This is a genomic window from Natribacillus halophilus, from assembly GCF_900100185.1.
In the GTDB taxonomy this organism is placed as follows: Bacteria; Bacillota; Bacilli; order Bacillales; family Marinococcaceae; genus Natribacillus; species Natribacillus halophilus.
In genome coordinates this window covers 173,015-353,807 of sequence record NZ_FNEN01000001.1, presented here as the reverse complement: position 1 = coordinate 353,807, position 180,793 = coordinate 173,015, and the positions used below count along the sequence as shown (strand labels likewise).

General features: G+C 49.5%; 203 protein-coding genes, 5 tRNA genes and 2 riboswitches (1 of these 210 only partly in view). Of the genes, 174 read left to right on the top strand and 34 right to left on the bottom strand.

The window, feature by feature from the left end:
- The first annotated feature begins 276 nt into the window (after positions 1–276).
- The 23 genes from rpsU to BLS58_RS01705 all read left to right on the top strand — a co-directional run bounded on the left by rpsU (position 277) and on the right by BLS58_RS01705 (position 22,745).
- Positions 277–450 carry a 30S ribosomal protein S21 gene (rpsU, locus tag BLS58_RS01815; protein WP_090395834.1) on the top strand — a complete coding sequence of 58 codons (174 nt, stop codon included), beginning with the start codon at positions 277–279 and terminating at the stop codon, positions 448–450.
- A 239-nt stretch (positions 451–689) separates the two neighbouring features.
- Positions 690–2,012 carry an NfeD family protein gene (locus tag BLS58_RS01810; RefSeq protein WP_090395933.1) on the top strand — a complete coding sequence of 441 codons (1,323 nt, stop codon included), beginning with the start codon at positions 690–692 and terminating at the stop codon, positions 2,010–2,012.
- A 36-nt stretch (positions 2,013–2,048) separates the two neighbouring features.
- Complete coding sequence (gene floA / locus BLS58_RS01805; RefSeq protein ID WP_425433657.1) at positions 2,049–3,056, top strand: flotillin-like protein FloA; 1,008 nt, start codon at positions 2,049–2,051, stop codon at positions 3,054–3,056.
- A gap of 28 nt (positions 3,057–3,084) precedes the next feature.
- Positions 3,085–3,624, top strand: a complete 540-nt coding sequence (locus tag BLS58_RS01800) for a hypothetical protein (RefSeq protein WP_090395832.1) — start codon at positions 3,085–3,087, stop codon at positions 3,622–3,624.
- Positions 3,625–3,816: 192 nt separating this feature from the next.
- The gene (gene yqfC / locus BLS58_RS01795; RefSeq protein ID WP_090395831.1) at positions 3,817–4,101 is read left to right on the top strand and encodes a sporulation protein YqfC; all 285 of its coding nucleotides are present in this window, start codon (positions 3,817–3,819) and stop codon (positions 4,099–4,101) included.
- A gap of 10 nt (positions 4,102–4,111) precedes the next feature.
- Positions 4,112–5,335, top strand: coding sequence for a sporulation protein YqfD (gene yqfD, locus BLS58_RS01790; protein WP_090395830.1), 1,224 nt, complete (start codon positions 4,112–4,114; stop codon positions 5,333–5,335).
- Between the two features lie 5 nt (positions 5,336–5,340).
- Entirely contained in the window at positions 5,341–6,315 is a 975-nt protein-coding gene (locus BLS58_RS01785; RefSeq protein WP_090395829.1) for a PhoH family protein, read from the top strand.
- Between the two features lie 28 nt (positions 6,316–6,343).
- Positions 6,344–8,491: an HD family phosphohydrolase gene (locus BLS58_RS01780; protein WP_090395828.1), complete on the top strand. Its 2,148-nt coding sequence runs from the start codon at positions 6,344–6,346 to the stop codon at positions 8,489–8,491.
- Positions 8,475–8,939, top strand: a complete 465-nt coding sequence (gene ybeY, locus BLS58_RS01775; protein WP_090395827.1) for an rRNA maturation RNase YbeY — start codon at positions 8,475–8,477, stop codon at positions 8,937–8,939. Before BLS58_RS01780 ends, ybeY begins: the two co-directional genes overlap by 17 nt.
- Complete coding sequence (locus BLS58_RS01770) at positions 8,917–9,309, top strand: diacylglycerol kinase family protein (RefSeq protein ID WP_090395826.1); 393 nt, start codon at positions 8,917–8,919, stop codon at positions 9,307–9,309. The genes ybeY and BLS58_RS01770 overlap by 23 nt, the downstream gene beginning before the upstream one ends.
- A 9-nt stretch (positions 9,310–9,318) precedes the next feature.
- The gene (locus BLS58_RS01765) at positions 9,319–9,717 is read left to right on the top strand and encodes a cytidine deaminase (RefSeq protein WP_090395825.1); all 399 of its coding nucleotides are present in this window, start codon (positions 9,319–9,321) and stop codon (positions 9,715–9,717) included.
- Complete coding sequence (era, locus tag BLS58_RS01760) at positions 9,710–10,606, top strand: GTPase Era (RefSeq protein WP_090395824.1); 897 nt, start codon at positions 9,710–9,712, stop codon at positions 10,604–10,606. The genes BLS58_RS01765 and era overlap by 8 nt, the downstream gene beginning before the upstream one ends.
- Before the next feature lie 201 nt (positions 10,607–10,807).
- Positions 10,808–10,945, top strand: a complete 138-nt coding sequence (locus BLS58_RS01755) for a YqzL family protein (protein WP_090395823.1) — start codon at positions 10,808–10,810, stop codon at positions 10,943–10,945.
- 23 nt (positions 10,946–10,968) lie between these two features.
- Complete coding sequence (gene recO / locus BLS58_RS01750; protein WP_090395822.1) at positions 10,969–11,715, top strand: DNA repair protein RecO; 747 nt, start codon at positions 10,969–10,971, stop codon at positions 11,713–11,715.
- Positions 11,716–11,987: 272 nt separating this feature from the next.
- Entirely contained in the window at positions 11,988–12,878 is an 891-nt protein-coding gene (gene glyQ / locus BLS58_RS01745) for a glycine--tRNA ligase subunit alpha (RefSeq protein ID WP_090395821.1), read from the top strand.
- On the top strand, positions 12,875–14,959 hold the full coding sequence (glyS, locus tag BLS58_RS01740) for a glycine--tRNA ligase subunit beta (RefSeq protein ID WP_090395820.1): 2,085 nt from the start codon (positions 12,875–12,877) through the stop codon (positions 14,957–14,959). Before glyQ ends, glyS begins: the two co-directional genes overlap by 4 nt.
- An 83-nt stretch (positions 14,960–15,042) precedes the next feature.
- Positions 15,043–15,693 carry a transcriptional regulator CcpN gene (ccpN, locus tag BLS58_RS01735; RefSeq protein WP_090395819.1) on the top strand — a complete coding sequence of 217 codons (651 nt, stop codon included), beginning with the start codon at positions 15,043–15,045 and terminating at the stop codon, positions 15,691–15,693.
- Positions 15,690–16,502, top strand: coding sequence for a pyruvate, water dikinase regulatory protein (locus BLS58_RS01730; RefSeq protein WP_090395818.1), 813 nt, complete (start codon positions 15,690–15,692; stop codon positions 16,500–16,502). Before ccpN ends, BLS58_RS01730 begins: the two co-directional genes overlap by 4 nt.
- Before the next feature lie 630 nt (positions 16,503–17,132).
- Entirely contained in the window at positions 17,133–18,986 is a 1,854-nt protein-coding gene (dnaG, locus tag BLS58_RS01725; protein ID WP_090395817.1) for a DNA primase, read from the top strand.
- Positions 18,987–19,024: 38 nt separating this feature from the next.
- Positions 19,025–20,140 carry an RNA polymerase sigma factor RpoD gene (gene rpoD / locus BLS58_RS01720; protein ID WP_090395816.1) on the top strand — a complete coding sequence of 372 codons (1,116 nt, stop codon included), beginning with the start codon at positions 19,025–19,027 and terminating at the stop codon, positions 20,138–20,140.
- A gap of 241 nt (positions 20,141–20,381) precedes the next feature.
- Positions 20,382–20,750 carry a c-type cytochrome gene (locus BLS58_RS01715; RefSeq protein ID WP_090395815.1) on the top strand — a complete coding sequence of 123 codons (369 nt, stop codon included), beginning with the start codon at positions 20,382–20,384 and terminating at the stop codon, positions 20,748–20,750.
- Between the two features lie 160 nt (positions 20,751–20,910).
- Positions 20,911–21,627 (top strand): tRNA (adenine(22)-N(1))-methyltransferase, encoded by a 717-nt coding sequence (locus tag BLS58_RS01710; protein WP_090395814.1) that lies wholly within the window; start codon positions 20,911–20,913, stop codon positions 21,625–21,627.
- Positions 21,624–22,745: a Nif3-like dinuclear metal center hexameric protein gene (locus BLS58_RS01705; RefSeq protein WP_090395813.1), complete on the top strand. Its 1,122-nt coding sequence runs from the start codon at positions 21,624–21,626 to the stop codon at positions 22,743–22,745. Before BLS58_RS01710 ends, BLS58_RS01705 begins: the two co-directional genes overlap by 4 nt.
- Positions 22,746–22,945: 200 nt before the next feature.
- Here the strand turns inward: BLS58_RS01705 and BLS58_RS01700 are convergent, their stop codons facing one another.
- A complete protein-coding gene (locus BLS58_RS01700) occupies positions 22,946–23,905 on the bottom strand; it encodes a 4-hydroxy-3-methylbut-2-enyl diphosphate reductase (RefSeq protein ID WP_090395812.1) in 960 nt (319 codons plus the stop codon).
- Between the two features lie 95 nt (positions 23,906–24,000).
- Positions 24,001–24,483 (bottom strand): YqfQ family protein, encoded by a 483-nt coding sequence (locus BLS58_RS01695; RefSeq protein WP_218126115.1) that lies wholly within the window; start codon positions 24,481–24,483, stop codon positions 24,001–24,003.
- A 173-nt stretch (positions 24,484–24,656) separates the two neighbouring features.
- On the opposite strand from BLS58_RS01695, the gene BLS58_RS01690 reads away from it, so the two are divergent.
- Positions 24,657–25,913, top strand: coding sequence for a DEAD/DEAH box helicase (locus BLS58_RS01690; protein ID WP_090395810.1), 1,257 nt, complete (start codon positions 24,657–24,659; stop codon positions 25,911–25,913).
- The gene (locus tag BLS58_RS01685) at positions 25,910–26,818 is read left to right on the top strand and encodes a deoxyribonuclease IV (protein ID WP_090395809.1); all 909 of its coding nucleotides are present in this window, start codon (positions 25,910–25,912) and stop codon (positions 26,816–26,818) included. Before BLS58_RS01690 ends, BLS58_RS01685 begins: the two co-directional genes overlap by 4 nt.
- Here the strand turns inward: BLS58_RS01685 and BLS58_RS01680 are convergent.
- On the bottom strand, positions 26,815–27,072 hold the full coding sequence (locus BLS58_RS01680; RefSeq protein ID WP_176764547.1) for a DUF2624 family protein: 258 nt from the start codon (positions 27,070–27,072) through the stop codon (positions 26,815–26,817). The two genes, BLS58_RS01685 and BLS58_RS01680, sit on opposite strands and share 4 nt — an antisense overlap.
- 150 nt (positions 27,073–27,222) lie before the next feature.
- Between BLS58_RS01680 and BLS58_RS01675 the strand changes: the two genes are divergently transcribed.
- The 5 genes from BLS58_RS01675 to BLS58_RS01655 all read left to right on the top strand — a co-directional run bounded on the left by BLS58_RS01675 (position 27,223) and on the right by BLS58_RS01655 (position 31,388).
- Positions 27,223–28,596 carry a two-component system sensor histidine kinase NtrB gene (locus tag BLS58_RS01675; protein WP_090395807.1) on the top strand — a complete coding sequence of 458 codons (1,374 nt, stop codon included), beginning with the start codon at positions 27,223–27,225 and terminating at the stop codon, positions 28,594–28,596.
- Positions 28,597–28,803: 207 nt separating this feature from the next.
- On the top strand, positions 28,804–29,568 hold the full coding sequence (locus BLS58_RS01670) for a metal ABC transporter ATP-binding protein (protein ID WP_090395806.1): 765 nt from the start codon (positions 28,804–28,806) through the stop codon (positions 29,566–29,568).
- Positions 29,565–30,428 carry a metal ABC transporter permease gene (locus BLS58_RS01665; RefSeq protein WP_090395805.1) on the top strand — a complete coding sequence of 288 codons (864 nt, stop codon included), beginning with the start codon at positions 29,565–29,567 and terminating at the stop codon, positions 30,426–30,428. Before BLS58_RS01670 ends, BLS58_RS01665 begins: the two co-directional genes overlap by 4 nt.
- A gap of 17 nt (positions 30,429–30,445) precedes the next feature.
- Positions 30,446–30,862, top strand: coding sequence for a Fur family transcriptional regulator (locus BLS58_RS01660; protein ID WP_090395804.1), 417 nt, complete (start codon positions 30,446–30,448; stop codon positions 30,860–30,862).
- A 103-nt stretch (positions 30,863–30,965) separates the two neighbouring features.
- Complete coding sequence (locus tag BLS58_RS01655) at positions 30,966–31,388, top strand: DUF4190 domain-containing protein (protein ID WP_245723019.1); 423 nt, start codon at positions 30,966–30,968, stop codon at positions 31,386–31,388.
- Positions 31,389–31,463: 75 nt separating this feature from the next.
- On the opposite strand, the gene ispG is transcribed toward BLS58_RS01655, so the two are convergent.
- On the bottom strand, positions 31,464–32,570 hold the full coding sequence (gene ispG / locus BLS58_RS01650; protein ID WP_090395803.1) for a flavodoxin-dependent (E)-4-hydroxy-3-methylbut-2-enyl-diphosphate synthase: 1,107 nt from the start codon (positions 32,568–32,570) through the stop codon (positions 31,464–31,466).
- Between the two features lie 312 nt (positions 32,571–32,882).
- Positions 32,883–33,212 (bottom strand): hypothetical protein, encoded by a 330-nt coding sequence (locus tag BLS58_RS01645; protein ID WP_090395802.1) that lies wholly within the window; start codon positions 33,210–33,212, stop codon positions 32,883–32,885.
- A 141-nt stretch (positions 33,213–33,353) separates the two neighbouring features.
- Here BLS58_RS01645 and BLS58_RS01640 point away from each other — a divergent pair, with 141 nt between their 5' ends.
- Together BLS58_RS01640 and BLS58_RS01635 are read left to right on the top strand one after the other, a co-directional pair.
- Positions 33,354–34,250 (top strand): DUF1002 domain-containing protein, encoded by an 897-nt coding sequence (locus BLS58_RS01640; RefSeq protein ID WP_090395801.1) that lies wholly within the window; start codon positions 33,354–33,356, stop codon positions 34,248–34,250.
- A 138-nt stretch (positions 34,251–34,388) separates the two neighbouring features.
- The gene (locus BLS58_RS01635) at positions 34,389–35,015 is read left to right on the top strand and encodes an NfeD family protein (protein WP_090395800.1); all 627 of its coding nucleotides are present in this window, start codon (positions 34,389–34,391) and stop codon (positions 35,013–35,015) included.
- Positions 35,016–35,059: 44 nt separating this feature from the next.
- Here BLS58_RS01635 and mnhG read toward each other — a convergent pair whose 3' ends face one another.
- From mnhG to BLS58_RS01595, 8 genes are all read right to left on the bottom strand, one after another.
- The gene (gene mnhG, locus BLS58_RS01630; protein WP_090395799.1) at positions 35,060–35,437 is read right to left on the bottom strand and encodes a monovalent cation/H(+) antiporter subunit G; all 378 of its coding nucleotides are present in this window, start codon (positions 35,435–35,437) and stop codon (positions 35,060–35,062) included.
- A complete protein-coding gene (locus tag BLS58_RS01625) occupies positions 35,424–35,702 on the bottom strand; it encodes a monovalent cation/H+ antiporter complex subunit F (protein WP_342705352.1) in 279 nt (92 codons plus the stop codon). The genes mnhG and BLS58_RS01625 overlap by 14 nt, the downstream gene beginning before the upstream one ends.
- Positions 35,692–36,180, bottom strand: a complete 489-nt coding sequence (locus BLS58_RS01620) for a Na+/H+ antiporter subunit E (RefSeq protein ID WP_090395798.1) — start codon at positions 36,178–36,180, stop codon at positions 35,692–35,694. Before BLS58_RS01620 ends, BLS58_RS01625 begins: the two co-directional genes overlap by 11 nt.
- A 5-nt stretch (positions 36,181–36,185) precedes the next feature.
- On the bottom strand, positions 36,186–37,673 hold the full coding sequence (locus tag BLS58_RS01615; protein WP_090395797.1) for a Na+/H+ antiporter subunit D: 1,488 nt from the start codon (positions 37,671–37,673) through the stop codon (positions 36,186–36,188).
- Positions 37,666–38,004 carry a Na(+)/H(+) antiporter subunit C gene (locus BLS58_RS01610; RefSeq protein ID WP_090395796.1) on the bottom strand — a complete coding sequence of 113 codons (339 nt, stop codon included), beginning with the start codon at positions 38,002–38,004 and terminating at the stop codon, positions 37,666–37,668. The genes BLS58_RS01615 and BLS58_RS01610 overlap by 8 nt, the downstream gene beginning before the upstream one ends.
- On the bottom strand, positions 38,004–38,453 hold the full coding sequence (locus BLS58_RS01605; protein ID WP_090395795.1) for an MnhB domain-containing protein: 450 nt from the start codon (positions 38,451–38,453) through the stop codon (positions 38,004–38,006). The genes BLS58_RS01610 and BLS58_RS01605 overlap by 1 nt, the downstream gene beginning before the upstream one ends.
- On the bottom strand, positions 38,450–40,873 hold the full coding sequence (locus BLS58_RS01600) for a Na+/H+ antiporter subunit A (protein WP_090395794.1): 2,424 nt from the start codon (positions 40,871–40,873) through the stop codon (positions 38,450–38,452). The genes BLS58_RS01605 and BLS58_RS01600 overlap by 4 nt, the downstream gene beginning before the upstream one ends.
- Positions 40,874–41,037: 164 nt before the next feature.
- Entirely contained in the window at positions 41,038–41,595 is a 558-nt protein-coding gene (locus BLS58_RS01595) for a tyrosine-type recombinase/integrase (protein ID WP_090395793.1), read from the bottom strand.
- Positions 41,596–41,851: 256 nt separating this feature from the next.
- On the opposite strand from BLS58_RS01595, the gene BLS58_RS01590 reads away from it, so the two are divergent.
- The gene (locus tag BLS58_RS01590; RefSeq protein WP_090395792.1) at positions 41,852–42,526 is read left to right on the top strand and encodes an adenine nucleotide alpha hydrolase family protein; all 675 of its coding nucleotides are present in this window, start codon (positions 41,852–41,854) and stop codon (positions 42,524–42,526) included.
- Positions 42,527–42,583: 57 nt separating this feature from the next.
- On the opposite strand, the gene BLS58_RS01585 is transcribed toward BLS58_RS01590, so the two are convergent.
- On the bottom strand, positions 42,584–43,360 hold the full coding sequence (locus BLS58_RS01585; protein ID WP_090395791.1) for a DUF1189 domain-containing protein: 777 nt from the start codon (positions 43,358–43,360) through the stop codon (positions 42,584–42,586).
- 172 nt (positions 43,361–43,532) lie between these two features.
- Between BLS58_RS01585 and BLS58_RS01580 the strand changes: the two genes are divergently transcribed.
- The 18 genes from BLS58_RS01580 to aspA all read left to right on the top strand — a co-directional run bounded on the left by BLS58_RS01580 (position 43,533) and on the right by aspA (position 59,054).
- Positions 43,533–45,155: a Na/Pi cotransporter family protein gene (locus BLS58_RS01580; RefSeq protein ID WP_090395790.1), complete on the top strand. Its 1,623-nt coding sequence runs from the start codon at positions 43,533–43,535 to the stop codon at positions 45,153–45,155.
- 29 nt (positions 45,156–45,184) lie between these two features.
- A complete protein-coding gene (locus tag BLS58_RS01575; protein WP_090395789.1) occupies positions 45,185–45,670 on the top strand; it encodes a DUF456 family protein in 486 nt (161 codons plus the stop codon).
- 91 nt (positions 45,671–45,761) lie between these two features.
- Positions 45,762–45,838: transfer RNA gene (locus tag BLS58_RS01570), tRNA-Met, on the top strand.
- A gap of 15 nt (positions 45,839–45,853) precedes the next feature.
- Positions 45,854–45,929: transfer RNA gene (locus BLS58_RS01565), tRNA-His, on the top strand.
- A 10-nt stretch (positions 45,930–45,939) separates the two neighbouring features.
- Positions 45,940–46,016 (top strand) — tRNA-Ile (locus tag BLS58_RS01560).
- 128 nt (positions 46,017–46,144) lie between these two features.
- Positions 46,145–46,756 (top strand): superoxide dismutase, encoded by a 612-nt coding sequence (locus BLS58_RS01555; RefSeq protein WP_090395788.1) that lies wholly within the window; start codon positions 46,145–46,147, stop codon positions 46,754–46,756.
- A gap of 109 nt (positions 46,757–46,865) precedes the next feature.
- Positions 46,866–48,149 (top strand): MFS transporter, encoded by a 1,284-nt coding sequence (locus BLS58_RS01550; protein WP_090395787.1) that lies wholly within the window; start codon positions 46,866–46,868, stop codon positions 48,147–48,149.
- Positions 48,150–48,227: 78 nt separating this feature from the next.
- Entirely contained in the window at positions 48,228–50,261 is a 2,034-nt protein-coding gene (locus tag BLS58_RS01545; protein ID WP_090395786.1) for a peptidoglycan D,D-transpeptidase FtsI family protein, read from the top strand.
- Positions 50,262–51,483: 1,222 nt separating this feature from the next.
- Positions 51,484–51,633: a 50S ribosomal protein L33 gene (gene rpmG, locus BLS58_RS01535; RefSeq protein ID WP_090395784.1), complete on the top strand. Its 150-nt coding sequence runs from the start codon at positions 51,484–51,486 to the stop codon at positions 51,631–51,633.
- A 48-nt stretch (positions 51,634–51,681) separates the two neighbouring features.
- Positions 51,682–52,233 (top strand): 5-formyltetrahydrofolate cyclo-ligase, encoded by a 552-nt coding sequence (locus BLS58_RS01530; RefSeq protein ID WP_090395783.1) that lies wholly within the window; start codon positions 51,682–51,684, stop codon positions 52,231–52,233.
- Positions 52,233–52,994 (top strand): DUF92 domain-containing protein, encoded by a 762-nt coding sequence (locus tag BLS58_RS01525; RefSeq protein ID WP_090395782.1) that lies wholly within the window; start codon positions 52,233–52,235, stop codon positions 52,992–52,994. The genes BLS58_RS01530 and BLS58_RS01525 overlap by 1 nt, the downstream gene beginning before the upstream one ends.
- A 49-nt stretch (positions 52,995–53,043) precedes the next feature.
- Positions 53,044–53,217, top strand: a complete 174-nt coding sequence (locus BLS58_RS17370) for a hypothetical protein (RefSeq protein WP_176764546.1) — start codon at positions 53,044–53,046, stop codon at positions 53,215–53,217.
- 89 nt (positions 53,218–53,306) lie between these two features.
- Complete coding sequence (locus tag BLS58_RS01520; RefSeq protein WP_218126114.1) at positions 53,307–54,875, top strand: rhomboid family intramembrane serine protease; 1,569 nt, start codon at positions 53,307–53,309, stop codon at positions 54,873–54,875.
- An 83-nt stretch (positions 54,876–54,958) separates the two neighbouring features.
- A complete protein-coding gene (locus BLS58_RS01515) occupies positions 54,959–55,450 on the top strand; it encodes an LTA synthase family protein (protein ID WP_090395780.1) in 492 nt (163 codons plus the stop codon).
- A gap of 10 nt (positions 55,451–55,460) precedes the next feature.
- On the top strand, positions 55,461–55,673 hold the full coding sequence (locus BLS58_RS01510; protein ID WP_090395779.1) for a YqgQ family protein: 213 nt from the start codon (positions 55,461–55,463) through the stop codon (positions 55,671–55,673).
- Positions 55,674–55,696: 23 nt separating this feature from the next.
- The gene (locus BLS58_RS01505; protein ID WP_245723018.1) at positions 55,697–56,644 is read left to right on the top strand and encodes an ROK family protein; all 948 of its coding nucleotides are present in this window, start codon (positions 55,697–55,699) and stop codon (positions 56,642–56,644) included.
- A 39-nt stretch (positions 56,645–56,683) separates the two neighbouring features.
- On the top strand, positions 56,684–57,577 hold the full coding sequence (gene rocF, locus BLS58_RS01500) for an arginase (protein WP_090395778.1): 894 nt from the start codon (positions 56,684–56,686) through the stop codon (positions 57,575–57,577).
- A gap of 67 nt (positions 57,578–57,644) precedes the next feature.
- Positions 57,645–59,054 (top strand): aspartate ammonia-lyase, encoded by a 1,410-nt coding sequence (gene aspA / locus BLS58_RS01495; protein ID WP_090395777.1) that lies wholly within the window; start codon positions 57,645–57,647, stop codon positions 59,052–59,054.
- Between the two features lie 29 nt (positions 59,055–59,083).
- On the opposite strand, the gene BLS58_RS01490 is transcribed toward aspA, so the two are convergent.
- A complete protein-coding gene (locus BLS58_RS01490; protein WP_090395776.1) occupies positions 59,084–60,277 on the bottom strand; it encodes an ornithine--oxo-acid transaminase in 1,194 nt (397 codons plus the stop codon).
- Positions 60,278–60,364: 87 nt separating this feature from the next.
- On the opposite strand from BLS58_RS01490, the gene thiE reads away from it, so the two are divergent.
- On the top strand, positions 60,365–61,003 hold the full coding sequence (thiE, locus tag BLS58_RS01485) for a thiamine phosphate synthase (RefSeq protein WP_245723017.1): 639 nt from the start codon (positions 60,365–60,367) through the stop codon (positions 61,001–61,003).
- Positions 60,996–61,571: a hypothetical protein gene (locus BLS58_RS01480; RefSeq protein ID WP_090395775.1), complete on the top strand. Its 576-nt coding sequence runs from the start codon at positions 60,996–60,998 to the stop codon at positions 61,569–61,571. Before thiE ends, BLS58_RS01480 begins: the two co-directional genes overlap by 8 nt.
- A 244-nt stretch (positions 61,572–61,815) precedes the next feature.
- Here the strand turns inward: BLS58_RS01480 and BLS58_RS01475 are convergent.
- A tRNA-Gln gene (locus BLS58_RS01475) sits at positions 61,816–61,890 on the bottom strand.
- Between the two features lie 133 nt (positions 61,891–62,023).
- Here BLS58_RS01475 and comGA point away from each other — a divergent pair.
- The 10 genes from comGA (at position 62,024) to BLS58_RS01430 (ending at position 66,891) form a co-directional block, all read left to right on the top strand.
- The gene (gene comGA / locus BLS58_RS01470) at positions 62,024–63,034 is read left to right on the top strand and encodes a competence type IV pilus ATPase ComGA (protein ID WP_090395774.1); all 1,011 of its coding nucleotides are present in this window, start codon (positions 62,024–62,026) and stop codon (positions 63,032–63,034) included.
- On the top strand, positions 63,024–64,070 hold the full coding sequence (gene comGB, locus BLS58_RS01465; protein ID WP_176764545.1) for a competence type IV pilus assembly protein ComGB: 1,047 nt from the start codon (positions 63,024–63,026) through the stop codon (positions 64,068–64,070). Before comGA ends, comGB begins: the two co-directional genes overlap by 11 nt.
- Before the next feature lie 16 nt (positions 64,071–64,086).
- A complete protein-coding gene (locus tag BLS58_RS17365) occupies positions 64,087–64,233 on the top strand; it encodes a hypothetical protein (RefSeq protein WP_176764544.1) in 147 nt (48 codons plus the stop codon).
- Entirely contained in the window at positions 64,230–64,532 is a 303-nt protein-coding gene (comGC, locus tag BLS58_RS01460) for a competence type IV pilus major pilin ComGC (RefSeq protein WP_090395772.1), read from the top strand. The genes BLS58_RS17365 and comGC overlap by 4 nt, the downstream gene beginning before the upstream one ends.
- Entirely contained in the window at positions 64,513–64,971 is a 459-nt protein-coding gene (gene comGD / locus BLS58_RS01455) for a competence type IV pilus minor pilin ComGD (RefSeq protein WP_176764543.1), read from the top strand. Before comGC ends, comGD begins: the two co-directional genes overlap by 20 nt.
- Positions 64,964–65,275, top strand: a complete 312-nt coding sequence (locus tag BLS58_RS01450) for a type II secretion system protein (protein WP_176764542.1) — start codon at positions 64,964–64,966, stop codon at positions 65,273–65,275. Before comGD ends, BLS58_RS01450 begins: the two co-directional genes overlap by 8 nt.
- Positions 65,257–65,721, top strand: coding sequence for a prepilin-type N-terminal cleavage/methylation domain-containing protein (locus BLS58_RS01445; RefSeq protein ID WP_090395769.1), 465 nt, complete (start codon positions 65,257–65,259; stop codon positions 65,719–65,721). The genes BLS58_RS01450 and BLS58_RS01445 overlap by 19 nt, the downstream gene beginning before the upstream one ends.
- Entirely contained in the window at positions 65,700–66,080 is a 381-nt protein-coding gene (gene comGG, locus BLS58_RS01440) for a competence type IV pilus minor pilin ComGG (RefSeq protein WP_090395768.1), read from the top strand. The genes BLS58_RS01445 and comGG overlap by 22 nt, the downstream gene beginning before the upstream one ends.
- A 268-nt stretch (positions 66,081–66,348) precedes the next feature.
- The gene (locus tag BLS58_RS17360) at positions 66,349–66,537 is read left to right on the top strand and encodes a YqzE family protein (protein ID WP_090395767.1); all 189 of its coding nucleotides are present in this window, start codon (positions 66,349–66,351) and stop codon (positions 66,535–66,537) included.
- A 111-nt stretch (positions 66,538–66,648) separates the two neighbouring features.
- A complete protein-coding gene (locus tag BLS58_RS01430) occupies positions 66,649–66,891 on the top strand; it encodes a DUF2626 family protein (RefSeq protein ID WP_090395766.1) in 243 nt (80 codons plus the stop codon).
- 26 nt (positions 66,892–66,917) lie between these two features.
- Here the strand turns inward: BLS58_RS01430 and BLS58_RS01425 are convergent, their stop codons facing one another.
- Positions 66,918–67,550, bottom strand: coding sequence for an MBL fold metallo-hydrolase (locus BLS58_RS01425; protein WP_090395765.1), 633 nt, complete (start codon positions 67,548–67,550; stop codon positions 66,918–66,920).
- A gap of 76 nt (positions 67,551–67,626) precedes the next feature.
- Here BLS58_RS01425 and BLS58_RS01420 point away from each other — a divergent pair, with 76 nt between their 5' ends.
- A complete protein-coding gene (locus BLS58_RS01420; RefSeq protein WP_090395928.1) occupies positions 67,627–67,797 on the top strand; it encodes a DUF2759 domain-containing protein in 171 nt (56 codons plus the stop codon).
- Between the two features lie 36 nt (positions 67,798–67,833).
- Here BLS58_RS01420 and BLS58_RS01415 read toward each other — a convergent pair whose 3' ends face one another.
- Both BLS58_RS01415 and BLS58_RS01410 read right to left on the bottom strand, forming a co-directional pair.
- On the bottom strand, positions 67,834–68,625 hold the full coding sequence (locus tag BLS58_RS01415; protein ID WP_090395764.1) for a YqhG family protein: 792 nt from the start codon (positions 68,623–68,625) through the stop codon (positions 67,834–67,836).
- Complete coding sequence (locus tag BLS58_RS01410; protein ID WP_090395763.1) at positions 68,603–70,243, bottom strand: DEAD/DEAH box helicase; 1,641 nt, start codon at positions 70,241–70,243, stop codon at positions 68,603–68,605. Before BLS58_RS01410 ends, BLS58_RS01415 begins: the two co-directional genes overlap by 23 nt.
- Before the next feature lie 131 nt (positions 70,244–70,374).
- Positions 70,375–70,479: riboswitch (glycine riboswitch) on the top strand.
- 241 nt (positions 70,480–70,720) lie between these two features.
- On the opposite strand from BLS58_RS01410, the gene gcvT reads away from it, so the two are divergent.
- The 4 genes from gcvT to BLS58_RS01390 all read left to right on the top strand — a co-directional run bounded on the left by gcvT (position 70,721) and on the right by BLS58_RS01390 (position 75,882).
- A complete protein-coding gene (gene gcvT, locus BLS58_RS01405) occupies positions 70,721–71,815 on the top strand; it encodes a glycine cleavage system aminomethyltransferase GcvT (RefSeq protein ID WP_090395762.1) in 1,095 nt (364 codons plus the stop codon).
- 15 nt (positions 71,816–71,830) lie between these two features.
- The gene (gene gcvPA, locus BLS58_RS01400) at positions 71,831–73,189 is read left to right on the top strand and encodes an aminomethyl-transferring glycine dehydrogenase subunit GcvPA (protein ID WP_090395761.1); all 1,359 of its coding nucleotides are present in this window, start codon (positions 71,831–71,833) and stop codon (positions 73,187–73,189) included.
- An 86-nt stretch (positions 73,190–73,275) separates the two neighbouring features.
- Positions 73,276–74,736 carry an aminomethyl-transferring glycine dehydrogenase subunit GcvPB gene (gene gcvPB, locus BLS58_RS01395; RefSeq protein WP_090395760.1) on the top strand — a complete coding sequence of 487 codons (1,461 nt, stop codon included), beginning with the start codon at positions 73,276–73,278 and terminating at the stop codon, positions 74,734–74,736.
- A gap of 177 nt (positions 74,737–74,913) precedes the next feature.
- Positions 74,914–75,882 (top strand): S8 family peptidase, encoded by a 969-nt coding sequence (locus tag BLS58_RS01390; protein WP_090395759.1) that lies wholly within the window; start codon positions 74,914–74,916, stop codon positions 75,880–75,882.
- 40 nt (positions 75,883–75,922) lie between these two features.
- Here BLS58_RS01390 and BLS58_RS01385 read toward each other — a convergent pair whose 3' ends face one another.
- On the bottom strand, positions 75,923–76,324 hold the full coding sequence (locus BLS58_RS01385) for a rhodanese-like domain-containing protein (protein ID WP_090395758.1): 402 nt from the start codon (positions 76,322–76,324) through the stop codon (positions 75,923–75,925).
- Positions 76,325–76,460: 136 nt separating this feature from the next.
- Between BLS58_RS01385 and BLS58_RS01380 the strand changes: the two genes are divergently transcribed.
- Positions 76,461–77,297, top strand: a complete 837-nt coding sequence (locus tag BLS58_RS01380) for a lipoate--protein ligase family protein (protein WP_090395757.1) — start codon at positions 76,461–76,463, stop codon at positions 77,295–77,297.
- 31 nt (positions 77,298–77,328) lie between these two features.
- On the opposite strand, the gene dat is transcribed toward BLS58_RS01380, so the two are convergent.
- Entirely contained in the window at positions 77,329–78,183 is an 855-nt protein-coding gene (gene dat / locus BLS58_RS01375; protein ID WP_090395756.1) for a D-amino-acid transaminase, read from the bottom strand.
- Between the two features lie 189 nt (positions 78,184–78,372).
- Here dat and mntR point away from each other — a divergent pair, with 189 nt between their 5' ends.
- The gene (mntR, locus tag BLS58_RS01370; protein WP_090395755.1) at positions 78,373–78,792 is read left to right on the top strand and encodes a transcriptional regulator MntR; all 420 of its coding nucleotides are present in this window, start codon (positions 78,373–78,375) and stop codon (positions 78,790–78,792) included.
- Positions 78,793–78,806: 14 nt separating this feature from the next.
- On the opposite strand, the gene ytvI is transcribed toward mntR, so the two are convergent.
- The gene (gene ytvI / locus BLS58_RS01365) at positions 78,807–79,895 is read right to left on the bottom strand and encodes a sporulation integral membrane protein YtvI (RefSeq protein ID WP_090395754.1); all 1,089 of its coding nucleotides are present in this window, start codon (positions 79,893–79,895) and stop codon (positions 78,807–78,809) included.
- A gap of 184 nt (positions 79,896–80,079) precedes the next feature.
- On the opposite strand from ytvI, the gene BLS58_RS01360 reads away from it, so the two are divergent.
- The 3 genes from BLS58_RS01360 to BLS58_RS01350 all read left to right on the top strand — a co-directional run bounded on the left by BLS58_RS01360 (position 80,080) and on the right by BLS58_RS01350 (position 81,906).
- Positions 80,080–80,292 carry a hypothetical protein gene (locus tag BLS58_RS01360; RefSeq protein ID WP_090395753.1) on the top strand — a complete coding sequence of 71 codons (213 nt, stop codon included), beginning with the start codon at positions 80,080–80,082 and terminating at the stop codon, positions 80,290–80,292.
- A 101-nt stretch (positions 80,293–80,393) separates the two neighbouring features.
- On the top strand, positions 80,394–80,879 hold the full coding sequence (locus BLS58_RS01355) for a spore coat protein (RefSeq protein ID WP_245723016.1): 486 nt from the start codon (positions 80,394–80,396) through the stop codon (positions 80,877–80,879).
- 142 nt (positions 80,880–81,021) lie between these two features.
- Positions 81,022–81,906 (top strand): patatin-like phospholipase family protein, encoded by an 885-nt coding sequence (locus tag BLS58_RS01350; protein WP_090395752.1) that lies wholly within the window; start codon positions 81,022–81,024, stop codon positions 81,904–81,906.
- A gap of 9 nt (positions 81,907–81,915) precedes the next feature.
- Here BLS58_RS01350 and BLS58_RS01345 read toward each other — a convergent pair whose 3' ends face one another.
- Positions 81,916–82,227 (bottom strand): SA1362 family protein, encoded by a 312-nt coding sequence (locus tag BLS58_RS01345; protein ID WP_090395751.1) that lies wholly within the window; start codon positions 82,225–82,227, stop codon positions 81,916–81,918.
- A 44-nt stretch (positions 82,228–82,271) separates the two neighbouring features.
- On the bottom strand, positions 82,272–83,225 hold the full coding sequence (locus BLS58_RS01340) for a DUF1385 domain-containing protein (RefSeq protein WP_090395750.1): 954 nt from the start codon (positions 83,223–83,225) through the stop codon (positions 82,272–82,274).
- Positions 83,226–83,360: 135 nt separating this feature from the next.
- Between BLS58_RS01340 and BLS58_RS01335 the strand changes: the two genes are divergently transcribed.
- The 25 genes from BLS58_RS01335 to steA all read left to right on the top strand — a co-directional run bounded on the left by BLS58_RS01335 (position 83,361) and on the right by steA (position 105,295).
- Positions 83,361–83,840: a YqhR family membrane protein gene (locus tag BLS58_RS01335; protein WP_090395749.1), complete on the top strand. Its 480-nt coding sequence runs from the start codon at positions 83,361–83,363 to the stop codon at positions 83,838–83,840.
- Positions 83,841–83,920: 80 nt separating this feature from the next.
- On the top strand, positions 83,921–84,991 hold the full coding sequence (locus tag BLS58_RS01330; RefSeq protein ID WP_090395748.1) for a M24 family metallopeptidase: 1,071 nt from the start codon (positions 83,921–83,923) through the stop codon (positions 84,989–84,991).
- Positions 84,992–85,003: 12 nt separating this feature from the next.
- Positions 85,004–85,564: an elongation factor P gene (efp, locus tag BLS58_RS01325; protein WP_090395747.1), complete on the top strand. Its 561-nt coding sequence runs from the start codon at positions 85,004–85,006 to the stop codon at positions 85,562–85,564.
- A gap of 660 nt (positions 85,565–86,224) precedes the next feature.
- Entirely contained in the window at positions 86,225–87,151 is a 927-nt protein-coding gene (spoIIIAA, locus tag BLS58_RS01320; protein ID WP_090395746.1) for a stage III sporulation protein AA, read from the top strand.
- Positions 87,148–87,660, top strand: a complete 513-nt coding sequence (gene spoIIIAB, locus BLS58_RS01315; protein ID WP_176764541.1) for a stage III sporulation protein SpoIIIAB — start codon at positions 87,148–87,150, stop codon at positions 87,658–87,660. The genes spoIIIAA and spoIIIAB overlap by 4 nt, the downstream gene beginning before the upstream one ends.
- 40 nt (positions 87,661–87,700) lie before the next feature.
- Positions 87,701–87,907: a stage III sporulation protein AC gene (gene spoIIIAC, locus BLS58_RS01310; RefSeq protein WP_090395744.1), complete on the top strand. Its 207-nt coding sequence runs from the start codon at positions 87,701–87,703 to the stop codon at positions 87,905–87,907.
- A gap of 4 nt (positions 87,908–87,911) precedes the next feature.
- Positions 87,912–88,307 (top strand): stage III sporulation protein AD, encoded by a 396-nt coding sequence (gene spoIIIAD, locus BLS58_RS01305; protein WP_090395743.1) that lies wholly within the window; start codon positions 87,912–87,914, stop codon positions 88,305–88,307.
- A 14-nt stretch (positions 88,308–88,321) separates the two neighbouring features.
- Complete coding sequence (gene spoIIIAE, locus BLS58_RS01300; RefSeq protein ID WP_090395742.1) at positions 88,322–89,560, top strand: stage III sporulation protein AE; 1,239 nt, start codon at positions 88,322–88,324, stop codon at positions 89,558–89,560.
- 6 nt (positions 89,561–89,566) lie between these two features.
- On the top strand, positions 89,567–90,178 hold the full coding sequence (gene spoIIIAF, locus BLS58_RS01295; protein ID WP_342705372.1) for a stage III sporulation protein AF: 612 nt from the start codon (positions 89,567–89,569) through the stop codon (positions 90,176–90,178).
- Complete coding sequence (gene spoIIIAG, locus BLS58_RS01290) at positions 90,171–90,824, top strand: stage III sporulation protein AG (RefSeq protein ID WP_090395740.1); 654 nt, start codon at positions 90,171–90,173, stop codon at positions 90,822–90,824. The genes spoIIIAF and spoIIIAG overlap by 8 nt, the downstream gene beginning before the upstream one ends.
- 19 nt (positions 90,825–90,843) lie before the next feature.
- A complete protein-coding gene (locus BLS58_RS01285; RefSeq protein WP_218126113.1) occupies positions 90,844–91,569 on the top strand; it encodes a SpoIIIAH-like family protein in 726 nt (241 codons plus the stop codon).
- 112 nt (positions 91,570–91,681) lie between these two features.
- On the top strand, positions 91,682–92,086 hold the full coding sequence (locus tag BLS58_RS01280; RefSeq protein WP_090395738.1) for a hypothetical protein: 405 nt from the start codon (positions 91,682–91,684) through the stop codon (positions 92,084–92,086).
- Positions 92,087–92,103: 17 nt separating this feature from the next.
- Positions 92,104–92,517 (top strand): Asp23/Gls24 family envelope stress response protein, encoded by a 414-nt coding sequence (locus tag BLS58_RS01275; protein WP_090395737.1) that lies wholly within the window; start codon positions 92,104–92,106, stop codon positions 92,515–92,517.
- 32 nt (positions 92,518–92,549) lie between these two features.
- The gene (nusB, locus tag BLS58_RS01270; RefSeq protein WP_090395736.1) at positions 92,550–92,954 is read left to right on the top strand and encodes a transcription antitermination factor NusB; all 405 of its coding nucleotides are present in this window, start codon (positions 92,550–92,552) and stop codon (positions 92,952–92,954) included.
- Positions 92,955–92,956: 2 nt separating this feature from the next.
- Positions 92,957–93,811: a bifunctional methylenetetrahydrofolate dehydrogenase/methenyltetrahydrofolate cyclohydrolase FolD gene (folD, locus tag BLS58_RS01265; RefSeq protein WP_090395735.1), complete on the top strand. Its 855-nt coding sequence runs from the start codon at positions 92,957–92,959 to the stop codon at positions 93,809–93,811.
- A gap of 10 nt (positions 93,812–93,821) precedes the next feature.
- A complete protein-coding gene (gene xseA, locus BLS58_RS01260) occupies positions 93,822–95,180 on the top strand; it encodes an exodeoxyribonuclease VII large subunit (RefSeq protein WP_245723015.1) in 1,359 nt (452 codons plus the stop codon).
- Positions 95,170–95,436 (top strand): exodeoxyribonuclease VII small subunit, encoded by a 267-nt coding sequence (gene xseB / locus BLS58_RS01255; protein ID WP_090395733.1) that lies wholly within the window; start codon positions 95,170–95,172, stop codon positions 95,434–95,436. Before xseA ends, xseB begins: the two co-directional genes overlap by 11 nt.
- A 236-nt stretch (positions 95,437–95,672) precedes the next feature.
- Positions 95,673–96,551, top strand: a complete 879-nt coding sequence (locus BLS58_RS01250) for a polyprenyl synthetase family protein (RefSeq protein ID WP_090395732.1) — start codon at positions 95,673–95,675, stop codon at positions 96,549–96,551.
- Positions 96,552–96,728: 177 nt separating this feature from the next.
- Positions 96,729–98,618: a 1-deoxy-D-xylulose-5-phosphate synthase gene (gene dxs / locus BLS58_RS01245; RefSeq protein ID WP_090395731.1), complete on the top strand. Its 1,890-nt coding sequence runs from the start codon at positions 96,729–96,731 to the stop codon at positions 98,616–98,618.
- 3 nt (positions 98,619–98,621) lie between these two features.
- Entirely contained in the window at positions 98,622–99,416 is a 795-nt protein-coding gene (locus BLS58_RS01240; protein WP_090395730.1) for a TlyA family RNA methyltransferase, read from the top strand.
- Positions 99,417–99,438: 22 nt separating this feature from the next.
- Positions 99,439–99,888: a transcriptional regulator AhrC/ArgR gene (ahrC, locus tag BLS58_RS01235; protein ID WP_090395729.1), complete on the top strand. Its 450-nt coding sequence runs from the start codon at positions 99,439–99,441 to the stop codon at positions 99,886–99,888.
- An 18-nt stretch (positions 99,889–99,906) separates the two neighbouring features.
- On the top strand, positions 99,907–101,616 hold the full coding sequence (gene recN, locus BLS58_RS01230; RefSeq protein ID WP_090395728.1) for a DNA repair protein RecN: 1,710 nt from the start codon (positions 99,907–99,909) through the stop codon (positions 101,614–101,616).
- A gap of 154 nt (positions 101,617–101,770) precedes the next feature.
- A complete protein-coding gene (spoIVB, locus tag BLS58_RS01225) occupies positions 101,771–103,009 on the top strand; it encodes a SpoIVB peptidase (RefSeq protein ID WP_090395727.1) in 1,239 nt (412 codons plus the stop codon).
- A 194-nt stretch (positions 103,010–103,203) separates the two neighbouring features.
- A complete protein-coding gene (gene spo0A / locus BLS58_RS01220) occupies positions 103,204–103,995 on the top strand; it encodes a sporulation transcription factor Spo0A (protein ID WP_090395726.1) in 792 nt (263 codons plus the stop codon).
- A 226-nt stretch (positions 103,996–104,221) separates the two neighbouring features.
- Positions 104,222–105,295, top strand: coding sequence for a putative cytokinetic ring protein SteA (steA, locus tag BLS58_RS01215; RefSeq protein ID WP_090395725.1), 1,074 nt, complete (start codon positions 104,222–104,224; stop codon positions 105,293–105,295).
- Here steA and BLS58_RS01210 read toward each other — a convergent pair.
- Positions 105,292–105,549: a DUF2627 domain-containing protein gene (locus tag BLS58_RS01210; protein ID WP_090395724.1), complete on the bottom strand. Its 258-nt coding sequence runs from the start codon at positions 105,547–105,549 to the stop codon at positions 105,292–105,294. The two genes, steA and BLS58_RS01210, sit on opposite strands and share 4 nt — an antisense overlap.
- A 134-nt stretch (positions 105,550–105,683) precedes the next feature.
- Here BLS58_RS01210 and BLS58_RS01205 point away from each other — a divergent pair, with 134 nt between their 5' ends.
- From BLS58_RS01205 to BLS58_RS01165, 9 genes are all read left to right on the top strand, one after another.
- Entirely contained in the window at positions 105,684–107,750 is a 2,067-nt protein-coding gene (locus BLS58_RS01205) for a sigma-54 interaction domain-containing protein (RefSeq protein WP_090395723.1), read from the top strand.
- A 124-nt stretch (positions 107,751–107,874) separates the two neighbouring features.
- Positions 107,875–108,966, top strand: coding sequence for a Glu/Leu/Phe/Val dehydrogenase dimerization domain-containing protein (locus tag BLS58_RS01200; protein ID WP_090395722.1), 1,092 nt, complete (start codon positions 107,875–107,877; stop codon positions 108,964–108,966).
- A gap of 37 nt (positions 108,967–109,003) precedes the next feature.
- Positions 109,004–110,428 carry a dihydrolipoyl dehydrogenase gene (gene lpdA / locus BLS58_RS01195; RefSeq protein ID WP_090395721.1) on the top strand — a complete coding sequence of 475 codons (1,425 nt, stop codon included), beginning with the start codon at positions 109,004–109,006 and terminating at the stop codon, positions 110,426–110,428.
- Between the two features lie 12 nt (positions 110,429–110,440).
- The gene (locus tag BLS58_RS01190; protein WP_090395720.1) at positions 110,441–111,433 is read left to right on the top strand and encodes a thiamine pyrophosphate-dependent dehydrogenase E1 component subunit alpha; all 993 of its coding nucleotides are present in this window, start codon (positions 110,441–110,443) and stop codon (positions 111,431–111,433) included.
- A 17-nt stretch (positions 111,434–111,450) separates the two neighbouring features.
- Positions 111,451–112,434, top strand: a complete 984-nt coding sequence (locus BLS58_RS01185; RefSeq protein ID WP_090395719.1) for an alpha-ketoacid dehydrogenase subunit beta — start codon at positions 111,451–111,453, stop codon at positions 112,432–112,434.
- A 30-nt stretch (positions 112,435–112,464) separates the two neighbouring features.
- On the top strand, positions 112,465–113,667 hold the full coding sequence (locus tag BLS58_RS01180) for a dihydrolipoamide acetyltransferase family protein (RefSeq protein ID WP_090395926.1): 1,203 nt from the start codon (positions 112,465–112,467) through the stop codon (positions 113,665–113,667).
- 106 nt (positions 113,668–113,773) lie between these two features.
- Positions 113,774–114,181 (top strand): BrxA/BrxB family bacilliredoxin, encoded by a 408-nt coding sequence (locus tag BLS58_RS01175; protein WP_176764560.1) that lies wholly within the window; start codon positions 113,774–113,776, stop codon positions 114,179–114,181.
- Between the two features lie 57 nt (positions 114,182–114,238).
- The gene (locus tag BLS58_RS01170; protein WP_090395717.1) at positions 114,239–114,598 is read left to right on the top strand and encodes a hypothetical protein; all 360 of its coding nucleotides are present in this window, start codon (positions 114,239–114,241) and stop codon (positions 114,596–114,598) included.
- A 114-nt stretch (positions 114,599–114,712) separates the two neighbouring features.
- Positions 114,713–114,787, top strand: a tRNA-Arg gene (locus BLS58_RS01165).
- 169 nt (positions 114,788–114,956) lie between these two features.
- Here BLS58_RS01165 and BLS58_RS01160 read toward each other — a convergent pair.
- The 3 genes from BLS58_RS01160 to BLS58_RS01150 form a co-directional block, all read right to left on the bottom strand.
- Positions 114,957–115,979: an LLM class flavin-dependent oxidoreductase gene (locus BLS58_RS01160; protein ID WP_090395716.1), complete on the bottom strand. Its 1,023-nt coding sequence runs from the start codon at positions 115,977–115,979 to the stop codon at positions 114,957–114,959.
- A 154-nt stretch (positions 115,980–116,133) separates the two neighbouring features.
- Positions 116,134–116,541 carry a transcriptional regulator Spx gene (gene spx, locus BLS58_RS01155; RefSeq protein WP_090395715.1) on the bottom strand — a complete coding sequence of 136 codons (408 nt, stop codon included), beginning with the start codon at positions 116,539–116,541 and terminating at the stop codon, positions 116,134–116,136.
- Between the two features lie 95 nt (positions 116,542–116,636).
- Positions 116,637–117,074 (bottom strand): MarR family winged helix-turn-helix transcriptional regulator, encoded by a 438-nt coding sequence (locus tag BLS58_RS01150; protein ID WP_090395714.1) that lies wholly within the window; start codon positions 117,072–117,074, stop codon positions 116,637–116,639.
- A 335-nt stretch (positions 117,075–117,409) separates the two neighbouring features.
- On the opposite strand from BLS58_RS01150, the gene BLS58_RS01145 reads away from it, so the two are divergent.
- From BLS58_RS01145 to BLS58_RS01135, 3 genes are all read left to right on the top strand, one after another.
- Entirely contained in the window at positions 117,410–117,859 is a 450-nt protein-coding gene (locus BLS58_RS01145; RefSeq protein WP_090395713.1) for a MarR family winged helix-turn-helix transcriptional regulator, read from the top strand.
- 37 nt (positions 117,860–117,896) lie between these two features.
- Positions 117,897–121,163 carry an efflux RND transporter permease subunit gene (locus tag BLS58_RS01140; RefSeq protein WP_090395712.1) on the top strand — a complete coding sequence of 1,089 codons (3,267 nt, stop codon included), beginning with the start codon at positions 117,897–117,899 and terminating at the stop codon, positions 121,161–121,163.
- A gap of 87 nt (positions 121,164–121,250) precedes the next feature.
- Positions 121,251–121,760, top strand: coding sequence for a L,D-transpeptidase (locus tag BLS58_RS01135; RefSeq protein ID WP_090395711.1), 510 nt, complete (start codon positions 121,251–121,253; stop codon positions 121,758–121,760).
- Between the two features lie 58 nt (positions 121,761–121,818).
- Here BLS58_RS01135 and prli42 read toward each other — a convergent pair whose 3' ends face one another.
- Positions 121,819–121,911: a stressosome-associated protein Prli42 gene (gene prli42, locus BLS58_RS17355; protein ID WP_176764538.1), complete on the bottom strand. Its 93-nt coding sequence runs from the start codon at positions 121,909–121,911 to the stop codon at positions 121,819–121,821.
- A gap of 98 nt (positions 121,912–122,009) precedes the next feature.
- On the opposite strand from prli42, the gene mce reads away from it, so the two are divergent.
- The 5 genes from mce to BLS58_RS01110 all read left to right on the top strand — a co-directional run bounded on the left by mce (position 122,010) and on the right by BLS58_RS01110 (position 125,184).
- The gene (gene mce / locus BLS58_RS01130; RefSeq protein ID WP_090395710.1) at positions 122,010–122,429 is read left to right on the top strand and encodes a methylmalonyl-CoA epimerase; all 420 of its coding nucleotides are present in this window, start codon (positions 122,010–122,012) and stop codon (positions 122,427–122,429) included.
- A gap of 162 nt (positions 122,430–122,591) precedes the next feature.
- A complete protein-coding gene (locus BLS58_RS01125; protein ID WP_245723014.1) occupies positions 122,592–123,044 on the top strand; it encodes a YaaR family protein in 453 nt (150 codons plus the stop codon).
- Between the two features lie 12 nt (positions 123,045–123,056).
- Positions 123,057–123,524 carry a low molecular weight protein-tyrosine-phosphatase gene (locus BLS58_RS01120; protein WP_090395709.1) on the top strand — a complete coding sequence of 156 codons (468 nt, stop codon included), beginning with the start codon at positions 123,057–123,059 and terminating at the stop codon, positions 123,522–123,524.
- Positions 123,515–124,360: a fructosamine kinase family protein gene (locus BLS58_RS01115; RefSeq protein WP_176764537.1), complete on the top strand. Its 846-nt coding sequence runs from the start codon at positions 123,515–123,517 to the stop codon at positions 124,358–124,360. The genes BLS58_RS01120 and BLS58_RS01115 overlap by 10 nt, the downstream gene beginning before the upstream one ends.
- Before the next feature lie 302 nt (positions 124,361–124,662).
- Positions 124,663–125,184: a PTS sugar transporter subunit IIA gene (locus tag BLS58_RS01110; RefSeq protein ID WP_090395707.1), complete on the top strand. Its 522-nt coding sequence runs from the start codon at positions 124,663–124,665 to the stop codon at positions 125,182–125,184.
- 151 nt (positions 125,185–125,335) lie between these two features.
- On the opposite strand, the gene uppP is transcribed toward BLS58_RS01110, so the two are convergent.
- On the bottom strand, positions 125,336–126,157 hold the full coding sequence (gene uppP, locus BLS58_RS01105) for an undecaprenyl-diphosphatase UppP (RefSeq protein WP_090395706.1): 822 nt from the start codon (positions 126,155–126,157) through the stop codon (positions 125,336–125,338).
- A 45-nt stretch (positions 126,158–126,202) separates the two neighbouring features.
- Here uppP and BLS58_RS01100 point away from each other — a divergent pair, with 45 nt between their 5' ends.
- Positions 126,203–126,727, top strand: coding sequence for a TlpA family protein disulfide reductase (locus tag BLS58_RS01100; protein ID WP_090395705.1), 525 nt, complete (start codon positions 126,203–126,205; stop codon positions 126,725–126,727).
- 8 nt (positions 126,728–126,735) lie between these two features.
- On the opposite strand, the gene mciZ is transcribed toward BLS58_RS01100, so the two are convergent.
- The gene (gene mciZ, locus BLS58_RS01095) at positions 126,736–126,867 is read right to left on the bottom strand and encodes a Z-ring formation inhibitor MciZ (RefSeq protein WP_090395704.1); all 132 of its coding nucleotides are present in this window, start codon (positions 126,865–126,867) and stop codon (positions 126,736–126,738) included.
- Between the two features lie 84 nt (positions 126,868–126,951).
- Between mciZ and BLS58_RS01090 the strand changes: the two genes are divergently transcribed.
- The 35 genes from BLS58_RS01090 (at position 126,952) to BLS58_RS17350 (ending at position 157,054) form a co-directional block, all read left to right on the top strand.
- Positions 126,952–127,488, top strand: coding sequence for an NUDIX hydrolase (locus BLS58_RS01090; RefSeq protein ID WP_090395703.1), 537 nt, complete (start codon positions 126,952–126,954; stop codon positions 127,486–127,488).
- A 104-nt stretch (positions 127,489–127,592) separates the two neighbouring features.
- A complete protein-coding gene (gene spoIIM / locus BLS58_RS01085) occupies positions 127,593–128,249 on the top strand; it encodes a stage II sporulation protein M (RefSeq protein WP_245723013.1) in 657 nt (218 codons plus the stop codon).
- Between the two features lie 100 nt (positions 128,250–128,349).
- The gene (gene fur, locus BLS58_RS01080) at positions 128,350–128,826 is read left to right on the top strand and encodes a ferric iron uptake transcriptional regulator (RefSeq protein WP_090395702.1); all 477 of its coding nucleotides are present in this window, start codon (positions 128,350–128,352) and stop codon (positions 128,824–128,826) included.
- 143 nt (positions 128,827–128,969) lie between these two features.
- Positions 128,970–129,281, top strand: coding sequence for a c-type cytochrome (locus BLS58_RS01075; RefSeq protein WP_090395701.1), 312 nt, complete (start codon positions 128,970–128,972; stop codon positions 129,279–129,281).
- Positions 129,282–129,433: 152 nt separating this feature from the next.
- Entirely contained in the window at positions 129,434–129,652 is a 219-nt protein-coding gene (locus BLS58_RS01070) for a DUF4227 family protein (RefSeq protein ID WP_245723012.1), read from the top strand.
- 15 nt (positions 129,653–129,667) lie between these two features.
- Positions 129,668–130,561 (top strand): site-specific tyrosine recombinase XerD, encoded by an 894-nt coding sequence (xerD, locus tag BLS58_RS01065; RefSeq protein WP_090395923.1) that lies wholly within the window; start codon positions 129,668–129,670, stop codon positions 130,559–130,561.
- Between the two features lie 27 nt (positions 130,562–130,588).
- A complete protein-coding gene (deoB, locus tag BLS58_RS01060; protein ID WP_090395699.1) occupies positions 130,589–131,794 on the top strand; it encodes a phosphopentomutase in 1,206 nt (401 codons plus the stop codon).
- Positions 131,791–132,624: a purine-nucleoside phosphorylase gene (locus BLS58_RS01055; RefSeq protein ID WP_090395698.1), complete on the top strand. Its 834-nt coding sequence runs from the start codon at positions 131,791–131,793 to the stop codon at positions 132,622–132,624. The genes deoB and BLS58_RS01055 overlap by 4 nt, the downstream gene beginning before the upstream one ends.
- Positions 132,621–133,445 carry a purine-nucleoside phosphorylase gene (locus BLS58_RS01050; protein ID WP_090395697.1) on the top strand — a complete coding sequence of 275 codons (825 nt, stop codon included), beginning with the start codon at positions 132,621–132,623 and terminating at the stop codon, positions 133,443–133,445. Before BLS58_RS01055 ends, BLS58_RS01050 begins: the two co-directional genes overlap by 4 nt.
- A gap of 160 nt (positions 133,446–133,605) precedes the next feature.
- On the top strand, positions 133,606–134,808 hold the full coding sequence (locus BLS58_RS01045) for a D-alanyl-D-alanine carboxypeptidase family protein (RefSeq protein WP_090395696.1): 1,203 nt from the start codon (positions 133,606–133,608) through the stop codon (positions 134,806–134,808).
- Between the two features lie 107 nt (positions 134,809–134,915).
- The gene (gene spoIIAA, locus BLS58_RS01040; protein WP_090395695.1) at positions 134,916–135,269 is read left to right on the top strand and encodes an anti-sigma F factor antagonist; all 354 of its coding nucleotides are present in this window, start codon (positions 134,916–134,918) and stop codon (positions 135,267–135,269) included.
- Positions 135,270–135,710 carry an anti-sigma F factor gene (spoIIAB, locus tag BLS58_RS01035; RefSeq protein WP_090395694.1) on the top strand — a complete coding sequence of 147 codons (441 nt, stop codon included), beginning with the start codon at positions 135,270–135,272 and terminating at the stop codon, positions 135,708–135,710.
- An 11-nt stretch (positions 135,711–135,721) separates the two neighbouring features.
- A complete protein-coding gene (gene sigF, locus BLS58_RS01030; RefSeq protein WP_090395693.1) occupies positions 135,722–136,471 on the top strand; it encodes an RNA polymerase sporulation sigma factor SigF in 750 nt (249 codons plus the stop codon).
- A gap of 185 nt (positions 136,472–136,656) precedes the next feature.
- A complete protein-coding gene (spoVAEA, locus tag BLS58_RS01025) occupies positions 136,657–137,229 on the top strand; it encodes a stage V sporulation protein SpoVABEA (protein ID WP_090395692.1) in 573 nt (190 codons plus the stop codon).
- The gene (locus BLS58_RS01020) at positions 137,213–138,688 is read left to right on the top strand and encodes a spore germination protein (RefSeq protein ID WP_090395691.1); all 1,476 of its coding nucleotides are present in this window, start codon (positions 137,213–137,215) and stop codon (positions 138,686–138,688) included. Before spoVAEA ends, BLS58_RS01020 begins: the two co-directional genes overlap by 17 nt.
- Before the next feature lie 39 nt (positions 138,689–138,727).
- Positions 138,728–140,032: a diaminopimelate decarboxylase gene (gene lysA / locus BLS58_RS01015; RefSeq protein WP_090395922.1), complete on the top strand. Its 1,305-nt coding sequence runs from the start codon at positions 138,728–138,730 to the stop codon at positions 140,030–140,032.
- A gap of 131 nt (positions 140,033–140,163) precedes the next feature.
- Positions 140,164–140,511 carry a GNAT family N-acetyltransferase gene (locus tag BLS58_RS01010; protein ID WP_090395690.1) on the top strand — a complete coding sequence of 116 codons (348 nt, stop codon included), beginning with the start codon at positions 140,164–140,166 and terminating at the stop codon, positions 140,509–140,511.
- A gap of 91 nt (positions 140,512–140,602) precedes the next feature.
- Entirely contained in the window at positions 140,603–141,373 is a 771-nt protein-coding gene (locus tag BLS58_RS01005; protein WP_245723011.1) for a segregation/condensation protein A, read from the top strand.
- The gene (gene scpB / locus BLS58_RS01000) at positions 141,366–141,929 is read left to right on the top strand and encodes an SMC-Scp complex subunit ScpB (RefSeq protein WP_176764536.1); all 564 of its coding nucleotides are present in this window, start codon (positions 141,366–141,368) and stop codon (positions 141,927–141,929) included. The genes BLS58_RS01005 and scpB overlap by 8 nt, the downstream gene beginning before the upstream one ends.
- 110 nt (positions 141,930–142,039) lie before the next feature.
- Positions 142,040–142,879 (top strand): superoxide dismutase, encoded by an 840-nt coding sequence (locus BLS58_RS00995; RefSeq protein ID WP_245723010.1) that lies wholly within the window; start codon positions 142,040–142,042, stop codon positions 142,877–142,879.
- Positions 142,880–143,020: 141 nt separating this feature from the next.
- Entirely contained in the window at positions 143,021–143,536 is a 516-nt protein-coding gene (locus BLS58_RS00990) for a YhcN/YlaJ family sporulation lipoprotein (RefSeq protein ID WP_090395687.1), read from the top strand.
- Positions 143,537–143,548: 12 nt separating this feature from the next.
- Positions 143,549–144,025, top strand: a complete 477-nt coding sequence (spoVAC, locus tag BLS58_RS00985) for a stage V sporulation protein AC (RefSeq protein ID WP_425433656.1) — start codon at positions 143,549–143,551, stop codon at positions 144,023–144,025.
- Positions 144,025–145,041, top strand: a complete 1,017-nt coding sequence (gene spoVAD / locus BLS58_RS00980; RefSeq protein ID WP_176764535.1) for a stage V sporulation protein AD — start codon at positions 144,025–144,027, stop codon at positions 145,039–145,041. The genes spoVAC and spoVAD overlap by 1 nt, the downstream gene beginning before the upstream one ends.
- Positions 145,038–145,388: a stage V sporulation protein AE gene (gene spoVAE, locus BLS58_RS00975; RefSeq protein WP_090395685.1), complete on the top strand. Its 351-nt coding sequence runs from the start codon at positions 145,038–145,040 to the stop codon at positions 145,386–145,388. Before spoVAD ends, spoVAE begins: the two co-directional genes overlap by 4 nt.
- 133 nt (positions 145,389–145,521) lie before the next feature.
- The gene (locus tag BLS58_RS00970) at positions 145,522–146,634 is read left to right on the top strand and encodes a D-alanyl-D-alanine carboxypeptidase family protein (RefSeq protein ID WP_090395684.1); all 1,113 of its coding nucleotides are present in this window, start codon (positions 145,522–145,524) and stop codon (positions 146,632–146,634) included.
- 7 nt (positions 146,635–146,641) lie between these two features.
- Positions 146,642–147,238: a nucleoside recognition domain-containing protein gene (locus BLS58_RS00965; protein WP_090395683.1), complete on the top strand. Its 597-nt coding sequence runs from the start codon at positions 146,642–146,644 to the stop codon at positions 147,236–147,238.
- 1 nt (position 147,239) lies between these two features.
- Positions 147,240–147,776 (top strand): spore maturation protein, encoded by a 537-nt coding sequence (locus BLS58_RS00960; RefSeq protein ID WP_090395682.1) that lies wholly within the window; start codon positions 147,240–147,242, stop codon positions 147,774–147,776.
- A 133-nt stretch (positions 147,777–147,909) separates the two neighbouring features.
- Positions 147,910–149,889 carry an electron transport protein gene (locus BLS58_RS00955; RefSeq protein WP_090395681.1) on the top strand — a complete coding sequence of 660 codons (1,980 nt, stop codon included), beginning with the start codon at positions 147,910–147,912 and terminating at the stop codon, positions 149,887–149,889.
- Positions 149,890–149,964: 75 nt separating this feature from the next.
- Positions 149,965–150,693, top strand: a complete 729-nt coding sequence (locus BLS58_RS00950; protein WP_090395680.1) for a pseudouridine synthase — start codon at positions 149,965–149,967, stop codon at positions 150,691–150,693.
- An 83-nt stretch (positions 150,694–150,776) separates the two neighbouring features.
- A complete protein-coding gene (resB, locus tag BLS58_RS00945) occupies positions 150,777–152,441 on the top strand; it encodes a cytochrome c biogenesis protein ResB (protein WP_090395679.1) in 1,665 nt (554 codons plus the stop codon).
- Between the two features lie 40 nt (positions 152,442–152,481).
- Entirely contained in the window at positions 152,482–153,675 is a 1,194-nt protein-coding gene (gene ccsB, locus BLS58_RS00940; RefSeq protein WP_090395678.1) for a c-type cytochrome biogenesis protein CcsB, read from the top strand.
- A gap of 46 nt (positions 153,676–153,721) precedes the next feature.
- Positions 153,722–154,444: a response regulator transcription factor gene (locus BLS58_RS00935; RefSeq protein WP_090395677.1), complete on the top strand. Its 723-nt coding sequence runs from the start codon at positions 153,722–153,724 to the stop codon at positions 154,442–154,444.
- Complete coding sequence (locus BLS58_RS00930) at positions 154,441–156,225, top strand: ATP-binding protein (RefSeq protein WP_090395676.1); 1,785 nt, start codon at positions 154,441–154,443, stop codon at positions 156,223–156,225. Before BLS58_RS00935 ends, BLS58_RS00930 begins: the two co-directional genes overlap by 4 nt.
- A gap of 6 nt (positions 156,226–156,231) precedes the next feature.
- Positions 156,232–156,810, top strand: coding sequence for a cob(I)yrinic acid a,c-diamide adenosyltransferase (locus BLS58_RS00925; RefSeq protein ID WP_090395675.1), 579 nt, complete (start codon positions 156,232–156,234; stop codon positions 156,808–156,810).
- 76 nt (positions 156,811–156,886) lie between these two features.
- A complete protein-coding gene (locus tag BLS58_RS17350; protein WP_176764534.1) occupies positions 156,887–157,054 on the top strand; it encodes a hypothetical protein in 168 nt (55 codons plus the stop codon).
- Positions 157,055–157,072: 18 nt separating this feature from the next.
- Here BLS58_RS17350 and serA read toward each other — a convergent pair whose 3' ends face one another.
- A complete protein-coding gene (serA, locus tag BLS58_RS00920; protein WP_090395674.1) occupies positions 157,073–158,674 on the bottom strand; it encodes a phosphoglycerate dehydrogenase in 1,602 nt (533 codons plus the stop codon).
- Between the two features lie 219 nt (positions 158,675–158,893).
- Entirely contained in the window at positions 158,894–159,151 is a 258-nt protein-coding gene (locus BLS58_RS00915; protein WP_090395673.1) for a ferredoxin, read from the bottom strand.
- A gap of 159 nt (positions 159,152–159,310) precedes the next feature.
- Here BLS58_RS00915 and BLS58_RS00910 point away from each other — a divergent pair, with 159 nt between their 5' ends.
- Together BLS58_RS00910 and BLS58_RS00905 are read left to right on the top strand one after the other, a co-directional pair.
- Positions 159,311–159,565, top strand: a complete 255-nt coding sequence (locus BLS58_RS00910; protein ID WP_090395672.1) for a hypothetical protein — start codon at positions 159,311–159,313, stop codon at positions 159,563–159,565.
- Positions 159,566–159,627: 62 nt separating this feature from the next.
- The gene (locus BLS58_RS00905; RefSeq protein WP_090395671.1) at positions 159,628–160,059 is read left to right on the top strand and encodes a DUF2663 family protein; all 432 of its coding nucleotides are present in this window, start codon (positions 159,628–159,630) and stop codon (positions 160,057–160,059) included.
- Here the strand turns inward: BLS58_RS00905 and BLS58_RS00900 are convergent.
- Positions 160,040–160,285, bottom strand: a complete 246-nt coding sequence (locus tag BLS58_RS00900) for a hypothetical protein (RefSeq protein ID WP_090395670.1) — start codon at positions 160,283–160,285, stop codon at positions 160,040–160,042. The two genes, BLS58_RS00905 and BLS58_RS00900, sit on opposite strands and share 20 nt — an antisense overlap.
- Before the next feature lie 110 nt (positions 160,286–160,395).
- On the opposite strand from BLS58_RS00900, the gene BLS58_RS00895 reads away from it, so the two are divergent.
- The 21 genes from BLS58_RS00895 to spoIVA all read left to right on the top strand — a co-directional run.
- Positions 160,396–161,082, top strand: a complete 687-nt coding sequence (locus tag BLS58_RS00895; protein ID WP_090395669.1) for an SIR2 family NAD-dependent protein deacylase — start codon at positions 160,396–160,398, stop codon at positions 161,080–161,082.
- A 105-nt stretch (positions 161,083–161,187) separates the two neighbouring features.
- Positions 161,188–161,775, top strand: a complete 588-nt coding sequence (locus BLS58_RS00890; protein ID WP_090395668.1) for an adaptor protein MecA — start codon at positions 161,188–161,190, stop codon at positions 161,773–161,775.
- A 123-nt stretch (positions 161,776–161,898) separates the two neighbouring features.
- On the top strand, positions 161,899–163,191 hold the full coding sequence (locus tag BLS58_RS00885) for a Glu/Leu/Phe/Val family dehydrogenase (protein ID WP_090395667.1): 1,293 nt from the start codon (positions 161,899–161,901) through the stop codon (positions 163,189–163,191).
- A 42-nt stretch (positions 163,192–163,233) separates the two neighbouring features.
- The gene (locus tag BLS58_RS00880; RefSeq protein ID WP_090395666.1) at positions 163,234–164,229 is read left to right on the top strand and encodes a YpdA family putative bacillithiol disulfide reductase; all 996 of its coding nucleotides are present in this window, start codon (positions 163,234–163,236) and stop codon (positions 164,227–164,229) included.
- Between the two features lie 10 nt (positions 164,230–164,239).
- Positions 164,240–165,211 carry an asparaginase gene (locus BLS58_RS00875; protein WP_090395665.1) on the top strand — a complete coding sequence of 324 codons (972 nt, stop codon included), beginning with the start codon at positions 164,240–164,242 and terminating at the stop codon, positions 165,209–165,211.
- A 36-nt stretch (positions 165,212–165,247) separates the two neighbouring features.
- Positions 165,248–165,415, top strand: coding sequence for a hypothetical protein (locus BLS58_RS17340; protein WP_176764532.1), 168 nt, complete (start codon positions 165,248–165,250; stop codon positions 165,413–165,415).
- Positions 165,416–165,974: 559 nt separating this feature from the next.
- Positions 165,975–166,082, top strand: a riboswitch (SAM riboswitch).
- Between the two features lie 180 nt (positions 166,083–166,262).
- Positions 166,263–167,402: a methionine biosynthesis PLP-dependent protein gene (locus tag BLS58_RS00870; RefSeq protein ID WP_090395664.1), complete on the top strand. Its 1,140-nt coding sequence runs from the start codon at positions 166,263–166,265 to the stop codon at positions 167,400–167,402.
- The gene (locus tag BLS58_RS00865) at positions 167,399–169,231 is read left to right on the top strand and encodes a bifunctional homocysteine S-methyltransferase/methylenetetrahydrofolate reductase (protein WP_090395663.1); all 1,833 of its coding nucleotides are present in this window, start codon (positions 167,399–167,401) and stop codon (positions 169,229–169,231) included. The genes BLS58_RS00870 and BLS58_RS00865 overlap by 4 nt, the downstream gene beginning before the upstream one ends.
- 169 nt (positions 169,232–169,400) lie before the next feature.
- Positions 169,401–170,291, top strand: coding sequence for a spore cortex-lytic enzyme (sleB, locus tag BLS58_RS00860; RefSeq protein WP_090395919.1), 891 nt, complete (start codon positions 169,401–169,403; stop codon positions 170,289–170,291).
- Between the two features lie 15 nt (positions 170,292–170,306).
- Positions 170,307–171,656: a germination protein YpeB gene (gene ypeB / locus BLS58_RS00855; protein ID WP_176764531.1), complete on the top strand. Its 1,350-nt coding sequence runs from the start codon at positions 170,307–170,309 to the stop codon at positions 171,654–171,656.
- 169 nt (positions 171,657–171,825) lie between these two features.
- Positions 171,826–172,512, top strand: a complete 687-nt coding sequence (gene cmk / locus BLS58_RS00850; RefSeq protein ID WP_090395661.1) for a (d)CMP kinase — start codon at positions 171,826–171,828, stop codon at positions 172,510–172,512.
- A complete protein-coding gene (locus BLS58_RS00845) occupies positions 172,509–173,102 on the top strand; it encodes a lysophospholipid acyltransferase family protein (protein ID WP_090395660.1) in 594 nt (197 codons plus the stop codon). The genes cmk and BLS58_RS00845 overlap by 4 nt, the downstream gene beginning before the upstream one ends.
- 83 nt (positions 173,103–173,185) lie before the next feature.
- Positions 173,186–174,340 (top strand): 30S ribosomal protein S1, encoded by a 1,155-nt coding sequence (gene rpsA / locus BLS58_RS00840; protein WP_090395659.1) that lies wholly within the window; start codon positions 173,186–173,188, stop codon positions 174,338–174,340.
- A gap of 153 nt (positions 174,341–174,493) precedes the next feature.
- A complete protein-coding gene (locus BLS58_RS00835; RefSeq protein ID WP_090395658.1) occupies positions 174,494–175,102 on the top strand; it encodes a YphA family membrane protein in 609 nt (202 codons plus the stop codon).
- Positions 175,103–175,140: 38 nt separating this feature from the next.
- Positions 175,141–176,457, top strand: coding sequence for a ribosome biogenesis GTPase Der (gene der, locus BLS58_RS00830; RefSeq protein ID WP_090395657.1), 1,317 nt, complete (start codon positions 175,141–175,143; stop codon positions 176,455–176,457).
- A 95-nt stretch (positions 176,458–176,552) separates the two neighbouring features.
- Complete coding sequence (plsY, locus tag BLS58_RS00825; protein ID WP_090395656.1) at positions 176,553–177,188, top strand: glycerol-3-phosphate 1-O-acyltransferase PlsY; 636 nt, start codon at positions 176,553–176,555, stop codon at positions 177,186–177,188.
- A gap of 14 nt (positions 177,189–177,202) precedes the next feature.
- Positions 177,203–178,216 carry an NAD(P)H-dependent glycerol-3-phosphate dehydrogenase gene (locus BLS58_RS00820; RefSeq protein ID WP_090395655.1) on the top strand — a complete coding sequence of 338 codons (1,014 nt, stop codon included), beginning with the start codon at positions 177,203–177,205 and terminating at the stop codon, positions 178,214–178,216.
- 75 nt (positions 178,217–178,291) lie between these two features.
- On the top strand, positions 178,292–178,546 hold the full coding sequence (locus BLS58_RS00815; protein WP_090395654.1) for a stage VI sporulation protein F: 255 nt from the start codon (positions 178,292–178,294) through the stop codon (positions 178,544–178,546).
- A gap of 232 nt (positions 178,547–178,778) precedes the next feature.
- Positions 178,779–178,979, top strand: coding sequence for a DUF2768 domain-containing protein (locus tag BLS58_RS00810; RefSeq protein WP_245723009.1), 201 nt, complete (start codon positions 178,779–178,781; stop codon positions 178,977–178,979).
- Positions 178,980–179,005: 26 nt separating this feature from the next.
- Complete coding sequence (locus BLS58_RS00805; RefSeq protein WP_090395653.1) at positions 179,006–179,743, top strand: hypothetical protein; 738 nt, start codon at positions 179,006–179,008, stop codon at positions 179,741–179,743.
- A 232-nt stretch (positions 179,744–179,975) separates the two neighbouring features.
- On the top strand, positions 179,976–180,793 hold the 5' portion of the coding sequence (gene spoIVA / locus BLS58_RS00800; RefSeq protein WP_090395652.1) for a stage IV sporulation protein A. It continues 664 nt past the right edge of the window; the window shows 818 of its 1,482 coding nt (coding positions 1–818); it begins with the start codon at positions 179,976–179,978; its stop codon lies beyond the right edge, outside the window.

Genomic DNA, 180,793 nt, shown 5'->3' with positions numbered 1-180,793 from the left:
GCCCCGTCTGGCATTTGGGGTATGAAATCGAGTATTTCATCCCTCACGGAGCGTTCCGCCTGCCCATTGAGGGACAACATCACTTGACCCGTTCCTTTCATAGCAAACGCCTTCCATCTGGGGGATAGATGAGGCGGTTTGCCTTGTATGAAAGCAGTTTGTTGTTGCATTTTTAGGATTTTTCCTTTACAATTTTGTTAAATGAATAAACTTGCCCTCTTCCCGGGGACGAGTTAAACCATGATCGTGAGCGGTTGTGCGGAGGGAGGGATTCAAATGTCTGAAACACGTATACGTAAAAATGAGTCACTCGATTCAGCTCTGCGTCGATTTAAGAAGAACGTTTCCAAGGATGGAACACTCGCGGAAGTTCGCAAGCGTAAACATTATGAAAAGCCGAGTGTCAAGCGCAAGAAAAAATCGGAAGCGGCCCGGAAGCGAAAGTTCTGATCGGACTTTAAAACAACATTAAATTTTCAGGAATTTCCTTTTTGAAGGAGTCGTTCCCCCGGCATACCGGGGGTTTTATTTGCCCGGACAAACCAAATTTTCTAACATTTATATGAGAGTTCGTATATTCAGAGTGCAATTTCTTGTCGAGGGCAAAAAAGTTTGATTTAATGGAGGTAAGTTATGATCCCTGCCCGCGAATGATCCCGGAGAAATCTTAAGGAAGGGAAGTGAATGAAGTGGGAAAAAATCTACGGATCGGTTTCTTTCTGTTATTGTTCGTCATAGCAGGAATGATGATGCCGTTTTTTTCAAGTGCACAAAGTGACAGTGCCGTTCACTTCATTCCCGTTGAGCAGACCGTCGAACGCGGCTTGGAGGCGTTTCTCGATCGTTCCATCGATGAGGCTACACAAGCGGGGGCCGATCACATTGTCCTTGAAATTGACACGCCGGGCGGCGCCGTCGATGCAGCCGGAAACATTGCCAACATCATTCAGAATACGGAAGTCCCGATCACGGCCTATGTCACCGGCGAAGCTACGTCAGCAGGCGCGTATATCGCGTTGAATGCGGATAACATCGTTATGGATCCAAATGCAACCATGGGCTCGGCCGCCGTTGTGGATGGTTCGGGTGAAGCCGCTGATGAAAAGGCCCATCAAGCCTGGGTGTCGAACATGGAAAGCGCGGCCCAAAGCAGCGAGCATGACCGCGATCCCGAATACGCCAGGGCGATGACCGATCCGGAGGAACCGTTGTCGATGTATGCCGAGGAGGCATTGGACGTTGATTACGCGGAGACGCTCGTTACGGATCGTGACGAAGTCCTCGCCTTCCTCGGTTTGGAAGATGCCGAACAAGTGGACTCGGAGGTAAGCCTCGCTGAACAGCTGGCACGCTGGATGACGAATCCGATGATCATCCCGATTTTGCTGACCGTTGGCGGCGTCGGTTTAATCATGGAGTTGTTTTCTCCCGGATTTGGCCTGCCGGGTATAGTGGGCCTTGGTTCGTTGGGACTCTTCTTCTTCGGTCATTTGTTTGCCGGCTTTGCAGGAATGGAAGCGATTATTTTACTCGTATTGGGTCTCATTTTCATCGGTTTGGAAGTTGTGTTTACCGGTTTCGGTATCTTCGGACTGCTGGGGCTGGCTTCGATCGTTGGCAGTATATTTATGGCCTCGTTCGATACGACGCAAATTCTATTGTCTGTGTTCATCGCCATGGTGATTATGTCGGTGGCCGCTGTCCTGTTATTTAAATACTTCGGCCGCATCGGCTTTATGCAAAAGCTCGTGTTAAGTGATGGCGTGAGCACGACAGCGGAGACGACAGAAACAGGTGAACGCGAGGAACTTGTCGGCCAAATCGGGCGGTCATTAACCCCATTGCGGCCCGCGGGACTGATGACGATGTCGGGAGAGAATTTCGATGTTGTGACGGAAGGAAGATTCGTAGAAGCCGGAAACGATGTGAAAGTCATATCCGTGTCCGGTTCGCGTATCGTCGTAAGAGCTGTCGATGGAAACAGTAAGCAACAAGAGTCCGGGACTTCATAAGGAAGACTCGGCGATCAAGAAAAAGGAGGAATTTTAGTGCCAACAGAAATCATAGTACTTGTGGCGATTGCCATCGCTGTTATCGTATTAGGGATCTTATTTACTTTTATTCCGGTTGGATTATGGATCGCTGCAATGGCAGCCAACGTTAGAATTGGGATTTTCCAACTCGTCGGGATGCGTTTGCGCCGGATTGTGCCGAAACGTGTCGTCAACCCGTTGGTGAAGGCTAAAAAAGCCGGGTTGGATATCGTCCTGAACAAGCTGGAAGGTCACTATCTGGCGGGCGGTAATGTCGATCGTGTTGTCAACGCGCTCATCGCGGCGCATCGGGCGAACATTGAATTGACGTTTGAGCGCGCGGCGGCGATTGACCTGGCCGGTCGTGACGTTCTCGAAGCCGTGCAGATGAGCGTTAATCCGAAAGTGATTGAAACACCGTTTATCGCCGGTGTGGCCATGGACGGGATTGAAATTAAAGCGAAGTCCCGGATCACCGTGCGGGCCAACATCGACCGTCTCGTCGGGGGTGCCGGTGAAGAAACGATCATCGCGCGTGTCGGCGAGGGAATCGTGTCTACCATCGGTTCCAGCGAGAATCACAAGCAAGTGCTTGAGAATCCGGACAGTATTTCGCAAACGGTCTTAAGTAAGGGTCTTGATTCCGGTACAGCTTTCGAAATTCTGTCCATCGATATTGCCGATATCGACATTGGCAAGAACATCGGTGCCGAATTGCAGACGGATCAAGCTGAAGCCGACAAGAATATCGCGCAGGCGAAAGCAGAAGAACGTCGGGCCATGGCTGTGGCTCAGGAACAGGAAATGAATGCCCGCGTCGAAGAAATGCGCGCCCGCGTCGTCGAAGCCGAAGCAGAGGTGCCCAAAGCGATGGCAGAAGCGCTTCGTTCCGGTAATATCGGCGTGATGGATTATTACAACTTACAGAACGTGGAAGCTGACACGAACATGAGAAAGAATATCGGAAAAGCCACCGGGGATGAAGATGACGACGGAGACCCCCATAAAAACGTCCATCAGTAATGATTTGCGGTAGAAAGGGGGCTTAACCTTGGATCTTCTGTTTATTTTCATTCTCATTTTCATCGCGATGACGATTTTTAACGCGATCGGCAATAATGCCCAGCAAAAAAAAGAACGAGAACAGCGCGAACGTTCTCGGCCAGGTACAGGGCCGCCCACGAACAGACCTTCCAGTGAACAAGGCAGCAACGACCGGGAAGGCGGTCTGTTCGGGGAGCTGCGAAAACAGTTTGAAGATGTGATGAACGACAATGAGGAGCATCCGACCCAGCGGGCGCCGAGAGCGGAAAGCGAAGTCTATCGAGACGAGAAGACGGAAACGAGCGATGGTCGTCGCGAATACGAACGAGAAAGAGAGAGGCTTCGGCGCGAAAGCCGAGAGGCGAAAAGACGTCTGGAAAATACGGAAACGCCGCCGATGACAGTCGATAAAAAAAATCGCCCACGTCAATCGGTACCCTTCGGGGATTTATCCGGCAATAACGTCGTCAAAGGCGTTATCTGGTCAGAAGTTCTCGGCGAGCCGAAATCGAAACGGCCTCACAAGACGAATCGTATGATACGCTGATCATAGTCTCACGAAAAGAACGCGGTACGCCGCGTTCTTTTTTTGGTAGGTAAGAAAGTATAAACCACTTTCTTATCCTGCATAAGTGCAACTAAGGCTTTCGCCATACTTGGCGAAAGCCAAGTTTTCTTTATGTAAAAGCCGTGATAGAGGCCGGGATCTAAACATATATATAGCCGAGGAGGGATCCTTGTGAAACGACTGTCCAGACGAGTCAACAAGTGGCTTACAAAAGGCATGGAAGTGCCGGCCGATGTCACGATGGGGGTGGCGCGGGTGACGATGATCGGCCAACTGCATGTCTATATAGAGAATCACCGTGGCATTCTTTCTTTTTCCCCCCAGCGTGTGCATCTTCGTCTCTTTGAAGGTGAGTTGATCGTTACGGGGCAAGACTTAATCATCAAACGAATTCTGCCGGAAGAGTTAATTCTTGAAGGAACGATTGAACAAGTCACACATACGGGCAAGGGGTGAGGAAGGCTTTATGTTTAAGAAAAACCCGGACTGGCTAGGATTAGTAGAGATGAAGGTCGAGGGAGATGAGCTGGAGGCATTTATCAATCGCTGCGTGGAAAATAACATCACCTTATCGGATATCAGGCGGACAAGCAGCGGTAAAATGTTGCAAGCCACCATTCGAATCGCGGATGTAAAATCGTTGCGCAAAATCACAAAACATATGAATGTTTCCGTTCGCTTTGGAAGACGGCGCGGCCTTTATGTGTTTACGCGCCAGGGGCGGCGACGCTTTGGGTTTATGCTTGGGATTTTCGCCTTTTGCATCGTGCTTTTTCTGCTTTCGCAAATGGTGTGGCGTGTCGATATCGAGGGGGCTTCTCCGGGCATCGAGCATGAAATTGAGGAATGGGCGGCCGATATAGGGCTGCAGCCGGGACAACCCCAGTGGCCGTTGCCTCCGGAAGCAGAACTTCAGCAACGGGTGAGCGAAGAAGTGCCGGGAGCGACGTGGATCGGTGTTGAAAGACGGGGGACCGCCTACCAATTTCATGTCGTGGAACAGCAGCTGGCCGAGGAAGAAGAGGAGATCGCTCCCCGCGACCTCGTTGCCAGGAAAAACGGCGTCATTCGGGACATTTATGTTGAACATGGCCGCGGAGAAGTAACGCGGAATGCCTATGTCGAAGAAGGTGACTTACTCATTACCGGAAGGATCGGGTGCGAGGGTCAGGAAGAAGATGAGGATGAAGAAGACGGCGTCGCGGATGAAGAGGTGGCCGCCATCGGAGAGGTACGCGCGGAGACTTGGTATCGCGGATCGATTGAACTGCCGTTTGAGATCAGCGGCGAGGTGTTGACGGGGGAGAGAACGAGAAGCTTTGAATTGCAACTGTTCGGGAACGAATGGACGTTTTGGGGTCAAAATGCTGAACATTTATACGACCGTTACGAGGCGGAAACAAACGAGGTGAACATTCCTCTATATTTTACGGACATCCCTTTACCCATCGAACGAACGAGTTACGAGGAAAAAGTGGCCGTTACCCGCTCGTATGAGGAAGACGAACTCATAGAGATCGGCAAGTCATTGGGAGAGCGAGAATTGCTCCGTACCCTCGACAGTGACGCCGCAGTCTTGTCCGAAAATATTTTACAGCAACAAAGTGACAATGGTACAGTAAGATTATCCATCCTTTACGAAGTCGAAGAAGATATAGCGGAAGAAGCGCCTATCAGACAAGGAGATTGAGAAATGTGACTGAGCGAAAAGTCATTGAACTACACGTCCAGGATACAACCGAACTGCAAACACTGTTCGGTCCCAATGATGTTCATATTAAGCGTGTGGAAGAACTATTGCAAGTCTCTATCGTTATTCGCGGGGAAGCGCTTGTCGTGAGCGGGGATGAAGAAACGCTCGCTACGGTCGAACGTGTCATGGGGCAACTATTGCAGCTTGTACGTAAAGGGATCGTGCTTGGGGAACGTGACGTCATCTATGCGATTCAACTTGACAACCAGGGCCAACTGGAAAAGTTAAACCATATTTATCAGGAAACGATTGCGACCAATGCCAAGGGTAAACCGATCACAGTGAAAACGCTGGGCCAACAAAGTTACGTGAGCGCGATTCGTAAACACGACATGGTGTTCGGCGTCGGACCGGCCGGAACCGGGAAGACATTTTTAGCGGTCGTGATGGCGGTGGCCGCACTGAAATCAGGAGGCGTGCAGCGGATCGTGCTTACCCGCCCTGCCATCGAAGCCGGAGAGAACCTGGGGTTTCTGCCCGGCGACTTGAAAGAAAAGGTCGATCCTTATTTACGCCCCTTGTATGACGCGCTCCACGATGTTTTTGGCAGTGAACATACGACGCGGTTGATGGAAAGAGGAACGATCGAAGTGGCTCCGCTCGCTTATATGCGTGGGCGTACGCTTGATGATGCTTTCGTTATTCTCGATGAAGCACAAAACACCACACCTGAACAGATGAAAATGTTTCTGACGAGACTTGGTTTTGGTTCTAAAATGATCGTCAACGGGGATTTGACGCAAGTGGATTTGCCAAAGGGAAAAAAATCCGGCATGCGCGTCGCCATCGACATTCTCAAAGACGTTGATGATATCGCTTTCGTCTATTTGCAAGGGGCTGACGTCGTTCGTCATACCATCGTCCAACGGGTGTTGGAAGCCTATGAGAAGGCGGAAAGCGACCCCTCTTCACAATGAGTGCCGAACGAAGGCTGGAGTGAATCTCATGACGGAAAACAATAATGAAAAACAGAGGAAGCGCCGTACCTTCGGCACTCGCCAGCGAACGGTACGCCTTGGTTTATTTTTGTTGCTTGGCCTCCTCCTTTATGCCTCCATGGTTACCAATGTCCAGCCCGAGCTTTTGAATGTCTCTCACTCCGAACCCGCCCCTGAAGATATTCGTTCCCCCATCACTGTCGAACATGAGTCCGAGACGGCTGCCCGCGAACAAGAAGCGTTGGAAGATGTGGAGCCTGTCTACGTCCATCACCAGGATTACGGGCAGATGCAATCCGAGAGGATAAATGCTATCTTTAATATCACCGCAGATGTCCAGGCTGATATAGACGATGAAGCAGAGGATATGGAAGGGGCGGCGGAAGAACTGCAAGAGGCTCTCGAGCAGGATGTGGACGAGACCATATCCGCAGATGCGCTGGAGACATTACTTACCGTAAGCGAAGATCAACTGACGATCGGGCGCGATGCCGCCCGCAACGCGGTTCATGAAGTGATGGATGAAGAAATAGCTGTCGATGATGTTCCCGCTGCCGAAGAAGAAGTAGAGGAACGCATTTCCAGGTCGATGGGCAGTGCCCAGCTGCAAGCGGCGACCTCGGAAATTGCCGCTCGTATGGTTACGGCCAATTACCTGTATGATAATGAAGCGACGGCTGAACAACGGGAAGCCGTTCTCGATGATGTGGAACCCGTGCTCATTCAGGAGGGGGAACTGCTTGCCCGGGAAGGGGAAATCATAACCAATGACATCTATGAGCAGATAAGTCTGACAGGCTTATTGGACGAAGGCCTCTCCCCGCTTCCATATGTGGGGTTATTGATCTTTGTCGGCTTGATCGTTGGTATGATCGCGTTCTATTCGGCGCAAACGAGTTCACCCCTTCGGGATAGTAACCGGTCTCTCTTTCTGTATGTGCTCGTCTTTTTCATTATGCTGGCAGTCATGAAAGTGATGAGTGTGCTCAACCTGCTTGATTTGGAAGGCCTTTTGTGGCTGACGCCTGTGGCGCTTGGGGGCATGCTTCTCGCCCAGCTGCTTTCTTATCGGGTTGCGCTTTATTCCGGTGTGTTGTTTGCATTGGCCGGCGGTGTCATTTTCAATGATGACGCCTCAGGGATCTTTCATGCGACCTTTATGATTTACGCGTTGTTTAGCGGAATGGCGGGTGTCTTTTTTATCGGAAAAACCCCGCGCGTGGCAAAGGTGTTGCAATCAGGGGTTTTTATTGCAGTGACGAATGCCCTGACGATAACCGCTTTTTATCTTTTAAGCAATGCGCCGCTCGCTTGGGACAGCTACGGTCTGGATGTGAGTTTCGCGGTGGGATCAGGTTTTCTGGCGGCCGTTTTAACGCTGGGGCTTATGCCTTTTTTCGAAACGGGATTCAACATTCTGACGAAGACGAAATTGATCGAACTGGCGAATGCCAATCAACCGTTGCTCAGAAAAATATTGCTGGAAGCGCCGGGTACGTACCATCATAGTGTCATGGTCGCCAATCTTTCCGAAGCGGCGTGTGAAGCCATCGGCACGAATGGACTACTCGCGCGCGTCGGAGCTTACTACCATGATCTGGGCAAAACGAAACGTCCCCTTTATTTTATTGAAAATCAGCTGCAGATGACAAACCCACACGAGAAGCTCTCGCCGGACATGAGTAAACAGATCATCATCGAGCACCCGTATGACGGCGCCCGCATTCTTCAGGAAGATAACTTTCCGAAGCCTATCGTCGATATAGCCAAGCAGCATCACGGGACGGCGTTGCTGAAATATTTTTACCATAAAGCGAAAGAGGAAGGCATGAATCCAAAGGAAGAAGATTATCGTTATCCGGGCCCGAAAGCGCAGTTTAAGGAATCAGCGGTAGTCGGAATCGCCGATGGGGTGGAAGCGGCTGTCCGTTCCATGGACGCGCCGACCACCGCTAAAATTGAAACGCTCGTGAACGAGATTATTCGTGAGCGGTTTGTAGACGGACAGTTTTCGGAATGTGATCTCACGATGAAAGAGTTATCCATTGTGGCAAACACGATGTGTGAGACGTTAAAGGGCACGTTTCATTCCCGGATTGAATATCCCGATCATAAGGACGAAAAGGAGAAAACAGCTAATGGCAGCAGACATTGATATTCACGATGAGACGACGACGCTTACCCAGTCCCGGCTCACGCTTGTGAGGAACGTGTTACAATCGGCATGTGAACGTCTCGGTCTCCACGCGCACACCGAATGCTCCCTGTTATTCGTCGATGAAACAAAGATCCGGACATTAAACCGTGATTATCGCGGCAAGGATCAAGTGACCGATGTGCTTTCCTTCGCGTTGAATGACGAGGAGGACCAGGTGATATCGCCCGCCGGGCATACACTTGGCGATATTGTCATTTGTGTGAAGCGCATGCGGGATCAGGCGGAGGAATACGGGCATTCAATTGAGCGTGAACTCTGTTTTTTGGCCCTCCACGGTCTCCTTCATTTACTCGGTTACGGTCATGAATCGACTGAAGAGGAAAAAGAGATGTTCACGTTGCAGGAGGAATTGTTGCAGGCTTATGGTTTGGCCAGAGAAACGTAAACAAAAGGGTGTTCGCCGCTTACTGTTTTCTTTTATTTTCGCGGGCAGAGGGTTATGGTACGTCGTCAAAAACGAGCAGAATATGGCCATTCATTTGGCGATCGCGGCGACCGTCCTTTTACTGGGGCTCATCGTTGGGGTCACTCCCCTCGAGTGGGCGTTGCTGTTTATCATAACCGGCGGTGTGATAGCCCTTGAACTCGTAAACACAGCGATCGAACGGGTGGTGGACATGGTGAGCAGTGGGTATCATCCGCTCGCCAAAATCGCGAAGGACGTAGCGGCCACTGCTGTTTTTATTTATACGCTGATCGCGATTGTCGTCGGCATTATTATTTTTTATGAACCGTTGCTTGACATTTTTGGCTAGGAAAGGGTGATGAACATGGACGAGTTGATCGAACAGGCAAAAACAGCTAAAGGCACGGCGTACGTGCCGTATTCAAATTTTCCGGTAGGCGCGTGCGTTGAGGCGGAAGATGGTTACTTGCATCAAGGCTGTAACATTGAAAATGCTTCCTACGGCCTTTCGAATTGCGGCGAGCGGACGGCGATTTTCAAGGCGGTCTCCACAGGCGTCCGGCGCATAAACAAAATCGCGGTCGTCGCGGATACGAAAGACCCCGTCGCTCCATGCGGCGCGTGCAGACAAGTTATGAGTGAATTTATGGACAGGGATGCTGAAGTGATTCTCGCCAATGAACACGGCGATGTGAAAAAAACGACCGTTGCCGAGCTTTTGCCTGGTGCCTTTGAAGCGGGGGATATGGATGGATAGTCACCGTTCCGGTTTCGTGGCCTTGATCGGCCGCCCGAACGCAGGGAAATCAACATTTTTAAATCAGGTGCTCGGTCAGAAGATCGCGATTATGAGTGATAAACCGCAGACGACCCGCAATAAGATTCAGGCGGTACATACCGAAGCGGATGGGCAAATCATTTTCGTTGATACCCCCGGGATTCACAAGCCGAAGCATCAACTGGGCGAATTTATGGTGAACACAGCGCTGGAAACGCTCTCCGAGGTGGACCTCATTATGCTGTTCATCGATGTCTCGGAACCTTTCGGGCGCGGGGAACAATTCATTCTCGACGCATTGCGAAGTGTACAGACGCCCGTGTTTCTCATCATGAACAAGATCGACAAAATTCATCCTGACCGGATTCTGGAACGTATTGAAGAATACCGCCATTATCACACGTTTGCGGAAATATTTCCGATTTCGGCTGTACGGAATCAAAATGTCGACCCCCTCATGAGCCATATATACGAGTATTTGCCGGAAGGCCCGCAATATTATCCTGAAGACGAGATCACCGATCATCCGGAACGGTTTATCATGGCTGAACTGATTCGGGAAAAGGTGCTTTGGCATACCCGTGATGAAATCCCGCATTCGATCGCAGTCATCATCGATGACGTACGCGAAGAGGAGCAGCGCAAAACGTATGTGCAAGCCACGGTTGTCGTCGAGCGCCAGTCACAGAAAGGGATTATTATCGGCCGCAACGGAGCGATGCTAAAAACGATCGGCCAGCAAGCGCGGACCGATATCCGGACGCTTCTCGGGACGGATGTATATCTCGACTTGTGGGTGAAAGTACAAAAAGATTGGCGAAATAAAGCACGCTTTCTTGAGGAGCAGGGCTATAGTGACAAGGAGTAATCCCCGCTTGACGAAATAATGGTGATTAACGGTGATTCACCCGAAAGGATTGTTTTTTCCAGGCTCACCCTTTATAGTCAGAAGTGTAGCCCATTTAAATTCAACCACGAATAGTAAATTTTCTCTGTTATGAGTACTCGCGTATTTGCTCATTCTAACGTTAGAAACAAAAAATGATATGAATGAAGAGGGGAGCTACAGATGTTAAATTATTGGAAGTTATTTGCTCTGACTGGTGACCTCGATGCGTATTTATTGCATAAAGAATTCGAACGTGATGATGAATGGGTAGAACCTGCTGAAGAAGAAGCGGCTTCGACGAGGCATTACGACGAATGATAAATGAGTGGGGATGAAGGCTCATGCTGGAAAAAACCGAAGGGATTGTCATACGGACCGTTTCATACGGCGAATCCCACGTCATCCTTACGGTGTTTACAAAAGAACGCGGCAAATTGCCTTTAATGGCGCGGGGGGCAAAGAAGACAAACAGCCCGTTTGCCGCGGTGAGCCAATTGTTTTCATATGGCCTTTTTCAATTTCATTATCGAAAGTCCATGAGTACACTGTCGCAGGGCGAAGTCCTGGAAGCGTTCAGACATGTGCACGAGGATATAGAGGCGGCCGCTTATGCCGCTTACGTCTGTGAACTGCTGGACGGGGTAACGACAGAGCGTGAGGCGAGCCCTTCCCTGTTCATGCTCCTCCTTACGATCCTTCGCTTCATTGAAAAGGGTGAAGATGCGGAAGTGTTGCTGAGGATGTTTGAGTTGAAAATGACGTATGTGGCCGGGATAAAGCCTGAACTGGACCGCTGTGCGTCGTGTGGCCGGACCGAGGGGGATTTTTCCTTTTCGGTGCAGGAAGCGGGTTTTCTCTGTGAGCAATGCAGCCGCCTTGATGAACATCGCTTTTCGTTGACGGCGAAGCAGGTGCAGTTGCTTAGGCAACTGTATTATATGGATCCGCAACGACTGGGACGCGTGCACTTAAAGCCTGAAACGAAACATTGGCTCCGTCAACTTCTGGAAGCCTATTATGATACATATTCCGGCCTGTATTTAAAGTCGAAACGGTTTCTGGAGCAGTGGCAGCAATGGAAACCTTGACAACGGTGCTTCATTTACAGTATATTTTGGAGACAAAATGAGATGAGCCAAACATACGTGGAAGAAGAGTAGTACCTGGAATACGGCAGTGACCAGCGATGTGGGATGGTGAAAGCCACAACTGCCGCCCTCGGAAGGCGCTTTGGAGTATGGTGACAAAGGGGTATTCGTGTGACGGACACGCATACAACTAGGGTGGAACCGCGGGAGTCATCCCGTCCCTAAGCTTTCTTGGGGGCGGGTTTTTTTGTGTACGAGAAAGGAGTTTTTGCATGAACGTTCAGGAAGTGATTTTAAACCTGCAATCGTATTGGGCGAAGCAGAATTGTTTTCTTATGCAACCGTATGATGTGGAAAAAGGAGCCGGGACGATGAATCCGATGACGTTTTTGCGCAGCATCGGTCCCGAGCCGTGGAATGTGGCGTATGTTGAGCCCTCACGACGCCCGTCGGATGGAAGGTATGGGGAGAATCCGAACCGTCTCTATCAGCATCATCAGTTTCAGGTGCTTATGAAGCCGTCACCGGACAATATTCAGGATCTTTTTTTGCAAAGTCTGGAAGCGCTCGGGATCAAGCCCGAGGAACACGACATTCGCTTCGTGGAGGATAATTGGGAAGATGCAACCCTAAACGCCTGGGGGCTGGGCTGGGAAGTCTGGCTGGACGGGATGGAGATTACACAGTTCACCTATTTCCAGCAAGTCGGGGGCCTTGATGCCGCTCCGGTAGCAGTTGAGCTCACCTATGGCATCGAGCGGATTTGTTCCTATATTCAGGATAAGGAAAATGTGTTTGACCTTGAGTGGCAAGGCGGTTTCACGTACCGGGATATTTTCTATCAGCCGGAATTGGAACATTCGACTTATACATTTCAGGTCGCCGACCATGACATGCTCAAACAGCTGTTTATCACGTATGAGAAAGAAGCGGGACGAGCCCTGGAAGAAGGACTCGTGTTTCCGGCGTATGATTATATTCTGAAGTGTTCCCACACGTTCAACATGCTCGATGCCGGGGGCGCGATTTCGGTCACCGAGCGCACCGGTTATATCGGCAGAGTGCGCAAGCTCGCCAGAAAATGCGCCTCCATCCATTATGCTACTAGGGAGAATCTTGGCTTCCCGCTGTTAAAAGAAGAAAAGGAGGATGCCGGATCATGACGAGGCCCTTTTTGCTCGAAGTCGGTGTCGAGGAAATGCCGGCGCAATATATCGATGACGCGCGTGAAGAGTTGCGTGCGAAAATGGAAAAATGGCTAAGCGACCAGCGGTTGTCTTATTCCGCGATCCATACCTATTCCACGCCGCGCCGACTAAGCGTGCTGATCGAAGACTTAACGGAGAAACAGAGCGGGACCGTTGAAGAGGCACGCGGGCCGGCGGTGACGATCGCGAAAGATGAGGAAGGCCAGTGGACGAAAGCGGCGCTCGGTTTTGCCCGCGGGCAAGGCGTCGAGGCCGACCAGCTCGTGGAAAAAGAAACGTCGCAAGGGTCGTATGTGTTCGCGAACATAGAGAAAAAAGGGGAAGCGACGATCGATCTGCTGCCGGAGGCGATCGCGTTGCTCACGACCCTGACCTTCCCGAAAAGCATGCGCTGGGGCCGGGAACAGTTACGTTACGTGCGCCCGATTCGCTGGCTCGTCGCGCTGTTTGGCGACGACATCGTTCCCTATGAGATTGCGGGGGTTAAAAGCGGTCGCGAAAGCGCCGGTCATCGTTTTCTCGGAGAAACGGTATCCTTGCCGCACCCCCGGGATTATGAACAAGCACTGATGCGCGCGTTCGTCCTCGTCAATCCCGAAGCGAGAAAAGACGCGATCCGAAAACAGCTGGAGATGCTTGAAGAGGAACAGAACTGGCGTGTTCCCGGCGACGAAGACCTGCTTCAGGAAGTGACGAATCTCGTCGAATATCCGACGGTTCTGTACGGAACCTTTGCCGAACGTTACTTACAACTTCCGGATGATGTGTTGATCACGACGATGCGCGAGCACCAACGTTACTTTGCCGTCCGTGACACAACCGGTCATTTGTTGCCCTATTTTGTAACGGTCCGAAACGGCGATCACCGCTATCTGGAACAGGTGCAAAAAGGGAATGAAAAAGTATTGCGGGCGCGCCTGGCCGATGCCGTCTTTTTCTACGAAGAAGACCAGGCGCGGTCACTGGATCAATTCATGGAAAAGCTGGAGCATATTGTCGAGCGCGAACAAGTGGGCTCCCTTGGAGACAAACAACGGCGCACGGTAAAAATCGCTCGTGAACTGGCCGTAAAAGCGGGTTTTTCGGAAGAGGTCATCGAAAATGTCACACGCGCCGCACAATTGCTGAAGTTCGACTTATCCTCGAACATGGTCGATGAATTCCCGGAACTGCAAGGCATTATGGGTGCGGATTACGCCTTCAGGCTCGGGGAAAAAGAAGCAGTGGCGACAGCGATCAAGGAGCAGTATTTGCCGCGCTTTAACGGTGACGAGCTTCCGGGAACAACGGTAGGATTGCTCGTAAGTATGGCTGATAAATGGGATACGATCATGACGTCACTCGCCATTGGCCTGACACCGACGGGATCCCAGGACCCGCACGGATTGAGACGGCAGGCGCAGGCGATCGTGCAGATGGCTAACCGCTATGATTTCCCCGTCCCGTTTGAAACGATGCTTTCCCTGACTGTTGAGGCCGTTCGCGAAGAAGGTTTGACGAGCGATGTTTCCGAGCTGTCTAGAGAAGCCGGTGAATTTTTTGCCTTACGGTTCAAAGCGTTGCTGGGAGAGGAAGGTGTCGCCCATGATGTGGTAAACGCTGTATTAATCCCGCCATACGGCCGTTTGGATACCTTGTTTGCGCGGGCGGCCTTTTTGCAGGAGAAACACGGTACAGACGAGATGAAAGAAGTGGCGGAAGCCTTCGGGCGCGTGAACAATATTGCGAAAAAGGTGGCGGATGAGGAAATGAACCCGCCTGAGCCGGAAGCTTTTGAACAAGAAGCGGAAAGGGAACTTTATAGCGCGTATGTCACACTTAAGCAGGAATTGCCGGCTTTCCTGGCGAAGAAAGAATTACAGAAAGCCTGGGAGACACTCGTCAGGCTAACCCCGACGATTCATCGTTATTTCGATGGGACGATGGTTATGAGTGAAGACGACAAGCTGCGGACGAACCGTCTGCGGCAAATGCAGCTGTTATCCCGGGAAATCAACCGGTTTGCCCGTTTTCAATCGTTGGTCATTCCTTCGTAAAGGCCATTTCGGAGGTGAGAAAAGGGGGTTTTTCCAACCTCCAACATCTCGCCTCCAACCTCCAAAACAAGGGGTGAGGAGCTATAGAATTAACGGAACGGCAAGAGAAAATATTGGAAATCGTGAAAGAGGAAGGCCCGATTACCGGCGAACAGATCGGAGAGCATCTCTCGTTGACGAGAGCGACCCTACGGCCTGATTTGGCGATTTTGACCATGGTCGGTTTTCTCGGAGCGAGACCGCGGGTCGGTTATTATTACACGGGGAAAACCGGCGCTGAAATCCCCTTACAGGAAATTAAGGAACTCAAGGTCAAGGAGTATCAATCGATTCCGGTCGTCGTCGGCGAAGCTGACTCCGTATACGATGCTATCAGCGCGATGTTCCTCGAAGATGTCGGCACGTTGTTCGTCGTTGATCAATCCTCTCAGCTGGCCGGGGTCCTTTCCAGGAAAGATTTACTGCGGGCGAGTATCGGCAAACAGGATTTGGAAACGATGCCGGTCAGCATTATCATGACCCGCATGCCGAATATTACCGTCTGTAGGAAAGAAGATTTTTTGCTTGAGGCCGCCAGTCTTTTAATCGAGAGGCAAATCGATGCGCTCCCGGTTGTGAGCGAAAAGGACAATCACCAATATGAAGTCGTCGGCCGTGTCACGAAAACAACGATGACGAAGGCCCTTGTCCATTTAGTCAACTCGGAACGACCATTGGGGGGGAATCGTTCATGAAAACGTTTCAACAACATCCGATCGTGTATGTCGTGTCCGATTCGGTTGGGGAAACAGCAGAGCTCGTCATTAAAGCGGCTGCCAGCCAATTCGGCAATACGACCATCGAAGTGCGTCGCATCCCTTATGTTGAAGATGAGGCGACGATTAACGAAGTGGTCGCGCTCGCTAAAGACGTGGGGGCCATGATCGCTTTTACACTTGTGGTGCCCGAAATTAAAGCCCATTTAGTCGCCACAGCCGAACGGGAAAAAGTGGAAATCGTCGATATTATGGGCCCGATTCTCGATAAATTGACGAGCCTCCTGGAATTGCGGCCCAGATATAAACCCGGACTCGTCTATCGTTTGGATGAAGAATATTTTCGAAAAGTAGAAGCGATCGAGTTCGCGGTCAAATATGACGATGGCCGGGACCCGCGCGGCATTTTAAACGCGGACATTGTGCTTATCGGCGTGTCCCGCACGTCGAAGACACCTTTATCCCAGTATTTGGCTCATAAAGGTTTGAAAGTGGCCAATGTGCCCATCGTCCCTGAACTGGAACCCCCGGAAGAACTGTTTCGCATACAGCCTTCCAAATGCATCGGGCTCCATATCAGTCCCGAGAAGTTACACGAGATCCGTTCGGAGCGCTTAAAATCCCTCGGACTCAAAAAGGAAGCGAACTATGCAAGCATGAAGCGGATCGATGACGAGTTGACCTATTCGGAGCAGGTGATGGAAAAAATCGGCTGTGATGTCATCGATGTTTCCAACAAGGCGGTAGAAGAAACAGCCAACGTGATTTCCAATCATTTTACGGGCTAATTGAAGCACGGAGGAAATAAGTGATCCCTCTCCGATTAGGAGGATCATTGTAGTTATTACGCCAAAAAAGGGACGCCTGAGGCATATGAAGCCCTAACGCGATACCGATGAAGTCGTTAGGTCGCCACCCCCGGATGATGAAGCCCTAACGTGATTCCGTGGAGACCGTTAGGTCGCCAACCTCGGTTGATGAAGCCCTAACGCGATACCGAGGAGACCGTTAGGTCGCCACCCCCGGATGATGAAGCCCTAACGCGATTCCGTGAAGACCGTTAGGTCGTCACCCCCGGATGATGAAGCCCTAACGCGATACCGAGGAGACCGTTAGGTCGTCACCCCCGGCTTATGAATCTCTAATACGATTCCAAGGAAGCTGATAGGTCGTCAACCAAACAGCATTCGTCGACATTTTTTGCCGCTACCTCTAGGCAAGCAAGGAATTTTTAGTTATAATAGTTAAATGTGGTTTAATGAGCATACAAGCGATAAATGTTTGTTAAATGGACTTTTAGGGAAAATAAAAATAATGAGGATGGTCACCCTATTTTTGTAGGACAAGCGTTTTTACAGGTATTTCTAATAATCATTGAATTTACGAATATATGTAAAGAATGAGTGGTGATTCCTCGCGTGCAAACATCAATCCCCGAAGAAACCGTGGAGAGCGTCCGGCAACAAGTGGACATCGTCGATGTGATCGGGGAGACGGTTCACCTGCAAAAGAAAGGCAAGCACCGTTATGCGGGCTTATGCCCTTTTCATGAAGAAAAGACACCTTCGTTTTCCGTCTCTGATGACCGGCAACTCTATTACTGCTTCGGTTGCGGGGCGGCCGGAAATGTGTTCACTTTCGTCATGGAGCAGGAGCAGTTGACGTTTCAGGAAGCGGTCAGTCGCTTGGCAGAGAAAACAGACATTTCTATTGCGGTTCCGGTGGGTCAAGGCCATGTGCAAAAACGTGCGGATGATGTCATCAAAGAGGGATGTGCCCTGGCTGCCCGGTTTTACCACCATTTACTCATGCATACGGAGCAAGGGCGTGAGGCTTATGAGTATGTTCGTGACCGCCAGATCAGTGATGAAGCGCTCAGTCATTTCCAGATTGGCTTCGCTCCCCGTGAGCGGGAAGCCCTTTCCATGCTTTTAAAGAAGCGCGATTTCGATCCGCGGGAAATGGAAGCGGCGGATCTGGTGCAAACGTCCGAAAGCGGACACAGCCCCAGGGATCGCTTTAACGACCGCCTGATGTTTCCGATATGGGATATGAGCGGTCACGCCATTGCGTTTGGCGGACGCGCGTTGGATGAATCAACCAGCAAATATTTGAACAGCCGGGAAACCCCTGTGTTTAAAAAAAATGAAATTCTATACGCGTATCACCTTGCTCGCCCCCACGTTCGGAAACGAAAGTTCGTCGTTCTCTTCGAAGGCTATATGGATGTGGTTTCGGCCTGGATGGCCGGCGTTGATAACGGCGTGGCCACGCTCGGAACGGCGCTGACGAGCAGGCAAGCCGATTTAATCCGCCGTATGTCCGATCAGGTGACGATTTGTTATGACGGCGATTCAGCGGGCCAAAAAGCCGCGATCGAGAACGCCGCGCTCCTGGAAGCGAACGGTTGCCAGGTCAAAATTGCGCCCATCCCGGTTAATCAGGATCCCGATGACTATATTCGCGCGGAAGGTCCCGGTTCGTTTATGACGAATATGATCGAAGGCGCCCAATCTGTCATCTCGTTCAAAATGAATGCATACAAAAAAGAGAAAAACCTGCAACGGGAAGGAGATCGCAAGGCTTATATCGAATGGGTACTTGAGGCGCTTACAGACGTAGGCAGCCCGGTGGAACGCGAGTTCTACCTCAAGCAGCTGGCGGACGAATTTTCCGTCTCGATGGAAGCATTAAAACAGGAACAATCCCGTATTTTTAAAGAGGTTCGCCGGAAAAGCAATCGTTCCGAAGCCAGGCCCGGGAAAGATGAGGGGACATCCGTCGGCACTTCCCGGCAACAAAAAAAACTTCTCCCGGCCTTTCATAACGCCGAGCGCGCGCTTTTGCAGCTGATGATGGAAGATGAAGCAGCCGCCAAAGAAGTTGAAGAAGAGATTGGCGGGGAATTTAATGTCGACGAGCACGCGGCCATCGCGGCTTATCTTTTCGCCTATTATGGGGAGGGGCATCCCGCCGGAAGCGCCGGTTTCTTAAACTTTCTAACAGACGAAACGCTTACACCCATCGCGGCCGAAATCGCGATGCAGCCGGCGGCGGAAATAAACCCGAAAGCGTATGCGGATTATATTCATCAGGTTAAGAATTACCCAAGTTGGGTAGAAATAGAACAAAAAGAAAATGCGCAGAAGGAAGCCATACGAAAAAATGACATGGAAACAGCGACAAAGCTGGGCCAGGAAATTATCGCGTTGCAAAAAAGCCTCGGGCGTAAAACCGTACGCCCCCGGTATTTGCGCACGCATTTGAGATAGATGGATTGTGTGTTAGGAAATGGAAGGAGGGAGATCGAATGGCAGAGAAACCGATACGTCCGGTAACGGAAGGTGAAATGTCCATCGATCAAGTCAAAGAGCAGCTCGTGGAACTTGGCAAAAAGCGCGGAGTCCTGTCGTATACGGAAATCACGGAAAAGCTTGCCCCGTATGACCAGGATTCCGAGCAAATGGATGAATTTTTTGAGTACCTTGGAGAACAAGGGATTGACCTTCTCAACGAAGGTGAAGAAGTGCCGAGTATGGAGCAGGTCGAGAAAGAAGAGGACCATGATCTCACTGATCTCAGTGTCCCGCCGGGCATCAAGATTAATGATCCCGTTCGTATGTATCTAAAAGAAATCGGCCGTGTGCCTTTGCTTTCGGCTGATGAAGAAATCGACCTTGCCAAGCGGATCGAGGATGACGACGAGGAGTCCAAGCGGCGCCTGGCCGAGGCGAACCTTCGTCTCGTCGTGAGCATCGCCAAGCGTTACGTCGGGCGCGGCATGTTATTTCTCGATTTGATTCAAGAGGGAAATATGGGTCTGATCAAAGCCGTTGAGAAATTTGACTATAATAAAGGGTTTAAGTTCAGTACGTACGCGACCTGGTGGATTCGGCAGGCGATCACACGCGCCATCGCCGATCAGGCGCGGACGATCCGTATTCCGGTTCACATGGTGGAGACGATTAACAAATTGATTCGGGTCCAGCGGCAATTGCTCCAGGACCTCGGCAGGGAGCCTACCCCCGAAGAAGTTTCCGAAGAGATGGACCTGACCCCTGAAAAAGTACGGGAAATCCTGAAGATTGCCCAGGAGCCCGTCTCGCTGGAGACACCCATCGGGGAAGAAGATGATTCCCATCTCGGCGATTTCATCGAAGACCAGGAGGCACAGGCACCTTCAGATGCGGCTGCCTACGAGCTTCTGAAAGAACAGCTGGAAGATGTCCTCGATACGTTAACCGATCGGGAAGAGAATGTCCTGCGCCTCCGATTCGGACTTGATGACGGGCGCACCCGCACGCTTGAAGAGGTAGGTAAAGTGTTCGGTGTCACCCGCGAACGCATTCGTCAAATCGAAGCGAAAGCCCTGCGCAAATTAAGACACCCGAGCCGCAGCAAGCGCTTAAAAGATTTTATGGAGTAAAGGCCGCGGGTTACTGACTTCCCACGAAGATGAGTAACCCGCTTTCTTTTATCCACATCTCTTAAAAGTAATATTACCGAGAACGCTGCCAAATTGCAAATACGATTCCGGTAGGTGAGAGGTGGGAAGTGAGATGTGAGAGAATGGGACGATTTCTGGAACAAACCGCTATTTTTCTTTTCATCGGGAAAGTATTCGTATAAAATAAGGGACGAAACCCAGAGAAAAAGGGGGGAGATTGGTGAAGGGACAACCATTGATACCGTTTTTACTTATCGCCGTGGCAGGCATTTTTCTCATGCTGATTCTCTCGTTCGTCGGTTTAGGTGACTTCGGGGAGGAAGCAGAAGAGAATGGAAATGGAGAAGAGAACGGAGAGGAAAACGGCGAAGATGCCGTGGAAGTGGGCGAAGAAGTATATGAACAGGATTGCTTGAGTTGCCATGGCGAGAACATGGAAGGAGATACCGGTCCGGCCATTGAAGGCCAGGATCCCGATGCTGTTATAACCGCGATCGAAGAGGGCCCGGGAAGTATGCCCGAGGGCCTGGTGGACGGTGAAGACGCAGAGGCCGTGGCCGAATACGTTTCTGAAGGCGGCGGGGACTAGCACCCTGGATGGAAAAGGAGCCCTCAATGGTGCTCCTTTTTTGGCAGGTAAGAAAGTATAAAACTTTCTTATCTTGCATAAGTGCAACTAAGGTTTTCGCCATGCTTGGCGATAAGCCAAGTTTTCTTTAGGATGTGGAGGCAAGAAAAGAGGGAAAAAAGTGGAACAAGTGCAACAGCTGTCTTTGCGTTTGCAAACGATTGCACGTGAAGTGCCTGAAGGGGCACGATTGGCTGATATCGGTACGGATCATGCACAACTTCCGGTCGCTCTGGTAGCCGACGGCCATATTTGTGCCGCTGTTGCCAGTGATGCAAAGGCGGGTCCTTTTCAGACGGCGCTGCGTAATGTTGCCACCGCCGGTTTAACAGCTGATATTTCCGTTAGGCACGGCGAAGGGCTACATATATTGGAAACAGCGGATGACGTAGATGTCATTGTCATCGCGGGGATGGGAGGAAGTTTAATCACGGAAATCCTGTCTGCCGGCAATGATATGCCGGACACCGTGCAAAGGCTGATTTTACAACCGAACGTCGCCGCCGATATAGTCAGAAAGTGGTTATATCATGGCGGCTGGTCATTAAAATCCGAACATATCGTGCAGGAAGAAGAACAATTCTATGAAGTGTTAACGGCTGACAAAGGGAGTCCCGGAAGCGTATATGAGAATAAGGATTGGGACGATGCCATCATGTTCGGCCCCCATTTACTGGAAAGCAAGCCGGGAGCCTTCCACAGAAAGTGGGAACAGGAACTCGCCCATATGGAACGGGTGTTGCAACAAATGAACGCGGCCCATGAACGAGCGGAGATTGCCCTGGAACGGGAGCGAATACACGAGCGGATCAACAAAATCAAGGAGGTTTTAACATGAATGCTGTACCCAGCGCGCGTCAAGTGATTGCATTACTTGAAAAATTCTCCCCTGAGCATTTGGCTATAGAAGGGGACCGTGTCGGCTTAATGCTCGGCACATTGGACAAACCTGTAAAAAAAACCCTGGTTACTTTGGACGTGACGGAGGGCGTCGTTGACGAAGCTGTGCAACGAGGGGCAGACATGATCATAAGCCATCATCCGCTGTTATTTATGCCGCTCACGGAAATCGATACATCCACGTCGAAAGGCCGGGTCATTCAGCAATGCCTGCACCATGATCTGACCGTATACACAGCTCACACCAACCTGGATATCGCTCCGGGCGGCATTAATGATTGGCTGGCCGAAGCGATTGGGATACAGGAAACAGCGGTCGTTGTTCCGACAAAAAAAGATCACCTGTACAAGCTGGTGGCGTTTGTGCCAGAAGAAGATACCGAACGCATCAGGCGGGCTTTAGGGGATGCAGGCGCCGGCCACATCGGGGCGTATTCGCACTGTACATTTAATAGTGAAGGCACGGGAACGTTCATTCCGGGAGATGAAACCGACCCCCATATCGGCAACCGTGGTGAAATGACCTTCGTCGCCGAGAAAAAGGTGGAAACCGTTGTTTCTGATTCGCAACTGGCTGACGTTTTGCAAGTGTTAACCGATGTTCATCCGTATGAAGAACCGGCTTATGATCTTTATCCGTTGAGCCTTGAAGGCGAATCTTTCGGACTTGGCCGCGTGGGGACCCTCTCATCTGCCATGAAACTGGAAGCATTTTCAAATCATCTCAAAGAGGTCTTTAAGGTGGATGGATTAAGAGTTGTGGGCGATTTAGAAAAGAGCGTTACAAACGTTGCCGTTATCGGGGGAGATGCAAGTAAATATTGGCCCCAGGCACTGGCGGCCGGTGCCGATGTGTTGGTCACCGGAGATGTTAAATTCCATACTGCCCAGGATGCAGAAGCGGCCGGACTCGCGCTCGTTGATCCGGGGCATCATATCGAAGCGATTATGAAAGCAGCCCTTGCCGAGCGTTTGGGTGCAGACGCGCAGGCGAGCAATTATAATGTTGAGATTAATGCTTCCGCGCATGCGACAGAACCGTTTACATTCCTTTAATGTAACTGACCCAGCGCCGCTTTTGAAGACCTAATTCAAGCCAAACCCGTGCATTAGGTCGTCATGCAGTCTTTTTGACGACCTAACTTGAGCCAAGCGCAGTCATTAGGTCGTCAATCATCGCTTTTGAAAACCTAACTCGAAGTATACACGAACTTTAGGTCGCCATACCGATAAAATACGCGAGCGCGCTAGATTGACTAGCGCGCTCGTGATTTGGAATTCCGGCGCAAGGGCGGCAATATTTTGGTGCCTAATGCTTTTCTTTCCGCTTGCCATGTAGACGGATCTCCCGGATCGTATTGATCGATAAAGAGGATGACTTCCCGGGCAATCGCGGTGGGGGTCGAGGCACCGGCAGTTACCGCCACTTTATTGACACCTTCCAGCCATTCCAATTTCAATTCACTTACATCGGCGATGCGATAGGCATTTGTATGAGCGATATCTTTTGAAACCTGGGCGAGCCGGTTAGAATTATTGCTCATCGGGTCGCCGACGACGATGAGCAAATCGGCGTCTGTCGCTTGTTCGCCGACGGCTTCCTGACGCACCTGTGTGGCCTGGCAAATCTCATTGTTGACTTCGGCATGGGGATAGCGCTCGATCGTGCGATCCATGATATCGGACACGTCCCACTGGCTCATGGTCGTCTGGTTGGTGATAATGATTTTTTCCCTTTTCAGGTCAAGCGCTTCCACATCGTCGATCGTCTCAATCAGATGAACGTGATCGGGGGCAACGCCGATGGCTCCTTCCGGTTCAGGATGCCCGCGTTTACCGACATAAACGATGTCGTAATCCTCGGCTTTCTTCTCTCTGATTAAATCGTGGGTATGGGTCACATCCGGGCACGTTGCGTCAATGGTGGTCAACCCTTTTTCCTCGGCTAATTCTCGGACAGCCGGAGATACGCCGTGAGCGGTGAAAATCACCGTCCCGTTTTCCACTTCCCGGAGAATTTCAAGTCGATTCGGTCCGTCCAGGGAAATAATGCCTTCTTCTTCAAATGCATCGGTAACGTGTGTATTATGAACGATCATACCAAGGATATAGATCGGTCTTGGCAACTCTTTATTTTCTGCTGCCTGGCGGGCGATGACCATTGCATCTACGACGCCATAGCAATAGCCCCTCGGGGTAATCTTTTGCACTTCCATTAGCCAAGTCCTCCCATACGTGTAGGCTATCTATCATTATACAGCCAATACCCGAAATCGTAAATCAAAAGGACGACAAGTGCCGCCCTTTTCTTTTAAACGTATAGCTTTGGAGGTGGTTGCGCTCCTTCCTTGAATTCGTCGGTTGCAAAAGGCTCAGGTTCCTGGATTTTCGCTGTTTTTATCTCCTCCTTCTCTTTTGCAACCGGAGCATCAGTCTTGGCACTGGACGTATTTTTGAGCGCCTTGCTCACTTGATTTGCTTTTTGGATCATACCCGGAAGCTGGCGCACCATCGGTCCGTATTTTTGGATCATGGGCAGCCACTTGCCCGCACTTTGAATCATCGGCAGCAACCGTCCGAGCGATCCAAGTCCTGAAGCACCGGGAGTAAATCCCGCGCCACCACTGGCAGGAATGGGCGGGATTCCCCTTGTGGGGATGTCACTAAGCCCTGCAGGGGGACCTCCCCTCTCCATTGGCACTGGCGCAGGTGCTGCTCCCATGGGAACAGCTTTAAATGGCATTGGGGGGTGCATGGGAGGACCCATCGGCATGACTGGAGGTGGACCATACATTACGATCCCTTCTTTCCGTAAATATAATAAAAGAGTGAGTGAACACCCATGTGTATGATAAAATATGTAACGGGCGTACCAGAGGTGAGAGGTAGGAGAGAGCGGCTGATTCGATCGTATGATAAAATACGGATACATACTGGTTTAGGCGAGAAAAAGAGGTGAAAAGTGAGATGTCAGGCTTTAAACACCTGGAAATTGATACACGTTTATTAAAACATTTGCAGGCCGAAAAGATTGAGCGGCCGACGGACATACAGGAGCGGCTGATTCCTGCCATATTAAGAGGGAAAGATGTGATCGGCCAGTCGCAGACGGGAACGGGGAAAACGCTCGCTTTCGTCTTGCCGATTTTAACGAACATTGACACCGGGCAGAACACTCTGCAGGCTGTCGTCACAGCTCCCACGCGTGAATTGGCCGAGCAGCTTTATAAGGTGTTTCGGGCGTGCATTCAGGACGGAGCGATGGAAGAGATACGCATTCGTCGTGTCATTGGAGGGACGGATAAGGAGAGAAACATGGCTAAGCTCAGCCACCCGCCCCATATCGTGATCGCGACTCCTGGCCGGTTGCATGATCTTGTCACGAAAACACAGGCGCTCGATGTTCACCATGTACGCACGTTTGTGATGGATGAAGCGGATCAAATGCTCGATATGGGCTTCATCGAATCACTGGATCAAGTGGCCGCGCGCATGCCAGACGAGCTGCAAATGCTCGTTTTTTCCGCGAGCATTCCGAAGCGTCTGCAGCCTTTCCTGCACAAATATATGCAGCAACCGCGCCATGTTCATGTCAAACCCGAAGCCCCTTCACCCCAGAAACTCACGCATTATCTCGTTCCCTTACGAAGTCGAAGCCGTGAACATTTAATCGTGGAGATGGCCACGCTTTTGCGTCCGTATTTATGTCTGGTGTTTGTGAATACGAAAAAAGAAGCGGAAACGCTGACGGATGCCTTTATCGAAAAAGGACTGCAAACCGAGTGCATCCACGGCGATCTTTCCCCGCGGGCGCGCAAGCGGGCGATGCGTAACGTTGAACGTGCAGCCGTACCGTACGTCATTTGCACCGATCTCGCTGCCCGGGGAATGGATATTAAAGGTGTTTCGCATATATTGAACATGCAGTTGCCGCATGATCTGCAGTATTATTTGCACCGTTCGGGCCGGACGGCGCGCGCCGGTGCATCTGGAGAAGTTTATACGATCGTCTCCAAGGAGGATTATCCCGCCCTGCAGCAATTGCAGAAACAACGATTTTTCTTTCATTACCGCGATATCAAAAAAGGCGAGTGGCTGGAAATCGAACAATTGGGGAGCGGCTACGTCCCTGGACGGAGTCGAAAACCCAGGCCGCAGAAGCAAACCAAACCCAACCAGAAAAAAGTCAAACCCGGTTACAAAAAGAGGAGGAACAAAAGATGAGTCAAACGCCACGCTATCTGGGATCGCACGTATCCATGAGCGGAAAAAAAATGCTGCTTGCCTCGAGCGAGGAAGCGACAGGCTACGAGGCAACAGCATTAATGATTTATACAGGGGCGCCACAGAACACGCGCCGAAAAGCGATCGAGGATTTAAATATCGAAGCCGGCAATGCCCATATGAAGGAAAACGGGATTGAAAAGGTCGTCGTGCACGCCCCCTATATCATTAACATCGCGAATACGCAAAAGCCGGAGACGTTCGATCTGGGTGTCCGTTTTTTGCGCTCGGAAATCGAACGCACCGAAGCGATTGGCGCGCCCCAAATCGTGCTCCATCCGGGCTCTCACGTCGGCGAAGGCGTGGAGAAAGGGATCCCGAAAATCATCGAAGGGCTCAATGAAGTGATTGATAAGGACCAAAACGTACAAATCGCACTGGAAACGATGGCCGGCAAGGGATCTGAATGCGGCCGCACGTTCGAAGAACTTGCGCAAATCATCGCTGGCGTCACCCATAACGAGAAACTTTCCGTCTGTTTTGATACCTGCCACACCCACGATTCGGGTTATGACATCATCAATGACCTCGACGGTGTGTTGAATTCGTTTGACGAAATCGTCGGTCTTGATCGTTTGAAAGTACTTCATGTCAATGACAGCAAGAATCCCCAGGGCGCCCGTAAGGACCGCCACGAAAACATCGGTTTCGGCCATATCGGTTTTGACGCCCTGAATGAAGTGGTCCACCATGAAGTGATGGCCGAGCTTCCAAAAATTTTGGAAACCCCTTATGTCGGGGAAGACAAGAAAAACAAAAAGCCGCCTTACAAACATGAGATCGCGATGTTACGCGCAGAGACCCATGATCCCGAATTAAAAGATAAATTAACTGGGCAAGCCTAGCGCAAATAGCCCCCGTACTTTTGATACAAGTCGTGAAGCAACATCGCGTGGTCTTTCGATGTTGCTTTTTCTACCTGGTTGATAAACGCGTACACAGACTCCTGATCGGAAAAATCCACGTACTCTGTCCGGACAAGGTGGACGAGCGTGCGAGCCTCTTCATGCGTAAGTGAGACCCCTTTGCGGTGGGCGAGTGCCTGTAATTTTTCCGGGGTCATATGATTGATATACTCTTGAATCATGTGCTCATACATTTCGTTATCACATCCTTTCATGTAACCATATGCAAAGACAGGACCCAATGTTGCATCATTCAAAAAAAAAGAGGTTTTTCACCTCGAACCCTATACACGGGATAAACGGTCTAGTATAATGAAGGAAAATGTTGGTTCGGAGGGCTTTTAATGGACGTTTCTTTACCGAATCAAAACGAATATGAGTCCTTGGCTATTTTTGATGACCTCGTTTGGCAAGAGACTGACATTCGATTAATTATCAATAAAGATGGAACGATATTATATAAAAATAAAGCTGCGCAACAGTTATTGTACGGTACCGCGAATTTTTGTCAAACATTAAATGAGTCCGGGGAATACATCTCTTTTTTAAAAAAGATGAGTAAAACGGGCACCCATATGGAGTCGACGATTGGCCATGTTATAAACGGGGGTACCAAAAACGTTTTTTATCGCGGCGTTTATAAGCAGGGCTGTTTTTATTTGAGCGGGTCGCTGCAGCCCGTACAGGATGTCGAGGCGCCAAAAAAAATAGAGACACTTACGGAACGATTACCGCATGGCTATTTAAGAGTCGACCGGAATATGAATATTGTGGAAAAAAACCGCAGATTTTTTACGCTTGCTTTCCCCAAATTACAGGAGGAAAGAGATGCCTCCCGGGATTTTGAACGTTTGCGGTTGGAAACAGGAGCAGGCGCATGTATTTATAAGGCTGTGCTGGAAGCGTTTCAGACGGAATCGTTCAGTGAGCGAATCGAGGAAGACCGGGAAGCGGAATGTTCATATCGAGGAATGGCCATTTATATGCCGGTCAATCAGGAAGTGCTTGGCTTATTATTCGATGAGAGTACGTATCTGAAATATGAGCAATTGCTCGCCTATAAGCAACAAATGGAATCGGTTTCCCACCTCGCGGCCGGGGTGGCCCATGAATTAAGAAATCCTTTGTCGGTGATTCGCGGCTTTCTGCAACTCTCGGAGCTCACCGACAGTTTTCACAAATATGCCCAGACGATTTTTGGCGAAGTTGATCGCATGAACAAAATTCTGGAAAACTTTTTGTCGATCTCGCGAAAAAAATTCGAAATCCATTCGCAATCCCCGATTGAAGTGATTCATTCCGTGGAGGACATCATCCGCTCAGAATGCTTGCTGAACAACGTTCACTTTGAAGCGAATATTACCGAAACGGACAGGCCGATCCCGATGAACGAGATGATGATCAAACAGGTAATATTAAACTTGCTGCGAAATTCCATGGAAGCATATGATCCCGACACGAAGCATAAAGTCTTCTCATTGACGACACGGGCATTGGCGAAAGAATACGAAATCGTCGTGGCCGATAATGGCGAGGGCATCCCTGCCGAAATCATGGAAAAACTGGGCGAACCTTTTAATACGACAAAAGAAAAAGGCACAGGCATCGGCATTTCTTTATCAAAAAAAATCATCGAAGACCACGAAGGAACATTTCGCGTTGAAAGCGAAAAAAATAAAGGCACAACGACGCTCATGACGTTACCTTTTGAGGAGTGAAGTTATCCGCCACAGCAAGTGGTGGTTTTTTCTTTTTCCGGAGCCAGCACGGGGCTCGCAAAGGTCCTGGATGGCGCCACCCGTATCCCAGGAGGCCGTAACAGAAGCTGAACTATTTACAAGTTTGGGCTGATACGGTATACTGCAAAATGTAAATCGTAATCATTCTGTTTCAAGATATTTGCTCCAAAAATTGGAGGTCCTTACATGGAAAGTTCAGTGGTTGACATTCAACAGCTATCCTATCGATATGAGCGTTCACTTGTATTGGATGACGTAAATTTAACGATCCGCCCGGGGTCTTTTCTCGGTCTTGTCGGCCCGAATGGTTCCGGAAAATCGACATTGATCAAGTGTATACTTGGTCTTCTCAAACCGAAAGATGGGTCGGTCCGCCTGTTTGACACCGATGTCGGTGATTTTACAAACTGGGAAAAGATCGGGTATGTCTCGCAAAAAGCGAACCGTTTTAACGCCGGTTTTCCGGCGACCGTTTTTGAAGTCGTCTCCATGGGCTTATTCGGGCAAATCGGTTTATTTCGTTTCCCTAAAAAAAAGCATCGCACGTACGTGTATGAAGCATTGGACATCGTCGGCATGAAAGACTTTGCCAGGCAGCCCATCGGTCGCCTTTCCGGCGGGCAACAACAACGGATCTTCATCGCCCGCGCTCTCGTCAGTCAACCGCAACTGTTGATTCTGGATGAACCGACGGTGGGAGTTGACGCAAATGCCGCCCAGCATTTCTATGACTTATTGGCGAGATTAAATAACGAGCACGGCCTCACGCTCCTTCTCGTGAGCCATGATGTCGGCACTTTAACGCGCTACGTGTCGGATGTTGCCTGTTTAAATCAACACTTGCATTTTCACGGCAGTAAAGAAGCGTTCGCAAAAAATCCGGATTTATCCGCATTGTATGGACATGATGTCCAACATATCGTCCATGAACACGGGGAAGTCGCGCCATGATCGAAGTATTTTTTCAACACGACTTTCTCCGGCAAGCATTGTTTGCGGGGATCATGATCGGCATTGTCGCTCCGTTTCTCGGGGTATTTCTCGTCGTCAAACGGATGTCACTTGTCGCGGATGCCCTCTCTCACATTACGCTGACCGGGATTGCTTTTCATTTTTTGCTGGCCACCGTTTTTATCGGACTTGCCGATGTGGATCCGTTGTATATGGGGATGGCGTTCGCGGTGATCGGGGCGTTGTTTATCGATCAGCTCCGGAAAGTGTACAGTCATTTTAAGGAGCTGGCCATCCCGATTATGTTATCAACCGGCGTCGGACTCGGGGTTGTGTTTATTTCGATGGCTGATGGCTTTAATACCGATTTGTTCGCCTATTTGTTCGGAAGCGTTGCCGCCGTCGGCCAGACCGACTTTTATACGATATCCGTCGTCACGGTCATCGTTGCTGTACTCCTTACGCTTTTTTATAAAGAATGGTTTTTCATGTCATTTGATGAAGAACAAGCGGCTGTTTCCGGTTTGCCGGGAAAGTGGCTGGACTTGGTGTTTACGATTCTCGTCGCTCTCGTCATCGCGGCGGCGATGAGAATCGTCGGGATTTTGCTCGTGTCCGCGCTGATGAGTTTGCCGGTGGCCGCTGCCATGCAATGGGCAAAAAGTTTCAAACAAATGTTTGTGTATTCGGCGCTTTTTGGGGAGGTCTCTGTCCTTACAGGTATCATCCTCGGATTTCATCTCGATTTGGCACCTGGCGGGGTCATCGTGGTGGCCGCGGTGGTCATTTTGCTTTTCAGCCTCGGTTGGCAAAAGTTGCGGAACAAACGCCCGTCACTGGCGCCGAAACAGGCAAGCTAAAGGGGAGAATGAATGATATGGATGTTCAAATGGCGATAAGGACGCTAAAAGACAACGGCTACAAATATACAGATAAAAGGCAGGAAATTCTCAGGTTTCTTGATCAGCAGGATGGATATATTCCTGCCAAACAAGTGCTTGAGTTCATGCAACAACAATATCACGGCCTTAGTTTCGACACCGTTTACCGCAATCTTTCCCTATTCGCTGATTTGGGTATTCTGGAGGCGAGTGAATGGGAAGGAGAAAAACGTTTTCGCTTCAGTTGTGAAGACGACCACCACCATCATATGATCTGCCTGGCCTGTGGAAAGACGAAGCATATTCCTGTCTGCCCGATGGAAGAATTATATGTAGGTGACGGTGAATTTAAAGTGACGAGCCATAAATTTGAAATTTTTGGTTATTGCCTGCCTTGTCATAAGTCGAGTTAAGAAAATAATGGTGCGATAAACAAGAGTTGCATCCCATAAATCATTGTAAGTCCGACCAGACTAGATAATACCCGGGGACAATCCGGGCAAGGGGGAGATCAGGTTGGCAGATGAAGATCGGAGGGATCAGCAACCGGATCAGGATCAACTGGAAGAAAGACCGGTGATGGTTGACCCGCTCATCGATAGCTACAATGGGGAGTATATGGAAGAAACCTCAGCAGAAGTCGCTTCCCCAGGCGTTAATGCCGAACAGACGAATGCTGCTTCGGAGGAGCAATCCGATGAGCCTATGCAAGGAGAAGAGCCGACGGTCAATGATGATTCCCTGGGGATGGGATTAGGGACGGCCGCGATAATCATTTCGCTCGTATCGCTCTTTTTCCTGCCGGTTATTCTAGGTGCCGCGGGGATTATCACAGGCTTTTTTGCCCGTCAGAAAGGCGCGTCCGCGCTCGGTTGGTGGGCGATCGGTATCGGGGCTGTGTCCATCCTCGTGTCCGTTTTCTTCGCACCATTTATGTGACCGCGGTAAAACGACGGCCCGCTCAAATGTGAGCGGGCCGTTGGCGTTTCTGGAAGTGAGAGGTGGGAAGTGAGATCATTGGGTAGTCTCTGCTTCTTCGAGTTTGGCGTAGTGTTCTTCCGCCAGTTTATCGACTTCTTTTTTCAGCTCTTCGACCATCGTCTCTTCGGGAACTTTGCGAATGATTTCGCCGTGGCGGAAAAGGAGTCCTTCCCCTTTGGCTCCGGCGATGCCGATGTCGGCCTCCCGGGCCTCTCCGGGGCCATTGACGGCACAGCCGAGAACGGCGACTTTGATCGGCGCCTTAATGGAGGCGATGTAGTCTTCGACATCGTTGGCGATGCTGATCAGATCGATTTCAATGCGCCCGCACGTCGGACAAGCGATTAATGTAGCCGCGTCCGAGGCCAGGCCGAAGGTTTTGGTTAATTCACGGGCGACTTTCACTTCCTCGACGGGATCGGCACTGAGGGAAATGCGCATCGTATTGCCAATGCCTTTCTCCAAAAGCGCGCCAAGGCCGGCCGAACTTTTGACCGTACCGGCAAATAATGTCCCGGATTCGGTAATGCCGAGATGAAGGGGGTAACTAAATGCCTGTGCGGCCTTTGTATAGGCTTCAATCGCCAGATCAACATTGGATGCTTTCATGGAGACGATAATGTCATGAAAATCCAACTCTTCCAGAATCGCGATATGATGCAACGCGCTTTCGACCATGGCGTCGGCGGTGGGATATCCATATTTTTCTAGAAGATGGCGTTCGAGAGAACCGGCGTTCACGCCGATGCGGATGGGAATCCCTTTCTCCTTGGCTGCTTCGACAACCATCTCGACTTTTTCACGCGATCCGATGTTTCCGGGGTTGATCCGGATTTTGTCGGCACCGGCTTCGATGGCTTTCAGTGCTTTGCGGTGGTCAAAATGTATATCAACGACGAGAGGGATGTTGATGCGTGATTTAATTTCAGGCAAGGCATCCGCCGCCTGATCGTTAGGGCAAGCCACCCGAACGATGTGACAGCCTGCTTCTTCAAGACGCAAAATCTCTGCAACCGTTGCTTCCACATCTTCCGTCTTCGTCGTCGTCATGCTTTGAATGATGACTTCATCACTGCCGCCGATGACAAAATTGCCAACACGGACCGGTTTCGTCTGCGTGCGATGGGTAACTTCGCTCATCTTCGTCATTCGCCCCTTTGCATGAGCTTCATTTTATCTATACTGGATTGGCTCAATAAATATGTTGCACACTGCATTTATTGTAGCAATGAAGTGGCAAAAAAGGCAAGTATTCGGGAAGGTTAGCCCAAGGTAAATACGGACAACTCCACAAGATGATCGGTAAAAATTGTCCGAATGGGAGGCTGATTCGGACACAATCAGGATCCGTACAGCAAAAATATGTCCGAAAAGAAGGTTTATTAGGACAAACCGAGCGGGCAAGCGGCCAAGATTGTCCGAAAAACCCCGGTGTACCCGGAAAGTTAGCCGTTAGCCTTCATACAGGGGAAAAGTATACACTTCGCCCTGCTGCAGTTCTTCGGGCGGTTGGTTGTCATTTAAAAGGCGAAAATCAGCTTTTATCATTTCCATATCAGCGCCCATCCCGGTTTCATGGAGCTGTTCCATCACCGACAGCAGCGTTTGACCGGCTTCGATCTCAACATCAACGGTCCTCTCAACATTCGTTTGTGCTATTTCAGTCGGGCTCTCCTCAGCCGGTTGCGATGAATCAACGACCGGGAGCGTGCCGCGGGAAAAGTCATAATAGACGGCAAAACAGATCGTGGCGATAGCGAGAATCCATAACCATTTTTTCATGATTTTCACCCCTCTCGCTATCATAAGTATGCTTGTCCTGTAAAAAAATGCTGATAAAATAACCAAAACTGTACAATAGGCTTTTCTTTTCCGCTATCATGTGGTAAGTAAAAGAGGAAGATATCATGAGGGGGAGCCAAAATGAAAAAACGAGGAGCAGGGATACTCGCGGGTCTATTTATGGGTGCGGGGATTCTATCCGCGCCGCTAACCGCTGATGCCGATGCCGTTCCGGGAGATATCATTATTACACTTGGCGAAGATTTAAGTGCAGAAGAGAGAGAAACGGTCTTATCGGAAATGGATGGCGACGAAAATGACGACATTATCGAAGTGACCAACGAGGAAGAACATGAGTATCTCGGCGAGTTCATCCCCGCCGGACAAATCGGGAAGAATGCGATTTCATCTTCGCAAATCACGATTGGAGAGTCCGGATCCGGAATCGATGTCGAGACGAACCGTATTACTTATGTGACGGAGGGCATGTATGCGAACGCGCTCGTTACCGCAGGCGTTGAAGACGCGGACATCTATGTAACGGCGCCTTTTGAAGTCTCCGGGACCGGAGCGTTAACAGGCTTAATCAAAGCTTATGAAATCGAAACAGACATCGAGATCGATGAGGATCAAAAACGGATCGCCAACGAAGAGTTGGTACAGACCGGTGAATTGAGCGAAAATCACGGGGAAGAAGACGCGACGGAATTGATGGCGAGAATTAAGGAAGAGATCGCCGAACGAGATGTCGAAACGGAAGAAGATTTACGGGATTTGATAGCCAGTGTCGCCGATGAGCTCGGCATTACACTGACTGACGAGGAAATGGACGGCCTTGTATCTTTGTTCGAACGGATGCAGGATTTGGATATCGATTGGGATCGCGTCCAGAATCAAATTGATCACATCCGTGATAACATTGAAGAATGGGTAAGTTCCGAAGATGCCCAGGGATTTTTCCAGTCTGTCCTCGATTTCTTCAGTGAATTGCTGGACACGGTTCAAGGTTGGTTTGAAAGCAGCGGAGACACGTCTTAATAACGTAAGCCTAGACACTCACGTTGGGGGCATCAGCGTGAGTGTCATTTGTTTTCTAAAGACATAACTTCTGGTAGAATGTAAGTAGAATATGAAACCGTTTATAAATGCATTTTTTGTGAAGGGGGGGCTTAAAACATGGCGTGGCTGGATATCAGTTTATTCGGATTTCTCGTCGTTTTCTTGGCCACGATGTTTTTCCTTGGGGAGTTGCTTGTCAAAGCAAAAGGCATCTTCGGTCTCATCGGCTTTGCATTGATTACATTGTACTTCGCCCATCATATTGATGGCGCGACGGGATTATGGGTCATTGTTCTTTACGCTGCCGGGTTATTGCTGATTTTGGTGGACGGCAAATTGCTTGGCGACGGATTGTTGTCTTTCTTTGGCGGTCTGTTGATGATCGTCGGCTTGGCGGTTCCCGCGCCGGATCTAACGTATTCATTTCTTGCCGGGAGCGCGGTCATTTTCGGAGCATTGGCATCTTTTCTCTTTATGAAAGTGTTCCCGCACCGGGACATGTGGTCGAAGATGACGCTCAGGGAAACGTTGTCCAGTGAAGAAGGGTATAATTCCATGAATGAAAGCTACGGGGACCTTATTGGAAAAGAAGGCAAAACACTCACCGACTTCAGGCCGATCGGCACGGTTGAAATTGAAGGGCAAACGTACAGTGCCACCACAGGCGCCTCGTGGCTCGAGAAGGACACCGATATCAAGGTGACATCGGTAGACGGCACCCGGATCGTTGTAAGTCCGCAATAAGCTATAACTGAGCGTAAAAAAGCGTCCTGAAAAGGGACGCTTTTTTAGTTTCCTTCCTGTTTTTCCGTGTGTGTTTCTTCTCGTTTGGCGTATTCCTCCTTAAGCTCGTCGACAATGGCGATGTCGTCCAGGGGTACGCCTCTGCGGTAGGCAGCCCGGGAGACGGTGAGTGTGACGATCGGTGTGGTAAGAAATACGAACAAGATAACCAGCAGCAGGGTGCCAAGGAAAATATCCTGTTGCAGAAGAAAAAAGAGAAAGGTGGCGAACATGGACATGATGACGCCGCCGGTTGCGTTTTTCCCCGTGGCGTGCAAGCGTGCATAGACATCGGGAAAACGCAGGAGACCGAAGGCCGCAAATAGACTGAAAATGGTTCCCGCCCCCGCAAAAATGACTATGATCCATTCAATGGCGGTCAAAGATAACACCTCTTTCCAGGTACTTGGCGATGGCGATGGAGCCGAGACAGGCGAGGATCCCGATGACGACGACGATATCTGCATAGGCGACGGTTTCATGAATGATCATGATGCTTCCGACGAAACCGATGAGCAGCAGTCCGACGGTATCCAGAGCGAGAGCCCGATCCGACATGGTCGGTCCCATCATGACTCTTATGAAACAAAGCAGGATAGCCAGGGCTTTAATGGAAAGGAAAACAATCATAATCGTTTCAAATATCATGGGGACGGGTCACCTCCAGAATGTTTTTTTCAAAGACTGTCTGTATCCGGTTAATAACGGCTTGTTTGTCCTCGACGTTTAGGGCATGGACGTAGATGTACTCGTTATCATCCGCGAATTCGATTGCCATCGTTCCCGGTGTCAATGACATCATCGCACCAAACAGTGCCTTTTCCGTGGGGGATTCCAGCTGGGTGGGGACGGCGATGAAACCAGGAGCAATGTTCATGTTCACACGGCTAAGGATGCTCATCACATGAAGATTGGCGCGAATGAGTTCCCTGAAAAACACGATGATCAGTTTGAGCAAGTAAGCAGCTCTTCGCAAGTAAAATTCCCCTCCCATAAAATGGGCGAGAACCTTTACGACAATAGCTCCAATAAAATAACCGATCACCGCGTCCTGTGCTGTGTAACTGTTGAAGAAGAGCATCCAGGCAAACATGACCAAAATATTTGTGAATAGTTGGAAGGCCATATGATCTACTCCTTTAAGACAGAATCGATGTAGATGGAAGGGTCCAGCAACTGTTCAGCAATTTCCATTGAAAAACCGAAGGACCATTGGGCTCCCACACCGATGATGATAGTGAGGAAAACTAAAGGCAGTACAGGGGCTAGGACATCCATGATCGGTGTCTGAGCCTGTTTATTGGTATGTTTCTGTTCGCCCCAGAAAGCATTGATAAAGATTTTGAGCATGGAAAACAACGTTAGCAGTCCGACGAACATGGCAACAAAAGCGATGAGATAACTCGCTTCCTGCAAGCTTTCCAAAACGAGCGCAAATTTCCCGAAAAAGCCACTTAGCGGCGGAATGCCGGCGATAGATAAGGCCGGGATGAGAAACAACCACGCCAGAGACGGATGGGTCTTCAGTATCCCCCCGGTCTTTTTCAGGTCGGTTGTTCCCGTTATCCTTTCCACGACACCCGAAAACAGGAGCAATGACGTTTTGACAAAGATGTGGTGGAAATAATAAAAGATCGTCCCTGCCATGGCCAGCGGTGTAAACAGACCGATTCCGATAACGATGTAACCGAGCTGGCTGATGATATGATAAGCCAGTATCTTCTTTAAATCGAAAGATGATACCGCACCCAGCACGCCAAGAAGCATGGTGAAACCGGCGATCAGAAGGATGAGAAAATGATGGGTGAATGCCACATCCTGTGTGAAGATCAGTGTATACGTCCGAATAATCGCATATACCCCTACTTTGGTCAGGAGACCGCCAAACAGGGCTGTAATGGCAATCGGTGCCCCGTAATAGGCCCGTGGGAGCCAAAAATAAAGCGGGAACAATGCCCCTTTCATGGCGAACACAATGAAAAAGACGATGGCAACGACCGGCAGGGCGCCTGCTTCATCAAGCCCATCTAGACGCTCGGCAATATGGGCCATATTCAACGTTCCGGTGATCCCGTATAGATAGGCGATACCAGCCAGAAACAGCATGGATGCGAAGATGTTGATAATCGTATACTTGAAAGATTCACGCAGCTGAAATTTCGTTCCGCCAATGACGATCAGCGCGTAGGAGGAAAGCAGCATCACTTCAAAAAAGACGAACAGGTTGAAAAGATCGCCTGTCAAAGCCGCTCCGTTCACACCGGTGATCAGAAAGAAGAATAACGGATGGAAATAATATCTTTCCCTTTCCCGGTGCATCGTCCTGAAAGCAAAGAACAGGCAACAAACTCCGACCAGCGATGTTACGACAACGACGGTGACAGATAATAAGTCAGCCACCATCACAATCCCGAATGGGGCGGGCCAGGTGCCCAGTTCCAAAGCGGCGATGCCGTCATTGGTATAAATGTAAACGGCCAGAAACAAAGATGCAACCAGTGTTGCTATCGCTGATAATCCGCTCATAAACCGTTGAATGCGGTGCTTCTTGACGAGTAATATGAGCAGCGAACCTGCAAGCACAGGTATAAGAATAGGCAGTACGATAATATTACTCATTATCAGCACCTCTCAATTTTTCCAGGTCGTCTGTTTTGTGGGCTTTGTATGTTCGGTATGCGAGCACAATCAGGAAAGAGGTCAAACCGAACCCAATGACGATCGCTGTCAGGATGACGGCGTGCGGCAGGGGATCAGTGGAATCACTGCCGCTCAAATCGACGAGAGGGGCTGAACCTGTGTTTAAACCAGCCATGGTGAGGATGAGCATGTGTACGGCGTGAGAGATGACCATAAACCCGCCGATAACTTTGAGCAGGCTCCTGCAAAGCAGGAGATATGTGCCCACGCTGAAAAGGACGCCGATCGCTATGAATATTAAATATTCCATTAGTTCTCATTCTCCTCCTTTTCATCATCTGCAATCGTCAACATAATAACCATAGCTGCCCCCACGACAACGAAATAAATGCCCAGGTCAAACGGTAGGGCGGTTGTCAACTCTACTTCACCGAAAAACGGAATCTCGAAGTAATCGAAGTACTGGGTGAGGTAGTTGTCATTGGCAAAAAATCCAATGGCACCCGTCCCCAGTGACAGCACTAACCCTATAGATATTAAAGCGGGAAACGTAAAACGGATGTATTCATTGGCTGTATCCCGGTCGAAAACCAGGTAGATAAAAGCGAGTGCGCACGCTGTTGTCAGCCCTCCGATGAATCCTCCTCCGGGGTTGTTGTGACCGGCGAACAGAAAGTACAACGAGTAGGCAAGGACGAAGTAGCTCGTGGTTATTAACAGTACCCTCTGCATTACATCATGGGATCGTGAATATCTCATATATCTTCGCCTCCCTTGAACCTGTGCTTAATCAGCATAATGACCGCCAATGCGACGATGCCAAGCACCAAGGCTTCCAGTACCGTGTCAAATCCCCGGAAATCAACGAGCGTCACGTTGACGATATTATAGCCGCCGCCGAGGGGAACGGCATTTTCGATAAAGAAATCGGAAATGGCGGTAAAGTCCAGATCAAGCCTCAATGCGTAGGCGCTAATCGAAACCATGGTGACAAGCGCCCCTACGCTGGCGGCTATGAGAACATTCACAGTGGTATAGGACCTGCTTTTGGGTTCTTTTGTCATTTCAGGCAAATGTCGGAAAGCAAGCATAAGGACGATCAGTAACACGGTTTCCACGAGCAGTTGTGTCAAAGCCAGATCCGGGGCACTGAAGATCGTAAAAAACAGCGACACCATCAGTCCGAGCACACCGATCGAAATGATAAAGGTGATCCGTGATTGGATAAACGGCAGGACAGCCGCGGATCCGACTAGGATGAGCATGACTCCGTACATATACAGCGGCGTATCCATCGTGGTTGCCAAGCCTTCAGGCAGAGCCTGGAATTGCCCGGATCGCCACATGGTTACGGCGAGCAGCGCGACGATGAACACAAGCATATACATGAAATAGTCCCGTAAGCGCCCGGTCATCTGCACCCGCGTAATCGCCGCGGACCCATCCTGTAGCTTGTCTATCCCCTGATCATAGAACAGGTTCATCACATCCCGCTCTTTGTTATAAATCTCCCACCTTGTCCACTTCCGGTGGTAGAGGAAAGCGATGACACCTACAGCGACAACCCCGATGGACATGAACAGTTCGATCTCGAAACCGTGCCAGAGGGTCAAGTTATAAGGCTCCAGTTCAACCGAGACCCCGGTAAGAATGCTCGTGACCGAGGGATGAATCAGCGTCTGGGTTAAGATGTTTGGAAACAGTCCGAGGACGATGACGAGGATGCCCAGTAAGATGGGACTGAGCAGTAGACCCGGGGATGCCTCATGCACATCGACCCAGTAATTCTGGCGGTCGTATTTGCCCATAAATGTTTTGTAGAACATGAATGCACAATAGATAAAGGTAATAACACTCGCCGTCCAGGCGACAATCGGAATAATGATGGCCCAGTCGCCCATGCCGAAGAAAGGCAGCTCCATGAGTTCGACCATGTTTGCAAAAAACATTTCTTTACTGATAAAGCCGTTAAACGGGGGGATGCCGGCCATCGCAGCCAGGCCGACCGCGGAGACGGTGAACGTGACGGGCATGACCGCCATTAAACCACCCAGCTTCTGCAGGTTTCTTGTTCCGGTTTCATGGTCGACGATGCCGACGACCATGAACAGGCTCCCCTTAAAGGTCGAGTGGTTAATTAAGTGAAACATGGCGGTCACGATCGCTCCGGCATACATCACTTCCAAATCGGGATCCTGGGCATAAAGGGCGGCGGAACCTGCCCCGAGCAGGGCCATAATAAGTCCGAGTTGGCTGATGGTGGAAAAAGCCAGAACCCCTTTAAGATCTTTTTGCCGCAGTGCGGAAATGGCGCCCCAGAATAGAGTGAAGAGCCCGGTGATTAAAATGATCCAGAACCATTCGGATGAGCCTCCGAAAATCGGCGTCATCCGGGCAACAAGGTAAATACCCGCTTTTACCATCGTTGCCGAATGTAAATAGGCACTGACAGGTGTAGGGGCTTCCATGGCATCAGGCAGCCATATGTGAAAGGGGAACTGAACCGATTTTGTAAAAGCCCCAAGAAGGACGAGGATCATGGCCGGGAGGAACATCGGGTGATTCATGATGACATCGACGTCACCGATCATTTCCCTGATGCTGAATGTACCAGTCATGATATAGAGAAGCATGAAGCCGCCCAGCATGGCAAAACCGCCGAAAACCGTGATCAGCATCGACTTCTGCGCTCCGAATATCGATTTGTCACGGATGAACCAGAAACCGATCAGCAAGGTGGATGCCAGGCTTGTCAATTCCCAGAAGACGTAAAGGACAATCACGTTGTCGGTCAGGACAACCCCGAGCATGGCACCTATAAACATCAATAGATACACATAGAAGTCCTGCAGACGTTCCTTCTTTTTATCGAGATAATAGATAGAGTATAAGACAACGAGCGCCCCGATCCCCGTGATCAGTAACGTAAACAAAAAACTGAGCCCGTCAAGATAGACGGAAAAATTGATATCCAGCATCGGGACCCAGGGAACGATACTAAGAATCGTCTCGCCATCGGCCATCAGGGATGAATAGCTGATCCAGGTGACCATCACGAGGGCAAGCGGAATAAAAAGAACAAACCAGCCTGTATGTATGCGGGGAAACATCCTTCCCAATAAAGGTATGAAAAAGGCTGCCAGGAAAGGAATGAGAATAATCCAGTGTAATAACGACAAAAAAATCACTCCTGAGGATGGTTGATCACAATCGTTCGTTTTCACGGGGGTGAGCGGATATTCACCGAACAGCGCCTGTTTGCTTTCTCCATGTTACATATTAATATACTAACACACTATTATGTAACTCAAGCAACTTGTAGGATTCATCGTTCACTCAGTTATCACAGATTGACATTGATGAGCGGGACGCCGCTTTCTTCTCGTTTAATGCCGATGTAGTTTAATGTTTCCGAGGGTGTCGCGTGATGAAAACGCTCCTTAAGCAAGGAGAGGGAGACGCCCTGTATGAAGGCATGATAACCAAATGTTTTTCGCAACGTATGGGTTCCGATATGATCATGGATGCCGACATCGGTCGCTGCCCGGCGGATGATCCGATAAGCCTGCTGCCGAGTGATCGCCTGCCGGTCGTAATTTGAAATAAAGACATGCTCATCCAGGCGAAGGGTTGTTTTTTCTTCGAGATACAACCGAATCGCTTGTTGGGCACTTTTATTCAAGTAAATGGCCGGTTCATCAGCGCAAATAAATAGAAATTCTTTAGGGTGGGCATCTTCATCCACGATATGTTTCAACCGCAGTTCAAGGAGATGGCTGACCCTCAGTCCGGTATTGATCCCGAGTGTGAAAAGGAGATAATCCCGGGCTGAACGTTTTTTTAAGCTCTGTTTTATCGCTCGTATTTGTTCCAGGTCGCGAATCGGTTCTACATATTCCATAGCTGCCTCCCTACTAGTGTTCCGTGATTGACATTGAAATATGATTCAAAAGCATGCCGAGGGTAGCAATCATACGATTGCATATCTAGAAGGTATTTAAGAAACGCTATTGTTACCGTCTGAATGATGTTATATTATAGACTTAATAGCGGTGTTATGAACAGGATGGGCCTTTTTCACTTATAATGAAATACGCGCTATTTATGTAGTGTCCCCCTGTTTAGTCATTACATGGAAACCGTTTTGAGGTGAGATCATGAAAAAAATCGAAGGTCATATTGATGAAAGAATTATGGTGTTTGTGTATTACGGAACGAACAGTGAACGGCTGATCCAGCGCGGCTGCAGAATCGCCGGCATGTCTGGATGCCCTTTATATATTTTAACCATCGATCAAAAGCCACTCGATGAACTGGACGCAGAGAAATCCGATTATATCGATCGTTGGAAAAAAATGGTCAATGAATATGGCATCGATGAGCTTATCATTATGGATAATGAAACGCGCCCCGTTGCAAAAGTTATCGGGGAAGTCGCCCGGGAAAAGCATATCACCCAGATTATTCTCGGACAAACGACCCATAAACGCTTGAGCGAATTAACGAAAGGGTCGCTGCTTAAGTCGCTCCTGAAAGAAATCCCTTTCATTGATCTTCATCTCGTCACCGTCGCGCGTACCCTGGAGGATCAGAAAGACCATTTTGAAAAAGGCGTCCGTGCCTATTTGGTCCCGGAAGGGGACCAGTATCGATTGACTTTCAATCATACAGAGGATAAAGCATATGAAGGCTATTTCTTCAAGGAACTGGGCACAGATTTCAACAACGGCATCTTCAAATTCATGAAGGATAATGAGACGATGCAGGTTCACGTCACAGATGATTACGTCAAGGAATTGAAGAACGTAAGTATCACTGAATCTGCAAAATAATCATGAGAAAACTTGGCGATAAGCCAAGTTTTCTTTATAAATGCTAGCAGAAAATATTTATACATGCGATGGACGGGGTTTGGGTTTTGGTAGTGTGCGGAAAACGATGATGGATACCCCTATCACGAGTAGCCAATAAATCCAGAATGAGAAGTCGCCATTACGGCCGATGACGTCGAGAATTGTTCCGATGACCGTGGGCAGCGTGGCGATGTAAGCGCTCATGACCCAAATATGACGGTATTGCAAGCGGGCGGGGTAAATTTTTTTAAGCAGTAACCCTATGCCCGAGATCGCGAATACACCGATGAATTTCATCCCCGAGGCGAACAAATATAAGAGGATGAGGATTAAGGCGATAAAAGCGGGGAGGAGTTCCAGAAAGCTGCCGGTCGCTTCTTGAAGCTCCGCTTTTGTAAAACTAAATGACCCATACTCCATTTGTTCCATTTCCCCATTGGCCACCATGAAGGCACGATCCTCCAAAAGGGCAGTGACGTCTTCGTCATCCGCGAAATCTTCCGGGTTGAGGTGGCCTGAATCATCAAGAATGACGAGGGTGTCATCGATTTGGGTCGTGTACGGCATCTCTTCACCTTCCACGGCGAGCGCTCCTGTTTCAACTTCGTAATCGGGAATGTCCTCGGCGAGGACGTGTTGTAGGCGGTCACCGGCGGTGACGGCAAACGAACTAATGGAAATGGCGGCCGGAATATTGGTGATGAGCACGAGCAGAAAAACGTACAAAATCGTCCGGCCGATTTTTTGCATACGAAAACGACCGATCATCGTCGGGGAAAATAAACTGTAAATAAAAGATTTCCAGACATTCAAAGTGATGACGCTCCTCTATGTATGTAAGGTAAAATGCGATATGCTTTGTCGAGTATACCAGAAAATCGAAACTTCATCTTTACAAACCAGTGAAGTTGATGAATAATAGACAAGGATGAACAATCGTGGCATCGTCGATAACTTAATTTTTTCTTTGAGGGGAGGAGCGATTTTGGACCTGCAAGAGCTCCTGTTTATGTTTTTCGGGGGGCTGGGAATCTTTCTGTTTGGTCTTAAATTCATGAGTGATGGCCTTACGAAAATTGCCGGTGACCGTTTGCGTGAGTTGTTGGATCGATTTACTTCCAATCCGATCAAAGGTGTGCTGACAGGGATCGTCGTGACGGTTTTGCTGCAATCAAGCACCAGTACGACTGTCCTAACCATCGGACTTGTAAATGCGGGTTTTATGACTTTGCGCCAGGCCATCGGCGTCATTATGGGCGCAAATGTGGGGACGACCGCCACCGCCTTCATTATTGGCATTGATATCACGGAATACGCTTTGCCGATTGTTTTTATTGGTACATTTTTCATCTTTTTCTTTAAAAATCGAACGGCGAACAATTATGGACAAGTGATATTTGGGTTTGGCGCTTTGTTCCTGGGTCTCAACATTATGGGTAATGGTGTCTCCCCGTTAGCAGACAGTCAGGTATTTGAGGAACTGACCGTCAGTATGAGCGAGACGCCGATCCTGGGGGTCATTATCGGGACGGCTTTCACGGTTATCGTGCAAAGTTCAACGGCGGCTATCGGTTTATTGCAACAGCTTTATAATGCAGGCGCGATCGATTTACAGGCCGCTCTTCCCGTGTTGTTTGGCGATAATATCGGAACGACGGTTACAGCTGTATTGGCTTCCATTGGTGCCTCCGTGGCAGCGAAGCGGACGGCTTTGAGTCACGTTATTTTCAATTTGGTGGGTGCTGTCGTCATCCTCATCCTTTTACAACCGTTTACGGCTTTTATGGCGATGCTGGAAGAGAACCTTAACCTCGTTCCGCCGATGACGATCGCGGTTGCCCATGGGTCTTTTAACGTGGCCAACTTACTGATTCAAGTATCATTTATCGGGGTTTTGGCGACGATTGTAACGAAACTAATCCCTGGTAAAGATACGGAAATTGATCATAAAGCGAAACATCTGGACCCAACGTTTATCGAACGTTCACCGGCGATCGCCCTTGGACAGGCACGATCAGAAGTATTGCGTATGGCTGATTTTGCCCAACAAGGGTTGTATGAAGTGAATAAGTATATCAAAGGCCATCAACGCAAGAATGCCGAACGGGCTTCCCAGTACGAAGAAGCGATCAACCATCTGGACCGGGAGATTACAAATTATTTAATGCAAATTTCGAATCGCTCCCTGTCGTCCGAGAATTCCTATGTGCATTCGGCTTTATTTAATACGGTGCGCGACATTGAGAGAATCGGCGATCATTTTGAAAACATGATGGAGCTCGTCGATTATCAGATGAGAAACAAGGTTGTTCTTTCCGAAGCGGCCAAAGACGATCTCGATGAAATGGTTTCATTAACGCTCAAAACGTTGCAGGACGCGATTTATGCCTTGGAGCATCAAGATGTGGATGCCGCCCGGGCGACGGAAAAACAAGAAGAGGAAATCGACAAGCTGGAAAGAAAAATGCGCAGGAAACATATTGAGCGCATGAATGACGGTCGCTGCTCCGGGTCAGCCGGCATTGTATTCGTCGACATTATCAGCAACCTCGAGCGAATCGGCGACCATGCGGTGAATATTGCGGAAGCGGTGTTAAACAAGCATTAGCTACACGGCAGGAGGGGTGAAAAGAGTCGATGGATATTTTGTGGATCGGTTTAGCGATTATCGCGTATGCCCTGGCAATTATTGGGGTGATCTATCCGATCATTCCGAGCGGCCCGGCCTATATCCTCGCGATCATATTTCTAGGATTATACGCCGGGTTTGCCGAGTTCGGCGTCGGTTTTTGGGTAGGGCAGACGATTATCGTTATCCTGCTGTTCGTAGTGGATTTTTTAACGAGTTATTATGGCATCACACGTATTGGCGGTTCTAAAGGGGCTGTATGGGGAAGTATGATCGGTCTCGTCGTCGGTCCCTTTATCATCCCGGTGCTCGGGATTATCATCGGCGCGATCGCGGGAGCGGTGATCGGCGAATTACTCGTCGGCGGGCACAACCTCAAATCCCTCGGAAAAATTGGCCTGGGATCACTGATCGGTTATCTGACAGGGGTTGTTTGTAAGTTTTTCTTCCTTTTCAGCGGTCTTTTACTCGCTGGCTTCAGCTTGTGGCTTTAATAAAGAAAACTTGGCTTATCTGCGAAAAAAAAGGGTTGCTGTTCCTGTTAATCTATGATATATTGTCCATTGTCTTCACTACTGTAAAGATGGCGGTGTAGCTCAGCTGGCTAGAGCGTACGGTTCATACCCGTAAGGTCGGGGGTTCGATACCCTCCGCCGCTACCATTTATGAAGCGCATGGCGGTTGTGGCGAAGTGGTTAACGCACCGGATTGTGGTTCCGGCATTCGTGGGTTCGATCCCCATCAACCGCCCCATTGGCTTGGCGGACCCTTAGCTCAGTTGGTCAGAGCAGACGGCTCATAACCGTCTAGTCGTAGGTTCGAGTCCTACAGGGTCCACCATTACGTTTTGACAGCACGCCCTTATGGGTGTTTTTTTTTACGAAAAAATAGGTTTAAAGATAATAGGGTCGGGGAATGCATATCTGAGAGGGTGTTTGACTCAATCTTAAACATTGGAGGAGATTTACATGGCTAACTACGAACTTCCAGACCTACCATATGCAGCGGATGCATTGGAACCGCACATTGATGAACAGACGATGAACATTCATCATGGCAAGCACCATAATACCTATGTGACGAAGCTGAATGACGCGCTCTCCGGGCATGATGAGCTTGCCAATCAAAGTGTCGAAGACTTGGTGACAAATCTGGACAAAGTGCCTGAAAATATTCGCACCGCGGTTCGTAATAACGGCGGCGGTCATGCGAACCACAAATTATTCTGGACGATCCTGAGCCCGAATGGAGGCGGAAAGCCATCCGGCAACTTGCTCTCCGCGATTGAAAACAAGTGGGGAAGCTTTGATCAGTTCCAGGAAGAATTTACGAATGCCGCCCTTGGACGTTTCGGGTCAGGCTGGGCATGGCTCGTCGTTGACAACGGGAACCTCATGATTCAGGATACGTTAAACCAGGATTCGCCATTAACGGAAGGCAGAACGCCGGTGCTTGGCATTGATGTTTGGGAGCACGCCTATTACCTCAAATATCAAAACCGTCGTCCTGAATACGTACAAGCATTCTGGAATATCGTGAACTGGCCGGAAGTAGAAAGACGTTACGAGGAAGCAAAATAAGAACGTTCCCTCCCCCGAAAAGGCGATTGCCTTTTCGGGGGATTTTTCATGGCGGGAATAGATGACGCGTAATTGCACACGCTAACTTGAGATGAGGTAGGTGTGTGCGATGGTATCCGCGTTGTTGAAACGGTTATTGCCGGAGAATGTAGAGGCAACGAAAGATTTTAAACTTTTGTTGGTGATAGGGGGATTATACGCGTTAAGCACAGCGCTTTCGAATACATTTGTCAATGTATACATATGGAAACAATCCGGGAGTATCACGGCCATTGCTCTTTATCATCTGGCAACCGTCCTCGTTTCCCCGTTGGCGTTCTTTTACGCGGGACGAATGGTCAAGCGTATGGATCGAACGATTGTATTAAGGGTCGGGATTGTGCTGCTCGCTCTTTTTTATTTTGCCGTTCTGCTTGCCGGCACGAGTGTCGAAGATGTGCTCCTGGTGTTGGGATTCCTGTTAGGACTTGGGTTTGGTGTCTATTGGCTTGCCTTTAATGTGCTAACATTCGAGATTACCTCTCCGGAGACGCGGGATGTTTTCAATGGTTACCTCGGTTTATTCACGTCACTCGCCGGTATGGTGGGGCCGATGACGGCCGGGATTATTATTGCCGGATTTCCGGGCTACAGTGGGTACCAATCGATTTTTACGGTTTCGTTATTGTTTTTCGCCACGGCGGTGGCGCTTAGTTTTAAGTTTGGGAAGCGATCATCGGCGGGGATCTTTCGTATCAGCAACGTGTGGCAAAGGCGACATGAGGACTTGGATTGGCGCCGGGTGCTTTACGCGCATTTTTTTCAGGGCTCCCGTGAAGGGGTCTTTACGTTTTTAATCGTCGTGTGGGTGTATACGGCGACCCAAAGTGAGTTGGCGCTCGGCACGTACGGGTTAATAACGTCGGCGGTTTCGTTATGCTGTTATTTTGCTGTTGGGCGTTTTTTGCCGGTGCGCATGCGCCGACGGTCGATTTTCATCGGTTCTCTGCTCCTTTATTTGGCGATTTTCTTTATCGTTCCCGACCCTACGTATGTACGCTTAATTACATATGGCATTCTGGTCTCGGCGGCTTATCCGCTCATATTCGTACCGTTTGTGTCCATGACGTATGACATTATCGGCAAAGCATACAAAGCGGCGTCCATGCGTGTGGAGTACTTGATTGTCAGGGAATGGTTTGTCAATGGCGGACGGGCGGTCTCCATCATTTGCTTTCTCATCCTAACTTCTTTGCTTGGAGACAGACAGGGAATTTTGTTGACGTTACTTGTTTTCGGGGCGGGGCATCTTTTTCTGTATTTGGCGATACGACACATCGCTCCTCACGGAGGGAAACTTCCGGATGACGAATACGCGAGCAAAAGCCTGGGTGAACAAGAACGTCAAACATAGTTCAGACTTCTCTTGTGCGAATGATAGCGAGGGTGTGCTACAATCATTTTATAGAGATCGCTCGGGGGAGGAGAACATATGGTGAGGGAGAAACGGAAAAATCACATTCCCATACGTTTGAATGTGCTTTTTTTTGCTGTCTTTATTTTATTTTCCGTCTTGATTTTACGCCTTGGCTACATTCAGATTGTCCAGGGAGAAGAATATGAAGAGATGGTTAACAACAACGGCGAGCAGACGGCAAATGTCGATGCGCCGCGTGGTTTAATGTTCGACCGGAATGGAAATACAGTCGTCGATAATGAACTGGAGTTAACGCTTACGTATACCAATCGGCCGGGCAATGATGAAGAGATGCTTGAGATTGCCGAGCGGTTAACCCAATTTTTGGATATTGACGAAGATGATATTGACGATATCAACGAACGGGAATGGCAGGACTATTGGCTGCAAACGCGGGAAGATGAGGCCGACGAGCTTGTGAGCGACGAGGAAGAAGCGGAGCTTGAGGAAGATGACGATATCTATGAACTGCAGCTGGAGAGACTACCGGAAGAAGAAGTCATAGACGACATCGGTGAGGAAGAGCAGGAGACGGTGGCGATTTGGACCGAGATGATGACCGGTTACAATTATGCCCCGCATCGGATCGCACGGGGACTCGATGAGGAAACCGCTCACGCTCTCAGTGAGTTAATGCATGAACTTCCGGGCATTGATATCATGCGCGATTCGGTGCGCGCTTATCCTTATGGCGAAAGCTTTTCGACCTTTTTTGGCAGTACAGGGCAAATTACCGAGGGTGAACTCGACCAGTATTTGGGTGAAGGCTACGAGCGGACCGATATTGTCGGAAACTCCCAATTGGAAGATGAATATGAAAGCGTATTGCGAGGCGAAAAAGCAGAGATAACGACCGATGCCGACGGAAATGAATCGACGGATCCCGGCGCACGGGGTAACGACCTCGTCCTTACGATTGACATGGCTTTGCAGCAAGAGGTCGAAGATGTGATTGATGATAATATCGGCAGCGCAAGCGGGGGCACCTTTCTGAATGAGCCGGAAGCCCATGTTATCATGATGGAGCCGGATACGGGAGACATTCTTAGCATGGCGTCATATGATAACGATGTTAATTTGGTGATGGGTCAGTATGAAATCGGATCGACGGTCAAAATGGCAACCGTACTGGCCGGCTATGAGAGTGGCGTGATTGGCCACGGCACGGTTTATGAAGATACGCCCATCAATCTACCTGCTTCACAGCCGGTATCTTCATGGCAAAATATGGGAGCCGTGAATGACATCGACGCCATCCGCCGCTCATCTAACGTTTATATGTCAAGAATAGCGATGGAAATGGCCGATTATGAGCTCGGTGTCGACGGCAGGGATTGGTCCGGTGCTGACCAGGGCTTTGACATGTTGCGCAATCATTACGCCCAATTTGGTCTCGGCACGGAGACGGGCATCGATCTTCCCAATGAAGTGACGGGCACGACTGACGGTTACAATATCGGAAACTATTTGATGCTGCCCTTTGGACAGTATGATACGTACACACCGATGCAAATGGCCCAGTTCGCCGCAACGATGGCGAATGGCGGGGATCGGATGCAGCCAACGCTTGTAAGAGAAATTCTCGAACCCGCGACAGGGGATGAAGAATCCGGATCTGTTGTACGCCAAAATAGCCCCGAGGTGATGAACTCAGTCGACAATAGCAACGAGGATTTCGAGCGGATGCAGGAAGGCATGAGACAGGTGATGCAACAATCCGGCTCAAATGGAGGAACCGCTTCCGATGATTTCGATGATGCCGATTATAACCCGGCGGGTAAAACGGGGACGGCACAGGTGAGTGTACACGAGGTTAACGATGGCTATAACCAGGGGATGGTGGCTTATGCGCCCCACGATGATCCCGAGGTTGCGATCGCAGTGATTGTTCCGGAAACTTCGACGAGCGATGAAGATTCAGGTTTGGCAAACTCGATCACACGGGACGCCCTCGATGCTTATTTTGACCTCCAGGAGGACGGAGCTGAACCGGAAGAATCCGACGATGAAGATGAAATTTACCAGGATCCGGACGATGACCTGGGATAAGGAGAGAGGCGCGCTTGTGCGTAAGATCGCATAAGCGCGCGTTTGGTTTTGGGGGGGTGGCCAGGGTGGAACCATTTGGCACGCATATCGCCAGTTGAAAGGTGTCACTTTGAGTGAGTGAAACCATTTGCCGTGCTCCTCTGTGTTGAGAGGTGTCACACCAGCCTAGTGGAACCATTCGGCTAGTTCCTCGGCTACTGAGCGGTGTCACATCGAGCGAGTGAAACCATTCGGCACGCTCCTCCCCTGTTGAATGGTATCACCCCATTGAGTGAAACCTTTCAGATCTGCCATCTCCGGGTTAGGAGTGTCAGTCCATCGTGATTCAAATGCTCTCTTCGGGTATCAATGAATATAATAAGACCCTACCCCGTATCCAATGCGTTTGAAATGATTAGCCAGTGTTCTCGACACTTTTTTCCGATCGCCTTTCACTGCGCACCATTCATAGATCGTGTTGCTGGTAATTTTTCTTTCCGGAAAAAGGAGCTTGAATTCTTCTACGCTCCGGATGATCGCGGCTTGACCATTTTCTTTACAGCCGCACCCGCTACATACCCATAGTCGCCCCTTTTCCATCATATTCAAGATGCAAATAATATTGCCGGTCGGGAAATGCATACGCGGATGCAAGAATCGCAAAATTTAGACGGTTCACGTTCTTTAATTTTCCTCATCGCCCACTTCCTTTCGTTTTTGTTAGTATAGCACAAACAAGGCTTCACGGTTCCGTCAAAGTCCAAATATATTCGCGGATGTCCGAGGGAACGGAGATCGCCCCGACCTTTATGACACTTGAAGCGCGTTGCCATACCCCAAAGGCAGGGTATCTCACTCCGATAGGGACCAGAAGCGTGTTGTTATCCCCCAAAAGCAGGGTATCTCGCTCCGAGAGGGACCAGAAGCGCGATGTTATCCCCCAAAAGCAGGGTATCTCGCTCCGATAGGGACCAGAAGCGTGTTGTTATACCCCAAAGGCAGGGCATCTCGCTCCGATAGGGATCAAGAATCACGTTGTCATCCCTCGAACGACGGGGATCGAACCAATCCGAGAGAGCGATGTGATCTCCCTCGGGCTCGTCTTAGAAAGGCGATTTTTATTTCCCTTAAAAATCGTTTTACTTTGACTTTACCTTGAACAAGGCTTAATCACGAGTTGATTTATTTTTAAAAACCTGATAATATTATCAAGTACGACTGCTTACGGATAGGAGGGACAACGATGCGTGTTCAAATCACACTTGCCTGTACAGAAACAGGAGACCGCAACTATATCACAACCAAAAATAAACGAACGCACCCGGAGCGGATGGAATTAAATAAATTCTGCCCGAGAGTTAACCGGTATACGCTTCACCGTGAAACGAAGTAAGCAGCAGGAGAGTTCCGCTGCTGCTTCTTTTAATAGGGGGGCTTGCACATGATGCAAAAATCCGAAATTCGTACATATATCGTTCAACAATTCGCAACGCTTACGGATGAAGAGCTGGAGATGCGCGGTCGGCAGCTGCATGAATACTTATATGAACACCCTTCCTGGCGTGAGGCAAACGTCATAGCGGTCACTGTTGCCACCCCCCGGGAGATACCGACGCGCCCGCTTATAGAAAAAGCCTGGATGGAAGGAAAAAAAATCGTCGTTCCCAAAACGGACGGTAAACGTCGCGTCCTTGATTTTTACACGCTTTCGTCTTTTGCCGAACTTAAACAAAGAAAAAACAGTTTGTGGGAGCCTGACCCTAACCGCTCGGAACGCGTCCCTTCCGAACACATCGATCTCCTCATCGTGCCGGGGCTGGCGTTTAACGAGACAGGGTATCGCGTCGGGTTTGGCGGCGGGTATTATGATCGCTTTCTCGCCGATTATAACGGACATACGATAGCCTTTTCACTTTCATTTCAACTTTTTTCGAATCTACCGACAGAAACACACGATATCCCGGTCCAAACATTATTCACGGAGACATCGTAATGCTCGCGCTCCTCATCCTAACCGTTGCCATCCTTGCTTTTCTGGCTTATCGTTTTCAGGCCTTAACGCTCGGAGGGGCGCTCATGGCTTTTCTCGTCGGCGCAGGCATCGCCATTCCTTTCTCTTTTGAAGGGTTACTCGTCCTTGCTACCTTTTTTATAAGCAGCACATTACTGGGGCGGCTTCCTGCGCGGACCTTCAAGCGTGAAAAAGAAAAACGAACCGCCTCTCAAGTGTTTGCAAACGGGGGAGTGGCCGCTCTTATCGCCTTATTATCACTCCCGTTCGCCGACGAAGAACTTTTCAAGGTCTTGTTTATCGGCGCACTCGCTGCTGCCAATAGCGATACATGGGCGACGGAAGGCGGCAAACGCTGGGGCGGCAAGCCTTATCATATAAGAATGAATGCCCGGGCAACCGTGGGCCGATCCGGGTCCATGACGTTCGTCGGCACTGTCTTTAGCGTGCTCGGTAGCGGTCTTGTCGCTATTCTGGGGAGCCTGCTCCTCCTGGATGGTCAGTGGGCATTGTTGATTACGATCGCCGGTTTTCTCGGCGCTATGGCTGATACGCTCATCGGAGCATTTCTCCAGGAAGAGCGCCAGTGTGTCCGCTGCCAGGCCTTGATCGAAGAAAAACGTCATTGCGGTCAACCGACCAGGAAAGTCCGCGGCATCTCAGGCCTTGACAACAATATGGTGAATACTGCCTGTACGGGCATGGGCGCTTTCGTTGCCATGATGATTTTTCTCCTCGTATAGCTTCTCAATCATTCAGACAAGCTAAAAAGAAAAAGCAGGAGGGCTTACGTTGAAAAAAATCATCGTCTCTTTGGGGATCATTGTGCTGGGGATCATCGCGTATCGCTATCGGTATGTACTGCTCAGAAATAGAATTACAAGACGTATCATCATCAAAACGGTCATGGAAATCCCGCCTTTAAGAAGAAGGGCACTCAAGAAATATTCGCCCTTTGCCACTTAACGATAGAAAATATTCGCATTTAAGGGCGCTGTCGATTATGATGGAAGGGGCAAAGGAAAACAATCACCGGTATATAAAGGATGAACGCGATGGAGGTTAGAGATCAAGATGTACTCTTTTGGGAACTCGCGCACCATCTCGTGGCGAGGAATGGCTTTCAGGCGGTCCATGTCAGCGATGACCGCAAACAATTATGGCTGGAAAAGGAAACCGATAAAGAACAATTCCTGATTTCGCTTTCGAAAATTGACATGGCCTGGAGCCGCGGCCTGGAAAATGTGATAAGGGACAATGCCCGTCAATTTCAATCCTTTAAACGATCGCCAACACGCAAGGATGTTCATTACCATAATTTGTATATCACCTCAATAGCGCCCGCCGACGATTGGAAAAGCAAAACCGGGGAGGTTGTCTATACCGATCCTGCGAGGCGTAAGCCGATGCAAACGTGGCTGTTCGCAGCATCCATCGGGGCTCACCAAAGCGATGATATCGTTAAGTTTCTACAGTTGTTGCATGCAGACGGGCAGTGGCCGACGAAAGAAGACATGCTTCTCGCTGACGAGGAAGCGCTCGCCCGGAAGGTTGCCCGGCAACGACAAATCATTGTAAGAAATATTGAACGGGACCAAGAAGAGGCCATTAAAGTTTTTACATATGGGAAACCTCGGTTTACATTTGTGTTGCTCGCCTTGATTTTGCTTATTTTTGCCTGGATCGAGGTGGTCGCCGACAGCACCGATGTTCTGACATTGATTGAATTCGGCGCCAAGTATAATCCCTTGATCGATGACGGCGAGTGGTGGCGTATTATTACGTCGATGTTTTTGCATATCGGCTTATTGCACTTATTTATGAATTCGTTGGCTTTGTTATTTTTAGGTTCGGCCGTGGAGCGAATATTCGGAACGTGGCGGTTTGTCTGGATTTACATGGTCGCCGGGGTCGTCGGCTCGACGGCGAGCTACGCGTTTACCGAGCAAGTGTCAGCCGGAGCTTCAGGCGCGATCTTCGGTTGTTTTGGTGCCTTGGTTTATTTCGGCATCAGCCATCGTCGTCTTTTTTTCCGAACGATCGGCAGAAGTGTGATCGTTATCCTTTTGATCAATGTCATTTTCGGCACGGTTGTTCCAATGGTCGACAACGGAGCGCACATGGGCGGCCTCGTCGGTGGCTTTCTCGCCGCGGCAACGGTAGGCATGCCTGACAAGAAATATAATCTCAAACAACTCTTCTTTGTCGTCGCGATCCCTGTGTTGCTCGTCATTTTATACGGATATGGCCACTATAGTGAAGAAAATATGCCGTCCGAGCCGATTGTGGAAATACAAATCTCTCAGGAACACCTGGAAGCAGACAGATACGATGAAGCTTACGATACGATGGCGGAAGTGATCGATAACACGGAGATGCCGGAAGCATACTTTATGATCGGAAACGCCGAATACGGGCGCGGCAATGACGAAGAAGCCGAACATTTTTATCAGGAAGCGTTAGCGCAGAATCCGGAGTTTCATGAGGCCCTTTATAATCTCGCGCTCGTGTACTCGGAACGAGGAGAACGAGACGAGGCACGCGAATACGTTGAAGAAGCACTGGAACTGGACCCGGAAAATGAACAATACGAAGAGTTGCAGGAGGACCTTCAGGACTCCTGAAACTCCCACCTCTCATCTCTCACCTCTATGCCGCATACGTTTGTTGTAAGGTTGTACCGTACGAGAGAGAGGGGGAGGACGATATGCTTTCTGCGCTTGCCGTGGCGACGGTGACCGGGGCACTCTTGTTTTACCAGCGGTCCGCGGAATGGGAGAGGTGGATGTTTTTCATCCTCATTCTTTTCGCCGCCGGTGGCTACGTGGGGTTTACGTTGAGTAACGGTTATTTGAGTTTTATCTCGGATGGATGGCTCGAAGCGTTATGGTTTTTGGGTGTATGCGCCTTCATCATAACGGCGCTCATGGTCTATCATCCGTTTTACGGCTATTTTAGCCGTCGGAATTACCGTGTTTGGCTAAGTATGGCTGCCCTGTTTATTCTGACAGGCGCGCTTGTGAATACATGGGTCTCGGTCATATTCACTTATATCATTCTCGTGCTCGTGTTTGCGGCCGGATTATTAATCGGTTTTTTAGTCCAAAACTATTTATTTTCCTACTGGCCCCGGTTTGCATGGCTTCCTTACGTGCCGTTGATCGTTCTTGTTTTTGCTTCCGTGGCAATATTGCTATAATAAAACTGTTATGCCATTAAAAACACTCCATGACGTACGAAAACTGTTGTTAAGCTACCAATCTGTGATCTATACGCGCGACGTGGAAGCTGATCTGATCCTGATGGAAGAAGAATTGTCGATGTTACGGGAATTGGGATTATTGGAGACGAACGATTATGTCGCTTGCAGACAGATCCTGCAAGCCGAACAGCGGAAGCTGGAGAACAATAACGACGAGTAGTCAGGGGAATGGGGAGACGCATCATGACAAAGTATATTGTAGGCGTCGATGTCGGTGGAACATCGACAAAATTTGGGGTGTTTACCCCCGAAGGCGAAAAGCTTACCCACTGGAAAATTTCGACCGACACAGACGATGATGCCAGGCATTTCCCCGCTCGCATCGCAAGCAGCATTGAAAAACGCTTGCTGGACGAGGGGATAGCCAAAGAAGAGCGGCTTGGCGTGGGTGTCGGCGTGCCGGGTTTTATCGATGAAACGGCGGGGATCGTCCACAACGCCGTAAACATTGGTTGGCACGATTATCCTTTACAAGCCACACTCGCGGAAGCCCTCGATATACCCGTGTTTATCAACAATGATGCGAATCTCGCTGCCGCCGGTGAGTATTGGCAAGGCGCGGGTAAAAAGGAAGCTTCAACCTTGTTCATCACCCTCGGCACCGGTGTGGGCGGCGGGATGATCATCAATGGGAACCTCGTGACGGGTCCCAGAGGGACGGCGGGAGAGATCGGCCATACGCTTGTCGTTCCTCATGGACGGCTGTGCACGTGTGGACGGGAAGGCTGTCTGGAGGAGTATGTGGCGGCCAAGGGCTTGCGGCGCAGCCTGCATGACCACCTTCGTAATGACGATGGGCCCAGCCCCTTGCACGAAAACAGTGAAGCCATTGATATCTATAAGGCCGCCGAAGCAGGTGATGCTCTCGCGACGCGAATCGTCGATGAGGCTGCTTATTATTTGGCCTATGCCCTCGCGAATGCGGCGACGATTGTCAATCCGGAAAAAATCGTTATCGGCGGGGGAGTGTCAGCGGCCGGGCAGACATTGTTACAGCCGGTCGTCGCCCATTTTAAACGGCTTGTTTTGAAAGAGGCCGACAGACATTTAGCGTTCGAATTCGCGCGTCTCGGTAATGATGCCGGTATTTACGGGGGTGCGTGGCTCGCACTGCGACGACTCGGCAGATAATATTTTGGCAACCGTTGACATAGAGAGGGGTACATAAAAATGTTGAAAAATCTATCGATGCTAGGGGTGCCGCTCGATTTAGGACAAAATCGCAGAGGCGTCGACATGGGGCCGAGTGCGATTCGTTATGCAGGCGTGCTTGAGCGTTTGCAAGCGCTTGGTTACCAGGTGCAAGACCATGGGGATCTGACGGTGCCCAAGCGCTATGATCAAGACATCGGGGAGGATCTACAACACTTGCAAGCGGTGGTAGAGACCAACCGGCGACTGGCCAAAAAAATGGATGAGATGATGTCGGCTGATGCCTTTCCCCTCGTTTTCGGCGGCGACCATAGCATTTCCATCGGGACCCTTGCCGGGATCAGTCAGCATTATCAAAATCTCGGCGTCATCTGGTACGATGCCCACGGCGATTTGAACACCGCGGAAACCTCCCCCTCCGGAAATATTCATGGCATGCCCCTCGCGGTCAGTCTCGGCCGTGGCCACGACTCATTGACGGAAATCGCCGGCGGCCTGCCCGCGATTAAACCCGAAAATGTCGTTATTATCGGCGCGCGGGCGCTCGATGCTGCGGAAAAGACGCTCATTCAAGAATCCGGACTCAAAGTGTTCACGATGCATGAAGTCGACCGCCTCGGCATGAGCGAAGTCATGACGCAGACGAATGCTTATTTAAGCCACTGTGACGGCATTCATCTCAGCCTGGATCTGGACGGACTCGACCCCATCGACGCTCCCGGTGTAGGCACCCCGGTCGTCGGCGGTTTGACGTACCGGGAAAGTCATCTGGCGATGGAAATGCTGGCGGAAACGACCGACATTACTTCTTGTGAATTCGTCGAGGTCAATCCCATCCTCGACGAGAAAAACAAAACAGCCGAAGCTGCTGTCGCGCTTATAGGATCGTTATTCGGGGAGAAAATTAAGTAAAACAAGGATCAGAGACAGGGGGTAATAACCTCCTACCTTTCACATCCAAAACGGAGGGAAATATGGCATGGAACATCGTGTAGAAAAGGATTATTTAGGGGAAAAGCAAGTGCCGGCGGACGCTTATTACGGCATCCAGACGGTGCGGGCGCAAGAAAATTTCCCGATCACAGGTTATCCGCCCCACAACGCATTGATTGAGGCCTTTGGCTACGTGAAGAAATCAGCCGCGATGGCGAATAGAGATGTGGGAAGCTTGAACAAGTCCATCGCGAGCGCTGTCATTAAAGCAGCAGAAGAAGTGATCGAGGGCGATTTTAATGATCAATTTGTCGTCGATGCGATTCAGGGCGGGGCCGGAACGTCTATTAATATGAATGCAAACGAAGTCATCGCCAATCGGGCGATTGAAATTCTCGGGTATGAAAAAGGGGAATACGATCGGTTAAGCCCGAATACGCACGTCAATATGGCCCAGTCGACGAATGATACCTTTCCGACCGCGATTCACATCGCCGCCCTTAACCTGGCCAAAGGCTTGGAAGATGTGCTTGAAGAAGTCATCGATACCCTGAAAAAGAAAGAAAAAGAGTTTGATGATGTCATAAAAATGGGACGAACCCACTTGCAAGATGCCGTGCCGATTCGGCTCGGCCAGGAAATCGGCGCGTATCGCCGTATGCTGGAACGGGATCTGGCCAGAATTGAACGGGCGCTCGATAATCTGAATGATATCAATATGGGCGCGACCGCTGTCGGGACAGGCTTGAATGCCGAGCCAGACTACATTGAAACGGTAGCGAAGTATCTCGCTGACTTAACAGGTTTAAACCTCAGGAAGGCCGATGATCTTGTCGATGCCACTCAAAATACCGATGCCTACACAGAGCTCTCCGGTTCCTTGAAAGTGCTCGCCATTAACCTTTCCAAGATGTCCAATGATTTGCGGCTGATGAGTTCCGGGCCACGGACAGGCTTGAATGAAATTAACCTTCCCGCCCGACAACCCGGTTCATCTATTATGCCCGGAAAAGTGAACCCGGTGATGTGTGAGGTGATCAACCAGATTTCTTTTCAGGTCAGCGGCAACGACCAAACGATTAGTCTGGCTTCCGAGGCCGGCCAATTGGAAATCAACGTTATGGGCCCGGTGCTCGTTTTTAACTTATTGCAATCATTGTCAGTCCTGGAAAATGGCCTTAACGTTTTCAGGCGTTATACACTCGAAGGAATGAGTGCGAATGTGGAAGAAGCCAAGGACATGGTGCATAAAAGCGTGGGGATTATTACCGCGATCAATCCGCACGTTGGCTATGAAGTCGCCTCCAGAGTGGCCAAGGAAGCCCTTGAGTCCGATCGCTCCGTGAAAGACATCTGTATCGAGCGTGGTATATTATCGGAAGAGGAACTGGAGGAAATTCTCGATCCGCAGGAAATGACCAATCCCGGCATTGCAGGCGCCCGATTTATGGAATGAGGAAAGCGGCCTTGTTGAAGGCCGCTTTCCTAGTGGGCAAAAACTTCTTCGATACGGGTGAGTGCCCATTCCAAATCTTCTTCAGCGATCGTGAGCGGCGGCGCGAGCCGGAGAACATTTTCATGGGTTTCTTTGCACAACAAGCCGGCGTTCATTAGGCGCTCGCAATAGGGGCGGGCTCGTTCGTGGAGCTCGATGCCGATGAACAGTCCTTTTCCGCGGACTTCTTTAATCGCGGGATGGCTGATTTGTTTGCAGCGCTCGATAAAAGATGCCCCAAGTTTTTCTGCCCGGGCAGGCAAGGCCTCGTCCGTGATGACCGCCAGTGCTGCGCTCGAAACCGCGCAGGCCAATGGATTGCCGCCGAATGTCGAGCCGTGGGAGCCGGGTTCAAACAAGCCGAGAATATTCGCATCGGCAGCGATCGCGGAGATAGGCATGACCCCTCCGCCGAGGGCTTTACCGAGAATGAACATGTCGGGTTTGATGTCTTCGTGATCACAGGCGAACATCCTGCCCGTGCGGCCGAGCCCGCATTGGATTTCGTCGGCGATCATAAGTACGTTCGTCTCATCGCAGAGCGCGCGAACATCACGCACATAGCCTTCGGGAGGGATGCGAATGCCGGCCTCCCCCTGGATCGGCTCGAACAAAAACGCGGCTGTGTTCGGAGTGATCGCTTCTCTTAAAGCTTCTATGTCCCCATAAGGAACGATGGTGACCCCCGGTAGTAAGGGGCCGAAGTCCGCCTGGTATTCCGGATTGGACGACAGAGAGACAGGCGCCAGTGTACGGCCATGGAAATTTTCCGTACAGACGATGACTTCCGCCTGATTTTCCGCGATGCCCTTGACGCGATAGCCCCAACGCCGCGCGGCCTTGAGCGCTGTTTCCACCGCTTCCGCACCGGTGTTCATCGGCAAAATTTTATCCATCCCCGTCAATTCGGAGAGTTTTTTATAAAAAGGGCCGATTTGGTCGTTGTGAAAGGCTCGAGATGTAAGGGTGATACGCCCGGCTTGCTCGGTTAACGCTTTCATAATCGTCGGATGACGGTGGCCTTGATTGAGCGCGGAATAAGCGCTTAGCATGTCCAGATACCGGTTCCCTTCCGTATCCTCAACCCATGAGCCCTCTCCGCCGGCGATGACGACCGGGAGTGGAGAATAATTTTTGGCTCCGTAATCGTCATGCCATTCCATCAGTGTTTCGGTTGTGTTCATGAAGCTCGTCCCCTTTCTGTTGCGCCTCGTAATGAGATCTCTTACAATTTTTACAGAAGGCATCAGAGATATCAAGGAGGAATCGTTGTGTGGACGTCAGGTCTTTATGTGATATCAGCAGAAAAATTACATCCCGAACGCTCATTACTCTCAGTCATGGAGGCGGCCTTAAAAGGGGGCGCCGGTGCGATACAATTGCGGGATAAGGAAAGCGATAAAGCGGCGTTAATCGAGAAGGGGCGCCAGTTGCAACAATTGGCGCGTCGTTATCAAGTTCCGTTTATTATGAATGATCATTTGGACGTGGCTCTGGCGATTAATGCCGATGGTGTGCACGTGGGGCAGGGGGATTTTCCGCTCGGCGAAGCACGCGCGTTGCTGGGAGCTGACAAGCTGATCGGTATTTCCACTCATACGAAGGAAGAGGCGCTCGAGGCCGAGAAGCTGGGCGCGGACTACATCGGTATCGGACCCGTCTATGAAACGAGCTCCAAGGAAGACACGGAAGCCGAACTCGGCGTGGCCGGGCTAAAAGAGATTCGCAAACACGTATCGATCCCGACGGTGGCGATCGGAGGCATCAAACTGGAGAACGCCGAAGCGGTGGCGGCCACGGGTGTCAATGGATTGGCGGTCATTAGTGAAGTCGTCACAAGTAACGACATTGAAGGCACATGCAGGGCCTTCACGGACATTTTAACGGAGGCGAGGGAGAGAGATGCTTAAAAGCGGGAATACATGGATGATCATTATCCCCGGCTTTCTCATGATTTTTTTATTTATAGGCGGCTGGCTTTATATTACAGGCGAGGAAACCATCGACCACGAGGATCTCCAGGAACATGTGCAGATGAATGCCGACATGGAAGGTGAGCAGTTGGACGCCGAGTGGAACTGGACGGAGTTGCCTGATGAAGAGCTGGAAGGCGAAGACTACATGGGGATCGTCGCTTATGAAAATGGGGACGTTCTTGCAGGTGATGAATTTGCGGAACACGAATTACAGCTTTACCAGGACGATGAGGTCATCCATGAAACGGAAGCCACCGTCGTTGATGAAGGCCTGATTTTTGAATTCCCCAATCGTCTGGAAACGAATGATGTCTACGGATATGAAGGATCAATCTCCGTGCAGTTACCGGAAGCAGCGGACGAAGCAGAAGTCCATTATTTGCATACGTGGATGAATCATGCGGGTCAGGGCGGTGAGGACCCCACATTTGCCGATCCCCCTTTCCCCGGCATGGACGATTATGACAATTTTTGGTGGGTTGAAAGTGAGACGGCTGAGTGAGGGTAGTTGGCCTTGGATACGGCCAGCGCCCCTCGAAATGGAATGAATAACCAATCGGAGGTACGCGGAAGGACTCTTGTATCCCTTGAGATGGAAATAATGGTTTCTCCAGCGTCCCTCTAATTGGAAAGAATATCTAAACTGAGGTACGTGAGCTTTTCAACGGCTGATAAAATTGGGCGGATGTTCCTGCGCCGACACAAAAACGCCCGCGCTTGTTCCCACGCGAGCGTCTTCCTATGTATGGCTGGGATGGCAGGATTCGAACCTACGCGTCATGGAGTCAAAGTCCATTGCCTTACCGCTTGGCTACATCCCATTCTACATACAGTATTATGAACGGATAAAAAAAGTTTATACTTTTTTTGCGAAAAAAGAAGGAGAAAAAGTTTTTACGTCGAATAGTACAAGTGTGAGAGAGCCTCCTTAATTTCAGCAAGGGAGGTGTCCGATTGACAACCACTCAAGAAGCGTCCACGAAACTCTTCCTTTCCGCCTACGAAAGGCGCGCCACAGACATTCATTTCCACCCTTATGCCAACCATACGTCGATATTGTTTCGCACGGAAGGCGTTTTACGGGAAAGACACCGCTTTCCCCGTGCAAATGCCGACAAATTAGTCGCTCACCTTAAATTCCAGTCCGGCATGGATATTGGTGAACGCCGACTGCCCCAAAATGGTTCCTTAACGATCAAGCACCGGGAAGGTTCACTTTCTTTACGGCTTTCCACTGTGCCGATCGGAGAAGGAGAGCGACTTGTCGTCCGCCTGTTGCCTGCCGACGATGAACAGGATTTAGCCAGCCTCCCGCTTTTGGCAAGCGCCTCGCGCGACCTGCACGCGTTGGCTGAACTCGAGCATGGTCTGATTATTTTTACCGGGCCAACCGGTTCGGGAAAAACAACGACGATGTACGCGCTCCTCAACGAAATGTCGAGACACTCGATCCGCCATGTGATTTCGGTCGAAGATCCGATTGAAAAGCCGCGGGAAGCATTTACGCAAATGCAAGTGAATGAGCAAGCCGGGCTCTATTACCCCGAGGCGTTGAAAGCCGCTCTGCGCCACGACCCGGACGTGCTGATGATCGGTGAAATTCGTGATGAGCACACAGCGAAAATAGCTGTCCGCGCAGCGATGACCGGTCATCTAGTGCTGACAACTTTACACACCCGGAATACGAGCGGAGCTCTCGTGCGTTTATTGGAGTTTGGCGTGCCCGCGAATTATTTATACGAAAGCATGGCCGCAGTGATTGCCCAGCGGCTCGTTTATGATGCCAATGAACAACGCAAGGCTATCTTCGGTTTTCTGGCTGATGAACCGCTACAGGCAGTGCTCGATGATTGTGTGCAAAAACTTCCGTTGTCCTTTGATGACGGCTTGGAAAAACAGCGTCTGGAAGGGATCGCGCTCGGACTTTTAGCCAATGAAGAGGAGCGTGCTGCCCATGCGACCTAGACGAAAGGATAAGTGGAAGGCGAAAAATAAAGCCCGCTTTTTCCTCAACGTAGGCCGGTTGCTGCAAAGAGGCTATACGCTCAATCACGGGGCGAAACTGCTGATGTATGGCGAGCCCCCACACGCACGTAACACGATTTCTTCGTGGATAGCGACTTTGCAGGATGGTCGGGCGTGGGTGGAGTCGCTGGAGCTTTTAAAAATCCCCTCGGACATAAGCGCTTACCTGTACTTTTCCGAACGTTACGGCATGCTTTCCCACGGATTTTATTATGCCGGCCGCATGCTTGAACAGCGCGAACGTTTTAAGGAAAAAGTGCGCACCCTCGCGCGCTATCCCATTCTCCTCATCTGGATCATCGCCACGCTCTTCCTGTTCATGACCCTCTTTGTCTTTCCCCAGTTTGAAGAGTTGTTTGCAACGATGGATATTGACTACCCCGCGATCACGAGCTTTACCTTCACCCTTTTTGAAGGATTGCCGTTTGCCTTTGGCGCGTTCATCGTTGTAACGGTAGGTTTCTATGCTTACTATCAACAACGTTTTAAAAAGCTTCACTCTTTCCAACAAATTCGCACGGTCGAAAAAATCCCGGGCAGCAAACGTTGGCTGCATTTGTATATCACGTATACCGTTAGTCTGCAAATGAGTCAGCTGTTAAAGGGCGGACTCAGTGCCCATGATGCTTTACAGGTGTTCATTAAACAAAGACAAATGCCGTTTTTGCAGGCCGAAGGCGAACGCATACAAACGGATCTTAATGAAGGGAAAAGCCTGCATGATGCGATTGCCGGTGCTTCCTATTATCAGCAGGAATTCGCCGATGTCATCCGCCACGGACAAGCGGCCGGGCAGCTGGCCGAAGACCTTGCCCATTATAGCGAAATGCTTTGGGAAGAGCTTAACGAGCGGACGAGAAAAACGACGGTCATGATTCAACCGTTTCTGTTCCTCGTCATCGGCGGGTTTATTTTACTGCTGTTTCTCTCGATTTTCCTGCCGATTTTTCAATTAATAACGTCATTAGATGGTTAACAAAGGAGAGAAAAATATGACTGTAAATGAACGTTTAGAGCAGCTGGAGAAGCGTTTGGCCTATTTGGAAGGGCGCATCAGCTGTTTGGAAAATCAACAGAACGAAGATACGAAAAAACTGGTTACCCTCGTCTATAACGGCAAAGGAGGTTCCCCGCGATGAAGAAAAATGAAGGCGGCTTTACCCTGATTGAAATGATGATCGTACTCCTCATCATCTCGATCTTACTGCTCGTCGCGATTCCGAACATGGTGCAAAACAGCGATGTGGCGCAAAGTAAGGGGTGTGAGGCCACAATTGATTTGGTGCAGGCGCAGGTGGGGAGTTACAAGGTGGACACGGGTGATTATCCTAGCAGCTTAAGTGTTCTAGTCGACAACGAATATGTGGATAGCGTTACATGTCCGGATGGAAATCGGTTGAACCTCGATGAGGACGGAAATGTCAGCGCTGATGGATAACAATGAGCGTGGCCACACGCTCATGGAACTCGTCGTCGTCTTGCTCATTTTCTCGATCTGTTTAGCAATACCAACCTTATCGTTTGTCAGTCAAGGTGAAGGTCGAGAAGTTGAAGCATTTGTATCCGAGTTCGAGCAGGATATGTACTACGCTCAACAACAGGCTATGGGTAAAAATATAATTGCCCAGATCAACGTGCAGAATTCCCAGCGCAGTTACCAAGTGGTTGTCGACGAAGAAATCATCAAACGCGTCCCTTTTCCCGAAGATGTCTCTTTTCAATGGGTATCCATTGATTTCGGGAATATTCCAACGGGGACCCTTATTTTTCTTACGAATGGAAACACAAGCACTGCCGGACAGTTTGACATACGTTCCAACAGGGAAACGTATCGCGTTACTCTTCTCGTTGGCTCCGGGAGGTTTTATATTGAATAAATCACCTAAAGATAAAGGATTTACGTTGGTGGAAGTGACGACGGCACTCCTTATTTTATCCGTGGCCGCCGCCGGGATTGTTCCATTATTGTCGATCTTGTATACGGAGCGCCTGGAAGTGCAGGTGGAGCGTGAAGCATATCGCGTGCTTGAGCGCCTCGGGTATGAACTGGAGGACGGCGACATGGAAACGGTTGACGGCTTCGACACGTCTTATGTTGTACGCAATCAAGGCGGAACCGTTTGTATTGATTGGAAAGGGCCGGCCGGGAGGGATAAAGATTTATGCCTCGAATTCCCGTAGGTAATGAACGAGGGTTTACCCTTTTGGAAACGGTGGTCACGATGTTTATCTTCTTTAGCGTCGTCGCGGTCGTTCCTTTTCTCCTGCAGGCGACAAATACCCCGAGCTCTGAGCTTTCCCGCAATGAACAGGAAATCCACACGTGGCTCCAGGAGATGACGAAAGAAGCAAAATATGCACGCGAATATGCCATCGAGCTAAATCGGCTCGTGATTACGGATATTGACGGGGTCGAACGCAGTTACAGGCAAACTGATGATCAATTGATCAGAAGTGGCCGGAGCGGAGGACATGCAGTTTTACGGAATATCGAAAATTTTGGTGCTGAACTCGTCTCGGACGGAGTGGTGATCACTGTGCTCGCAGACGGGAAACGGTATGAGAAGACGCTGCGTCATACCCTGGCCCCCGAGGAGGAAGACATTTGGATCACAAAGGAGCCATAATGCCATTTGTTCTCGTCATCTGCCTCATTTTAGCCGGATTGGTGGGCCATCAGGCTGTGCTTCTCACTTTCGAGCGCGATGGACTGGAAGCCCAGCGAATGTTTTTAATGGGCAATATCTTGCTCGAGAAAGGGGAAGTCAACTGGTGGGAAGCGTATATGGACGATGAGACCTCGAGTGATGGTTCCTGGGAATTTCCGGAAGGAACGGTTCATTATCGCATAACGCCGAATGACGACAGCGATTATGACATTGTAACCTTAAATGCCGAAGTAGAAGATGGCGGAAACGTTCAACATCAGTACTTTGTGCAAAAAGCGGAAAATGACGATGAGGATGATGACATAGATGAAGACTGAATAACTCCGGGCGCTGGTCATTAAGGTGATCAGCGCTCGTCATTTTGTAAATATAACGGGAGGGAGAGTATAAAATAGTGAAGTAATCCCTCAAAAGCCGGTGGAGCCACGCTGAATGGTTCCACTCAGCTGGAGACATAAAACCCGGGTAACACATTCACACGTTTCGGATCAAAAATATCTTCACCGCGGAGATAATCAGAATAAAAGAACGGCAAAACGGAGACGCTATATACCAACCTCAAACATAGGGAGGATATTAAGCGTTATGAATCCGAACCCTTATTTCAAATACTTGATCGAATCCTTTTTGCGTCGGCTCGATCATTTTGCTGCTCCTAAAGAACTGACCCGGAAAGAAAGGCGCCGGTTGAAAAAGAAACGAAAATCGCGTTTGTTCACCGTTTTCGGCATGATTCCTACGGCGTTAAAGATAAGCATGCGTCGATCACGCTAGGGCGCATTCGTCGTATTGTCACGTAAAAACAAAGGAAAGTAATTTACAAGCCACACATCACTCGTATATAATAAAAGAAGCATCTTCAGAGAACTGGAGGGGGAAAACAAGATGAGTCGTATGTACCGTGTAATGGCTTTTTGGACAGGGGTCTTCGCTGTATTGTTTTTCGTAGGGGAGATGTATGAAGTTTCCCTGATATTTTTTGCAAATACAGCCGCATTTATAGGCCTTGGTTTTATGAACCTGACTGAACGAACGTATTTATACATATTTGGCGGTTATTTGACGTTATTTATGGTTAGCTTCTCCTTCTATACGGTCTTTATTATGGAGCCGACTCTTGGGCATTAGGGAGGAAGGCGGTTAATGAACCGCCTTTATAGCCCGTTTAGAAAAGGGTTTGTATCCATTTCTGCGGCGATCGTGGTCGTCGGTCCATGGCCGCAGGCAACGGCTGTATTTTCCGGCAGTTCCAGAAGTTTATGGTGGATGCTTCCAAGAAGCGTGCCTTCATCAGCACCTGGAAGATCGGTGCGGCCGATCCCCGCCTGGAAAAGAACATCCCCGGAGAAAACCGTGCCCGTTGCTTCGTGATAATAGGAGAGACTTCCAGGCGAATGCCCCGGGGTTTCATACAATTGAAATGTAAAGGGACCGACGGGTAATGTCTTTTCCCCAGCGAGTAAATAATCCGCGGGGCGGCTCGTTATCCCCTCGGGCGTCATGGCGATCGACAGATTTTTTTCAGGATCGGCCAACCAGCTTTCTTCACGTTTGTGAAGGTAAACAGGAATATTAAATGCGTCGCGGATATGGTCGAGGGCGCCGATGTGGTCGAAGTGGGCATGCGTTAACAAAATCGCGAGCGGTGTTATGTTATCCCTTTTTAAAGCCGCTTCAAAAGCTTCCCCAGCCCCACCGGGATCGAAGATGACCGCTTCGCCCTCCTGGTTATGGAGCACATAGGCGTTGGTTTGGGCAGGGCCCAACGGGGCTTGTTTCCAATTCATGACATATCAACTCCTATCTGGGTCTGTAGCCATTGTACATGAAAAAGAAATCAATGACGAAAAGGAGAGAATTTATATGGCAATGGGATCAATCTCAACAGCGGTGGCAATCCTCGCGGTTGTTGCTTTTTTCCGGGAACTGAAGCGCAGGAATTTTCTTGGCGTTGGGTTTTCGGCACTCAGTGTTCTCGTGTTTGGTTTTTTCGGCATCATGACTTTATTCGTGAGCGGAGCTCCCGAAATGTAGAAAAACACTCGTCGTGCAGACGGGTGTTTTTTACATTCACAGATGTGCCCCTGTATCCTTACGCAAGTAAAAGAGGCCCCCGTTGATAAAGGTGAGTTCAATCGCCGGTTGGTATTGCTGGTGAATGGCTTCTTTTTCCAACATATACGCATCGCTACCCTCGTCCCTTTCATCATAAAAACGATCGAGTAAGCTTAAGTCTTCTTCCATGCGTTTCGTCGCTTCATTGGCCCACGTATGCTTTTGACCCTGAATATCGTCAAGGAGATACTTCTTAATTCTTTGCACGGCGCTCGTCGGCTGAATCAAGTGAGCCATGGTAAATGTATAGTCGGGGATCGCAGGGACAAGGGGGAGCGGTGACAGTCGTTTCATAAACGCGTCGATCGTTTCCCCGCTGATGAGTTGCACGCCGAAGCTGCGAAGGTCATCGCGCCTGCGGTGACATGTGTAAGAAATACGTATATTTAACCCCAGCCACGGATATAGGGGCGTTTGGCTTTGTTCATCGTGTTGTTCGTAAAGCCGGGTCACCGCGCCTTTGTCAGCAGCGGAAGCAAAAATTTGATGCAGGCGCGGGGAGCCGAAATGCACTTTTTCTTCCGCCTTTGCAGTGGATTGCATATTTGTGGACAAGTGCATTTTCAGCGGATTCGGGTCACCGCCGGTTTTCTCCAGGTAATGCCAGTAAAAAGGGCGGTTCATTAATTCAAGATCAAGGGTTTTGTTGAGTTGAACATCCAACTTTGGGGGCGTGCTTTGCAGCACCTCTGCGCCGCCGGCCTGGAAAAAGCGGCGTAAATAATTATGAACTTCTGCCTGTTTCATACGGGTCATCCTCCTGGTTCATGAGTTCCGTCAAATGGTGAAGTTTGAGCCGGGCTTCCCCTTCAGTGCCCGAATCAAGGGCATCCTCGACGTATTTTTCCAGCGCTTGTCCTGAATACCGTTCAAGAATGTCATCGAGACGGCCAATGAGGCCTTCGAACATATTGATTTTCTCATAGAGAAGATGGAGAATGCGTTGTTCGACGGTATTGTCAATGGCGTAGTTCGTAATGTGAACATCTTGTTCCTGACCGAGGCGGTGAATTCTACCGATTCGTTGTTCGACGCGCATCGGGTTCCAGGGCAGGTCATAATTGATCATGTGATGGCAAAACTGTAAGTTTAATCCTTCGCCCCCGGCTTCTGTCGCGATCATGACCGGCACATGGTCACGGAAGAGCATACGCATATAGTCTTTTTTTCCGCGATTAAATCCGCCTCTAAACGGGACCGAACGGATTTTATGCTGCGCGAGAAACCACTGCAAATACAGCTGGGTGGCGCGGTATTCGGTGAAAATAACCGTTTTTTCCTCAGATGCCTGTAATTGTTTCAACACCTGTTCGGCCTTTGCATTCGTCTTCACTTGATTCATGATCGTCACGAGGGGGGTGACCTGTTCTTCGCTCAACATGCCTTTTTTCAGCATGTTCGAAATCGTGACGCCCAGGGCTTCCTTACTGGAGCAAGCTTCCCGTTGCAACGTGGTCAGCGAAAATCCGTGCAGATCATGGACGGTTTGTTTTAAGTCGCAGACGGCGTCATACATCGCTCGTTCTTCTTCTGTCTGCTCCACGCTATAATTTTCCACATGACGTTTCGTCCAGGTGACATTTGTATTGTCTCGGCGATTGCGTACCATCACATTTTGCACGAGCGCTTGAATATCTTCGGATGCCTGTTCGTGTTTGTATTGTGCTTTAAAGCTGCGTTCGTCTCCGAGGTGCCCGGGTTTTAAAATCGAAACGAGGTGAAAAAGTTCCTCGATACGATTTTGCACGGGGGTGGCGGTGCAGAGTAAACAGAAACGCTTTTTAAGCGACTTGATGAAGGCATAGTTTTTCGTGTTGGCATTTTTTAATTTATGGGCTTCGTCGATAATGATCATGTCATAAGGCTGTTCCATGACGATGTCCCGGTGCGGCGCTCTTTTCGCCGTATCCATCGACGCGACGACGACATCGCACTGATCCCATACATACGTCTTCTTCTGGGGAACAGCCGGGATGTAAAATTTTTCATTTAACTCTTGTGTCCATTGATTGACGAGGGAAGCCGGTGAAAGAATGAGCGCCTTTTTCACGAGTCCGCGAATCATATATTCCTTTAGGACAAGGCCGGCTTCAATCGTCTTTCCGAGCCCGACTTCGTCAGCGAGGATCGCTTTACCGTTCATATCTTCCACGACCCGCCTGGCGGTTTCCCATTGGTGGTCATACAGGGAAAGCTCCGGCAAATGCGTGGGCGCGACGAGTCCATCGAAAGACGGAACCGCTTTGTGTTCTTCCGCTTCATAGGCGAGCGAAAACATCTCCCACGAAGCCCAGGGACCCTCGTTGTCGAGGGCTGCTTTAAATGTTTCTTCCCAATCTGTCGAAAAACTTATATCGATGTGCATAGCGTCTCCTTTTATTTTTGGCGAAAAGATTGGCAAAGTGCGCGTGCCATGCTAAACTGGAGATAACATATATTTCTTAACTCTGTTAGTTTGTGAATATCGCGGGATTTTATGCACAATAGAATAGGCGGTTGATGACAGAGGGAGAGCCCGTTTTTGTTTGGCAGACTAAAACGGCGCCGAAGGAGCAAGCCCCATCCGGTGAATCTCTCAGGCACACGTACTTCTGTCTGACGCAACTCTGGAGAGCGCCGATAGCGGCCACCCACGAAGACATTTTTTGCCGAAAGATGCCGGCAAAAGGGAAACTTTCTGGTATAAGGACAGAGCTTTTCAACGACATCGTTGGAGAGTTCTGTCTTTTTTTGCAGATAAGAAAGTATAACTTTCTTACTCATGCATAAGTGCAACTAAGGCTTTCGCCAGGCTTGGCGATAAGCCAAGTTTTCTTTAATAATTTCTTGAGGAGGAGATGACATGGCAGAAGAGAGAACCGCTTTATACGACAGGCATGTCTCGTTAGGGGCCAAGATGGTGCCGTTCGGAGGCTTTGAAATGCCTGTGCAGTATGAATCCATCAAGGCGGAACATCAGGCGGTACGAGAGGCGGTTGGCCTTTTCGATGTTTCCCATATGGGTGAGGCCTTAATCGCGGGGGAAACAGCGTATACGACGATGCAAAGGATCATGAGCAACGATGTTTCCAGGCTGGAAGTAGGGAAAGCGCAATATTCATTGATGTGCAATGAAACCGGCGGCGTCGTTGACGATTTTCTCGTCTATCAATTGGCGGAAGACAAGTATATGGTCATTCCTAACGCCGCTAACCGCGAGAAGGATATTGCCTGGCTCAAACAACATGCGGAAGCGGGAACGATCGTTACCGACGTCTCTGACGATTACGCGCTGCTCGCGTTGCAAGGCCCGAAAGCGATGGAAGTTTTGCAATCGCTGACCGAAGAAGATGTATCGTCGATTGGGTTCTTTCGCTTTAAAGCAGAAGTGGATATCAATGGCAGGCCTGCGATCGTCTCCCGCAGCGGCTACACCGGTGAAGATGGCTATGAAATCTATTGTGATTCGTCCGAAGCCGGCGAAATTTGGGACGCGTTACTTCAGGCCGGTGAAAGCGCGGGCATTCAGCCGTGCGGCTTAGGGGCGCGGGACACGCTCCGTTTTGAAGCCGGCTTGCCGTTGTACGGCCAGGAAATCTCAGAGACGATCAGTCCTCTGGAAGCCAAACTCGGTTTCGCCGTGAAAGTGAATAAAGAAGCCGATTTTATCGGTAAAGCAGCGCTGGCTGCTGAAAAAGAAAACAAACCGGCGCGCAAACTCGTCGGGATTGAAATGATTGAAAAAGGCATTCCGCGCACAGATTACCCTGTCTATGATCACAACGGCAACGATATCGGTCATGTGACGTCGGGTACACAGTCCCCGACACTGGGAAAAAATCTCGGTCTCGCGCTCGTGAATGCTGAATACGCGGTCCTTGATACAGAATTGACCGTAGGGGTACGAAAACGAAACTTGCAGGCAAAAATCGTGCCGACGCCGTTTTACAAGCGATAATTGGAGGGATTCATCATGGGACAGACCCATCGTTATTTACCGATGACAGAAGATGATCGACGCGAGATGCTGGAAACTGTGGGCGCCAGTGACGTAGCCGAATTATTTTCCGATATTCCGGAAAGCGTCCGTCCCGATGCGGCGCTGAATGTAGGCGAAGCTTTGTCTGAGCACGCGCTCGTTGATTATTTTCAATCACTCGCGGCTGAAAATGTGTCGATGAAAGATCATCCGACCTTTCTGGGGGCCGGTGTCTATGACCACCATATTCCGGCAACGGTGGACGCAGTGATTTCACGATCCGAGTTTTACACAGCGTATACGCCTTATCAGCCGGAGGTTTCGCAAGGGGAGCTGCAGGCAATTTTTGAATTCCAGAGCATGATTTCCACCCTCACCGGCATGGAGATGGCGAATTCCTCCATGTATGACGGCCATACGGCCCTTGCGGAAGGGGCGCTGATGGCAGCGACGCAGAAGCGGATGAAAAAGAAAACGATCTTAATCTCGGAAACGGTCCATCCGGAAGCCAGGGATGTCGTGCAGACGTTTGTGAACGGCCCGGGGCTCACGCTGGAAACTGTCCCCGCCCAGGCTGGCGCGACGGATGTCAAAGCCTTAAAGAAAAGCTTAACCGATGATGTGGCCGGAGTCCTTGTGCAATATCCGAACTTTTACGGGACGATCGAAGATTTGGCGGCACTGCGTGAGGCCGCCGACGAAGTGGACGCGCTTCTGATTGTGAAAAGCAACCCCCTCGCCCTTGGCATGCTCACGCCACCCGGCGAATTCGGCGCTGACGTTGTCGTCGGCGACACGCAGCCCTTTGGCATCATGGGACAATACGGCGGTCCACACTGTGGTTATTTTGCTACCAAAAAAGCATTTATGCGCAAAGTGCCGGGTAGACTCGTCGGCGAAACCGTCGATGAAGAAGGCCAGCGCGGTTATGTGTTGACGTTACAGGCGCGCGAGCAGCATATCCGCCGGGATAAGGCCACCTCGAATATTTGTTCCAACCAGGCGTTAAACGCGCTCGCTTCCTCAGTCGCTATGAGCGCGTTCGGAAAGCACGGCGTCAAGGACATGGCTGTGCGAAACATGCAAAAAGCGCACTACGCAAAACAATCGTTACAGGCGGCCGGTTTTTCCCTCGTGTATGACGGCGCTTATTTCAACGAGTTTGTCATCGATGTCGGCCAAGCGGCGGAGCGAGTGAATGAAGCGTTATTTTCCGAAGGTATCATCGGCGGCCTGGATCTCGGTCGCTTTGCCGGAGAAAACGACCGCCACATGCTCGTCTGTGTGACAGAAAGGCGCTCGAAAGAAGAGATTGATCGACTGGTGGACGCGTTGCAAAAGCACGCGGGTTAGGTGATATGGGTGAGTGACCCGCACTGCACTAATGAGCTACCATACGCTTAGCGGACATACGAACTGGAAAGGAAGTGTAACGCCTCATGAAACAAAAGGACCAAGCGCTGATCTTTGAAATGAGCAAGCCCGGCCGCAGGGGAGGATCGTTGCCGGAAAATGATGTACCGGATGTAAATGTCGAAGAGTTGCTGCCCGCGGATTATGTGCGTCAGGAGGAACCGGAACTCCCGGAAGTGTCGGAACTACAACTGGTTCGCCATTACACGGCGCTTTCAAAACGTAATTTCGGGATTGATTCCGGTTTTTATCCCCTCGGTTCCTGTACGATGAAATACAATCCGAAAATCAACGAAGTTATCGCCCGTCTCCCGGGGCTCGCGCATCTGCATCCATATCAGCCGGAGCCCCAGGTGCAGGGGGCTCTGCGGCTGATGCATGAATTGCAGGCCTCCCTTGCCGAAATTACCGGCATGCAGGAAGTCACCCTGCAATCGGCCGCCGGTGCCCACGGTGAATGGACAGGCTTGATGATGATTCGCGCCCTCCATGAAGCCAACGGGGAAACGCAGCGAACGAAAGTGATCGTACCGGATTCCGCCCATGGGACGAACCCTGCTTCCGCGGGTGTGGCCGGCTTTGATCCGGTGACGGTGAAAACAGACGAGCGCGGGCTCGTTGATATGGACCATCTCAAGGAAGTCACCGGCGAGGATACGGCAGCGCTTATGCTTACAAATCCGAACACGCTCGGGTTGTTCGAAGAAGATATCGTGGAAATGGCGGAAATCATCCACAATGCCGGCGGAAAACTCTATTACGATGGCGCCAATTCCAACGCGATTATGGGGAAAGCGACCCCCGGGGACATGGGCTTTGATGTCGTGCACATGAACTTGCATAAAACGTTTACCGGTCCTCACGGAGGCGGTGGTCCCGGAAGCGGCCCTGTGGGGGTGAAAGAAGAGCTTGTCCCTTATCTCCCGCGCCCGTTGCTCGTTAAAGATGGCGAGCAATACAAATGGGACTATCATCGTCCGGATGCCATTGGCCGTATCAAACCGTTTTATGGAAACTTTGGCATAAACATGCGGGCGTATGCTTACATGCGTTCGATGGGTTCTCAAGGTTTGCACCAGGTATCCGAAAATGCGGTTTTGAACGCCAATTATCTCAGGAAACGGCTGGAACCGTATTACGACATTCCGTATCCCCAATACTGCAAGCATGAATTTGTGCTCTCGGCCAAGAGGCAAAAGAAACTCGGTGTGCGCGCCCTTGACATTGCCAAGCGTCTCCTTGATTACGGGTTTCACCCGCCGACCATTTACTTCCCGCTTAACGTGGAAGAGTGCATGATGGTGGAACCGACCGAAACCGAAACCAAGGAAACCCTCGATGACTTCGCCGACGCGATGATCGCGATCGCCAAAGAGGCCGAAGAAGACCCGGACCTCGTACTTGAGGCTCCCCATGAAACGGTTATCTCCCGACTTGATGAAACCAAGGCAGCGAGACAACCGGTATTACGCTATCAGGAACAATAAAACGGAAAACGGCACCCCACCCGAGTGTGGGGTGCCGTTTTTATGAGAGTGCAGAGTGGAATGCCACTTGAGGACTAGTTCCTCGTTATCAATTTCAGATTATTCATGTATTTGTAGTTTGGCGTTGGATAAAAAGGGAAATAGAATGACACTCTGAATTTCCAAAGGAGGGAAAAAATGAAAAGAGTTCGCCTTATCCCATTTAAACGGGAAGAAGTGCTTACAGTGTCGTCGGAAGTCCCTCGCGGTATTGACATAGTGCAAGCGCCTGCTTTATGGGAAGCAGGCCATAGAGGTACTGGAAAAGTGATCGCTGTCATTGACACCGGCTGCGAAACAACGCATCCGGATTTGCAGCCTCGGATTACGGGTGGAAGGAATTTCACGACGGATTACGATGGAGACGAGAACAATTTCTCGGACAACAACGGTCATGGCACACATGTGGCTGGAACGATTGCAGCAGCTGAAACAGGCGATGGCGTCGTTGGAGCCGCTCCGGAAGCAGACCTCTTTATTTTAAAAGCGTTAAGCGGAGATGGCAGCGGGCAAATGGAATGGATCATCGACGCGATTCGTTACGCTGTGGATTGGCGAGGACCCAACGGCGAGCGGATCCGGGTGATTACGATGTCGCTTGGCGGACCGGAGGATATTCCCGCCCTTCACGAAGCGATCGCATACGCAGTTCAACAGGATGTATCCGTCGTATGTGCCGCCGGCAACGAAGGAGACGGCGAGGAACATACCGATCAATTCGCCTACCCGGCGGCTTATAATGAAGTCATCGCGGTAGGGGCGGTGAATTTTGAAAGGGAAATCACGCCGTTTACCAACACGAACGATGAGATTGATCTCGTCGCCCCGGGTGTGAATATTCTGTCCACGTATCTGGATGGGGGATATGCAAGATTAACGGGTACGTCCATGTCCACCCCTCATGTTTCCGGAGGGCTCGCGTTGTTAATCAATGTGATGGAAGACGAATTCAACAGGGACTTGTCGGAAGCGGAGGTGTATGCCCAGTTGCTGCGGCGTACGGTGCCGATTGGATATTCCACACGGGAAGAAGGGAACGGTCTCCTGGACCTCGGTCTCGTAGAAAGGATCGCGGAGCGTTATGCGGAAAGTGTCGGCGATTCATAGAAAAAACGAGAAACCCTATAGACCAGGGTTTCTCGTTTGCTTATTTTTTCTTCTTTTTCACTTTGCCGGTCCATTTTTTGAAGCCGCTTTTTAGGTAATGGAGATTATCATTGCCGTTCTTTTTCTTGAGAATACGTGCGGCCTGGCGGCTTCGTGAGCCTGAATTATCATAAAGGTAGACCTGTTGGTCTTTGCGGACTTCAATGAGGCGCTGCTTTAATTGGGACAATGGAATATTGCGTGCCCCCCATATATGACCGCCATTATACTCTTTCGGCTCGCGCACGTCGATCAATTGTGCTTTTCGATATCCCTTGATAAATTCTTCCTGGGTGAGGGGTACAAGATACGAAGGCGTCCGCAGGCGGCGGATAAGCATGACGAGTGCAAAACCAATCAGCCCACCCCAAAGAAGAATTGATAAGATCTGGAGAAAATCCATCTGTGTTTCGCTCCCCCTTCTTCTATTCCCTCCACATTATAAAAAATAAGTCCCTGATAAGCAAAACAAAATTGTTATCATTTCTATCAGCGACCAGGTTTGGTAAACTATATAGCAGGAAGGTAGGAATGTATCGATGGAAAAAGAAACTTGGTTGCTCATTGACTCAGGCGCGTGTTCTCCCGCCTATAATATGGCTTTGGATGAAAGGCTTCTGCATTGGCACAGCTCAGGGCTCATCCCACCGGTGATTCGTTTTTATGAATGGCAACCCGCCACACTCTCCCTCGGATATTTTCAAAAAATACATAAAGAAATCGATCTGGAGGCGGTGAAGCGTCATGAACTGGGGTTGGTGAGACGCCCGACAGGCGGAAGGGGCGTTTTGCATGATCAGGAACTAACGTATAGCGTTATTGTCTCCGAAGAGCATCCGAAGATGCCCGCGACGGTCACAGAAGCCTATCGCGTGATTTCTACAGGCTTACTCGAAGGGTTTAAGGCGCTGGGTATGGATGCGCGCTTCTCTATTCCGTCGTCCGAATCCGCCAGGGAGGAGCTGAAACAGCCACGCTCGGCGGTCTGCTTTGATGCTCCTTCCTGGTATGAACTCGTCGTCGAAGGCAGGAAAATTGCCGGCAGTGCGCAGACGCGGCAAAATGGGGTGATTCTGCAACATGGCGCGCTCATGATCGATCTGGACAGCGAGCAGCTTTTTGACCTGTTTCAGTATCCGAGCGAGCGGGTGCGCAGGCGGATGCAAGCAGCTTTTGCGAAAAAAGCGGTGCCCATGAATGACCTCACTGCTGAAAAACTGGAGGTGCCACGCGTGCGGGCGGCCTTTACGGAAGGGTTTGAACGCGGCTTGGACATTCAGCTATCCACCTACACGTTGACGCCCGCACAGGAAAAAGAAGTCGAGGATTTGGCAAAGACGCGCTATGAAAATGAAGAATGGACGTACCGACGATAAGGGGCTGCCCCAAAAGGGCAGCCCCATGTCTTTATTGACCGTGCCGTGTTGTCTCAATATCCGCCTGCAACATTTCCTGTAACCTCGAGGTGACTGGACCAATGTCCAACGTCCCGTGCTTTGTTCCGCGCACTTCCGTTACGGGTGTAATCTCATTCGTGGTGCTCGTAATAAAGGCTTCATCCGCTTCGAGCAATGCCTCCGTTGTGAAAGGTGTGAAGGAAACAGTATAACCTGATTCCTCCGCCAACTCGATGACGAGCTGGCGGGTGATGCCATTTAAAATCAAGTGGTTCGCAGGATGGGTTTGCAGCTGGTTGTTTTTGACGATGAACAAATTGGTAGAAGATCCTTCTGTGACGGTATCTCCCCGATGCTGGATCGCTTCTGCGCAATCATGATCGGCGGCCTGGCGTTTGGCCAGCACATTACCGAGGAGGTTGACGGTTTTGATATCACACCGCAACCAGCGGATGTCTTCGGTTAAATAAACGGCTATGCCCTCTGCTTGTTGTTTTTTGGGGGTCTGCATTTCTTGTGTAAAAGCAAAAGAGAACGGTTCAGTATGTCGATCATAAAGGTGATCGCGTGCGGCGATACCGCGGGACAATTGCATGTAGACGAAGCCTTCGTCAAGCTGATTGGCCGCGATTAATTCATACACAGCTTTTTCCAGCGCTTGCTTTTCTTCGTCGGCATAAGGGATGTCCAATTCATCAGCGCTTCTCTGCAGACGCCGAAAATGCCTTTCCATCTTGTAGGGATGTCCTCCGTATACCCGGATGACTTCATAGACGCCATCCCCGAAATACATACTGCGGTCATCAAATGAGAACGACGCTTCATCGCGGTCGATGATTTTGTTGCCAAAAAAGACTTTTTCCATAGGTACCATCCCTTTCTCTTTACACGCTGGATATCCATCATTACATAGTTTAACATTTTTTATGATTATTGTGCGAACGGTGCGCTATTGAAACCAACCCCCTTGTTGTCGCCCGGCAACGATTTATGTACAATATAAAGAGCATGATTGTGATCGTAGCCACCGCCAGGCAGAAGGGGGGAGAAGAGAATGGCAACGGCCAGTATGGAAGATTATCTGGAATGCATTTATCAGTTGATCGAGGAAAAAGGTTATGCGCGTGTGTCTGACATCGCGGACACCCTGGATGTCCACCCGTCTTCGGTGACGAAAATGGTGCAGAAGCTCGATAAAAGCGGCTACCTCGTTTATGAGAAATATAGAGGGCTGGTCCTCACCGCAAAAGGAAATAAAATCGGCAAACGCCTCGTCTACCGGCATGAATTGCTGGAAGATTTTTTACATATTATCGGTGTCGATGACACTTATATTTATCGGGATGTTGAAGGGATTGAGCATCATCTGAGCTGGGATGCCATCGATCGCATCGGCGACCTCGTTCAATATTTTCATGAAGACGAGAGCCGCGTTACAGCATTGAAAGAACATCATAAAAACCCGGAAACCTAGAAAGCGAGACGGCCTTATTGAGGCTCGTCTCGCTTTTCTTTTTCGTTCCATTGAATATCAAAGAGTCCGGATTCCTTGGCCGATTTGAAGGCCATATACACGAATGGACCGAGGATTAAACCGAGCACGCCGAAAAAGACGAAACCGAAATACATGGAAAGAATGGTCGGCAATGCGTGCAATCCGATAGAATCTCCGAGCACTTTCGGTTCTACGATACGGCGAATGATGAGTAAGATGATGGCCAAAACGTTTAATTGAATGCCCATAGTCATATCACCGATGATCATCATGACGAGACCCCAGGGCACGAGGATCAAGGCGGGTCCGACGTAAAGAGGTATGATATCTACGAGCCAGACGAGAAAGGAGACGATCAAGGCCGGACCGGGTGCTATATAGAGCAGACTCAGGTAACAAAGGACGAAAATGCCCAGACTCATAATAAATTGCGCTTTCCACCAGCCGACAAAAACTTTTCCCATCCGCTGAAATACATACCGCAGTTTATCACTCGTCTCTTTTTTAAAGATATTGAAGAAATTGTTCATGAGCTTCGGTAAATCCAGACTGAACAAAAATAAGGTGATTAAATAAACGAGACCGACGATGAGCATATTCGGGACGGACATGATGAATTCATATAAATAAGCAACGAAATCCGTGGACCAGCTCAGAATGGTACTCAGCACATTATCGGCCAAATTATCCAGAGCCTGTACGATCTGATCCGCCTGGGGAAATTGCGCGATGAATTGTTCGAAGGCCACGATGAGCTCATCGACAAACTGTTCGATTTCGTTCACATATGTCGGGATTTGCCGTGACCAGTCAATCAAACTTTCGATTAAATATGTAAGCATCACATACAGAAGCAGGCTGCTCACGATCAGAAACAAAACAAAAACGGTGGAAACGGGGATCCAGCGTTTTTTCAGCTTCCATTTTCTCATTAAAAACTTGACGAAAGGTTCAAAGATCATCGCCGTCAACAGAGCGAGCAAAACAGGCATAAGGGCCGCGAAGTTAAAATAAACGATGATCCCTGTGAGAATGAGCGCGAAGATAATGATTATCCGTTTAACGAGCGTTTTGTTTAACAATGACAACCTCCTGTACTTCACGGCGTGGAAAATTCAACTGCTTCTCATTATAAAGCATTTTTCAAGTCAATGTGCAAATGAGCGGCATTAACCTATTTTCCATTTTTCCCCCACATCTCCCCATACGAATCGTCGGGCACTCACATATAGTGTTGGGAAACTCATTTGATTGGGGGGATTCTTTGTGGATATGCAAAAGCTTATGAATGTCATGGTCGAGCGCGTCCTGGCAAAGCATAATGTAACCAAAGATACGGTTGATATTTCCCAGGAGGAAAAAGATCGTATCCGTGAGGTCGTTGAAAATATTCAGACAGAAGTGAACGATTTTCTTGATAATCAAACGACAACCGTTACCGATGAGGAATCAAGTGAAGATGAAGAAAACGAATCATAGGCAAACGAAAATCAAACGAATTCATTATGGCAATCTGTCCACGCACATGACGGATAAATGTCATATGTTGTAGGAGAAACGGAAAAAGGAGGGAAAATCATATGTCAATGCATTTAGGTGAAAACCGAAATCGCGCTTGCTATGATACAAGGGAAAAACCGAAATGGAGCGCGCTGGATGACAGGAGCAAACATGCGATGGTGTGCGATACGGACGATGACATTACCCAGGAGGGCACACAAGAGAATAAAGAGGTCCAGGTTTCAGAAGATTTCATGCTGATCAGGGACTCCTGCGATGTCAATGTCACAACGACCGACGTGCAAGCGGCCATCAACTTGCAAGCCGCCTTACAGGCCGCCATCGTCCTCGTCGTCCGTATCTCACTCGCAGGGTCGGATGACGCGGAAGAAGTCACACAGGAATTGATGCAAACATCGAAAATCAAACAGAGAACGAGTCAGAAAACGATTATTGAAAATTCCCGTGATGTCAATGTCACAGCCACAGACGTGCAAGCAGCCATAAATATTCAACTGTTGCTGCAAATACTGATCGCCCTCGTCATCACCCTGGATATTCTCTAGACTATGCAGGTAAAGGCCCGCATGGAACATCTTTTCACAAAAAAGCTATGCCAAAGCGTTTGGCATAGCTTTTTTGCACTGGACAACACGCAACCTTCGGGCACCTGCATATGGTAGTGATGGAGAGAAAGGGTGATTCAACGTGTTGCTGGACGGCGTATTCGCGGGCGGGGGGGTCAAAGCCTTTGCCTTTATCGGCGCCCTTGAAGAATTGGAAAAGCGTCATTATCGTTTCAAGCGTGTCGCGGGAACGAGCGCGGGAGCATTAATGGCGTCTCTCGTGGCCGCCGACTATAAAAGTAATGAATTAAATGAGGTCATGGAAGAATTGAATCCGGAGACTTTACTCGATCCCACCCCCTGGACGCGTCATTTGCCGTCATTGCTGAAATGGCTCGGCGTTTATTGGGGGTTGGGTCTTTACAAAGGAGACCGTCTGGAAGAATGGATAGGGGAAAGACTGGCCGCTAAAGGGGTTCGTACATTTAGTGACTTACCCTCGCAAGCCCTGCGGATTATCGCTGCCGATTTAACCCGCGGGCAGATGATCGTGCTTCCTGATGATCTGCACCGGTATGGGATTATCCCGGAGACATTTCCGGTTGCACGTGCCGTTAGGATGAGCTGCAGTTTGCCGTATTTTTTTCAACCGGCTAAACTGTTCGATAAAAAGGGGGAGGGCGCGCGCATCGTTGATGGCGGGATTTTAAGCAATTTCCCCATGTGGTTGTTTCGAAAGGAAGAAAACGCGAAGCGTCCGTTACTCGGGTTTCAACTCAATCCCGAACCTGATGACATGCGAAATGAGATCACGAATGCCCTGGATCTTTACAGCGCCGTTTTTGAAACGATGCAAAAAGGGCATGATGCCCGTTATGTTGAGGAACATAAGCAGGAGAACGTCGTTTATATTCCTGTGGATAAGATAAAAACAACCTCCTTTTCCTTGACAAAAGAAGATCGCCGCCGGTTGGCGCGTCTGGGACGGGAATCAACGATAGAGTATTTAAAAAGCTGGAGCGGTTAGCAGAAAAACTTATTTTTTCCTTTGGCCGTCGATCACTTTCAGATGGCTTTTTTTCTTGCGGCGTCTTTGTTTTGCCGCCTCTTGCTGTTTTTGGCGTGCTTTGCTTTGTTTCAGGGCTTTACGATAGTTGCTGTCCATGCCGCCGCTCCGCCTTGGCAGCACGACGCGTGTCAATAAGAAGTACAGACCGACGGCGAACAGCGCGGTAATCATGAGGGTGAGAAAGAGCGCGCTCGGATTCGTCCATAACCGATAGATGAGGCCGAGCGCCGCCAATCCCAGAATCACGCCGATCACCGGGTGCCGGACAAGATTTGACATACGTATACCTCCTTTTCCGGATGTCAGATGTCGGAAGCCGGAAGTCAGACGAAGCGGCCGCCGACTTTTTCTTCATCTTCAAGGGTTTTTTCGCGTTCAAGCATTTTTTCAAACGAGGAAATGGACACTTCAACTTGATCATCTTTGGGCTGTTTCGTCGTCAACAGCTGCAGCCACAAGCCGGGTAATCCCAACCAATTGAGGATGGGAATGTTTCTCAGTTTATTCGTTCCCTGCAACACTTCATAGGAAACGCCCAACACGACGGGAATGAGGAGGAGTCGGTGGACGACCCGTTCGATGACGTTATCAAAAGGAATGAGCAGATAAATCATCACCCCGATGATGACGGTGAAAAGCATGAAGCTACTGCCGCACCGGTAATGGAGGCGGGAATAGCTTTGCACATTTTCAACGGTTAACGGCTTGCCTGCTTCATACGTGTTAATCACCTTGTGTTCGGCTCCGTGATATTGGAAAACGCGTTTAATGAGCGGCAGTAACGAGATTAAATAAATGTAACCGATGAGAATCAGAAATTTGAAGAACCCTTCGAGCAAGTTTTGGGCAACGTGGCCCGGGAAAATGGGCGAGAACAAATCGGCGATAAACACAGGGATGGCAGTAAAAAGAATATTGCCGAACAGAAAGGCAAAGACGCCCACAGCGGCCACACCGAAAATCATCGTCATCTTTGATGTTTTTTCCGCTGATTCGATCTCCCCATCGTCATCGGGGTGCACATCATAGCGGTCGGAGGCGTAATTGAGATGTTTGTTGCCGACCATCGCCGCTTCGATCAAGGCGACGGTACCCCGCACAAAGGGTATTTTTTTAAGCTTTTGCAGCACGGGACGTGCGACTTTACGTTCTTCGTAATATTCGATCGCATTATTTTTTCTGCGGATGGCGGAAACGGTGATCCGCTTCCCCGCGAACATCACGCCTTCGATAAGGGCTTGTCCGCCATACGCGGGTTTTTGTTGTTGATCGCTCATTGCTGTCACCAGCCTGTCTTTTTGAATCCCTTCCCATTCTACATGAAGGAGCGCTTAAGCTCCATCCTTTCGCAAAAATAAAATTCAGCATGATACACGCGCTGAATGTTCATACTAGAAAGCGAGGTGATGACGATGAACAGAAAACATAAAGAACCGAAAGGGATGCCGTTTGCCGTAAAGGTGTTACTTACAGGTGTTTTCGGCGGTTTAATATGGAGTTGTATCTGGTACGTGGCGTACTTTTTTAATTTTACGGATGTCGGTCCTGCCCTGATTTGGATGGCCTGGGCCCTTGGCGACTGGACGGAGCAAATGGTGGGGCAATGGACGGCTGTCGGTATCATAACCGTCTTGTCCATCGGGGTCGCTTTTTTGTATCGGTTTGTGCTTGTCCGTGTCCGAGGCATGTGGATGGGCCTTTTATTCGGAGCCGTATTATGGGGTCTTGTTTTTTTTGTAGCCAATCCATTGTTCGTTGAATTGGATCCCCTCTTTGATATGGAAGGCATGACCATCGTCACGACGTTATGTCTGTTTATTATGTATGGCGTCTTTATCGGGTATTCCATTTCCTATGAATATGAGTTGCTGCAATTCGAGAAAAGAGGCTGAAAAAATCCATCGCGGGAAGGGGACAATTGTGCTAGAATGGAGGATGTTGACCTGTAACGGTTAGTAAAGGAGGAAAAATCATGAATCGTCTCGAAGTTGTGCGTACGCAATTTGAACAGGCAGGCATCGATGCCCTTCTCGTTGATAGTCCGACGAATCGCAGGTATCTTTCCCGGTTCACGGGCACGGCTGGAGCGGTGCTACTCACAGCCAATGATGCTTTTTTGATTACCGACTTTCGATACGTTGAACAAGCGAAAAGTCAATCTGCAGATTTCGATATCGTCCAGCACGAAAACGGCGCGATGAGTGAAGAAATACAAAAACTGCTCGAGAAAGAGAGCGTTCAGTATCTGGGTTTTGAAAAAGCGTATACGAGTTATGAAAAATACGAGCTATACAATCAGGCGTTTTCGGCGGAGCTCGTCCCCGTTGCCGGCATTGTTGAAAACCCTCGCATGTTTAAAAGCCAGGATGAGCTGAAAACGATGAAAAAAGCGGCAGGGATCGCCGACGCTGCTTTTGAACATATCGTCACCTACATAAGGGCCGGGATCCGTGAACGTGATATCGCCAATGAACTTGAATTTTTTATGCGTGAGCAAGGTGCCGAATCGTCATCGTTTGATATCATTGTTGCATCCGGAGAGCGCGGCGCACGCCCGCACGGTGTCGCCAGCGACAAACAGGTCGAAAAAGGCGATCTGATTACGATGGATTTCGGCGCTTATTATGACGGCTATTGTTCCGATATCACCCGTACCGTCGCGGTTGGGGAAGTCAGCGATGAACTGCGCGACGTCTATGATACGGTTTTACAGGCCCAGCTTAAAAGTGTGGAGAAGATTAAAGCCGGGATGACCGGCATCGAAGCGGATGCCATCGCGCGAGAATTGATTTACGCGGAAGGATATGAAGGATATTTCGGCCACGGGCTTGGCCATGGCCTGGGTATGGACGTTCACGAAGAACCCCGGCTGTCCATGAAAGGAAATCTACAACTGGAACCGGATATGGTCGTCACCGTTGAACCGGGTATTTATCTTCCGGGTAAAGGCGGCGTACGGATCGAAGACGATATCGTCATTACCGAAGAGGGTAATGAACGCCTTACGACCTCGGATAAGACGTTGAAAATAATCGAAGCATAAAGGAGGGATACCATGGTCTCTGTGAACGATTTTCGCACAGGCTTAACGATCGAGACCGATGGTGACATTTGGACGGTCGTTGATTTTCAACATGTCAAACCCGGCAAAGGAGCGGCCTTCGTTCGCTCGAAGCTGAGAAGCCTGCGTACGGGAAACATTCAGGAAAAAACGTTTCGCGCCGGTGAAAAGGTGAACCGGGCTCATATTGAAAAAAATCGCATGCAATATTTATACGCGGACGGAGACTCCCACGCTTTTATGGATATGGAGACGTTCGATCAAATCGAATTGACGAGCGAGCAACTCAAGTACGAGCTTAATTTTTTAAAGGAAAACATGGAAGTGCAAATCATTTCTTACGGAAATGAAACGATTGGCATTGAATTGCCGAATAACGTAGAGTTGACCGTCATCGAAACAGAACCCGGTCTTAAAGGGAACACGGCATCCGGGGGTTCGAAACCGGCGAAACTCGAGACAGGATACACGGTGCAAGTGCCGTTATTTATCGAGGAAGGAGAAGTCCTCGTCATCGACACCCGCAAAGGGGAATATACACAAAGAGCACAATAGCAGGGGCCCCTCGAGCAGGGGCTCTTTTTAATGACTGCGAGATTAAAATTTCACGTACCGTATTTTTCATTGACCACTGCTCTTAAGTATAAGTCAGACCAAACTTCGGACATTTTTCAACTTGATGCCCTAACGCGCTAAGGCGAGAGTCGTTAGATCGCCAATGTAGGTTGTTGAAGCCCTAACGCGCTAGAGCCGAAGCCGTTAGGTCGCCAATGTTGGTTGTTGGAGCCCTAACGCGCTAGACCCGAAGCCGTTAGGTCGCCAATGTAGGTTGTTGAAGCCCTAACGCGCTAGACCCGAAGCCGTTAGGTCGTCAACGTTGGGTTATGAAGCCCTAACACGCAATAACAGAAGCCGTTAGGTCGTCAACGTTGGCCGTTGGTGTATGAATCCTTTAACGCCTTATGCGATTCGCTTGTAATTTTCCAACACACCATCCGCCATCACTTCCCAAAAGCATCATCTCGCGCACCCGTAGTGCATAAAATGTACAGACATTGCTGATCGGCGATGAAACATCCAGCCGCAAGGTTCTAATATCCGAGTGGATTCATACATTGTACAAGCAAGCTTTATGGCAAGATTCCTGCCTGGACCGGCGACTATCGACTGCCCGTGTCATTGTCCACGTCATCACAGAATTGGGGCTGATGCTTCATGACGAATACACAGCTTAAGGAAAGGACCGTTATTTCAGAAAAGACGATTGTTGCGCTCCTTCCCGAACGATTCAAAGCGGATATTCGCGCCGTTTTGCAAACGAAAAACCTGGAAGAGATCCGCCTGCGCGTCCATCGTCCACCCGAGGTCATCTCCAAACATGAGCATTATTTTATGAAGACCGATACGCTCACAAAAAATGATGCGGCCTTTGTCATGAACCAATTAAGCCAGCATTCAGTCTATGCTTTTGAAGAAGAGCTACGTAACGGTTTCCTTACGTTAGCGGGCGGTCATCGCGTAGGGCTCGGCGGTGAGACGATCGTTGAACAAGGGAAAGTGAAGACGCTCAAACATGTGCGTTCTTTCAATATTCGCATTGCCCAGCAGCTGAACGGGGTGGCTGATCGTTATCTGACGGAATTGTTTAAAAAACAATGGCGTAACGTATTAATCATAGGTCCTCCGCAATCGGGGAAAACGACTCTATTAAGGGATATTGCGCGGACGGCCAGTTACGGGCAGACGTCAAAACGCATTCCTTCGCGCAAAGTGGCGATCGCCGATGAACGCTCGGAAATTGCAGCTGCCTTTGAAGGGGTGCCGCAACATGACCTTGGCCCTCGCACCGATGTGCTCGACCGTTGTCCGAAAGCGGAAGGGATGATGATGCTCGTAAGAGCGATGAGTCCCGATCTTCTTATCGTCGATGAAATCGGACATGAAGACGACAAGACGGCCTTACGGGAAGCCATGAATGCCGGCGTATCGGTGATATGCAGTGCGCATGGACGCTCGATCGCAGACATGGAAGAGCGGCAGTTGTTATGGACAGCGTCGGGGCGCCCGCTTTTCGACCGCTTGCTCCTCTTGAACGAAACGAAACAGGGAGAGCTTATCGTGCCGGGGAAGGTGAAAACGTGAGCTGGCTCGGCGCCGTCTTCATTCTCGTTTCCCTGACAGCGGTCGGCTTTGAATGGTCGCGGCGTCTCTCGGGGCGGTCAAGGCAAATTCGACAGTTGACGACCGCCTTGCAAATGCTGGAAGCAGAAGTGATGTATGGACATACGCCGCTTCCCGTCGTATCCCGAAAATTGGAACAGACACTCAGCGAACCGCTTTCCCGCATTTTTTCTACTTTTGCTTACCATTTGGAAAATGAAAGTATCGACAGCGAAAAAGCCTGGGAACAGAGCATCGACGCGCACTGGTCGGAGACCGCCTTACGGCATAAGGAAAAAGAAGTTCTCCTGCAGTTCGGGCAAACGCTCGGTCAGCACGGACGTGAGGAACAGCAAAAATATATTCAACTGACGCTGGCGCATTTGCGCACCGAAGAGTATGAAGCGATTGAAGAGCAACGAAAATATGAAAAAATGGCGAAATCGCTGGGGTTTCTCGGCGGTTTACTCGCCATCATCGTTATGATATAGAAACGAACGATCATTGGGCGCTTTGAAGGGGGGAAATGCGGTGGGATATGATGTCGATACGATATTTCAAATCGCAGGAATCGGGATTGTCGTAGCCATGATACACACCGTCTTGAAACAGATGGGTAAAGAGGATTGGGCGCAGTGGGTCACCTTGATCGGGTTTGTCGTCATCCTTTATATGGTCGCTACCATCGTCGATGATCTTTTCCAGAGAATTCGCAGCATTTTTCTTTTCATAGGGTAGTCCAATGTCGCTGGACATGATTCAAATCGTTGGTTTTGGTCTCGTTGCTGCCTTTCTGTCAATGATCGTCAAGGAACAAAAGCCGGCCTATGCTTTTCTTTTGACGTTATTCGTCGGTGCGATGATTTTTCTGTTTTTGCTTGATCATATTGTCATCGCTTTTCAACTCATTGAAACGTTGGCCAATCAAGCAAATATTAACATGATTTATCTGGAGACGATGCTGAAGATTATCGGGATTGCCTATATTGCCGAATTCGGTGCCCAAATCGCCAGGGATGCAGATGAAGGGGCGATCGCACAAAAAATCGAGCTAGCCGGGAAAGTATTGATCGTTGTGATGGCTCTGCCCATCTTCAACGTTTTAATCGAAACGGTCATTTCCTTGATTCCAGGCTGAAAGAGTGGGTCAATATGAAAAAGCAGTGGGCAGCTTTGGTCGCGGTCGTCATCTTGATAAGCGTTCCTTTTATCGTGTCAGCTGAAGATGAAGATGCTGAATCGGGCCCGGTGCTGCCCATCGAAGAGGAAGATACGGAAGCTCTACCTTCTGCTGAAGACATGCTCGATGAGCAAATGGATGAACAGATGGACAGGCTCGGTCTTACGGAGATCGAAACGTTTTGGGATGATCTGCAAAACGAATACGAATCGTTTTTACCGGAAAGCCAACGCGGGGATTTGAGTGATTTTCTCCAGGGGGAACGCCAGTTTAACCCCGCCGATTGGGGACAAGCATTTCTTCGTTTTCTGCTGAACGAGATTACGGCTAATGTGACGCTGCTCGGTACGCTGCTCTTGCTCACCGTCTTTACGATGGTGCTGCGGGCGCTACAAAACGCGTTTGAACACGCCGCCGTCAGTAAAATCGCCTATAGCGTCACATTCACGGTGCTTATCATCATCGCGATGAACAGTTTCTATGTCGCCATGTCTTACGCGCAGGAGGCCGTCGAGAGCATGGTGAATTTCCTGATTGCTCTCTTGCCGATGTTGCTTGCTCTCCTTGCCATGACAGGTGCCGCCTCATCGGCCGCGTTGTTCCATCCGTTGATCATCGTGCTCGTGAATACGAGCGGTTTGTTGATCGAGCGTCTCGTATTGCCGCTGATATTCGTTTCCGCGCTTTTACATGTGATCAGTACGATGAGTGAAAAATTTCAATTATCCAAACTCGCCACACTGATTCGCAATGTCGCCATGGCTGTCCTGGGCGCGTTCCTCACCGTTTTTCTGGCCGCGATTTCGGTTCAGGGAGCGACGGCTGCCGTCACCGATGGCGTTACCGTGCGGACGGCCAAATATATCGCCGGCAACTTCGTCCCCGTCGTCGGACGGATGTTCACAGATGCCACCGATACGGTGATCGGCGCTTCGCTTCTGTTGAAAAATACGGTTGGTGTGGCCGGACTCGCGATCCTTTTTATCATCATCGCTTTTCCGGCACTCAAAATTCTTGCCCTCGCGGTGATTTTCCAGATGTCCGCGGCCGTTATGCAGCCGCTCGGGGGAGGCCCCCTCGGAGACTGTCTCAGTATATTCGCCAAGACGGTGTTGTTTATATTCGCCGCTGTCGCTGTCGTAAGCCTGATGTTTTTTCTCGCGATCACGGTCATTATCACGTCCGGCAATTTAGCGTTAATGGTGAGGTGAGGGACAATCGCCTATTTTAATGAATGGATTTTGACGTTGATGATCTTTTTGCTGATCGCGGTCATTCTTGAGTTGTTATTGCCGACATCGACGATGAAGCGGTATGCCGATTTGATTCTTGGCTTAATTATGATGATCCTCATCTTGCAGCCGATCTTCGATCTATTGAATCAAGATCCGACCACGTGGTTCGATTGGGAGGATTTTCAGGTGACGGAAGGTGTCGATGAAATGGAAATTGCGATTGATCAAAAGAAAAGTGAAATACAAGCCAGTCATGATGCATATATTTCAGAACAAGTAGCTGCTCGTCTGGGCAGTGAAGCGGAAAATGTGCTGGAAGAGGATTTTGATCTAAGCTTGCGGGAGATTTCTGTTACCGCTCAACCCGAGCTGGAAGTGGCTGTCGTTGTCGCGGAAATAGACGAGCAGGAAGCGGAGGCCGTTTCCGTCCAGCCGGTCGAAGAAGTTTCCACTGACAGCACGAGTGAGCCCGATTCCACACAGACCGTTCAGGATAGTAATACCGAGGAGGTGGGCGCGCGTCTTGCTGAAGTATGGGAGATCGAGGAAGGCAGTATTGACGTCAGCTTTGAGGAGGATGGGTTGAATGAGTGAAAAACCGCCGTTTTCCAAATGGTTGCCGTCTGGTGATGGTTCCCGCAAATTTCGCTGGTATTATCTCGGTGGATTGCTCCTCGTTGGCATATTCCTTATGTTTGTCGGTACGACCGGTGGCGATGATGACGAGCCATCAGACGTTTCCTCGCCGGGGGTGGATGATGGTCAGGAAGAATCGGTGTTTCTCAATAATGATGACGATGATGATGACAGCAATGATGCCGGCGAGCAGCGTTCTTCCGGGGAGATTGGCGAACTTGAACGAGCGTATGCCAGCGAACTGGAAGGCGCCCTCGAATCGATGAGCGGTCTTTCAGGCGTTGAAATCGTAGTCAATCTGGAGGCATCAGAAAGCAAAGTATACGAAAAAGATACCTCGCATCGCCAACAAACAACAGACGAGACTGATACGGAAGGCGGGGATCGCACGCTTGAGGAAGAAACAGAGGAAGAAGAAATTGTACTCGTACCGGAAGGAGATAGCGAAGAGCCCTTGCTGATTCGAACGGAAAGGCCTGAAGTCTCCGGCGTTCTCGTCGTTGCCGATGGCGTGGATCAACTCGATCTCAAGGAATCTGTCATCGAAGCTGTTACCCGTACGCTTGATGTCGAAGCCCACCGTGTATCGGTCGTGCCTAAATAGTAAGGAAAGGATGAGTGATGTGGTTTTGAAAAAACAAACGGTTTGGTTGTTAACGATGCTCAGTCTTGTCGCGGTTCTCGGTGTTTATTTTTTCACCCCGGACGGGCCCGCTGAACATGAAACGGCGCTTGTCAGCGACGATGAAGAATCTCTGGAAGAGTTTGAAGGCGATCTTTGGGAACAATTCCTGGAAGAAAACCCTGAAAGCGCCGAAGTCGTAGAAGAGTGGGATGAAGAGGACGGCGTTGAAGAAGAAGGCAGCGAAGACGTTCCTGCCCAGGAAAACGGAGAAGAAGAACCTCCGTCAGAGGAAGATCCCCCTTCCGACGAACAAGCAAGTGACGAGACCGAAGTTTCTGCTGAAGCAACTGATAGCAGCGACTGGTTCAGCGCCTTGAGAATTCAACGGGAAGAAAACCGCAGCGAAACGAGGGAAAACTACACGGATGTACTGGCTTCCAGTGACGCGACCACAGAAGAGAAAAATGAAGCCCAGGATGAGCGGGAACGCCTGCAAACGATTGCTGATCTGGAACATACACTTGAACAAAAGATTCAATCCCAGGGGTATAGCGATGTCATCGTCATGAGTGAAGAAGACGAGGTAAGGATTCTCGTGGAAGCGGAAGAATTGTCAAGAACGGAAGTTGTGGAGATTAATCGTCTGGCCAGCGAAGAACTGGGAGAACAACCGGTCTCCGTTGGATACCATCACGGCGAAAATGAAGCAGAAGCTAACGATTGAAGGATCCCCCTCGGGTCCTTTTTTCATTCACGGATGAAATGTGGGCTTCAACATGCTATAATCAATCCAATGAACACATACGATTCGATGCAATAAGGAGAGGTCTTTGACTATGGAATGGAATGACTTAACCGAAGGGGCGAAAGCCGTTTTGGAGCAAACACGTAACCTGAAAAATGATCATATACAAATCGTGGAATTCGAAGTCGGCTACGAGGAAGAGGCGTCTGCAGATCATCCGCATCCGGTGTCCATTCAGGAAGCAGATTATGAGAACCTGAAGCAGTTCACGAAGGAAAACGAGTATGATGAGCACTACCATATGGCTCGCAACAAAAATATGGTGAAGATTATTTTGCTGGAGCATAAAAAGGTCCCGGATAATCTCTCGGAGTTCCCCGTGTTTCGCCAGTACCGGATGGATCGCTTGCGGGAAGAGAGGGCCCGGCTGCAAGCCGAGCAAGAAGCAGAAGAACAGGCCGATGAGGAAGACGGAATAGAGCAGGAGCCATCTTAAAAGGGGGTAAGGGTATCATGAGTGAATATCAAATGCTCGATATCGAGGAACAGGAAAATGATCTGGGGAAAGTAGAGATCTCCCCGGAAGTGATTGAGGTGATCGCGGGACTCGCCACCTCGGAAGTCGAAGGGATATCAGCGCTAAGGGGCAATATCGCCACCGATGTAGCCGAACGCTTCGGCAGAAAAAATCACGGAAAAGGGGTGAAGGTTGAGCTTGGCGAGGACGGGGTCGTCATCGACGTTTCACTCGTCGCCTATTACGGGGTATCGGTCCCTGAAGTCGCCAGCCAGGTACAGAGAAATATCCAGCAGGCTTTGGAGACGATGACATCGATCGCGATGGACACGATCAATATTCACGTCGTCGGCATCCAATTTGAACAACAGGAAGAGCAAGACAATCAATGGGAGCGTATCTCCGATTAAGAGTAAGAAAACGAGCAGAAGGAATGGGCGACATGAATAGAAGACTGGCACGGATACGGGCGGTACAAGCCCTTTATCAAGTAGAAATGACCGATGTTGACTGGCGGCACGCGCTGGAAGCCGCCCTGGATGAAGGGGAACACACAGATGATTACCTAGCAGATGTGATTCCCGGAACGCTCGGAGAACTCGCGACCATTGATGAGCAAATCGTCAACCAGTTGGAGAACTGGACATTGGAGCGAGTCGGGAATGTGGATCGGGCGGTGATGCGCCTGGCTGTTTATGAAATGCAGCATCGGGAGGATATACCGGTGCATGTGGCGCTCAATGAAGCGATTAATACAGCAAAAGCCTTTGGCGGTGATGAAGCCGGCAAATTCGTCAACGGAGTTCTATCTGCGAAAATGAACAGCAGTAATGGAGGGGGAACATAAGCATGACAGCGACGATCATTAGTGGCAAGGAGTTGTCGGAACGATTAAGAGGCGAGTTGGCTGACGATATTAAGGAACTCAGCGTCCAGCCTTCCCTGGCCGTCATCCTGATCGGGGATGATCCCGCTTCGCACAGTTACGTGCGCGGGAAGGAGAAAGCCTGTGCGGCCGTAGGCATTCATTCGATTGTTAAGCGTCACCCCGCATCTTTACCGGAGGAGGAACTTCTCGCCGAAATCGAAGCTTTAAATGAAGACAGCAGTGTCCATGGGATTCTCGTCCAGCTCCCGTTGCCGGACCATATTTCCGAAAACGCGGTTCTGGAAAAAATTGTAATCGGAAAAGATGTGGACGGGTTCCATCCTGTCAATGTCGGACGTTTGCTCACCGGGAAAAAAGCGTTCACCCCCTGTACACCGCTGGGGATTATGAAAATGCTGGAGATCAGCGGCGTAGACCCCAAAGGCAAGCGTGCGGTCGTCGTAGGACGAAGCCAACTCGTCGGTCGGCCGGTCGGCCAGCTATTGTTGAATAAGGACGCGACGGTTACTTATTGTCACTCTAAAACGGAGGATCTCGCTTCGGTAACGCGGGAAGCGGATATTCTCATCGCCGCTGCCGGGCGCGCGGGTATGATCGGTGCAGAACACGTCAAAGACGATGCAGTTGTTATTGATGTCGGCGTGAATCGGATGGAGACAGGGAAATTGACCGGAGATGTTCAGTTTGAGCCGGTCAGGGAAAAAGCAGGTTGGCTCACGCCCGTACCGGGAGGTGTAGGGCCGATGACCATCACAATGCTCCTACATAATACAGTGGAAGCCGCACGGGGTACGATGTTCGATGTTCAATCCTGAGCAAAGGTATATGTCCGTTACACAACTGACGAGGCAAATCAAGGGTTTAATTGACAAGAGCCCATTGCTTAACGATGTTTTTTTACGGGGTGAGATCTCGAACTTCAAACATCACAGCCGCGGTCATATGTATTTCACGATCAAGGATGAAAAGGCGCGAGTGTCAGCTGTCATGTTTGCCGGCAACAATCGCACTTTACGTTTTCGTCCGGAAAGCGGCATGAAGGTGCTTGTCCGCGGCAATGTGTCCGTTTACGAACCTTACGGGCAATATCAGTTGTATGTGCGGGCGATGGAACCCGATGGGATCGGACAACTGTATTTGGCCTATGAACAGTTGAAAAAGAAACTGGAATCGGAAGGCCTGTTTCAGGAAGCGAGAAAACGGCCACTTCCCAATTTCCCGGATCGAATCGGGGTTGTCACCTCAAAAACGGGTGCGGTGATTCGCGATATCTACACGACGGTGAAGCGAAGGTATCCGCAAGCGGCGATCAACCTGTATCCCGTGGCTGTCCAGGGCCCGGAAGCGGTCCCGGGCATCGCGGCCGCGTTAAGGCAAGCCGATCAAGACGGAAATGACGTCTTGATCGCAGGCCGCGGGGGCGGATCCATCGAAGAACTCTGGGCGTTTAACGATGAACAGGTCGTGCGCACGGCCGCAGCGCTTAAAACCCCGCTCATTTCCGCGGTAGGGCACGAGACAGATGTGACCCTGATGGACTTCATCGCAGATGTTCGGGCGGCGACACCTACAGCCGCGGCCGAGATGGCGGTTCCCTCTCTTGTCGAATGGCAGGAAAAAGTCACGACCCGCAAAAACCGCTTGCAGCAGCTCATGCAACAGATTATCAATCTTCGCAAAGAGAAGCTCTCCTACTTACAAAACGCGTATGCGTTTCGTTACCCTGCCCAGTTACTCCAACAAAAGGAGCAGGAACTTGACCGCAATATTGAACGCCTGCAGCGAGGCATGAACACACGCCTGCAATTACAGAGACAACAGGTCAATGAGCAGAGTAGACGGATCTCTTTGCTCAAGCCCGCGCGACTCGTTGCGGAAAAACGAAAGCAACTTGAAACCGATACGAAAGAGCTTCAGCTCAATGCTGAACGCCTCTTGAGCAGTCAAGCCAATCGCTATGAACAGTTGCTCACGAAGTTGCGTATTCTAAATCCGATGGAGACGCTAAAACGGGGATACACGGTCGCTTATCGGGAGAACCGACTTTTAAAAACGGTTGATGCCATACGTGTAGAAGACGAACTGCGCGTTTATTTTCAGGATGGCTATGTTAAAACGCAGGTGACCGAGAAGGGGAAGGAAACATTCGCATTCCAGGAGGAGGATGAAATCGATGACGGATGAGCAAAACGAGGAAACAGATAACAAGCAAACGTTCGAAGCGGACATGAAAAAACTCGAGCATATTATCCATCAGCTTGAAGAAGGGGATGTTCCGTTGGAGAAGGCGATTGATATGTACCAGACAGGGATGAAGCTATCCAAGCGCTGTCACGATCAATTGCAACGAGTGGAAAAGCAAATGGACCAAATCGTCAAGGAAACGGGAGAAACCGTCCCCTTGAATGAGGAAGAAGGCAAGAACGAATTCTCCGGATAAGTATATGAAATAATGGAAGGCTAGCGTCCAGGTGACGTTTGCAGGGTACCAGGGAAAGGAGAGAAACAGACTTATGCGTTTCCTCCCATCTTTGAGCAGATAAGAAAGTATAAAATTTTCTTATCTTGCATAAGTGCAACTAAGGCTTTCGCCATGCTTGGCGATAAGCCAAGTTTTCTTTATAAGAGTGGGCTTCCGCGCAGCAAGTTCTGGAACTGAAAGTGACAACAAAGAGAATGGATGAGTTGATGGAAGTGCATGTGCCAACGCTCGAGCAAACATTAAAGACCCATGTAGAAACGATGCAGGCTCCCGAACGGTTAAAAGAGGCGATGCTCTACTCGCTGGATGCCGGCGGGAAACGCATTCGTCCGTTGTTGCTGATCGCGACGGCCGGCAGCTATAAACCTGTCACGACCGCCGCGTATCAACTTGGAGCCACTGTGGAGATGGTACACACATATTCTTTAATCCATGATGATTTGCCGAGCATGGACAATGATGATACGAGGCGGGGGAAGCCGACCAATCATAAAGTATTTGGGGAAGCGCTGGCGATTCTTGCCGGAGATGCGCTGTTAACCGAAAGTTTTTCATTAATTGGAAATATGAGCGAAGAAACGTTGCCTCCCCGTGATGCGTTGTATCTAAGCCGTCGGCTCACGGAAGCGAGCGGCGCAACTGGTATGGTCGGAGGCCAGGTGGCCGACCTGGAAGCCGAGAATCGTACGGTGACTCTCGAGGAACTCGAATGGATCCACCGGCAGAAAACAGCCGCATTGTTGACATTTGCCGTCGAGGCAGGTGGTGTTCTCGGAGAAGCGCCCCGGGAAGATATTACGCGTTTGCGTCATTTTGCCGAAGAGGTGGGTATTGCTTTCCAAATTAAGGATGACCTTCTCGATGTCGAAGGAAGCGAATCCACGATCGGGAAGCCGGTCGGGAGTGATGAGCATAATCATAAAAGCACTTATCCGGGCTTACTCTCCGTTGATGAGGCAAAACGAAAACTACATACTCACATCGAACGGGCAGAACATGCCCTGCAATCGCTGACAGTACCCGCTCCGGATCTTTTCGCCGTTCTATCCTATATGGAATCAAGAGACCGCTAATTGACGAATTTCTATCTTGTGCTACCGTAGAGGTAGCATTTTTGTGTTTATGCCAGTAAAATGGAAGGAGCACATTGTTTAGCTGCCAAGTGGAAATGATATAATACAAGAAATGAATGACGCTCGGAAGAGATTTACCCTGCGTTAAAAAGATTGAAGAAAGAGGGGGCTTGCCGCATGGATCTAGAAACCATTCAGCATCCCGGTTTCCTGAAAAGTTATTCCCGTAAACAATTGGACGAGCTTGCCGAAGAGATACGCTCGTTTCTGATTTCAAAGCTATCCGCTACAGGCGGACATCTGGGGCCAAACCTTGGCGTTGTGGAATTAACGCTCATGCTCCATAAACTGTACGACAGCCCGAAAGACAAAATCATCTGGGATGTGGGTCACCAGACTTACGTCCATAAAATTTTGACGGGGCGAGCGGATCGTTTTGATACATTGAAACAATACCAGGGGTTGTGCGGATACGCAAAACGGGACGAAAGTGAACATGATGTCTGGGAAGCCGGGCATAGTTCGACTTCGCTATCGGCCGCGATGGGTATGGCCACGGCCCGGGACTTACAGGGTGAAGATTTCAACGTGCTTCCCGTCATTGGGGACGGCGCATTGACCGGTGGCATGGCCCTGGAAGCCATGAACCATATCGGGCACGAGCAAACGGACATGACCGTTATTTTGAATGATAATGAGATGTCGATCGCACCGAATGTCGGCGCCATGCATAACATGCTCGGCCGTTTGCGAACGACCGGCGGGTATCGAAGAACGAAAGAGGATATTGAATACCTCGTTAAGAAAATCCCGGCTTTCGGCGGGGCATTAAGTTCCACCGCGGAAAGGCTGAAGGGCAGTCTCAAATATTTGCTCGTCTCCGGCGTTTTTTTCGAGGAAATGGGTTTTACGTACCTCGGACCGATCGACGGGCACAACTTTGATGAACTTCACAGCAACCTGACGTACGCGATACGGACCAAAGGGCCTGTGCTCCTGCATGTGGTGACGAAAAAAGGCAAAGGGTACAAGCCTGCCGAAGATGATGCAAGCGGCGCATGGCATGGGCCCGGTCCTTACAAGATTGAATCCGGCGATATGATTAAGAAAGCGGGGCCGCCCGCCTACAGTGCCGTGTTCAGCAACACCCTCGCGAAGATCGCGGAACAGGATCAGCGGCTCGTCGCGCTCACAGCTGCTATGCCCGGGGGAACCAAACTGGATCAATTTGCAAAGACATTCCCTGAACGCATGTATGATGTCGGGATCGCCGAACAACACGCGACGACGATGGCCGGCGGGCTTTCCACCCAGGGGATGAAACCCGTGTTCGGTGTTTACTCGACGTTTTTACAGCGCGGTTATGATCAACTCGTCCACGATGTGTGCCGTCAAAACTTGAATGTCGTCTTCGGCATTGACCGTTCCGGGCTCGTGGGCGGCGATGGCGAAACCCATCAGGGCGTTTTTGACATTGCTTATCTTCGTCATCTGCCCAATATGAAGATCGTTATTCCCAAAGATGAAAACGAATTACAGCATATGATCAATACTGCCGTTGCCAATGATGATGGTCCCATGGCCGTGCGTTTTCCACGCGGAAACGGGCTCGGCGTCGAGATGGACGAGAGCCTGAAAGTGCTACCCGTGGGTGAATGGCCGGTTGAACAGCAAGGCAAAGATGCCGTCATTCTTGCCTTCAGCACGATGCTGCCGATCGCGAACGAAGCAGCGTCGCAGTTGAATAAACGCGGGATTTCCGTGCGCGTCGTCAATGCCAATTCCGTAAAGCCATTGGATGAAAAACAACTGGATCACATCGCCCAGGAAAATATCCCGATACTGACGATGGAAGAAGCGGTTCTCAAAGGCGGATTCGGAAGTGCTGTCCTCGAATATCTGAACGATCAAAACCATATCGGTGTGCAAGTTAAACGAATGGGGCTTCCGGATCGTTATATCGAGCACGGAAGTCCGTCCAGCTGGTACGAAGAACTGGGCTTAACGGCAGATGAAGCAGCGAGATCCATTTACGAAATGGTCCCGAGAAAAAGACAGCGAGCGTGACCTATGAAGAAAAAGGAACGCGTGGACGTTTTGCTCGTAGAGAAAGGGCTCGTCACAACACGTGAAAAAGCGAGGCGGTCGATCATGGCCGGCCTCGTTTATACAAGCGGTGAACGGATCGATAAACCGGGGATGAAAATGGATCCGCGACAACCGCTCTATCTCAAGGGTGAAATTAGCCCCTACGTAAGCCGTGGCGGTGTTAAGCTTGAAAAGGCATTGCAAGTCTTTCCGCTCACCGTTCAGGGACACATCGTGCTCGATATTGGGGCATCGACGGGGGGATTTACGGATTGTGCGCTTCAACATGGAGCCGAAAGCGTGTATGCCGTCGATGTCGGCTACAACCAATTGGATTGGGGATTACGCTCAGACCCTCGTGTGCATGTGCTGGAGAGGATGAACTTCAGGTATGCCAAGCGGACAGATTTCGAGTATGGAACGCCCTCCGTTGCTGTATGTGATGTTTCTTTTATCTCGCTCAAGCATATGTTCCCGAGTATGTCAGAAGTTTTGTCGGAACACGGCGAGGCCTGTGTTTTGATTAAACCCCAATTTGAAGCCGGGCGTGAAGAGGTGGGAAACAAGGGGATTGTTCGGGAACCTGCGGTTCACCGTCGCGTCATTCAGGAAGTGATGGCAGCAAGTGTCACCTCCCGACTGCAACCGCTCGGTTTGGAAGTTTCCCCCATCACCGGTACAGGTGGCAATCGCGAATACTTGCTCTATCTAAAAAAAGCAAATGAACCCCAGGAGCTTCCTTATGAATTAATCACGGAAACAGTGGAACATTCCTGAGCGTAAATTAAGGGTGAGTGCAATGACTAAGGGACAACGGCATGTAAAAATACGCGAAATCATAAATGAGCAGGAGATCGACACCCAGGAAGAACTCGTCTACCAGTTGCAGGCCGCGGGATTCAATGTCACCCAGGCGACGGTTTCCCGGGACATCAAGGAATTATACCTCGTAAAGGTATTGACGACAGATGGACGCTACAAATACAGTTTACCGGCCGACCGACGCTTCAACCCCGAGGAAAAGTTACGTAAACATCTTTTCGACAGTTTCGTCAGTATCGATTATGCGGATCACTTTATCGTGTTAAAAACATTACCCGGGAACGCCCACGCGATCGGGTCGTTAATCGATCATCTGGGCTGGGAAGATATCATGGGAACGATTTGCGGAGATGATACGATTCTCATCATTTGTAAAGATGGGGGCCAGACTTCCGTGCTTACGGATCGTATTCTGGAGATGCTTTGATTTTAAGAAGGTGTTAGGATGCTCGAAGAACTCTCGATTCGAAATTTTGCCATCATAGAAGAGCTGACGGTTCCGTTCACCTCGGGATTAACCGTGCTCACCGGAGAAACGGGTGCGGGGAAATCGATCATTATCGATGCCCTCGGCTTATTGGCCGGCGGCCGCGGATCCGTTGAATTCGTTCGTCATGAAAGTAAAAAAGCGGAAATCGAAGGCTTATTCATCGTCCCGGAAGGGCATTTGGCGTACGAACGCCTGGCGGATGCAGGTATCGATTGTGAAGAAGGGATGATCGTCTTGCGCAGAGAGATCACCCATAAGGGCAAAAGCATTTGTCGGGTCAATGGTCAACTCGTCACCTTGACGACGTTACGTTCGATCGGACGAACACTGGTAGATATCCACGGTCAGCATGAACACCAGGAATTGTTACAAATGGACAAGCATAGCGGGATGGTCGATGCGTACGCGGTGTCGACATTATTTACGTTAAAAGCTGATTATGAAGCGCATTTTGATCAGTACATGTCGATAAAAAAAGAGCTAAACCGATTGCAAAACAGTGATCGGGAAGATCGGCAGCAACTCGACATCATACAGTATCAATTAGATGAAATCGAACAGGCCGGTTTATCCGAGTCCGACGAAGACGAGAAGCTCGAGCAAGAGCGCTATAAATTGGCGCATGCAGAGAAATTGTATGAACTTCTGCAGTATGCCTATACGAATTTATATGATGAAGGCAAGGGGTTGGAATGGCTCAGAGGCTCCGTTAATCAGCTGGAAGAAGCAACGGCCATTGACCCCACTCTAAAGGCCACGAGTGAACAAGTGGCTGCGAGCTTTTACACGATCGAAGAAGTGTCTTATTCGATTCGGGAACACATCGATCAACTTGATTTTGATCCCGCTCGCTTGCATGAAATCGAAAGCCGTTTGGCTGAGATCGAGGGGCTGAAACGAAAGTACGGAGCAACGATTACGGACATTTTGACCTTTGCCGAGGATAAAGCAGCCGAACAAGAGGAACTTTTGAACAGGGATAAAAAAATTCAGCAATATGAAGAGAAACTGCACGAAGCGTCTGGCTATTTATTGGCAGCGGCCGATGATTTGACGAGGGGGAGAGAGGAAGCGGCTAAAGCCCTCTCGACAGCCGTTGAAGAGGAACTTGCGGATCTTTTTATGGAAAAAACACAGTTTTCCGTACGCTTTCAGACACCTACCCAGGGAGAGCGCGTCCAATACAGCAACGAGGAAAAAACATTGACCCGGGAAGGGCAGGAACGGCTGGAATTTTACATGTCACCTAACACAGGCGAGCCTGAAAAGGCGCTCGCGAAAATCGCTTCCGGCGGCGAAATCTCCCGGATTATGCTGGCTTTGAAGCGAATATTGGCGAACGCTTCCGAGCGTACGGCTTTGATTTTTGACGAAGTCGATACGGGTGTAAGCGGTCGGGTCGCGCAGGCGATCGGGGAAAAAATCGCGGCGATAGCCGGGGAAACACAGGTGCTTTGTATTACTCATTTGCCGCAAGTGGCCGCCCTGGCCGCCAACCATATGCACATCGCCAAAGAAGACGAACACGGGCGCATGCAAACGACGGTGACGATGCTCGGTGACAACGAGCGGGTCGATGAATTGGCGCGTATGCTCTCGGGAAGCGCGGTTACGGAAAAGACACGTGAAAATGCAAGAGAGTTGCTGGAATTTGCCACGCTATGATCTGTCAGTGAATCAGTGAACTTCCACGAATACGCAAGACCGACCATTTGAGGTCGGTTTTTTTGTTTGTTACCAGTTATATTCCGGCTTCTGCAAGGCAACATTAAAAGTAACGAACGCGATGTGCGGGCGGGAGTGAGGAGTGTGAACGAGGGTGAAATCCGATAGAACGAGAAAGATCGTTGGTACGTTGTTACTCATTGGGGTATTGAGTTTAAGTTTTTTGAAGCCGGTAGAGGACTGGTTACAGCTTCCGGATCAGATAACGACGATGCAAGGTGAAGCAACTTCCGCTGTCGACAGACTGGAGAACGAGTTGCCTTCTTTTTTTTCGATAGAAGATGAGAAAGAAGATGTCGTTCAGGTCACAGCCGGGTCGACACCGATAAAAAATATTTCGCAGGATAAAGTTCCCAGAGTAGAGGTTACCCCGGGCGGACAATCGGTTGGCGTGCGCTTAAGCTCTCAGGGCGTCATGGTTGTCGGTTTCCATACGATCCATACAGCGCAAGGGCAACAATCACCGGCCGAGGCCGCAGGCATCCAAAAGGGTGACATCATCGTCAAAATCGATCAACAGCCTGTCGAAGATATGACGGAGGTCGCCTCCATCTTAAGATCTCCAGAGGATTCGAAAGCCATGCAGATCGAACTCATTCGCAATGGTGAAAAAATGGAAAAAACCGTACAACCAAGCGTAACGGCAGCAGAAGACTCGAAGCAGCAATTGGGGTTGTATATTCGTGATTCGGCCGCAGGCGTGGGAACGATGACTTTTTTTGATCCAAACACGAGAAAATATGGTGCGTTGGGGCATGTGATTTCCGACGTCGATACGAAACGCCCGCTGTCCATTCATGAAGGCGAAATCGTTCGCTCTTCGGTTAACGCGATAGAAAGAGGGGAAAATGGTATTCCGGGTGAAAAACAGGCATCGATCGTTGAAAAGCAGGATGTGCTCGGAACGATTACGAAAAACAACACGTTTGGCATTTACGGTCAGTTAAATCAAGATCACAAGTTGCATGAAGACCAGGAACCTATGCCCATTGCTTACGCGGAAGAAGTGGAAGAAGGGCCGGCAAAAATCTTAACCGTGGTGGAAAACGAAGAGGTCGAGGCGTTTGATGTTGAAATCGTCCGTTCCACTCCGCAAAAACACGCGGCGACGAAAGGCATGGTCATAAAGGTAACCGACGACCGTCTTGTTGAAAAAACCGGCGGCATCGTGCAAGGCATGAGCGGCAGTCCGATCATTCAAAACGACAAGATCATCGGTGCGGTCACCCATGTATTCGTGAATGATGCCACCGCAGGGTACGGCTCCCATATCGAATGGATGCTCGAAGAAGCCGACATCGACCAACTGAGGGAAGCAAGAAAGGCCAGCTGATTTTTGGCTGCCTTTTTTACATAAAGATTATTCGACAAACAAGCGCTAAGAAGATCATATTGGCGAGAATTTTGGCAGATTTTTATAGATAATATAGTAAATTCAGTTATTTGGTTGATTTTATTCCCAATTCATGGATAATCAATGAATGAGGGGTTTGTACAAAAACCGATTTTACTTAAGGAGGCGCGAGTGTGAAACCCATTAAAGTGTGTATTGCAGATGACAATCGAGATCTTGTGCAAATGGTGGAAGAATATGTTTCCATGCAGGACGACATGGAAATTGCGGGCGTCGCTTATGATGGCAAGAATTGCTTGCAGGTTGTAGAGGAAACAGAGCCAGACATACTTATCCTTGATATTATCATGCCATATCTGGACGGTCTTGCCGTTTTGGAGCGATTACAGAGGGACAGCCCGGATGAGATGCCCAACGTGCTCATGCTGACAGCATTCGGACAAGAAGATGTAACAAAAAAAGCTGTGAATCTCGGTGTTTCATATTACGTGCTAAAACCGTTTGACATGGAAGTGCTCGTCGATAAGATCAGGGACATTAACGGCCAGCCGTCGCCGCGCGTAGCGGTTTCGGGGCAGAACAAGGAGCGAAGCACCGCAAAAGAACCCGGCATTAACCTCGATCAGCGCATCACGGGTATCATACATGAAATTGGGGTTCCGGCCCATATAAAAGGTTATATGTACATGCGGGAAGCGATCACCATGGTTTACAACAATATTGAATTGCTGGGCTCGATCACGAAAGAATTATACCCGGATATCGCCAAGAAATACAACACAACCGCGAGCCGTGTTGAAAGAGCGATCCGACACGCGATTGAAGTGGCCTGGAGCCGCGGCAACATCGATTCCATCTCCCATTATTTCGGCTATACGGTAAGCATGTCGAAAGCCAAGCCAACGAACAGCGAGTTCATCGCGATGGTGGCAGATAAGCTGCGGATCGAACATAAAGTGAGCTAAAAAGTACAGAAACATACCTCCCATGTGGGAGGTTTTTTTAAGCAGGTAAGAAAGTATAAACCACTTTCTTATCATGCATAAGTGCAACTAAGGCTTATCGCCTTAAAGACGTGGCGATAAGCCAAGTTTTCTTTATCCGCACACTGTGGTTCCCGACGGACAACAATAAACCCTACTCATTCTGGTTATACTAATGATGACTATACGTTTGAGAGGAGGCAGCAGGGTGCGGATCGGATCGATTGAAGGCGCCTTACATCATTTGGATATGGAGTGGAGAGCTTCTTCCTACCGAGGAAAGATCGTCGTCGTTAATCTGCAGGATCTATCGGAGATTCATTTACGGAAACTGCTGAAAAGAGGGGTCAAAGCGGTCGTGAATGGAAAAACCTCTATGACGGGAAATTTTGATCATCGGGGCGTGGAACGTTTGCTGGAAGCAGGGATTCCCATATTTGACCTGCAAGGGGAAAAAGATTTATCGAAACTCCACCAGGGCCGCAAGGCGCGCATCAGTAAGCAGCGGCTGTATATGCGGGACGGAGCCGGACATTGGACATTTGTGACGCCCTTAAAAGGGTACGACCCTGATCGTTTAGAAAGGTTAAAACAACGGGCCGCTTCCCTGCGTGCCGATTTGTTTCGCGATTTTTATCACAGAACCTGGCGAGAAGCAGAGACCCTGCTTGATAAGTTTTCAACTTTAATGACCGAGGCAGCGGCGACAGCGATTGGAAATCAACCGCTTCTCATTGTCGCACCGACGAGTAACGATGAGCAAGCGCTCTTATACACGAAGCGCTATTTTAAAAAGATCAAACCTTTTATCATCGCGCTTGATACTTCCAGCCGCATGGTACGAAACCTTGGTTTTCATCCCGATGTCATCCTCGGGGATTTCACCCGTATGCACGAGGAAGATTTGCTCGTCTCGTCACTTCTCGTCGTTCCGGATACGCCGGCTGATAAATATCAGGCTTCTACCGAGCACTTGCAGAAGCTGGAATTACCGTATGCTGTTTGCGACGGGCTTGTCGGTTTTGAAGAGACAGCCCTTTTATATGCACGGTCGGTCAGCCACGGGACGATTTTTATGCTGGGTGGGGCTACAAGTATGGAGGAAGCGATGACACAGGGACGAACGAACGTGGGTGTCCAATCACTCATGCATCTTTGGCTCGGCTCGGACATCGTTGATGTGAAAGGGGTATCAAAATTACTGGAGACGCCAGCCAACAATCCTCAGCGACTGGAGTGGCTGGGCCGCCAACAGGAACTGCTCGATGGCTTTAAAAATTAACTTCGATCGGCCGCTTCTGTCTTTTTCCTCTGGAAACGGGGGGCGACTTTATTCCGTCTACGATCACGATGTAGAATAAAACCACCGATAAAGGCCAGTCCAGCTATAAACATTACAAATCCGCCCGCGAATTGGATGGCATAATTGGGAAAGGGATCATGGAGGATCGAGAACAAAACATCTCGCATCCACTTTATACCGACACCTGCCAAAAATACCGGGATTAATAATATGATGAGTGCAATGAGTCGCATACGATACCCCCAATAATTCGATTCAACTCATCCCATTTTAACATGTTTAACGTAAACATCCCACTTTATCCTTGCATGCAGCGCCAAGATCAAGGATAGTAAAAGGAGGAGATTTTTTAATTTGAGGTGGAAGCGTGAAAAGAGCTATGATCGTCGGAGGTGGCAAAGGCGGTACGGCACTCCTTGGTATGATGATCGGTCATGAACATATGGAAGTGGTCGGTTTGGCTGATCTTAATCTACAAGCCCAGGGGATGCGTCTGGCAACCACCTACGGTTTACAAACGAGCAGCAATGCCTTTACACTTTATGAGCAGCAGCTTCCAGATATTGTTTTTGAAGCGACGGGTGATGAGGCCGTCCTCGCTGACCTGCAAAGGCATGTCGGTGTACAAACGGCTGTGATCCCCGCCCATGTTTGTAACCTGCTCTACAATCTGCTCATCGGCAAAGATGAATTGATCGCTGAGCTCAGCCAGCAGGAACGTTTGTATCATACCATTTTTCAGTCCACCCATGATGGGATGATCGCGATCGACGATGCCGAAGAGATTCTGTTGTTTAATCGCGCAGCTTCGCGTATCACGGATATTGATCATAAAGACGCCATCGGTAAAAGAATCAACACTGTGATGCCAAGCAGTAAGCTGCCGCGTCTTTTACAGACGAAAAGCATGGAATCCAATCAAAAGCAAACGTTTGAAAATGGACGCCAAATTGTAACGACGCGTATCCCGTTATGGATTGACGGGTACTGTATCGGCGCATTGGCCGTTTTTCAGGATGTGACGGACATGGTGGATATGGCAGCCAAGGTGACGAATCTGGAAAGCGTACAGCAGCTTCTGCAGGCGATTATTCATTCCTCCGACGAGGCCATTTCCGTCGTCAACGAAGAAGGCGAGGGGCTGATGATCAATCCGGCTTATACACGTTTAACGGGGTTAAATGAACGAGACGTTATCGGCAAGCCGGCGACGACAGACATTTATGAAGGCGAAAGCATGCATATGCGGACGTTACATACGCGGATGCCCGTACGGGGAACGCAAATGAAAGTCGGTCCTCATAAAAAGGATGTGATCGTCAACGTCGCCCCGATTCTCGTGAATGGGGAATTGAAAGGGAGCGTCGGGGTTATTCATGATGTATCGGAAATTCGCACCCTCACCAACGAATTGGAAAAAGCGAAAAGACGGCTGAGAACATTGGAGGCCAAGTATACGTTCGAAGATATCATCGGGCGCTCCTCCGCCCTTGCTTTTGCCAAGGAACAAGCCTTTAAAAGTGCGCAAACCCCGGTGGATGTTCTCCTGCGCGGTCAGTCGGGAACGGGAAAAGAACTGTTTGCCCACGCGATTCACAATGAAAGTGAACGGCGTTATCAACCGTTTATTCGCGTAAACTGTGCGGCTCTCTCGCCGACATTGCTGGAAAGTGAATTGTTCGGATATGAGGAGGGAGCTTTTACGGGCGCACAAAAAGGCGGGAAACGAGGTTTGTTTGAAGAAGCTCATCACGGCAGCATTTTTTTGGATGAGATCGGTGAGGTGCCAAAAGAAACACAAGTCAAGCTTCTAAGGGTACTACAGGAAAAAGAAATCGTACGCGTGGGAGGAACGAAGGCGAGTACCGTTAACGTCCGTATCATCGTCGCCACGAATGTCGATTTGGAAGACGCCATGCGGCGGGGTGATTTCCGTGAAGATTTATTTTACAGGTTGAATAAAATGCCGATTTTTATCCCGTCATTACGTGATAGACGAGAAGATATCCCCGATCTTTCCCATTATTTGTTACATAAGATCAATCAGGAATACGGGCGTTCGGTACTGACGATATCCGAGCGAGCCATGCAACAGTTGCTCAGCTATAATTGGCCGGGAAATGTACGGGAACTGGAAAATATTCTCGGACGAGCCGTTATTCATATGAATTATGCGGACAAGGAATTGGATGAGATGCACTTGCCAACGTTTGCCGCTGTGGAAGACAGGGATGAGCACTTACTCTCCGAGCGTGGGGACACAGAGGGGACACTGGCTGAACGGATGGCCCAATATGAACAGCGGGAATTAAAGGGCGCCCTCGTGGCCCATAATGGGAATAAAACCGCCGCGGCTCGGCGATTGGGCATTTCCGTTCGCAACCTGTATTATAAACTTGAAAAATATGGGCTTGAAAAGATTGACCTGCAATAAATTTCATGCCATGCAAAATATTGCAGGCATCTTCTCCGGTTCATAGTGAATGCAGAGGGGATGTCGGTTGGCACGGGGTTTGCATTTATATGTGCAGAGCCATCATCCTTGAGGAGGCCATAATATGGAACTATTCGAACATATGACGACGGAAAGCTTTGAGCAAGTGGTCTTTTGTCAGGAAAAATCATCGGGATTAAAGGCGATCATCGCGATTCATGATACAACACTCGGCCCGGCCCTGGGAGGGACGAGAATGTGGCCGTATGAAGATGAGGAGAAAGCCCTCGTCGATGTCCTTCGTCTCGCCAAGGGGATGACCTATAAAAATGCCGCCGCCGGACTTAATTTAGGGGGCGGAAAAGCGGTGATCATCGGTGACAGTCGCCATGATAAGGATGAAGCCATGCTGCGGGCTTTTGGGCGCTATGTCCAGGGTTTGGGCGGACGTTATATTACTGCTGAAGACGTGGGCATGGCCGAACCGGATATGGATACGATTTTTCTGGAAACAGACTATGTGACCGGGCGTTCACCGGCTACGGCAGGTGGAGGCGGAAATCCTTCTCCGGCGACCGCTTACGGATTGTATGTCGGGATGAAAGCAACGGCAAAAGAGGCCTTCGGTTCTGAATCGCTGACAGGTAAAACCATCGCCGTGCAAGGCGTTGGCAGCGTCGCTTATCAGCTGTGTAAGCATTTGCATACAGAAGGGGCGCACCTCGTTGTTACCGATATTCATAAACCGTCGGTTGACCAGGTTGTCAAAGCATTTAACGCGAAAGCCGTTGAACCTGAGGAGATCTATGATGTGGCGTGTGATATTTTTGCCCCTTGTGCTCTGGGGGCGGTCATTAACGACGACACCATCGACCGCATTCAGGCAGCGGTGATTGCGGGTTCCGCGAACAATCAGCTGCACACTGAGCGTCATGGTGATGGGCTGCATGAAAAAGGCATCCTCTATGCGCCGGATCATGTCATTAACGCCGGCGGCGTCATTCACGTCGCTGACGAATTGCAGGGATACAACCGTGAACGGGCCATGAAGAGTGTGGGCAACCTGTATGAGCAAATGACGAAAGTATTCGCGATTGCCAGGCGGGATGGCATTCCGTCTTATCAAGCGGCCAATCGTCTTGCTGAAGAGAGAATTAAAAGTGTTGGAAAAGCGAGAAAGCCTTATGTCCGTGAAAGTAAGGACATCTTATCATAATCGCTTAACTTAAAAGAGAAGGTAAAGGAGGAAACCCATGGCTGATGAGTATGATCTTGTCGTGATCGGGGCCGGCACCGGCGGGTACGTAGCTGCCATTCGCGCGGCTCAACTCGGTAACCGGGTGGCGATTGTGGAAAAGGAAGAACTCGGCGGGACTTGCCTGCACAAAGGGTGTATCCCGAGTAAAACATTGTTGCGAAGTGCAGAAGTTTACAGCGATGTGAAGCGAGCAGATGAGTTCGGCGTGCAAACTGCCGAAGTTGAACTTGACTTTGCCAGGGTGCAGACCCGCAAGCAGGCAATCGTCGACCAACTGCACAGCGGCGTGCAACAATTGCTGCGCAATGAAAATATTAAAGTGTATGAAGGCCACGCCCGACTTTTAGGCCCTTCGATTTTTTCGCCGCGGGCCGGAAGTGTTTCCATCGAAAACCCGGATGGTTCGGAAAATGATGTCCTCCTGCCCAAACACGTCATCATCGCGACCGGGTCACGGCCGAGGGAACTTGAACATGTCGATTTCACCCATGAAAACGTCATGACCTCCGATGATGCCCTGTTTATGGAGACGTTGCCGACATCGATGGTGATTATCGGCGGTGGCGTGATTGGGGTGGAATGGGCGTCTATGCTCATCGATTTCGGGGTCGAGGTGACGGTATTGGAAGCACAGGAAAGTATACTGCCGGGCGAAGATGAGGCGATTTCCCGGGAGATGAAAAAACAGCTGGAAAAACGAGGCGCACATATTTTTATAAATGCCGATGTGCATGCCGATGAGTTCAACGTCGAACCTGAACAGGTGTCAGTCCCCGTGACGATCGATTCCGAAACGCAGAGGGTTACGGCCGAGCGCTTACTCGTATCCATCGGTCGGGAAGCGAACGTATCCGATATCGGTCTCCAGAACACTGACATCGAAACCGAAGACGGTAAGATTGTCACCAATGCGTGGGGACAGACGAAAGAGGATCATATTTACGCGATCGGCGATGTGACGAAAGGATATGAACTTGCCCACGTGGCTTCCCACCAGGGCGTCACGGCGGTCGAACATATGAATGAGTTGTCGCCGGCCCCGTTAAATGAGCGGCAAATGCCAAGGTGCACTTACAGCCATCCGGAAGTGGCTTCGATTGGATTAAGCGAGACGGAAGCGAAAGAACGGGGGTATCAGGTGAAAGCGGAGACATTTCCGTTTCAGGCGATTGGCAAAGCCCTTATCCATGGCGATAAGGAAGGTTTCTGCAAATTTATTTCCGATCAGGAGACTAATGATTTATTAGGCGTTCATATCATCGGGGCGAAAGCTACGGAACTGATCGCGGAAGGAACCCTCGCCACGGTGCTGGATGCAGCCGATTGGGAAGTCGCGGAAACGGTTCACCCCCATCCGAGTTTATCGGAAGTGTTCAAGGAAGCGGCCCTGCATGTCGATCAGCGGGCCATTCATATATAGAGGAGGCAAATGATGAGCGAAGCTAAACATGAGAGGCTGGGACTGGAACGGCAACAATTGCAGGGCATGCTGCAAACGATGCTCACCGCGCGTAAAATCGATGAACGCATGTGGCTGTTAAACCGGGCGGGCAAAATTCCGTTTGTCATTTCCTGTCAGGGGCATGAAGCCGCGCAAGTGGGTGCCGTAACCGCTCTTCGCCCGGATGAAGATTACCTTCTCCCTTATTACCGGGATATGGGCATGGTGCTGCATTTCGGCATGACGGTGAAGGATTTAATGATGGCCGGTTTTGCCCGCGCGGAAGACCCCAATTCAGGCGGACGGCAGATGCCCGGCCACTTCGGCAGCAAAAAACATCGTATCGTCACCGGTTCTTCCCCGGTGACGACGCAAGTCCCTCATGCGGTCGGTTTTGCGATGGCCGGAAAAATAAAAAAAGAAAACTTTGTCTGTTTGACGTCTTTCGGCGAAGGGTCTTCCAACCAGGGTGACTTTCATGAAGCCGCCAATTTCGCGGGCGTTCATCGCTTGCCGGTCATCTTTTTCTGTGAAAACAATCACTACGCGATTTCTGTGCCGGTTGATCGGCAAATCGCCTGCGAGCGTGTGTCCGATCGTGCCTCCAGCTATGGGATGCATGGCGAGACGATTGACGGCAATGACCCGCTCGCCGTCTATGAAGCGGTGAAAAACGCGGCCGATCGCGGACGTGATGGGGCAGGGCCATCGCTCATCGAGACGATGTCCTACCGGTTAACCCCACATTCCAGTGATGACGACGACCGCTCGTATCGAAGCCGTGATGAAGTCGATGATGCCAGGAAAAAAGACGGCATCGTTACGTTTACCGAGTATTTAAAGACCCGTGAGTTGCTCACTGATACCGAGGAAAAAGACATGCATGACGCGATCCAGCAGACGATCGATGAAGCAACGGAAGCCGCGGAGGAGGCGGCTTATGCGGAAGCGGAAACGACGTTGGATCACGTTTATCATTCATAAAGAAGGGAGGGAGATGTATGGCGACCAGCAATTTTATCAGTGCTGTTACGCAAGCTTTAAAAGAGGAGATGGAACGGGATGACGGGGTCTTCGTTCTCGGGGAGGATGTCGGTGCCAAAGGCGGTGTCTTTCGCGCGACGGAAGGTCTCTATGAACAATTCGGAGAACTGCGGGTGCTTGACACCCCACTCGCGGAGTCGGCGATTGCGGGGGTTGGCATCGGAGCCGCCATGTATGGCCTGCGTCCCGTTGCGGAAATGCAATTTGCCGATTTTATGCTTCCGGCCGTGAATCAAATCATTTCGGAAGCCGCGAAAATCCGTTATCGTTCCAATAACGACTGGGATGTACCCATAACGGTTCGCGCGCCCTACGGTGGAGGGATCCATGGCGCGCTTTATCATTCCCAGTCCTTGGAAGCGCTTTTTGCCAGTACACCCGGATTGAAAGTGGTGATCCCTTCGACGCCATACGATGTTAAAGGGCTGTTAAAAGCAGCGATTCGCGATCCCGATCCCGTGTTGTTCTTTGAGCATAAAAAGGCCTATCGCCTGATCAAGGGGGAGGTTCCCGAGGAAGATTATACGGTGCCGATAGGAACAGCAGACGTGAAGCGGGAAGGCGAGGATGTGACCGTTATGACGTATGGTCTCTGTGTTCATTTCGCCCTGGAAGCGGCAGAAAAACTGGAAGCGGAAGGGATATCCACGCACGTGCTTGATCTGCGCACGGTTTATCCGCTGGATCATGCAGCGGTGGTAGAGGCGGCCCGGCACACAGGCAAAATTTTGCTCGTCACCGAAGACAATAAAGAAGGCAGTGTGTTGAATGAAGCGGCCGCGACGATTGCCGAAAACTGTTTGTTCGACCTAGATGCCCCTGTCGAACGGCTTGCTGCACCGGATGTACCGGCGATGCCTTATGCTTCTCCTTTGGAAAAACATTACATGATGAACACGGAAAAAGTTGAGAAAGCCATTCGTGAACTGGCCGAATTCTAGGAGGTGCTGTCGGTGACGAAAGAGATAACCATGCCGCAGTTGGGTGAAAGCGTAACGGAAGGCACGATTACCCAATGGCTGGTGAAACCCGGGGATAACGTGAAAAAATATGACCCCATCGCTGAGGTGGATACGGATAAAGTCAATGCCGAGGTTCCGTCTTCCTACACGGGTACGATTGAAGAACTCGTCGCGAGTGAACATACGACCGTGCAAGTCGGGGATCTGATCGCTTATATCAAGGCAGAGGGAGAGTCCTCCGCTGCTGATGAGCAGCCGCAGAACGAGGGCGGGCAGCAGGAACAAGAACCGGCCAAACAAGCGGAGCCGTCCATGAAAAAACGATATTCACCGGCGGTTCTCGCCCTGGCACAGGAACACAATATCGATTTGGAGGCGATCACAGGCACGGGCAGAGGCGGGCGCATCACACGAAAAGACGTGGAGAAGGTGATGGCTGCCGACGAAAAGCCGGCGGCGGCTTCCGAACCTGCACCGCAAACAGAGCCAACCCCGGTGCAGGAAGCAGGTTCTTCCGAGGAGGTGATTCCCGTCACCGGCGCCCGCAAAGCGATCGCGGCCAACCTCAGTAAAAGCATGCAAGAGATCCCCCATGCCTGGACGATGGTCGAAGTGGATGTCACCGATATCGTCCGCTATCGTGAGCAAGTGAAAGAGACCTTTCAGGAACAAGAAGGCATTCCGCTCACATTCATGCCTTTCTTCATGCAGGCCGTGACAGCCGGTCTCAGGAAGTATCCGCAACTGAATGCCAGCTGGCGAGGGGATCACATTATCCGCAAAAAAGAGATTAACCTCTCCATGGCGATTGCGACGGAGGAAACCCTTTATGTCCCGGTACTTGCAAATGCGGATGAGAAAAATATGCGCGGCATGGCCCGCGGTCTGCATGCCCTTGCCGAGAAAACGAGACAGGGAGCATTAACGAGTGATGATATGCGCGGAGGAACATTTACGCTCAATAACACCGGCTCCTTTGGTTCAGTACAGTCGATGCCGATTATTAACCCTCCGCAGGCAGCGATTCTTTCCGTGGAATCGATCGTCAAACGCCCCGTCGTGAAAGGTGATGACATGATTGCCATCCGCCATATGGTCAATCTCTGTCTCTCCCTCGATCACCGCGTGCTGGACGGACTCATTTGCGGGCGATTCCTTGCTTACGTGAAAGAACAACTGGAAAATTTTGATCGCGGGACGTTTGAAATATAAAAACGTAAGCTTATGTATTTGTGTTTTGCCGATGCACTCGTTACAATAAAGGTGAACAAACTTCCTCTTTTGGAAAGGAGATATAGCGGTGCAATTTGAATATTTCATGAACGATGTTGTCCAGTCGGCACGTGACGAAATGACCGAGGCGGGTTATGAGCATTTAAGCACGCCTGAAGAAGTAGATCATACATTTAAAGATGAAGGCACCACGCTTGTCATGGTAAATTCCGTATGTGGGTGCGCCGGCGGAATTGCCCGTCCCGCAGCTGCTTATATGCAAAATTATGAAACAAAACCCGATCGGTTTGTGACCGTTTTTGCGGGGCAGGACCGGGAAGCCACCGATCACGCGCGCGAGTATTTCGAAGGTTACGGTCCTTCTTCACCCTCGTTTGCCCTCATGAAGGACGGGAAGATTCAAACGATGGTCGAGCGTCATGAGATCGAAGGTCACGAACCTATCGAAGTCGTCCAGAAGCTGGAAGCCGCGTTTGATAATCACTGTTCATGAAGCCGCCCTTTAGCGGCTTCATCCTTTTCACAACGTACATAAGAGGTGTCAAAACGGATGGATGAACTATATCGGGAAGTACAGGTTTTATTAAACATGGAAGGCGAGATCGACTTTAAGGATTTTCAGGATTACTATAAAAGGGTGATGGATTACCTCCAGGAACATGGCCAGGATCTTGAAGAAGAACAGATCTGGAAAGGTTTGCTCGTCGTTGAGTCTCTCTCCTCCAATTCACAAAGCCGATACCGGGAACATCGCAAAGGCAAGGAAGCAAAAAAATATAAACGCATGCGTCAACGGGCAAAACTATGGGCACAAAATTTCACTAAACGTCTGCAGTCCATGGGTTACAGCGACGAACAGATCAATGAACGTTTCCACGCCATGCTGGAAGAAGAACCAGAGCAACAATAGAAAAAAGAGAAAAGCCCAATTGACTGGCTTTTCCTTTCTGTACGGGTCATTGATTAGTGACCCCTACTTTACATGTTGGCCGAATCCTCATATAATGAAAGTTGTCTGTTAATGGCGCCTATGGTGAAAGGGATATCACGCGAGATTCCGGTTCTCGTATTCTAGGTTCGAATCCTGGTAGGCGCGCCAACTATCTAATAAACAAGCCTCTCCTGATTCGGAGGGCTTTTTTTAGCGGGTAAGAAAGTATAAACCACTTTCTTATCCTGCATAAGTGCAACTAAGGCTTATCGCCTTAAAGGCTTGGCGATAAGCCAAGTTTTCTTTATGCTATAATTCATCCGTGTTCATCGCACCATTATTTTAATTCGAACGCATCAGCCAATAATTCAAAAGAACGGTGCCTCGTCTCTTTATCTGTAAGCATGTTCAAAATCATTATTTCATCCACTCCGGCTTTTTCAGCGAGAGATCGTAATTTTTGTTCAACGTTTTCTGCGCTACCGATGACGAAGCGCCCTCTGTTTTCCTGGCGAATTTTTTCTTCTTGATTTGTATATACATAATGCTCTGCTTCCTCAAGGGTAGGAGGAGCGAGTGCGAATTGTCCGGTGCCCCATCTGACCCATTGTAATTCCGCAGGACCTGCAAGATACTCGGCTTCTTCTTCCGTATCGGCTGTTATGACGATTATGGCGAGAGCACTCTTTGGTTCTTGTAAAAAAGATGAGGGCTTAAACCGATCCCGATATGCATTTAGCATTTGTATCGCCAAGTGTGGAGCTATATGGGCGGCAAACACAAAACCAAGACCATTTTCCGCAGCAAATCGCATCCCTCCATCACTGGACCCAAGCATATAAAGGTCCGGAATCAGTTGCTCGGCCGAGGGGCGGATGTCTTTAAATGGATGCTCCGATGAAAAATGACCGCTAAAATAAGAAAGCAGTTCATCCAGCTGCTCCGGAAAATCATAACCGGTCACCGCTTCACGGGAACGTCGAAGGGCCACAGCTGTGAGGCCGTCCGTCCCAGGCGCCCGACCGATTCCCAAATCAATGCGGTTCGGATGCAGTGCTTCCAACAACGAGAAATTTTCTGCCACTTTTAACGGGCTATGGTTCGGTAGCATAATGCCTCCGGATCCAATACGAATGTTTTGAGTGAAAGAGGCTGCGTGGGCGCCGAGCAAATCCGGAGAGGTGCTCATTTGATATTTCGTATTATGATGTTCGGCAAACCAATATCGCGTATAGCCCAGGTGATCGGCAAGCTGGGCAAGCTCTACGGAATTTTGCAGTGTCTTCGATGCGGACTCTCCGTTATAAATCGTTGCTAAGTCAAGAATAGACAGTTTTAGCTTTTCAGTATGATGATTCATTTACATCTCGCCTTTCTTTAGCAGATAAGAAAGTATAAAACTTTCTTATCTTGCATAAGTGCAACTAAGGCTTTCGCCAGGCTTGGCGATAAGCCAAGTTTTCTTTAGCTTTATTCCGTAGATAGAACATGCTGATGGGATCTTTTCTGTTTATTTAATCATTGACGAGCACTTCCTTCTTTCGCGCTTCCTGTAAGCGGTAGTAACGAATTTGTCTTGATAAGAATCGGCGCATGTCCTCTTCATGATAGCCGACCTGAAGACGTTTATCATCAAAAATAATCGGTCTTCGCAATAGGCCTGGATGTTGACTGACCAATGTGAACAAATGTTGCAAAGACAACTCATTTACGTCAACGTCTAATTCCTGAAAAGCCTTGGAACGTTTGGATATAACCTCATCCGTGCCATTTTCCGTCATACGCATAAGCGCCTTCACTTCTTCAACGGAAAGGGGGTCCGCAAAAATATTTCTTTCTGTAAAAGGGATATGATTCTCTTCCAGCCACCTTCTCGCTAGTCGGCAAGAAGGTGAGCTCTTTGTTGTCAGTAGCGTGACCAATGAAACGCTCTCCTTTCTGCAATGATTTCTCAAATCGCTCTTCAAGACCCATGCCGTGAGGAAGATGCAATAAAGCATTTTAACCGCCCTCATGTTTAAGGTTGTAATTGTTTCAAGAGGTGATGATGAGCACTTATCAGCTGATTCAATTCCTCAGGGGTATAAGCATTTAATTGGGTCGAGAACCGATCCATGAGTTGCATGTAAGCTTCTTTTTGTTTGCGTTCTCCTTCTTCTGTCAGCCGTAACGTCAGGGAACGACGATCCGATTGGGCGTGTTCCCTTATGACATAGTTCGCCTTTACAAGCCGCTCAACGACCCCACTCATGGTACTATTGCTGGTATGCATATTGTCTGCGATGTCACCAAGGGTGCTATTCGGATGCAAATACAATTGTCTAAGCACCAATGTTTGCATAAATGTGATGTCTAGCTTGTTTGTTTCTTCCCTCGTGATTTGATAAAGCCTTTGGTTGATTTCGCGAAAAGAATCTAGGATTCGGTGAATGTTCTCATAGTCATTTTGACACACTTTCAGCAACCTCCTGCAGAGTGATGAAGGATATTTCTAATCCCAATTTTTCGTATACGAAACATTTATACACGAATTATAAAAGCTTACCAAAAAGAAGTAAATGGTTTAAGCGTAATGTCATAAATCCGTTAAAATATTTTTTGAATCATATGCATGGTTCATGCGTATACACTAATGAAGTACTTAATCAAGTTCATAAACATTTCACAAACTTAATAAAAAAAACCATTGCTGCAAGTGGATACACATGGTAGTATTCAAACTGTCTGTTTAATGGCTTATTAATTAAGCACATAAATATTTAATAAACATAACAATGGAGGGGTGTTGGCATGCATGAGCCTCAACTCATTTTTCAGGAAATCGTAGATATGATGAAACGAATTGAGCGTAAGCTGATCGAGCAACAACAAATTCCGACCTTTGACAGCATCAGTTTGACGAAAAGGCAAGAGTCAATTTTGATGTATATTTTCTCTAATGAAAATGTGACCATGTCAGATATCGCCTCCTATTTTGATATCTCTCGAAGTGCCGTCAGCCAAACGTTAAATAAACTGGAAGAACAGGATATTATCGTGCGTTCGATCAATCAGGAAAATCGCCGGGAATTAGACCTTTCCCTGGGAGAAAACGGCGAAAAGCTACATCAGGAATACAAAAAAGTTGAAGAAATGATCGTTCAGAATTACTTTTCCAAAATAGAGACCGAAGACTTGCGACAGATTCGCGACACTATACGCAAACTCCAAGGCATGATTGTTGAAGAAGAACATCAATAAATTAGCCCCCATACACCCAGAAACGGAGGATTGAAACGTGAAAGTATCCAATTTTTCGATCAGAAAACCAAAATTTACGATTGTGATCATGCTCTTATTCCTAATCGTCGGCGCGGTATCCCTGACCCGGCTACCGCTCGATCTTTTTCCGGATGTAGACCCCCCTGTGGCTGCAGTGGCGACAAGTTACGAAGGGGCCGGTCCCGAAGAGGTTCTCAGTGATGTCACCGAAGAGCTGGAAGGGGAATTGGCGGCCACTTCCGGCCTGGAGGATATGACCTCACAATCGGCTGAAGGTTCCTCCATCATCATTATGGAATTCAGTCAGGACACCGTCATAGATGAGATTGAGACGGATATTGTCTCAACTATTACACAGGCAGACCTTCCGGATGACGCCGGACAACCGTCGTTCATAGAATTTGATCCTTCCATGCTCCCTAGCATGATGCTTGCCGTCTCAGGAAACGGCGATGATATCAGTGATTTCCAGGATGACGCCCTGGACCTGCAACAGGAGTTGTCCCGCGTCAATGGGGTTGCAGACGTCGAGGAAGAAGGCTCCCTCACGGAATTGTATGATGTGGAGATTGACCAGGACGAGTTAAATGACGCCAATATGACGCAAAGTGATATTGTTGACGTTATCGAGGGCCATAATATTGCTGTGCCCGGTGGCGTTGTTGAGGATGACGACCGTGATATTACCACGCGTGTATTAAGTGAATTGACGTCCCAGGAAGATCTGGAAGAGCTCGTGATTACCCAGGACCCGGAAACCGGAGATGAAATCACGCTTGCTGACGTATCCGATGTTTCCTTCACGACAGAGGATGAGGATGCGATTACACGGGCGAACCAGGACGAGGCCATGCAGTTCAGTGTCATGGAAGAGTCCGATGCCAATACGACCCAGGTGGAACAGGCGTTAAATGATGAACTGGCAGCGTTGCTGCAAGAGGATGCCTATGAGGACTTATCGGTCGTTACGCTTTACAGTGAAGGCGAATTTATCCAGGATGCCGTTGACAATGTCGCCATGATGTTGGTCGCCGGCGGGCTTCTTGCGATGGTTGTTCTTTTTGCCTTCTTGCGTAATTTAAAAACCCCCTTGATCATAGGGGTTTCCATGCCGTTTTCGATCATCGTCACCTTTGCTCTCTTTTACTTTGCGGGTATGAGTTTGAATATGTTGACGCTCGGGGGACTCGCGCTCGGTATCGGAATGTTGCTGGACAATTCCATTGTCGTGATCGAAAATATTTACCGCCATCTCTCGATGCGAAAACCGCCGAAAGAAGCAGCTTATGAAGGTACAAAAGAAGTAGGGGCGGCCATCACCGCATCAACACTGACAACGGTCGCTGTTTTCCTCCCCGTCGTGTTTATTACGGGACTGGTTGGAGACCTGTTTGCCCCCTTAGCCCTTGCTGTAGCCTTTAGTATCCTTGCTTCATTGGTTGTGGCGCTTACCGTCGTACCGATGATTGCCAGTCGTGTGTTAAAAGTGCCATCGGAAAACGTGGAAGCAGACCGGCAGAGAAATTCCCGCCTCATCAACGGGGTGGAGAGAGTAGCAAAATGGGCGCTTAGACGACGATTCGTTGTCGTCACCATTACAGCTCTTTTGTTTGTCCTTGGCATATTGGGACTAACAACCGCCGGGTTGGAATTTATGCCGGAAGCTGATGAAGGCTCCTTTATGGTTGAAGTTGAACATGACTTTGGCACCCAACTGGAGCAAACGGAAGAAACCGTTGCCGATATCGAAGAAGAAATTGACGATCACCCCGAAATCGAAAATTACATGAGCACGATCGGCTCCAGTGCCATGGATGAAGGTATGAGTGAAGAAAGCCATATTGCCGAGATCATGATTAATTTAGTCCCGGTGAACGATCGGGATATGGATACAATGGCATTCTCGGAAATGGTGGAAAGTGACCTTGAGAATATCGATACAGATGCTGACATAGACGTTGACGTTATGTCACAGGCAGCGATGGGAGACCCGAACACCTTTGTCTTCTCGATCAACGATCCGGATCGGGAACGTATGGAAGAAACAGCCGATGATCTGGTCGATGAACTGGAAGAGGAAACCGAAATTAACCAGGTTGACACCAGCTTGGAAGAGACAGCACCGGAACTGCAGGTGGACATCAACGAGGATGATGCCAGAGAAGAAGGCCTTGTTCCGGGGCAAATTGCCGAGGCTGTCAATGAACAAACGATGGGTGTAATGGCGACCGCCATTCAATCGAATGAGGAAGATCTGTACGAAGTGAATGTTCGTGGCGAAGATGAGCTGACGGAAAGCGTGGAGAACTTTGAATCGCTGACGATACAGAACGAAGATGGCGAAAACATCCCCCTTTCCGATGTGGCTGATATTGAAGAAGGGGAAGAGCCCGCGACCATCGAACGTGCCGATATGGTTCCTTCGGTTGAATTTGATGTCGTCTATGGCAGTGGCTATAATTTAGGGGATATAACACCGCTTGTCGAAGACGTCGTTGCCGATTATGACCTTAATGACGATGCCGAGTACGTCGTCGGCGGAGACCAGGAGATGCTGGATGACGCTCTTGAGAGTATGGTGCTTGCCTTTGTGCTCGGGATTATCTTTGTGTACCTCGTCATGGTCGCTCAATTTGAATCCTTCAAGTATCCGTTCGTCATCATGTTTACGGTTCCGTTCTTTGTCATTGGCGTTATGTTGGCACTGACGGTAACGCAAACCCCCGTGAGCATCGTTGCCATGATCGGGATGCTTGTCCTTACCGGTATCGTCCTAAACAATGCCATCGTGCTCGTCGATTATGCCAATCAGAGAAAAGCACAGGGCATGAGGGCCTATGATGCTTTGATTACCGCCGTTAAAGACCGTACCCGTCCGATTTTAATCATGGCCATCAGTACGATTCTGGCGGTCACCCCGCTTTCTCTCGGTATCGGTGAAGGTGCGGAAATCCAACAACCGATGGCGATTGTCATCATCGGCGGTTTAATCAGCAGCACCTTCTTGACGCTCTTTGTCATCCCGGTCATCTACAGCTTCGTGGACCCCGAGATCCGCAATATGAACAAAAAATATCTAACCCCTGAAGGCGACATTATCTATGCGAGAGACTTGCCTGCTGAACCAGAAAAGAATGAAGGGGAGATAGAAGAACAAAAAGATAAAAGTGAAGACACTCCCGAATCTTCGGAGGAGCATCCTACGGATGAAAAGGACTTATCCGAAGGTGAAATCATGGATGTACTGGAAGAGATCCTTCGCCGCAGAAAGCGGGATAAATAACGACGAGGAACCGGCTGCAAGCGCAGCCGGTTTTTGTATACTCAGCGAGAAAAAGAGAAAAATAAACGGTAAAGGGAGGGAAGGTTGATGTACGTAAAAGGGTTAATGGCCGCTCTCATGCTCTTTGCACCGTTGTGGCCCATGGATCTGGAACCGTTTCCGGGCGAACCTTTTATTATGGTCAATAAAGCGACGCATGAACTTGGCTGGGCAGAAAATGGCGAATTGCAAGACGTGTATGATGTGGCCACGGGCAAAGACGCAGAGGCGACCCCCGAAGGCATTTTCGCCGTTTCCGTCAAGGCGAAAGAGCCTTATTACCGCGCCCAGGACATCGAAGGCGGAGATGCTGACAATCCGCTCGGAAGCCGCTGGATCGGATTCGATGCCGCCGCTTCAGATGGTCGTACATACGGCATACATGGAACGAATGATGACAGCAGTATCGGAGAGAATGTGTCTCTCGGTTGTGTCCGCATGCATAACGAAGAAGTAAATGAACTCTATGATCAAGTGCCCATCGGCACAAAAGTATGGATCGGCACGGAGCCGGAAAAGGAAATGGCCGATATCGCCGCAGATAACGGGGTGTTATAATCCGGCTATAATAAAAAGAACGAGAAAGGGGTCTCCTTCTCGTTCTAAATGCTTCTCCCTATATCATGGCACCGAACCCGGCTAAAAAGGTGCCGACGACTAATACAAAAATCATGACATAAACAATCGTCCTTTGAAAGCTTCGAGGCATAAGTGAATCCCTCCAGCGAACATATTCTATGTTTCCTATTTTACGAGTTTTTACTTTTTTGCACAAGTGTTATTCATGGAAGGAAAGGTAATATTTTTATGGAAAAACCTCCGACAAAAATAGACCACATCGGCATCGCCGTTCGCTCCATCGAAGAACGTTTGCCCTACTATCAGGATGTTTTAGGTTTGTCGCTGCTTGCTGTTGAAGACGTCCCCCATCAACAAGTGAAGGTTGCCATTCTCGCCGTCGGTGAGGTCAATATTGAACTTTTGGAACCACTGGATGATGACGGTCCCATTGCCCGTTTTATCGTCAGTAAAGGTGAGGGGCTGCACCATGTGGCTTTTCAGGTTGAAGATATTGCAATTTGTGTACAGGAATTAAATCGCGAAGATGCATCCGTATGTTTAAGTTCAACCGTTAGCACCGGCGCTGGAGGTCAGAAGGTCGCCTTCCTCAATCCGAGCGTCTCCGGTGGGGTTCTATATGAGTTGGTTGAGAAGAATGAACGCTAGGCAATTTTATCGTCCTCCGAAATGTAAAAATAACCCAATTGAAGGTATCCGGGCGATTGAGGAACAGTAGAAATGCCGCTTGAACGTTGAACCTCATCTTTTTCTCAGTCATAATGACAGATAAGAACCGTTTATGACGTGAGGAGGAGGTGAGGGCTTCCGTTGAATATAGAGCGTCTCGCGAAGGCGGATCCCAAGTCACAAATGCCCAGGAAGTTTAAATCTACAGCTTCCCGGGAAAGTATCAGCACTCATAATTTTCAGGAGGTCATGAATCAGCAGCGTCAATCGCTTAACGCTGAGCGTTATCAAGCGGCCATGTCTAAAATAGAAGAGCAGGGAAAGCGGCTAGCCGACTTCAGGACGGCAGAGGAGCTTCGCGAATACAAAAAATTGCTCCAAACCTTCATCGATGAGACGGTCCAACACAGCCGGCAGCTCGAAGCTCAACGTGATTTCAACCGAAGGGGATCGCATTCTTACACGATTGTCAAGGAAGTGGACGAAAAATTAACACAGATGACGAATGATATCCTCAAGAACGAAACGAACCATTTAGACATTTTAGCACACGTCGGTGAAATTCGGGGATTATTATTGAATTTATATCTATAAGAGGTGTTGTAAGTGGTTAATATTTTATTCGTTTGTTTGGGCAATATTTGCCGTTCTCCAATGGCGGAAGCGATTCTCCGACAAAAAGTATCCGCGAGCGGTTTAGAGGAGCAGATACATATTGAATCGGCCGGCACGGGGCATTGGCACGTAGGTAACCCTCCCCATGAGGGGACGCTGGATATTCTAGCTGAAAACGACATTGATTCAAGTGGAATGAAGGCCCGTCAGGTTATAGAAGACGATTTGGAACAATTTGATATAGTCGTGGCCATGGACGCTGAGAATCTTGGACATTTACACACGTTAAAAAAACCCGACCAGGAAGTTGAAATTACCCGCTTGCTCGATTATGCCGAAGATGCCGATGAAAATGATGTCCCCGATCCGTTTTTCACCGGGAATTTCGATGAAGTGTATGCCATGATCGACAGCGCATGCAATACACTCCTCGAAGAGGTGAAAGAAGAATGGCTGTAATTCCACCGCACATATTACGTGAATCAGGACTTAAGGAAAATACAGAGATCACACCCGTAGGTGGTGGCGACATTAATCAATCTTGCCGAGTTCACACGGAATACGAACAGTTTTTCTTAAAATGGCGTGAGGACCCTTCACCTCGCTTCTTTCAAAAAGAAGCGAAACAATTAGCGATTCTCGGCAGTGTTGACGGCGTACACGTGCCGGAGGTTGTGGACACGGGAGAACATTTTCTGCTGTTGTCATGGGTGGAAGGTCGCAGAACAGCAGAAACGGAAGAGCAACTGGGAGACGTCATTGCCGCTCTGCATTCGGCCAATGGAAATGATTTTGGCTTTGACGAGGACAATTTTATCGGCACGCTCCCTCAGTACAATGCCGAGAAAGAAAGCTGGAGAGCGTTTTACGCGTCATATCGGTTATGGCCGCAAATGGAAATGGCTGACCAACGCGGGAGACTACCGGAAAAACGCAAAAAAAGGGCTCAGAAGCTTATCGATAACCTGCACAAATGGATTCCGGAGCCGTCCGAACCCGCGCTTTTACACGGCGATTTATGGGCAGGCAATTGGATGGTGGGCGCTCACGGCGTTCCCCATTTAATCGACCCGGCGATTTCCTATGGCGATCCCGCCTATGACCGGGCGACGATGAGCCTGTTCGGCGGCTATTCCGCGCGTACGATGGCCCGTTATCATGAAAAAGTGGAACGTTATGACGCCGAAGAGACAATCCTCCCCGTCTATCAGTTGTATTTTCTGTTTGCCCACTTGAATATGTTTGGGGAAATGTATGGCCCAAGTGTCGATCGGATATTGGCATCCTATCAATAACGGAAATATTTCTCCTCGCATCTCTGGCAGCTAGGAAGAGTACGTCAATGGATCCCTGCTCCATTGACGTTTTTTTGACTTTATCAGCATATACCTTGCATAAAAAAAAGAAAGACTGAATAATAAAAGTAGGAGCAAGTAGGCAAGATCATCCAACGTATGTTGTTTGTCTGCTTCGCGTACGCGCCAGCTTGTAAAATGCCTCTCCATCGCCTTTCCCTTTCCTCGCCCTACACTCGCGAATGTCTGACGTTTTTAAGCTCTTGTCCCGATGAAAAAATCTGGAGATTGGAGTGATTAATATGATTAAACGTATGGTTTCAAAGATAAAAGCACGAAATGATTACGTTGACGTGCATGCCATAGCCAATGGCTCCCTTATAGGCTTGGAAGATGTCGAAGACCCGACGATTGCCCATGAAAAACTGGGGCCCGGGTTTGCCGTTGACCCTGAGGATGGCGACATCGTCTCCCCTGTGAGAGGAGAGGTTATCCACACATTTCCGACGAAACACGCGGTTTTGTTGCAATCGAAAGAAGGACTCGATGTGCTCGTGCACGTCGGTTTGGACTCGGTTCGTTTGCAAGGCGAAGGATTGCAGATCCACGTACAAACAGGAGATCAGGTTAAAGTGGGGAAGCCTTTAATCACGGCGGACCTGGATGTCCTGCGTGAACATGGTATAAGCGCCGTGTCCGCTGTCATTTTTATAGACCGAAGGCAAATCGGTGAGCTTAAGTTGCTGGATGAGGAGCAGCCATTAAAAGCGGGCGAAACATTGGTCGCGGACGTACAGATGCAATCCGAGGAGCAAACAGCATAAAGAAAACTTGGCTTATCGCCAAGCCTGGCGAAAGCCTTAGTTGCACTTATGCATGATAAGAAAGTTATACTTTCTTATCTGCGAAAAAAGTAACCCCGTTGTTTAAGGGGTCACTTTCTTTTGACAATCGTTTTTACCTTCGTATAAAGTGTTACACGACGGTCGGATCCAGGAAGAAGATGACGACGAATCCAATCACAAAACAGTAGATGGCGAAGTAGTACAGCTTGCTTTTTTCCAGCCATTGGATCAGCCACTTGATGCCAATGATCGAGAAGATAAACGTGACGACGAACGATAAGATTAAAGCGACAACGTTTCCTTCCGCGAAACCACCCTGGACAATGTCTCCGACCGCGAGGAGCGAGGAGCCTGCGATCACCGGGATGGCGAGCAGAAAGGAGAACCGGACCGCTGTTTTGCGATCGATGCCAATCGCGAGTGCCGTAATGAGTGTCGAGCCTGAGCGTGAAACACCGGGAATGACCGCAAGTGTTTGGGCGAGTCCGATGATGAAAGCGTCCAGCATCGTCATATCCTCGGCCGCACGCGTATAGCGATAATGAATCCGTTCGATCACCAACAGGAAAATCCCTGTTAAAAGCAGGGCACCACCGATCACCAGGGGTGATTTTAAATAGTATTCCGCGTAGTCTTCCAGGATAAGCCCAAGTATCCCGGTGATGGCGGTGGCCACAAGCAAGTAGAGACCGAATAAAAACGATGCGCGTTCACCCGTATCTTTTTGCACGAGAAAGCGGATGAACCCGCGGATAATGGCGATCACATCGTGCCGGAAAAACAGCAGCACCGCGAGCACAGACGCAACATGTAAGACAATTTCAAACGTAAGGCCTTCAAATTCGATGCCAAACAGCCATTGCAAGATGATGATATGGGCGGTACTTGATATTGGCAAAAATTCAGTAAGGCCTTGTACAATTCCAAAGATGATAGCTTCAATGATACTCATAAAGCGTTAGGCTCCTTTCAATAGGTGAAACAAGGGTGAAAACTAATGGTAAAAAAATGGTTAAGTATCGGGGTGGTGCTCGTCGCCTTGGCAGTGGTTGGTGGCATCGTCTATCAAAATGTATCCTCTCCGCCGGTCGGTGTCAACCAGGGAGAACAAGCCCCTGACTTTGATCTGCCCCAGCAAAACGGGGAAAACATAAGCTTAAGCGATTTTGATGAAAACTTTGTGATTGTGAATCTATGGGCGTCGTGGTGTGAACCCTGTATTCGTGAGTTTCCCGTTCTGGATGATGCGCATCAAAATTACGAAGACGAAGGTGTTCATGTCATAGCGGTTAACATGGCCACGACGGAGCGCAGTCCTGATGAAGCGCTGGCGTTTTTAGAGGAAAATCCCGTGTCCATGCCGATCGTCTTTGACGAAGACGGGGAATTCGCCGACGATTACCCTCTTAGGGACGGACTCCCCCAGACGTATTTTATCAATGAAGAAGGCATTATCGTCGATGTCCACCGCGGGGAGCTCACTGAAGAGATGCTCGATGAGCGAATACAACCTTTCCTTTAACGAAGGCGTTATTTGCGCTTCCCGGCATTCGTCCAGTCGCGGACGTTTTCGAAGTGTTTGCGATACTCCTTCAACAAGTGCAGCACTTGCCACGCCTTGCCCTGAATAACGACTTTATCAGGGGATTTATAAATTTTCATTTTAGAGCACTCCTCGTCTATGATGAGTTGTGCTACTGTTCTATGATTCGAATCTTTTTTTTATACATAGAAGGGGGTATATCGATGTCGTCCAGTCACGAACCTACGATCCAAAAAGAAACGCTTTATCAAGGAAAAATTATCGATGTGGAAGTACATGACGTTGAACTTCCGGACGGGAAGACGAGCAAACGGGAGGTTGTCAAACATCCGGGGGCGGTGGCGGTTATCGGCGTAAACGAGGACGGGAAAATCCCGCTCGTGCGCCAGTTTCGGAAGGCCACGGAAGAATTTCTGCTGGAAATACCGGCCGGGAAAAGGGAAGCAGAAGAGGAGGCAAAAATAACGGCCGCGCGCGAATTGCAGGAGGAAACCGGATATACAGCCGGTCACTTGCAGGAAATGGCATGTTTTTACACGTCTCCGGGGTTCGCCGATGAGCTCATTCATCTTTATCTGGCGACGGATTTACGGGCAGGGCGTTCGCAAACGGAGGCGGATGAATTTCTGTCGGTAGAGGAGTGGACAATAGCTGAAGCCCGCTCCGCACTCCGGGAAGGCTCATGGCGAGATGCGAAAACGGCATTCGCGATTCAGTCGCTCGTGGCAAAGTATGATTAGTGTCGCCTTGATAGACGCCTGAAAGCTAAAATCTAGCAGCCATCATAAGATAAGTTCCTCTCTCATATGTTTCAGTAACGGACAAGCGTGGGGAGGAATTTTTTGTGAAGTTGAAGCCTTTCATCGAGCGACAAGTCTATTTACACTTCAATGAATATCGGTCTTTATATATATTCTCAGCTGTTCTTTTTTTCACGGGCATCATTTTCGGCGCCATCGTCGTGAACAGCTTGAGCCTGACACAAAGAGAAGATTTGTTCGTTTATTTACAGCAATTTTTTGATCAAGTCGGCCAGGGGCAATTTTCCAGTGAGGGCGCTCTGTTTTGGCAAAGTTTCAGCTATTATGCGAAGTATATGGGGTTGATGTTTATTCTCGGGCTTTCCGTCATCGGTTCGCCCCTGATTCTGTTACTGCTTTTTCTCAAGGGACTTACCGTTGGCTTTACAGTCGGTTTTCTCGTCAATCAATTAGGCGTGGTCGGATTCTCATTATCACTCGTGTCCGTGCTTCCGCAAAACCTGATTATCGTGCCTATACTGATCGTCGTCTCCGTCTTGTCTGTCGCATTCTCATTGCGCTTGATCCGGCAACAATTTATAAAAGTGAGTGGTCAACAGGAAGCGATTTTTCCCATCTTTGTACGTATGTGTATCGTGATGGTGATAGCGCTCGTCTTTGTTGTGATCGCTGCCCTGATTGAAGCGTTTATTTCTCCCCTGTTCCTGGAATGGGTCGTGGATTGGCATTCAGGCAGTTAATTAAAATAATTATTATTTACTAACGATAATGATTATTGATTGACACCTGCCATACGGGATTCTATAATAAATGTATGCCTCACAAGGGAGGATGGAACCGATGACAGCGCGTCTGGATCAGATTAAAAAAGAGCTGCATTCGCAAAGCTACAAGTTAACCCCGCAACGGGAAGCGACAGTGGAAGTATTACTGGAAAATGAAGAAGACCATTTGAGCGCAGAAGATGTGTACTTACTGGTGAAAGAAAAAGCACCGGAAATCGGCCTTGCCACGGTTTATCGCACGTTGGAGCTGCTGAATGAACTCGAAATCGTCGATAAAATTAATTTTGGAGACGGCGTCTCGCGCTATGACCTTCGCAAAGAGGGCGCGAATCATTCTCACCATCATCTCGTTTGCATTCAGTGCGGGTCTGTATCTGAGATCGAAGAGGACCTCCTCGGTGACGTTGAAAAGAAAATCGAAGCTGACTGGACGTTTAAAATAAAAGATCACCGCCTCACCTTTCACGGCATTTGCTCCGAATGCCAGGCGAAACATGAAACGGGGTCGCCGTTATTAAAGGCCGCACGCTAATCTCTTTCAGCGAGTGACTGAAAGGGATTTTTTAGTATAGATTTTGCCTTCCTATATCGTGGTTTCAAAATAGGCTAAAACGTGTATAATTAGTGTGTGAAGGTTGTACACGAAACATCAATAGGGGAGGAGGATCTACATCCATGAAAAGAGCTAGAGCTTTGGTTATCCTGGGTGCTGCTGCCTTTATCATCGGGGGCTGTAACGGTGAAGTAGACGAAAAAGATAGCGAAGAAACCGTCGATGCCGGTGAAGGCATGGAGCTTTATGAAGACTCTTGTATCGATTGTCACGGTGAAAATTTTGAGGGCACTACCGGGCCATCAATTGCCGGATATAACGAAGACGAGGTTTTGGACGCTATTGAAGAAGGACCGGGTTCGATGCCCGAGGACCTTTACACCGGTGAAGATGCAGAAGCCGTGGCTCAATACGTAGAAGAAGAAGCTGGTTAAAGGACGTTGTGATAATGTCTTGCCGACGATAGGCAAGGCTTTTTTTTCGCGAGCTCGCGATTATATCAGCGAAATCGTCATTATGCCCCACGTATAACCTATCGCTTTTCGGGCATATCATGGTAGTGACATGGTAAGATCGGAGGCGATTGGTGTTGCGCACAATCTGGAATGGACTGAAGATATTCATCGTTTTCGCAGGCTGCACGGCGATGTTTTATTATGGTATTCTATTTGTGATCGACGAATATCAAGGGGATGAAAGATTTGAGGAACCGGAAGGAAACGCGATTAAAGTGTTCGACCGGGAATCGGAGGATGATTTTTCTTTTCGGGAGCGACTGTGGTATTTGTGGACACGCGGGGAGTAAGCGACTGTGAACGAGCTGACACCATATATCGAGGAGTTTCTGCACTACGGGCTCGTTGAAAGAGGGTTTTCGGACAATACATTGGCATCTTACCGGCGGGATCTGTACGCCTATACGGAATATCTCGTCGCGACGGCAAATATCGAGCGTTGGGGGGACGTTCAACGTCATCATATTGTCGATTATCTTACTTTGCTAAAAAATGAAAGCCGATCCCAGGCGTCGCTTGCCCGGATGACTTCGTCGGTTCGCGTGTTTCATCAATTTCTGTTGAGGGAAAAGGTCAGTGATCACGATCCCGCTGATCTCATTGAAACCCCGAAAGCGGGACGAAAATTACCGGTCATTTTAACGGTTGCCGAGGTGGAAGCACTGCTAACCGCGGCTGCAAAGGGAAACGATGCCTATGCACAAAGGGATACGGCCATGCTGGAATTGATGTATGGTACAGGCCTTCGTGTATCCGAATTGTGTGCGCTCACCCTGGATGACACCCATTTGGAAATGGGCTTTGTCCGCTGTATCGGCAAAGGCAACCGGGAGAGGATCATCCCTCTCGGGTCGAAAGCGATTGAGGCGCTCCGAACATATTGGATGAAAGCACGCCCCTCACTCGTGAAAACACAATCCCATGACATCCTTTTCGTCAACCGGTTGGGGAAACCGTTAAGCAGGCAGGGATTCTGGAAAGTATTAAAAAAGAACGTCGCCGCAGCAGGACTTCATAAAACGGTGACCCCCCACACATTACGTCATTCGTTTGCGACTCACCTCGTAGAAAATGGTGCTGATCTTCGTGTCGTCCAGGAAATGCTCGGCCATGCCGATATTACAACGACACAAATTTATACCCATATCTCCCGGCAGCATCTCAGGAACATCTATCATACTTACCACCCACGCGCTTAACCTACAAATTAGAAAGGCGGCATCATCATGACGACGCGTGATTTTTCCCGTATTTTTGTCATTGTTATGGACTCCGTCGGCATCGGCGAAGCCGAGGATGCGAACGATTATGGAGATGAAGGGGCCGATACCCTCGGCTCGATTGCCCGTTATAACAACGGCCTGCACATTCCGAACTTAAATAAACTTGGATTGGGTCATCTCAAACAGGCCCCGGGGCTTGTCCAGGTCGAGCACCCCCTTGCTTTTTACGGAAAAATGAATGAGAAATCACGGAGCAAGGATACGATGACCGGCCATTGGGAAATCATGGGGCTCTACGTCGATGCCCCGTTTCGGACTTTCTCGAATGGCTTCCCGGCGGATTTAATCACACAACTGGAAACAGCAACGAACCGGCCGGTGATCGGAAATAAAGTCGCTTCCGGCACGGCGATTATACAGGAACTCGGCGAAGAGCAGATGGAAAAGGGCGCGATTATCGTATATACATCCGCTGACTCCGTCCTGCAAATCGCTGCCCATGAAGACATCGTTGATCTGGATGAGTTGTACAGCATTTGTGAAAAAGCTCGCGAGCTTACCTATCATGATCCTTACATGCTTGGCAGAGTCATCGCCCGTCCGTTTATTGGAGAACCTGGAACATTTCAGCGCACATCGAATCGCCATGATTACGCGTTGAAACCCTTTCATCCAACGGTGATGAATACCCTGGCCGATGCCGGTTGGACCTCGGAAGCCATCGGCAAAATTGACGATATTTTTGACGGCGAAGGTGTGACGCACGCGATCAGGACAGACTCGAACATGGATGGCATGGACAAGCTATTGCAATCGGTGAAACGGGATTTTACAGGATTATCTTTTCTCAATCTCGTCGATTTTGATGCCCAGTTCGGCCATCGCCGCGATCCGGTCGGTTACAGAGAGGCGATCGAAGCCTTTGATGTCCGTTTGCCGGAAGTGCTGGAAGAACTAAATGACGAAGATCTGCTCATCATTACCGCTGACCATGGAAATGATCCCACGTATCCCGGGACGGATCATACCCGCGAGCAAGTGCCGTTGCTCGTGTACACGAAAGCGAATCAACCGGGCTTTTCACTCGGGACGAGAGAGACTTTTGCCGATGTCGGGGCGACGATCGCGGACAACTTCCGGGTGAGCAAGCCCCATCACGGCACGAGCTTCCTGAACTTACTGGAAGAGGGGGATGAAGGTTCACAATGAACGAGACAGTACAAAAAGCCGTTGACTTAATCAGGGAGAAGACAACGATCACACCGAAAGTGGCCGTGACGCTCGGTTCCGGCTTAGGCGGGCTCGCCGATAACATCGACGCTGATGCGGTCATTTCCTATGAAGACATTCCGGGCTTTCCTGCATCTACTGTCCCCGGTCATGACGGGAAATTTGTCATTGGCCATTTAGGGGATGTCCCGGTGATCGCGATGAAGGGCCGTTTTCATTATTATGAAGGCTATCCGATGTGGAAAGTCGTTTTGCCAACCCGCGTGATCAGCGCCCTTGGCGTGGAAACATTTGTGGTGAGTAATGCGGCGGGCGGTGTGAATACATCGTTTTCCCCGGGGGATTTGATGGTGATTGCGGATCATATCAACCAGATGGGAGACCACCCGCTTATCGGGCCAAATAATGATGAGATCGGCCCCCGTTTTCCCGATATGTCGAGCGCGTATGACGAGGCGTTGATAGACATTGCCGAACAGGAAGCCAAAGCGATGGAACTGTCTTTGCAAAGAGGTGTGTACGCGGCAACGACCGGCCCAACGTATGAGACCCCCGCGGAAGTACGGATGTTTCGGACGCTCGGTGCTGATGCGGTAGGCATGTCCACGGTTCCGGAAGTAATTGCGGCCAGGCACGCGGGTTCACGAGTGCTCGGTATATCCTGCATTTCTAACGCGGCAGCGGGTATTCTCGATCAACCGTTAAGCCATGAAGAAGTCATCGAGACGACAGAGAAGGTAACCGCCAACTTTATGGAACTGGTTACACGGATCATTACACGTGTAGGGAAAGGGGAACAACAATTATGACCATGCTGACAGACATTGAGCAAGCAGCAGATACCATCAGACAAAAATTGGGCGATGATCCCATTGATATCGGCTTGATTCTCGGGTCCGGCCTGGGAGATCTTGCCGATGAAGTCGAAGCAGGCGTGCGCATCGCTTATGAAGATATCCCGGGCTTCCCGACATCCACGGTCGAAGGCCATGCCGGACGTCTCGTCCTTGGGCAACTGGAAGGCAAAAATGTCGTCGCCATGCAGGGCCGTTTCCACTTTTATGAAGGTTACAGCGCCCAGGAAGTCACTTTTCCGGTGCGGGTGATGAAAGCGCTCGGCGTACATACACTCATCGTCACGAACGCCTGTGGTGGCATGAACCCGTCGTTTCGTCCGGGTGATCTCATGTTGATCACGGATCATTTAAATATGACCGGAACCAATCCGCTCATCGGTCCGAATGACGAGCAATTAGGGACACGCTTTCCCGATATGAGCCAGGCTTATTCCGGCTCTTTGCGCTCGCTTGCTAAAAATGTCGCCGAGCAGGAAGGAATCAACGTACAAGAAGGCGTATACGCGGGGATTTCCGGCCCCAGCTTCATGACTGCCGCTGAACTGGCAATGCTTAGGAACCTGGGCGGTGATGTCGTCGGAATGTCCACGGTTCCGGAAGTGATCGTCGCCCGCCATGCCGAACTTCAAATCCTGGGGATTTCCTGTGTCACGGATATGGCCGTTTCCGACGGCCACGAGGGCGTCAGCCATGAAGAAGTGATGGAGACGGCAGCCAAAACGAAGCCAAAATTTATGAAGTATGTAAAAGGAATTTTAAATGAACTGTCTTAACAGAGACACTCGACTCGAGACCGTGAAAGGTTTCGGGTTTTTTTTTCTAGGCAGATAAGGCTTTCGTCATATTGGCGATAAGCCAAGTTTTCTTTACAGGCAGGCGTATAAAAAGAGAAACCGGTGGTGATACTAAAAGAAAAATTGGAGGCTGCGAATCATGTGTAAAAAGGCTGTAGCAATCATGCTTTCATCGCTTCTTTTACTATCACCTCACCAGGCTTTAGGGGAAGAAGACGAAGAATCACAGACATTGGCAGAGGAAACGGGTTCCGCGCTTTTAATGGAAGTAGACACGGGGAATGTATTATACCAAAAAGATGAGCATAACCCCCTGCCCCCGGCGTCGATGACGAAAATTATGACGATGCTTTTAATTATGGACGATGTGGCGAATGAAGAGATCTCCCTGGATGAAACGGTCACGACGAGTGAACGGGCGGCTTCCATGGGAGGGTCGCAAATATTTTTGGAAACGGGCGAAGAAATGACGGTAAGGGAAATGTTAAAAGCGATCGCGATCGCTTCCGGCAACGATGCCTCCGTCGCTATGGCTGAACATATATCAGGTTCGGAAGAAACTTTCGTGGAGCGGATGAATGAAAAAGCGGAAGAACTCGGACTTGAAGATACGACGTTTCACAACTCCAATGGATTGCCTGCAGACGGACATGAATCCAGCGCCTATGATCTCTCGGTTATGGCTCGTGAACTTCTGCAGAAACACGAAGAAATCACGTCATTCACCGGCGTTTATGACGATTACTTGCGGCAAGGGACAGATGATGAGTTTTGGCTCGTGAACACGAATCGTTTGTTGAAATTCTTCGATGGTATGGATGGGTTGAAGACCGGCTTTACGGATGAATCGAAATACGGACTGACAGCGACAGCAAAAAGAGATGACATGCGACTTGTGGCGGTTGTCATGGGCTCGGAAACGCCTAAAACGAGAAATGCCGACATCAGCGAACTTCTAAATTACGGATTCGCCAACTACCGGGTTGAACCGATGTTCGAAGAAGGGGCTGCGGTAACCTCGGTTCCCGTTGAAAAAGGGGTACAGGACGCTGTTGTCGGACGTTTGGACGATAAAGTGAGCATGCTCTATGGCAAACAGGATTCCTCCGATGATATTACGGAAAATATCGAACTTGAATCATTACAAGCACCCGTTGAAGAAGGGGAAGTCATCGGGACATTTCAACTGCTACACGATGGGGATACAGTCATCGAGTCGAACATCATCGCCGGTGAAACGGTGGAAAGTGCTTCCTGGTGGCATCTGTTTAAGCGTTCAACTTTAAGAATTATCGGTGTTGAACCGGACCCGGAAGATACGATTTCCGATGGCGAAAACTAAAAACCTTGGCTGAAGCATGACTGATTTTGTCGGCCGGGCAGGAAGAAATCCGTGGAGAGCGAATGTTAGAGGTGGGAACGAACTTGGGAGAATGGAGGAAACAAAAGATGAGTTTCAATGTTGAAACCGAACAGAAAAACCGCGTCTTATGCGTGCGTTTGTATGGGGAACTGGATCATCATGCCGCAAGTGCCTTGAGATCCAGGGTTGATGAAGCATTAGAGGACTCGGGGGTTGAACATTTACTTTTGAACGCTGAAGGGTTAACGTTTATGGATAGCTCGGGGATCGGGGTCATTCTCGGGAGGTACAAAAAGTTACAGGCAAGAGGAGGAGAACTCGTCGTTTGTTCGGTTTCTCCTTCTGTCCGCCGCATTTTCGAAATGGCGGGGTTGTTTAAAGTCTTACGTCTGGAAAATGAGGAAAGTCATGCATTACGGACTTTGGGGGAGGCCGTTTAAATGAAAAACGAAATGAAAATTCAATTTTCAGCGCTCAGTCAGAATGAATCTTTTGCACGTGTAAGCGCGGGGGCGTTTATCGCCCAACTGGATCCGACGATGGATGAACTGACAGAAATGAAAACCGTCGTTTCCGAAGCGGTCACCAATGCCATTATTCACGGCTATGATGAAAATCCGGCCGGCACTGTTTACCTCAACGTTGTCCTTGAGGAAGATACGGTCGCGATCATCATCCATGATGATGGCGGTGGTATTGGCGATATTGAACAAGCGCGTGAACCGTTGTTCACGTCTAAACCGGAACTGGAACGATCCGGGATGGGATTTACCATTATGGAAAATTTCATGGATGAAGTAAACATTACGTCTGCCGATGGAACAGGGACAACCGTTTATGCCAGGAAACAGCTCTCCAGAAATAAAGTGTTCTCTCATTAAGGGGCGGTGTTATGGAGACGAAAACAAAAAAAGGAAAACAACCATCCGATGAGACGATACGCACGTGGATTGCCGAAAGTCAAAATGGAAGCCAACAGGCGAGAGACCAACTGGTGGAAAACAACACCCGTCTTGTCTGGTCTGTGGTACAGCGGTTTCTTAACCGTGGCTACGAGGGGGAAGACTTGTTCCAGATTGGCTGTATCGGCTTGATGAAATCGATTGATAAATTTGACTTAAACTATGAAGTTAAATTTTCCACGTACGCGGTACCGATGATCATCGGTGAAATTCAGCGTTTTATTCGCGATGACGGTACGGTAAAAGTCAGTCGTTCTTTGAAAGAATTAAACCATAAAATCCGGCGGGAAAAAGAAGAGCTCACTAAAAAAAATGGGCGTATGCCTACCGTCAATGAAATTGCTGAAGCGTTGAATATCCTTCCCGAAGATGTCGTATTTGCAAATGAAGCCACCCGCTCGTTATCTTCTTTGAATGAAACAGTCTATGAAAATGAAGGTGATCCCATTACCCTTATGGATCAGCTTTCCGACCCGGATGAGACGAAATGGTTTGAACAGCTGGCCTTACGGGACGTGGTGCATCACCTCGAGCAAAGAGAGCGCTTGATCGTGTTTTTGCGTTATTACCGCGATCAAACGCAATCGGAAGTGGCCCATAGACTCGGAATCTCGCAAGTGCAAGTGTCCCGACTGGAAAAGAAAATACTGGAAAAAATGCGTAAAGAGATGGTGGATTAAGACCACCATCTTTTTTTAGCAGATAAGAAAGTACAACTTTCTTATCCTGCATAAGTGCAACTAAGGCTTATCGCCTTAAAGGCTTGGCGATAAGCCAAGTTTTCTTTATCTTAAAAATATCGCTTCCATGAATAGGAACACGTATTTAACAGAAAATATGGGATGGCAATGGAGGCATCAACGGTATGGTCAAGCAGGTCATCTATATCACCGATGGAGATACAGCCGCTGCCAAAGCAGTGGAAACGGCAACGAAAACGATCGGGCTCGAATGTGTTTCCCTGTCGGGTGGAAACCCTACATACGGTACATATGAGCAATTACTGGAGAGTATTATCGCAACTTCGTATGAAAGAATAGCTGTCTTGTTCGATGATGCCGGAGAAGCTTACGAAGGGCGGGGCGAGGATTTTATGGTTCGTCTCGCTCGTGAAGAAGAGATTGAGCTCATCGGCGCGCTTGCGGTAGCATCGGCTGAACGGTCCGGTGATTGGACGAAAGTGGACATCTCCGTCGATCGCTACGGTTACCTCACGGAATGGGGCGTTGACAAGGAAGGATTTCGTGATATCGAGGAATATCGCATTCATGGCGATACGGTTTATTGCCTCGACCAATTACAGATTCCTTTGATTATCGGCATTGGTGATCTGGGGAAAATGGGTGGACGCGATGCGCCTAAACGGGGCTCGCCGGTAACGAAAACAGCTTTAGAGCTCATTATTGAACGGAGCGATATGAATGATGGAAACGAATGAAGCACAGACATTAACCAATAGTCTCCAGGAGAACGAAAAGATCTTTCACGATCGCTTAAACATTGATGCCAGCTTTGACGTCGGCATGCGCAAAATCAACGTACTCGGGAAAGAAGTACAATTTTATTACGTAAACAGCTTAAACGATGAACAGATCGCTATCCAGGTTTTGCGGGAGCTCATGGATCTGGAAAAATTTAACATGGAAACAAATAGTGCCAGAGAAACGATTGAAAATCATATTGCCCATATACAGGTGGATGTGACTGCTGAAGTTGATCAATGTATTTTTCATTTGTTATCCGGGCTTATTTTTATTCTCATCGAAGGCGAACATGAAGCGTTTATCGTCGATGTTCGCAATTATCCCGGTCGGGAGCCAGCGGAACCGGATACGGAAAGGGTGACGCGCGGGGCCCGGGATGGTTATACGGAAAACATTATTGAAAATGCGGGGTTAACGCGTCGGCGTCTACGTGATGAACGTTTGCGGAACGAAATTGTGCAGGTAGGCGTCCGTTCGCAAACGGATATCGCCGTTTCATACATCGACGGGATTGTGGATCCGGACCTCGTCAATATCGTTAAACAGGAACTTGACAAGATCAACATCGACAGCATTACGATGGCCGACAAGGCCGTGGAAGAATATATTCTCAATCAAGGATGGAACCCGTTTCCGCTCGTGCGGTTTACGGAACGGCCGGACGTCGCGGCCGCCCATCTGACCGAAGGCCATATGCTTCTCATGGTGGATACATCCCCGACGATTATGATTTTGCCGACGACGATCTTTCATCACGTTCAGCATGCGGAAGAATTTCGGCAATCGTCCGCGGTCGGTACTTTTCTGCGTTGGATTCGGTTTATCGGCATGTTGGCTGCCGTCTTTATCGTTCCATTTTGGTTGTTATTGGTGTTGGAACCGGACTTGGTTCCGGCCGGTCTTGATTACATTGGTGTTGAAGATGAAGGAAACGTGCCGATATTCGCGCAGATGCTCATCGGTGAACTGGGCGTGGAACTGATCAGGATGGCGGCGATTCATACATCGGCGCCGCTTGGAACAGCGCTCGGATTCGTCGCGGCATTGTTGGTCGGTGAGATCGCCATCGATGTTGGCCTCCTGACCGCGGAAGTGATTCTTTACGTCGCTCTGGGTGCGGTTGGCATATTTGCCTCGCCGAGTCATGAACTCGGTGTTGCCCTGAAGATGGTGAGGTTGCTCTTTATTTTTGCCGTGGGGATCTTTACGTCTTATGGTTACGTTATCGCCCTTACGGTCGTCTTCATTCTCATGGTGCGCATGAAACCGATGAATAAACCTTACCTGTGGCCGCTCCTTCCGTTTGATCCGGCGGCGATGTGGCAAATTGTCGCGCGCACCGGCGTGCCAACGATGCGACTGCGCCCAAGAATCGTTGACCCGAAAAATGTGGTGAGACAAACGAAACCGTGATACAATATTGGGCATGGAGTGGAGGAGTGAGACATGTCCATGACCGTAATGACGAAAAAGCGAAATGAACAAGGTCATTTAATGATCGGTGAGGTTGATGCCGTGCGCTTGGCTGCGCAGTATCATACACCGTTATATGCCTACGATGTGAGCCACATTCGCGAGAAAGCCCGCGCGTTCAAACAGGCTTTCGAACGAACGGGCATCGCTTATCAAGTGGCTTATGCCAGCAAGGCTTTCAGTTGCACCGCCATGGTTCAACTTGCCCAGGAGGAAGGACTTAGTCTTGATGTCGTTTCCGGCGGGGAACTTTATACGGCCAGGCAGGCAGGCTTTCCGATGGAAAAGGTTCATTTCAATGGCAACAATAAAAGCAGGCAGGAAATCAGCGAAGCCTTGACGGCGGGGATTGGCTGTTTTGTCGTTGATAATTTTCAGGAACTGGAAATGTTGAGCGAGGAGAGCAGACGCCTGGACAGCGCCCCCGCCATTTTACTGCGCGTAACGCCAGGGGTAGAGGCCTCCACGCATGATTATATATCTACAGGCGGAGAAGATTCCAAGTTTGGCTTCGACCTTCATAACGGGCAGGCCCAAAAGGCGGTTGAACAAGCGTTAGCCATACCATCCCTTAAATTGCTGGGCTTGCATTTCCACATTGGATCCCAGCTTTTTGAAACGTCGGCATTAGTGCAGGCACTCGCTACCCTCTATCGTTATTTGGGATACTGGCGGGACACCTACAGGTTTGTTCCTGAAGTGATCAACGTCGGTGGAGGGTTTGGCATCAGCTATACGCGTTTTGATCAGCCTTTAAGGCCGGAGACATTCGTGGAAACCATCATCCAGGCGATACGGGCGGAAAGCGATCGCCATCACATCCCTGTCCCTCAAGTTTGGATTGAGCCGGGGCGGGCGATCGTTGGAGAGGCGGGCACGACGTTATATACGATCGGATCGCAAAAGAAAATCGAAAATGTCCGTCATTATGTCAGTGTCGATGGCGGGATGACCGACAACATTCGACCGGCTTTATATGGGGCCCATTATGATGCCGAATTGGCGAATCGCACCAAACAGCAGGATGAGAAGACTTATGCTATAGCAGGCAAAGCCTGTGAAAGCGGGGATATGCTCATTTACGACCTATCATTGCCCGCCGTTAAAAGCGGCGATTTGTTGGCAGTATTCTCGACCGGCGCGTATGGCTACTCCATGGCCAGTAATTATAACCGCTTGCCTCGTCCCCCGGTCGTATTTGTCGAGAATAATGAGCATAAGCTCGTCGTTGAACGGGAAAGCTATGCGGATCTCGTTCGTAACGACCGTTCCCTTTACGCTTGATTGTAAACTTAGACGTCGGTGAATAAATCATGTTTCCAATGCTCTTATTTTGGGTATCCTATATTAATGCTAGAGCAAATAGATTGCGTTCCTCATCGAACAATCTCTTTTAAAAGAGAGGAGCCAGGCAGATGATTATGAAGTACAAGCCCGCCTATAGAAAAATCGCTATGGGTTTACTGTCATATACGCCTGACCTAAAAGAGGTCAAAACCTTGCAGGAAACCATCGATCAATATGAAAATGAGGAATCGATGAAACTGTTTATGTATAAGAAGGATGACGATATCGTCGGCGTCCTCGGTTACCAGGAAACTGAGAACGGGGATATTATTCTTCACCACATCTGCGTGAACCCTTCCTATCGGGATGAGGGCATTGGTGAAGAGATGCTTTTTACGATGCAAGAGAGGTTGGGGAAAAAGTTTACCCCTTCAGAGGAAACACGAACCTTTCTCGAAAAACACCAAAACAACTGAGAAAAGGCGAGGTGCTGGGTGATCCGGCACCTTTTTTCGTTAGTGCAATGTTATAATAAGACAGATTGAGACTATTGAGGGGCTGTTTATCTTGCAAACGGAACGCTATAATGTCAAACTGGATAGCTTTGAAGGCCCGTTGGATTTACTTTTGCACCTGATTAAACAGGCGGAAGTTGATATTTACGATATTCCCGTTGCCCAAATCACTGAACAATATATGTCGTATATCCAAAAGATGCAAGCGTTGGAACTGGATGTTGCGAGTGAATATCTCGTCATGGCTTCGACCCTGCTCGCTATAAAAAGCCAGATGCTGCTCCCGAGTCAAGAAGTCTGGGATGATGCTGAGGATGGTGTCGAAGAATGGGGAGAGGAAGACCCCCGCGAGGAGCTCGTTGCTCAGTTGCAGACATATCGCAGGTATAAAGCGGTTGCCGCCGAGCTGAGGGAAAACCAAGCCAACCGTGCCCATTTTTTCAGTAAGCCACCGAGTAAAATAACTCTCGGCATTGCATACGCGGAGGAACCAACATCGCTCGATGTTTCTTTAGCGGACATGCTGCAAGCTTACGAGAATGTCAAACAACGGCTTCGCCTCGAACGACCGCGGACAACCACCGTCGAAACACAGAAATGGTCGGTGGAGGAGAAAATGCAAATGATCACTTCCCGTGTGTGGTTTAGTGATCAACCGGTTCCTTTTTTGGAATTGTACGCACCAGGGAAAGTGGATGAACAAGTGATCTCATTCATGGCGCTTTTACAACTCGTAAAGGAAGGTCATGTGCGTTGCAAGCAAGGGGGACTATTCGCAGACATTTACATTGAAGCACGAGAGGATACGACGAAGCATGAATGAAGATATTGGCCGCATACTTGAAACGTTATTATATGTGAGTGGAGATGAAGGATTGGAAGCAGCGCGGGCCGCCGAAGTCCTTGGTATCGACCGCCACAGGATCATCGCTGAATTACAGGCACTGGCTTCCCGGTTTGAAGACGAGGGGCGTGCGCTTACGATTCTCCAATTTGACACGCGCTTTCAAATGGCGACGAGAGATGAATTCTCCACTTATGTAGAGCGGTACGCTCACCCTCCCCAGCAGAAGACACTTTCGCAGGCGGCATTGGAAACGCTGGCGATCGTCGCTTATCAGCAACCGGTCACACGCACGACGGTTGAAGAGATTAGGGGGGTTAATGCCGATCATGCGATGTCAACCCTGGTCGGCAAAGGTTTGGTAGCCGAAAGCGGGCGCGTGAAAGGAGCAGGCAGGGCCATCCTTTACAAAACCACCGCCCGTTTTCTGGACGTTTTCAACCTGCGTTCCCTGGATGATTTACCTTCTCTCGAGGAGGAAGAGCCGGCTGAACAATTGGATTTGTTTCTTTCCGGCTACGATAAGGAAAATTAAATAGTCATGAAGACAATCCTTCGATCCATATAAATAGTCAGTGAACACATTTTAATCCTTCAAAAAGGAGTGAAGAGTCGATCACTACATGGGAAGAATATAAAGGTGATGTGGAAAAATGGATCGAAGCGTTGGAGACGTATCTCGACGCTGAACATCGTTCATCTGAAGCGAACATGAAAGACAAACTGGAAAAAGTGAGAACGGAGCTTGATGCAACGACAAGTGACCCCGATCAGTTGATACAGTCCGTCGAGGCGCTCGCCGCTGAACTGGAAAAGAACGAACGGTCGAGCACAAAAGCAGCCAAAAAGGAAGCCCATCCCGTCGAGCCCGGTCAGCATGAGTTGCCGCCCCTGCCTTACGCGTACGATGCCCTGGAGCCTTATATCGCCGCTGAAATCATGTACCTCCATCATGATGTTCATCATCGCGCTTACGTGGAAGGATTGAATGAAGCAGAAGAACAGATGCAAAAAGCGCGCCGGGACAATAAATATGACCTCATTACTCACTGGGAACGGGAAGCGGCCTTTCACGGCGCCGGTCACTATTTGCATACGATCTTTTGGGAAATTATGGATCCAAAAGGGGGTGGCAAACCTAAAGGCGATTTGCTGGCCATGCTCGAGCGGGATTTTGGCAGTTATCAGCGCTTTCGTGCCCATTTTACGGCTGCGGCTGAAGAACTGGATACCCCGGGATGGGTGATTCTCGTCTGGTCTCCCCGCGCCCAGCGTCTGGAGATTTTAAATGCTGAACTTCATCATTATTTGAGTCAATGGGATGTGATCCCCTTGCTCGTCCTCGATATCTGGGAACACGCTTACTACTTACAGTACAAAACGGACAAAGAAGCGTATGTGGAGAATTGGTGGGAAGTCGTTAACTGGCCGGCAGTGCAGCATAGGTTGGAGGTCGCCCAAAAAGTAAAGTGGACCCCCTATTAATAATTATTTGAAAAAACTGTTTCCGGGGCGGAGACAGTTTTTTCTATTATAAAGCCAAGTTTTTCTAATGCCGAAAATGCATGTGAAGGGTCATTAGACTCATACTAAGACTACGATATGTTTGCGAAAGGAAGAAACGTTATGAACTACCGTTCGTTACACATGCTTACTTTCTCCGTGTGTGCCATGGTGCTTCTTCTGTCTGCTTGCGGGGAACCGGCGGGTGAAGAGCCGGAGAAAACAGAACCGGATATGAGTCACCACTCCCGCGAGCCGGTCAATCCGCCCCAGGCCGCTTCTGAATACTGGAATGTTGATCCTCGGGAGGAACAGACCTTGGCCGAGGAAGCCAAGGCTTCCACAGAGGAATTGGAGCAAGTCAAGAATGCGCATGCTGTGTCTCTCGATAATCACGTCTATATTGTTCCCGAGGTGAGGCACATGACACGCTGGAATCTGGAGGCCTTCCGGGAAGAAGGGCGCGAGCAGCTAAAAGAAACATTGCCGCCTGATACGATCATTCATTTATCCACCGATCAAAAAGCCAATATGGAACTGAAAAGGCTGACCGAAGACATTCAAAGCGGCACCGTAAGCGGAGAAGAATTGGACAGGCGTTTAGAAAGCATAACTGAATTTATGAAAACTGATGTATGAAAGGGTCGAACGATGATGTCGAGTACAAAATCCAATATGGAAACAGAAAACTACAAACAAGTAGCCAAGCGGATGGAACCCTCTCGCCCCGTCGGGATGAGAAGCCTGAAAGCATTTCTCGTCGGAGGGTTTATATGCCTCATCGGACAATGCATTCAAGTGTTTTACATGACGTTTTTTAACTTCAACGAAGCAACCGTGGGCGCCCCGACGGTTGCCACGATTATTTTTATCGCGGTCTTGTTAACGGGATTCGGGGTTTATGATAAGTTCTCCCAGTTTTCCGGGGGTGGCACGCTCGTACCCGTCTCCGGTTTCGCAAACGCGATGGCATCCACTGCCATTGAGTACCGCAGTGAAGGATACGTCCTCGGCGTTGGCGGCAATATGTTTAAATTGGCCGGTTCTGTCATCGTGTTCGGTACGGTGGCAGCTTTCATCATAGGCATTATTTATGCGATCGTCACGCAACAGTGGGAGGTCATGTAATGTTCACCGGAAAACAGAGCTGGACGTTCCCATCTTACCCGTGCATCCTTTCTTCCGGGGTCGTTGCCGGTCCGTTTGAAAAGCAAAGTCCGTTAAAAGATACCTTTGACTACATCTTCGACGATCGGCGCATGGGTGAGAATACGTTTGAAAAGGCCCAGGTCGTCTTAATGGAAGAAGCTTGTCAACAAGCATTAAAAAAAGCCGGAAAGACCGCCGCGGATGTTGCCTTTATTTACGGCGGCGATCTCATTAATCAAGATACGGGGACCACTTTCGCGTCGCGCTCTTTAAACGTTCCATATTATGGCCTGTTCGGCGCTTGTTCAACCTCGATGGAGGCGCTCTCGCTTGCCGCGCAAGCCGTGGAAATGGGGGCGCCCCTGGTGCTGGCGGGCACAGCGAGCCACTACGCGGCGATCGAAAAACAATTTCGCTATCCTATTGAGTACGGGGCGCAACGGCCTCCGACCGCGCAACGTACGGTGACCGCCGGAGGTGCGGCACTCATCGGACCGAGTGGTTCGGATGTCGTCGTCACCAAATCGACGATCGGGAAAATTGTCGATCACGGCTTGAAGGACCCTTACAATATGGGCGCGGCGATGGCGCCGGCTGCCGTTGATACGATTCTCACGCACTTTTCCGATTTTCAAATGGATGAAAACGATTATGATCTGATCATTACCGGTGATCTCGGCGATTTAGGCCGCTCACTGGCTCTGGAATGGTTCCGTCAAAAAGAACATCCCTTGCCGGAGGCTAAATTTCAGGATTGCGGAATGCTCATTTACGATAATGCGCCGGAAGCGATGTCAGGGGCGAGCGGAACCGGCTGCTCCGCGGCGGTCGTGTTCGGCAAAATACTGGACGATATCAAAAACGGACGTCTGCAACGCGTATTAGCCGTAGCCACGGGAGCCCTTCTTTCCCCCACGACGTATCAACAAAAAGAATCGATTCCCGGTATAGCGCATGCAGTCACGTTGGAAGCGAAGGGAGGAGGGCCACTGTGATCTTTTTCTGGGCCTTTGTTGTCGGAGGGTTAATATGTGTCGTCGGTCAATTGTTGATGGATGGATTGAAGCTCACCCCAGCCCATACGTTGGCAACCCTCGTCGTGAGCGGCGCGATTCTGGACGGGCTCGGCATATATGAACGCCTCATCGATTTTGCCGGGGCCGGAGCGACCGTACCCATCACCAGCTTCGGAAACCAGCTCGTCCACGGGGCTATGACCGAGGCTGACAACACGGGACTTATCGGAGTAATAACAGGGATATTCCAGGTAACGAGCGGAGGGATATCGGCCGCGATTATTTTCTCCTTTATTGCCGCGTTGATTTTTAAACCAAAAGCATAATTGGGATGAGCCCCTTTTCTGCGGAAGAGGGGGCTCATCCTATTTTCTTTACACACATAACTTGTCTCTTTTTACATACATATTGAGCAAGTAGATATATTGGACTTGCTGCGGTCGAGGGATGAGGTGAAATATGGGACGTTGGCTGTTGATCATCATATCCGTTCTTGTTTGTATACCGTCACTTCAGGTGAAAGCAGAAGAAAACGCAGAAGACCCTTTTGCCGTTTCGGCAGAAGCCGGTGTCTTGATCGAGGTCGAAAGTGGCCGCGTGCTTTGGGAAAAAGACGCGGATAGTGAAAAGCGTATTGCCAGCATTACGAAAATAATGACGGCGATGATTGCCATCGAACATGGGGATTTGGATGACTCGGTAGAGATTTCAGCTAACGCCGTGAGAACAGAGGGGTCATCTTTATACTTGCAGGAAGGCGAAAAAGCTACATTGGAAGATTTATTGTATGGATTGATGCTTCGGTCCGGCAACGACAGCGCAATCGCGATTGCCGAGCATGTCGGCGGGAGTGTAGACGGGTTCGTCTATCTTATGAATGAAAAAGCGAATGAACTGGGACTGGAAAGCACCGTTTTTGCCAACCCCCACGGACTGGATGATCATGAAGATCATTATTCCAGCGCTTATGATATGGCGATGATTATGCAAGCAGCGATGCAACGTGACGAATTCAGGGACATTTCCGGAACTGAGATACATCGAGCCCCTAATGAAAACGAAGATTGGGAACGGGTATGGCGGAACAAAAACCGCTTGTTAACCGAGCGTTATGAGTATACCACCGGCGGAAAAACCGGTTATACGGACAGAGCAAGGCGAACGCTAGTGACGTCTGCCGAAAAAGACGGCATGGAACTCATCGCGGTCACATTGAATGCCCCCTCTGACTGGGATGACCATGTCCGAATGTTCGAATATGGATTTGACACCTTTCGGATGCAAATGCTCATTCGTCAAGGTGGGCTGGAACGCAGCGCCAATGAACAATACGAAGATTTTGAAGTACGTCGTTCGGTGACCTATCCCTTAACCGAGAGCGAGTACCGTCGTGTTTTGCCAAGGATCAAATGGTCCAGCGAGGAAGAGGGGCCTTTTGCCGGAAACATACAATTTCAACTGGATGGCGACGTCATTTCAGAACAGCCGATCTATAGAGAAGGTGAAGACGAAAACGAGGAACTTTCCTGGTGGCAGCGGTTTACAAATAGTCTCCGGCAAATAATGGGGTGATAACTGGATGATTAACTGGATCTGGATGTCGATGCTGATAACGGGGCTTGTTTTTGCCATGATAACCGGCAGGATGGAGGAAGTGAACGAGGCTATATTTGAAGGCGCGCAAGAGGCGGTTACGCTCTGTTTAGGGATGATCAGTATTCTCGTGTTTTGGTTGGGGATGATGAGAATCGCCCAGGAAGGGGGACTTCTCAAGCTCCTTTCCAGGGTGTTGTCGCCCCTCGTGCAGCGCCTGTTCCCGGAAGTGCCGAAAGAACATCCGGCGATGGGCTATATTTTATCGAATATGACCGCGAACATGTTCGGGCTCGGCAATGCAGCGACCCCAATGGGGATTAAAGCGATGGAACAGTTAAAAGAGCTGAATGGCAGCAAAGATGAAGCCAGTCGTTCCATGATCACGTTTCTCGCGATTAACACGGCCAGCTTAACGTTGATTCCGACGACGGTGATCGCGATCCGGATGACTTATGACTCTGCCAACCCCGGGGAAATTATCGGGACGACGATAGCGGCCACGGCTGTAGCCGTTACAAGTGCCATATTGATTGACCGGTTTTTCCATTGGCGCCGGGTGCAGCGAGCGAGGGCAAAATAATATGGCAGTTATAACAACGCTATCCATGTACATCATTCCGCTGTTATTGTTTGTCATTCTTTTAAGTGCGATCATCAATAAAGTCCCGGCCTATGAAACGTTTATCGAAGGCGCCAAGGACGGTTTTCAGATGGCGGTGTCCATCATCCCTTATCTCGTGGCCATGCTGGTGGCTATTTCCGTTTTTCGTGCTTCCGGTGCCCTGGATTTTTTACTCGAGGGGTTACGCCCGATGTTGACAGCTATCGGTGTACCGACGGATATCGTACCTTTGGCGGTCATGCGCCCGCTATCGGGAACGGGCTCACTGGGTGTGATGAGTGATTTAATCGCAACACACGGCCCCGACTCTTTCATCGGTAGACTGGCCTCAACGATGCAGGGAAGTACAGATACAACCTTCTATGTCCTCACTGTGTATTTTGGCGCCGTCGGCATTAAAAAGATCAGCGATTCACTGAAAGTCGGTTTGCTCGCCGATTTATGCGGGCTGGCCGCAGCGATTTTCTTCGTAACGATCGTGTTTGGGAACATGTGATAAACGCGACAAAAGCAAAATAGCAGCCCAATCAATAAGCCTATATCGCCTATGGTGGCGGTGTAGGTTTTTTTCATAAAAATAATGGCAGCGGGAAATGTAAGACTAAACATATTTTCAGGAGAGATGGATAATGAATGTCATAAAATGGACGGGGGTTGTTCTAGGTTTTGTAATCATAGCAGGCTTAGGCTTTTTTTATTTCGGCCACTTTACGATTGGATATACCCCTTCCTTTGAAAAAATTATAAATGATGATCACATTTACAGCGATGATGGCAGACCGGAAGAGGCCTATGACGTGTTTGGGGAAGCTGTATCGAAAGAAGAAGCTGAAGCGTTGTTGCAAACGGAGGAAGGCCGGGAATACTTGGCAGCAGAAAATGGGGCTGTCCGGGTGGATGACGAATTTTTGGAGCTTGGCCGGGAAACGTTTTATGAAGAAACATTTGGCAACGAAGTGTTCCTGACCGATGTTCTGGGCATTTTGGACGGTCCATTATCGCTCTTCGACTTTATGAAGGCGATCGCCAAATTAGGGGGTAGTGCTACGGATAATTTGCAGGTAGAGATCCCGGAGACGGTGACGATCGGCGGGGAAACGTTTGAAGAAGGTACGATGCTTGATACAGGTCTGGACGTCCCCGAGGGGGCGATGATGCCCCTTGGCATGCCTGTGACCGTCGATCGGGGGGAGATGAAAGTCGGTATTAGTTGTGCCCTCTGTCATGCTTCCGTCGATATGGACAATGGCGGTAAAGTCGTAGAGGGGGGAACGAACACAAATTTAAATACAGGCGCATTGATGGCTTTCGGAAGCAACACCGCGTCTTATTTTACCCATGCGGACGTTGAAGATTTGAAAGACTTTGTGGCGGAGACCAATCGAACGGTAGAAACGACGGAGGGGGAGGAAGAGGCGTTACCCGATGTTAAGGCACTGGAAGATGCCGTGGACGAGACATTGATGAAGTGGCCGCCGGGGTTTTTTGACGCGACGATAGATATGGAAGCGAACCCGACGCAAATGGCTGATTCATTTACATTTGAGGATCATCCCTATAGCTGGTCCGGGATGGGGACGAGCGGTCCATTCAGAGGGTTGTCCACCCTGAACAATAACGTCCAGGCGCAAGGGTCTGATGCCCTGGCGCAGGCGCAAATCAGCGATGAACTGTTTGACATTGACCCGGAGGTTTATCTGGGGACCCTGTTGCAAAATGCCGCTAATGAAAGATACCGTTATAATCCGTTTGCGGATGAGAAACCATCGGACTTTTTTCAGGAAGTCCAACCCTTTCCGGATTCACCCGGAGTCAATGAAGTGGTGAAGTTGCCGACGTATCCGAACGTTTCCCGAATCTCGCCCCAGGGTTATCTGGCTTCGTCTGAAGGCCATAACGTGAATGAACAGAACAACGCGATGTCGGCATTTCAAAACACGCTCGTGCCCCCTGAGCCGAATCGAACTGTGGATGAAACAACGTTGGCACGCGGGGAGGAAGTGTTCAATGAAGCGGGGTGTCTATCCTGTCACGCCGGACGTGCCAAGACGAATAACCGTATTATTCCCCTTGATGAAATCGGAACACAACCGTCGCGGGCAGACTCTCTGGAGGATACGGAAAAAGTATGGGATGAGCCGCTCATTTTCTCTCCGGACACACCTGTGCCGGTACCTGAGCGGGCGAAGATCTTAAAAGCGCCTACCGACCACGTTGATGAAGAGCAAAAGAACCTTGGCTTCGCTCATGGCGATTCCGATGGAGGATATAAGGTTAAAGGGCTGGCCGGCGTGTCCAGGCATGCCCCTTATCTGCATGACGGCGGGGTAGCCGTGGGAGAAAACAAGGAAGACGATTTAGGTATCCCCGGAACATTTTTAAGCGACAGGCGGCCGGATCCATTTAACAGTATGCTCGCCGTGATTGACCGGGATTTGCGCGAGCGGGTAATTGAGGCCAATCAATCCTCCCAGGACTTACGGGATGTCAACATCGAAGGCATTGGCCATGAATTCTGGGTCGATGAACAGTCCGGATTTAGCAGTGAAGACCAGGAAGCGATCGTTGAATATATTTTGTCACTGACCGGTGGAGAGGAGGAAGATTAGTGACGGGGTGTCCGTCAGTGGCGTGCTTGAGAAAAGCGGTCAGGAAGCGTATGATAAATGCTGGGGTGAACGTAGATGGAACGATTGCAAAAAGTGATTGCACGCGCGGGGATAACCTCTCGCCGGAAAGCCGAGAATTATATCACCGCCGGACGTGTCAAGGTGAACGGGAAGGTCGTGCGCGAACTGGGAACAAAAGTAACGGCGAAAGATCGTATTGAAGTGGATGGCATCCCCATTGAACGGGAAGAACCGGTTTATTTTCTGTTGTATAAACCGAACAAAGTGATCTCCGCCGTACACGATGATAAAGGTCGGACCGTCGTCACCGATTATATGGGTAAAACGGATGCGCGCATTTATCCGGTTGGGCGTCTGGATTATCATACATCGGGGTTGTTGTTGCTCACGAATGACGGGGAATTCGCGAATTCAATGATGCATCCCCGGAGCAAAATCAACAAAACGTATATTGCAAAGGTGAAAGGTAAGCCGTCTAAACAGACATTGCAGACCCTCTCACGAGGGATTGAGCTCGAAGACGGGAAAACACTGCCGGCCAGGTGTGCTTTTAAGTCCGGGAATAAAAAGAACGACACGTCCATTATTGAAATCGTCATTTCGGAAGGCAGGAATCAGCAAGTCCGCCGGATGCTGGAAGCCGTCGATCATCCGGTTTTGAAGTTGAAAAGAGAAAGGTATGCCTTTTTAACTCTGGATGGATTACAGCCCGGGGATTTTCGCACGTTAAAACCGGTAGAAGTCGCGAAATTACGGGATTTAGCTGTCACACAACCGTCATAAAAAAAGCGTTTATACGGAAGTAAACAAAGGCTTTGACCGTTATAATATGATGCAGAGGATACCATATGCTGGGGTGATTTTTTTTGGACGAAATCAAATGTGAATGTGGACATCTTAACCCTTATGGTACAGAAGTATGCGGGTCATGCGGGAAGCCTCTTGTCAATTCCGGCTCCGATCGCTTGCTGAACATGCGTTATGAAGGGGCCGCGCGTCGTTCCCAAACATATAACAAGTCGATTATAGATAAAATCTGGAACTTTTTTTCTTCTGTCAAAGTAGGCGTCACGATCATTGTTATCACATTGTTGGCATCGTCGCTCGGAACGCTGTTCCCGCAGGAGATGTTTATCCCTCCCGGAGCAGATCCGGCGACTTTCTATGCGGAAGAACACGGGGCGTTGGGACAAGTGTATTACAGCCTCGGCTTGCATAATTTGTATGGCTCCTGGTGGTATATGCTCTTGGTCGCCGCCCTCGGGACGTCGATTATCATTGCCAGCATTGACCGTTTCTTTCCGCTGTATAAAGCTTTGAAATCACAGCGTGTGACCCGGCACAAGAGCTTTATGAAACGCCAGCGTATATTCGGGACAAGCCGTGTTGACAATGAGGATACGACGATGGCCCAAGCGCAGGATATACTAAAAAACAAGCGCTACAATGTCCGTGAAGAAAACGGAAATCTTCTTGCGGAGAAAAATCGCTGGGCTCGCTGGGGGCCTTACGTGAATCACATCGGTCTGATTATATTCCTGATCGGTGCATCCTTGCGGTTTTTCCCGGGGATGTATCTGGACGAAAACGTCTGGGTCCGCGAGGGTGAAACCGTCGTCGTTCCCGGAACATCCGGTGATTATTATCTGGAGAACGAGCAATTTACGGAAGAACACTATGATGAGGACGATGAACGGTACGAAGCCGCGATGGCTGAAGCGGGAGAAGGGGCGCAATTTGAAGAAACGTTCCGCACCGATGCCGTGCTATACGCCCCTGATGAGGAGGCAACCGTAGGTGTGGACCAGGAACTTGAAGAAATCGACCGGCACGGCATCGAAGTCAATGACGCCTTCCATTTTGATGAATATGCCGTCTATCAAGTGGATCGTAAGTTGGATGAATTGGCGGAAATGACGTTTGACGTCGAGGATACCGAAACGGGTGAAGTGGTTGATTCTTTTACGGTTGATTTAAATAACCCCGACGGTAACTACACGCTGGAGAACGATGAAGTTGTTCGGATTCACAGCTATTTTCCCAACTTTTACATCGATGAAGAAGGGGTGCCGACGACAGAAAGCGATGTTCCTGAGAATCCGGCCTTTATTTTTGAAATGGAAAACGAAAATACCGGCCAAATGGAACATACATTTCTCGGTATTCAGGCCAATTATGATGTGAGTCAGGACGAGGAGGGAAACCAATACGCGTTCTCCATGTCCGATTTTGATACGAACCATGTGGCCGGACTGACCGTGCGGAAAGACCACACGATACCCTTTCTGATTGCGGGGGGCGGCATTTTCTTGATCGGCCTTACGCAAGGGTCTTATTGGGCGCATCGACGTATCTGGTTACAGAGAAAGGACGGCGAAGTATGGATCGCCGCCCACACGAATAAAAACTGGGAAGCATTGAAAAGAGACATTCATGCCATTACTGAACAGACGCAAGTGACGACACCTCAGGATCAAACCGATGAGACGCATGAAGAGGATGAAAACCAACAGGAGCACATTCAGTCCTAAGTCCGCTCTATTGGGATTGTTGCTCAGGAGGTAAATGAAAATGGAGCAATTGAGTATGAACCTGCTCGGCGCGGCCTTTTTCCTCTATCTAGCCAGTACGATATTTTATGCCGTTTCCGTAACGGGCAGAAAATGGCGTAATAAACAAGGAGAGGTTACCGGGAATAGATGGGGGAAAGCGGGGTATATAACCGCCATCCTGGGCGTTGTCGCAGCGTTGGGATATTTCTTTACACGCTGGGCGGTCGCCGGACACGCGCCGGTCAGCAATATGTTTGAATACGTGGCGTTTTTCGGGATTACCATAAGCCTTGCCTTCGTTATCATATATGGCATCTATAGAGTGAATGTACTCGGTCTCATAACGATGCCGATCGTGATGCTTTTGATCGCTTATGGGTCGGTATTTTCAACCGAAGTACAACCTCTGCAGCCGTCCCTGCAATCCCACTGGCTCGAGATACACGTCATTACGACGGCTATTGGGCAAGGGATTCTGGCTGTCAGTTTCGGAGCGGGGCTCATCTATCTTCTCCGCACGATTAACCTGAAAGAAAAAGGGATGACGAAAAGGACGTTCGGCGTTGAATTTATCATGTACACCCTGGTGAGTGTCATCGCGTTCATTATCGTCACGAATGCCTTTGGGGCCTTTGATTATGAAGCGAACTTCGCGTATATTAATGAAGAGGGACAACAAGCGGAGATACTTTATGAACTGCCGCCCCTTTTTGGTCCGAATGAAGGGGAGCTGCTCACAGAAGATCGCATGGAACCGTGGCTGGAGATGCCGGACTGGATTGAGAGCGATGATCTCAATACGGTCGCATGGACGTTCGGGACCGGCTTGATCCTGTACGCGCTCATCCGTTTGCTCACAAGAAGACGTGTCGGTGCCTTGTTACAGCCATTGTTCAAAAACGTCAGGCCGCAGACGGTGGACGAGGTCAGTTATCGCGCCATCGCCATCGGATTTCCCGTTTTCACCCTGGGAGGCTTGGTGTTCGCGATGATTTATGCGCAGATTGCCTGGACAAGGTTTTGGGGATGGGACCCGAAAGAAGTATGGGCGCTCGTCACTTTTCTATTCTATGCCGTCTACCTGCACTTAAGGCTGAATCGCGATTGGCACGGGGAACCTTCGGCCTGGCTTGCAGTTGTTGGTTTTGCGATTATCATCTTTAACTTGATTTTCGTCAACCTTGTCATTGCCGGCCTGCACTCGTATGCTTAAAGCAGGGGAAGGGTGTTCCTTCCCCTAATGGAAAGGAGCATGGACGATGGAAGAAGCGGAGAAAATTCTCGTCGTGGATGATGAAGCTCGCATTCGCCGGTTATTGCGGATGTATCTGGAACGTGAAAACTATCAAATCGAAGAAGCCGAAGACGGGGAAAGCGCCCTCGAAATGGCGAAGGAGACGGATTATGACCTGATCTTGCTCGATTTGATGATGCCCGGTATGGACGGCATTGAAGTCCTGCAGGCGTTGCGAAAAATAAAAGCGACACCGGTGGCGATTTTGACCGCAAAAGGCGAAGAAGCCGAACGTGTGCAAGGGTTCGAAGAAGGGACCGATGACTACATCGTCAAGCCTTTCAGTCCGAGGGAAGTGATCTTGCGCGTAAAAGCCCTCTTGCGGCGTTCCTCGACGACGGCTTATCTGCAAACCGATACACAGGCGCGAAATATCCTTGCCTTTGAACACTTGACGATCGATCACGACGCCCATCGGGTAACCGTTGAGAACGAAGAGGTGTTACTGACACCGAAAGAGTATGAATTGTTGCATTATCTTGCCAGCAGTCCGGATAAGGTTTTTTCCCGGGAACAGCTGTTGAAGGACGTTTGGGAGTATGAGTTTTTCGGGGATCTGCGGACGGTGGATACCCATGTCAAGCGGTTGCGCGAGAAGTTGAACAATATCTCAACCGAAGCGGGAGATATGATTACCACAGTCTGGGGTATTGGCTATAAATTTGAAAACAGCACGATTGCCAAATGATTTGGAAAAGCGTGGTCGGTAAGCTTTGGCTTACGATTTTACTCCTCGTCTCGGCGGTGCTCATCGTTCTCATGGCCTTATTGTTTCAGTTTTTCGAGAATATGCACCTCAGCCAGATTGAAGATGAACTCGGCGGACATGCTTCGTTTATTATTTCAATTATGGAAGACGAGGGCGATAGCCTTAATGGGATGGAAACCGTCCAGCAACTGACGGAGACATCCGAAACGCATGCGATTATTTTTCGCGATGAAGTTCCCTATTGGAATACTTTTCAGGGAGCTTCAGACGAGGTGATCATCTCCCCTTCGGAACTCATGCAAGTCGATGAACTATCGGCAGTATTAAGCGGAGATGTTCCTGTGACCACACAACTGACTTATGAGGATGCCAATCTGGAAGAAACGGATTTCATCGTCGTGGCCGCCCCTTTTGAAACGGGGGGGATGGCGGATTATTCATTGCTATTGTACCAATCCCTGGAAGTTACGGAAGAGACAACCCAGGAAACGAGAAGGCTGATTTTACTGGCTGGCGGGATTGGATTTGTGTTGACGACGTTTTTTGCTTTTTTCCTGTCTTCAAGGGTGACGGCGCCATTGCGGACGATGCGGCAATCCGCCCTTGAAGTGGCGAAAGGAAAATTCGATACGCCCGTGCCGATGGTGACGCGTGACGAGATCGGGCAATTGGCCATCGCCTTTAACCGCATGAGGCGTCAGTTAAACAGTAACCTTGAAGCTTTAAATCAGGAAAAAGAACAACTATCCAGAGTATTAAGCAGTATGGCTGACGGTGTGATTACGATGAATCGCCAAGGTTACCTGCTGGTAAGCAATCCGCCTGCCGAATCCTTTTTGAACAGCTATCGGTATGAACAGGAAGGGGAAACGATCGAGGAGCAGCTTCCTGAAGAAATGATGTCATTGTTCGAGACGGTCGTCGCCACCGAGAAAGAACAAATGACCGAAATCAAGGTGCAGGGAAGAAGTTATGGCGTCTTGATGACACCGCTGTATCATGACACGTTTGTACGCGGGGTTGTCGCCGTCATTCGTGATATGACCGAAGAACGGCAAAATGACAAGTTACGAAAAGACTTTATCGCCAACGTCTCTCATGAATTGCGCACGCCGATTGCCATGTTGCAAGGCTATAGCGAGGCGATGATCGATGATGTCGCGCAAAGTCGCGAGGAAGAAAAAGAAATGTCGCAGATTATCTACGATGAATCCCTGCGTATGGGACGTCTCGTGAATGAATTGTTGGATATGGCCCGTATGGAAGCAGGCCAATTGGCTTTCCGACTGGAACCGGTCGATCTATTTGTCCTCTCGGAAAAAGTCTATCGCAAGTTTAAGCCGATGGCTGAAGAGGCTGATATCGTTTTAAACTATGAAACCGATGGGTCTAACCCGTGGATAGAAGCGGATCCCGACCGCATCGAACAGGTGATGACGAACTTGCTCCATAACGCCCTGCGGCATACGCCGCGTGATGGAAGCATGACCTTAAAAGTGACGGAACAAGCGGATGGCCTGCAGATTGATGTGAAAGATTCGGGGGCCGGCATCCCGGAAAAAGATTTGCCTTTCGTGTTTGAACGCTTTTATAAAGGGGATAAGGCGAGAACGAGAGACGTAAGCGGCGGAACGGGTCTGGGCCTTGCCATCGTCAAAAACATCGTCGACAATCATGGCGGGGAAATCTCTGTACAAAGTATGATTGACAAGGGTTCGACGTTTACCGTCTATTTAAAACGAGAGGAACGAGAGGGATGAAAAAGGATGAGCTTGTATACAGGCGGTGGTGATCGCGGTAAAACGACCCTTATCGGCAGCCGCCGCGCCAAACATGACCCCCGCGTGTACGCGCTCGGCAGTTGTGATGAACTCAACAGTTTTGTCGGGCGCGCGCGGGCCCAGGTCTTATCCGTCTTCGAATGGCACATAATGGCGTCGGAACTGACGATGATTCAACATGAACTGTATGACTGTGGCAGTGATTTGGCGACCCTAAAACGTGGGGCTGAATGGAAAGTCACACCACATATGGTTTCCCGTTTGGAAGCATGGATCGATCACTATCATGAACAAGCTCCGGAAATCCGTCGTTTTATTCTCCCGGGCGGAAGCGTCGCCGCTTCCGAGCTTCACATTTGCCGAGCGGTGGCTCGCCGTGTAGAAAGAGACATCGCCGCTTTATACGAGAGCGAGGATCAGCTCAATCCCGCCGTGTTGACGTATATAAATCGTCTGTCTGATTATTTTTTTGCAGCTGCCCGGTTTGCAAACGCCCAATTAGGGGTGGATGATGTGAACTATGAGCGGAGCGCGATTGTTTTTCCGGCAAAGGACCGTTATTGACGATCAGTGTTCTACTGGCTTGCGAACGTACATAGGGATACATTGAGCGTTATGAGAAAGTGAGGCCACCTGCTTAATGATCCTTGACTATAGCAAACGATTCGGCGTCGTGCTGCTTTTTTTCATCGTATTACTCATGGTGATGAATGGGTTAATGTTTGCCATGTCAGCAAACGATGGCCAGCAGGCAAACGCCATGATTATGGTATTTGATCTGTTCCATTTTTGGACCGATCCGAAATAGCCGCCCGAGACGGGCGGCTTATTTAAACTCAATGGGGTCGGCGGCATGAATTTCCTCGAAGGCCGTGAGATCATGAATGACCGCCTCTGACACTTCCTTGTCTACGGCGAGCATCATGATCGCCTCTCCGCCTTCTTCTTTTCGCCCGACTTGCATGGTGGCGATGTTGACCCCGTGGCGGCCGAGAAGCTGTCCCATTTTACCGATAACCCCGGGTTGGTCGCTGTGGCGAATATAGATTAAATGACCGGTGGGGAACAGGTCGACGCTGAACTCATTGATTTTAACGATGCGAGGGCCGTAGGCCTCGACATAAGTGCCCTGGATGCGAAAATCACCGTTATCGCCCTGGACGTTGGCTTGTACGAGATTGGCATATCCGAATGAATCGGAATGGTGCACCTGGCTATAGGAAATGCCTCTTTCTTCAGCGATCACTCCGGCATTGACGACATTAACCGGCGCATCGACCCGAGGGGACAGGAAGCCGGCCATAAAACTGCGCGCGAGGACGGATGTTTCTTCGCGGGCGATGGTGCCGCTGAAGGAGACGTCAATGTGTTGAACGGCGGTTTTGACACATTGGCTGACAAAATTGCCCATGGTGTTCGTCAGTTCATAGTAGGGGCGGATTTTTTCATACAACTCCGTCGATATGGCTGGCAGGTTGATCGAATGCGCGGCGGGTGCGCCTTCCAGTACTTGCATGACTTCCTCAGAAACCTGGGTGGCCACGCTTTCCTGTGCCTCCAGGGTAGAAGCGGCAATGTGCGGCGTCGCAACGACTTGAGGAAGATCGATTAAGCCATAGTTGTCCGCCGGTTCGTGTTCAAACACATCAAGGCCCGCTCCGGCCACGTGTCCGTTTTCGATGGCTGCCTGTAAGGCGCGCTCGTTAACGATCCCTCCGCGTGCACAGTTTAGTATGAAGACACCGGGTTTTGTCTTGGCGAGGTTTTCCTCTCCGAGGAGTCCTTGCGTTTCTTTCGTGAGCGGCGTGTGAACGGTGATAACATCAGCCGTCTTTAAAAGGTCTTCCAGCGATGAGAGTTTGACGCCGATATGTTGGGCACGTTCAGCGGTTAAAAACGGATCGAACACGCTCGTGTTCATTTGGAATGCTGCTGCACGGTTGGCCAGCTCTGTGCCGATCCGACCCAACCCGACGATCCCGAGGGTCTTGCCGCGCAGTTCCGTTCCCTGAAAGGCTTTTCGGTTCCACTCATGATTTTTTAAAGACGTGTGGGCCTGGGGAATATTACGAAACAGCGCCATCATCATCGCGAACGTATGCTCGGCAGTTGAAATCGTATTACCGTCAGGGGCGTTGATGACGATGACGCCGTGTTTCGTCGCCGCATCGAGATCGATATTATCGATCCCCACGCCTGCCCGGGCAATAATTTTTAGTTCCGGCATCTGTTTGAGGAGGGCCGCATCCACTTGGGTGGCACTCCGAACGATTAAGGCGGAAAAACGGGACAGGTCATCGATATCATCCGGTTTAGCCCGGACGACTTCGATATTTTCACTGTTTAACAACGGCAACAGGCCATCTTCACTCATCGTGTCGGCTACGAGTACAGCGTAACTCGTTTCTACATGGGCTTTTACAATCATGACTCCAACTCCTCTTTTTTTCTATGGCAGATAAGAAACAATGTGGCTACGCTGCCCGTAGCCACCATACCATGCTTGGCGATAAGCCAAGTTTTCTTTAGCAGGTAAGAAAGTATAAACCACTTTCTTATCCTGCATAAGTGCAACTAAGGCTTTCGCCATGCTTGGCGATAAGCCAAGTTTTCTTTATAAAATCCCCCGAACGCGGGGGCCAACCTCTCAATAAGTAGTCGCATACTTAAAAGGATCTCCATGAAATGGCTCAGTGGCTAATTTGATGGAATCCGTCGGGCATCCTTCGAGCGCGTCCTGCATATCCTCATGCAAGGAGTGAGGAACGGCGACCGTTCCCTGATTATCATCAAGACATCCTTCTGCCAGCCCTTCTTCATCATAGTCAAAGACATCAGGAGCAGTCACGCCGCAGGCACCGCAAGCGATACATGTATCCTTGTCAACGATCGTATACATATGCAACCCTCCGCTACATCCATGCCTACGATATTATTGTATGCCTTGACTGCTTACATTTCAAGCGGCTAGTCATCATCGTTAACATGAAGATCATCGTTTTTTGTTGTCAAAATATTATTGTTCGGTTAATGTACAGGTAGAGGGACTCGGGAGTGAGCATGGATGATGTTAGAAGAAGAACAAAAGAGAGAGCAAAACAGCGAAGAAAAAACGACAAGCTTGCCATCCAGACTGGACACGCACGGCACGAGGAAAAAGACGAGCAAGAAAAGGGACGAAGCGGAGGAGGAGTCTTCCCACGAAGGGAGACATGAACTTCGGAAAGATTACTATAAAAGCCCTATGATTGCCCGGGCACTCTTATCCCTTTTTCTCGTCCTTGTCGTCTTTATTTTTATGTTAACGTTTTTCCCTTAAGCACAAGGGGACTTGAATGCCTCGGACAATGCTGACATACATTCTAGTATGGAGGTGTATGTATGGCTGTTCATAAGGAACATTACATGACCCCGATCGCTGAACGCGTCATTCGTGAGTTGATTGAACGGAAAAGAGAAGAAAAGAAAAGGGAAAAACGGGTCACGATGGCCACCTGGGCGACGACCGTGCTATTCGCCTTCATCATTCTTTTATTATTGGCGATGGGTCAGGAAAATCTCGGCTCGACGATCATGCAATCGTTCCGATCGGCGTATGGCTTTCTGCTCGTGGCTATGTGCATCGGCGCTTCCGCTTTTCTCATTCTGGAGAGGAAAAAACTGGAGGAAGCGGAGGAAGACTATGCAAAACTGCGTAAGGAAGTCGTAGAGCGCTATGAAGAACTCTGGCATACAGAGGAATTACGCACCCATAGCTATACATTGTATGAGTGGCTCGATAAAGAGCATGATGTTAATCTTTTTCATAGTTAAGGATGGACCCTGCGTGGATCCATTCATTTTTTTGTAGATAAGAAAGTGTAACTGAGTCCCCGGTTAAAGGCTGGGCCGTCATGAGTCCGACAAAACAAAGGACGATACCCAGGCCCATAAAAATAAAGGGAAAAAGAAGTGATTTTTTCAGGTAAAGAAAAAGCAGCAGAACGACAAAACCGATGCCGAAACAGGTGGCACCTGCAACAAAAATAATGTAATCCATAAGCACACCTCATTGACTCCGTCATGATATCTACTATGATTATTATAAATAAAATGATTGGCAAGTCCATTAAAATTTAATGGCAATTTATCGACATTGGAGGTTTTACCATGACCAGCCACCCGAAACGTCTGGCGATTTTAACCGGGGCCGGCATGTCTACGGAGAGCGGAGTGCCTGATTTCAGATCACAATCCGGCCTGTGGGCGAAGCACGACCCGATGCAGACAGCGACCGTGGAAGCACTCGAGGAAAATTATGACCACTTCCATGACTTTTACAGCAGTCGTCTTGACCGTCTGCAAACGCTCAAGCCGCATAGCGGGCACGACATCATCACAAAATGGCAAAAAGCGGGCATCGTTTCTGTTATCGCAACCCAGAATGTGGATGGTTTGCATCAGGAGGCCGGGAGTGCAAACGTTGCTGAATTACATGGAAATCTGCGAGAATTTAAGTGTCACGATTGTCGCACCCATGCTTCACAGGAGGATTTTATCTCGAAAAACGGGTGTCGTCGTTGTGGAGGTAAACTGCGGCCGAACATCGTATTATTCGGTGAACAGCTGCCCATGGATACCTGGGAATACGCGATGGAGCGAATCCGGGAATCCGACGCTTTGCTCGTCGTTGGGACAAGCCTGGAAGTAGCCCCGGTCAATCAACTGCCCGACATCGCTACCAACGAAAAGATTTATATCAACGATGATGTCGATACGGATGTTCATTTTACCCGCGTTATTCAAGATGAGGCAGGGAGTGGGCTGAAGCGTCTGTCACGGGAATGGGAACTGTGATTATTAACAGCGCCTTTTCCTTTCCTTACATACACGAGATTAAGGCCGATTGAATAATTTATAGAAAAGACCAGTAAACAACTGGATCCAAAAGGAGGGGCGGTTATGCGTCTGGAACGGATTGCCGCTAATAAAATCAAGGTATTTCTCACCTTTGACGATTTACAGGAGCGCGGTTTAACGAAAGAAGATTTATGGATGGACCGTCCCCGCGTCCATCAGTTATTTCGGGATCTCGTGATGGAAGCGGATGCCTCACTTGGTTTTAAAGCGGATGGCACGCTATCCGTTGAAGTGTTTGCTTTGCCCGCCCAGGGCATGGTCATCCATATATCCAAAAATGAGGATATCGAGCAAGAAGAAGATGATATGATCGAAATGGATATCACCGTCGATGAACGGTTGGATTTATTTTATAAGTTCCCGGATTTCGAAGCCGTGTTGCAACTGGTTCAGGTGTTAAGCCGACTCAACATCAAAAACGGGACTTTCATGTTCATGGAAGGACACTATTATCTCTGTTTTCCGGCAAGCACACAGAATTATCTGGGGTATGACCGTTTCGTAGCCCTTATTTCCGAATTCGGAAACGCTTGCCCCTACTCGCCCGCCGTCGTAAAGGAACATGGTTCAGTGCTCATTGAAAAAGGAGCCGTAACGGTATTGGCTGATGCTTTTGGCTTCCGTCATTAAACCTCATTCGTGGAAAAAGAAACAGATTTTTAATATAGTAAATAAAGAGAATGTAGTGTAACCCATTGGATGAAGGGCCAAGGCCAAGCCCGATCCAATTCGAGCATATGGAGGTGACCCTCGATGGGGGAGAATGGAAAACAGGAAGCGGCGGCTGGGGAGGAACGAAAAGAAAAATCCCGTCATACGTTTGCGTTGACACAAGACATTATAGCTTCAGCGTTGCAAAAATGGGGCTATCAAACAGAGGTATATGAGTTGTTAAAAGAACCGCTGCGGACGCTTGCCGTTCGCATTCCCATTAAAATGGACAATGGGGAAACGAAAGTATTCTCCGCTTTTCGCGTGCAGCATAGCGATGCGGTCGGCCCGGGCATCGGCGGCGTCCGTTTTCATCCCGAAGTGACAGAAAAAGATGTGCAGGCACAAGCGATCTGGGCTTCATTGCAAGCAGGGATTATCGACATTCCCTATGGGGGCGCGAGTGGTGCCATCGTATGCAATCCCATGGAGATGTCATTTCGTGAACTGGAGGCGCTGAGCCGGGGCTATGTACGCGCGCTCGTGTCTTTCATAGGCACGTCAAAAGATGTCATTGCCCCTGACGCGGTCACCAATACGCAGGTGATGGCCTGGATGCTGGACGAATACAGCCAGCTGAAAGCCGATGACACGCCCGGGTTCATCATCGGCAAACCGGTGATTCTAGGCGGGTCCCTCGGCCGGGAAGCGGCGGTAGCTAAAGGGGTCGCCATCACGGCCAAATCCGCGGCCAAACGCCTGAACTTACCATTAAAAGGTGCGCGCGCCGTCATTCACGGTTTCGGAAACGTCGGCACTTACGTGGCGAAAGCATTGGAGGAGGCCGGAGTGAGCATTGTCGGGATCTCTGATGGCCATGGCGCCCTTCACGATGCAAACGGGCTGGATGTGGATTATTTGCTGGATCGGCGTGACAGCTTTGGGATGGTGACGAATTTATTTAAAAAATCCATTTCCAAAAAAGAACTGCTTGAGGTCAACTGTGATATGATCATTGATTCTTCCAGAGACACGGGCATCATCACCTCACTTTCGGTGGATACGATTACAGCCCGTCTCTTTATAGAAACAGGTCGGCATAAAATCTCCCAGGAAGCAACCGCCCGTCTTCATGAACAAGGAACATGTGTGATTCCGAATCTGCTTACGAGTGCCGGAAACACAGCCATTTCATATTTGGAAGGGGTCCAGAATAACCAGGGCTACTACTGGACGGAAGAAGAAGTGAACGACAAATTACAAGAGATATTGGAAAATGCCCTCACCTCAGTATATGATCTCTCCCGCAAGCGAAAAGTGGACATGCATGAAGCCGCTTATATGACAGGCGTTCAAAAGCTCGCGGAAGCCTCCCGTTTCCGGGGCTGGGTATAGAACCGTTCAGCAAGGGAAAGTGTAAGGTTGGAGGAATGAAACTTGATACAAGAGAAGATTGTTATTGTCGGAGCCGGTCCGTGCGGCCTGGCAACGGCGATTGCCTGTAAGGAAAAAGGATGGGACCCCCTGGTGATTGAAAAAGGGAACATCGTCTCCTCGCTCTATCGCTATCCGACACATCAAACGTTTTTTAGCACGGCTGATAAATTGGAGATCGGTGATGTTCCTTTTATTACCGTTGACCGTAAACCGAGAAGAAATGAAGCGCTTGCCTATTATCGGGAAGTCGTTGACCGCAAACAACTGCGCATCCATACGTATGAAGCCGTTGACCATGTGCAAAAAACGGCGGATGGAACGTTTACAGTCGAAGCAACGGCTAAAGGGGATGAGCGCAAGGTTTACCGGGCATCCTATGTCATCATGGCAACGGGATATTATGACCAACCGAATACACTCGGTTGCGAAGGAGATCATCTTCCTCATGTCTACCACTATTTTAAGGAAGCCCATCCTTTTCATAGGCAAAATGTCGTCGTCATCGGCGGCAGAAATTCCGCAGTCGATGCCACGCTCGCGCTGGAGAAAGCCGGGGCCAATGTGACCGTTATGTACCGGGGTGAAACGTATTCGTCGAGCATTAAGCCGTGGATTCTACCGGAATTCGAAAGCCTTGTCCGCAAGGGAATTGTCCGCATGGTCTTTGACGCTGAAATCACACGTATCACCCCCCACAAGGTTTATTTTATGAAAAACGGTCAGGAAAGCAACGTTGACGCCGACTTCGTTTTCGCCATGATCGGATATCATCCCGATCACCGGTTTTTAGCTTCGGCCGGTGTCGGGATCGATGAAGAAACCGGAAGGCCCATGTATGATCCGGAAAGTTTTGAAACGGAAGTGTCGGGTCTATATATCGCCGGTGTGTTGGCGGCCGGTAATAACGCGAATGAAATCCTGATCGAAACGGGACGATACCACGGCTATCGAATCGCGGATTCAATATTAAGCGCGGAAAAGGTCCGGCAAACGTAAGGGGCAAATTATGAAGAAGATTGCACTGGTCACAACCGGAGGGACGATCGCGAGCAAAGAGACGAATGAGGGTCGTTTACGCGCGGGGGAGAGAAGCGGCGAAGAGCTGATTGAGATGTGCGGGGTTCCTTTTGATCTTGACTTAAAGGTTGTTTCCCTGTTTAATAAGCCGTCGGCTCATCTTGGTTATGAGGATTTATGGCAATTGCGTATAACGATCGAGGAATTACTTTATGAGGAAGACATCGCCGGTGTGGTCATAACCTCAGGCACGGATACGCTGGAAGAAGTCGCCTATTTCCTCGATCTCACGCTGGACAATGAGAAACCGGTGGCCGTTACCGGTTCCCAGCGCGGGCCTGACCAGGTGGGGAGCGATGCCTTTGTTAATTTAAGAAACGCCATGATTGCTACGGCTGATAAGCGACTGACCGAGCTCGGTCCGGTTGTTATTTTTAACGAACGTATTTTTTCTGCCAAATATGTGCGCAAAGCCCATGCCTCGAATGTACAAGGGTTCAATACATTAGGTTACGGTTACTTTGGCATCATCGATAATGATCGCGTCAATCTTTTTCAACGCCCGCTTGGTCGTGATATTTATAAGCCGCAAACGCATATCACGAGCCCTCGCGTACAAGTAGAAATTGTAAAGGTCCATTTCGGGACCTCCCCGGCCTTGTTGCAATATCTATTGCAATTGGACGACATCGATGCCATCGTCCTGGAAGGGCTGGGCAGAGGACAAGTGCCGCCTTCTTTCATGCCCGTCATTGCCGGTGCCCGTATTCCGATTGTGATTACAACGAGCGCTGAAGAAGGTGAGGTCTATCCTGTCTACGAATATGCGGGCAGTACTTACGATCTGCTTAATCACGGGGTTATCCTCGGGAAGGATTATAGTAGCCGCAAGGCCAAAATGAAACTGTACGTGCTTTTGGAGACGGGGGTCACCGAGCTTGAAGAGGCGTTTCGCAAATGACGGGATGCACCATCTGATAAAGGAGGGAAGCGACCAATGACGACGGATACGAGGTATCGTGTTGTGATTCGTTGCCCCAATTGTGGCGAGAAATATATCTTGCGTGGCCGCCAAAAGAAAAACGGAGAATATGATACAGGATTTAAGCAATGCGTATGCGGTAATGAGGAGCAATTCGTCATTGAAGCATATCCGGAGACGTGAAGGAACGTGGATCAAGGGGTGCAGCTGAAAAATGTGTTCCAACCGCACGCTTTTCTTACTTCTCACCTCTCACTGCCACGGTAAAATCAAATTACAACAATTTATTAAAAGAAATGACGTTCGTCTTTCCACTCTGTGAACCCTCAAGTGGAAGTATTGCCTCTTCGAGAGGGATCAGAAGGGCAAGGGAATCCCTCTGAGGGTGATCGCCCTACCCCGAGAGGTACAAGAAGGGCAAAGTAATCCCTCTGACGGTGTTCGCCCTACCCCGAGAGGTACAAGAAGCGCATTGTAATCCCTCAAACGGTGTTCGTACTACTCCGAGAGGTACAAGAAGCGCATTGTAATCCCTCAAACGGTGTTCGCACTACTCCGAGAGGAACAAGAAACGCGAAGTAATCCCTCAAACGGAGGGAATTGGTATTTTCCGTTTCTACACTTCCGGACATAAGTGATTATATTGACTTTGACGATGCCCTTCTCCCGCTGCTAGAATCGCTTGCATAATTGTATATTTTCCTGTATGGTTTAACTCAAGTAATGGATAATAAACATACTTTTCTTATCAAGAGAGACGGAGGGAAAGGCCCGAAGATGTCTCAGCAACCAGCTCTTTCGAGTCAGGTGCTACTTCCTTCGGAACGACCATGGTTCCGAAAGATAAGAGAAGGCATTCGGGAGCGATGCTTTCTTCTTATCATCATAAGGAGAAGGCTTTTTTAGCAGGTAAGAAAGTATAAACCACTTTCTTATCCTGCATAAGTGCAACTAAGGCTTATCGCCTTAAAGGCTTGGCGATAAGCCAAGTTTTCTTTATTTCAGGTCACATCTTGGAGGAGGAGATCTCATGGAACGAAGGTATACGAAAGAGACGAGGCTCGTTCAGGCGAGCAATCGCAAGGATGACCGCACGGGTGCTGTCAATGCGCCGATTTATATGAGTACCGCTTTTGAACATACGGGTGTCGGGGAGTCTACAGGGTATGACTATGCCCGCACGGGTAACCCCACGAGGGAAGTGTTGGAAGAGACGATTGCCGACTTGGAGGGCGGTCGCTACGGTTTTGCCTGCAGTTCCGGTATGGCAGCCATCCAGGCGGTGCTTAGCTTATTCTCCCAGGGGGATGATATCATCGCTTCCCTGGACTTGTACGGCGGTACATATCGCTTGTTTCGGGAATATTGGCCGCAATGGGGGGTGGATGTTCGCTATGTCGACCCGCGGGACCTGCAATCCGTGGAGAGCGCGGTTAAAACCAACACGAGGGCATTGTTTATTGAAACGCCGACGAATCCGCTCATGCAGGAAGCGGACTTACAGGCTCTCGGCGAGATCGCGCGCAAACATGATTTGCTTTTAATCGTCGATAACACCTTTTACACACCTTTATTGCAAAGACCCCTTGAATCCGGTGCTGACATCGTCATTCACAGCGCGACCAAATATCTGGGGGGACATAACGATGTCGTCGCAGGCCTGATCGTTGCAGATGATGATGAATTGGGAACCCGGCTTTTCAATATTCAAAATGGCATCGGGATGACCCTCGGCGCTTTTGATGCCTGGCTGCTCGTGCGCGGGATGAAAACGTTGTCTCTCAGAATGGAAAAGCATCAACAAAATGCTGCCGCTGTCTGTAAAATGCTCGGGTCCCATCCTTTAATCACAGAGGTCCTTTATCCTGGCCAGGGCGGTATGCTGTCGTTTAAAGTTCACGATGAACGCCTCGTCGATCCTTTGCTTCGCCACCTGCAGCTCGTCACATTTGCCGAAAGTCTGGGAGGCGTCGAAAGTTTAATGACGTACCCAAGTGTCCAAACCCACGCGGACATCCCCGAGGAAGTGCGCGTCAAAAATGGTGTGACCAATGACTTGCTGCGTTTATCGTGCGGGATTGAAAACGAGCAGGATATCAGTGCTGACATTACACAGGCACTGGAAGCGGCTGAAAAACAAATAGCAGGACGAGAGGAGCGATATACATGACGTTTCTGGAAAGATTGCAGGATGAGATTATGCTCGGCGATGGCGCGATCGGCACCCTGTTGTACGCGCGGGGAATAAGCGGATCCATCGAGGATGCCAATCGCCATGAAAAAGAGATGGTTATTTCCGCTCATAAAGAGTATATCGCAGCAGGAGCTCAAGTCATTCAGTCGAACACATATGCAGCTAACGCATTAAAGCTGGACAATTACGGTTTGGCAAAGCAGGTAACAACCATCAACGCCGAGGGCGTACGGCTCGCCAAACAGGCGGCGATCGGGGAAGATGTCTTTGTCGCAGGTACGATCGGAGGCATTCGCGATGGCAGAGCCAGTCATTTCAGTAACGATGAAGTCAAGACAACTACAGAAACACAGGCGGAAGCCCTTTTATCGGAACATCCGGACGCGATCCTTCTGGAAACGTATTATGACCTGCATGAACTTGTACAGGCACTGCGGATTATTAAGCGTTTGTCCCCGCATATACCGGTGATTAGCAATATTTCCCTCGGAGATGTCGGCGTGTTGCATGGCGGCATTCCGATTAATGATGCGCTTTTACGTCTAGCCAACGAAGGGGCGGATGTCGTCGGTATCAATTGCCGCATGGGCCCCGCCCAGACGATTGCTTCGCTGGAAGAGGTCTCTCTGCCGGAGGGGGTTTTTCTATCCGCCTATCCAAACGCGAGTTTGCCCGGCATTCAGGATGGCCGCCTCGTCTATCAATCCAATCCGGAATATTTCAAAAGCCAGGCGAGTGCCTTCCGAGAGCAAGGTGTGCACCTTCTCGGCGGATGTTGCGGAACAACGCCCGATCATATCCGTTCTTTTCGGGAAAAATTACAACATCTATCACCGCTCCGAAAGCCCCGGGCAAAGGTTTCCGCTGCCTGGCAGCAACAGGCGGCAGATATTGGTGAAACCATTGACCTTCATAAAAAAGAATCATCGATGATCGTGGAACTTGATCCGCCGAAATCCCTCACTAAAATGGATAAATTTTTACAAGGGGCCGAGGCGCTTCACGATGCAGGTGCGGATGCAGTGACCCTGGCGGATAATTCCCTTGCCACTTCGCGTATCGATAACCTCGCCGCTGCGACATTGATGAAGCAACAAACAGGGGCTCATCCCTTACTGCATATCGCGTGTCGGGACCGGAACTTAATTGGTATGCAGTCGCATCTCCTCGGTCTGCACGCCCTTGGTATCCGCGACGTTCTCGCGATCACGGGCGACCCGACAAAAGTGGGGGATTTCCCGGGGGCAACATCCGTGTATGACTTTACCTCTTTTGATCTCATCCGTCTGATTAAGACGATGAATGAAGGGTTCAGTCATTCCGGACGCCCATTGGGGCTGGAAACCCAGTTCAAGGTCGGGGCCGCCTTTAATCCGAATGTCAGTTCAATGGATAAGGCGGCGAAGCGCCTGGAGAAAAAAATCGTCGCCGGCGCGGACTTCATCATGACGCAACCGATTTATGATATCGAGACGATGGAACGCGTAAAGGAAGCGACCGCCCACCTGGACATTCCGATTTATATCGGTCTTATGCCCTTGATCAACGGAAGGAACGCGGAGTTTCTCCATAATGAAGTGCCCGGCATCCACCTCACGGACGAGGTGCGTCAGAGAATGTCAGCTTGTGGAAAGGATGTGCAAAAAGGCGAAGAAGAGGGGATGGCCATTGCCCGGGATTTACAGGCGGCGGCCCTTGATCTGTTTGGTCGGATTTACTTGATTACCCCGTTTTTACGTTTCCATATCACGGCCGCATTAACGAACGAGGCGAAGGCCCACTCTTCGCAAAGATCATCGGTATAAACATACTTTTTCAATGAGTCTACCCACCCGGTAGACTTTTTCTTTTTTTACGCATAATTTCCGGTGTACATCGAAAAATATAGGCAATGAAAGTTAATCCTTTCAATTTGAACTGCATCAGAAGGAGGTAAGGCAATTGAAGGTAAGCGTCCGATACTTACTTGCAACCATGATTGTATCGTGTGGCGTGCTTGGTTTTGCTACTAAAAACGGTGAAGCTTTTAGTGAGCAAGTGATCCAGCAAGGTGCTACAGGCGATGATGTTGTGGAATTGCAGGCCAGACTTCAATACATCGGTTATTTTGATCAAACCATTGACGGCGTATTTGGCTGGGGGACTTATTGGGGCGTCCGTGAGTATCAAGAAGCATTTGGCATGGAAGTGAATGGACTCGTCGGGGATGAGACGAAACAAAGATTATATGAGACAACGGAGTATGATGAAGAATACGTTCAAAATGCATTGCGAAGCGATGACGAGTTCACCCATTACGGCCCGAATCCCCGGGAAGGTGAAGCGCAACCAGAGGGAGAAGCAGAGGAGCAGCCCGCTCCCGAAGAGGAGGAAGAAACACCCGCTCCGGATGAGGGCGAAGAAGCCCCGGCCCAAGAAGGTGATCAGCCGGAGACAGGTGGCGAAGAGCCCGAGGAAGGACAGGACAATCAGGCAGATATAGGAGAAGCGATGAATGTGCCGGACGGGTATTCGGATAACGATATCCAGATTATGGCGAACGCCGTTCACGGCGAGGCCAGGGGTGAGCCTTACGAAGGGAAAGTAGCCGTCGCGGCGGTCATTATTAACCGTACGGATGACCCTGAATTTCCCGACACGGCGAACGAGGTCGTTTTTGAACCGCGAGCCTTTACGGCGGTTGCAGATGGGCAAATTTATCTGGAGCCGGATGAAGAAGCACGCGAGGCCGTGCTTGATGCGATTAATGGCCAGGACCCTTCGAACGGTGCGGCTTATTATTACAACCCGGTAACCGCGACTTCCGAATGGATCTTTAGCCGTGATGTGCACACAGAAATTGGTAAACACGTGTTTGCAGACTAACAGGAGGTGATTTACTTGATTCGAGCAATTACCATTGCCGTATTGTCCGTCGCGTTGATCGGCACAGGGGTGTTTGCCTATAATGAACATCAGGAAAAAGAAGATTTGGCCATGAGCCATGAAAATAATTATCAAAAAGCGTTTAACCAATTGGCTTTCGATTTAGACCAAATGCAAGATGAGTTGGGAGCCTCTTTAGCCATGAATGGCAATGACAACATGACCGGTTCACTCGCTGAGGTGTGGCGGATATCATCGTCGGCACGTTCCGATATGGGCGGACTGCCGCTGGGACTTGTCCCTGTCGGTGAAACGGAACAATATTTAACAAACGTAGCTGAATTTACCCATGATGTCGCGATAAGGGATCGGGCAGAAGAGCCATTAACAGATGATGAGTATGAACAATTGGAGACCTACTATGAACAGGCAGGAGAAATGGCCCATGATTTACGGGCGGTTCAGGCCAATACACTTTCGAATGACATTCGCTGGACAGACATTGAAGCTGAACTCGTCAACAACACCGATCCCGGTGAAGGAACAGCCATCGATGGGATTCAGGGCGTCGATGAAAAGGCGAAAGGGTTTTCCGAGAACAACTGGAATGATGATGCCGGTTTTCCCGGGGATGTGAATGAAAGAATCGCAAACGTGGTCGAAGATAAGGACGCCTTCGACGAAGAGGAAGCTGTCGAGCGGGCGCGTGACTTTATGAACCTTCCGGATGATGCGGAGGCGCAAGTGGAATCTCTCGGCGAGGGAGTGCCTTTTGAAGGTTATCACATCGCGATACAGGATCCCGAGGGAGAAGGCAATTACATGATGGATATGACGGTGAACGGTGGTTTGCCGATCTGGGCGATGCAGGACCGCCCCTTAAATGATGTGAACATCAGCTTAAACGAAGCATCCGAGATCGCGGCCGATTTTCTGGAATCGAAAGGGTTTGAAGACCTGGAGCTCGTCGACAGCAAACAATACAATTCCACCGGCACCTTCCAATTTGCGCCAACGATCAATGACGTTCGCTTGTATCCCGATGCCATCCTGATGGAAGTGGCTCTCGATGATGGTGATGTCGTCAGTTACAAGGGAGCCGATTATGTGGCCAACCATCGCGAGCGTCACGACGTGGAGCCGGAATTGGATCTTGAAGAGATCGAGGACGAGGTTCACGAGAACCTTGAAGTGAGAGAGGAACACCTGGCAGTGATCGAAAATCAGGAAGGCGAAGAACAATTGGTATATGAATTGTACGGCACGATGAACGATGATACGTATCGTCTCTATATGAACGCTGAAGATGGCAAGGAAGAAGAGGTCAAACGAATGCAGGGTGCTGAGCCTGTATATGATCAGTAGCAAGCGTCCGCAAGGTTCCCGCGAAATGTAAGGGAGCCTTGCGGGCCATCTTTTTTTCCGGCTGACAAGACTGAATCGTTTGTCTTGTAAACCGTTGTATGATAAGCTTGAGACAGTGTTCGGGTCGCCCCGACATATCGATTTTTAGCTTCTACATACGGGGTGTAATATGCACAAGATCAATATCGCCATCGACGGGCCTGCCGGTTCGGGCAAGAGCACAGTCGCGAAAGAAACCGCTGCACATTTATCTTATTTATATATTGATACAGGCGCGATGTATCGCTCGCTGACCTTCCGCGCGTTACAGGCCAACATATCCGAACAGGATGAAGACAGCCTTCTCCGGCTGTTGACGGATATGGATATTACCCTTAAACATGGAGAAAAAGAGGCGCAGGTCCAGGTATTTGTCAACGGACAGCTTCTCGGAGAGGAAATCCGCTCCCAGGCGGTCACCGGAAAAGTTTCCGAAGTTTCCGCTCACGGAAAGATTCGGGAAGAAATGGTGGCAAGACAACAGAAAATAGCAGAGCAAAAAGGGGTTGTTCTCGATGGCAGGGATATTGGCACATTTGTTCTCCCCGGTGCTGAATTGAAAATATACCTGTATGCCTCTGTTGATGAAAGAACAAAGCGAAGGCATTTAGAAAATATTGCAAATGGTCGTCCATCTGATATACTAGCCACCAGGGAAGAACTTCAGCGTCGTGATCATCTCGACCGGGAACGAAGCATCGCTCCCCTGAAACAGGCAAAGGATGCTGTGCCTATCGATACGACGGATTTAACGAGCGAAGAAGTGGTTGCACGCATTTGTCGCATAGCCCGGGAGAAGGAGACCGAGGGCTCATGATCTACAAGATAGGAAAACTTATTAGCCGAATCGTATTATCGCTTGTTTTTTTCGCCAAAATTGAGGGAAAAGAGAATATACCAGTCGATGGCCCCGTAATTATTTGCAGCAATCACAGAAGCTATTTCGACCCCCCTTTGCTTGGCTCATATATTAAGCGTCCGCTAAGGTTCATGGCCAAGGAAGAACTGTTTACATCGAAATGGTTCGGTCCCTTAATCCAAAAACTGGGGGCCTTCCCGGTGAAAAGAGGGGGGAGTGATCGAGGGGCGTTACGGAAAGGCATCAACGTGCTTGCAAATGGAGAGATGTTGCTGTTGTTTCCGGAAGGAACCCGCAGTGAAACCGGAGAAATCAGGGAAGGGCTTACCGGCGTGGGTTTTTTCGCACTAAAAAGTGAGGCAACGGTTATTCCCGCTTATATACAGGGGAAATATAAACCTTTTCGCAGAGTGGCCCTTCGCTACGGTTCGCCGATTTCCCTGGAAGGTTTACGAAAAAATCAGGCTTCATCCCGTGAAGTGACCGACCATATTATGTCTCACATTCAAAAGCTCAAGGATGAAGCACAAAAACCGAAAAACCGGTAACAACACTAAAAACTTGGCTTATCGCCAAGCTTTAGTTGAAAAAGAGTTATTGTTCCCGCCAAGGGTAAGGAGGAAAATGGGCAATGGTTGAAGAGATGAACAATGAAATGGCCAATGTAAAAGAATTCCACGTGGATGATATCGTCAGTGGAAAAGTAACGAAAGTGGAAGAGAAACAAGCTTTTGTCGACGCTGGTTACAAAGTGGACGGCATTATCCCGATCAGTGAAATATCCAGCCTGCACGTGGAGAAAGTATCGGATGTATTAAGTGAAGGCGATGAAGTGGAGCTCAAGGTGAACAAAGTGGAAGATGATGAGCTTGTACTCTCCCTTCGCGGCGCTCGTGCGGATAAAGCCTGGGAATCCTTGCAGGAAACCTTCGAGGCTGGAGATCATATCGAAGCGGAAGTGGCCGAAATTGTCAAGGGAGGCCTCGTCGTCGATGTCGGTGTACGCGGTTTTATCCCGGCTTCGCTCGTCGAACAGCATTTTGTTGAGGACTTCTCTGATTACAAGGGCAAGCAACTGGAACTGAAAATCATCGAAATCGATCCGGATGACAACAAGTTGATTCTCTCGAGAAGAGCCGTCCTTGACGAAGAAGCAGAATACAAAAAGCGGGACGTACTTGAGAACCTCGAAGTCGGTTCGGAAGTGACCGGAACGGTTCAGCGCTTAACATCCTTCGGTGCATTCGTCGATGTCGGCGGGGTTGATGGTTTGGTGCACATTTCGCAAATGGCCCATCATCGTGTGGAATCGCCCGGAGAGATCGTTAAGGAAGGCGAAGATATCAATGTAAAAATCCTCGCCGTTGACCCGGATAAAGAACGCATTTCTCTGTCGATTAAGGAAACCCTTCCCGGTCCCTGGACATTGATTGAAGGTCAATTTCAACCGGGTGATGTGATCGATGGACAAGTCAAGCGACTCGTATCCTTCGGCGCATTCGTAGAAGTGGCTCCGGGCGTGGAAGGACTTGTTCATATTTCCCAGATTGCCAACCGTCATATCGGCACACCCGAAGAAGTGCTGGAAGAAGGACAAGCGGTGCAGGCAAAAGTCCTTGACATTAATCCCTCCGAGCAAAGAATCTCTCTGAGCATTCGGGAGCTGGAAGACGAGGCTACCTCGGAAAATAAAGTACAGAGGGAAGCCGAAGCTCCGGAAGAAGACCACTCAGGTTTCTCTTTTGGAGATATGATCGGCGATCAATTGGATAAATACCGTCAATAGTTTCAACAGATGATACAATCGGCGAATCGCTGGATTCGCCGATTGTTTTCCGCTTTTCCGGAGCTCGGATTTCCGGTTTCCGATGTCTGACTTCCGGAATATGAATCTATAGTCTTGTCTATACTGTGGATGTCCGGACAGGAGGGTTCACATATGGACTATGCGCTATTTTTTTGGTTAGCCTGGATGCTATGGATCATCGTTGCCTTTTTTATGCGAACTTCCGCGGGTCAGGGGCTTCTTGCCGCTACCATATTAGCGACCATTATTTGCGCACCTATGACTTTTACAGAAGGGCCTTTGCAAATGTCGGCCGCATACGGGATTGTTATGCTGCTCGCCTGCGGTTGGGCAGGTTCTCTCGGTGTACGACACAAGTGGAAATTTTTTCTGTCTGCGGTAGCCTTGATGTTTTTATACGCGAGTTTTCAGCTCATGATTTGGTATAATCCTGCCTTCTTTTTATTGGGGGAGGTGTGGTTGTCTGCTGTTGTGCTCGCGTTTCTGACGGTGTTTATTTGTAGTTATGCCGAGGGCCGCTATCCGTTGATTCTGCTGGCGTTTTGTTTTGGCGAACTGATCGGCGCCATCACCGTTATGCCTTTAACAGGGGGATTATATCTGGCGGACACGTTTTTTTACAATGTTTTGACCGCTGTGCTCATGCTAATCGTGGCTTGGCACGCCCTGGAAGTATGGGCATATAAATTGACCGGTACCCGTACGCCTTCCAGGCATTCACCCGGGCGGCTATCTTTATAGCTTGTAACAGAGATTGACAGATAGGAGGCATGCCAAACATGTCGAGACCAGTCGTTGCTATTGTTGGTCGCCCAAATGTAGGGAAATCAACGATTTTCAATCGTATTGTCGGTGAAAGGATCGCGATCGTTGAAGATATCCCGGGCCTTACACGCGATCGTATATACGGTGAGGGGGAGTGGCTGAATCGTGCATTCAGTTTAATCGATACAGGCGGAATCGCTTTCGACAATGAACCGTTACGGGAACAAATGCGACTACAGGCGGAGATCGCTATCGATGAAGCGGATATTATCATTCTACTCGTGAACGGACGTGATGGCGTAACAGCCGCCGATGAAGATGTAACCAATATTTTGTATCGCTCAAAAAAGCCGGTCGTCATCGGTGTGAACAAGGTTGATAACCCGGAGATGCACGAGCAAATTTATGATTTTTACCGATTGGGGTTTGGGGAGCCCTTTCCGATTTCCGGTTCTCACGGTCGCGGCATCGGCGATATGCTGGATGAAGTTTTTACATATTTTCCCGCTGTCCGGGAAGATGAGCACGATCCTGACTCGATTCATTTTGCCGTGATCGGCCGTCCAAACGTTGGCAAATCCTCGCTCGTCAATGCCATCCTTGGAGAGGAGCGGGTCATCGTCAGTGAACACCCGGGGACGACCAGGGATGCCATCGACACCGGCTTTGTCAAGGATGAGCAAAAATATCGCATCGTAGATACCGCCGGGATGAGAAAGCGGGGAAAAGTATACGAAAATACGGAGAAGTACAGCGTATTGCGTGCCCAAAGAGCATTGGAACGCGCGAACGTCGTCCTTGTGGTTATCGACGGGGAAGAAGGAATCATTGAACAGGACAAAAAAATTGCCGGCTACGCCCACGAAGCGGGTCGCGGCGTCATCATTGTCGTCAACAAATGGGACGCCGTAGCTAAAGACGACAAAACGATGAACGAATTTACGGAGAAGATCCGCAAGGGCTTTGCCTTTCTTGCCTATGCCCCGATTTTATTCGTGTCGGCCAAAACAAATCAGCGGATTCAAAACCTCCTTCCCGTTGTTCATCGGGTAGCGGAGAACCACCAGACGCGGGTGCCCACCCACGTGATCAATGATGTCATTATGGATGCGGTGTCGATGAATCCGACCCCGACCTCCGGGACGAAACGGTTGCGGATAAATTACGCGACGCAAGTAGCCGTTGGGCCGCCAACGTTTGTCATCTTCGTCAATGACCCGGAACTTATGCACTTTTCCTATCGTCGTTTTTTGGAAAATAGCTTAAGGGAAGCATTTACATTTGAGGGATCGCCTTTGAAAGTGCTCGCACGGAAAAAAAGTGACCGCTAGTCATTGGAGGTAAGAAGAGGAGATAAGAAGAGGGGGATTTTCTCCAACCTCTCACATCCAACCTCTCACCTCCAGAATGGGAGGGAGCCACGACGATGGATGTACTCATTGCCGGAGTGATGGCCTATTTGCTCGGGTCATTAAGTTTCAGCTATATTATTACCCAGAAGGTCAAAAAAGTGGACATTCGTCAATATGGAAGCGGAAACGCAGGAGCCACGAATACCTTGCGGGTATTGGGAAAAGGCCCGGCGATTCTTGTGCTCGCCCTCGACTGTATCAAGGGTATTCTAGCCGTTTGGTTCGGTCACGGAGCAGAAGCGGTATTTATGGGCACTGGCCTTTCCCTTTTCGAAGGATATCCGGGATGGGCCCCTGCCATTTGTGGTTTATTGGCCATATTCGGCCATAATTGGCCGATATTTCATCGATTTCGCGGTGGTAAGGGAGTGGCCACGACGATCGGGGTCATTGCAGCGCTCATTTTTTTCCCGGCCGTCTATGTAGGAATTGTTGCAATTTTAGCTGTTGTGCTAACCCGTTATGTGTCACTCGGCTCGATTATTTTCGCTGCCGGAACCCCTTTCCTCGTTTTTTTCACAATGGATTACTACGACCATCCCTGGCCCTATTTTTATCTTGCCTGCGTCGTGGGCGTGATGTCATTGTGGCGGCACAGAACGAATATGCAAAGGTTAGTCAGGGGCAATGAAAGTAAACTGGGGCAATAAAGGGGGACTCATAAATGGGGAGCAAAAAGATTGCCATGCTCGGCGCGGGAAGCTGGGGAACAGCTCTCGCGATGGTGCTCGCGGACAACGGGCACGATGTCACTATGTGGACGCGTCGCGCTGCAAAGGCACGGGAAATGAATGAACGAAAATCAAATGAACAGTACTTAAAGGATATCACACTTCCTGATCGTATTCATGTGACGACGGATTTCAACGAAGCCCTTGCCGATTGTGATGCGGTTATCATCAGTGTCCCGACATCAGGCATTCGGGAAACGACACGTCAGTTAATCCGGGCAGAAGTGAGCATCCCGCTCGTCGTACATGCAACAAAAGGGATTGAACCGGATACGCTTTTGCGGGTTTCGGAAATGATGGCCGAAGAAGGCTTGTATGCCTTGACGGCAAATGTTGTCGTATTGTCGGGTCCGAGTCACGCTGAAGAAGTAGCAAAGCGTCAGCCGACGACTGTAACCGTATCATCTGAAAGAAGTGAAGCCGCAGATAGTGCCCAGAATTTGTTCATGAACCCGAATTTTCGCGTGTATACGAGTCGGGATATGGTTGGCGTTGAGCTGGGAGGGGCCTTAAAAAATGTGATGGCCCTCGGCGTAGGCCTGGCCGCGGGCTTAGGCTATGGAGACAATGCGAGAGCGGCTATCATGACGAGAGGGATTGCTGAAATGACTCGTCTCGGTACAAAGGTCGGCGCTGATCCCTTAACGTTTGCAGGTTTGTCAGGGCTTGGAGATTTAATCGTAACGTGTACGAGCCAACATAGCCGTAATTGGCGCGCAGGTTATCAACTGGGAGAAGGCGCCCCCCTCGATCAGGTGCTCGACCAGATGGGCATGGTCGTTGAAGGGGTGAAAACGACACGAGCAGTCTCGCAGCTCGCCGAACGAGAGGGCATCGAAGTCCCGATCACAACGGCGATCTATGATGTCCTGTTCAATGACCAGTCACCGGTCCAGGCCGGCAAACAACTTATGGACAGAGTCCCCAAGCATGAAACGGAACACTAATCCCACCTCTCACTTCCCACCTCTAAACTGCATACACTATGTATGAGTAATGAATGGGAAAGGGATGAAAAACTCATGCATCATGATGATTTCTTTGATCGTATTCAGAATCAAACCAACGTCGACCCAAATGATTTGCAAAAAATGGCCAACGCCGCTGAAGGTGTGAACTTTCAGGATGAAGCTATGGTCAGACAACTCATAAATGAGGTGGCCAGAATGGCCGGTACCCGCGTTTCAAGGGAAAAAGAAGATTATTTGGTTCATGCGATTATCAATAACCAGGTCCCGCTTGATTTCGCATCGTTAAATCAATTATTCAGAGACTAGTTGTTCTGCTGGGCCGCCGCCAAGCGCGCTACGGGGAAGTGGCGCATAGGATATCGAGAACCATATCCTAAAAAGGAACCGCCTTTTTGGAAGAAAGGTTTAGTCAACCGGAGATGATTCGTCTCCGGTTATTGTCTTCGAACAGCCCTGTTTGTTGATTTGTCACTACCCCCACCCATTCGCAAAAATGGATCACTATGCTATAATGACAATGGTTAAAGGAGGTCATTCTGTGAGTGCACTGGATGCCATGTGGCTGTCTTTTTTTGGTTTATTTCTTATGTTTGTCTCCGCTGCCACCGCACTGCTGGGTCGCGAGAAACTGAGAGGTTTTTTCAGGTTTACCGTTCTTTCGTTTTCCTTTACTTGCTTGGTGATTGCAGGCATTATTATGCTTATTGTGGTCTTACCGGGTTCGAGGGCTGATCTATAGATGGACAGGTCTTGGAGGTGTTACATGTGTCACGACATCCGGGGTTAAGTGTCATCCTCGGTACGCTTATGCTTTTGGCCACGGGTTGTTTCTATCCGCAGGAAAATACCGATACCGGCACTTCACCGTCACAGAATCAGCCACACGGGGAACAGCTGCAATCCGTACAAACGGCGGTAGACGAATATCAAGCCGAGCACGGCGTCCCTCCGATCGAGGATTTTGAAGGCGACACGAATCTATATGAACGTTATCAGGTTGATTTTCAAGCTCTCATCCCCGCCTATATGCAGGATGTGCCCGCGAGCGCGTATGAGAATGGCGGCGATTTTTACTATACATTGATCGATGTTGAAGAAGACCCGGAAGTTCGGGTGATTAACGCGAACATTTTACATGAAGCGCGGGAATTTGAACGCGATATCCGCGAATACATGCGTGCCAACGAATTTCCGCCTATTGACGACATGGTGGGGCCGGGCGTATTCTCACTGGATTATGAGCGTTTAGGCTACGAGGAGCAACCGACGGTGGAAAGCCCCTATCATGCCATGAGCCTTCCGTTGTACCTCGATGAAAATGGCGATGTGATCATCGATTACAGCAGCGACTTGAATCGTCTCCTTCAGGAAGGGGATCCGAATATCGAAGACGAGGAGGATATTCGTCCGATTTTGACGGATGAATTCGCCGTTGCCCCTGTTTTATCAAGACCGTATACGATTGAAGACGGCGAACCGGCATTTAATGATAAAAGAGATTAAAGGTATTGTTCTAAACCTCTTTCTTTCTATCTATATATAGAGAGAAAGGGGTTTTTTCTATGGCCGGTGATGATCCCTTTACTGTGAGGGGATGAAAATAAAACATGAAGGCATAAGCCTTGAGAAATTAATGAAGAACGTCATAAAGGGATGGACAACATCATACGATGGAGTAGCGATCACAGATTTCGTAGAACGGAAGCAGCGTATATTTTAGAACGGAGGGGATCACGTGGAAAAAGTGGATATCTTTAAGGATATCGCGGAACGCACAGGAGGGGATATTTACTTAGGCGTCGTCGGTGCTGTGCGCACGGGGAAGTCGACCTTTATCAAGAAGTTCATGGAACTGGCTGTGCTTCCGCACATGGATGCAGAAACCGACCGGATACGCGCCCAGGATGAATTGCCGCAAAGCGCAGCGGGAAAAACGATCATGACGACCGAGCCTAAATTTGTACCGAATACGGCTGTGGAACTGCATGTCGATGAAGGCCTCGATGTGAACGTAAGATTCGTGGACTGTGTCGGCTACGCGGTGTCCGGTGCGAAAGGATATGAAGATGAGCATGGGCCACGCATGATCAATACGCCCTGGTATGAAGAACCGATCCCGTTTCAGGAAGCCTCAGAAATTGGTACGCGCAAGGTCATTCAGGAACATTCCACCCTCGGTGTGGTCGTGACCTCAGATGGATCGTTCGGGGAACTTGCCCGTGAAGAGTACGTGGAAGCCGAGGAACGTGTTATCGAGGAATTGAAAGAAGTCGGCAAACCATTTATCGTAATTGTGAATTCGGTCCGGCCCTATCACGAGGATACGAAAGAACTGCAGCGCCATCTGGAGGAAACCCATGATGTGCCGGTCCTGCCTTTAAGTGTAGAGACGATGTCGGAACATGATATTTACCGCGTGCTCAGAGAAGTGCTCTTTGAATTTCCGGTGCATGAAGTTAACGTCAACTTGCCCAGTTGGGTTATGGTGCTCAATGATGACCATTGGCTACGCACGGAATATGAAGAATCAGTCAAGGAAACGGTGCGTGATAT

Excerpts from the sequence above, each read along its gene's own strand:
- rpsU (WP_090395834.1), top strand. The coding sequence starts at position 277 with ATGTCTGAAACACGTATACGTAAAAATGAGTCACTCGATTCAGCTCTG.
- yqfD (WP_090395830.1), top strand. The coding sequence starts at position 4,112 with ATGTTTAAGAAAAACCCGGACTGGCTAGGATTAGTAGAGATGAAGGTC.
- BLS58_RS01780 (WP_090395828.1), top strand. The coding sequence starts at position 6,344 with ATGACGGAAAACAATAATGAAAAACAGAGGAAGCGCCGTACCTTCGGC.
- ybeY (WP_090395827.1), top strand. The coding sequence starts at position 8,475 with ATGGCAGCAGACATTGATATTCACGATGAGACGACGACGCTTACCCAG.
- BLS58_RS01770 (WP_090395826.1), top strand. The coding sequence starts at position 8,917 with ATGGTTTGGCCAGAGAAACGTAAACAAAAGGGTGTTCGCCGCTTACTG.
- BLS58_RS01765 (WP_090395825.1), top strand. The coding sequence starts at position 9,319 with ATGAACATGGACGAGTTGATCGAACAGGCAAAAACAGCTAAAGGCACG.
- era (WP_090395824.1), top strand. The coding sequence starts at position 9,710 with ATGGATAGTCACCGTTCCGGTTTCGTGGCCTTGATCGGCCGCCCGAAC.
- BLS58_RS01755 (WP_090395823.1), top strand. The coding sequence starts at position 10,808 with ATGTTAAATTATTGGAAGTTATTTGCTCTGACTGGTGACCTCGATGCG.
- recO (WP_090395822.1), top strand. The coding sequence starts at position 10,969 with ATGCTGGAAAAAACCGAAGGGATTGTCATACGGACCGTTTCATACGGC.
- glyQ (WP_090395821.1), top strand. The coding sequence starts at position 11,988 with ATGAACGTTCAGGAAGTGATTTTAAACCTGCAATCGTATTGGGCGAAG.
- glyS (WP_090395820.1), top strand. The coding sequence starts at position 12,875 with ATGACGAGGCCCTTTTTGCTCGAAGTCGGTGTCGAGGAAATGCCGGCG.
- BLS58_RS01730 (WP_090395818.1), top strand. The coding sequence starts at position 15,690 with ATGAAAACGTTTCAACAACATCCGATCGTGTATGTCGTGTCCGATTCG.
- rpoD (WP_090395816.1), top strand. The coding sequence starts at position 19,025 with ATGGCAGAGAAACCGATACGTCCGGTAACGGAAGGTGAAATGTCCATC.
- BLS58_RS01705 (WP_090395813.1), top strand. The coding sequence starts at position 21,624 with ATGAATGCTGTACCCAGCGCGCGTCAAGTGATTGCATTACTTGAAAAA.
- BLS58_RS01700 (WP_090395812.1), bottom strand. The coding sequence starts at position 23,905 with ATGGAAGTGCAAAAGATTACCCCGAGGGGCTATTGCTATGGCGTCGTA.
- BLS58_RS01695 (WP_218126115.1), bottom strand. The coding sequence starts at position 24,483 with ATGTATGGTCCACCTCCAGTCATGCCGATGGGTCCTCCCATGCACCCC.
- BLS58_RS01690 (WP_090395810.1), top strand. The coding sequence starts at position 24,657 with ATGTCAGGCTTTAAACACCTGGAAATTGATACACGTTTATTAAAACAT.
- BLS58_RS01685 (WP_090395809.1), top strand. The coding sequence starts at position 25,910 with ATGAGTCAAACGCCACGCTATCTGGGATCGCACGTATCCATGAGCGGA.
- BLS58_RS01680 (WP_176764547.1), bottom strand. The coding sequence starts at position 27,072 with ATGTATGAGCACATGATTCAAGAGTATATCAATCATATGACCCCGGAA.
- BLS58_RS01675 (WP_090395807.1), top strand. The coding sequence starts at position 27,223 with ATGGACGTTTCTTTACCGAATCAAAACGAATATGAGTCCTTGGCTATT.
- BLS58_RS01670 (WP_090395806.1), top strand. The coding sequence starts at position 28,804 with ATGGAAAGTTCAGTGGTTGACATTCAACAGCTATCCTATCGATATGAG.
- BLS58_RS01665 (WP_090395805.1), top strand. The coding sequence starts at position 29,565 with ATGATCGAAGTATTTTTTCAACACGACTTTCTCCGGCAAGCATTGTTT.
- BLS58_RS01660 (WP_090395804.1), top strand. The coding sequence starts at position 30,446 with ATGGATGTTCAAATGGCGATAAGGACGCTAAAAGACAACGGCTACAAA.
- ispG (WP_090395803.1), bottom strand. The coding sequence starts at position 32,570 with ATGAGCGAAGTTACCCATCGCACGCAGACGAAACCGGTCCGTGTTGGC.
- BLS58_RS01645 (WP_090395802.1), bottom strand. The coding sequence starts at position 33,212 with ATGAAAAAATGGTTATGGATTCTCGCTATCGCCACGATCTGTTTTGCC.
- BLS58_RS01640 (WP_090395801.1), top strand. The coding sequence starts at position 33,354 with ATGAAAAAACGAGGAGCAGGGATACTCGCGGGTCTATTTATGGGTGCG.
- BLS58_RS01635 (WP_090395800.1), top strand. The coding sequence starts at position 34,389 with ATGGCGTGGCTGGATATCAGTTTATTCGGATTTCTCGTCGTTTTCTTG.
- BLS58_RS01625 (WP_342705352.1), bottom strand. The coding sequence starts at position 35,702 with ATGATATTTGAAACGATTATGATTGTTTTCCTTTCCATTAAAGCCCTG.
- BLS58_RS01620 (WP_090395798.1), bottom strand. The coding sequence starts at position 36,180 with ATGGCCTTCCAACTATTCACAAATATTTTGGTCATGTTTGCCTGGATG.
- BLS58_RS01615 (WP_090395797.1), bottom strand. The coding sequence starts at position 37,673 with ATGAGTAATATTATCGTACTGCCTATTCTTATACCTGTGCTTGCAGGT.
- BLS58_RS01610 (WP_090395796.1), bottom strand. The coding sequence starts at position 38,004 with ATGGAATATTTAATATTCATAGCGATCGGCGTCCTTTTCAGCGTGGGC.
- BLS58_RS01605 (WP_090395795.1), bottom strand. The coding sequence starts at position 38,453 with ATGAGATATTCACGATCCCATGATGTAATGCAGAGGGTACTGTTAATA.
- BLS58_RS01595 (WP_090395793.1), bottom strand. The coding sequence starts at position 41,595 with ATGGAATATGTAGAACCGATTCGCGACCTGGAACAAATACGAGCGATA.
- BLS58_RS01590 (WP_090395792.1), top strand. The coding sequence starts at position 41,852 with ATGAAAAAAATCGAAGGTCATATTGATGAAAGAATTATGGTGTTTGTG.
- BLS58_RS01575 (WP_090395789.1), top strand. The coding sequence starts at position 45,185 with ATGGATATTTTGTGGATCGGTTTAGCGATTATCGCGTATGCCCTGGCA.
- BLS58_RS01555 (WP_090395788.1), top strand. The coding sequence starts at position 46,145 with ATGGCTAACTACGAACTTCCAGACCTACCATATGCAGCGGATGCATTG.
- BLS58_RS01550 (WP_090395787.1), top strand. The coding sequence starts at position 46,866 with ATGGTATCCGCGTTGTTGAAACGGTTATTGCCGGAGAATGTAGAGGCA.
- BLS58_RS01545 (WP_090395786.1), top strand. The coding sequence starts at position 48,228 with ATGGTGAGGGAGAAACGGAAAAATCACATTCCCATACGTTTGAATGTG.
- rpmG (WP_090395784.1), top strand. The coding sequence starts at position 51,484 with ATGCGTGTTCAAATCACACTTGCCTGTACAGAAACAGGAGACCGCAAC.
- BLS58_RS01530 (WP_090395783.1), top strand. The coding sequence starts at position 51,682 with ATGATGCAAAAATCCGAAATTCGTACATATATCGTTCAACAATTCGCA.
- BLS58_RS01525 (WP_090395782.1), top strand. The coding sequence starts at position 52,233 with ATGCTCGCGCTCCTCATCCTAACCGTTGCCATCCTTGCTTTTCTGGCT.
- BLS58_RS01520 (WP_218126114.1), top strand. The coding sequence starts at position 53,307 with ATGGAGGTTAGAGATCAAGATGTACTCTTTTGGGAACTCGCGCACCAT.
- BLS58_RS01515 (WP_090395780.1), top strand. The coding sequence starts at position 54,959 with ATGCTTTCTGCGCTTGCCGTGGCGACGGTGACCGGGGCACTCTTGTTT.
- BLS58_RS01510 (WP_090395779.1), top strand. The coding sequence starts at position 55,461 with ATGCCATTAAAAACACTCCATGACGTACGAAAACTGTTGTTAAGCTAC.
- BLS58_RS01505 (WP_245723018.1), top strand. The coding sequence starts at position 55,697 with ATGACAAAGTATATTGTAGGCGTCGATGTCGGTGGAACATCGACAAAA.
- rocF (WP_090395778.1), top strand. The coding sequence starts at position 56,684 with ATGTTGAAAAATCTATCGATGCTAGGGGTGCCGCTCGATTTAGGACAA.
- aspA (WP_090395777.1), top strand. The coding sequence starts at position 57,645 with ATGGAACATCGTGTAGAAAAGGATTATTTAGGGGAAAAGCAAGTGCCG.
- BLS58_RS01490 (WP_090395776.1), bottom strand. The coding sequence starts at position 60,277 with ATGAACACAACCGAAACACTGATGGAATGGCATGACGATTACGGAGCC.
- BLS58_RS01480 (WP_090395775.1), top strand. The coding sequence starts at position 60,996 with ATGCTTAAAAGCGGGAATACATGGATGATCATTATCCCCGGCTTTCTC.
- comGB (WP_176764545.1), top strand. The coding sequence starts at position 63,024 with ATGCGACCTAGACGAAAGGATAAGTGGAAGGCGAAAAATAAAGCCCGC.
- BLS58_RS17365 (WP_176764544.1), top strand. The coding sequence starts at position 64,087 with ATGACTGTAAATGAACGTTTAGAGCAGCTGGAGAAGCGTTTGGCCTAT.
- comGC (WP_090395772.1), top strand. The coding sequence starts at position 64,230 with ATGAAGAAAAATGAAGGCGGCTTTACCCTGATTGAAATGATGATCGTA.
- comGD (WP_176764543.1), top strand. The coding sequence starts at position 64,513 with ATGTCAGCGCTGATGGATAACAATGAGCGTGGCCACACGCTCATGGAA.
- BLS58_RS01445 (WP_090395769.1), top strand. The coding sequence starts at position 65,257 with ATGCCTCGAATTCCCGTAGGTAATGAACGAGGGTTTACCCTTTTGGAA.
- BLS58_RS17360 (WP_090395767.1), top strand. The coding sequence starts at position 66,349 with ATGAATCCGAACCCTTATTTCAAATACTTGATCGAATCCTTTTTGCGT.
- BLS58_RS01430 (WP_090395766.1), top strand. The coding sequence starts at position 66,649 with ATGAGTCGTATGTACCGTGTAATGGCTTTTTGGACAGGGGTCTTCGCT.
- BLS58_RS01425 (WP_090395765.1), bottom strand. The coding sequence starts at position 67,550 with ATGAATTGGAAACAAGCCCCGTTGGGCCCTGCCCAAACCAACGCCTAT.
- BLS58_RS01420 (WP_090395928.1), top strand. The coding sequence starts at position 67,627 with ATGGCAATGGGATCAATCTCAACAGCGGTGGCAATCCTCGCGGTTGTT.
- BLS58_RS01415 (WP_090395764.1), bottom strand. The coding sequence starts at position 68,625 with ATGAAACAGGCAGAAGTTCATAATTATTTACGCCGCTTTTTCCAGGCC.
- BLS58_RS01410 (WP_090395763.1), bottom strand. The coding sequence starts at position 70,243 with ATGCACATCGATATAAGTTTTTCGACAGATTGGGAAGAAACATTTAAA.
- gcvT (WP_090395762.1), top strand. The coding sequence starts at position 70,721 with ATGGCAGAAGAGAGAACCGCTTTATACGACAGGCATGTCTCGTTAGGG.
- gcvPA (WP_090395761.1), top strand. The coding sequence starts at position 71,831 with ATGGGACAGACCCATCGTTATTTACCGATGACAGAAGATGATCGACGC.
- gcvPB (WP_090395760.1), top strand. The coding sequence starts at position 73,276 with ATGAAACAAAAGGACCAAGCGCTGATCTTTGAAATGAGCAAGCCCGGC.
- BLS58_RS01390 (WP_090395759.1), top strand. The coding sequence starts at position 74,914 with ATGAAAAGAGTTCGCCTTATCCCATTTAAACGGGAAGAAGTGCTTACA.
- BLS58_RS01385 (WP_090395758.1), bottom strand. The coding sequence starts at position 76,324 with ATGGATTTTCTCCAGATCTTATCAATTCTTCTTTGGGGTGGGCTGATT.
- BLS58_RS01380 (WP_090395757.1), top strand. The coding sequence starts at position 76,461 with ATGGAAAAAGAAACTTGGTTGCTCATTGACTCAGGCGCGTGTTCTCCC.
- dat (WP_090395756.1), bottom strand. The coding sequence starts at position 78,183 with ATGGAAAAAGTCTTTTTTGGCAACAAAATCATCGACCGCGATGAAGCG.
- mntR (WP_090395755.1), top strand. The coding sequence starts at position 78,373 with ATGGCAACGGCCAGTATGGAAGATTATCTGGAATGCATTTATCAGTTG.
- BLS58_RS01355 (WP_245723016.1), top strand. The coding sequence starts at position 80,394 with ATGTCAATGCATTTAGGTGAAAACCGAAATCGCGCTTGCTATGATACA.
- BLS58_RS01345 (WP_090395751.1), bottom strand. The coding sequence starts at position 82,227 with ATGTCAAATCTTGTCCGGCACCCGGTGATCGGCGTGATTCTGGGATTG.
- BLS58_RS01340 (WP_090395750.1), bottom strand. The coding sequence starts at position 83,225 with ATGAGCGATCAACAACAAAAACCCGCGTATGGCGGACAAGCCCTTATC.
- BLS58_RS01335 (WP_090395749.1), top strand. The coding sequence starts at position 83,361 with ATGAACAGAAAACATAAAGAACCGAAAGGGATGCCGTTTGCCGTAAAG.
- BLS58_RS01330 (WP_090395748.1), top strand. The coding sequence starts at position 83,921 with ATGAATCGTCTCGAAGTTGTGCGTACGCAATTTGAACAGGCAGGCATC.
- efp (WP_090395747.1), top strand. The coding sequence starts at position 85,004 with ATGGTCTCTGTGAACGATTTTCGCACAGGCTTAACGATCGAGACCGAT.
- spoIIIAA (WP_090395746.1), top strand. The coding sequence starts at position 86,225 with ATGACGAATACACAGCTTAAGGAAAGGACCGTTATTTCAGAAAAGACG.
- spoIIIAD (WP_090395743.1), top strand. The coding sequence starts at position 87,912 with ATGTCGCTGGACATGATTCAAATCGTTGGTTTTGGTCTCGTTGCTGCC.
- spoIIIAE (WP_090395742.1), top strand. The coding sequence starts at position 88,322 with ATGAAAAAGCAGTGGGCAGCTTTGGTCGCGGTCGTCATCTTGATAAGC.
- spoIIIAG (WP_090395740.1), top strand. The coding sequence starts at position 90,171 with ATGAGTGAAAAACCGCCGTTTTCCAAATGGTTGCCGTCTGGTGATGGT.
- BLS58_RS01280 (WP_090395738.1), top strand. The coding sequence starts at position 91,682 with ATGGAATGGAATGACTTAACCGAAGGGGCGAAAGCCGTTTTGGAGCAA.
- BLS58_RS01275 (WP_090395737.1), top strand. The coding sequence starts at position 92,104 with ATGAGTGAATATCAAATGCTCGATATCGAGGAACAGGAAAATGATCTG.
- nusB (WP_090395736.1), top strand. The coding sequence starts at position 92,550 with ATGAATAGAAGACTGGCACGGATACGGGCGGTACAAGCCCTTTATCAA.
- folD (WP_090395735.1), top strand. The coding sequence starts at position 92,957 with ATGACAGCGACGATCATTAGTGGCAAGGAGTTGTCGGAACGATTAAGA.
- xseA (WP_245723015.1), top strand. The coding sequence starts at position 93,822 with ATGTCCGTTACACAACTGACGAGGCAAATCAAGGGTTTAATTGACAAG.
- xseB (WP_090395733.1), top strand. The coding sequence starts at position 95,170 with ATGACGGATGAGCAAAACGAGGAAACAGATAACAAGCAAACGTTCGAA.
- BLS58_RS01250 (WP_090395732.1), top strand. The coding sequence starts at position 95,673 with ATGGATGAGTTGATGGAAGTGCATGTGCCAACGCTCGAGCAAACATTA.
- dxs (WP_090395731.1), top strand. The coding sequence starts at position 96,729 with ATGGATCTAGAAACCATTCAGCATCCCGGTTTCCTGAAAAGTTATTCC.
- BLS58_RS01240 (WP_090395730.1), top strand. The coding sequence starts at position 98,622 with ATGAAGAAAAAGGAACGCGTGGACGTTTTGCTCGTAGAGAAAGGGCTC.
- ahrC (WP_090395729.1), top strand. The coding sequence starts at position 99,439 with ATGACTAAGGGACAACGGCATGTAAAAATACGCGAAATCATAAATGAG.
- recN (WP_090395728.1), top strand. The coding sequence starts at position 99,907 with ATGCTCGAAGAACTCTCGATTCGAAATTTTGCCATCATAGAAGAGCTG.
- BLS58_RS01210 (WP_090395724.1), bottom strand. The coding sequence starts at position 105,549 with ATGCGACTCATTGCACTCATCATATTATTAATCCCGGTATTTTTGGCA.
- BLS58_RS01200 (WP_090395722.1), top strand. The coding sequence starts at position 107,875 with ATGGAACTATTCGAACATATGACGACGGAAAGCTTTGAGCAAGTGGTC.
- lpdA (WP_090395721.1), top strand. The coding sequence starts at position 109,004 with ATGGCTGATGAGTATGATCTTGTCGTGATCGGGGCCGGCACCGGCGGG.
- BLS58_RS01190 (WP_090395720.1), top strand. The coding sequence starts at position 110,441 with ATGAGCGAAGCTAAACATGAGAGGCTGGGACTGGAACGGCAACAATTG.
- BLS58_RS01185 (WP_090395719.1), top strand. The coding sequence starts at position 111,451 with ATGGCGACCAGCAATTTTATCAGTGCTGTTACGCAAGCTTTAAAAGAG.
- BLS58_RS01180 (WP_090395926.1), top strand. The coding sequence starts at position 112,465 with ATGCCGCAGTTGGGTGAAAGCGTAACGGAAGGCACGATTACCCAATGG.
- BLS58_RS01175 (WP_176764560.1), top strand. The coding sequence starts at position 113,774 with ATGAACGATGTTGTCCAGTCGGCACGTGACGAAATGACCGAGGCGGGT.
- BLS58_RS01170 (WP_090395717.1), top strand. The coding sequence starts at position 114,239 with ATGGATGAACTATATCGGGAAGTACAGGTTTTATTAAACATGGAAGGC.
- BLS58_RS01160 (WP_090395716.1), bottom strand. The coding sequence starts at position 115,979 with ATGAATCATCATACTGAAAAGCTAAAACTGTCTATTCTTGACTTAGCA.
- BLS58_RS01145 (WP_090395713.1), top strand. The coding sequence starts at position 117,410 with ATGCATGAGCCTCAACTCATTTTTCAGGAAATCGTAGATATGATGAAA.
- BLS58_RS01135 (WP_090395711.1), top strand. The coding sequence starts at position 121,251 with ATGTACGTAAAAGGGTTAATGGCCGCTCTCATGCTCTTTGCACCGTTG.
- prli42 (WP_176764538.1), bottom strand. The coding sequence starts at position 121,911 with ATGCCTCGAAGCTTTCAAAGGACGATTGTTTATGTCATGATTTTTGTA.
- mce (WP_090395710.1), top strand. The coding sequence starts at position 122,010 with ATGGAAAAACCTCCGACAAAAATAGACCACATCGGCATCGCCGTTCGC.
- BLS58_RS01115 (WP_176764537.1), top strand. The coding sequence starts at position 123,515 with ATGGCTGTAATTCCACCGCACATATTACGTGAATCAGGACTTAAGGAA.
- BLS58_RS01110 (WP_090395707.1), top strand. The coding sequence starts at position 124,663 with ATGATTAAACGTATGGTTTCAAAGATAAAAGCACGAAATGATTACGTT.
- uppP (WP_090395706.1), bottom strand. The coding sequence starts at position 126,157 with ATGAGTATCATTGAAGCTATCATCTTTGGAATTGTACAAGGCCTTACT.
- BLS58_RS01100 (WP_090395705.1), top strand. The coding sequence starts at position 126,203 with ATGGTAAAAAAATGGTTAAGTATCGGGGTGGTGCTCGTCGCCTTGGCA.
- mciZ (WP_090395704.1), bottom strand. The coding sequence starts at position 126,867 with ATGAAAATTTATAAATCCCCTGATAAAGTCGTTATTCAGGGCAAGGCG.
- BLS58_RS01090 (WP_090395703.1), top strand. The coding sequence starts at position 126,952 with ATGTCGTCCAGTCACGAACCTACGATCCAAAAAGAAACGCTTTATCAA.
- fur (WP_090395702.1), top strand. The coding sequence starts at position 128,350 with ATGACAGCGCGTCTGGATCAGATTAAAAAAGAGCTGCATTCGCAAAGC.
- BLS58_RS01075 (WP_090395701.1), top strand. The coding sequence starts at position 128,970 with ATGAAAAGAGCTAGAGCTTTGGTTATCCTGGGTGCTGCTGCCTTTATC.
- deoB (WP_090395699.1), top strand. The coding sequence starts at position 130,589 with ATGACGACGCGTGATTTTTCCCGTATTTTTGTCATTGTTATGGACTCC.
- BLS58_RS01055 (WP_090395698.1), top strand. The coding sequence starts at position 131,791 with ATGAACGAGACAGTACAAAAAGCCGTTGACTTAATCAGGGAGAAGACA.
- BLS58_RS01050 (WP_090395697.1), top strand. The coding sequence starts at position 132,621 with ATGACCATGCTGACAGACATTGAGCAAGCAGCAGATACCATCAGACAA.
- BLS58_RS01045 (WP_090395696.1), top strand. The coding sequence starts at position 133,606 with ATGTGTAAAAAGGCTGTAGCAATCATGCTTTCATCGCTTCTTTTACTA.
- spoIIAA (WP_090395695.1), top strand. The coding sequence starts at position 134,916 with ATGAGTTTCAATGTTGAAACCGAACAGAAAAACCGCGTCTTATGCGTG.
- spoIIAB (WP_090395694.1), top strand. The coding sequence starts at position 135,270 with ATGAAAAACGAAATGAAAATTCAATTTTCAGCGCTCAGTCAGAATGAA.
- sigF (WP_090395693.1), top strand. The coding sequence starts at position 135,722 with ATGGAGACGAAAACAAAAAAAGGAAAACAACCATCCGATGAGACGATA.
- spoVAEA (WP_090395692.1), top strand. The coding sequence starts at position 136,657 with ATGGTCAAGCAGGTCATCTATATCACCGATGGAGATACAGCCGCTGCC.
- BLS58_RS01020 (WP_090395691.1), top strand. The coding sequence starts at position 137,213 with ATGATGGAAACGAATGAAGCACAGACATTAACCAATAGTCTCCAGGAG.
- lysA (WP_090395922.1), top strand. The coding sequence starts at position 138,728 with ATGACCGTAATGACGAAAAAGCGAAATGAACAAGGTCATTTAATGATC.
- BLS58_RS01010 (WP_090395690.1), top strand. The coding sequence starts at position 140,164 with ATGATTATGAAGTACAAGCCCGCCTATAGAAAAATCGCTATGGGTTTA.
- scpB (WP_176764536.1), top strand. The coding sequence starts at position 141,366 with ATGAATGAAGATATTGGCCGCATACTTGAAACGTTATTATATGTGAGT.
- BLS58_RS00990 (WP_090395687.1), top strand. The coding sequence starts at position 143,021 with ATGAACTACCGTTCGTTACACATGCTTACTTTCTCCGTGTGTGCCATG.
- spoVAC (WP_425433656.1), top strand. The coding sequence starts at position 143,549 with ATGATGTCGAGTACAAAATCCAATATGGAAACAGAAAACTACAAACAA.
- spoVAD (WP_176764535.1), top strand. The coding sequence starts at position 144,025 with ATGTTCACCGGAAAACAGAGCTGGACGTTCCCATCTTACCCGTGCATC.
- BLS58_RS00970 (WP_090395684.1), top strand. The coding sequence starts at position 145,522 with ATGGGACGTTGGCTGTTGATCATCATATCCGTTCTTGTTTGTATACCG.
- BLS58_RS00965 (WP_090395683.1), top strand. The coding sequence starts at position 146,642 with ATGATTAACTGGATCTGGATGTCGATGCTGATAACGGGGCTTGTTTTT.
- BLS58_RS00960 (WP_090395682.1), top strand. The coding sequence starts at position 147,240 with ATGGCAGTTATAACAACGCTATCCATGTACATCATTCCGCTGTTATTG.
- BLS58_RS00955 (WP_090395681.1), top strand. The coding sequence starts at position 147,910 with ATGAATGTCATAAAATGGACGGGGGTTGTTCTAGGTTTTGTAATCATA.
- BLS58_RS00950 (WP_090395680.1), top strand. The coding sequence starts at position 149,965 with ATGGAACGATTGCAAAAAGTGATTGCACGCGCGGGGATAACCTCTCGC.
- ccsB (WP_090395678.1), top strand. The coding sequence starts at position 152,482 with ATGGAGCAATTGAGTATGAACCTGCTCGGCGCGGCCTTTTTCCTCTAT.
- BLS58_RS00935 (WP_090395677.1), top strand. The coding sequence starts at position 153,722 with ATGGAAGAAGCGGAGAAAATTCTCGTCGTGGATGATGAAGCTCGCATT.
- BLS58_RS00930 (WP_090395676.1), top strand. The coding sequence starts at position 154,441 with ATGATTTGGAAAAGCGTGGTCGGTAAGCTTTGGCTTACGATTTTACTC.
- BLS58_RS00925 (WP_090395675.1), top strand. The coding sequence starts at position 156,232 with ATGAGCTTGTATACAGGCGGTGGTGATCGCGGTAAAACGACCCTTATC.
- BLS58_RS17350 (WP_176764534.1), top strand. The coding sequence starts at position 156,887 with ATGATCCTTGACTATAGCAAACGATTCGGCGTCGTGCTGCTTTTTTTC.
- serA (WP_090395674.1), bottom strand. The coding sequence starts at position 158,674 with ATGATTGTAAAAGCCCATGTAGAAACGAGTTACGCTGTACTCGTAGCC.
- BLS58_RS00910 (WP_090395672.1), top strand. The coding sequence starts at position 159,311 with ATGATGTTAGAAGAAGAACAAAAGAGAGAGCAAAACAGCGAAGAAAAA.
- BLS58_RS00905 (WP_090395671.1), top strand. The coding sequence starts at position 159,628 with ATGGCTGTTCATAAGGAACATTACATGACCCCGATCGCTGAACGCGTC.
- BLS58_RS00900 (WP_090395670.1), bottom strand. The coding sequence starts at position 160,285 with ATGGATTACATTATTTTTGTTGCAGGTGCCACCTGTTTCGGCATCGGT.
- BLS58_RS00895 (WP_090395669.1), top strand. The coding sequence starts at position 160,396 with ATGACCAGCCACCCGAAACGTCTGGCGATTTTAACCGGGGCCGGCATG.
- BLS58_RS00890 (WP_090395668.1), top strand. The coding sequence starts at position 161,188 with ATGCGTCTGGAACGGATTGCCGCTAATAAAATCAAGGTATTTCTCACC.
- BLS58_RS00885 (WP_090395667.1), top strand. The coding sequence starts at position 161,899 with ATGGGGGAGAATGGAAAACAGGAAGCGGCGGCTGGGGAGGAACGAAAA.
- BLS58_RS00875 (WP_090395665.1), top strand. The coding sequence starts at position 164,240 with ATGAAGAAGATTGCACTGGTCACAACCGGAGGGACGATCGCGAGCAAA.
- BLS58_RS17340 (WP_176764532.1), top strand. The coding sequence starts at position 165,248 with ATGACGACGGATACGAGGTATCGTGTTGTGATTCGTTGCCCCAATTGT.
- BLS58_RS00870 (WP_090395664.1), top strand. The coding sequence starts at position 166,263 with ATGGAACGAAGGTATACGAAAGAGACGAGGCTCGTTCAGGCGAGCAAT.
- BLS58_RS00865 (WP_090395663.1), top strand. The coding sequence starts at position 167,399 with ATGACGTTTCTGGAAAGATTGCAGGATGAGATTATGCTCGGCGATGGC.
- sleB (WP_090395919.1), top strand. The coding sequence starts at position 169,401 with ATGATTGTATCGTGTGGCGTGCTTGGTTTTGCTACTAAAAACGGTGAA.
- cmk (WP_090395661.1), top strand. The coding sequence starts at position 171,826 with ATGCACAAGATCAATATCGCCATCGACGGGCCTGCCGGTTCGGGCAAG.
- BLS58_RS00845 (WP_090395660.1), top strand. The coding sequence starts at position 172,509 with ATGATCTACAAGATAGGAAAACTTATTAGCCGAATCGTATTATCGCTT.
- rpsA (WP_090395659.1), top strand. The coding sequence starts at position 173,186 with ATGGTTGAAGAGATGAACAATGAAATGGCCAATGTAAAAGAATTCCAC.
- BLS58_RS00835 (WP_090395658.1), top strand. The coding sequence starts at position 174,494 with ATGGACTATGCGCTATTTTTTTGGTTAGCCTGGATGCTATGGATCATC.
- der (WP_090395657.1), top strand. The coding sequence starts at position 175,141 with ATGTCGAGACCAGTCGTTGCTATTGTTGGTCGCCCAAATGTAGGGAAA.
- plsY (WP_090395656.1), top strand. The coding sequence starts at position 176,553 with ATGGATGTACTCATTGCCGGAGTGATGGCCTATTTGCTCGGGTCATTA.
- BLS58_RS00820 (WP_090395655.1), top strand. The coding sequence starts at position 177,203 with ATGGGGAGCAAAAAGATTGCCATGCTCGGCGCGGGAAGCTGGGGAACA.
- BLS58_RS00815 (WP_090395654.1), top strand. The coding sequence starts at position 178,292 with ATGCATCATGATGATTTCTTTGATCGTATTCAGAATCAAACCAACGTC.